A 230686-nucleotide genomic window follows, 5' to 3' on the forward strand; every position below is an offset into this window, starting at 1 on the left:
CGCGGGCCGGTTGTGGGCGAGCGAACTGGTCGGGCCGCCGGGCTTCATGCACGCCGTCGACACGGAAACCATCGCGGTCGACGCGCGGCCCACGGCGGGAGATCCGTTGCGGGAGGCGCTGACTCATCCGGCCCGGATCGGCATGATCGCGCTGCAACCGCAGCGGCGCAGGCGGATGCGGATCAACGGCGCGGCGACAGCGGCGGGTGGCGGCCTGCGCATCGCCGCTGACCAGGTCTACGCGAACTGCCCGAAGTACATCACCCGCAGGCACATCGAGTCCTACCAGCCGGATGTCGAGCCGCCGCTGCCCCGGCGCAGCACCGAACTCGATACCCGCCAGCAGGCTACGATCACTGCGGCCGACGCGTTCTTCGTCGCGACCGCCGACACCGGGGGCAACGCCGACGCCTCCCATCGCGGCGGCAATCCCGGCTTCCTGCAAGTACTTTCGCCGACCCACCTGCGCTGGCCCGACTACCGCGGCAACTCGATGTTCATGACCCTCGGAAACATCGAGGTGAACCCGCACTGTGGCATCCTCGTCCCGGACTGGACCACCGGCGGCACCCTTCAACTCACCGGAACCGCCGAGTTGACCTGGGCGCCGGAAACTTTCGCCACCGGTGCGCAATGCTCGATCGACTTCACCATCACCGAGGTCGTCGAACGCGCCGGCGCGGGCCCGCTGCGCTGGGGCCCGCCCGAACTTTCCCCCGTCAACCCCTGAATCCCAGAGATAAGGAGTCGTCCGTGCGACCCCCACTGCCACCATTCGACCTCGAATCCGCCAAGTTCAAGGTGCTCGCCGCCGAAAACGCTTGGAACACCCGCGATCCGGAGAAGGTCGCCGCCGCCTACACCGAGGACTCGGTCTGGCGTAACCGCGACGAGTTCTTCACCGGCCGCGCCGCCATCGTCGAATTCCTCACCCGCAAATGGGCTTCGGAAAACGGCTACGCCCTCCGCAAGGACCTCTGGGCCTTCGAGGGCAACCGCATCGCCGTGCGCTTCCAATACGAATGGCACGACGAATCCGGCCAATGGTGGCGCAGCTACGGCAACGAACAATGGGAATTCGCCCCCGACGGCCTGATGTCGCGCCGCGAAGCCAGCATCAACGATGTCCGCATTCCCGAATCTGCCCGCCGCATCCACGGCCCGCGCGAACCAGGCGACGATTCGGTGCTGCCCCAGCAGTAACCATTGCTGATCAACGGGACATGGTGGCGGAGTGTGAATCCGCCACCATGTCCCGTCGACCACGAACTGCGCCGGCTGCCGCGTCGCCGGTGGGTGGTGTTGTGCCAACCAGCGGACCCACCTCGTCGGGTCGCGCGCAGTGCCCAGCCGCGGTGCAGGTCAGGCCGCGGCGACTTTCTGCTCGACGTTGCCCGGTGTCACGGCGGGACGCTGGTGGTGGAGTAGGGCGAAGGCGATCACTCCGAAGACGATGCCGACCGCCGCGGCGACCGTGAAGGCGGCGTCGAGGCCGGTGACGAAGTGCGGCAGGGTCATCGGCTGGTCGGCGTCCGATGCTCCGCGAAACACTGTGCCCAGCACCGCGACTCCGAGGGCGAGGCCGAGTTGCCGCGCCGTGTTCACCGCACCCGCCGCAGTGCCACCCTGCTGCGGCGGCACCGCGGCCATCCCCACCGACACGAGCGCGGGCGCGTTGATCCCGATCCCCGCGCCGATCACCACGAACCCGGGAACCAATGCTGCCCAGGACGATCCGGCATCGATCACGGTCAGCAGCCCCGTGCCGATACCGACCACGACCAGCCCGGCGCCGATGGTCCACTTCGGCGCGACGTCGTGCATCACCCGGCCGAACACCCCGGCGACCAGGAACGCTGTCGCGGCCATCGGCAGCAAGGCCAAGCCGGCGTGTAGCGGCGTCATCCGCAACTGCTGCTGCAACCACAGCGAAACCAGGGGAGTGCAGGCGAAAGCCGCGAACGTCTGCCCGCTTGCCCCGAGCAGCGTCGCGCCGAAGTCGCGGTTGCGCAGCAGCGTCAGCGGGAACATCGGTGCCGCACTGCGGGTTTCGACGACGGCGAAGATCACCACCGCAATCACACCCAGCACCAGCGCGGTCACCGCACGACCGTCCGACCAGCCATGCTCACCACCACGAATAACGCCGTAGGTGAGCGCGGTCGCGGCGGTGGCGAAGGCGAGCATGCCGGGCACATCGATGGCCTTGTCCGCCCGCCGCACCGACGCCGGAAACACGCTGACGGTCAACGCGATTGCCAGCACCGCGATCGGCAGGTTGACGAAGAAGATCCACCGCCACGACAACGCCTCGGTGAGCACACCGCCGAGCACCACCCCGATGCCCGCCGCCGCACCGGACACCGCACCCCAGACGCCGAACGCGACGCCACGGTCGCGTCCGGTGTAGGTCGAGTGCAGCAGCGACAGTGTCGTCGCGAACATGGCCGCGCCGCCGATTCCCTGAAGTACCCGCGCCGCAATGAGATTCGACGAGGTGTCGGCGATCCCGCAACCGAGCGAGGCGAGTGCGAACAGGACCAGTCCGGCAAGGTAGGCGCGTTTCGCGCCGACCCGATCGGCGAGCGAACCGAGCACGAGCAGCAGCGCCGCCAAGGCCAGCGCGTACCCGTCCACCACCCATTGCAGGCTGGACAACCCGGCATGCAGATCGGCCGCGATGTCGGGCAACGCGACATTCACGATGGTGACGTCGATGAGGAGCATCAGCGTGCCGAGACACGCGGCGAACAGGGGGAGCCATTTCTTCACAAGTGCCTCCACGGCGGAATCGAACGATATCGACGCCAAGCGTGCGGCAATCGAACGTATAGCCCTAGCCGGATGCACTCCCGCGTTAGATTCCTCCTATGCGGTACGACGAAACCCCGGAATCCTCCGCGCTGGACGTTCTCGACCGGCAGATCCTGCACGCGCTGGTGCACGACGCCCGGATCCCGTTCGCCAAGCTCGGCGCCGTCCTCGACGTCTCCGAGCAGACCGTCGCGCGCCGCTACCGTTCGCTGCGCGAGCGCGGCATCATGCACGTCTCCGGGCAGGTGAACGCGGTCCCGCTCGGGCACGCGCGCTGGGTGCTGCGGATCAAATCCACGCCGGACAAGGCGCTGCGATTGGCCGAATCACTGGCCGGATTCCCGGATTTGAGCTGGGTCACGCTGCTGTCCACCGGCTCCGAGGTGACCTGCGTGAGCCGCCCGCGCTCGCTCGAACGTCGCGACGCACTGCTGCTGCACACCTTGCCGCGGGCCAGTCAGGTGCGCGAGGTGATCGCGCACGAGGTGATGCACCGCTTCGAGGCCGACGAGGAATGGCCGCGCTTCAGCCACCTGTTCACCGAAGAGCAGCTGCGCGAGCTGGGCCCGCAGCGGTCCCGGTTGGAGGGTGCCGGGCCGGACACACCGCCGGATCTGACGCCCGAGGACGAGGCGATGCTCGCGCTGCTCGGTCGCGACGGCCGCGCGCCGTACGCACAGATCGCGGCCGAAACCGGTTGGACCGCACCACGAGTCGCGCGCCGGATGGCCGAGCTGGCGCAGTCCGGCGTGCTGTATTTCGACCTCGACTTCGCGATCGAACGCATGGGATACACCGTGCGCGGGGCGCTGTGGTTGCGGGTCCGCCCGGCCGATCTGGACGCGGTGGGCCGGGCGATGGCAACTCATCCGGAGATCGTGTTCGTGGCCGCCACCACCGGCCCGACCAACCTGATGGCATCGCTGATCTGTCGCGACACGCCCCACCTCTACCGCTACATCACCGAGCGTCTCGGCCCGCTGGACGGCATCACCGACTTCGAGGTCACCCCCTCGTTGCGCGTGCTCAAGCAGGCGCAGACGCTGCTGAACAGCGACCGGGTGTCGCTGGTGCGTTGACCCAGGTCGATCACTGATTTCGCGAGTGCCCGGGTAACTGCTCGGGCACCGGCTAACCTGACCTGCGGCTTACCGCCGGCTGTCAACGGCACTGAGCTGCGCACACGAGTCCGGCCGGAAAACTCGGCGAGGCAGAACCGGCCGCGTCGCTTGACTCGAACACGTGTTCGTCTAATCTTGCCGTCAGAACTTGTCGGTGCCGCCCTCTAATGTTGGCGCCAACCACAGAAGAGACTTACCCGTCGAAAAGGGGATCAAGACATGGCACCACAGGCGTACGACCGCGACAAGGCTCTCGAACTCGCACTTGCTCAGGTCGAGAAGAACTTCGGCAAGGGCGCGGTCATGCGTCTCGGTGATGAGGTACGTCAGCCCCTCGCGGTGATCCCGACCGGCTCCATCGCGCTGGACGTCGCGCTCGGCATCGGCGGCCTGCCCCGCGGCCGCATCGTCGAGGTCTACGGCCCGGAATCCTCGGGTAAGACCACGGTCGCGCTGCACGCGGTGGCCAATGCCCAGGCCGCCGGCGGTGTCGCCGCGTTCATCGACGCGGAGCACGCCCTCGACCCGGATTACGCCAAGAAGCTGGGCGTCGACACCGACGCGCTGCTCGTCTCGCAGCCCGACACCGGTGAGCAGGCGCTCGAAATCGCCGACATGCTGGTGCGTTCCGGCGCCATCGACATCATCGTCATCGACTCGGTGGCCGCGCTGGTGCCGCGCGCCGAGATCGAGGGTGAGATGGGTGACAGCCACGTCGGCCTGCAAGCTCGCCTGATGAGCCAGGCGCTGCGCAAGATGACCGGTGCGTTGAGCAACTCCAATACCACCGCCATCTTCATCAACCAGCTGCGCGAGAAGATCGGCGTGATGTTCGGTTCCCCCGAAACCACCACGGGTGGTAAGGCGTTGAAGTTCTACGCCTCGGTCCGCCTCGACGTGCGCCGCATCGAAACGCTCAAGGACGGCACCGACGCGGTCGGCAACCGTACCCGGGTCAAGGTGGTGAAGAACAAGGTCAGCCCGCCGTTCAAGCAGGCCGAGTTCGACATCCTCTACGGCCACGGCATCTCCAAGGAGGGCTCGCTCATCGACATGGGCGTCGAGCACGGCTTCGTGCGCAAGTCCGGCTCCTGGTACACCTACGAGGGCGATCAGCTCGGCCAGGGCAAGGAGAACGCCCGCAAGTTCCTGCTGGAGAACACCGACATCCGCGACGAGATCGAGAAGAAGATCAAAGAGAAGCTCGGCATCGGCGCCGATGTGACCGCGGATGCGGGTACCGCTGAGGTCCCCGCCGATTTCTGATCCGATGAACGGCCGACGCTCGCCCCAGCCGCGCCGGACCGCGCCCGATGAGTCGCGGTCCGAGCCGGTGCAGGAGATGCGCCGTCGGCTTCAAGAACTCCTGTCCGCCTCTGGTGCCTCCACCGATCCACTCGGATCTTGGCCCGGCGAACAGGACCCCGGACGAGTCCGGTCGGCCGAAGGTGGTTCGGCCGAATCGGACACGTTGGGAACTCGGTCGAGCGCGTCCGATCCGCAGCGGGCGCGTTCGACTGGGTCCGGCCGTGGACGACGAAAGTCGTCCCGGCGCACAGACTCCCAGTCGGCTGATTCCGAACATGCCGAAGGCCGATGGGCGGATCCGGTGGCGGCCGGATCCGAGCGGGGTGGCCGCTCCACGGAGCTCACTCCGCCAGGCGGGACGGTCGAGCAGGCGAAGGAGGCATGTCTTCGCCTGCTCGCCGTCCGCGCCCGCAGCCGCGCCGAACTCGCCCAGCGCTTGGCGACCAAGGGCTACAGCACCGAGATCACCGACCGCGCCCTCGACCGGCTCACCGAGGTCGGCCTGATCAACGACGCGGCCTTCGCCGAGGAATGGGTACACGCCCGGCACACCTTCTCCGGCAAGGGCAAACAGGCGCTCGCCCAGGAACTTCGCCGCAAAGGCGTCGCCCAATCCGACGCCGAAGCCGCGCTCGACGCGATCAGCTCCGACGACGAGGAATCCCGCGCCCGCGAACTCGTCCGACGCAAACTCCGCAGCATCCCGTCCGGACTCGACCGGGAGAAGACGATCCGCCGGCTGGTCGGCATGCTCGCCCGCCGCGGATACAACCAGTCGACGGCCTTCACCGTGGTCAAAACCGAACTGGCCCAGGCCGAGTTCGACACGTCGGACCTGGAACAGGACTAGCGGCGACGTCGCTTTCGCCGGCTTCGGCCCGAGCGGTCGCGGCAAGCCTGCTTGACGTCAGTCGAGGCGTTCGAGCCCGTCCGGCTGCTGCTTGCTTCCCGTTTCGTCGAGGGGTCTTGCCGCTTCCGCGGTCCCGGGCGCAGGCCACCGGTCTGTCGGCAGAACCCAGCGCGCATAGGTGTTCTCCGGATTCACCGTGATCACGTCGCACACCCGGACCACCCGATCCAACTCATCCGCGAGATGTGTGAGATTCGGCATGACGACGGCATCGGCGTCCACCCGCTCGATCGCGTTCAGCAGTTGCTGCACCGGCTGCTCGGTCTGCGCGCCGAACACCACTATCTTGGTCAGCTCATACCCGAGTCTCTTTGCCACACTGCGGATCTGCGTCTCGTCCCAGACCTGCGACACCCCCGACACATCGCGGCGCAGGTACCCGATCGCCGTTGGCCGTCCCCACATCCCCAGTTGCCCTCTCCTCGGTAGCTGACTCGCGTGCAACCTCCGAGGTTAGAAGTGGCCGGCGCCGGATGGACAGCATGTTGCGAAAAGTTGCGGACATTGGTCGCGGGCAGGTTCCTGGCTGGAACCTTCCCGGATTTCCCTGCACCACACGCATATTCGATCACTTGACCAGCAAACCGGCCCTTGACCGGTGGTCCGGTGGAGCGAGACAATCGACGGGCTCGGGGCAACAGTTCGCAACATCCCAGGACAAGGGGTCAACGATGCGTCTGACTTTTATCGGCGAGGATCCGGGCTCGAATCCGAACGGTTCGCCCACGGTGTATCGCACCGACCGAGATTCGTGGATCGTCCAGGGATGGGTAGTCACCGACCCCGAGGTTCTTGCCCACATGAACATTCCGCAGGGTGAAACCTGCGTCGAGATCCCGGACCGGATGATTCAGTTCTTCAGGAAGGGAGACCGTGGCATCGATAGCCTATGAAGAGTTCGAGCGATTACTGGGCGAGTTCGTAGTGGAGTCAGTGCATCTGGAGACTCGGGACACCTACAGCACGGCGATCGAGCTGCCGCATATCGCGCAGTGGACCGCCGGAGAAACCGACGACCTGGTCTGGTTGCAAGGCTGGTGCACAACGGTCCGCGACCATGTATCGGCGGGCCGATCGGTGCGCCGAGCCAGAATCGTGTCCGAACCGCTGAGTGACTATCAACGATGGTCACACAGCATCGCCGCACCGATGGTCGAGGCCGGCGAGGATATCCGCTGGGTCCCTCGGCGCCGGACGTCCTCGGTCGCCATGCCCGGCAACGACTTCTACCTGCTCGACAACCGGCTCGTGATCTTCCTCCACTACGCGGGCAGCGGCGTGGCCACCGACCAGGTCACCTCCCTCGACCCGCACGATATTCAGCTGTGCCGCAACGCCTTCGAGGCCGCGTGGCGGCTGTCCATCCCGCACCGTGACTACCGGCCCCGTTAGTTCCGCGCAGGAGGCCCGACGGGCCCTCGGCAACCGGCTGCGGGATATCCGCAAAGCCGCCGGTATCACCATCCGTCAGCTCGGCGCGGAGACCGGCCAGCATTTCACTCGAGTGTCCAAGATCGAGAACGGCGTGCAGTTCCCGACCGATCGCGACATCAGCGCCTGGTGCCGGGTCTGCGCCGCGGTCGATCAGGAACTCGACTTGGTCGCGACCCTGCGCGCGGTCGACTCGGCCTACCTGGAATACCGGCGGCAGAGCCGGGCCGGCATGAAGCGAGTGCTCGGCGCGCACACGCCCGAGCGGTATCAGGCGACGAAGGTGTTCCGCATCTACGAGCACAACGTCATCCCCGGCCTGTTCCAGACGGCGGAGTACACGGCGGCCATGCTGTCGTTCTGGATCCGGTTTCTCGATACGCCCAACGATCTCGACGAAGCCGTCGCCGTCCGCATGGATCGGCAGCGCGTGCTGCATCGGGGTGGCAAACGGTTCGTGGCCGTGCTCGAGGAGCAGGCGCTGCGCACCTGGTTCGGCACGGCGGAAGTTCAAGTGGGACAACTGGGTCGGCTGTTGGAGTTGATGTCGATGCCGAACATCTCGCTCGGCATCATTCCGCTCATGACCGAACGCGAGGCGGTCGGTTCCACCGGATTCTGGATCTTCGACGACGCGCTGGTCGCACTCGAGACGCCGACCGCGGGTATTCAGGTCACCCAGCCCGCCGAGTGCGCGTTGTATGCCCGCATGTTCGAGGTGCTCAAGGGTTCGGCCGTCTATGGCAGGGAGGCAAGGGGTTTGATCTTGCAGGTGTTGGGCGAACTGGACGGATAGGGCCGTGACATCTCACAGCCCGGGGATGGAGACGAATACCGCGCCCGCGCTGTCCTGCCGGAAGTAGATGTCGCCCGGGGGATTTCGATAGGACGGGATGCCGGAGTCGGGGAGCCAGGTGTAGTCGACCAGTTGCAGGGACAGGGGGCCGACCGGCGCGACGAGTTGTACGTCGACGCCGTCGGGCGAGGGCGCGTAGAACTGGAAACCCGTTTTCGGCACCGGGGTCAGGTCGCGACCGGCCACCCGGATGGAGGTCGGTGCCGTCTCGTAGCGCAGAGCGATGCTCGTGGCGGCGCGCGTGGTGCGTAGGCGCAGATGTACCGTTCGCTGTCCGGATTCTGTTGTGTCGGAGAGTATTTCGGCAGTCGGCGGAGAGAGTTTCTCGGCCGTCGCGGGGCCGCTGGCGGCGGTGGTCGGCCAGAGCTGGGCGAATGGCCGGCTCGGCGCTGTCTCACTTACGAAGTTGCGGGTCCACCGATCAGGGGCGTCTCGCGACAACCACAGGGCCTCGTTGCGGTCGGCGTCGAGTGCGTACACGAGCTGAGACGTCAGCGGATGTTGATCGTCGAAACGGTCCACCGCCAACCCGGCGGCGGCCAAGGCAACGGCGACGACGAACGCGGTCGACGGTATCGCCCAGCCGCGCCGATCCGGCCACGCCTGGGTCAGGGTCAGCAGGAGCAGCCCGCCGAGCAGCACCACCGCGGGCGCGACCAGGAACGGGGCGGTGGTGATACCGGTCTGCAGCGCGGGCCACGTTGCGCTGCCGAGGAATACCGCCGTGGGTATCAGGAAGACGGTGAGCACCGGCAGCCGCCAGCGCTCGGGCACCGCGAAGGTGGCAGCCACCCCGAGCGTCGCGCCCAAAGTGGGCACGACCAGTACATGCGCGGTCGCTGGGGCGACGATCGCGAGGACCCCGCCCAATAACGCCAGGCAGCACAGCAGCCCGGCCATGGCGGCCGTTGTGCCGAACAGTCGCCGCCCGATCGAGTACCAGGCGAGCAGAACCGCGGCGGACAGTACGAGGATCGATACGTAATAGAACTCGGGCCGATAGGGATCGACGAACAGCGGCCGATACTCCGGCCGGATCAGCTTCACCACTTCCCATAACCCGTACACCGCACCCGTCGCCAGCGGCGCGGCAACCAAAGCCGTTGCGGCGGAACCGAATATCTTCCGCAGGCTGGTCTCGCCGGCCCGTCGGAGCCGCCAGCTGAGCCATGCGACAGCAATCACGGTGGCCGCCGCGAGCGCCATGATCACCCAGAACGGCAGCACCACCAGCACGCCGAACGGCAGCTGGAAGAACGAACGATCGGCGTCGTCCGCGGCCGTGAGATCCTTGCCGCCGAACTCCTTGACCAGCGCGAGACTGTTGTCGCCCATCTGCTGCACCGTCGCCAGATCCACGTGCGCCGGATCGTCGAAGATGTTGTGGTAGTAGGCGCTACGACCGGCGAAGGCCCAGTCGAGCACGCGCAGCCCACCCGGCTCGAAGGAGGCGAAATCGGTATTGCTCCCGGTCTGCGCGCCCGCCAACGTCGTGGTCAACGAGTCCGTGTTCGGAAACGGCGCGACCTTTTCGACGGCATCGACCAGCGCGCCATCGGGATGGGTGGTCCGCCACAGCAACACCGGCCCGCCCGCCCCACGGGCCTCGTGGTTGACGACCACCCCGTTGTCCCGGCCGTCCTTGCCCGACGCGACAAACGCCTCCGACCCGAGCAGCCCCGTCTCCTCCGCATCGGTCAGCAGCACCACCACGTCATTACGCAGCGCGGTACCGCCGGCCCGCAGCGCCCGCACCGCTTCCAGCACCGCCGCCACCCCGACCCCGTCGTCATTCGCCCCGGGCCCCGAAGCGACGGAATCATAATGCGCCGTCAGAAAAACCGTGCCGGTCGAATCCGTCCCGGGGATCCGGGCGACGATGTTCGCCACCCGCGCCATCCCCACCACATCCCGCCGGAGCGAACCCGGATACCGCCCCACCCCGTCCTGAATCTCGGCGTCCAGCCCAAGCTTCCGCAACTCGCCGACCAGATGATCCCGAACCCGATCATGCTCCGCCGTCCCCACCGGATGCGGCCGCTGCGCAATCTCCCGCACCACCCCAAACGCCCGCTCGGCACTGAAAACGTCCCCCGCCGCCCCCAACCCCCGATACCCGTGCGGCTGCTGCTCCCACACCGTCCCCACCACCACAGCAAGCAGCACAAAAAACGCCAGGACCCCGGAAACCCCTCGCCCAACCCGCACACCCGCGATGTTAGCCGCCCACCCCGCCACCCACCCGCCCCCAATCCCATCGCCCCTACCCGAGTCCCCGGCCAACGGGAACGGCGGTGGGATGAGCGAGATACCGCATCCAGCACACCGCCGATTCGTTCATTCGAATCCGAACAGGGATCTCTTGCCGGTCTTTCTCAGTAGTCCCTGGTCTCTACTCCGGGTTTCGTCTCGATAGTGAATTCCGGACAGGTCACCATGGACGCCCCATTTTGTACCCAGATCGGCGCGGTGCGCGGAATGTCCTGTGTGCCATCGATGCTGACGCATATTGCCGTGGCTCGATAGCTCCCGCCGTTCGAGTTTGCGCAAGAGACGATCGCGCCTCGACCCATCAATTTCGATGTGCAATTTGTCGGCGTTCCCGCAGTGGCAGATGCTGAGCCAAGTATTTGTGCGACCGAAGTGACGGCGAAGAGACCGGCGACGGCGATGTATTTGATGCGCATGTGCTATTCCCCCTAGTTCTTCGTATCGAGGCCACTCGAGGACACATACTGCGCTCCTCGGCAGAATGCCCGCGATACGGTGGTTGCTTCTTCCCATTCGCCGTACTGAAACGACCGTTCACCTGTGCCGGGATCTTCGCAAACCGCTACTGCTCGGTGCCACCCGGAGCCGGAACTGCACACCGTTGTCACCGAAATTTTTCTGGAATCGATATTGTCGTGGCAGTTCTCTGGTCTTGCGGAGGCAACTCCAGCGTTGAGCGTTGCTGCCAGCGTCCACATGCAGGCTACTGCCAAGGCGCCTGAGGTCACCTTTGTCGTCATGGATAGTTGTTTGCGAACTGGATTGGAATATCGCATGGAGCTCTACCTTCGATGAATCGTATGGACAACGAACATGACTCGGACAGGCTCTGCCAGTGCTGAACCCCCCTCTGAGTTCTTCTTCAGAGGTTTTGACGCGCCAGAGCCTCGATCGGTTCCATCGGATTCTTCAAAAGTTTCGGGATGCCGACACAAGCGCTCCGACCTGCGGTGCACCGCAACGGATCCCGGCATTCAACGCGAACGGCGGTGCGCTGGAGCGGATCACCGCGTCCAAGGCACCGCCGCATCGCGTCGGGGTCGTGCTGTTACTTCTTGGTGAGGTCCATACCGGGTGCGGCATCGGTGAGCACCGATTCCGCCCCGAGCACGGCGCCGCCACCCTTGCCCTTCTTGCGGGCGCGCAGTCGCCGCTCCAGTCTCGTAGCCACCTGGGTCAGGGCGCTGTTGAGTATGACCATGACGACGGCGATCACCATGAGGCTGGGGATCGTGTTCTGTTCGGCCGAGCCGAGCTGCTGGCTGGAGCGCACGATCTCGACATAGGTGATCTGGTAGCCGAGCGCCGAATCCTTCAGGGCGACAACCATTTGGGAGATCAACGCGGGCAGCATGGCGGTGATCGCCTGCGGCAGCAGGATCAGTCGCATCAGCTGGTTCTTGCGCATACCCAAGGCCACCGCGGCCTCGGTCTGGCCCTTCGGCAGCGAGCGGATGCCCGCTCGCACGATCTCCGCGACGACCGAGCCGTTGTAGATGGTCAGCGCGATCACCACGGCGGCCAACGCCAGATCATCCGATTTGAACACCTGATACTTCGCGAACGTGAAGAACAGGAAGATCATCAGGATCAGCACCGGAATGGCTCGCGCCACCTCGACGACCGTGCCTGCGACCAACCGCACCACGCGGTGTTCGGACAATCGCAGGATGCCGAAGATCATGCCGATCACCAGCGCGAACACGATCGACAGCAGGGCCGCGACGACGGTGCCCTTCAGGCCGGGCAGCAGATACGTCTGCCAGACCTGCAGGTCGAGGAACGGCTTCCACTTCTCGGCGGTGAACTGTCCCTTGTCGGCGAAGCCGCTGTAGAGCACCCAGAGAAACGATGCCACGGCGACGACCACGACGACCGAGTAGAGATGGTGCCGAAGGCGTCCGCGGGGGCCTGGTGCGTCGAACAGCACCGAAGGCGCAGCAGTCATCGTGCGACCTCGAATCGTTTGGCGAGCCAGCCGAAGAGCAGGCCGGTCGGCAGGGTCAGGATGACGAACCCGAGGGCGAAGATGGCGCCGACGGAGATGACGTCTGCGGCGTTCTCGTTGATGTCGGCCATCAAGAACGCGGCCTCGACCACGCCGATGGCGGAGGCGATGGTGGTGTTCTTGGTCAACGCGATGAGCACGCTGCCGAGCGGGGCGATGACTGCCCGGAAGGCCTGCGGCAGCACGATGAGCCGCAGATTCTGGCTGAAGGTCAGCCCGAGCGACCGGCCCGCCTCCGACTGGCCCATGGCGACGGTGTTGATGCCGGAGCGCAGGGATTCACAGACGAACGCCGCGGTGTAGATGCTGAGTCCGACGATGGCATAGCGGAAGTTGTTCTGCGCGACCGAATCCGGTCCCTCGCCGGCGAGCTTCCAGCCCATCGTGGTGTAGAGGCCCAGCGACATGAAGACGATGATCAGCGTGAGCGGGGTGTTGCGGAAAATGGTGACGTAGGCGGTGCCTACCGCGCGGGCGATCGGTACGGGGGACACACGCAGCGCGGCGACTAAAGTGCCCAGGATCAGCGCGCCGACCGCCGAAAGGACGGTCAGTTTGATGGTCACCCAGAAGGCGTCGAGGATTTGATCGTCATACCTCGAGATCAGGTCGAACACGGCGTACGTGTCCCTCCCATCGGGTCTCGATTTTTCAGGGGGCGTGCGGCGGGTGGCCCGGCCCGGTGGGATCGGGCCACCCGTGCGGGTAGAACTCAGTACCGGTCGACCTTGGGCGGCGTCGGCGCCTGGTATCCGGATCCGCCGACGCTCGCGTCGAACGCCTTCTTCCAGGAACCGTCGGCGAACATCGCCTCGATCGCGTCGTTCACCTTGTCGCGGAGTTCCTTGTCGCCCTTCTTGAGGCCGATGCCGTAGTTCTCCGTGGTGAACGGCTTGCCGACGACCTTGAACGCACCGGTGCTCTGTGCCGCGTAGCCGGCCAGGATGATGTCATCGGTGGTCACCGCGTCCCACGAGCCGGCGCGCAGGCCCTCGAGGCACAGCGAGTAGGTGTCGTTGGCTTGCAGCTGGGTGTCTTTGAAGTTCTTGTCGATGTTCTGCGCGGGCGTGGAGCCCTTCACCGAGCAGACCTTCTTGCCCTTCAGCGACTCGGGGCTGCCGATGTCGGTGTTGTCCGCGCGGACCAGGAACGACTGTCCCGCAACGTAGTACGGGCCGGCGAAGTCGACCTTCTGCTTGCGGGCGTCGTTGATCGAGTAGCTGGCCACGACGTAGTCGACCTGACCGTTCTCGATCAGCGTCTCGCGCTGGGCGGACGGCGATTCTTTGAAGGTGATGCCTTCCGGCTTCACCCCGAGCTTGCCGGCCACGTACTTGGCGACCTCGACGTCGAAGCCGCTGTAGGACCCGTCCTTGTTGCGCAGCCCGATGCCGGGCTGGTCGAACTTGATGCCGATGGTGAGCTTGCCGTCCTTGGCGTGATCCAGGGCGGACTTGCTGTCACCGCCGCCACACGCGGTGGCGGTCGCGGCGACGACGGTCAGCGCGATCGCGCCGATTCCGAGTCGCAGGGCACGGTTGATCCTCATCGAGTTTCCTTCTCCCTCTCATGGGTTTGCTGGCCGTGATCTTGGAACAAGGCCGTCCAAATGTTCGGCACGGGCGCAGCGGGTCGATCTCTATGTTTCAGTGGCTCAATATCTTGCCGAGGAAGTCCTTGGCACGTTCGGACTTCGGCGCGGTGAAGAAGACCTCGGGTTCGGCGTCCTCCACCACCTGGCCGTCGGCCATGAACAGGACCCGGTTGCCCGCGCGACGGGCGAAGCCCATCTCGTGGGTGACGACCAGCATGGTCATCCCGTCCTTGGCCAGCGAGACCATCACGTCGAGCACTTCCTGGACCATTTCCGGGTCCAGCGCCGAGGTCGGCTCGTCGAACAGCATCACCTTGGGGTTCATCGCCAGTGCGCGGGCGATGGCGACGCGCTGCTGCTGACCGCCGGACAGCTGGGCCGGGTACTTGTCGGCCTGGTTGGCGATGCCGACCCGGTTGAGCAGCTCCATCGCGTGGGTGTGCGCCGCGTCTTTCTTGATCTTGCGGACTTTCATCGGCGCGAGCATGACGTTCTCGACGATCGTCTTGTGCGCGAAGAGGTTGAACGATTGGAAAACCATGCCGACGTCGGCGCGCAGCGCGGCGAGGCCGCGGCCTTCGGCGGGCAGGGGGACACCGTCGATGGCGATGTCACCGGAGTCGATGGGTTCGAGGCGGTTGATAGTGCGGCACAGCGTCGATTTCCCGGAACCTGAGGGCCCGAGAACAATGACTACCTGTCCTTTGGGGACTTCCAGGTCGATATCGCGCAGGACGTGTAGTTCACCGAAGTGCTTTTGCACGTTGCGCATCGAGATCATCGGCGCGCTGGCGGCGCTGGCGTCCCCGGTTGAAGCGTTCCCGGTTGTATCGGGCGCGGCGGCGTCGTCGGTCATGGTCCAAGACTGTAAAGGCAAAATGCGGATTTGCCCGAGTTTCGGCGACACACCGTTTTGCCGCGCCGAGCCGACACGTGCCGTTAACGCCCTCGTCCGGTTCGTCCGAATCGCGATCGTCGAACGCCTGGGCGGGCGCGACGGTGACGCAGCGTGCCTGATCAGCGATGGTGTGTGCCAAGACACCCGCTGCCACAAGTGAGCGGGCCGACGCCAAACGTGCCGCCGTTTGGCGGCGCGTTCCCGAGGCCTATGCCCCTAAAATTGGGGTTGCCGCTGCCCGTACTCTGGACGCGTGGATTCGATCGGACAGGCAGTGTTGAACCCCACCCAACTCCCCACTGACGGCTCTCGCAGCTACGAGGTACGCACCTTCGGCTGCCAGATGAACGTGCACGATTCCGAACGCTTGTCCGGACTCCTGGAGGACGCGGGTTACGTGAAGGCCGCGCCGGGGGCGACGGCCGACCTGGTCGTGCTCAACACCTGCGCGGTGCGCGAGAACGCGGACAACAAGCTCTACGGCACCCTGGGCCATCTGGCGTCGATCAAGGCCGACCAGCCGGGCATGCAGATCGCCGTCGGCGGTTGCCTGGCGCAGAAGGACCGCGGCACGGTCGTGCGCAAGGCGCCGTGGGTGGACGTGGTGTTCGGCACGCACAACATCGGCTCGCTGCCGGTCCTGCTGGAACGCGCGCGGCACAATGCCGAGGCGCAGGTGGAGATCCTGGAGTCGCTGGAGGCGTTCCCGTCGAGCCTGCCGGCCAAGCGCGAGTCCGCGTACTCGGGCTGGGTGTCGATCTCGGTCGGCTGCAACAACACCTGCACCTTCTGCATCGTTCCGTCGCTGCGCGGCAAGGAGGTGGACCGCCGCCCCGGTGACGTGCTCGCCGAGGTGCAGGCGCTGGTCGACCAGGGCGTGCTGGAGGTCACCCTGCTCGGGCAGAACGTGAACGCCTACGGCGCGTCGTTCGCCGATCCCGAGGAGACGCGCGATCGCGGTGCGTTCGCCAAGCTGTTGCGCGCGTGCGGCGACATCGACGGACTCGAACGGGTGCGCTTCACCTCGCCGCACCCGGCCGAGTTCACCGACGACGTGATCGAGGCGATGGCCGAGACGCCGAACATCTGCCCGCAGCTGCACATGCCGTTGCAGTCCGGTTCGGACAAGGTGCTCAAGTCGATGCGCCGCTCCTACCGCAAGACGCGCTTCCTGGGCATCATCGAGAAGGTGCGGGCGGTGATGCCGCACGCGGCGATCACCACCGACATCATCGTCGGGTTCCCGGGGGAGACCGAGGAGGACTTCCAGGAGACCCTGGACGTGGTCCGGCAGGCGCGGTTCACCAGCGCGTACACCTTCCAGTACTCCAAGCGACCGGGCACGCCCGCCGCCGACATGCCCGATCAGCTGCCGAAAGCCGTTGTGCAGGAACGCTATATGCGGCTCATCGCGTTGCAGGAGGAAGTGTCGCTGGACGCGAACCGGGCGCTCATCGGCACCGAGGTCGAACTGCTGGTCGCCGACGGCGCGGGCAAGAAGAACGCGGCCACCGCGCGGATGAGCGGTCGCGCCAGGGACGGCAGGCTGGTGCATTTCCGCCCGGGTGGCACGCCGGAGTCGATCCGTCCCGGCGATATCGTCACCGTCGACATCACCGAGGCGGCGCCGCACCACCTGATCGCCGACTCGCCGATCAAGTCGCACCGCCGCACCACCGCCGGTGATGCGCACGAACGCGGCGTCACCCCGAAGACCGAGCCGATCGGCGTCGGCCTCGGACTGCCCCGCATCGGCGCGCCCGCGCCGGAACCGGTCGCGGCCGCTGGCTGTTCGACCGGTTGCGGCGCATGAGTGCGCGGATCGCGAGACGGGGTCATGCTGGAGCCGAACACATTTCGGGTGTCTGCCTGACCGAGTGGGGCGCGCCCGAACCGAGTATTCGCGAGGGGGCGGCGTGAACGACAAGCCTGGTGAAGACGGCTTCGTGGCGGGCGGGGCGGACCCGGCGCCCGAACCGGACCGCAAACCTACTACTGGCGGTAGTGGGTCGGGCGACGTGCGCGAACCCGGTGATGGCACAGTGGACGCGGGCACAGCAGCGAACCACGAACAAGCCGAACGAAACGAGGGTTCAGTGAACTCGGTCGAGAGCAGCAACTTCGAACAGTTCCGCGATGATCTCGATGCGGTGGAACGGCGCATCGCCGGCGAGATCGATCCCGGCGTGCGCGCCATGGTGGTGGCCGGCGCGGTGTTCGTCCTGTTGCTTTCGCTGGTGCTGCCGCATGCCGGTGGTGCGCGCGGGTTCGACGTGCTGCTCGGTACCGAGGCCGCGCGGATGGAGCACATCGGGCTGCCGTCGCGGATCTTCGTCTGGTTCCTGGTTGTTTTCGGCGTCGGATTCTCCACGCTCGCGCTGATGACCCGGCGCTGGTTCCTGGCGTGGATCGCGGTCGCGGGTACAGCTATCACCAGCGTGTTCGGTGTCTTCTCGATCTGGCACCGGCAGACGCCCGGCATCAACAACTACCACGGCGCCGGACCGGCCATCGGCCTGATCCTGGGCACCATCGCCGCGATCGTGTTGACGTTCCACTGGATTCGCGTGGTCTGGAGCCGCACCGCGTTGCAATTGGCTGCCGAAGAGCAGCGCCGCAACGCGTCGATCGCCGCCGAAGAGCACGACCGCCGCCGCCTCACCGGCGAAAAGTGAAGTAGGCGCACACCTTCTGACAAGACGCACACCGAATCGCATGCGATTAGGTGTGCGTCAGATCAAGGCATATGCGGGTGTTCGGCGGCCGTCAGCGGTTGGTGACCGCACCCTCCGCGGCCTCGGCCCACTCTCGCCACTGCTTGGCCTGCTCCAGCGCCTTCTCCGCATCGCGCGCCTTACCTGCGGCTTGCGCCTTGGCGGCCTGCTCCTCGAATTGCGCTACCCGCTCACGGAATTGCGCCGCCCGAGCCATCGCCTCCGGGTCGGTGCGCCGCCACTGCGCGTCGACCGCGTCGCGGACCCGCTTCTCGATGGCGCGCAGCTTGCCTTCCAGCTCCTGCATGCGTTCGCGCGGGACCTTGCCGATCGCGTCCCACTTGTCCTGCAATTCACGCAGCGACGCGCGGGCGGCCTCCAGGCCGTTGGCCGGGTCGATGTGCTCGTAGGCCTGCAACAGTTCTTCCTTGGCGGAAGCGTTCGTGTCGAACTCGGCGTCGCGTTCGGTGACGGCGGCGTTGCGGGCGGCGAAGAACACGTCCTGCGCGCTCTTGAACCGCCGCCACAGTGCCTCGTCGGCTTCGCGGGGCGCGCGGCCCGCGGCCTTCCACTCGGCGAGCAGGTCGCGGAAGATGCCCGCGGTGCCGACCCAGTCGGTCGAACCGGAGAGTTCCTCGGCGCGCACGCACAACTCTTCCTTGCGCGTCTTCGCGGAGGCGCGTTCCCGGTCGAGTTCGGCGAAGTGTGCACCGCGCCTGCGGTTGAACGCCTCACGGGCCTTGGAGTAGCGCTTCCACAGGGCGTCGTCGACCTTGCGGTCCACGCCGCGGATCGACTTCCACTCGTCGAGGATCTCGCGCAGCCGATCGCCCGCGGCCTTCCACTGGGTGGATTCGGCGGCGATCTTCTCCGCCTCGGCGCACAGCGTTTCCTTGCGCTCGGTGTGCTCGTGACGCGCCTTGTCCTTCTCCTCCTTGGCGTGCGCGGCAGCCTCTTCGGAGTGTTCGGCGATCGCGGCCAGGCGCTTGGCCAGCCCGTCGATATCGCCGATGACGGCGGCGGTGGGCAGCGATTCGGCGAGGGCGACGGCGGCGGCCTTGGTCTTGCGCGCGTCCGCGCCGGCCGCGAGGCGGGCTTCCAGGAGCGCGACCTCAGTGGCCAGGTCGTCGAACCGGCGACCGAAGTGGGCCAGGCCCTCGGCGGCGTCACCGGCCTGCCAGGAACCGACCTGACGTTCGCCGTCGGCGGTCTTCACCCAGGCGGTGCCGTCGTCGTCGACCCGGCCCCAGGCACTGGGATCGGAGGTGGTGGGCACGACGGGATGCGGATGCTGAGTCTGGCCCGGCGTCGCGTGCGGCTTGGGAGGTTGGATCGAGCCGCCGGGTTTCGGGGCACCGGAAGAGCGCGGCATCGCGCCGGGGCTGGCTTTCGCGGTTCCGTTGCTGTCGGTCATTGCTCCTCGTCCCTGCCGCGCGTCACGGCTGCCTGGTTACGCCCTAGCTCATCCCATTGAACCCGGTCCGAGCGCTTGTGACCATCGACCCAGGCCTTCACGTGCAGGAATCTCGGGGATTGCAACCCCTGATGACCTGGGTTGTAGCTCATCGAACAGTATCAATCTCGACCAGCTTTGCGGCAGAGACACTCGAACCCGGGCGGTACCCGCGGTGCGTAAGGGCGTCGCGCGGAACGGTTACGGTTGACCCGTGTTCTCGATTGCCGCCCTGGTCCCGTCGCCGCCGATCCTGGTGCCCGAGCTCTGCGGCGGTGCGACGGGCGCGATTGCGGGCCGGCTCGACGATCCGCGCGCGGTGCTGCGGGCGGCCGTGCTGGCCGCCGCGGAAAGGCTTGCGGGAGTGACAGACCGCTGGACAGTGATCGGCACCGGGGCCGCCGACCAGGTGTTCGGGCCCGAGGCGGTCGGTACGTTCCGCGGGTTCGGTGCGGACGTGCGGGTCGCGCTTTCGCCGGACGCCGCGGCCGAGCCCGATCCCCAGCATCCGCTGCCGGTGTTGATCGCTGGGTGGTTGCGGGAGCAGGTGGCGCCGGGCGTGAGTGCCGAGGTTCGCATTGTGGCTGAGGACACTCCGGTGGCTTGCTGCTTCGAGCTCGGCGCGAAATTGCGCGCGGAATTGGACAATTCGGACGAACGACATGGAGTGCTTGTTATCGCAGACGGTGCCGCGACGTTGTCGTTGAAGGCTCCCGGATATCTCGACGAGCGGGCTGCCGCCGTGCAGGACGAGCTGGATCGTGCGCTGGCCATGGGGGACCGGGCCGGGTTACGTGCGCTGGATCCCGGACTGTGTGCGGAATTGGTGATGTCCGGCCGGGCCGCGTATCAGGTGCTGGCCGGGTTGTTCGACACTGATCCCGTGGTCGAGACGTTCTACCGGGACGCTCCGTTCGGCGTCGGTTATCACGTGAGTCTGTGGCGACCGGCGGAGTCCGCATGAGCGAGGGCGCAACGACATCGGGCCGGGGATGCGAGCCCGCGGAGCATCTGGCGCGGCTCAGTTCGCAGCTGGTCATTTCCGGGCAGCCCGATCACGCGCGTGCGCCACAGGAGCTCGTCGCGCACCACGAGGCGGACTCGTGAGCGATCCCGGCATCACCCCGATCGCCGTCGTCGGTCCTACCGCGACCGGCAAATCGAATCTCGGCCTCGACCTCGCCGAACGACTCGGCGGCGAGATCGTCAACATCGACGCGATGCAGCTCTACCGCGGCATGGATGTCGGCACCGCGAAACTCACCGTCGAAGAACGGCGTGACATTCCGCATCACCAACTCGATGTGCTGGACGTGACCGAAACCGCGACCGTCGCCGCGTACCAGTCCGCGGCCGCCGCGGACGTGGTCGACATCATGGCGCGCGGCCGCGTCCCGGTGATCGTCGGCGGCTCGATGATGTATGTGCAAGCGCTGCTGGACAAATGGGAGTTCCCGGCCACCGACCCGGTCGTGCGCGCCCGCTGGGAAGCCGTGCTCGCCGAGGGCGGTGTCGACGCGGTGCACGCGGCGTTGCAAGCCGCCGATCCGGCCGCGGCGGCCACCATCCTGCCCACCGACGGACGCCGCATGGTGCGCGCGCTCGAGGTCGTCGAACTCACCGGTCAGCCGTTCGCCGCGTCCGCACCCGAAATCGGCACGCCGCGTTGGGGGACCGTGATCATCGGCGTCGACCGCGACACCGCCGCACTGGACGAGCGGATCGAACGCCGCACCGAGCTGATGTTCGCCGCCGGACTCGTCGACGAGGTCCGCGGCTTGCTCGACCATGGCCTGCGGGACGGCGTCACCGCCCGGCGCGCCATCGGATACGCACAAGTCCTGTCCTACCTCGACAACGAATACGACTTGAAGCACGCGCAAGAACGCACCCTCATCGGCACCCGGCGCTACGTTCGACGGCAGCGCTCGTGGTTCCGGCGCGACCCCAGGGTGCACTGGGTGGACGGCGCCGCCCCCGATCTGGTGGCGACCGCGCTCGCCCTGCTCGACGAGAAAGAATGGACTCCGCAGTGACCCGACGTGTGAGCACCCGCAATGCCTCGGTCCAGGTGTGGCAGGCGTACCTGAACAACCGGACCAAGCGGCATCGTGACGGGCGTTTCCTGGTGCAGGGCGTGCGCCCGATCACCCAGGCCGTGGCGAACGACTGGCCGTTGGAGACGCTGCTCTACCGCCTCGGCACCCCTGACCTGTCCAGTTGGGCCAGGGAGGTCCTGGATACCAGCGACGTGCCGCAGGTCGGCCTGGTGCCGGAGTTGATGGCCGAGCTGGGTGAAAAGGTCGGCGGCATACCGGAATTGGTGGCCGTCGCGGTGTCGCGGCAGCAGGACCTCGACACGTTCGAACCGGGGGAGCCGGGGGAGGCCGCGCCCGTGGTCGTCGTGTTCGACCGCCCGAACTCGCCGGGCAATCTCGGCACGCTGATCCGATCGGCCGACGCGTTCGGCGCCAGCGGGGTGATCGTCACCGGGCACGGTGCCGACCAGTACGACCCGCAGGCCGTTCGTGCGTCCACCGGTTCGCTGTTCGCGATGCCCGTGCTACGTGCGGCCGGCGCCGCCCAGGTTCTGGAATTCCGGGATCGTCAGGTGCTGCGCGGCATCCCGACCCGGATCGTCGGCACCGACGAGAACGGACCGCGCGCGGCCTACGACCACGACTTCACCGAGGCCACCATCCTCGTCGTCGGCAACGAGACCAGCGGAATGAGCGCCGCCTGGCAGGACGCCTGCGACGACATGGTGCATATCCCGATGGGCGGCACCGCCAGCTCGCTCGGCGCACCCTCGGCCGCGGCGGTCGCGCTCTACGAAATTTCCCGGCAGCGCCGGACGTTTGCCAAATGACGAGTAGTTAGGGAGAACACGCACGTGTCGGATATCGAGTTCACCAAAGGGCACGGCACCCAGAACGATTTCGTGGTGCTGCCTGACCTCGAGGTTCAGCTGGAGCTGACCGCCGAGCGGATCAGCGCGCTGTGCGATCGGCAACGCGGGCTCGGGGCCGACGGTGTGCTGCGTGTGGCGCGGGCCGGTGCGTTGCGGGCCGCGGGTGTGCTGCCCGAGCTGCCGCCCGCGGTGAGCGAGACCGACTGGTTCATGGACTACCGCAACGCCGACGGTTCGATCGCCGAGATGTGCGGCAACGGGGTGCGGGTTTTCGCCCACTACCTGGTTTCTTCCGGTTTGGAGAGCGCGCACGAGTTCGTCGTCGGCAGTCGGGCCGGTGGACGTCCGGTGGTCGTGCATTCCGCCGGTGCGGTCGACGGTGACGTCACGGTCGACATGGTCACCGTGGACATGGGCACCGTGCGCGAGCTGGGCGAATCCACCGCCACCGTCGCGGGCTGGGCCTACTCCGGCATCGGCATCGACGTCGGCAACCCGCACCTGGCCTGCGTCGTCCCCGACCTGTCCGCCGACGGCCTGGCCAAACTCGACCTCACCGTGCCCCCCGGCTACGACCCCGACCTCTTCCCGCACGGCGTCAACGTGGAAATCGTGACCCCGCTCGCCGACGGTTCCGTCGACATGCGCGTCTACGAACGCGGCGTCGGCGAAACCCGTTCCTGCGGAACCGGAACCGTCGCCGCGGCGGCCGCAGCGCTCGCGCGCGAAGGGTTCGACATCGCAACCGACACCGGTGAAGTTCGCGTTCGCATTCCGGGCGGAGAGGTCACCGTCGGCCTGGATAAAGGCACCGCCTGGCTCCGCGGCCCTTCCGTACTCGTCGCCTCGGGTGCGATCGCCGAGGGCTGGTGGCATCACCTCTGACTCCCTGTCGGCATCCGGCCGTCATAGCTGACCTGTATAAATGTGCGAACCGCAGCGTAGGCGGCGCGTCGCCGGCGAAACTCGCTTGACCGCGCTCCAGCGATACGGAACCGTGATGGGCGTAATCTGAGGGGACACCGGCACACAACCAAGTGCCAACGATGATGTCGATCTGCTTACCGGGAAGCGGTTTTCTGCCGTTCCGAAGAGCAATCGATGAGGTTGAATGACGAAATCCAAGACGTACGAATTCACTCCGGCCGACGACTTCACCGAGACGGCCGATGACGACATCCAGCTCGACGCCGCCGCTGACGGCGCTCAGTCCGACGACGCCGTAACCGGCGATGTCGTCGCCGAGCACGCCGCGCGGATGAAGCGCTCCGGCGGCTGGACGTCCGCCGAGCCCACGGTCGGCGAGATGCAGCTCGACGAACGCAGCTCGCTGCGTCGCGTCGCCGGGCTGTCCACCGAGCTCACCGACATCACCGAGGTCGAGTACCGGCAGCTGCGCCTGGAGCGGGTCGTGCTGGTCGGCGTGTGGACCACGGGCAGCGCCGCGCAGGCCGACGCGAGCATGACCGAACTGGCCGCGCTCGCCGAGACCGCCGGTTCCGAGGTGCTCGAAGGGCTGATCCAGCGCCGCGACAAGCCGGACCCGGCCACCTACATCGGTTCCGGCAAGGCCGAAGAGCTGCGGGCCGTGGTGCTCGAAACCGGCGCCGACACCGTCATCTGCGACGGTGAGCTGACTCCCGCGCAGCTGACCGCGCTGGAGAAGGTCGTCAAGGTCAAGGTGATCGACCGGACCGCGCTGATCCTCGACATCTTCGCCCAGCACGCCACCTCCCGCGAGGGCAAGGCGCAGGTCGCGCTCGCGCAGATGGAATACATGCTGCCGCGACTGCGTGGCTGGGGTGAGTCCATGTCCCGGCAGGCCGGTGGTCGGGCCGGCAGCAACGGCGGCGTGGGTCTGCGTGGTCCCGGTGAGACGAAGATCGAAACCGATCGTCGCCGCATCCGCGAGCGGATGGCCAAGCTGCGCCGCGAGATCCGCGAGATGAAGACCGCGCGCGACACCATGCGGGCCCGCCGCAACTCCAGCGGCATCCCGTCGGTAGCGATCGTCGGCTACACCAACGCGGGCAAGTCCAGCCTGATGAACGCGCTCACCGGCGCCGGACTCCTGGTGCAGGACGCGCTGTTCGCCACCTTGGACCCGACCACCCGTCGCGCCGATCTCGACGACGGCCGCGAGGTCGTCTTCACCGACACCGTCGGTTTCGTCCGGCACCTGCCGACCCAGCTGGTCGAGGCCTTCCGGTCGACGCTGGAAGAGGTCACCGGCGCCGACCTGCTGCTGCACGTGGTCGACGGCTCCGACGCGCTGCCCGCCGAACAGATCAAGGCGGTCCGCGAGGTGATCACCGACGTGATCAAGGAACAGGGCACCCCCGCCCCGCCGGAACTGCTGGTGGTCAACAAGATCGACGCCCTCGACCCGATGGCATTGACCCGCCTGCGCGGCCAGCTCCCCGACGCGGCCTACGTCTCCGTCCGCGCCGACCTCGGCATCGACGCGTTGCGTGACCGCCTCGCCGAGGTGTTAGGCGGCCTCGACGCCGAAATCAGCATCCTGCTGCCCTACAGCCGAGGTGACCTCCTCGCGCGCATCCACGCCGACGGCCGCATCATCGACTCCACCCACGAGGAAGGCGGCACCCGAGTCCACGCCCGAGTCCCCCACTCCCTCGCCGCCGCCCTCTCCGAATACGCCCACGCCGGCGGATCGGACACCCCAGCCCCCAACGGCCACCCCGAACCCTGACCCAACAGGGGCTGACCGAACCAGCACCCGCATCACACCCCAGCCAGGTCCCACTCGCCGAGCCTCTGCCGCCGATCGGGACCTGGCTGAGTACATACTCGGGCTTTGCCGCGGTCATGTCCCGTTCGGTGGGTTCTCTGCCGTCGAACGGGACCAGGTTGATGGCCCACTTGAGCTTCGGCGCAGCAATGTCTCGCTCGCGAAGGCTCACCTGTTGGATGAGGTTGGGCTAGCAAGCCCACCGGCGGGTGTGGCAAGCCGTAGCCGCTGACCACCGCTGGCGTCCAACCGGGACACGGATTGGTCGCTGCGTAGGGACCTGCTGGCAATTCCGTGCGCAGTGGGGCCGCGGGGCGTGCGGAGTTAGAGGTATTTGACCTCGATTGTGGCTGTGCCGTCGATTGGTGTCTCGTTCGAGAGGTCGAGGCTGTCCGATCGGGCGATGGTGGTGTCTGCTTCGGCGGTGAGGTCTTGGGTGGGGACCGGGCTTGTTTCGTCGGGCATTTTCGCTCCTCAACTCGGACCGGGATTGCATCGGCTGGGTTCATTGTCCGGTTCGGTGAGGTACGGCAGGGCTTGAATGGGGGAAGCGGTCTGCCCTGCGTGTCCGTGGTGGCGCGCATGCGTCACGGTGCGCGTAAAGGTTGTGTTGAAGTGGGTGAAATTGTCAGCAAATTTAGGCGTCAGGGGGAGGAGGGGTGCGGGGCAGGCTGAGGGTGGTTTTGGGGGTGGGGTGAAGATCGGTAAGGCGATAGCAGACCGGGTGGACTGTGTTGGCGCTCACATCTGATGCGGCACAGTGGATTTCGTTACGGTATCGTTCGGGGCGACATCAGGAGGGATGTATGTCGCACGACCGTTCGGGTTCGGCTGATTCCGCAATCGAGGCGTCTGGTGCGCTGGTGCTCGACAAGCCTGCGCTCAGCGATGGGGCTCCGCTGGCGGTTTCGCTGACCGACAGCGATCTTCGGGTAATCGAGGCGCTGCTGTCGCCGTTGCGGGCGTGGACGAGTCCGCGGTTCTACGGGCTGGACAACATCCCGACCGATGGGCCGGTTCTTCTGGTCGGCAATCATAATCTGATGGGCGGCATCGACGCCCCGCTGCTGCTGCCCGAGGTGCTGCGCCGACGTGACCGGCTGATCCGCGGGCTCGCCGAGCACGTGCTGATCGCGGTCCCCGGCGTGCGCCACTTCCTGCATCGCTACGGCGCGGTCCGCGGCACCCGTGGCAACTGCCTGGCCCTGCTGAAGCGCGGCGAGGCCGTCATCGTGTTCCCCGGCGGCGGTCGCGAGGCGGTGCGCCGTAAGAACGAGAAGTACCTGCTCAAATGGGAGGGTCGCACCGGCTTCGCGCGGATGGCGATCGAGGCGGGCGCGCCGATCGTGCCGGTCGCGATGATCGGCGTCGACGACGCCTACGACATCGTGATCGACGGCGACCACCCGCTGCTGCGCCCCCTGCGCTGGACCGTCCAGGCCCTCGGCATGAACCCTGAACTGACACCCCCACTGCTCCGCGGCCTCGGCCCCACCGTCCTCCCGCGCCCTGAACGCTTCTACTTCTCCGCCGGCACCCCGATCGACCCCGCCCCCTGGCGCGACGCCGACGACATCACCACGGCCGCAAAGGAATTGCGCGACGTAGTCCGCAAAGCCCTGGAAGAGGAACTGAAATTCCTCTTCACCGAACGCGAACACGACTCCGGCCGCACCCTCCTCGGCCGCGTGCGCGACCGCCTCCGCCGCTGACATCCTCGGCGAATTTGTGCGAGCGGTCCGTCCCTCGCGCCGAGCTGACACCTGACTTGGTGAGCCCTACCTCGGTCGTCTCCGCTACCAGCTCGGCCGGTTGCGCAGGCCGTCCGTGCATTGAGTTCACCTCTCGACCCGGCGAGCGCGTATGCGGCCACAGTGACGCCGCCGCACCATTTCTGATTTCCCGCACCGGAATTCGTATGCAATTCCCGGTGCGGGAAATCAGGAGTGGTGCGGGGTGGGGCTAGTTTGGGTGGGGGGTGAGGTCGTAGACGGCGATGTTGCCTATGTGGGTGGCGGTGTAGTGGTGGCTGACCCAGGTGGCGATGTCCGGTTTTCCGGTTACCTGCCAGGGCTTTTCGGGGGTGGAGGGGCTGGTTGGGGCGGGTTGGCCGCCGACTTTCCAGGAGGCGGGGAGTTGCATTTCCTGGACCAGGTAGTAGGTCAACTCGTGATCGGCCACGATGTGCTGGAACTCCTCTAGCGTTGGTGCCGGGTCTTCGGCCGCGAAGCCGCCGATGGCGATTACCGGTGTGCGGCTGGCCAATTCGAGGGCGGCGGCGATCGAGCCGCGGTCCACCGCGGCGGACCATCTGGTCGTGCTGCTCATCAGCATCGTGACGAGCTGCGGGTTGGTGAACGCGCCGCCGTCGGCGAAGTTCTGCGTCTGGCGGTGGATCAGGGCGGCGATGCCGGTCTCGACGGGTTTGGCTGGTCCGACGACGGGACTGCGGCCGGTATGTGCCTGCGGCAAGGTGGCCGCCGCATAGGCTGTCGATCCGCCGAGCCCGGCGAGCACTCCGATAACCAGCAAGATTGCGGTCACCCTGGTCCGCGCGGTACGCCACGCGCTAGGAACCGGGATCGCAGTCGCCAGCACGCCGAGCGCCGCGACCACCGCCACCACCGCAACGGTCCATCGCAACCACGGCAGCCAATCCGAATTACGTTGCAGCACAACCAAAGCCCACAACCCCATGACCAGGATCAACGCGGCGGCACCCAGCTTGCCGAAAAGCTCATCGCGTCGCCGCCACAGTTCATGCACCCCCACCGCGACCATCCCGGCAGCAGCAGGCGCAAGGGTCAGCGTGTAATAGGAATGCTCGATCGCCTTCATCGCACTGAAGGCCCCACCCATGGTGATCAACCACAACCCGAAAACCAATGCCGCACCCCGTATTTGGTCGGTACGCGGCGCACTCCACCGCGACACCAGCACCACGACGAACGACAACAGCGCAGCCGGAACCAGCCACGAGATCTCGAACCCACTCTCTCCGACGAACAATCGGCCAAGCCCCGGCGAACCGAAGTCATTGAAACTCTGCAACAGCCCCGGCGGCGTCTGATACCCGGACGGCAGCGCAATCTGCCCCGTCGCCGGCGTATTACCGAGGAACCGGCCAAACCCGTTGTACCCCAACACCGAATCCATGAACGAGTTGTCCGTAGACCCCGCAAGATAAGGCCGCGAAGATTCCGGCCACAAAATAGTCAGCAACACATACCAACCCGCCGAAACAACCAACGCCGCGGCCGCCCCAACCAAGTGCCACAACCGATTCCGCAACGAAGTCGGCGCAACAATCAGATAGGTAACACCCAGCGCAGGCAACACCATCAACCCTTCGAGCAACTTCGCCAGAAACGCGAACCCGAGCGCAACACCGGCCAGCATCAGCCAACGCCTGTCGGCCCGCTCCAACGCCCGGATCGTGCAATACCCGCCCGCCGTCATCAGCAACACCAACACCGCGTCCGGATTGTTGAACCGAAACATCAACGCCACCACCGGAGTTGCCGCCAACGCCAACCCGGCCAGCAACCCCGCACCCCGGCTGAGCGTCGCCCGCGTCACCGCCGCATACGTCAACCCCACCGCCCCCACCGCCATCAACGCCTGCGGCACCAACATGCTCGCACTGCTGAACCCGAACAACTGCCCGGACAGCCCCATCACCCACTGCGAGACCGGCGGCTTGTCCACCGTGATGAAGTTGCTCGGATCCAGCGACCCGAACAGCAACGCCTTCCAGTCCCGCGACCCTGCCCAGGTCGCACCCGCGTAGAAGTTGTTGCCCATGCCGTTCACGGTGATGTGCCACAGGTACGCGATCGCGGTTCCGAGCAACAGCACGACCAGCCCGGCACGTTCCACCGGACGCGCCGGTGGCAGAGCTGTCGGACTGGGGGATGAGGCAACGGAACCGGTCGGAGCCGTCGCGATGAGGGTCGCCGCCATTGCCCAACGGTCGCATGCTGATGTTCACCAAAAGTTGGACAGCGGGTTAACACGGCGTCGGAATTGTGTGGTCGAGGACACGGCCGGTTCCGCCGCGGTTTGTCGAGAATCTCGGTCTTCTTCCGCGCGACCCGACGCAGGGCCTGGTTAGCAGACGATTACGCCCCAGAAGTGAACTGCGATTCTCATTCCGGGTACCGTATGAGACAACGACGGGTCGGTGTGGACCGGCCGGTGTGGTCACTAGGAGGTTGGTGTGGAGCGCACACTGTTCGAACCCGAGCACGATCTGTTCCGGGAGTCGTTCCGCAAGTTTCTCGATCAGCACGTCGCGCCGAACCACGCGAAGTGGGAAGAGCAGGGGATTGTCGACCGCGAGGTCTGGCTCGAGGCGGGCAAGCAGGGCTTCCTCGGCATGGCCATGCCGGAGGAGTACGGCGGCGGCGGGGTCAAGGATTTCCGCTACAACGCGATCGTGGCCGAGGAATCGGTGCGCGGCCAGTACTCCGGCCTCGGTTTCGCCCTGCACAACGATGTGATCGCCCCGTACCTGTCCGAGCTGGCCAACGAGGAGCAGAAGCAGCGCTGGCTGCCCGGTTTCTGTTCCGGCGAGATCATCACCGCGATCGCGATGACCGAGCCCGGCACCGGCTCCGACCTCCAGGGCATCAAAACCCGCGCGGTCCGCGACGGTGACGACTGGGTGCTCAACGGCTCCAAGACCTTCATCACCAACGGCATCAACTCCGACATCGTGATCGTGGTCGCGCAGACCGACCCGGACAAGGGCGCGATGGGCTTCAGCCTGCTCGTCGTCGAGCGCGGCATGCCCGGCTTCGAGCGCGGCCGCAACCTGGACAAGCTCGGCCTCAAGGCGCAGGACACCGCCGAGCTGAGCTTCACCGACGTCCGGGTGCCGGCCGCCAACCTGCTCGGCCAGGAGGGTTCGGGCTTCATCCACCTGATGCAGAACCTCCCGCAGGAGCGCCTGTCCATCGCCGTGATGGCCGCCGCCGCGATGGAGGCCTGCCTGGACATGACCATTCAGTACGTGCGTGACCGCAAGGCGTTCGGCAAGCCGATCGGCACCTTCCAGAACACCCGCTTCGTCCTCGCCGAACTCGCCACCAAGACCACCGCCGTGCGCGTCCTGGTCGACCGCTTCATCGAGGACCTCAACCGCGGCAAGCTCTCGGTCGAGGACGCCGCCATGGCCAAGTGGTGGAGCACCGAGGAGCAGGTCGAGCTGATCGACCGCTGCCTCCAGCTGCACGGCGGCTACGGATACATGAAGGAATACCCGATTGCCAAGGCGTACATGGACGCTCGCGTCCAGACGATCTACGGCGGCACCACCGAGATCATGAAGGAAATCATCGGGCGTTCGCTGAAACTGTCCTGACCGCAAGCTGTTTCGATGATGAGGTTGCGCGGGGCCGGCAACGCCGCGCGCAACCTCGATCCTCAAGTCCCCGAAGGTGTATCGCTGCGCTGCCGGGCTTGATTCTCGTGCGCGAGGCGACGCAACAATGCCAGCACGGGCCCGAACAACGCGCTGAAGACCACCGCGCGTTCAGCCAGCGTCACGTTGTCCCCGAGCTGCTGCATATGCGTGGCATCGAGCCGCGCCACCGATTCCGCCAGCTCCGCGTACGGCAGCAATTCCTCGATGTCCCAATCCATGTCGAGGCGCTGTAGCGCACGCATCCGCTCGTCGAGCGCCGCCCGGTGCGGCGACTGCTCCGAGACGTCCCACCCCATCCGCTCGACCAATTCCGCCGCCCAGACCGGGCCGTCCTCGTCCGGCACCGAAGCCGCACCCTCGGGAAGATCGGTGGGCATGGCGTAATCCACGATGCCCAGCACCTCCGCCGGACTGTGCGGTTCATCCAGCGCCGCAAGCACATCGCGGACCGCGGCGACCGGCAGGCCGCCGAAGCGGGTCATCGCCCGGATCAATTCGAGCCGGCGCAGGTGTCCCTCGTCGTAGTCCGCTGTCGTCGCGCGGAGTGAGCGACCCGGTGGCAGCAGTCCTTCCCGTCGATAGAACTTGATGCTCGCAATCGGCACGCCCGACCGCTCGCTCAGTTCCGACAACTTCACGGTGCGTACCTCCGCGGGTGTGACGAAGACCCGATGGCCTTCGTTGGATAGTGCAGCTATCCTACATTGGATAGTTCAAGTATCCAATCACAGGAAAGTGGCCGATGACCGAAAAACCGCAGGCCGACGCCGTCCGCGTCACCGCACGCCAGGTACTGCGCTCGCGCAAGATGTGGGTGCCCGCCGGCGTCATCCTCAGCGTCTTCGCCTTCCTGCTTTCCCTCGCGTACATGGGTGCGATCGTCAATCCACGCGCGGCGATGCACGAGTTGCCGGTCGGGCTGGTGAATTCCGACGCCGGTGCGGCCCAGGCCGATGGCCGGCTGAATATCGGGCAGCGGATCACCGACGGGATCACCGCCGCGTCCACCGACGGCAAGGTGTCCTGGAAACAGCTCACCGAGCAGCAAGCCCGCGACGAGATGGCCGAGGGCAAGCTCTACGGAGCCCTTGTCGTGCCGGCCGATTTCACGTCTTCGGTTCTTGCCCTTGGTGATCCGGCGCGGCAAGGCGGGCAGCACCCGGCGGTCACGATCCTGACCAACCCCGCCGCGGGCAGCCTCGCGTCATCCCTGGCGTCGAGCGTCGCCCAGCAGGCGGCTCATACCGCCTCGGCGCACCTCGGTGATCAGCTGACGACGGCGGCCCGACAGCATCAAACGCTGACCGCCGACCAGCAATACCTGCTCGCCGATCCGATCTCGATCCGCACCGACGTCGGCCACGCCCTCAGCGAGAACAGCGGCCTGGGCATGACCGCCTTCTTCTACGCGCTGCTGCTGGTGATGTGCGGATTCATCGGCGCGAACGTCTTGAACGGGCTCGTCGATTCCGGCCTGGGATTCGCGCCGAGCGACCTGGGCCCGTGGCACAGTCACGGACCCAAGGCACCCATCGACCGCCGTCACACCCTGTACACCGCTTGGGGATTGATGGCCGGGCTCGCGATACCGATGGCCACGTTGATCATGATCGCGTCCATCACCGTGCTCGGCATGGACGCCGGTCACCTGCCCTTGCTGTGGGTGTTCTCCTACTTCGGCATCGTCGCGGTCGGCATCAGCTGCCTGTCGATCCTGGCGACCTTCGGCACGCCCGGCATGTTCGTGTCCACCTTCGTCTTCATCGCCCTGGCGATTCCGTCGTCCGGCGGCACGATTCCGCTGGAGACCGTGCCCGCGTTCTATCGCCACCTCAGTGTGTTCGAGCCCATGCGGCAACTCACCGGAGGCGTGCGAGCGATCCTGTACTTCAACGCTTCCGGTGACGCCGGGCTGTTCCGAGCTTGGACGATGATGGCCGTCGGGCTGGTCCTCGCGCTCGCGCTCGGGTATGCGGCGACCTCGTTCTACGAACGCAAAGGCCTGCACCGCCACCCCGAAACGGAGGCTAGCCCTGCTCTAGCGTCAAGCGGTAAGTGAGGGAGTCGCGGGGCGTGAAACCGGCTCGCTGGTAGAGGCGGATCGCGGACTCGCGGGACGGGCGCGAGGTCAGGTCGACGGTGCGGGAGCCGGCCTTGCGGGCGAGTTCGACCGCGGTGTTGGTCAGATCGAAGGCGACGCCCTTGCCGCGGGCGGATTCGTCGACGACCACGTCTTCGATGCGGGCGCGGATGCCGGTCGGGATGGCGTAGGTGATGAGGGTGAGCATGCCGACGATGCCTTCGTCGGACCCGGCGATGAGCAGGGTCGCGGAGTCGGATTCGATGAGTTCGGCTAGCGCTTCGACGGTGAGTGGAGCGGCCGTCTTCGAGAGCTGGCGGACCAGTGCGTTCAGCTCTTGTGCGAGTTCGGCCGTGGCGTGGAGTGCGGTCGAGATCTGGATATCACTCATGCGCTCAACGTAATCGACGGTCGGGGAGGGCGATCGGTCGCGGTCAGCTCAGGCGGTGTTTGGCGAGAAGTGCTGTGTCGTCGAGGATTTCGTCGGTCGTTCCGTCGGCGACTATGCGGCCGGTGTCGAGGATGACGACTCGGTCGCAGATGCGCTGGGCGTAGGGGAGGTCATGGGTGACCATCAGGATCGTGGTGGGGAGGGCGGTCAGGACGTCGGCTAGTTCGCGACGGGCGACGGGGTCGAGGTTGGCGGCCGGCTCGTCGAGGACGAGTACTTCTGGGCGGCAGGCCAAGACGGTGGCCAGGGCGGCGCGGCGGCGTTCGCCGACGGAGAGTTGGGTGGGGGAGCGGTCTGCTCGGTCGGACATGCCGACGGCTGCGAGGGCATCGCGGACGTTCTCGGTGAGCTGGTCGCCGCGGACGCCGAAATTGGCCGGTCCGAACGCGACGTCTTGTTCGACGGTCGGCATGAACAGTTGGTCGTCGGGGTCTTGGAAGACGAGGCCGACGCGTTGGCGGATGGTGCGAACGGTGTTGCGGTCCAACAAGGTTCCACCGATGTGCACTTCACCGGATTCCGCGATGAGCACGCCGTTCAAATGCAGCATGAGAGTGGATTTTCCGGCGCCGTTGGGGCCGAGGACGGCGACGCGTTCGCCGGGGTGGATGTCGAGGTTCACGCCGTGCAGGGCGCCGGTTCCGTCGGGGTAGGCGAAGGTCAGGTCGACCAAACGTACTGCGGGCGTAGCGAAATCGGTCATCGGAGCACCCACGCTGTGAGGCAGACGCAGATTGCGGCGGCGGCCGGTACGCAGCCGAGCAGCCATTGTGTTCGGGTCGCGGGCAGTGTGCCGAAATTCGGTACGGAACCATCGAACCCGCGCGACAGCATCGCTAAATGAACTCGCTCACCGCGTTCGTAGGAACGCAGGAACAGTGTTCCCGCTCCACGTGCGGTCGCGCCCGCTTGGCGAAGCGTTCGCGGGTCGTCGCCGCGGGAGATCCGCGCCAGCCGCATCCGCGCCGCCTCTTCCAGCAGCACATCGACATAACGCAGCATCAGCACGACAATCGTGACGATCATGCCGGGAACCCGCAGCCTGGTCAGTCCGCCGGGCAATTCACGCACGCTGGTGGTGGCGGCCAACGTCAACGAAACTCCAACGCCGATAGTCCCTTTCGCCACAATGCCCCACGCCGCAGACAACCCGGTCGTAGACAGCGACAGCCCGAGGAACGTCGTCCGCGGCTCTCCCGCCGCGAACGGCAGCAGCACCGCCAGCACGACAAACGGCAACTCGATGAGCAGACGCGGCCCGATCCAGCGCAGCGGAATACTCGCCCACCGCCACAGCGCGACCAACCCGAGCGCATAACAACCGAACGGCCAGAACAACTCTCGCGGCGTCGCCACGACGGCGAAGACGGTGAGCACCGCGCAGACGATCTTCACCTCGGCCGGAACCCGATGCGCCGGTGAACTTCCCGGCCGATACAGGCGATGGCTGGTAACGGTCACTTACGTCGACTCCGACCGAGCGGCCGGATGCTTGCGTCGCCCCGTCCGGATCAGGTTCACCACCGCGAACAACACCGCGAACGCGGCGGCCACCCCGAGAACGCCGGCCACGCCGGTGAGTTTGTCGTCGCCATCGATCGTGTATCCGGCCAGCGGCGATTTCGCGAGATGGTGCTCCGTCGCGTTCTTCGCGATGCAGTCGCCCTGGAGCTGTTCGGCGCCGTCGACCTGAACCGTGGTGCACCCGCGCTGGGTGGTGGCGTCGAGCCCGTCCGGCTGCGAACTCGCCACGTACGACAGCAATCCCGCGACGAGCACGGCCACCGCGGCGAACGCGAACAAGAAGCCGGTTATCGACAACCGGGGCCGCAGTGGTGTCGCGGCGGTACGGCGCTGACCGGTAACCCGTAGTAGATAGACGAGATCAGGTCGCGCATTGACCACGGCGATGAGCGTGATCGCGGTGATGATCCCTTCGCCGACACCGATCAACGCGTGCGTGACCAGCATGTACCCCGCGACCGCCCCGACGGTCGAGCCCGCCGCGCCGCCGATCGCGTACTCGACCACGAAACCCAGTGCGGCCCCGACCGTTCCGACGAATGCCGCGACGAATCCGACGATCCCGATTCCCGCATCGGCTCGTCGTCGCGAAAGCACCGGCAAGACAAGACGAGCGACCGTGTAGCCGATGGTCACGCCGATCAGCGACATGTTGGTGATGTTCGTCCCGAGCGCGGTCAACCCGCCGTCGGCGAACAGAAGCGCTTGAACCACAAGCACAATCGCCACGCACAACGCGCCCACGTATGGCCCGACCAGGATCGCGGCGAGCGCACCGCCCAGCAGATGCCCGCTCACCCCCGGCATGATCGGAAAGTTCACCATCTGCACCGCGAAGATGAACGCGGCTACCAGACCGGCCATCGGCGCGGCCCGCTCGTCCAGTTCGGCGCGCGCCCGCCAGCCCGCGAAACCCAGGCCCGCGACCGCGATCGCCGCGAAGATCAACGAGGTCGGCGCGTTCACGATGCCGTCGCTCATGTGCATGGCCTGGGTGGTGCTGCTGCTCACCCCTGAAGACGATACGCGCGATACCTGATCAGATGAACAGATGTTCTGATATCGGCAAGGGCTGGTCGTATTCGCCCAGGACCGGCAGAGTAGACGTGTGGCAGTGAGCATTCCGCTGGACCCCGATCACGCAGGCCGGGCCGCATCGGGCTTGGATATCGGCGGCATCGAGCATTGGGCCGGCCGGTTCGAGCTGCTCTCCGACGCCAACCGGCTCCGGCTGCTGGTGTGCCTGCACCACGCGCCCGACATCAGCGTCAGTGATCTGGCCGCGGCGGTCGGTATGTCCGGTACTGCTGTGTCGCACGCCCTGCGCCTGCTTCGCCATCAGGGATGGGTGGCCAGTTCGAAGCACGGCCGCATCGTCCGGTATCGCCTCGCCGACGACACGATTCACGACCTGCTGCACTGGATCGGCGCCACGCACGCCGAGGAGTCCATCGAGCACGAGGCTGTCGGCAGCACCTGACCGTCGCTGTTGCCGATTGATCGCTGATTCGATTGAGCGGGAGCTGAGCGGTTACTCCTGGGGAGACAGGTGTTATCCGGTCGAACGAAAGACGAGGTTAGTGTTGGCCGCGAAATTCGAGCTGTACACGGACAAGGCCGCGAAGACCCGGTGGCGACTCAAAGCGGCGAACGGCGAGGTCATCGCCGCAAGCCAGGCGTATGAGAGCAAGGCCGCGGCCAAGAACGGCATCGAGTCGGTACAGAAGAACGCCTCCGTCGCCACGATCGACGATCAGACCGGGTAGTCAGTCGGCGGCGAGGACCACCTCGTTGCCGGAGATTACCCAGCTCCCACCTTCGCTGGTTGCGCCCCGCAGTCCGTCCAGGACTCCGGGGCCCGCGAGCGCGCCGCATCTGGGCTCGGCCAGCGCCGCGAACGCGAAGGTGCGCCGCGCGGTCCACCGCGTGGAGTGCACGAGCCGCCGGCTCAACTGAACGAAACCCTCGACCGCGGCGGCGATCACCCAGGCGTCCGGCTCCCCGGCAGTGAGGCGTCGCGCCTGCCGCAGCCACGATGCCGCGTCCTCCGGCCAGTCCACCACGGCCGACACGCGGTGCCCGCGCTCGCGCCACGCCGAAGCAAAAGCCTCCGCAGCCGCGATCGAGTGCGCGTCTCGACTGTGCCCAATGCTGACGGTCGTCCCAATCCGCCCCTGTTGCTGCAACATCACCAGCAGACGCTCGAGCTCCGCATCGGTATGCGGCAGAGGTGCCGGACACGGCGTCGACAACGCTAGATCTCGCAACCGCGGCGAGGTCCGCCCTTCCTCCGCGGCTCGCCACCCGCGCCCAGCCATTCGAGAAGCGTGAATCCCCGACAACCTCCGCTGCATACTCACACCCAGAAGACGCCCCCACCCCACCCTCCGTGAGATACCACCCCGATTCCGCCTGGCCACTCGATCGCCGAACGCACGTCGACCGGGACCTCACGTGAACCCCAAGCCGATTCCATCCACTCCGACCCCGCACGCCCGCCGAACGGGACATGGCCGAGGCGAAGGCCGAGTAGTCGCTCTGCCATGTCCCGTTCGGCGGCTCAGGATGCTGGGCCGAACCAGGTGGTCAGTGCTTCTAGTAGGCCTTCGTTGTCGGGCTGGTCGGTGACCCAGGCTGCGTAGCCGTCGGGGCGGATGAGGATGGCGGCGGGTACTGGGATGTCGCCTACGGCGGGGATGGGCCAGCGGTCGGTGTGGGTGCGGGCGTCGATCAGGTCGACGCGGTTCTGCCATTCGGCGGGCAGTGGGACTTGGGTTCCGTTGAGGCGCAACAGGATCGGATGGGCTGGGCGCAGTAGTTCGAATACTCGCGTCTCGCCGTCGGCGGTGCTGAGGTCGCCGTCGGGTACTCGGCGTCCGGCCAGCGGGTGGTCGCCCTTGGTGTCGTAGCGGATGTCCAGGCCGGTGATCATCAGGCCGAGTCGCTGCCGCACCACGTCCATCTCCATCAGGTCGCTCAGGACGTCGCGCAGCGCCTCGATATGTGCACCCGGCCGCTGCAACGCCGTCTGTGCCCGGGTGTTGTTCAGCACGCGCGCACCGATCGGATGCCGTTCCGACTCGTAGGTATCGAGTATCTCGGATGAGTTGGTGCGCAACGCAATTGCCAACTTCCACCCGAGGTTGACCGCGTCCTGCACGGACAGGTTCTGCCCTTGCCCACCGGCGGGGTAGTGGATGTGCGCGGCATCTCCCGCGAGAAACACTCGCCCATTGCGGTAGTGCTCGGCCTGCCGCGCCGAGTCCCCGTAGTGCGTCACCCACCGCGGGCTGTGCATGCCGAAATCGGTGCCCGCGATCTCGACGTAGTTGGCCCGGAACTCCTCGAACGTCAGCGTCGATCCGCGCGGCATCACCAGGTCGTGCCGCTGCACGACCAGCCGGTACCAGCCGGGTTCGAACTGCACCGCGGAGTAGTCGCCTGCCCCGCGCCGCCGGCCGAAGAACGGCTCGGCCGGCGGGTCGGTCAGTTCGACATCGGCCAGCATGCCGGTCGCGGTCGCCTCGGTCCCGGGGAAGGCGATGCCGGCCAGCTTGCGCACCGCGCTGCGCCCACCGTCGCAACCCACCAGATAGGCGGCGCGAATTGTGCGCGTCCCGTCCGGTCGGCCGACCTCGACATCGATCCCCGTCGCGTCCTGCCGGAACCCGACCACCGGCGATCCCCACCGCACCGGCGCACCCAATTCCGTTGTGCGTCGGTCGAGTTCGCGTTCGACCACCGATTGCAACACGGCCAGCATGAACGGATACCGAGTGTCGAAGTCGCCGAAGTCCATCCGCAGCGCACCGAAGTGCCCGCCGGGCATCACCCGCCCCTGCGGCAGCAGATCATCGAGCAGTCCGCGCTGATCGAAGATTTCCATGGTGCGGGCGTGGATGCCGCCGGCCCGCGATTCGCCGGTGCGCGCGGGCAGCCCGTCGAGCAGTACAACGTCGACGTCGGCCAGCCGCAGCTCGCTCGCCAGCATCAGCCCGGTAGGCCCGCCGCCTGCGATGACAACCTCGGTGGTCTCCATGACGCTCTCCTTAACAAAGTTAAATCCCTTAACGGTGTTAAGTAGACGTGAACGTTGTTAAGCTGTCAAGAGATTCCCGACAGGAGGCGGCACGTGAAGCTCGATTCCCAGGTCATCGCCCAGGCGGCGCTCGACCTGCTCGACGAGGTCGGCCTCGACGGCCTGACCATGCGCAAGGTCGCCGCCGCACTCGACGTGCAAGCCCCCGCGCTCTACTGGCACGTGAAGAACAAGCGCGAACTGCTCGATGCGATGGCGCGCACCGTCTTCATCGCCGCCATCGACGGCGTCGAGGCGCCGCGGCGCGACGAGACCTGGCAGGACTGGACGATCGGGCTCGCCGCCCGGCTGCGCCGCTCGATGCTGCGCTACCGCGACGGCGCCAACGTGCTCGCCGGCACCTATGTCGAGGACGAAGCAATGTGGCGCACAGTGGAATTGACGCTGCGCACGCTGGAGGACGCCGGCTTCACCCTCCCCGAGGCGGCCCGCGTCTTTCCGATCTTGCTGCATTACACGGTCGGCTTCGTGATCGAGGAACAGGCCCGCGGTGGCGCGGAATACGACAGCAATCCCTACCGTCCCGACCGAATTGAAACGGTCCTCGACCCTGTCCGATTCCCGCTGACCACAAAAATGGTCGGCGACCTTTTCACCGCGGACTTCGACGCCGAGTTCGACTACGGCCTGCGCGTCATTCTCGCCGGAATCGTCGCCGCCCGAACGGAACAAGCGCACTGATTCGGCCACGACGGCGTCGCGCGCGGAGGTAGCCTCGAAAGGGGTTCCTACTCGATGATCCGAGAACCGCGATGCACGAAATGGCCATTACCCAGAGCGTCATCGATGCTGTGTGTGAGCACGCGGCAGGCCGGACCGTACACAGCGTCACCGTCGAGGTCGGCGCGTTATGTGCGGTAGTACCCGACGCGATGCAATTCTGTTTCGAACTCGCCGCCGAGGGGACGGTCGCGGAAGGGGCGCGACTCGTCATCGAGCAAATACTCGGCACCGGCGAGTGCCGGTCTTGCGGCGCCGAATTCGGCTTGGCCGATCCGATCGTGCTGTGTCGTTGCGGGAGCGCTGACGTCGAGATCCTTTCCGGACGCGACCTCCGCATCCGGTCGATGGAAGTGAGCGAAGCATGTGCGCAACCTGTGGATGTGGCGACGACGCGGCAGCCGTGATCCGCGTCCCGCACGAACACCACCAGCACGGCGATCATGAGCACGACCACGAGCCCGGCCATGATCATCACCACGGCCCCGGCGCCGATCACGTGCACCTGCCCCGCACCGAGACGGTCAGCCTGGAACTGAAGGTGCTAGCCAAGAACGACGAACTGGCGCAACACAATCGGGAGTGGCTGGCCGAGCGCGACATCCTCGCGCTGAACATGATGAGCTCGCCGGGCGCGGGCAAGACCACGCTGCTCGAGCGGACCATCCGCGAGCTCGGCGACCTGCCGGTGGCGGTGATCGAGGGCGATCAGGCGACCCTGCTGGACGCCGAGCGCATCCAGGCGACCGGCTGCAAGGTCGTGCAGATCAATACCGGCGCCGGTTGCCACCTGGACGCGGAGATGATGCACCGCGCGCTGGAAACTCTCGACCCCGCGCGCGGCACCCTGTTGTTCATCGAAAATGTCGGAAATCTGGTCTGCCCGGCGCTGTTCGATCTCGGCGAGCGCAGCAAGGTCGTGGTTATCTCGGTGACCGAGGGCACGGACAAACCGCTGAAGTATCCGCACATGTTCGCCGCGGCCGAGTTGGTGCTGATCAACAAGATCGATCTGCTGCCTTATGTCGACTTCGATCTGGACAAGTGCGGCGAGTTTGCCAGGGCGGTGAATCCCGGGGTCGAGATCCTGCCGCTGTCGGTAACCACAGGTCACGGCGTGGATCGCTGGTACTCGTGGCTTTTGGAGCAACAACGTCCTCCGAAATCCACCGGCCTTGAGGATGCTGTCAAGCAGGGTCTAAAATAACGTGATCAGGATCACATTCGGATGATGTGTCTTCAAGCCCAGAGAGACGCAAATCCGATGATCCGCTGTGGAAGGTGGCAGCTAGATGCCAACTCAAGAAGCAGTGCGTGCCGAAGAGACTCTGATCCATGTGCTCTGGATCAACGCGGGTCTGAGTTGCGATGGTGACTCGGTAGCACTAACCGCCGCCACCCAGCCAAGTATCGAAGAGATCGCCCTGGGCGCCCTTCCCGGGCTCCCCAAAATTGCGGTGCATTGGCCGCTGATCGATTTCGAGTGCGGCCCGAACGGTGGGGCCGACGACTTCCTGGAGTGGTTTTTCAAAGCCGATAGAGGCGAACTGGAACCCTTTGTGCTGGTCGTAGAGGGTTCGATACCTAACGAAAATTTGCACGACGAAGGATATTGGTGCGGCTTCGGCAATGACCCCGCGACGGGCCAGCCGATGACCACCAGCGAGTGGCTGGACCGCTTGGCGCCCAAGGCGACCGCGATCGTCGCGGTCGGCACCTGCGCCACCTACGGCGGCATCCACGCGATGGCGGGCAACCCGACCGGTGCCATGGGCGTGCCCGACTATCTCGGCTGGGATTGGCAGAGCAAGGCCGGCATTCCGATCGTCTGCGTGCCGGGCTGCCCGATTCAACCGGACAACCTGTCCGAGACGCTCACCTATCTGCTCTACATGGCCACCGGCCAGGCGCCGATGATCCCGCTCGACGAGGCGTTGCGGCCCAAGTGGCTGTTCGGCGCGACCGTGCACGAAGGTTGCGACCGCGCAGGCTATTACGAGCAGGGCGATTTCGCGACCGAATACGGGTCGCCGAAATGCATTGTCAAACTGGGTTGTTGGGGCCCGGTCGTCAAATGCAATGTGCCCAAACGCGGTTGGATCAATGGTGTCGGCGGCTGCCCGAACGTGGGCGGCATCTGCATCGGCTGCACCATGCCCGGCTTCCCCGACAAGTTCATGCCGTTCATGGACGAACCACCCGGCGGGAAGCTGTCCTCCGCCGCATCCGGGCTCTACGGATCCGTGATCCGCAGCCTCCGACACATCACCGGCCGCACGGTCGACCAAGAGCCGCGCTGGCGGCACAAGGGCGAGAAGCTGACAACTGGCGCGACTCGCACCTGGTAGGAGGATCTTCGATGACTGCCATCGTCCCCGAGCCGTCGCACAAGAAGATCGAACCCAACAGCCTCGTGGAGATGGCCTGGGATCCGATCACGCGCATTGTCGGCAGCCTGGGCATCTACACCAAGATCGATTTCGAGAACCGGGAAGTGGTCGAGTGCCACAGCACTTCGTCGATCTTCCGCGGCTACTCGATCTTCATGAAGGGCAAGGATCCACGCGACGCCCATTTCATCACCAGTCGCATCTGCGGCATCTGCGGTGACAACCACGCGACCTGCTCCTGCTACTGCCAGAACATGGCGTACGGGGTGAAGCCGCCGAACCTGGCCGAATGGATCGTCAATCTCGGCGAGGCCGCCGAGTACATGTTCGACCACAACATCTTCCAGGAGAACCTGGTCGGCGTCGATTTCTGCGAACGGATGGTCGCCGAGACCAATCCGGGCGTGCTGGCCATGGCGGAGAAGACCCTCTCGCCGCACTCCAACGACCACGGCTACCGGACCATCGCCGACATCATGCGGGCGCTCAACCCGTTCACCGGCGAGTTCTATCGAGAAGCCTTGCAGGTCAGCCGGTATACGCGAGAGATGTTCTGCCTGATGGAAGGCAGGCACGTGCATCCGTCCACGCTGTATCCCGGCGGCGTCGGCACGGTCGCGACGATTCAGCTGATGACCGACTACATGTCCCGGCTGATGCGCTATGTCGAGTTCATGAAGAAGGTCGTGCCGATGCACGACGACCTGTTCGACTTCTTCTACGAGGCGCTGCCCGGTTACGAACAGGTCGGCCTGCGCCGCACCCTGCTCGGCTGCTGGGGCTCGTTCCAAGACCCCGACGTCTGCAACTTCAACTACCAGGACATGGCGGAGTGGGGCCGCAAGATGTTCGTGACCCCGGGTGTCGTCGTGGACGGCCGACTGGTCACGACGTCGCTGGTCGACATCAACCTCGGCATCCGAATCCTCTTGGGCAGTTCGTATTACGACGACTGGACCGATCAGGAGATGTTCGTCAAGGCCGATCCGCTGGGCAACCCGGTGGACCGCAGGCACCCCTGGAACCAGCACACGAACCCCAGGCCGCAGAAGCGCGACATGGACGACAAGTACAGCTGGGTCATGTCGCCGCGCTGGTTCGACGGCAAGGACCATCTCGCGCTGGACACCGGCGGCGGACCGCTCGCCCGCCTGTGGCCGACCGCGCTGGCCGGGCTGGTCGACATCGGTTATGTGAAGTCGACCGGGCACAGCGTGCAGATCAACCTGCCGAAGACCGCGCTCAAGGGGCCGGTCAGCTTCGAATGGCACATTCCCGTGCACGGCAGCAACACGATCGAACGCAACCGGGCCCGCACCTACTTCCAGGCCTACGCCGCGGCGTGCGCATTGCACTTCGCGGAGAAGGCGCTGGAGGAGATCCGGGCCGGCCACACCAAGACCTGGGAGAAGTTCGAGGTGCCCGACGAGGGCATCGGCTGCGGCTTCACCGAGGCGGTGCGCGGCGTGCTGTCGCATCACATGGTGATCCGGGACGGCAAGATCGCGAACTACCACCCGTATCCGCCGACACCGTGGAACGCCAATCCGCGCGACAGCTACGGCACGCCGGGCCCGTACGAGGACGCGGTGCAGGGTCAGCCGATCTTCGAGGAGAACGACCGCGAGCACTTCAAGGGCATCGACATCATGCGCACCGTGCGCAGCTTCGATCCCTGCCTGCCCTGCGGCGTGCACATGTACCTCGGCGAGGGCAAGACGCTGGAGAAACTGCACTCACCGACGCAAACGCTGACCGCGGAGTGAGGCCCGGTCGAGCGGAGGGTCGGAAGAGATGACAGTGGACGATCGCCCGGGAGACCAACCAGACACCGCACTCGATGACGAAACCCGTTGGCGGACAGCGGGTGACCGGATCGAGACCCTGCTGGACGCGAGTTCGGCCGGTGGTGCCATGGCCCGTGAACGGGCCGAGAATCTGGTGCGTGAGGTCGCGGATCTGTACGGCGCGGGATTACAGCGTGTGCTGCGGCTGCTCGGCAACGACACCGACACGGTCGAGCGGCTGGTGCACGACGATCTGGTCGCCAGCCTGCTCCTCGTGCACGGACTGCACCCGCACGACGTGCACACGCGCGTGCGGACGGCGCTCGATACCGTGCGGCCCTATCTCGGGTCGCACGGTGGGGACGTGGCGTTGCTCGGCGTCGAGGACGGGGTGGTCCGGCTCGAGCTGTCGGGCAGCTGCAAGACGTGTCCGTCGTCGTCGGTGACCTTGGAACTGGCCGTCGAGGACGCGGTGCGGGCGGCCGCGCCCGAGATCGTGTCCATCGAAGTGGCGCAGCCACCGGCCGAATCGGCGGGCGTGATCTCGGCGGACTCGCTGTTCTCCCGGGTGCATGCCAACGGTCAGCAGTCCGGCCGGCCGGCCGGAAACTGGGTCGCCGTACCGGAACTCGGGGAGCTGCAACCCGGCGAGGTGGGCGGATTCGCGATCGCCGGGCTGATCGTGCTGGCCTGCCGGGTGGGCGACAACCTGTTCGCCTACCGGGATCACTGCCCGAGCTGTGACAGCTCGCTGGCCGGCGCCGCGCTGCATCGGCGGGTCGGTTATCCGGTCGGTGACGCGGTGCTGCGCTGCCCGAACTGCCTCGCGCATTTCGACGCCGTGCGGGCCGGTGCGCGAGTGGACGGCGACGGTCATCTCGAACCGCTGCCCGTGCTGGTGCGTTCCGGGGAACTGTCGGTGGCCGTGCCCGTGGGGGTGAGCGGATGACTTCACCGTTTCGCGCCTTGCAGCGGATCACCGCCGACCGCCCACCCGTCACGCCGGTCGGCGAGCGGTGCGAGATGTGTGCCGAGCCGATCGCCGACGAGCACCAGCATGTGGTGAATGTCGAAGGCAGGCAACTGATGTGCACCTGCCGCGGGTGCTATCTGCTGTTCACCGATCAGAACGCCCAGCTGCGCTATCGGGCGGTGCCGGACCGATACCTGCATTTCCCCGAGTTCACCATCAGCCAGGGGGAGTGGGACGCGCTGGAAATCCCGGTGGGGCTTGCCTTCTTCTTCCGCAACTCCGCCCTGGACCGGACCGTCGCGTTCTACCCGGGTCCGGCCGGTGCGACCGAATCCGAACTGCCGCTGGCCGAATGGCAGGCGGTGTTGGACCGGCATCCCGAATTGACCGTGCTGGCACCGGATGTCGAGGCGCTGCTCATCCGGGTGCCCGAACGCGGCACCGGGGAGGCGACGTGCCTGCTGTTGCCGATCGACACCTGCTACGAGTTCGTCGGCCGAATGCGCACGCTGTGGCGGGGATTCGACGGCGGCCGGGACGTGCACGACTACCTCGATCAGTTCTTCGCCGCCGTGTCGGCGCGGGCGCGACCGGCACCTCCGGGCGGTGCGTGATGAGTCCGGTCAACTCGATGACCTTCGCGGTCCTCGACGTGAAACCGGAACCCTTTGCCGTGGCCCCGAATCTGACCGCGCGCATCGGCATCGCCTCGCTCGCCGACGAACCCGTGCACGCGATCGCGTTGCGCGCGCAGGTGCGCATCGAACCGCATCGTCGCCGGTACTCCGAGGAGGAGGGCGAGGGGCTGGCCGACCTGTTCGGTCCGCGGGAACGCTGGCGGGACACACAGCGGACCTTTCTCTGGATGCACTGCGCCACCATGATTCGCGGATTCCACGGCGGGTCGGAGGTGGATCTGCCGATGCCGGTCACCTATGACTTCGAGGTGACCGGGTCCAAGTATCTGCACGCGTTGCGGGAAGGCAGCGTGCCGTTGCTGTTCCTGTTCAGCGGCACGGTATTCCTCAAAGGGACAACGGGTTTCGGCATCCAGCAGATTCCGTGGGATCGCGAGGACAAGTTCGACATGCCGGTCTCGGTGTGGCGTGACGTGATGGCGGCGCACTATCCGAACTCCGGGTGGGTGCGGTTGAGCAGGGAGACGCTGGATGCGTTGGCCGCGTACAAGTCCGGGCACGGCATGCTCGGCTTCGACGATGCGGTGACTCAGCTGCTGGCACGGTGTACCGAGCAGACGTCGAACGGTGGCGAGACATGACCGCCGAGACCAGGGCCAGGGCGCGCGCCGTTGCCGACGCGGTGTTGTACGAGGGCTATCTGCTGTACCCCTATCGGGCGAGTTCGCGAAAGAACCAGTCGCGCTGGCAGTTCGGGGTGCTGGGTCCCGTGGGGGCGGCCTCGGCCGGGCTCGGCGAGGAATCGAGTATCTCGGCGCAGTGCCTGATCGCCGCGATTCCGGACACGACGATCACCCTGTCCGTCCGGTTCCTGCAATTGCAGCGGCGGGCGGTCGAGGATCGGAACGGTTCGCGGACCGCGGAGCTGACCGTCGGCGCTCAGTCGTGGATCGCCTGGGACGAGGCGACCGAACGCGAAATCGTGGTCGGCCCGATGCCGCTCGCCGCGGGGACCTGGCCGGTGCGGGTGAGCGGCGGGACCGACATCGAAGACATCACCGACGCGCGAGGGGAGCTCGCGGGCCGATTGGTGCGTACTCGGCTCGCGCTCGACGCGGAACTCGAACTCTCCGTCGACCACGACGCCGGCTACGTCCGCCTCACGGTGCTGGTCCGCAATGTCGGCCCGGCGGCGACGGACCAGCGTGACGCCATCGCCCGCTCATTGATCGGCGCCCACGTCATCGCCGAAGTCACCGACGGGCAGTTCATTTCGCTGCTCGAACCACCGGACGACGCGGCCGAGGCCGCCGCCCGTTGCGTGCGCGACCGCTGCTTCCCGGTGCTCGCCGGACCGCCCGGCGACCAGAGCCTGCTGCTGATCTCGCCGATCATCCTCTACGACCACCCGGAGATCGCCGAGCAGAGCGAGGGCCCGCTGTTCGACTCCACCGAGATCGACGAGATCCTCACGCTGCGGGTGATGACCATGACCGACGAGGAGAAGGCACAGGCCCGCGCAACCGATGCGCGGGCGGCCCAGATCATCGACCGCTGCGACGCCATGACGCCGGAGTCGATGCAGCAACTGCACGGCGTGCTGCGCGACCCGCATCTCGGTCAGGCACAACTGATTCCGGAGATCCCCGAGGGTGTCGACTGGTGGGATCCGCTGGCCGACAACGCCGTTCAACCCGAGTCCGACGCGGTGTCGATCGCCGGGGTGCGGGTGTGCAAGGGCAGCCGGGTGCGGCTACACCCCTCGCGGCGCGCGGACGCGCAGGACCTGTTCTTCGACGGCAAGATCGCGCGCGTCACCTCGGTGCACGAAGACGTCGACGGCCACGCCCACGTCGGCGTCGTCATCGAGGACGACCCGGCGGCGGATCTGCACGAATGGTACGGGCGCTACCTGTATTTCGCGCCGGACGAAATCGAACCACTCGCCAGCCCAGGAAAGTAAAGGAAGGCCCGATATGGAGATCGTCGGAATTATTGCGACCGCAGTCGTCGCGGTGATCGTGCTCGGCGCCGCTTACGTCGGCATTCGCTCGATACCGGATTTGCGGCGGTACCTGAAGATTCGGCACATGTAGCACTGAGGAGAACGTCATGACCGACCCTGATCGGCGCGAAGAACCCCAGTCCGAGCGGGGCGAGCCGGGCTCGCGCGACACCGGCGCCGACGCGGTGGCGGCCGGGCCCGCGGATCGCCCGGCCGGCGACATCGGACACGAGGAGACCACCTCGGCCGAGGGCACCGATGCCGAACGGACCGCCGAATTCACCAATGCGACGGCCGGTTCCGACGCCGAACCGGCGGTGCCGCCGTACGAGGGCCGCACCACCGAGGCGCACGACCCGGACGAGACCGCCACCGGCGAAGTCGGCGGCGCGAATGTCGGCGGGGCGACCGCGCCGACCGAGGAACAGGGGTGATCTGACGACGACGGTGCTGGTCGCGGGGATCGGCAATTTCTTCCTCGGCGACGACGGATTCGGACCGGAAGTGGTGCGGCGGTTGCCGCGCCACCCCGATCCCGCAGTGCGCGTCGTCGATTACGGGATTCGCGGCATGCACCTGGCCTACGACCTGCTCGATGGGTGGGATGCGCTGGTGCTGATCGATGCGGTGCCGAATCGTGGTGCGCCGGGGAGCGTTCGGGTGTTCCGGGCCGAGCCGGATGGTGCTGGTGCGGCGAATCTCGATGCGCATGCGATGAATCCGGAGGCGGTGTTCGCCAGCGTTCGCGCGTTGGGTGGCACGCTGCCGCCGACGTACGTGGTCGGCTGTCAGGTCGAGACCGTGGAAGAGGGCATGGGTTTGTCCGAACCTGTTGCCGCCGCGGTGGATACGGCGGTCGCGGCGGTCGTCGAAGTCCTCGCGGGTTTGTCGCCGGACGCCGAATCTGCGGTGTCGCCGCTCAATGACCAGCCACCCGCAGCTCGACAGGAGGAATGACCTATGTGCCTTGGTATTCCCGGCCGGGTCGTCGAAATCCTCGACGGCTACCACAATCAGATCGCGCTGGTCGACGTCCAGGGCGAGAAGCGGAAGGTGAATATCGGTCTGCTGGAGGACGATCCGGCGCGTCCCGGCGACTGGGTGATCATCCACATGGGCTTCGTGCTGGAGAAGACCGACGAGGCCGGCGCGGCAGCGGCGCTGTCCGGGTTGCGCATGCTCGGGAGTGGTGAAGAACCATGACCGCGCACCGGTCGCGGCGCAAGGTGGTGGTGCGCGGCGTGGTGCAGGGGGTCGGTTTCCGGCCCTTCGTCTACACCACCGCCGCGGAACTGGCGCTGTCCGGACGGGTCTCGAACGACAGTTCCGGCGTGATCGTCGAAATCGAAGGCGCACCAGCCGATCTGGACGAGTTCGTCCGCCGCATGCGGGAGAACCCGCCGCCGCTTGCCGTGGTCGAATCGGTCGAACAGGAGACCATCGCGCTACGCGGCGGTACCGGCTTCCACATCGCCGACACCACCCGCGGCGGCGTCGGCCGTACCCTGGCCTCGCCGGATGTCGCGCTCTGCGCGGACTGCGCCCGCGAACTCGCCGACCCCGAGAACCGCCGCCACCGCCACCCCTTCATCAACTGCACCAACTGCGGCCCCCGCTTCACCATCATCGCGAGCCTGCCCTACGACCGCGACCGCACCTCGATGGCTGACTTCCCTATGTGCGCCCGCTGCGCGGCCGAATACGCCGACCCCACCGACCGCCGCTTCCACGCCCAACCCATCGCCTGCCCCGACTGCGGCCCCACCCTCGCCTACACCGGCCCCGGCGACCCCCTGACCGCCGCCCGAAACCTGTTGCGCGACGGCGGCATTCTCGCCGTCAAGGGCATCGGCGGCTACCACCTCGCCTGCGACGCCACCAGCGAAGCCGCGGTCGCCGAGCTACGCAAACGAAAGCAACGCGGCGACAAGCCATTCGCGGTCATGGTCTCGGACCTCGACACCGCCCGCATGATCGTCGAGGTCGACGCCGCTGCGGCTGCCCTACTGACCAGCCCCGCGCGACCGATCGTGCTGCTGCCCCGCCGTGGCGCGGCCCAAACGGCGCTCGCGACGGATGGTGTGCTCGCGGCAGACGGTGCGCTTCCGGCCGAGGACGTGCGAACGGCAGACGGTGCGCGGGCGGTCTCGGCTGGATTGCCGAGACCTGGATCCGGCGTATCCGTGCAGGGCACCGGGCCGGTGGCGATCGGCGAATCCACCGAGTTGTCTGGACAGGCTGACTCGGCCGGGCCAGCGAGCGCGGCCGAAGGCGGTCGCCCGGCGCGCATTCAGTCCGATACTCCAACGTCTGAACGCTCCATGCGGCTCAGGGAGCCTCCAGGTACGCAGCCCACCGACTTCGCCGTGGAGTGTGAAGAAGACGCCGAACCTGTCGAGCCGGCAGGGCGTACGGGGGCCACTGCATCCGTTGGCGCGGTCCGGGCGGACGCAATTGGTGGTCGGGTTGGCGAGGCGCAAGCCGCTGTGGTTCCTGCGGCGTCTGTGGCTCCGGGGAATCCTGATCTGGGTGTCATGATCGCTTACGCGCCGTTGCATCTGCTTCTGTTCGGGTTGCCCGGTGATCTGCCGGGGCCGCGGGTGCTGGTCATGACTTCGGGAAACCTTGGTGGTGAACCGATCTGCTACGACGACGAGGACGCGCGTACCCGGCTTATCGGGTTGGCGGACGGGTGGTTGTCGCACAACCGGCGCATTCTTGTCCCCTGCGATGACTCGGTGGTTCGGCTGGTCGACGGCATCGAACTGCCCGTGCGGCGCTCGCGGGGCCACGCGCCGCTGCCGCTGGCATTGCCCATTCCGATGCAGCCGACGCTGGCGGTGGGCGCTGATCTGAAGAACACGTGTGCGGTGGCGGACGGGCGATATGCCTGGCTCAGCCAGCACATCGGGGACATGGACGATCTGGCGACATTGCGGGCGTTCGATGACGCCGAACGTCACCTTGAGCAGCTCACCGGCGTCGAACCGGTCCAGATCGTCGCCGACGCGCACCCGCGTTATCGGTCCACCGCGTGGGCGCAGCGCAATGCGGGGGACCGGCCGGTGCGTCTGGTGCAGCATCATCACGCGCACATCGCGTCGGTGATGGGCGAGCACGGATTGGGCGCGGCGGCAACGGTTCTCGGCATCGCGTTCGACGGCACCGGGTTCGGACCGGATGGTGCGGTGTGGGGTGGCGAGGTGCTTGCGGCCGGGTACAAGGGATTCCGGCGATTGGCGCACTTGAAGTACGCACCGTTGGCGGGTGGTGACGTGAGCGTGCATCGTCCGTACCGGATGGCGTTGGCTCACCTGTGGGCGGCGGGCATCGAGTGGTCGGAGTCGATTCCGTCGGTGCGTGCCTGCCCGGCCGACGAACGTGCCGTGCTGACGCATCAATTCGAGACCGGCCTCGGCTGCGTGCCGACGTCAAGCATGGGCAGATTGTTCGACGCGGTGTCATCGCTGGCCGGTGTGCGGCATGCGGTGGATTACGAGGCGCAGGCGGCGATCGAGCTGGAAGGGTTGGCGCGCGGCGTTTCGGACACCGCCGGGTACCGATTCGCGATAGAAACCGACGAGGCCGCTCCCGCACTGCTCGACCCGGCACCGGTCCTTGCCGCGGTCGTAGCGGATGTGGCACAAGGCATTCCGTCCGCCGTGATCGGCGCCCGCTTCCACGACGCGGTGGCGCACCTGATTCTCGAACTGGCGGTGTCCTATTCGACACCGTCGACCCCGGTCGCCCTGTCCGGCGGCGTCTTCCAGAATGCCCTGCTGCTCTCGCGTACGCGCGGAGTGTTGCAGGACAACGGCTTTCAAGTCATATCCCACCGCAGGCTGCCGCCCAACGACGGCGGACTCGCGTTCGGGCAGCTACTCGCGGTCAGCGCGGGATGAGGAAAGGAGCCCAACCATGTGCCTGGCCGTACCAGGAAAGGTGCTCGACTTACAGGAACGCGACGGCACCCTGATGTCCACCGTCGACTTCGGCGGCGTGCACAAAGACGTCTGCCTGGAATACATCCCGGACGCCGCGATCGGCGACTACGTGGTGGTCCACGTCGGCTTCGCCATCCAGCGCCTGGACGAGGAATCGGCGCTGGCGACGCTGGCCGAATTCGAACGCCTCGGCGTGCTGAACGAGGAATTCGGCGACGGCTTCGCGCTCGCGGCCAAACAGGCCGGCCTCGCCGATCCCACCGCCGCACCAGCCCAACCAGAGACAGAGGTGACGTCATGAAGTATCTCGACGAGTTCAGCAATCCGGACCTGGCCGCGAAGCTGCTCGACAAGATCCGCGCGGTCACCACGCAGCGCTGGGCGATCATGGAAGTCTGTGGCGGGCAGACGCATTCGATCATCCGCCACGGCATCGATCAGCTGCTGCCGAACGAGATCGAGATGATCCACGGCCCCGGCTGCCCGGTGTGCGTCACCCCGCTCGAGGTGATCGACAAGGCCCTGGCGATCGCCGCCCGCCCCGGCGTGATCTTCTGCTCGTTCGGCGACATGCTGCGCGTGCCGGGCAGTTCGAAGGACCTGTTCCACGTCAAGAGCGAGGGCGGCGACGTGCGCGTCGTCTACTCCCCGCTGGACGCGCTGAACATCGCCCGGGACAACCCCGACCGCCAGGTGGTGTTCTTCGGCATCGGCTTCGAGACCACCGCCCCGGCCAACGCGATGACCGTATACCAGGCCAAACGCCTTGGCATCGAGAACTTCTCGCTGCTCGTCTCGCACGTACTGGTGCCGCCGGCGATCGCGGCGATCATGGAGTCGCCGAGCTGCCGGGTGCAGGCGTTCCTCGCCGCCGGACACGTGTGCAGCGTGATGGGCACCGAGGAGTACCCGCCGCTGGCCGCGAAATACAAAGTGCCGATGGTGGTTACCGGGTTCGAGCCGCTCGACATCCTGGAAGGCATCCGCCGCACGGTGATTCAGCTCGAGGCGGGCAAATACGAACTGGAGAACGCCTATCCGCGCGCGGTGCAGGCGGCGGGCAACCCGGCCGCGCGGGCGATGCTGCGCGACGTCTTCGACGTGACCGACCGGGCCTGGCGCGGCATCGGCATGATCCCGCAGAGCGGATGGAAGTTGTCCGAGCGCTATCGGGACTACGACGCCGAACTGCGGTACTCGGTCAGCGACATGCACACCGACGAATCCTCGATCTGCCGCTCCGGCGAGGTGTTGCAAGGGCTGATCAAACCGCACGAGTGCGCCGCGTTCGGCAAGGAGTGCACGCCACGAAACCCGCTGGGCGCCACCATGGTTTCCTCCGAGGGCGCGTGCGCGGCCTACTACCTGTACCGGCGTCTGGACCTGCCCGCGGAGGTGGCTCATGCCTGACGAAACGGTCGTCGCGGGGGCGACCATCGACATGGAGAGCTGGGTCTGCCCGATGCCGCTGCGGGACTCACCCAACATCGTGATGGGGCACGGCGGTGGCGGCGCGATGTCCGGCGAGCTGATCGAGCACCTCTTCCTGCCCGCCTTCGGCGCGGCCGCGGACGCGGGGCTCGGCGATTCCGCGGTGGTCACCCTCGGCGGCGTGCGGCTCGCGTTCTCCACCGACTCGTTCGTGGTGAAGCCGCTGATCTTCCCCGGCGGATCGATCGGTGACCTCGCGGTGAACGGCACGGTCAACGACCTTGCGATGTCCGGCGCGCGCCCGATGGTGCTGTCCACCGCGTTCATCCTGGAGGAGGGCACGGCGCTGGCCGATATTGCCCAGGTCGCCAAGGCGGTCGGCACGGCGGCGCTCGCGGCCGGCGTCACCCTGGTCACCGGCGATACCAAGGTGGTCGATTCCGGGCACGGTGACGGCATCTTCATCAACACCGCGGGCATCGGTCTAGTGGACGACGGTGTCGACATCCGGCCGCAGCGGGCGCGCCCCGGTGATGTGGTGATCGTCAGCGGCGATATCGGGGTGCACGGTGTCGCGGTGATGAGCTGTCGCGAAGGGCTCGAATTCGGCACCACCGTGTGCAGCGACACCGCGCCGCTCAATGGACTGGTCGCCGCGATGCTGGCGACCGGCGCCGACCTGCACGTGCTGCGGGACCCCACCCGTGGAGGAGTGTCGGCGACGCTCAATGAGATCGCACGGGCCGCGAAAGTCGGTGTGGCGCTGGATGAGCGGAAGCTCCCGGTGCCCGCCGCCGTGCGCGACGCGTGCGGACTGCTCGGGCTCGACCCGATGTACGTCGCCAACGAAGGCAAGCTGGTCGCCTTCGTCGCACCGGAGGAGGCGGACATGGTGCTGGCCGCGATGCGCGAGCACCCACTCGGTGCCCGCGCTGCGGCCATCGGGGTCTGTGTCGAGGAACATCCTGGCATGGTGGTCGCGCGGACGGCGCTGGGCGGCACCCGGGTCGTCGATCTGCCGGCGGGCGAGCAGTTGCCCCGGATCTGTTGAGACAGAAGGGAATCGATCGCGGAGAGGAGTCGACTATCGAGCAGGTCGTCAGCGGCACGGAGATCTTCGCCAGGTACGCGTATGCGCCGAACAAGCTCGGGTTCTGCGGACCGGCCGAGGCCGTCGCGTTGCGCGGCGGCTCCGAGACCGACGTGCGAGCAGTGGCCAAGCAGTTCTCCGGCGCGTGGCCGTACCTCCAGGTGATGGCCAGGCTGACCGGAATCGCCGATCCGCTGGATCACCGTCTCGTCGAGTCGTATTGGCTCGGCGGGGGAATCGGCGCCGACCTGGATCCCGAGCTGTTCGCCGCCGAGCTACTGGCTGTCATCGGTCCGCTGGCCGGTCACTACTGGTCTCACCTGACCGCCGGCCTCGCCACCGAAGCGGCCGCCAACCACTGCTTCCACGTACTCGGCGTGTACCCGTGGACCCGCCTGCTCGGCAAGGGCAAGAGCAATCACCCGGTCCAAGTCCTCGACGGCTGCCGAATCTCCTGGGGCACCGTAATCGACTGCGCCGGAACCGATATCACGCTGAACCGCCGCGAATTGGTCTGGGACGGATGCGAATTGAGCTTGTCGGAACCCACACCCCAGCACGCCGAGATCTGGACCGACGGCTACTCGGCCGTCCCCGACGTGACCCCCGGCGACCGAGTCGCCGTGCACTGGGGTCGCCTGTGTGGCCGCTTGAACCCCGGCCAGCTGCGAAACCTCGAGGTCAGCACCGTCCGCCAACTCGAGGTAACAAACGAGCGGCTGGCCGGACGGCACTGATCGTCAGGTCACGGCACCTGAGGGATTGTCGATGACGTAACGCCACTGCCCGTCGGCGCTGCGTCGGACAACATCGGTCGCAGTGCCGCTCAAGTCGATCTCGCGTCCGTCGGGACCGGTGCCTGTCAACGACCAGTCGATGACGAGCAGCGCGATATCATTTGCGATATACGCTTGGCGCAGTGCGGCTTTCATGGGTACGCCCAAACCCATGAATTCGGCCAGGGCAGCGGATCGATCCGCTCCGGTGACCGGATGCCCGGGCTGGGGGACCACCACCGCGTCGGGTTCATAGAGTCCGTCGAGCGCAGCAGGGTCACGCGCATTGAACAACTCGACCCAGCGTGCAACGTGCTCAGCCAGGTCGGCGTGTGCGGACCCCGCATCGTGATCAGTAGTCATTTCAACGAGCGTATCCGTGCCCCGGCATCCGCACCACAGCCAGTCCGCCGGCGATGGCCCGCCGGTTCAGTGCGTCGGCTTTAGTCAGGTCGTAGCCCGCGACATTGCCGATGTGAACCGAGTCATAGTGGGCGGCAATCCAATCGGCGATCTCCTTGTTTCCGGATACCCGCCGCAACCCGCAACCCTTCACCGCACCCACACCTTTCCTCCATCATGTCCCGTTGGGCATGAGCTTGGCGCTCTCTGCGTAGCAGTTGTTCCTGCTGATCTGGATGGCGTCCTGCGCTTTGGGATCGGGTGCTGCGGTCAGCGGCGTTTGGTGACTTGCACGCCTTGGCCGGGGTGCCAGACCTCGACGATCAGTAGTTGTTGCTCCTGGTCCACGCTGGTGAGGACGGCGGCGGTGAGTTCGAGGCGGAATGCGTGGTCCTCGCCTTCGGGTTCCGCACCGGCCGCTGTTCGTTCTGCCGGATCGGTCAGTTCGATGGCGACGCCGGACACTTTGGCGTCCCCATCGGACGGATGCGCGTGAATCGCACAGCGACCATCCCGGCGGAGGTCTCGGACCTTCTGCGCATCGGGCATGGATCCGAAGGTCAGATCCGGGCCGTGGAACGCGACCTCCGAACCACTGACCCGGGGTGACCCATCGCGCCGAATCGTTGCCAGCACATGACTCTCGTGTAGCTCGAACCGCCGCTTCACCGCCGCCGCCAGCTCCGGAGCCTCGTCTTCGAAATCGCGCCAACTAGCCACGGTCTCGACTATCCCACTGCCCGCCGACACATTCCAGGCTCAATGCGACGGCGTGGTGAGGTCGTAGACCGCGACGTTGCCGATGTGGACCGAGGTGTAGTGGGCGGCGACCCAGTCGGCGATCTCCTTGTTGCCGGAGGGGCGCCACAGGCCGGGCTTGGTTGGTGGTTGGCCGGGGGCGCTTGGCTGTTGGCCGGGGTCGGGGATGATGCCGGGTTGGTCGGCGACCTTCCAAGAGTCGGGGAGTTGGACTTCCTGGGCGAGGTAGTAGGTCACCTGGTGGGTGCTGACGAGGTGTTCGAAGTCGGGGAGGGCGGGGACCGGGTCGTCGGAGGTGAAGCCGCCGATGGCGATCACGGGGGTGCGGCTGTCGAGTTCCAGGCCGGCGGCGGTGGAGGAGCGGTCGACCGCGGCGGACCATGTGGTTGTCGTGTTGCGGAGCATTTCGGCGACTTGGGGTTCAGTGGAGCCGTCGAGGAATGCGGTGACGGCGCGGCGCATTTGATTTGCGGGGCCCGGCTTTTCGGGTTTCGCCGGGCCTACGGACGGACCTCCGCCCGTGTGTTCCTGGGGCAGAGTGGCGGCGGCGTAGGCCGTGGTTCCGCCGAGACCGGCCAGCAGTCCCGCGATTACCAGGACCGATGTGGCCCGGGCGCGCAGTCGACGGGACACGGCGGGGAATGCGGTGGCCAGCAGTCCGAGGGCGGCCGGCACCGATACCGCGAGCAGGGTCCAGCGCAACCATGGCAGCCAGTCGGCATTCCGGTTCAGCAGCACGAAAGCCCACACGCCGGTAGCGAGAATCATTGCGGCGGAACCGATTCTACCGAACACCTCGGCGCGTCGCCGCCATACCTCGTGCACGCCGAGCGTGAACATCCCCGCCACCGCCGGCCCGATGGCCAGCGTGTAGTAGGCGTGCATGCCGCCCTTCATGGTAGTGAACGCGATCCCGTCGATGATCAGCCACAGACCGAAAACCAATGCCGCACCGCGTATTTGATCGGTGCGCGGCGCACGCCACCGCGACACCGATACGACGGCGAATGCCAGCAGCGCGGCGGGCAACAACCAGGAGATCTCGAATCCGATCTCACCGGTGAACAGCTTCCAATGTCCCGATCCGCCGAAGCCACCGAACCCGCCGAAACCACCGCCGCCGAGGTTGCGCGGCATTTCGTAACCGGGCGGCAGTTCGAAGCGGTTGCCGCCGCCCCGGTGATTCTGGCCGAGGAATCGCGCAAATCCGTTGTAGCCCAACACCAAATCCATGAAGGTGTTATTCGTCGACCCGGCCAGGTATGGACGCGAAGAAGCCGGCCACAGAATGGTCAGCAGCACATACCAACCGGACGAGACGATCAGTGCCGCAGCGGCACCGGTCAAGTGCCACAACCGATTCCGCAATGAGGTCGGCGCGACGATGAGGTAGGCAATACCCAACGCGGGCAGCACCATCAACCCTTCGAGCATCTTGGCCAGAAACGCGAAACCGAGCGCGACGCCGGCCAGCATCAACCAGCGCGGGCTCGCATGCTTCAGCGCTCGAATGGTGCAGTACGCGCCCGCGGTCATGAGCAGCACCATCACGGCGTCGGGGTTGTTGAACCGGAACATCAACGCCACCACCGGGGTAGCGGCCAGCACCGCCCCGGCGAGCAGTCCGGCGCCGCGGCTGTCGGTCGCGCGGGTGACCGCGGCGTAGGTCAGCGCGACGGCCGCGACGGCCATCAACGCCTGCGGGATCAGCATGCTCGCACTGCTGAAGCCGAACAGCTGACCGGACAACCCCATCACCCACTGCGAGACGGGCGGCTTGTCGACGGTGATGAAGTTGCCGGGATCGAGGGAGCCGAACAGCAGTGCCTTCCAGTCGCGCGAGCCCGCCCAGGTGGCGGCGGCGTAGAAGTTGTTGCCCATGCCGTTGACGGTGATGTGCCATAGGTAGGCGGCGGCGGTGCCGATCAGGAGCGCGGCCAGTCCCACCCGCTCCCAGCGGCGGGCCGGTGGCAGGCCCGCCGGCTCGGGCGGGTCGGCGGTGTCGGTCGCATCGGGCAGGGCCGGGGCGGCGCTGATCGTGGTCACTGCAGGAGCATGACCGGCGCAGCGGTGAAGGCGCTGGGCGCTCGCTGGCAATGTGCTGTGAACGCCGCCGAGATGCGCGAACGGCCGCACGGATCACCGTGCGGCCGTTCGCGTGTCGAGCTCGGCTAGATCTTGCGGATCACCGTGACGACCTTGCCGAGTACCTGTGCGTCATTGCCGGGAATCGGTTCGAACACCGGGTTGTGCGGCATCAGCCAGACATCCTTGCCGGTGCGCTTGAACGTCTTCACCGTGGCTTCGCCGTCGATCATGGCGGCGACGATGTCGCCGTTGTCGGCGACGTTCTGCTGTCGCACCACCACCCAGTCGCCGTCGCAGATCGCCGCATCGATCATCGACTGGCCGACGACCTTCAGCAGGAACAGCGAGCCCTCGCCGACCAGTTCGCGCGGCAACGGGAACACGTCCTCCACCGCCTGCTCGGCCAGGATCGGGCCACCGGCGGCGATCCGGCCGAGGACCGGCACGAACGTCGGCGTCGGCCGGTTCGGATCGGCTGCGGCGCTGTCGGATTCGTCCACCGCGGCGGCGTGCAGGCTGGTGACCGCGCGCCCCACCTCGTCGAGGCCGCGAACGTCCACGGCGCGTGGGCGATTCGGGTCGCGCCGCAGAAAGCCCTTGCGCTCCAGCGCACGCAGCTGATGCGCCACCGAGGAGGTGGACGTCAGCCCGACGGCGTCACCGATCTCGCGGATGCTGGGCGGGTACCCGCGCTCGCTCACCGAAGACCGGATCACGTCCAGCACTTTGCGTTGACGCACGGTGAGATCCGCTTCGGTAACCGCCGTGTCGACGCCGCCTTCGCTCTCTACGCCCGTGTCGTCTGTGTGCCTCACCGCAACCGCCCTTCCTTGCTGTGTCCGGGCTGATCCGCCGCCCGGCATATCTGTGCATGGCCTGTCCTGAATTTCGTCTTTCGAATCTAGTCCGGTCGAGCCGATGTTTCAAACATCTGTTCGAGAGTGTCGGGCGTTTCCTGCTGACATTGTCGGTGGCACGTGGTAGAAATCGAACATCAGTTCTTCGAACACCTGAGCGAACAATGCATCGAAAAGTGGCACTGAACAGCGGTACCGACCAGCCCGACCGGTCCGCCCAGCTCGAACACCCCAGCTCGAACACAGACGGAGCACCCACCACGGAGGTTTGTCCGATGAGCACTGCGATCAGCGACATCAACACGGAGATCGGCACCACCGGCGCGGCGCTCGCGCCCCGGGCGGACGATGTCCGTGAGATCGATACTCGCGTGGTCGACCCGCGCGAGATCGATGCGGCGGAGATAGATCTCGCCTTCGAAACGGTCCCGCGGGTGCATCGGGGCACCTTGCGTACGCGGACACTGGATTCCACCCACCGGTCCACCGTCGACCGGCGTCCGCGCAACGCGCGCCCCGGTGGCGGGGTGGTCGTATACGACCGCGGCACACGCACTTCGACCGTGCGCAAGCCCGGTGGCGCGCATCCGGGTGAGCTGGTCGAGCAGGCGCAGGTGGGTTTCGCGGTGCTGGCGGTGGCCGCGCTGATGAGTGCGTTCGTGGTGGTCGCGCTCATCACGCTGGCGCACCTGCGGGCGGGGGACTGGGGTGGCGAGACCTCGACGGGCACGGTGCCCGCGGTGGTCGATGGCCGGTCGGCGCCCGTCGATGTCGTGCCCGGAAGTGTGCTGCCCCAAAGCGATATCGCGCCGCGCTGATCGCCGGGCCCGCTCGCGGCCCCATCCGCCTCGTGCATCTTGTCGAGTAGCGGGCTTGACGCCCGACTTTGCCGGCCGGTCGCGAAGTGACCGAATTTGTTGATCGTCGACTAGAACATGTTGCTAGTGTGCTGAAAACGTGATCTGGCAAAGCTCTTTGCCAGACACGGCCTTGGCCCATCGACGAGTTCGGGACAGCTAGCAATGACGCACCTCGCCACCGCCGCACGCCCCACCCGGCTGCTCGCCCGAATCGTCGGGCTCGCCCTCTGTCTCGTCTTCGGGTTCGCTTCGATCCCGGCCGCCCAGGCGGCGCCCGCCTACGCGGAGTACCTGGACCTGCCATCCGTCAACGGTGACGGCGCGGGCGGCGGCGGCTTGAATCCGGCTCTCCCACTGGACGAATCGACCCTGTCCGCCGCGCTCGACGAAGCTCGCGCCGACGGCGTGTCGCCCCGCCGCTACGCGACCCTGCTGCACCAGTACTGGCTGGTCGTCGCGACCCGCAACGCCGCCATCGACCTCGCGGCCTGGGATCCGGCGCGCGGCGTGCACGCCAACGAGCGCACGTTCAACCAGGTGTACGTCAACTACCTGCGGCTCACCACCCAGCACCCGGAGTTCTACTGGGCCGGGCTGGCCGGCATCGCGGGCGGCTCGTTCGCCTCCGGATTCTTCGACATGAGCGACGTCGGCGTGGTGCTCGACGTGCCGGGCATCCATCAACTCGGCGACGCGGTGGCCGACCTGTTGCGCGGCACCCCGCCGGAACTGGTGCGCGAACTGCCCGCCGACATCCGGCTGCTGGCCGCCGAAGGCTCGCGGCTCACCGCCGAGGACGTCGCCTGGTACCAGACCCGGCTGATGATCATGCAGAAGCACATCTTCACCGACCTGGTCCCGATGCACGAGGCGTACGTCGCGCTGGGCATGCGTGGCATCGACGAGATGTACGACGCGGGCGTGCTCGACGCCGACGTCCACACTGCGTGGCAGTCCATCGCCGCGGGCACCGCTGAGGGCAAGATCGACGCGCTGATCCGGATGACCGACCGCGAGCAGAACCGGGTGATCGCCGACCAGTGGGACGCGACCTCGTCCGGGCGCGCCCCGATCGGCCGGGTCCTCACCTATGTGAGCACCATCGCAGGCAAACCCGCCGTGCCCGGCGTCCGCGCCCCGGGTGTGTTCGCCCCGGCCACCGTCCGCGCCGATATCGGCGGACGCACCCTGGCCCTGCGCACGCCGCTGCCGGACTTCAACTGGGCCGACCGCGACACCCGCTGGACCTACATCACCGGCGACCTGGTCCCGCGCCATATCGATATGGAACTGAATCCCGCGCTCGCGCCGGCCGTGCTCGGCGAGTCGTTCTGGAACAAACTCGCCCGTGGCCGCCTGATTCCGCGCCTGCCCGAGCTCATCGCGGACCTGACCTCGCAGTGGCAGGTCGTCGAATAGTCCGGCCGTGGGCGGCGATTGCGGGGCCATCGCCCGCCGGTAAAGGGTGAGTGGGACAACCTGAGTACCCGGACGGGTATCCTCGAAGTGCTATGCAGGTATTCCGCATATCGCCTGAGGTTTACCTGGTGCCGGGGTCTAGGCCCCTGTACACGTGCTCGCCGGGACGGTCACCCCGATCGGTTGCCGGGCCGGCCGCGAGCGCGCGCATCGACGAAGGATCTCCCGGATGCATTGCCCGTACTGCCGACACCCCGACTCCCGGGTGGTGGACTCGCGCGAGGCCGACGAAGGCGCGGCCATCCGCCGCCGCCGCGCGTGCCCGCACTGTGGGCGGCGGTTCAGCACGGTAGAAACCGCGATCCTGTCCGTGGTCAAACGCAGCGGCGTCACCGAGCCGTTCAGCCGGGAAAAGGTCATCCGCGGCGTGCGCCGCGCCTGCCAGGGCCGCGAGGTCGACGACGACGCCCTGAACCTGCTCGCGCAGAAGGTGGAAGACGCGGTGCGCGCCAAGGGTTCCCCCGAGGTGCCCAGCCACGAGGTCGGCCTGGCCATCCTCGGCCCGCTGCGCGATCTCGACGAGGTCGCCTACCTCCGGTTCGCCTCCGTCTACCGGTCCTTCACCTCCGCAGCGGATTTCGAGCGCGAGATCCAAGAGATGCGCAGCGCGCGCGAGGCCGCAGCGGTCGCAGTCGAATAAGCAACAGCCGCACGCCTTTTGATGTGCCGCACCGGAAATCGCATGCGATTCCAGGTGCGCGAAATCAGAAGTGGTGCGGGTGGGTCAGCGGCGGATGGCGGCGATGGCGCGTTCGATGCGCTTGACCGACACGGGGTATGGGGTGCCGAGTTTCTGGGCGAACAGGCTGATCCGGAATTCCTCGATCATCCACCAGATCTCGGTGACTGCCGGGGCGTTGCGCCGGTTCTCCGGAAGGGAGTTGACCAGGCGGTCGTAGGCGGTGAGGGCGCGGTCGAGTTCGATCATGCCCTGACGGTCGCGGACGGCGGAGGCCGGCAGCGTTTCCAGGCGGACGACGGCGGCTTGCAGGTAGCGGGGGAGTTCGCGTAACCGGGTGCTGCCCCATTCGGAGACGAAGCCGCGGAAGACCAGGTTGTCCAGTTGGTCGCGCACGTCGTCGGCGATGTCGCGCTCGGAGGTTTCGGCCAGCGCCGCCGAAACCCGGTGTGCCTCGGCGAGAATCGGTACCACCAGGCGGACCAGTTGAGCGACGGCGGAGACGAAGTCGGGGCGGATCTTGGCGACCAGCGCCGTGAAGTCGTCGGGGTTGTGCACCGGCCCGCCCGCGGCGGCGATGAGTTCGTCGGCGGCGGCGGCACGGCAGTCCTCGATCAGTGCGTCCAGTGAGCCGTACGGATTCTGGGTCAGCGCAAGGCGATCCGTCGGGCGCAGGCTGGAGGTGACCGTGCGGACCGAGGTCGGGAGCGCGTTCAGCACGAGGGTGCGGGTGCCTGCCCGCATCGCGGTGGCTTGGGCGGCAGGGGAACTCAGCACTCGGACCGCCACGCCGTCGCCCTCGGGGACCAGGGCGGGATAGCCGGTGACGGTTTGGCCGGCGACCTCGCGGCGGACCGTCGGTTCCACCGTGCCGAGTGATTCCGATGTCCACGCGGCTGCGGGCGGTCGCTCAGCGCCCGCGGTCGCGCGGGCAACCGAGGCGGAAACCTGTTCGGCCAGTTGGGTTTTCAGCGCTGGGAGACTCTTGCTCCGGGCCAGTACCTTTCCGGCGGTGTCGACGGCGGCGAAGGTCATCCGCAGATGATCCGGTAGTGCGGCAGTGTCCAGGTCGGTCGGGTCGATGGTGATCGAACCCAGTCGGGACAGTTCCCGCGCCAGTCCGATCCGCAGCGGTTCCGCGCGTGGAGTGAGCGCGGCCAGCGCCGCCGCCGCGAAATCCGGAGCAGGAACGACGCTGCGCCGCAACGCCTTCGGCAGCGTCTTGATCAACGCCGCGGCCAGCTCGTCGCGCATGCCCGGCACCAACCAGTCGAAGCCGACGGCCCGCACATGGGCCAACTGCTCGACCGGGATGCGAACGGTGACACCGTCTTCCTCGTTGCCCGGCTCGAACTGATAGGTCAGCGGGAAGCTGAGTTCACCCTGCCGCCAGGCATCGGGGAAAGCGGCCGGATCCAACGCAGCGGTGCCCGCGTTGACCACCGTCGAGGTCGAGAAGTCCAGCATCGCCGGGTCTTTGCGGCGCGCGCTCTTCCACCAGCTGTCGAAGTGCCGCACGGACACGATGTCGGCGGGCAGGCGCTTGTCGTAGAACTCGAACAGCACCTCGTCGTCGACCAGGATGTCGCGGCGGCGGGCACGGTGCTCCAGATCGGCGACGTCGTCGATCAATTCGCGGTTGCGGTGGAAGAAATCGTGGCGGGTCTGCCATTCGCCTTGCACCAGTGCGTGTCTGATGAACAGTTCGCGCGACAGCTCCGGATCGATCCGGCCGTAGTCGACCTGCCGGCCGGTCACCAGCGGGATGCCGTACAGGGTGACGCGCTCGTAAGCACTGGCCGCGCCGCGCTTGGCGGACCAATGCGGTTCGGAGTAGGTGCGTTTCACCAGATCGCCCGCGAGCCGCTCGGCCCACTCCGGCTCCACCTTGGCCGCCATCCGGCCCCACAGCCGCGACGTCTCGACCAACTCCGCGGCCATCACCCAACGCGGCGGCTTCTTCGCGAGCGACGAGCCGGGGAAGATCATGAACTTCGCGTTGCGCGCGCCGAGGAACTCCCGCGATTCCGCCTCGCGCAGCCCGATGTGGGAAAGCATGCCCGCCAGCAGGGCCTGATGGATGCCGATGGAATCCCACGGCAGGTCATCGGATTCGAGCGTCGAGGCATCGGCATTCTGCGCCGCGCCGCCGCGACCGCGCTTCGAGCCACCTGCCCGACCACCGCGAGATGCATTGGCATCCTGCCGGTTCGCGCTCGAGGCTGCGCCCCCAGCACCGTCACCGGTCGGTCGGCCCTCGGCGGACAACGGAGCGGACTTGCCACTCGATCGCCCGCGGCGCGAACGATCGTCAGCGTCCCGCCGTGAGTCCGGCTCACCACCCAGTTCGCCTTCGCCGCGAGCTTGTCCACGGCGTGAACCGTTCTCGGTGTCGCGCGATGATCCGGGCTGTCTGCCTTGCGAATTGCCCGCGCGGTCGCCCGATTGCTCGCGGCCCGAGCCATCTTCGGTGCCTTGCGGTGAGTTGGGTCCGTTTGGTGTGTTGTGGTTGCGGCCCCGGCCACGGCGCGAACGACGGCCGGGCTGCTCCGATGCGCGCGTCGAGTCGTCTGCTCCGTCAGTGCGATCCGGCCCGGCGTCTGCCGACCAGCCGAGTCCCCTGGTGATGGTGCGCAGCTGGCCGTGTAGGTCCTGCCACTCCCGGATACGCAGGTAGTGCAGGAATTCCTCGCGGCACATCCGGCGGAACTGGTTGGATGACAGCGACTTCCGTTGCTCGTTCAGGTAGTCCCACAGGCGCAGGTAGGCCAGGAAGTCCGAACCTTCGACGATGAATCGCGCGTGCTTGGTGTCGGCCGCCTGCTGGTTGTCGGCGGGGCGCTCGCGCACGTCCTGAATCGACAGGGCCGCAACGATGATCAGCACCTCGGCCAGATTCCCGCTGCTGTGTGCTTCCACCAGCATGCGGGCCATCCGCGGATCGACCGGAAGCTGCGCCATGTCGCGCCCGATCGGGGTGAGCGTGAGTCCGGCATCGGATTCCGGGTCGTTGCTCGTCCGGCGGCCCAGTGCGCCGAGCTCTTCCAGCAGCGCGATGCCATCGCGGATCGCCCGCTTGTCCGGCGCCTCCACGAACGGGAAGTTCTCGATATCGCCGAGCCCGAGCGAGGTCATCTGCAAGATGACGGCGGCCAGGTTGGTGCGCAGGATCTCCGGTTCGGTGAACGCGGGCCGGGATTCGAAGTCGTCCTCGGAGTACAGCCGGATGCAGATGCCGTCGGCAACGCGACCACAGCGTCCGGCCCGCTGTCGGGCCGACGCCTGAGAGACCGGTTCGATCGGCAGCCGCTGCACCTTGGTGCGCATCGAATAGCGCGAAATGCGTGCTGTCCCAGGGTCGACCACATACCGGATGCCCGGCACGGTCAGCGAGGTCTCCGCGACGTTGGTGGCCAGCACCACCCGTCGACCGGTATGCGCGGCGAACACCCGATGCTGTTCGGCGCTGGACAGTCGCGCGTAGAGCGGCACGATCTCGGTGCGCGGCAGCTTCAGATCGCGCAAAGCATCGGCGGTGTCGCGGATTTCGCGTTCGCCGGACAGGAACACGAGCACGTCCCCGTCGCCCTCGTCGAACAGCTCGGCGACCGCGTCGCCGATGGCGTCCACCGGGTCGCGGTCGACCACCCGGGTGTCCTCGTCGTCTTCGTCGTCGGCGCCGGGCAGCTCCAGCGACAGCGGCCGGTAGCGCAGCTCCACCGGGTAGGACCGGCCGGACACCTCGACAATCGGTGCGGGAGTGCCGTTCTCGTCGGCGAAGTGCCGGGCGAACAATTCCGGGTCGATGGTCGCCGAGGTGATGATCACCTTGAGGTCGGGCCGGCGCGGCAGCAGCTGTTTGAGGTAGCCGAGCAGGAAGTCGATGTTGAGGCTGCGTTCGTGCGCCTCGTCGATGATGATCGTGTCGTAGCGGCGCAGCAGCCGGTCGCGCTGGATCTCGGCGAGCAGGATGCCGTCGGTCATCAGCTTGACCAGCGTGCGCTCGGAGGCATGGTCGGTGAACCGGACCGTGTAGCCGACGACGTCGCCCAGCTCGGTGCCGAGCTCCTCGGCGATGCGTTCGGCGACGGTGCGCGCGGCCAGCCTGCGCGGCTGGGTGTGGCCGATGGTGCCGCGGATCCCGCGCCCGAGTTCCAGGCAGATCTTCGGGATCTGGGTGGTCTTGCCGGAGCCGGTCTCGCCGGCCACGATCACCACCTGATGTTCGGCGATGGCGGCGGCGATGTCCTCGCGGCGCTGGGTGACCGGCAGCTGCTCGGGGTAGCGGATCTCCGGCACGGCGGCCCGGCGCGCGTCGATACGGAGCTCGGCCGCGGCGATCTCGGCCTCGACCTCGCCGAGGTCGCCACCGCGCGCCCGATCGAGCCGGCGGCGCAGCCGGTATTCGTCGCGGAGGGAGAGATTCGCCAGGCGGGTGCGGAGCTCGGGGGGTCCGGTGTCAGCTGTCCTGGTCATTGCATTCATAAGCGTAGCGAAGGGCGGCAACTGGTATTTCCGTCAGGCGGCCCGACCGGGTTGCCGACAGTGTGCGGAGTGTCCGGATTTCCCCGGTTAACCGGGGTTGATATGCGAGGATCGGTCGATGGACGCCGATTCGGGCACGGCTTGGGTGTATCGCGGTCTACGGATCGCCTTCGGTGTGCTCGGGGTCGTGGCACTGGTCTGGATCCCGCTGCGCAACCTGCACGAGGCGGCGTTCTCCCCGGGAAACTACTTCAGTTTCTTCACCATTCAGTCGAATGTGCTCGGCGTGCTGGTGTTGCTGATCGGCGGTCTGCTCGACCCGCACGGCCGCCGCTGGGAGATCGTGCGCGGCGCGAGCGCGCTGTATCTGCTCATCACCGGTGTGGTCTACGCGGTGCTACTGGCCAATATCGATGTGATGCTCACCGATCGCTGGATCAACGACATCATGCACCGGGTGATGCCGATCGTGATGGTCGCGGACTGGGTGCTGGTGCCGGCCCGGCAGCGGCTGGCCCTGTCGCCGCGCCTGGTCGGTCTGTGGCTGATCTATCCGCTGATCTACGGCATCTACAGCCTCATTCGCGGCCCGATCGTCGACTGGTATCCCTACCCGTTCTTGGATCCGCGGCAACAGGGCTATGTCTCACTCACGATCGGCTTGATCGTTCTCACCGGCGTTTTCACCCTCCTGGCGGTCGCTATCGCGGCCGTCGGTGGCCGGGCCCGGCTACGAACGCCATGAGCACGACGTTGATCTCCAGGGCCGTTCGTTGCCGGCGGAGACGTGTCGATGGCCATAAGGGTCGCGAGGTGCGGTGGCATTTTGCCTGGTGTAGCGCGTATTGAGGTTATCGACGAGCAGGTAACCCGTCGCCGCGATTCGGAGGGCGACACCTTCCTCCGGTAAAGGTGGACACATGAACTCGCTATGGCACGGATTTGCCGACATGGGTGCGGTCGAGCGGGACGGCGCGTTCGTCGTCGCCCGGGGCGAGGGCGCCTACATCTACGACGCCGACGACAACCGCTACCTGGACGCGACGGCCGGGCTCTGGTTCACCAACGTCGGCCACGGCCGCGGCGAGATCGCCGACGCGGTCGCCGCGCAGCTGCGCCAGATCGCGCACTACTCCAACTTCGGCGACTTCACCGAACCGGCCACCCAGCAGCTCGCCGAGCGACTCTCGGCGATGGCGCCGGTGCCGGGCAGCAAGATCTTCTTCACCTCCGGCGGCTCGGACTCGGTGGACACCGCCGCCAAGCTGGCCCGCCGCTACTGGCACGAGCTCGGCAAGCCGGACAAGACGATCGTGGTCGGCCGGCAGAAGGCCTATCACGGCATGCACGTCGCGGGCACCGCGCTGGCCGGCATCCCGGTCAACCGCGAGGGCTACGGCGAGTTCATGGCCGACGCGCGCACCATCGAATGGGACGACCCGAAGTCGCTGCTCGCCCTCATCGAGGAGATCGGCGCCGACCGCATCGCCGCGTTCTTCTGCGAGCCGATCATCGGCGCGGGCGGCATCTACCTGCCGCCGGACGGCTACCTCGCCGAGGTGCGCCGCATCTGCCGCGAGCACGAGATCCTGTTCGTCGTCGACGAGGTCGTCACCGGCTTCGGCCGGATCGGCGGATCCTGGTTCGCCTCGTCCCGCTTCGACCTGGAGCCGGACCTGATGACCACCGCCAAGGGCCTCACCTCCGGCTACGTCCCGATGGGTGCGGTGTTCATCGCCCCGCACATCGCCGAGCCGTTCTTCGCCGGCGGCGTCTGGTGGCGGCACGGCTACACCTACGGCGGGCACGCGGGTGCCGCCGCGGCCGCCCTGGCCAACCTCGACATCGTCGAGCGGGAGAACCTCCTGGACGAGTCGGCCCGCCTGGAAGCCACGCTGCACGCCAAGCTCGCCCCGCTGGCCGAGCACCCGCGCGTCGCCGAGGTGCGCAGCGGACTCGGCGCGGTCGCCGCGGTCCAGCTCGTCGACCCCGCCGAGGGCCTGCCGATGGTGAAAACCCTGCGAGCACACGGCGTTTCGAGCCGCGCGGCAGGCCAGGGCGCCATGCAGATCTCGCCATCGTTCGTCATGACCGACGACCAGGTCGACGAGTTGGTCGAGGGCTTCACCCGCGCCCTCGGCTGATCACCCGCACGCCCTTTGATTTCCCGCACGCTTTCTGATTTCCCGTACCTGGAATCGCATGCGAATCCCGGTGCGGGAAATCAGAAGTGGTGCGGCTCAGAGCGTGCGCGTCATGAAGTGGCTGTACGGGTCGGGGAGGTAGTCGCCGAAGGGGGCGCAGGGCTCGAAACCGTGTGCGGCGTATAGCTTTTGGGCGGGGACGAAGAACTCGGGTGTGCCGGTTTCCAGGCTCACTCGCCGATATCCGCGTGCGGTTGCCTCGGTGAGCAAGTGGCGCAACAGGATCGAGGCGACACCGCGGCGTTGGTGCGTCGCGGCGGTGCGCATGGACTTGATCTCCGCGTGCTCGTCGTCCAGGCGCTTGAGTGCGGCGCAGCCGGCCAGGGTGTCGCCGTCCCATCCGCTCCAGAAGGTGATCTCCGGCCGGCGCAGGGCATCGAGGTCCAGGGCGTGCGTGCTCTCGGGCGGGGAGTGGGTGGCCAGTTCGGCTACGTGCTCGGTGAGCAGGACGGCGATCTCCGGTCCGGAGAGGTCGTCGACGACGATGCGCAGGTCGAGCTTCGTCACGGAGGCAGCCGCGGTAGCAGACTGGTCGGTGTTGCCAGACATTTGTCCATGATGCATTCCCGCGCGGAATCGCGCGCACTCGACGGACCTCGATCGAACAGGCTTTACTGAGAGGGCACTCGCCCGCACTTGCTCGGCGGACACCGCTGTCCGGCCAGGGGGTTCTGAATCATGAAGCTTGCCAAGGTCGCCACGCTGGCGGCGGGCGCTGCTCGCCGCGCCGTCGACGAAACCTATTACGCCGGCTTGGCGGTTCGCGCGGGGTTGGTGACCCCGGAACGGCCGGACCGGCTGGCCAAGATCGGCGCGGCGGTTGTGCGCTACGGCATGCTCGGCGCGATCCCGTCCGTCGCCGCCCAGCGCTACCGGGACCGCACCGCGATCATCGACGAACTCGGTTCGCTCACCTTCCGCGAACTCGACGACCGCACCAGCGCGCTGGCCAACGCCTGGCGGGCGCGCGGCCTGCGCGACGGCGAGGTCGTGGCGATCCTGGCCCGCAATCATCGCGGTTTCCACTACGCGGTATTCGGGGCAGCCAAGTGCGGGGCTCGAATCGTGCTGCTCAACACCGATTTCGCCGGCCCGCAGCTGCGTGAGGTGGTGGCCAGGGAGGGGGCCGATCTGCTGGTGTTCGACGAGGAGTACGCCGACGTGCTCGGCGAGCTCACCCCGCGCCGCGGCCGCTATCGCGCCTGGGCCGAGCAGCCCGGCGTGGACACGCTGGACAACCTGATCGCCGGCGCGGCCCGCACAACCCCGCGGCGCGCCACCACCACCGCGAAAGTGGTCCTGCTGACCAGCGGCACGACCGGCACCCCGAAGGGCGCGCCGCGCCGCGAGCCGACGTCGCTGGCCCCGCTCGGCGCGATCCTCGACAAGGTGCCGTTCCGGGCGCGCGAGATCACCGAATGCCCGGCGCCGCTGTTCCATACCCTCGGTTTCGCGCATGTGTTCATCGCCCTGGGTTTCGGTTCGACGCTGGTGATCCGCCGCCGCTTCGACCCGCAGGCCGTGCTGGACAGCCTGGACCGCAATCGGGTCACCGCCTTGGTGGCGGTGCCGGTGATGTTGCAGCGGATGCTCGATCTGGGGCCGCAAGCTCGTGCGGGACATGACTTCTCCGCGCTGCGGATCATCTTCGTCGCCGGTTCGCAGCTCGGCGCCGACCTGTGCACCAAGGTGACCGAGGCGTTCGGTCCCGTGGTCTACAACCTGTACGGCTCCACCGAGGTGGCCTACGCGACCATCGCCACCCCCGCCGACCTGGCCGTCGAGCCGGGGTGCGTGGGTGGTCCGGTGTCGAGCGCGACGGTGAAGATCCTCGATGAAGACGGTGCCGAGCTGCCGGCCGGGCAGACCGGACGGATCTTCGTCGGCAACAACTTTCAGTTCGAGGGGTACACCGGCGGCGGCGACAAGGTGCGCATCGGCAACCTGATGTCGACCGGGGATGTCGGCCACTTCGACCGCGCGGGAAGGCTTTTCATCGACGGACGGGACGACGACATGATCGTCTCCGGTGGCGAGAACGTCTTCCCCAACGAGGTCGAGGAACTGCTCGCCGCGCATCCGGCGGTCGAGGAGGTGAGCGCCTTCGGCGTGCACGACGAGCGCTATGGGCAACGGCTGCGCGCGGTGATCGTTGTGCGGGAAGGGCATTCGCTCGCTGAGGACGAGGTGCGCGAGCATGTGAAGGCGCATCTGGCTCGCTTCAAGGTGCCCCGCGATGTGTTGTTCATCGATGAATTGCCGCGCAACCCGACCGGGAAGGTGCTCAAACGCGTGCTGCGCGAGCTGTGATCAGCGCTGCCCGTTGCGGCTGAACAGGTGTCGCAGCAACCCGCCCGGCGGCCGTAGCGCGGCCCGCAGGCCACCGGTCGGTGGCACGCTGATCAGGCCGCCGCGCCGATGCGTGACGCAATCGATGACCGCGTCGGCGACCGCCTCCTGATCCGCGAGCGAGCCCGACGCGACGGTGCTGACGATGACGCCCTTGCCCGACAACTCCTGATCCAGCGCCGCGCCGAGACCGACGACGCCGTGTTTGGTCGCGCAGTACACCGCGACGCCGAGCGCCGCGGGCACCCCGGCCGCGGTGCCGATGTTCACGATCTGCCCGTGCCCCTGACTGACGAATCGTTCTGCCGCCAAACGGGTTCCGATGATCACCGCGCGCAGATTGACATCGATCTGGAGATCCGACTCGGCCTCCGATTCCGCGAGGAACGGGCCGGTCGGCATGACGTCGGCCGCGTTCACCACGACATCCAGGCCGCCGAGTTTGCGTTCGGCGCAGGTCAGGAAGCCGCCGAAGCGCGCGCTGTCGGTGATGTCGAGGGCCATCCCGATCACCGTGCCGCCGTGGGTTCTGCCGAGCTGATCGGCGGCCGCGCGGACCGCACCCACGTCCACGTCGCCGATGACGACATCGGCGCCCTCCACCAGGAACGCCAGGGCGGTTTCGCGTCCGATGCCGTGCGCACCCCCGGTGATCGCGACCCGTTTGCCAGCGAGCGTCTTTCGAGACATATGTTTTCGCCTGCCTTTGTCTCGTTCAAACGCTAGATTGTCGCTGGACCGCTCTCCATGCGATATCGGGTCAGGGCTTTGCGCAATCCGGCCAAGCGGTACACATCGAACCGGTCGGACGGTTTTATTCGCCGATCCGAACCCTTTGGGAGAGCGGAACTTACGATCTCCGGCCAGAAACCTTGCGCATATCGGCCATAGCAAGCAACGATGGACGAGTGGCCTCATGGGAGTGGCGGCGGTCGGTGACACACGCGGTGATCCTTGTCGAGCTGGGAGAGGATCACGGTCTCACGCAAAACCAGTGCCTGCGTGGCACGGAGCTGGATCCACGCGTGCTGAAGACACCCGGAGCGGAGATCACCGCCGCGCAGGAACTCGGCATCGTCCGCAATCTCGTCACGCTGCTCGACGACAAGCCCGGATTAGGCCTGGAAGCCGGCACCCGCACGCACATCACCACCCTCGGCGTGTTCGCGCTGGCCGTGCTCAGCAGTCCGACGATGCGGCAGGCCATCGATGTCGCCATGCGGTATTTCAGCCTGATGACCTCGTTCTCCCGCGCCTGGCACGTCTACCGGGGCGAGGAGATCTGGCTCTACGGCGACGACCGCGAGCTGCCCGAGGACCTGCGCGGCTTCCTCGCCGAGCGCGATGTGTCCGCACTGCTGACGAATTGGTTCCTGGTGTTCGGCGTGCCGCCGCCGGTGGTGCGCGTCGAGGTGGCCGGCGGGCTACTGCCCAGGCTGGCACCGATTTTCGACCAGTTCGAGATCCCGAGCAGCGCCTCCGCGGAGCTACAGACCGCGATCTTCGACGCCACCGGCATCGATGAGCCGATGCCGCAGGCGAGTCCGCTCACCGCGCAGCTGTTCGAGGAGCAGTGCGACGACCTGCTGCAACGGCGCGGGCTGCGCCAGGGTGTGGCCGGATCGGTGCGGTCGATGCTGATGCATCAGATGAACGGCAGGCTCAGCCAGGAAGACGTCGCGGCCGGGTTGCACATGAGCCTGCGCACCATGCGCCGCCGGTTGTCCGAGGAGGGCACGTCCTATCGCCAGCTGTGCGCGGAAACCTTCGGCACCCTGGCCGAGGAACTGCTCTCGACCGGGCTGACCGTCGAGGATGTCGCCTACCGGATGGGATATTCGGGCGCGCCGAGCTTTTCGAACGCGTTCAAGCAGTGGCGCGGCGTGTCGCCTGGGCGATTCGCGCGCTCGGCCGTCGATCGATACCGGCAGACGGTGCCGCACTGAGCGTGCGGGCCCGGCGAAAAGGGCACCCCCGCGGTTATCGGGTGCGAGCATAGAACGGGCAGGTCCACGGTCGCCGCGACGAGAGGTGGTGGGGTGTGGCGCAGTTCGTGCAGGAGTACGCCGCATTGCGGTGGTCGGTGGTGGCGGCGTTTCTGATCGCGGGGGCGATCGTGCTCGGGCGGTTGGCCGCGCCTGCCCGGCTGGTGGAAGGTGCCGGATCGGTAGGTTCCGGTTCGGCGGATCTGATTCGGCAGCAAGCGGATTCGCCTCCTGGTGGCTCGAGATCGATCGCCGGATATCACGAATCCGACGCCGCGCACCTGATCATGTGCTTGGTGATGCTCGCGATGCTGGTCTTCCCCGCGGCCGCGAGCCCGCCGGCCGTGCGCGGCGTGCTCACCGCGATGGTCGTGGTCTTCGCGGCCTTGTTGGTGAGTCGAATCCTGGAGTGGCGCAGCGCGCCGGATCGGCCGCCGGCCGAGCGGCTCGTGCCGCTGGGTTATCACGCGGTAACCGCCGCCGCCATGCTGTACGCCATGTCCGGGCACGCGATGTCCGGTCATTCCGGCGGTCCCGCCCCGATTCCGGCGCTCGGGCTGGCCGCGCTGTTCGCCGCGGACGCGCTGGTGGTCGCGCTCGCGGTCGGCCGTCCGTTCGTCGACACGCCGGGCTACCTGGGTGTTCTCTTGCGCTCCGGTGGGTGTGTCGCGGCGCTGACCGGGCCGCGGCAACGCTCGGCGATGGTGCCGCACGTGGTGATGGACCTGGGTACCGCGTACATGCTGATTGCGGCAGTTTCGAGTTGACCGGCGCCGCAGACCAATCCATGAGGTAGTGCATACCGAACCCCTGTCTATGCAGGCACGGATTCGGCGATGACAGAGCACGGTTTCGCGATAGCCCATCGGCCCGGCGAGACGGCGGTCGGCAGGGCAGGCGATGACCTGTTACGCCTGTGCCCGCTGCCCAGCGAACTCGATCGACAGCGCTCCGCCCTGGCCGCCCGCCGGCTCGTCATCCTGCTCGGGGAAACCGGTACCGGCGACCGTGCCGCGTTCACCGAGTTCTATCGGCACACCAGCTCGCGGGTCTTCGGGCTCACCGTGCGGATCCTGCGCAGTCACGCCGCCGCGGAAGAGGTCACCCAGGAGGTGTACCTCCAGGTGTGGTCGACCGCCGACCGGTACGACGCCGCGCTGGCCAGCCCGATCGGCTGGCTGATGATGCTCGCGCATCGGCGCGCGGTCGACCGGGTGCGCGCGGACGCCGCCTCCGCGGTTCGCGACCTGGCCTACGGCCACTCGCACGGGGGCCGTGACCACGACGTCGTCGCCGAATCGGTGACCCAGCGGATGGAGGAGCAGGAGGTGCTCGGCTGCCTGGGCGCGCTGACTGCGACCCAGCGTGAGGCGATCACACTCGCCTACTACTCCGGACGGACGTACCGTGAAGTCGCAGACCATCTATCGGTGCCACTGCCGACCATCAAGACCCGCATCCGCGATGGGCTGAAGAGACTGGAGAAGTGCTTGTCCGTAGAAGGCGCCGATGGCTGACCAACTCCCGCGATCCGACGCGGAACTGCTCGACCTGGCATATCCGTGCGCGCTGGACGCGGTGGGCGATATCGAACGGCGGCATATCGAGGAGCGGCTGGCAAAGGCCGATCCGGCTGTGCGGCAAGCGTTCTCGGAGACCGTCGAGCGGATGCACGAGGTGATGGCGAGGGTCGCGGAGCTCGACGCGCACGCACCGCCGCCGGAGCTGGAGGCAAGGATCCTGGCGGCGCTGCCCGACGACGGGCGCGACCGGCTGCCGTCCGCGTGGCAGCGGCGGATGCGGTGGGTGGTTCCGGTGGCCGCGGCGGCCTGCCTGGTGATCGGCGGCGGGCTGGTCGCCGACCGCATCGGTACCCAGCCGGCCTCGGTGCCGGGGGCGGAGCAGGTGCACCGGCAACCGGATGCGCGGACGTTGTCCAAGCCGGTGGTCGGCGGCGGCAGTGTGGTGGTGGAGTTCTCGGCGCAGCAGCGGCTGGCGACGATGGCGTTCGACGGCGTGGCCGCGCCGCCGTCCGGGCGGGTGTATCAAGCGTGGCTGGTGCCCGCGGGTACGCAGCCGGTGCCGCAGTCGGCCGGGGTGTTCACCGAATTACCCTCGGTGGCAAGGCCGTTCGTGATGTCGTTCGAGTCGGGGGAGACGTTGGCGGTCACCGTCGAACCGGCCGGCGGATCCAAGGCGCCGACCACCGATCCGATCGCCGGGGTGGTCTTGCCCTGAGCGGCGCGCTCAGATCTCCACTGATTGATCGGCGACCACGCGGCCGCCGAGGCGGACCCAGCCGTCGGAATCCCAGGCGGTGAAGAGCTGGGAGCCCTTGCCCTGGGTGATGACCAGGCCGCGGCGCAGCAGCGCGGTGATGGCGACGGCCGCCGCGCCGGTCGCCTCGTCTTCGGCAATGCCCAACGTGGGGGCGAACATTCGCGAGCGCAGGGCGCCGCGGTTCTGGTCGGTCCAGGCCCAGAAGTAGTGCGGGCCGCCGGTGAAGTCGTCCGGGCGCAGGCCTGCCAGTTCATCGAGGTCTTCGATCTGGTGGAAGGTGAAGTCGGGCGCCCATTCACCGCGCGCGGTGATCCAGGTGAGGCCCTCGGTCAACTCGACCGCGACCGGTCCGGCGGGGACGGTCAGCCGGCGCACCGGGATGCCCTGTTCGGCGAACCACCACGCGGTGCCCACCGACGGGTGTCCGGCGAACGGCAGCTCGACGGCGGGGGTGTAGATCCGTACGCGGGCGACCTCGTCGACCGGGTCTTCGACCACGACGGTCTCGCTGTATCCGGCCTTCGCCGCGAGTGCTTGGCGCTCGGCCTCGGGCACGTCCGCGGCGCGCGCGATGCCCAGTTCGTTGCCGAATCGACCGGCGGAATCGGTGAATACTCGCACCACGTCAACCTGTGTGCCCATGGTTGCCGAGCCTACTAGCCAGGTCCGACACGAGGCTGTCGCGTAGCCCACAGTCCGCGTTCAGCGCGGCGTCGTCGCTGGTCGGCAGCGTACGGCAAAGGCCGCCGACGGTCCGTTGGACGGACCGTCGACGGCCTCTGCGCGGGGTTGCTCAGACCGAAGCGGCGGCCAGCGTTTCGGTGGACTGCACGGCCTGGCCGACACCGGCGACGATCGCGGCCGCGCGCAGCGACTCGAAGATCACCTCACGGGACACGCCCGCCTCGCGCAGCGTGTGCTCGTGCGCCTCCAGGCAGTGCCCGCAGCCGTTGATCGAGGAGACCGCGAACGACCACAGCTCGAAATCGGCCTTGTCGACCCCCGGGGTACCGATGATCTGCATGCGCAGACCGGCCCGCAGGTCGTCGTAGCGTCCACCGAGGAACGCCTTGCCCCGGTAGAACACATTGTTCATGCCCATGATCGAGGCGGCGCCGAGCGCGGCGTTGTACGCCTGCTCGGACAGCACATCCGCCGCCTCTTCGGCGATCTCGCGCAGCGTGGTCGCCGACCGGGTCGCGGCCGCCGACGCCAGCAGGGTGCCCCACAGCTGCTGTTCGTTCAGCACGGTGGTGCGCGCGAGCGATGACAGATTGAGCTTGAGGTCCTTGGCGTACTCGGGGAGGGAGTTCTTCAGGTTCTCAATGCTCATGTATCTCTATCCTCTTCTGTTTCAAAGATTTTCGTGCTTCGGGATGGGTGTCAGACGCTCGCGGCGAGCAGTTCGCCCGCGTTGATGGTCGGGTCGCCCTTCTTCCAGTTGCAGGCGCACAGCTCGTCGGACTGGAGCGCGTCGAGCACCCGCAGCACCTCGTCGACGTTGCGGCCGACCGAACCCGCGGTGACCGAGACGAACTGCACCTCGTTGTTCGGGTCGACGATGAAGGTCGCGCGGTCGGCGACGCCGTCGGCGTTGAGAACGCCGGTGGCAGCGGCCAATTCGCGCTTGAGGTCGGACAGGATCGGGAACGGCAGGGTCTTCAGGTCCTCGTGCTGGGCACGCCACTGGAAGTGCACGAACTCGTTGTCGACCGAGGCGCCGAGCACCTGCGCGTCACGATCCGCGAATTCCTCGTTGAGCTTGCCGAACGCGGCGATCTCCGTCGGGCACACGAAGGTGAAGTCCTTCGGCCAGAAGAAGACGATCCGCCACTTGCCCGCGTGATCGTCGCTGGTGATCGTGGTGAAGTAGTCGTCAGGCTGCTGAGCGTCGACCTTCGACAGATCACCACCGATGACAGCGGTGACGTTGTATGCCGGGAATTGGTCGCCGATGGTCAGCAAGGCCATGCCTAATCTCCTCAGTTCTGTGATGGGTTTGCTAGCACTGTGCAGAAAAGCAGAAAAGCTCACTTGCGATCTTGCCGAAGGGCTGCTGAAAGGTAAAGGTGATCAGTCGCACTACACTGATAGCCGTGACCGATCAGACTTATCAGCCGACCCTGTCACAGCTGCGTGCGTTCGTGGCGGTCGCGGAATACCGCCACTTCGGCACTGCCGCAGCGCGGCTCAGTGTGAGCCAACCCACGCTATCGCAGGCGCTCGCGGCACTTGAACACGGGCTCGGACTGCAACTGATCGAGCGAAGCACGCGACGGGTGCTCGTCACCGCCGCGGGGATGCGGTTGCTGCCGAAGGCGGTGGCGACGCTCGAGGCGGCGGACCGTTTCGTCGCGTCGGCGACCGGTGACGGTCTCGGCGGCACCTTGCGGATGGGCATCATTCCGACGGTTGCTCCGTATGTGCTGCCGGGTCTTCTTCCGGAATTGCGGAAGAAGTTACCCGCGCTCCACCCGCAGGTCATCGAGGATCAGACCGCGCGGCTGCTGGACGGGCTGCGCACCGGCGTGCTCGATGTGGCGCTGCTCGCGCTGCCGACCGAGGTGCCCGGCCTGGTCGAGATTCCGCTGTACACCGAGGAATTCGTGCTGGTGACCCCGCGCGGGCACGAGCTGGCCGGCCGCACCGATCTCGCTCCGTCGGTGCTCGACTCGCTGCCGCTGCTGCTGCTCGACGAGGGGCACTGCTTGCGTGACCAAACCCTGGATCTGTGCCGCTCCGCCGAGATCCATCCGGCCGCGGTCGGCGACACCCGGGCCGCGTCGTTGGCGACCGTAGTGCAGTGTGTCGCAGGCGGACTCGGTGTCACGCTCATCCCCGAAATGGCGGTTGCCTCCGAAACTGCCCGCGGCACACTGGATACCGCGCATTTCGCGACGCCCGCGCCCGGCCGTACCGTTGGCCTCGCCTACCGCACGTCTACCGCCCGGGCGGAGGATTACGAGTACCTGGCGGCGATCATTCGGACCCAGCGTCCGATGTAGGAAACGTTGGACGCCAGGCGGTTTCGGCGTCGATCTTGCGATGATGGACCGGCGCAGGTGTGCGGATCGGGAGGAGCTGCGGATGGATTCGCCGACGTCGAGGCGATGGGAACAATGTGCGGCGCAGGGGCATTCGCTGTTCGTCTACGGGACGTTGCGATTCCCGGAGGTGCTGAAGGTCCTGATCGACCGCGTACCGAACCAGGTGCCCGCCGTCGCGCCCGGCTGGCGAGTCGCGGTGTTACCCGACCGCCTGTACCCAGGGCTCGTTCCGGAGCCCGAAGCGGTGGCGAACGGGATCCTGCTCACCGGCCTCACCGCGGGGGAGTGGGGGATCCTCGACGCCTTCGAAGACGACGAATACGACCTCCGGGCAATTCAATTGGCGGCCTCTACGAATCCGGTCTGGACCTACATCTGGACGGCCGCTGTCGCACAAGATGATTGGTATCCGGATCATTTCACTGCCACCTATCTCCCTGACTTCGTCACCCAGTGCGCAGACTGGCGGCGCGGGCTATAGGACCCTGCTCCGAGGCCGGTAAAGGTCCCGATTGGCGTTTGTAGACGACCGGTCGTATATTCAGGATATGGCGCGACCGCGACGGAGTGGAGACACTCGGCAGCTTCTGGTGGAGGAGGGGGCTGCCGGGTTCTTGGCGAGTGGGTATCACGGGACCGGGATCAAGCAGGTCCTGGACAAGGTCGGCGTGCCGAAGGGGTCGTTCTACAACTACTTCGACAGCAAGGAGAGTTTCGGGCGGGCGGTGATCGAGCATCATTCGCTCTGCGTGCAGCGGAATTTGACCGAGGCGTTCGGGGCGGCGCCGGATCCGGTGAGCGGGTTGCGGGCGTTCTTCGGCCGGCTGATGGACGACTTCGTCGAGGCGGAGTTCACCGGCGGATGCTTGATCGCGAATCTGGGCGGGGAGCTGGAAGGCAGTGAGCTGCTTCGGGAGTCGTTGTCCAGCGCGTGGGGCGCGTGGCGGGACCGGGTGGCCGAGCAACTGCGACAAGCGCAGGGGCTCGGGATGATTCGCGGCGACATCGACGCGACCGACCTGGCGGATCTGCTGCTCGAATCCTGGGAGGGGGCGGTGATCCGGATGAAGATCGACCGGACGATGGCGCCGCTGAACAAGTGTTTGGATCGTTTACTGGGGGACTACTTCCTGCCCTGAACTGGGCTTTCCTATCGGGTCGTTTTTCATGTCCATTCCAAGACGACCGGTCGTATCAATAGAAGGAGAAGCATATGACAAAGACGGTGATCGTGACCGGATCCTCCAGCGGGATCGGGCAGGATATCGCCCGTGCGTTCGTGGAGCGCGGGGACAATGTGGTGCTCAACGGACGCGACGCGGGCAAGCTCGCCGACGTCGCCGCGGCGCTCGGCACGCCCGAGCGGCTCGCCACGTTCGCGGGCGATATCGGCGCTCCCGCAACGGGTTCCGCGCTGGTCGAGGCGGCGGTCGAACGCTTCGGCGGCGTGCACGTGCTGGTGAACAACGCGGGAATCTTCGGCGCCAAGCCGTTCGTGGACGTCACCGAGGCGGACCTCGACAGCTACTTGAACGGCAACCTCAAGGGCACGTACTTCACCACGCAGGCGGTGGTGCGGCAGCTGAAGCAGCAGGGCTCCGGCGGCAGCATCGTGAACATCGGCACCGTGCTCATCAACCACGCGCTGGCCGGGCTGCCCGCCTCGGCCGCACTGGTCAGCAAGGGCGGCGTGCACGCGCTGACCACCAGCCTCGCCGCGGAACTCGCGGCCGACGGCATCCGGGTGAACGCCGTGGCCCCCGGCATCATCCGTACCCCGCTGTTCGGCGACGGCGACGAAACCGCTTCCGGCCGACTGGCTTTGCTGAACCGGATCGGCGAGGTATCCGAAACCACCGCAGCGGTCCTGTATCTCGCGGACGCCGAGTTCACCACCGGCCATATCTTCCCCGTCGACGGCGGCTTCATCTCCGGGCGGGCCGCCTGATGCCGTACGTCAACATCAAGGTCACCGACGAGGGCGTCACCCGGGAACAGAAGGCGCGCTTGATCAAAGGCGTCACCGACCTACTCCATGAAGTCCTCGACAAGGACCCGGCCACCACCTACGTGGTCATCGACGAGGTCGACCTCGCGAACTGGGGCGTCGGCGGCCTCAACGTGGAGGACTACCGCAACCGCTGACCGAACAGCACCGGCCCCCAAGTGAAAACACTTGGGGGCCGGTGCGTTCGGTTTCTATACGCGCAGGGCGTACGGCTCGATCGCGCCGCGCACGAGTGCCCGCGCGTCGACGGTCTCCGGCCGGTAGGGCAGCGTGACCAGACGATCGGTCATGGCCTGCACCGGGTCGTCCATCCGCTCGTTGCGCCCGAACAGGAACGTCCATTCGTGCTCGTCGCTGCCGTACTGCACGACGGTGTCGAACTGCTCGTGGAAGCGGTTCCAGGAACGCTTCAACGTCTCGTTGCGCCACATGGTCGCGCAGCCCGCCTGGGCGCTCAGCACGCCACCGGGGGCGAGCAGGGCCCGACATCGGGACAGGAACTCCGACTCGTAGAGGCGGTTGTGCTGCGCGTCTTCGACCCGCTCGTCGGGCAGGTCGATCACGATGACGTCGTAGCGGGTGCCCGCCTCGGCGGCCTCGGCGAGGAAATCCCAGCCGTCGGCGTAGTGCACCTTGATCGGGCCCTCACCCTTGACCGCCGCGGTCAGCTCGTCGGTGGTGTAGCCGTAGGGCAGGTGCTCGGCGCACAGCTCGACCTCGAGCTGATCGATGTCGACGTGATCGACCAGCGACGCGCCGGCCTCGACCGACATCTGACTGGCCACGCCCTCACCGGAACCGATGATGAGCACCTTCTCCAGCTTCTCGGCCAGCGCGAAGGCGGGGACCATCATCGCCTCGTGGTAGGTCACCTGGGAGAACTCCGTGGACTGGCGATCGTCGTCGGAGAACAGGCTGATGCCCTGCTCGGTGCGCGCGATCACCATGTGCTGGAACGGAGTATGGGTGTCGACGATGATCTCGTGCAGGTCCCAGATGCGGGTCAGGCCCGCGCCTACCGGTTCCTCGATCCGCTGGGGGTCGGCAGTCGGCGGAGCCGACGGGGTGGGTGAATACTGCGAGCCGTGCCCGCGGCGGATGACCTGCATTCGAACATCTTTGGGAGACAACTTATCTCGTAGATGCTCGACAGCTTTCGACGCGCCTGCGCCGATACTGCCGCAGGTGAAGACGTCGACAAAGATGTCGCCGGACTCCGGATAGGTGTGAATCGAGGCGTGAGACTCCGACAACAGCGCGAGGACAGTCACCCCCTGCGGATCGAACTTCTTGTGTACGACATCGCAGATGGTGACGCCCGCCGCGATCAAAGACTCGCGCAACGCCGATTCGAGTCGTTCGAGGTCGTCGCAAAGGGTCGCGTCGACACCACCGAACTCGGCCAGCACGTGCCAGCCGGTGAAATCCGCCGTCATGGGCAAACTCACTCTCGCTCAGCGCCCGAGACATGAACGGTCAAGGGCGGAAAACCATTGAAGGACACCGACGAATAACTCGCGGTATAGGCGCCGGTGTCGAGGATCTGGATGCGATCACCGGCTCGCAACGTGGTCGGTAGGAGGACTCGCGTGCGTTGATACAGTACATCGTCTCCGTCGCAGGTCGGACCGGCCACCACTGCCTCGTCGACAGGGTCACCGTCCCGATCCGTGACGAATCGATAGGCGATGTACTCGTTCTCGGTCTCGGCCATTCCGTTGTAGCGGCCGATGTCGAGATACACCCAGCGCCGGGCGTCCGGCGCAATGCGCACGCCGATCACTTCGGCGTGGATGATGCCCGCGGAACCGACCAGCGCGCGGCCGGGTTCGACCACCAATCCGGCGGTCCCGGGCAAGAATTCGGTCGCGGCGGCGTTGATCACCGCCGCGATCTCGGCGAGGGCGGGCGCCGGATCGGCGTACGCGATCGGCAGTCCGCCACCGATATTCACCGACGGGACGTGAATGTCCTTGTCGGCCAGCGCTTCCACGATCCGGCCCGCCTGCTCGATACCGATCCGCCAGGCGTCCGGATCGAGCTGCTGGGATCCGACGTGGAAGTACGGCCCGCCGACGATCAACCCCAGATCCCGCGCCCGCACCAGCAGCCGGAACGCCTCGCCCGGCGTGCAGCCGAACTTGGTGCCGAACGGGGTGCGCGACTCGGGAGCCGAAGCGAGGAACCGGCATTCGACCTCCGAGCCCGGCGCGTGCTCCACGATGCGCAGCAGGTCGTCCTCGGTGTCGAAGGCGTACCGGCGCACGCCCAGCGCGTAGGCGCGGGCGATGTCGGCGGCCTTCTTGATCGGGTTGCCGTAGCAGAGCGTGTCCGGTTCGACGCCGAGCGCGAGGCACAGCTCGATCTCGCCGATGCTGGCGACATCGAACTCGGCGCCTTCCTCGTCGAGCGCTCGGATGATCTCCGGCACCGGACTTGCCTTGACCGCGAAGCGAATCCTTGCCGCGGGCATGGCGGCATGGAGCGCGTGGAAGTTCGCACGCACTCGCTCGGGATAGATGACAAGAAACGGTGATTCGGGCATAGTTGATCTTTCGCTTGGCAGCAGCGGAGAGAGTATCAGCGGCCCCTACCCAGAAACGAATCCGTCAAACCTCGTGTCGGCGGCACCCCAGCGAAGCACCCGCTAACGGGTAGGAGACAGCCGCTGACCTGTATGGATTCTGTAGTGATTCGGGTGGGGCGGGCGGTGCGGTCAGCCTGCGGACACCGTGATTTCGTCGAACACGACCTCACCGGCGGCATCGGACTCGGCCAGGTCCACCACGCCGACGATCGACCAGCCGTGATCGCCGGCCGGGTCGTCGAGGACCTGACGCACCTGCCAGAAACCGGGTCTTCGTTCGATCTGGAACAGTTGCGGTCCGCGCGCGTCCTGGCCGATGCCGATGCGCTCGTACTCGTCGAAATACGGGGCCAGATCGGTCTCCCAGTCCGGCCCGGTGCCCATGTCGGCCAGCAGATCCCAGCGGCGCAGCGAGGCCAGCTCGACCCGGCGGAACATGGTGTTGCGGATCATCACCCGGAACGCGCGCTCGTTGGCCGAGATGGGGCGCACCGTCTCGGCGCCGAAGGCGAGCTGGTCGGCGTCGATCTCCGCGCCGGGGTTGGTGAGCTGCTCCCACTCGTCGAGCAGGCTCGAGTCGACCTGGCGGACCAGTTCGCCGAGCCACTCGGTGATGTCGTCGAGTTCCTCGGTGCGCGCGGCGTCGGGCACGGTGCGGCGCAGCGCGCGGTAGGCGTCGGCGAGGTAGCGCAGCACGACACCCTCGGAGCGGGCCAGCTCGTAGAACGAGATCAGCTCGGCGAAGGTCATCGAGCGGTCGATCATGTCGCGCACCACCGACTTGGGTGACGGCGCGAACTCCGACACCCACGGATGGCCGGCGCGGTAGGTCTCGAACGCGGGCTCGATCAGCTCGGCCAGCGGCTTGGGCCAGGTGACCTCTTCGAGCAGTTCCATCCGCTCGTCGTACTCGATGCCGTCGGCCTTCATCTCATTGATCGCCACGCCGCGCGCCTTGTGCTGCTGAGCCATCAGCAGCTGGCGCGGATCCTCCAGGGTCGATTCGATGAGGGACACCACATCGAGGGTATAGCCGGGCGCGTCTTTGTCGAGCAGCTCGAAGGCGGCCAGCGCGAACGGCGACAGCGGCTGGTCGAGGGCGAAGTCGCGTTGCAGGTCGACGGTGAGGCGGGCGCGGCGGCCCTGCGCGTCGGGCTCGTCGAGCTGCTGGACCACGCCGGCGTCGCGCAGCGCGCGGTAGAGGCGGATGGCGCGCAGGATGTGCCTGCGCTGGGCCGGGCGCGGCTCGTGGTTGTCCTCGAGCAGGTGGCGCATGGCGTCGAAGCAGTTGCCCGGCCGGGCAATCACGTTGAGCAGCATGGAGTTCGTCACATTGAAGCGCGAGACCATCGGCTCCGGTTGCGCGGCGACGAGGCGGTCGAAGGTCTCCTCGCTCCATGAGACGAAACCCTCGGGTGGCTTGCGGCGCACCACTTTTCGCTGCTTCTTCGGGTCGTCGCCGGCCTTGGCGAGCAGGCGGGTGTTCTCCACCTCGTGCTCGGGCGCCTGCACGACGACCGTGCCCATGGTGTCGTAACCCGCGCGGCCCGCGCGGCCCGAGATCTGATGGAACTCACGGGCTTTCAGCCGGCGGGTGCGCACGCCGTCGTACTTGGTCAGGCCGGTGAGCAGCACCGTGCGGATGGGGACGTTGATGCCGACGCCGAGCGTGTCGGTGCCGCAGACCACCTTCAGCAGACCCTCTTGGGCGAGGCGTTCGACCAGGCGGCGGTACTTCGGCAGCATGCCCGCGTGGTGCACGCCGATGCCGTGCCGGATCAGTCGCGAGAGCGTCTTGCCGAAGCCGGAGGCGAACCGGAATTCGCCCAAAGCCGTGGCGATGGCGTCCTTTTCGGTGCGCGTGGCGAAGTTCACGCTGGTCAGCGCCTGGGCGCGTTCGAGCGCGGCGGCCTGGGTGAAATGCACCACGTAGACCGGGGCCTGGTGGGTGGTGACGAGTTCTTCCAGGGTTTCGGTGATGGGGGTGCGCGCGTAGGAGAAGGTCAGCGGGACCGGGCGTTCGGTGCCGGCCACGATCGCCGACGGGCGGCCGGTGCGGCGGCGCATGTCCTCGGCGAAGAAGTCGACCTCGCCGAGGGTGGCCGACATCAGCAGGAACTGCGCGCGGGGGAGTTCGATGAGCGGGACCTGCCAGGCCCAGCCGCGGTCGGGGTCGGCGTAGAAGTGGAATTCGTCCATCACGACCTGGCCGACGTCGGCCGCCGAACCCTCGCGCAAGGCGAGGTTCGCGAGGATTTCCGCGGTGGCGCAGATGATCGGCGCGTCCGCGTTGACCGCGGCGTCGCCGGTGACCATGCCGACCTTGTCCGCGCCGAACACCTCGCACAGCGCGAAGAACTTCTCGCTGACCAGCGCCTTGATCGGGGCGGTGTAGTAGGTGCGCTTGCCCTGGGCCAGCGCGATGAGGTGCGCGCCGACCGCGACCAGCGACTTACCCGAACCCGTCGGCGTCGCGAGGATGACGTTGGACCCGGACGCTAATTCGAGTAGCGCCTCGTCCTGCGCCGGATACAGCGGGGTGCCCTGCTCCGCGGCCCACGCCCCGAAGGACTCGTAGAGGGCGTCGGCGTCGGTTCCCGGTATCTCCAGCAGCTCGGTCAGATCCACTCCGAACACCCTACGGGCTGGCGCCCGCAGGGTTGTTACCGCTGCTCGCCTGTCTCCGGGCCGGTTTCGCCCTCGTAGCCACCCTGCTCGGCCAGGAAGCGTTCGAATTCGGCGCCCAACTCGTCGCCGCTGGGCAGTTCTCCGTCGCCGACGAGCAGGCTCGACTGGCGTTCCTGGGCGCTGACGAAGCTGTCGTACTGGCGTTCCAGCGCGTGCACGACCGTCTCCACCTCGGAGTTTCCGGCGATGTGCTCGTTGACCTGTTCGCGGACCCTGGCCGCCGCCTCGCCGAGCGCGGCGAGCGGGATCTCCAGGCCTGCGTTGTCGGCGACGTTCTCCAGCAGGGTCTGCGCGGCCTCGGGGTACGCGGTCTGCGCCAGGTAATGCGGCACATGCACCGAGAAGCCCACGGACTCCTGACCGTGTTGGGCCATCCGGTATTCCAGCAGCGACGACGCGCTGCCGGGCACCTGGAGTTCGCCGGGCCAGCGCTGATGTTCGGCTATCAGGTCCCGGTCGGACGAGTGTGCGGTGACGCCGAGCGGGCGGGTGTGCGGGATCGCCATCGGGATGGCGCTGAGGCCGATGCTGCGGCGCACGCCGAGCTGTTCGGCGAGCAGGCGCACCGCGGTGGTGAACTTCTCCCAGCGCAGGTCCGGTTCGATGCCCGCGAGCAGCAGGAACGGGGTGCCCGCCGTGTCGCGCAGGGCCCAGAGGTTGAGCTCGGGCTCGGCGTACTCGGAGAAGTGATCGGTCTTGAACGTCATCAGCGGGCGGCGCGAGCGGTAGTCCAGCAGCTCGTCCACGTCGAACGAGGCGACCAGTTCGCTCTCCAGGCTCTCGCGCAGGTGCGTCGTGGCCAGCCGCACCGCATGCCCGGCATCGGTGAAGCCCTCCAGTCCGTGCACCAGGACCGGACCCTCGCCGTCGTCGGACGACAGCTGTGGAGCGGGAAACTCCAGTTCGTACATTCGCGACTCGTGGTCCATCGCGTGCTCCTTCCTGCGCGGTTCCTGCGGCACGGGTGATGCTCGGTCTTCGACACCGAAGTCATTCGAGACGAGCAGCGTCCGAGACGGGAACCATGTCCATTGTCCCCCATATGGGTGACAGCCACCGCGCTCGGCCGGACACCGACCCATACGACGAGGCAACAGCGTCGGCGCCCCGCGCATTCCCGGTGCGGCGGCGTGGCATCGCGGGTGGGCATCGGGAGTTTGGCACAGTGGGGTGGGTGACTGTGGCGGATTCGGCGCGCAAGGGGGCGGGCATCGCCATGTCCGCAGCGTGTTTTGCGCTGCTCGCCGGGTGCGGGTCGACGGTGGCCGGGCATCCGGTCGCAGGGGAGCAGACCGTGGTTTCGCGGCATGTGGGTGCGGCGTTGCCGGCGTTGCTGGTGGAGCCAGGGCAGTTTCCGGCGCGGTATCCGGCGGTGGTGTTGCCCGCCGAGGCGGCGGCTCAGGCGGCGGGGGATTTGACCGGGATCGGGCGGGGTGGGCGGGTGCAGCCGGAGAGTTGTGTGCCGCCGCAGCAGGAGTTCGGGGTGGACAAGACGGCGATCGCGGTCGGGACCGATGATGCTGCGCGGGCGACGATCACAGTGGAATTGACGCGGACGGAGCAGCCGCTCGCGATGCTGCGGAGTCAGTTGACGCAGTGCGGGTCGGTGAAGGTGAGCCGGGGTGCGGCGATGACGACCGTGACGACCGAGCTGGATCCGGCGCCGCCGATCGATGCGGATGACACGTTGGCGTTTCGGCGGACTGTGCAGCCGGATGTCGGTGGGGCCGGGTTGAAACAGGCGATGCGGACGTTGGCCGGGCAGGTGGGTGATGTGCGAATCACTGTGACGTATATGTCTTTTTCGGGTGCTGAGCCGGATATGACGGCGGTGGATCAGTTGTTCACGACGGCTGTGCAGCGGGTGCAGAAGGGGTAGCCGGCCGGGCACGGTAGCAGGCTGGGCTGACGTTCCGGGCGGTCGAAATAGGCTGCTGAGGATGGTCTGTCCACAGCCTCCGAGAATTCCACAGGGCGAGCGAATTGCCTGGTCAGCGCGGCGGGCGTGCGAGTGGGAGGGAGCACTCTCGACGCCATGACTACTCCCGCGAACCCCCCTTCCTCTGGTCCTGCTGACGCACAGGCCGATTCCTCCTCCGAGGGCGCGACCAAGCCCAAGGACGAACTCTTCTGCTCACGCCCATCGCTGCTCCGCGGCAAGACGACTTCCCGAGCGCCGGTGAGCCTCGCCGCGGCGTTGCGATCGTGCGAGTTTCTGCGGTCCGGTGAACGTGCGCGGCTCAATAGTGCGGGGGTGCCGGACGACGCAGTAATGCCGGCGCACACCGTGCCATCGGATGACGTACTGCGGGCAGATGACGCGGTGCTAGTCGGCGATTCCACGCAGCCGGGCGGTGCGACGTGTCCGGACGATGTGCTGCCCAACGGGATCGGCTCGCTAAGGGACAGCTCTCGGGTCGGCGTCGAGGCGAGGGTGAACAGGGACCGCGACGATGCGGACGAGTTCGGTGACGACGAGGAATTCGATGATTCGGCGGACGCGGATTTCAGTGTTGCGGGTAGCGAGTACGAGGTGGGCGGTCACGGGCGTGTGCTGGTCTGTGCGGATCAGGCCCCGCCGTTCGATGCGGATGCGCCGGATTGTGCTGTGTGCGTGGACGAACCAGGGGAGGTGATCGCGGCGGTGCCCGCGATGATCGGGTTCCCGCCGGAGCGGTCGCTGGTCGTGCTGGTGCTGCGGTCTTCGGGGCGCGGCACCGGGTCGATCATCGACGCGGTGGTGCGGTTCGACCTGGATCAGGACGGTGGGCGGCGCCGGCTGCGGGCGGGGATGGTGGCGCAGTGCGTGTTGCAGATCTGTGCGCACGACGACATCGCCGAGGTGCTTGCCGTCGTGGTCGACGATCGGGCGGTGGAATCGCCGCGGCGCGCGGAGACCGGGGAACGGTGCGGCACCGGACGATTCGAGGTGCTGATCGACGCGCTGGACCGGCGGCTCGCCACCCACGAGATCGCGTTGACCGGTGCCTGGGCGGTGCGCGCGATCGAGCCGGAGCAGCCATGGTGGAGTCTGGTCGGCCCGGATTGCCATGGGACGCTGCCGGATCCGTCGTCCTCGTCGGTGGCACTGTCGCATGTCCTCGACGGCAGGCAGATTCGCGGCTCCCGCGCCGAACTGACCGCACTGGTCGCGGAAGACGTCGAGGTGCGCGATCAGGTGGCGGCGGTATTGGACGGCGCGCTGTCGGTGGCCCGCGACCGTTATGCGCGGGCGGTGCGCCGCGGAGATCCGAGCGACTACAGCAGGCAGGCCCTCGACTACGTGCTGTGGCAGATCGCGAACACCGAGTCCGGCATCCAGCTCATGATCCCCGAACTCGCGGAACTCGCTGCCGCCCTGCGGGACCGAGCCGTCCGCGACGCCATGTTCGCCCTCGCGGTCGGCGACCACGCCGTGGCCGCCGAGGGCCTGTGGGCCGCCCTAACCCGAGCCCTGACCGGTCGCGACCGTGCCGAAGCCGCGTCGCTGCTCGGCTACAGCGCCTACGTCCGCGGCGACGGCCCGCTCGCCGGCATCGCCCTCGAAGCCGCCCTGGACGCCGACCCCGACCACCCCCTCGCCACCTTGCTGGAGGCCTCACTCATGGTCGGCATGCGCCCCGATCAGCTCCGCCGCCTCGCCCGCAGCGGCTACGACACCGCCGCCGACCTGGGTATCGACCTGGGCTCACCCACTCCGTGAATCGGGCGTCGGCACGGTGTGCGGGTCGATGCTCTGCCGTCGAGTGGCGAACGAAATAGCCATCCTCGCCACTCGTGCCTGGCCGCAACTCTGGTTGGTGCCAACGGAGTTCGAAGGGGAGCACGAGGCAGCGCCGTGACAGCGACCGGCTGTCGGCCCGTCGGTGGAGCCGGGAGTCGGTGATCGGGGCGGTATGCGGCAGTCAGCGCCACCGGGGACGGGTGGTCTGCCAATGCGATGCGGAATGTCATCTGCGAGGTCGAATAGCCGAGGAGTCGGACACCTGAGACGAATCCGTTGCTGAGCAGGCCAAACAGTTGGTGACCCTGCTGTGGCGACACGAACTCCCGCCGCGGCCGGGCACCCGCGGGCCGAAGCCTGCGGTCAGTGTGTGGACGCGGTGAGCGAGCCTGCGGGCGTCGGATCCAGATAGTGCCGCTGGATAGGGAAATGAACGGGGCGGCGCGGCGTGGAAGGCCGTGCCGCCCCGGTCGATCGGAGACGGTGAACTCAGTGGGCGCTATGGGCGCGGTCGCCGAGGGTCTGGAGGAATGCCCAGGCGTCGGAGACGATTTCGTCGAGGTCGTTGTGTTCGGGGTGCCAGCCCAGGTCGGCGATGGCGCGGGCGCTGGAGGCGATGAGGGTGGCCGGGTCGCCGGGGCGGCGGGGGGCGTCCTGGGCGGTGATGGGGAGGCCGGTGACGCGTTCGCAGGCCGAGATCACCTGGCGGACCGAGAATCCGGTGCCGCTGCCGAGGTTGTAGACGCGGTGCGTGCCGGGCTCGGAGGTGGCCAGGGCCAGCAGGTGGGCCTGGGCCAGGTCGCGGATGTGGATGTAGTCGCGGACCGCGGTGCCGTCCGGGGTCGGCCAGTCGGTGCCGAACACCGAGATCGCCTTGCGATGCCCGAGCGCGACCTGCAACACCAGCGGGATGAGATGCGTTTCCACCACCCGGTTTTCGCCGAGGCCGGCGTAGGCGCCGGCGACGTTGAAGTAGCGCAGGCTGGTTGCCGCCAGCCCGTGCGCGATCGAGTAGGAGGTGATGGCGTGATCGATGGCGAGTTTCGACGCACCGTACGGGTTGGTCGGCCGGGTCGGCGCGTCCTCGGTGATCGGCACCTGTTCGGGTTCGCCGTACACGGCCGCGGTGGAGGAGAACACGAGCCGTGGGGTGCCCGCGTGGCGCATCGCCTCCAGCAGCTCGAAGGTCTTCACCACATTGCCGTGCCAGTACTTCTCCGGCTGCTGCACCGACTCGCCGACCAGCGACTGCGCCGCGAAATGCAGGACACCGTCGAAGGATTCGGCACCCACCAGCGCGGTCGCGGCCTGCGCGATGTCGCCCTCGACGAACCGGGCTTCCGACGGCACCCCGTCGGCGTTGCCGGTGGACAGATCGTCTACGACGACGACCTCATGACCCTCTTCGAGCAGCACCTGGGCGCACACACCGCCGACGTACCCGGCGCCACCCGTGACGAGAAGTTTCACCCGTCAGACCAGCTTCACCTGAACGGCATGGGCCATTTCGTCCGACAACTCGAAACCGTCGTGACCCGGCACGGTGATGACCACCGAACCCGGCTTGTTCTCGACCGTGACGCGCGCGTCGGGCACCACGCCCGCTTCGCGCAGCTGGCCGATGACCTCGGGATCGGTCTGGATGTGCTCGGCCAGCCGGCGCACGACCACGGCGTGCACCTGACCGTGCGGCAGATCCGAGAGCCGGACCAGGGTCTCTTCCGCGTGGTTCTGCGGCACGATGCCCAACTCGTCCAGGCCGGGGATCGGGTTGCCGTAGGGGGAGGTGGTCGGGTGGTTGAGCACCTCGACCAGGCGCCGCTCCACGTCCTCGCTCATCACGTGTTCCCAGCGGCAGGCCTCGGCGTGCACGTTCTGCCAGTCCAGGCCGATGATGTCGACGAGCAGGCGTTCGGCGAGCCGGTGCTTGCGCATCACGGCGACCGCCATGCCGCGGCCCTTCTCGGTCAGCTCGAGATGCCGGTCACCGGCGACCAGCAGCAACCCGTCGCGCTCCATCCGCGCGACAGTTTGGCTCACCGTCGGTCCACTCTGCTCGAGGCGCTCGGCGATGCGAGCGCGCAGGGGCACCACGCCCTCCTCCTCGAGGTCGTAGATGGTACGGAGATACATCTCCGTGGTGTCGACCAGATCTTTCACCTGTTACCCCTTCGTCGGCACGAATTCTACCTACGCACACCGACACGGCCCTGCGCCGGACGGTGTCGCGCCGCGCGGTGCGCGGCAATGCGGGATTCCGGTCGGCGCACGGCTTGCGGCCGCGATCGCTCTTCTCTGTATTTCTACTGCATAGCAACGTTCGACGGGGTCCGTACCTTCCCGCGTAGCGTTGCGACCATGGCCACCGCACCGCGCAGGGAACACCCGGCGCCACCCGGCGAACAACGCAGCCGCGGAACCGTCGTCTGGACCGACCGGTTTCTCGACTACACCTGGACCCCGGAGCATCCGATGAAACCGGCGCGCCTGAAGTTCACCATGGCGCTCGCCGAAAGTCTCGGATTACTCGACGGTGTCGAGTTATTGGCACCCGCAGCGGCCGATCGGGCAGACCTGCTGCGCATCCATACCGCCGACTACATCGACGCGGTCGACCACGCGACGCCACCGATCGGATCGCCGCAGGCGCCGCCGTACGGCCTGGGGTCGCCGGACAATCCGGTATTCCCCGGCATGCATCAGGCCGCTTCGGTGATCGTCGGCGGCACGCTGGCGGCGGCGAGGGAGATCGCCGAGGGGCGGACCCGGCGCGCGGTGAGCATCGGCGGTGGCATGCATCACGCGATGGCGGACTCGGCGGCCGGGTTCTGTGTGTACAACGATGCGGCCGTGGCCATCTCCTGGCTGCTCGACCACGGCTTCGATCGCATCGCCTACCTCGATGTCGATGTGCATCACGGCGACGGCGTGCAGCGGGCGTTCTACGCGGATCCGCGGGTGCTCACCGTCTCGCTGCACCAGCATCCGGCGACGCTGTGGCCGAATACCGGCTGGCCGGAGGAGACCGGTATGGGTGCCGCCGAGGGCACCGCGATCAACCTGCCCCTGCTGCCCGGCACCCGAGACGCGCAGTGGCTGCGCGGTTTTCACGCGGTGGTGCCCGGCGCGGTCGGCGCGTTCCGTCCGCAGATCGTGGTCAGCCAGTGCGGGGTGGATACCCATCGCGAGGATCCCCTGGCCGATCTCGAACTCACGGTGGACGGTCAGCGCGCCGCCTTCCGGGCGATGCGCGACCTCGCCGACGAGTACGCCGAAGGCCGCTGGCTCGCCGTCGGCGGCGGCGGATACGGGCTGGTCCGGGTGGTGCCGCGGGCCTGGACGCATCTGCTCGCCACCGCGCTGGACCGCACCATCGCACCGGAGACCGTGATTCCGCAGGACTGGATCGACCAGGTTCAGGCGGAGGTGCCGCAGGTGGATCCGCCGCGCACCATGGGTGACGGCGGCGACATCGCCTACCGCCGGTGGGATGGCCCGGGCGGCACGGGGGAGACTGGGGACGCGCGGGTGGACCGCGCCCAACGCGCCATCGACACGGCCGTGCTGGCCACCCGCCGAGCGAGTTTCGGACTGCTCGGCCTGGACCCGGAGGACCCTCGTGACTGACCCCGTAGACACTCCGGACACCCCGGCCGTGCCGCCGCCCCCGCCACAGCACTGGTTCGCCGACGTGCTCGCCTCCGATGGTGGTGTGGTCCGGCTGCGGCCGATCACGCCCGACGACGCGGAGGCGTTGCAGGAATTCCACGGGGCGCTCTCCGATCGCACGCGGTATCTGCGCTATTTCGGTCCGTACCCGCGGATTTCGCCGAAGGACCTGTACCGGACCACGCACGTCGACTATCACGACCGGGTCGGCTTGGTGCTGGTGCTCGGTACCGCGATCATTGCGGTGGGCCGCTACGAGGGGCTCGACCGAGTCGGGCGGCGGTCCGCGGAGGTCGCGTTCGTGGTGGCCGACGGGCATCAGGGGCGTGGGCTCGGCTCGATCCTGTTGGAGCACTTGGCCGGTGCCGCCGCGGAGAACAAGATCGAGACCTTCGTCGCCGAGGTGCTGGCCGAGAACACCACGATGGTGACGGTCTTCCGGGATGCGGGTTATCAGGTCGAGCGCAGCCGGGACGGGTCGGTGCTGCACCTCGAATTCGCCATTGATCCGTCCGAAGCTTTGCTGTCCGTACGTGATTCGCGGGAGCGTGCCTCCGAGGCGCGCAGCGTGGGCAATCTGCTCACGCCGCGATCGGTGGCGGTCATCGGTGCGACGCCGAGCGCGGGCCGGGTGGGCGGAGCGGTGCTGAACAACCTGCTGTCCGGGGTGTTCCAGGGGCCGGTGTTCCCGGTGAATCCGAATCGGCACTCGGTGCGCGGGGTGCGGGCGTACGCGACGGTGCGCGAGATTCCGGACGAGGTGGATCTCGCGGTGGTCGCGGTGCCGCCGGAGGCGATCGGTTCGGTGCTCGACGACTGTATGGCCAAGGGCGTCAAGGGACTTGTGGTGCTCACCGCCGGTTTCGACACGACCGGTGTCGGTGGTGGGGAAGCCGAACGCGAATTGGTCGCCGCCGCGCGGGGGCACGGGATGCGGGTGGTCGGGCCGAGTGCGCTCGGCATCGCGAATACCGACCCCTCGGTCGCGCTCAACGCGACGTTGGCGTCGCTGCTGCCCGGTCGCGGGCGGATCGGATTCTTCTGTCAGTCCGGGCCGTTGGGGGCGGCGATTCTCGGGGAGGCTGCGGCCAGGAATCTCGGTTTGTCCACGTTCGTGTCGGCGGGTGACCGTGCCGATGTGTCCGGCAACGACCTGCTCCAGTACTGGGATACCGATCCGGACACTGAGGTCATCCTGCTGTATCTGGAGAGTTTCGGTAATCCGCGCAAGTTCTCCAGGATCGCGCGCCGGGTGGCCAGGACCAAGCCGATCGTCGCGGTCAGCAGCGGCAGGCATGCGGCCCAACCGGCCGGCGATATGGATCGCTCGATCGTGCGAGACCTGTTCGCGCAGGCGGGAATTGTGCAGGTCGACTCGATCTCGGAGTTGTTCGACTGTGCCGCGTTGCTCGGGTATCAACCGCTGCCCGGTGGATCTCGGTTGGCGGTTGTGGGGAACAGTGCGGCACTGAACTGGCTGGCCGTCGATGCGGCGCAGAGTGAGGGACTCGATGTCGGCGACCCGGTGAATCTGGGTCCACAGGCGACTCCTGGCGCTTACCTCGACGCCACGGTCGCGGCGCTGCGTTCGGATGAAATCGACTCCGTGCTGGTGGTTTTCGCGCCCCCGGTGCCGTTGCCGATGGCGGGTTTCGCCGACGCGATTCGCGCCGCGGCGGCGGAGGTGCCCGACGCGAACAAGCCGATCCTGACCACTTTCGTTGCCGAGCAAGGCATTCCGAACCTGCTGTCCGTCCGCGGTGTAGGTGCTTCAGCGGTGCGTGGTTCGATTCCCTCCTACCCCGATCCGGAGCGGGCCGCGCGAGCACTGGCCCGAGTCCGGCGCTACGCGGAGTGGCGGACCCGGCCGGTGTCGCAGGTGCTGCGCCCCAACGGAATCGACACCGAACGCGCGAGACGTTTGGTAGCCCAGTGGATCGCCGAATCCGGTGGACGCCGGCTCACCGACCTGGAAACCGTCGAACTGCTCGACTGCTACGGCATTTCGGTAGTGGAGTTCCGTGAGGTGCGCAATGCGGAGGAAGCGGTCGCCGCCGCCGAGGAACTCGGCTACCCGGTGGCCGCGAAGGCCACCGGCGAAATGTGGCGTCGCCGTCCGGATCTCACCGGAGTCCGCTTGGACCTCTGGCGGCCGGAAGCCGTGCGCCAGGGTTACGCCGACCTCGCCGAACTGTGCGGCGACCCGGTCCTGCACATCCAGAAAATGGCCACCAAGGGCGTCGGCTGCGTCCTGCGCGTCCAAGACGACCCGTCCTTCGGCTCGGTCATCGAATTCGGCCTCTCCGGCCTGATCATCGAACTGCTCGGCGACCGCGCCTACCGAGCCCTACCCCTCACCGCCGACGAAGCAATCGCCCTCATCGACGCCCCCCGCGCCGCCCCGCTCCTCTCCGGCACCCCCGCCAGCCCCCGCGTAGACAAAGCGGCCCTAGCCGAACTGGCCCAACGCATCTCAGCCCTCTTCGACGACCTACCAGAAATGCGCGAACTCTCCTTCGACCCAGTCCTGGCCTCCACCAACTCAGCCGAAATCCTCTACGCACGAGGCCGAATCGGCCCCGAACCAAGCCGCTTCGACACCGGCCCCCGCCGACTCGGCTGACCCGCCGGAGCTGCGGGGTTCGCTCCGGCCTGCTTCTCGCGCACACCAGCTCAGTCGAGATCCTGTGGAGCAGGACGATTGCCAGGTGGCTAGTCGGGGGTGTACGGCTTCGGGTGCGCATTCGCCTCGGGGCGACGGCGCGGCCGAGGATGGTCAGTGAGAGGGTGGGCGGATTGGTCGGGTAGTTGAGCCAGGAGTTCTGCGTCGCCTCCGGCTGCTGCCATCAGGTCGCGCAGGATGGCGCCGACGGCTCCTCGCCGCATTCGCGTAACTGCGTCGCACTGAACCCGCCGCTGCGACGAACTTCGCGAAACGCGTTGACGCCCACAGGTCCCCTGCACTGAATGCGCGCGTTGGGGCGGGCAATGATCCGCCGAGCGCATTGTTGACGCTTCACGGACCCCTCAGGCCCGCCGAATGCGTACCCAGAGTTCACCGCACCGGTCGCATCGGCGGATCACACGGGATTCACGCCGACCGGCTCGCGGCTCCCGGAGGGGACGGAGAGCGCGGCACCGGCCGGCGTTGGCAGGTGACCCCGAAGGTCACCGAGTCGCGCGCCGGGCTGGTCTGGGGAGGAGCCCGGCGTCGTAGGGGTGCCGGAGTCCGGCACGGGGGAGGGGATCAGCTGGCGTAGGCGCGGAGGCGGTCGGCCCGCTCGCCCTTGCGCAGCTTCGACATGACCTCGCGCTCGATCTGCCGGACCCGCTCGCGGGACAGGCCGAACAGCTTGCCGATCTGGTCGAGGGTGCGCGGCTGGCCGTCGTCGAGACCGAAGCGCAGGCGGATGACCTGCTGTTCGCGCTCGTCGAGGGTGGCCAGGACGCTGCGGACGTCGTGGTGCAGCAGACCGGCGATCACCGCGGACTCGGCCGAGGTGGCCTCGGAGTCTTCGATGAAGTCGCCGAGCGGCGCCTCTTCGTCGTTGCCGACCGGCATGTCCAGGCTTACCGGGTCGCGGCTGTGATCGAGCAGATCCGAGATCTTCTCGACCGGGATGCCGGACTCGTTGGCCAGTTCCGCGTCGGTGGCTTCGCGGCCGAGCTGCTGGTGCAGCTCACGCTTGATCCGGGCCAGCTTGTTCACCTGTTCGACCAGGTGGACGGGCAGCCGGATGGTGCGGCTCTGATCGGCCATGCCACGGGTGATGGCCTGACGGATCCACCAGGTGGCGTAGGTGGAGAACTTGAAGCCCTTGGCGTAGTCGAACTTCTCCATGGCGCGGATCAGACCCAGGTTGCCTTCCTGGATGAGGTCCAGCAGCGGCATGCCGCGGCCGGTGTAGCGCTTGGCGAGCGAGACCACAAGGCGGAGGTTGGCTTCCAGCAGGTGCGACCGCGCGGCTTGACCCTCGCGGACGATTTGCGCCAGATCCCGTTTGCGGGTCGCCGACAAGCGTTTGCCGGTCTCCAACAGGTTCTGGGCGTAGAGGCCCGCCTCGATACGCTTGGCCAGCTCGACCTCGTCGGCGGCCGTGAGCAGCGCGGTACGGCCGATTCCGTTCAGGTACACGCGTACCAGGTCGGCTGCGGGGCTCTGGGCGTCGAGGTCCTGATCGCTGATGCGCACACGAGTGGTGGCGGGGCTTGTCATGACTTGCCTCCTGTCGGTGGTGTCTCACTCCGAACAACGGACCCGACAGAGAGAAAGTTCCCCGTCTCGGCTCAGATAAACCGCTCTGACGTGCGGTTTTCATCACTCTCGTCTGAGAAGTTCCTGAGAAGGTCTCAGACGTGGAACGCGCCTGTTGTCCGGTGCCTGCACCGACCTACCCGCGATTGCCGGAATTACACGGGGCGTACCAGTCCGTGGCGGACCAATCCGGCCACCACGGACAGCGCGTCGGCCGCGAACTCCGTGGTCACCTCGTCAGATCCGTGGGCAACCGCCAGCAGTTCGATCAACTCGTATAACGGGAGCCCATCGGCCCGCATTCCCGCGAGCAGGGAGATGGTTGTCTCGTCCACCTCGTGCTGCCAGCGGGGTCCGTCGCCGCGGTGCACGCGGGCCACCTGCTGCGCCCAGCCGTCCGGGCCGGGGAGTGCGACGCGTTCGAGTGCGGTGGCCGGGTCGACCACGAAACGTGAAGTCCAGGCGAGTTTTTCGTCGCCGGCGACGGCGCGCAGCCAGGCCGAACGTTCGAAGTAGCGGGTGGCCTCGTCGCCGAGCGGATCGTCGAAACCGTGGGTGAGGTCCTCGGCGAGCAGTTCGGTCGGGGCGTCGATGGCGCGCAAGTAGACGAAGCCGAAGCCGATGCCTTCGACGTCGGCTGCGGTGAACGCGTCGAGCCATTGTTCGGCGCGGGTCTGGGCGGCCGGGTCGCGCGGGTCGAGGCCGGCGTCGCGCAACCAGGTGCCGACATAGAGAGCGGGGTCGGCGACATCGCGCTGCACCACCCAGGCGTCGACCCCGTGCGCGGGCAGCCAGGACGACACGCGATGGCGCCAGTCTTCGCCGTCGACGTGCACCCAGGCCGCGAGCATCGCCGCGGTGCCGCCTGGGGCGAGCAGGTCCGCCGCCTGTCCGATGACCAACTCACTCGCGCCGTCGAGGGCGAGGCCGGAATCGCGGTAGGTGTGCTCGATCCTGGCCGGGCCGACGACGAACGGCGGGTTCGCCACCACCTGATCGAAGCGGCGTCCGGCGACCGGCTCGAACCAGGAGCCTTCGAGGAGTTCGATGTCGAGTCCGTTGAGCGCGGCGGTCGCCTCGGCGAGCCACAGCGCGCGCGTGTTGACGTCGGTCGCGGTCACGGTGTTCGCATAGGAGGCGGCGTGCATGGCTTGCACACCACAGCCGGTGCCGAGGTCGAGGACGGAGCCGACCTTGCGAGTCGGCGTCGCGCGCAACAGCGACAGGGAGGCGTGGCCGACGCCGAGCACATGGTCTTCGGTGAGCGCGCGGCGACGCATCGAGTCATCGAGGTCGGACAGGATCCAGCGAGTCCCCGCTCCCGCATCCAGCGGCCGCAGATCGAGCGCTGCCCGAACCAGATCACCGTCACGCTCGAGCAGCCCCGCCGCCGCCGCGCGCTCGATATCCACCGGCGCCAACGCCGCAGCGACATCCCGCTCCGGCAACGCATCCCCGAGCAACAGCAACCGAATCAGCGTGCCCAATTCCCCCGCATCCCGCGCGGCCCGCCGCACCGGCACCGGCTCCGACCGCCCCAACGCCGCATGCACGTCCTCCCCGAGCACCTCCAACAGCGTGTCGGCGTCATACCCGACCCGAGTCAGCGCCGCCCGCAGATCCGGGCACAGCGCGGTGAGCAGAGATCCAGTGGTCGTAGATCGGTTAGTAGGCACATCGGTACTCTGCCACCGCCCCGCACCCGCAAGAGATCGAGGCAACTCAATTGACGACCCTGAGTCCGCCACCCAGCTGACGACCCGGAGGCTGCCGCCCTGGCTGACCGTCCGGAGGCTGCCACCCAGCTGACGACCCGGAGGCTGCCGCCCTGGCTGACCGTCCGGAGGCTGCCACCCAGCTGACCGCCCGGAGGCTGTCACCCCGGTTGACCGCCTGGAGGTCGCTACTCGGCTGACGACCTGGAGGCTGTCACCCCGGTTGACGACCTGGAGGCTGTCACCCCGGTTGACCGCCTGGAGGCTGCCGCCCCGGTTGACCGCCCGGAGGTCGCTACTCGGCTGACGACCTTGAGGCTGTCACCCCGGCTGACGACCTGGAGGCTGTCACCCCGGCTGACCGCCCGGAGGCTGCCACCCCAGCAGACGACCCTGAGGCCGCTACCCAGCTGACCACCTTGAGGCTGCCACCCCGGCTGACGACCCGGAGGCCGTTACCCAGCTGACCGCCCGGAGGCCGCCACCCAGCGCCCCTTGATCCCGCAAGTGCCCTCAGCGATCAGACCAAGCGACAGATAGGTAGACATCGCACACTCGCTTGCGCGATCACACACCCCGCAGCAACCCGTCAGATATGCGAGGCAACGAAGCAGTGTGCGAAGAACCCTACTTAAACGGTGCGCGACGCCCAAACATCCACGTGGACAGTAAATCCGCGCCCTGCTCGGGATCTGCGCCGACCTTAGGGCTCGGCACCGTGCAGGTGTCGGTGTTCGTGTGTGGCAACGGGTCTCGGCGATCGAGTCGAGTCATATGGTGGCTGTTGAAGATCGATTGGCGACCATATGACTCGACTCGATGGGTCAGACGCCTTGGGGGTCGCGGGCGGTGATGCAGTAGGTGGCGTCGGCGGGGTCGGTCATGACGATCCAGTGGTCGAAGCGTTCTAGCACTGTGGCGCCTAGGGTTTCGTGCCAGGCGGCGGTGGCGGCGATGTCGGAGGACGACAGATCGATGTGGGCGCTGGTGGTGCGGTCTTCGTCGAGGCGTTGCAGCAGGAGCTGGATCGGCAGGGACTCGGTGGCGCGCAGGCGGGCGAATTCAGGGAGGCGGCCTTGCTGGAAGTTCCAGCCGGTCAACGACTTCCAGAATTCGGTCTCGGTGGCGTGGTCGGCGGGGCCGATGTCGAGGCAGACCTGGTCGAGGCGGCTGAGGGTGCCGTCGGGGGCGGCGACGGCGGGGGCCGGTGTGCCTTTGGCGCGGCCGCTCGGTGTGAGACAAAAGGTTTGGCCGCCGGGGGAGCGCAGGACGGCGTAGTCGGGGTGGTTCGCGACCAGGTCGGCGCCGAGGTCGAGCGCGGTGCGCACGGCGGTCGGGATGTGGTCGACGTCGAGGTCCAGATGGACGCCGCCGAGGCCGGTGACCGACTGCATCTTCACGCCCGCGGCGGCGAAGCGCGCGGGATCGGGGAGCAGCGTGAGGAATTCGTCGTGTTCGCCACGGCGCGCGGACAGTTCGGTACCGGTGATCGTGGACCAGAACTTCGCGCAGTCGTCGAATCGCTGTGCGGGGCGGTCCAGGAAGGCCCAGATCCACCGAATCATGTTCACTCCTGTCTAGTGCCTCGAGACACGATAGGGAACGCCGCGCGCGGTGTCGAGCGCATTGGCGTGTCGGCCGCGCTGGCACGATCTTGGTGGTTTGTGGCATTCCGGCCACTCGTTGAGGGCGCGGATTTCCGGCACGCTCAGCGGGTGACCGAACTGCAGACGCCGCCGAGTGTTCCCTCGAACAGCACCGTGACCAGGCTGCATCCCGCGTGGATCGTCGCGGGGGTCGGCTTCATCGCATTGCTCGGGGCCGCGGCGTTCCGGTCGGTGCCCAGCGTGTTGATGGATCCGCTGCATGCGGAGTTCGGCTGGTCGCACGGGACGATCGGGGCGGCGGTTTCGCTGAATCTGCTGTTGTACGGGTTGATTTCACCGTTCGCGGCCGCGCTGATGGATCGATTCGGCATCCGCAAGGTGGTCTCGGGTGCGCTGGTGCTGGTCGCCGCCGGCGCCGGCCTCACCGTGTTCATGACGCAGCCGTGGCATCTGATGATGACCTGGGGGCTGTTGGTCGGCGTCGGCGTGGGATCGATGTCGATGCCGTTCGTGGCGACCATCACCGGGCGATGGTTCGTGCGGCAGCGCGGACTGGTCACCGGGGTGCTCACGGCGGCGGGTGCGACCGGTCAGCTGGTGTTCCTGCCGCTGGTGTCGATGCTGGCGCACGAGCACGGCTGGCGGCTGCCGTCGCTGATCGTGGCCGGTACCGCGTTGGCCGTTGTGCCGTTGGTACTGCTGTTCATTCGCGATTTCCCGAGCGACGTCGGCGTCACCGCGTACGGCGCGGAGCCGGGCAGCGTGATCGGCGTCCGGACTCCGGCGACGGTCGGCGCGACGCGCGCCCTCACCGTGCTGGCCAAGATCGCCCGCACACCCGGATTCTGGTTGCTGGCAGGCGGATTCGCGGTCTGCGGCGCGTCCACCAACGGACTGGTCGGCACCCACTTCGTCAGCGCCGCACACGATCACGGCATGCCGCCGACCGCCGCCGCGAGCCTGCTGGCGGTAGTCGGCATCTTCGACGTCGCCGGCACCATCGCCTCCGGCTGGCTGACCGACCGCATCGACCCGCGGTATCTACTCGTCGGCTACTACGTCCTGCGCGGCCTGTCCCTGCTGATCCTGCCGTCGCTGCTCGGCCCGCACACTCAACCCAGCCTGTGGGTCTTCATCATCTTCTACGGCCTCGACTGGGTCGCCACCGTCCCGCCGACCGTCATGCTCTGCCGCGAACTCTTCGGCAACGACGGCCCCGTGGCCTTCGGCTGGGTCTTCGCCTCCCACCAGATCGGCTCCGCCATCGCCGCCACCGGCGCCGGCGTAATCCGCGACGTCCAAGGCAGCTACAACCTCGCCTGGTACCTGGCCGGCGCCCTCTGCGCCACCGCCGCCGTCATGTCCGCCTTCATCCGCCGGAAGGCCTGACCCTCGGGTTCGCGAGTACGGACCGTCAGCCGTCGATGGACTTGTGCGAGCGCGCTTCTATCGCCGTGCGACGTTCGTCCCAGCGGCTGGGTTCGTCTTTGCGGCGGGGTGGGCGGTCGTTGGCGATGAGGACCGCTATCCACGGGAGCGGGATGGAGACGGCGATGATGAGGATCGCGAGCAGCGCGCTGTCGAAGGTGCTGTAGGCGATCGCGGCCAGGACCAGGCAGGGGATCCGGAACGCCATGATGATGGTGTAGCGGCGGACCCGGGAGCGGTGCTGATCTTCCAGCGACGGCTGGGCCTCGGTGATCAGGACGGGATGCTTGTCATCGGCGCCGGGGAAGTATCCGGCGGAGCCGGCGGAAGCCGACGGCATCGTCACGTCCGGGCGCTCGCCACCGCCGATGTCGTCGGCGTTGGGAGAGTCGCCGTGCTGCTGCATGACTTCGAGTCTTCCACTGTCGGAGCAGCAGCGCACACAGCGTGGTCAGGCGGACACCGGACCGTGATCGGTCACCGTAGGCGCGGATGCGGCATCATGGAATCCGTGAGCACCGACACCATGGTTCGCCCCGATTCGACCACCGACGAGTCGACGAGCGACGACACCCCCAAGTTCTTCCACTACGTCAAGAAGGACCGGATCGCGGAGAGCGCCGTCATGGGCACCCATGTCGTCGCGCTGTGCGGTGAGGTTTTTCCGGTGACGCGCTCGCCCAAGCCCGGTTCGCCGGTCTGCCCGGACTGCAAGAAGGTCTACGACGGGCTCAAAAAGGGCGAGTGAGGCGGCGTCTGCCTAGGACGCCGCGCGCGGTTGATCGGGTGTGTCTGCCGAGGACGGCGGAGACTTCTCCGTCGTCTCGGTCGGCGCTGCCTCCGCATCGGACGAATCCCCGGTCAACTGATTGGTGATCCATTCCTTGACCTGCTCCATCCGGGTCGCGCGCGCGGGCCAGAACTCCTGCACCGCGGCGTTGAATTCCGCGCCGAGGATCACCGCGAACCCGAGAAAATACGTGAACAGCAGGAACGCGATCGGCGTCGCGAGTGCGCCGTAACTCACACCGGTCTGGGTGACCCAGGACAGATACCGCCGCAGCACCTCGCTGGCCGCGATGAAGAACACCGCCGCGACCAGCGCCCCGCCGAAGAGCCGGTGCCAGGGCAGCGAGGTGTGCAGCGCCAGCTTGTACAACGTGGTCAGCACGATGATCAGCAGCAGTCCGACGCCGGGGTAGTAGAAGAAATCCAGCAGCTGCAACCCGGTCGCCCGCCACGGCGCGGGCAGCACCCGCCCGATCAACGCGGGCCCGAGCGCCACCAGCGGCAGGATGAACACCGACGCGACCAGGAACGCGACATACAGCAGCAGCGCGAAGATCCGCTGCCACACCGGATGCCGCAGGTCCTGCTGATCGTGCGCCTCGACGATCGAATCGACGAACGTCGCCATCGCCGACGACCCGGCCCACAGCGACAGCACGAAACCCACCGAGACGACCGCGCCGCGCCCCTTGCCGAGCACGTCCTTGACGGTCGGCTCGATCAGATCCGAGACCACGCTCGAGCTGAACAGGTCCCGGCTGAACGAAATGATCTTGGATTCGACGATCTGCACGGTGTCCGGCCCGAACCAGGTGCCGACATACCCGAGGCTGCCGAGCACGCCGAGCAGCAGCGGCGCCAGCGAGAGCGTCTGCCAGAACGCGGCGGCCGCGGATTTGGCGAAGATCGAATCGTCCCAGGCCTTCACCGCGACCCGCACCACGAGTTTGACTGTGTTGCGGCGCGCGCGACGCGCCCGGATGGTGAAGCGTTGACCGAAGGTCAATTCGCGCGCGGCGATGCCACCGCTGAGCGACGGTATGTCGGTCCGCAGCGGGTCGCTCGGCATGGTGTTCTCGTCGGTCATCGTGACTACAGCATCGCGCACCCGTCGTCCCCGCACCGGATTCCGGGGGCGACGTGTCGTCGGGCAATCGGTGAACTCCGGCGTGTCGGTAGTTGAACATGTGATGCCCATCGCCCATGCCGCGTCGGTTTAGCAACACGCCGTGCCGGGCCAGTAAGGTCGACTGGGTGACTGGGTCGGGTGGCGCCGCTGTGGCGGGAAAAGCGGAAACGACGCCGAACAGCTCCGGTACCTCGGGCGGTTCGCTGCGCGCCTGGCAGCGCCGGGCATTGACCAAGTACCTCGCGTCCAAGCCACGCGACTTCCTCGCGGTGGCCACGCCGGGCGCCGGTAAGACCACGTTCGCGTTGCGGGTGGCCGCCGAACTGCTGGCCGATCGCACCGTGGACCAGATCACCGTCGTCGCGCCGACCGAGCACCTCAAGCATCAGTGGGCGCACTCCGCGGCGCGCGCGGGCATCCAGCTGGATTCGCGATTCTCCAACGCGACCGGCGGCACGTCCGGCGACTATCACGGTGTCGTCGTCACCTACGCCCAGGTCGCCTCGCATCCGTCCAGACATCGGGTGCGCACCGAAAACCGCCGGACCCTGGTGATTCTGGACGAGATCCACCACGCGGGCGACGCGAAGAGCTGGGGTGAGGCGACCGCCGAGGCGTTCGGCGACGCGACCCGCCGGCTCGCGCTCACCGGAACCCCGTTCCGCAGTGACGACAGTCAGATCCCGTTCATCACCTACGAGCCCGACGAGTCGGGTTTCCCGCGCTCGCGCGCCGACCACGCCTACGGTTACTCCGAGGCGCTTGCCGACGGCGTCGTCCGGCCGGTGGTGTTCCTCGCCTACTCCGGCGAGGCGCACTGGCGCGACAGCGCGGGCGAGGAGCACACCGCTCGCCTCGGCGAGCCGCTCAACGCCGAACAGACCGCGCGGGCCTGGCGCACCGCGCTGGACCCGGCCGGCGACTGGATCTCGGCCGTGCTGCGCGCCGCGGACATGCGGCTGCGGCAGTTGCGCAGCACGGGCATGCCGGACGCGGGCGGCCTGGTGATCGCCACCGACCAGGATCGCGCGCGTGACTACGCCGAACTGCTGGAACACATCTCGGGCACCAAGCCCGCGCTGGTGCTGTCCGACGAACCGACCTCCTCGGATCGGATCGAACAGTTCGGCGCGAGCACCGAGCCGTGGATGGTCGCGGTGCGTATGGTGTCCGAGGGCGTCGACGTGCCGCGCCTCGCGGTCGGCGTGTACGCGACCAGTGCCTCGACGCCGCTGTACTTCGCGCAGGCCATCGGGCGGTTCGTGCGTGCCCGCAAGCCCGGCGAGACCGCGAGCGTGTTCCTACCCTCGGTGCCGGTGCTGCTGGACCTGGCCGCGCAGCTGGAGTTGCAGCGCGACCACGTGATCGGCAAGCCGCATCGGGAGAAGGACGGGCTCGACGACGAGCTGCTGATCGACGCGAACAAGCAGCAGGACGAGCCGGGCGAGGAGGAGAAGTCCTTCGTCGCGCTGGCCGCCGACGCCGAGCTCGATCAGGTGATCTACGACGGATCTTCCTTCGGCACAGCGACTTTCGCGGGCAGCGACGAGGAGGCCGATTATCTCGGCATTCCCGGTCTGCTCGATGCCGATCAGATGCGGGCGTTGCTGCGGGAGCGGCAGACCAAGCAGATCGCCGACCGTGGTGAATCGGCGGCAGATCCTGGCCCGCAGGTGGCGAGTTCAGCCGAACGGGTGGCTACCGCCGACCGATTGGGTGAGTTGCGGCGTGAGCTGAACAGTTTGGTTGCCATGCATCACCATCGGACCAACAAGCCGCACGGCGTGATCCACGGTGAGCTGCGTCGCGAATGTGGTGGGCCGCCAACGGCTTTGGCGACGGCGGATCAGTTGGTGGAGCGGATCGCGGCGCTGCGCCGAATGTAGGTACGGCGAGTTCGTCAGTGCCGCAACCGGTTCGGGTCGCCGAACCCGCGGATCAGGCGGAGGTGGAGGTCGCCGGCCAGGCCGCCATCGCGCAGTCGATCGATTGCGTCAGCTCCGCCAGCGAGGCTCCGTCGCGGGCCTGAATCGACAGGCCGTAGAGCACCGTGGTGTAGAAGTGGGCCAGCCCGGGGGTGTTGGTGCCCGCGGGTAGATCGCCTTCGGTGATCCCGCGATCCAGCCGTTCACGGACTTCTTCTATTGTCTCCCTGCGCTTTTCGACCAGGAAGTCGCGGATGCTCTCGCTACGCGTGGTGTAGGTCGAGCCGGCCAGCACGACCATGCAGCCGTGCGGTTTGTCCTCGACGGTGTAGGCGATCGCGTTGTCCCGCAACATCGCATCGATCGCCTGCCGGGCCGTCGGTTCCTCGCGCAACGCGCGCGCGGTGTAGCCGCCGTCGGTCTTCCCGTAGAGGCCGATGGCCTCGCGGAACAGCGCCTCCTTGCCGCCGAACGCGGCATACAGGCTGGGCGAGTTGATGCCCATGGCGGAGGTGAGATCGCTCATCGACGAGCCCTCGTAGCCATGCTCCCAGAACACCTCCATGGCGCGGCGCAGCGCGTCCGTGCGGTCGAAAGCGCGCGGTCGTCCCCGTTCGGCCATGGTCGTTCCTTTCTGTGTCGATCGTTAAATATACCCCTTGACGCGACCGCGGTCGATGCGCTTAGCTATTTATGTATTGATCGACACAGAATTTGAGGAGGATCGATGTCGGATCTCACGGGCAAGGTGGCACTGGTGACCGGCGGTAGCCGCGGAATCGGGGCGGCGATCGCGCAGCAGCTGGCGGCCGACGGCGCGGACGTGGCGATCACCTACCAGAACGCCGAGGTTCAGGCGAAATCCGTGGTGGCGCAGATCGAATCGCTCGGCCGCCGCGCGGTGGCGATTCGCGCGGACAGCGCCGATGCCGGTGACGTGGTGCGCGCGGTGAACCAGGCCGCGGCCGATCTGGGCCGGCTGGACATCCTGGTGAACAACGCGGGCATCTTCCCGGCCAAGCCGTTCGAGGAATTCACCCTCGACGAGATCGACCGCGCGCTGCACATCCACGCGCGCGCCGCGTTCGTCGGGGCGCAGGCCGCGGTGGCGCACATGACCGCAGGCGGCCGGATCGTCAGCATCGGCAGCAACCTGTCCGAGAACGCCTCCTTCGCCGGGCTCTCGCTCTACAACCTGAGCAAGTCGGCGCTGAACGGCTTCACCAAGGCGCTCGCCCGCGAACTCGGACCACGGGACATCACGGTGAACCTGCTCCAGCCGGGCTCCACCGTGACCGACATGAACCCGGTCGACGGCGGCCACTACGACCTACAGGTCGGCCTGACCGCCCTCGGCCGCTTCGCCAAGCCCGAGGACATGGCCGCGATGGTCGCCTTCCTGGCCGGCGAGACCGGCCGCAACATCACCGGCTCGATCTTCACCGTCGACGGCGGCACCAACGCCTAATCAGCCTGTCCGCGAAGGCAATTCAGCGAAGGCTCAGGTGATACGACGAGGTCGGAACGTCACCGCGCCCACCCGCATCACTCCCTGAGACCACCTGCGGCGCAGTAGTCGATTCGGTCAGCGATCCAGCGAGGCGGACCGCAGGATGACCCGCTCGATCTTCACGTTGCCGGCGGCGTCAACGCCTGATCAGGCTCCCCGCCAATTCCATTCATGTTTGCCCAGCGGCGCGACGAGGCTGAGGCCGCCGCGATAGCCCCTTGGTCGCCGAGGGTCTGTACCTCCGGCATGTCGCGGCCATCCGACGCAACGGAATGATGAAATCCGCATCCGCACTTGGGATCTGCACCCGGAATAGGGCCATAGAGCCGGTGCGGATCCCGAGAGAGGGTGCGGATTTCTGCGGTTAGCCGGTGAAGTATTTGCCGGGGGAGACGCCTACCGCGCGGCGGAAGGCGGCGACGTAGGCGCTGGGGGTGGCGTAGCCGACTCGGCCGGCGATGCGGGCGATGGGGAGGCCGGCGGCCAGCAGGGGGAGGGAGGCGGTGAGGCGGATCTGGGTTCGCCACTGGCCGAAGCTGATTCCGGTGTCGGCGCGGAAGAGGCGGGCCAGGGTGCGGGGGCTGGTGGCGACGGCGGTGGCGAATTCGGTGAGGGTGCGGGGGTCGGCGGGGTCGGTGGTGAGGGCGTCGGCGACCTGTCGGGCGCGCGGGTCGGTGGGGGTGTGGGCGCCGATGGGGATGACGTCGACCGGTTCGACCAGGTCGAAGACGACGGATTCGGCGCGTTCACGGCGGTCGGCGGAGGTGCCGGGGGCGCCGAGGTGGTCGAAGAGTTCGTGCAGCAGGCGGGTGACGCGGATGATCGTCGGTGCGGTGAAGGCGACAGGGCAGCGGTCGGGGTCGACGTAGATGCCGCGCATCTCGGCGCCCTCCGCGCTGCCGGTGCGGTGCGCGATGCCGCCGGGGATCCAGAGGGCGCGGGTGGGCGGTAGCACCCAGCGGTTGTCGCCGACCTCGACGGCGATGACTCCCCGTGCGGCCCAGGCGATCTGGTGCTGCGGATGCTCGTGCAGGTCGAACCAGTAGCCGGCGGGCAGCACCCCCGCGCCGAGGACCATCGCGGTGGAACCGGGCGGGTCGGGCTGGACGGACGGATGGCCGTTTCGCGACACAATATGTCACCGTAGCTCGTCGCGGTCATGGCCGCCTGCTCATAGCGTCATGAGCATGGCGATGAACATCTTCCACCGATTCTGCTGCCGCTCGGCCATGTGGGAACGCACCAGCGCGACGAGGATCGTGCCGTGGGCGTTGTCCGGCCTCGATCTCGGTAGCTCCGCGCTCGAGATCGGTCCGGGTTATGGCGCGAACGTGCGCGCGTTGCTCGACCGCACGACCACCCTCACCGGCGTCGAGATCGACCCCGACCTGGCCGCCCGATTGCGCACCCGGCACGGATCGGTGATGACCGTGGTGGAAGGTGACGGCACCCACATGCCTTTCCCAGTAACGGAATTCGACTCGGTCGTGTGCTTCACCATGCTGCATCACGTGCCCTCACCCACCGCCCAGGACGCGCTGTTCGCCGAAGCGCTGCGCGTCCTGCGCCCCGGCGGCGTGTTCGCGGGCAGCGACGGCCTCGACACCCGCCTCTTCCGGCTGATGCACATCGGCGACACCTGCGTCCCGGTCCCACCAGACGACGCCGCCCACCGCCTAACCCGCATAGGCTTCACCAACGTCGAAACCGAAACCGGCACAACCAGCTTCCGCTTCCGCGCCCGCCGCCCCGACTGAACCGAGCCACAGGGGCAGCACGTCCTACCGGGCGTGCTGCCCCTGTGAGAGGTATATGCGCTCTGTGGTTTGAGCACGCTCGAACGCGCACGCCGTCGTAGGTCAGGCGGGGGTCAGGTTGCCGAAGTAGTTGGCGGGGTCGAAGGTGTTGATCGGCACCCAGCGTGGTTCTTCCGCGGGTGTGGGGGAATCGTCCTGTACCGGTTGGAAGAACCCCTGAATTTCCAGTGCGAGACGCGGATTCGCGTCCACGCGCTGCGCCATGTCGTAGAAGGTCGCCAGCACGTGCAGGCAGCGCGCCGTGCGGGCCTTGCACGAGCAGTCGGTGCCGGCCAGCACCGGCGCGATGGTGAGACCGGCCGCGGTCACCGCCTGATGCATGTCGTCGGTGAGCACGGTGGTATCCGGGATGATCTCGCCGATCGCGGTGATCGCGGCGCGGGTCAGCGGGGCCACCTCCAGATGGATCACCGACGCCTCGCTGCCGCGATGGATGTTGGCCCGCACGATCCGCCCGTCGATCGTGGCCTGCACCCCGTAGTTGCGCGCGACCGAGCGCGCGCGGGGGAGCAGCGGCTCGGGCCGCGTCTGCCGGAGCGGTTCGGCGAGACGAACCCAGTCCCGGCCCCATTTGCTGTATCCGAATTCGTTGTCCGGCATCAGTTCGCCCTCCCGTCGCCCGACCGCCACCCCTCACCGAATCGCTCCGCGATGCAGCTTCTTTGGCGGCGCAGGATCTCGACCAGTTGATCGTCATCGAGCCGGGCCAGCGCGGCGATGCCCGCCGAGTCGCCGAGATCCGAAAGCGCCGACTTGCGGTCGTGCATGCGGGCGATGTGCTCCTCCACAGAGGTGGTCGAGGTGAGCGTGGTGACGGTGACCGTGCGGGTCTGGCCGATCCGGTGCGCCCGGTCCGAGGCCTGCGCCTCGACCGCCGGATTCCACCAGCGATCGAAGTGGATGACGTCCGCGGCGCGGGTCAGCGTGAGACCGGTGCCCGCGGCGCGCAGGCTGAGGATCAGCACCGGCGGCCCGTCCTCGGCCTGGAATCCGGACACGATGGCCGCGCGCTCGGCCTGGTTCAGCCCGCCGTGGAAGAACGGCGCGGTGACCCCGAACTGCTCGGCGAGATGCCGGACCAGCAGCTCACCGGTCTGCCGGTACTGGGTGAAAATCAGTGTCGGGGCGTCCATTTCGAGGTTGTTCGCCAGGATGTCGGTGCACAGGTCCAGCTTGCCGGAGCGCCCGGCGAGCTCGGTGAGTTCGCCGGTGACGAGGCCGGGATGGTTGCAGACCTGCTTGAGCGCGGTCAGCGCCGCGAGCACCCGGCTCTGGCGATCGATGCCGGTGCCGAATCCGTCATCGATGGCGCGATCGAGGAGCTTGTCGTAGAGGTCTTCCTGTTCCCCGGTGAGGTCGCACAGCAGGTCGGTGTGGATCTTCGCCGGCAGCGACGCGGCGACCTGTGACTTCTTGCGCACCAGCACAACCGGTTCGATGGCGTCTTGCAGTCGCGCCGCGGCGGCCGTCGACCCCTCCTGGATCGGCCGGACGAACCGCCGCCGGAACTGCGTCTTGTGCCCGAACAGCTTGGGCGTCACCAGATTCAGCAGCGCCCACAGCTCCTCGAGGTGGTTCTCCACCGGCGTACCGGTCAACGCGACGCGCACCTCGGCGTCGAGCGCCCGCGCGGCCTTGGCCAGCTGGGTACCCGGATTCTTCAGCGCCTGCGCCTCGTCGAAAACCGCCGTCGCCCAGCGCCGCTCGTCCAGGTGCTGCCGGTGGATCCGCACCGTGGGGTACCCGGCGACGACGACCGTCCCGGCGCCGGCCTCGATTTCGCCCCCGCGCCACACGACCACGCGCAGTCCGGGCGCGAACCGATCGATCTCGTGCGCCCAGTTGCCGACCAACGACGTGGGGCACACGACGAGCTGCGGACCGTCGGCCGCGCGCCCGAGCAGAAACCCGATGGTCTGCACCGTCTTTCCGAGCCCCATCTCGTCGGCCAGCACGGCCCCGCCGTGCGCCGCGACGGTTTCCCGCAGCCAACTGACCCCGCGCACCTGATACGGCCGCAGATCGGCTTTCAGCGTCGAGCGCAATTCCGTTGCCGCCGCGTGGGTCTCGCCCAGCACCCGGATCGCGCGCTCGGCGGACACGATCGAGGTGCCCGCCGCGTTGGGCACCGCGTGCGCCGCGATCGGCAGTACCTCGGTCGGGGCAGCACCGGATTCCGCGTGCAGCGCCGCCCGCAACAGGCGAATGGATGTTCCCGCGCCGGCGAGCTCGAGCGCCGCGAACGCCGCCGGATCGATCAACGCGCAGTCGACCGGGGCGACCTCGATCGCCCCGTCGAAACCGGTGGGCACCGCGAGGGCGAGGGTCTCCCGATCGCCGAGCGTGGCGGGCGCGGGCCCGGTGTTCTCCCCGGTCCATGTCCACAGGGCGAACATGTGACGATCGGGCAGATAGGTGGCCTGTGTGCTGGGCAGAGCGAACCCCTCCATCGGCGTAGGGTGTACGAAGTATCTTGAATAACGTACAGAGTACCGAGTTTGTTCCGAGGAGCCCCTTGCCCGACGAATCCGTCGCTGAGCAGGCCAAACAGTTGGTGAGCCTGCTGTGGCGACACGAACTCCCGCCGCGGCCGGGCGCCCGCGGACCGAAGCCGGCGGTCAGTGTGGACGCGGTGGTCGACGCGGCGGTGGCGCTCGCGGATCGCGACGGTTACGCGAAGGTGTCCATTCGCGCGGTCGCCGCCGAGCTGGGCTTACGCCCGATGAGCCTGTACACCTACGTGCCGAGCAAGGACGCGCTGACCGTGCTGATGGTCGACGCGGTGGCCGACGAGGACCCGCCGATCCCGGCCGATCTGCCGGTGCGCGCGCGGATGGCCGCCATTGCCCGCCAGACGCGCGCTGAGCTGATCGCCCATCCGTGGCTGCTGGAAGTGTCGCTGTGGCGTCAGGTGATCGGCCCCGGTCGAATGCGCCGCTACGAACGGCAGCTCGCGGCCATCGACGGCATCGGCCTGCCGGATGTCGAGCTGGATCGGGTGATCGCCGTTTTGTCCGAATTCGCCACCGGCAACGCGCGTGTCGCGGTCGGCGCGCAGCGGGACACGCAGGCGATGACCGACGCGCAGTGGTGGGAGGTGCACGGCCCCTTGCTCACTCAGGCCATGCCGTCCAGTCTGTTTCCGCTGTCGTCGAGGGTCGGGCAGGCGGCCGGTGAGCTGTACCAGGCCCCCGCGGACCCGGACGACGCCTTCGACTACGGCCTGGACCGCCTGCTGGACGGGATCCTGGGGGACCGGAAAACCCCTGAACACACCGACAGCGGGCGATCCGAGGATCGCCCGCTGCGGTAAACGGTTTTCTGTTGTCGGATGTTGTTATCTCAGGACGCGAGGAGTTGGTCAGATCGCGGGAGCGGATTCCGTATCGATCACGGCTTCCAGCTCACGCAGTCGATCCATGTGTTCGTTCGCGTGGTGCTGGCAGAAGAGCAACTCGCCACCTGCGGGCAGAACGGCGCGCACTCGTGCTGCCGCCCCGCAGCGGTCGCAACGATCGACCGCGGTCAGTGGGGTGCTAGTCAGGGTTCCTGGCATGACTCCTCCGTCCTGGCTCCCGGTTCACAGACCGTTCGCCTGGTGTGGGGCCCGTGGTCACTCCGCGGGCTCGCTACCGCTACTTCCCAGCAGTGGTATGACTACTCTGTCAGACGTTCGGGACGGGGGCTTTGTTCCCGTGAGTGATTCAGTGTGTTTTCGATAACACGACCAGGGATTTCGCTACAGGCGAACATTCCAGGTCACGCTACGAACTCCGTTTGGTCACCACCTCGAACAGGCCGATCCAGTTGTCTACCGGGAGATTACCCGTGACCCACGACACTCACACGCTTGTTCACATATGCACTTTGGGCGAGTGGCTTTCCGCCCGGCAAACGGGCGAGTATCGCGCGTCGTCGCTCGACGAGGTGGGGTTCATCCACCTGTCCGCCCCGCAGCAGGCCCATCTGCCCGCCAACCGGCTCTTCTCCGGACGGCGTGACCTGGTCCTGCTCCGGCTCGATCCGGCCCGGCTGGGCGCACCGGTGAAGTGGGAGCCGGGCGTGCCGACCGACCCGGAATCGATGCTGTTCCCGCATCTGTACGGCCCGCTGCCGACCGGCGCGGTGATCGCGGTCGAGGAATTCCAGCCCGGTCCGGACGGCGTGTTCGCCCAACTCGCCAAGTGAGTCAGCGGTCGCGGACCTCGCGCGCCACGATGGCGGCCTGAACTCGCGACCGCACACCGAGTTTCGTCAGCACCCGGGACACGTGCGTCTTCACCGTCGTCTCGCCGATGAACAGGCGACCGGCGATCTGTGCGTTGGACAGCCCGTCACCGAGGCAGTCGAGCACCTCGCGTTCGCGCTCGGTGAGGTCGCCGAACCCGTTCGGTTCCGGTTCGTGCACATCGGTATTCGTCGCGGCGAACGCGGTGATCACGGCGCGGGTCACCTCCGGGGCGAGCACGCCGTCCCCGGCGGCCACCTTGCGGACGGCGTCGATGAGTGCCTGCCCCGACGACGACTTCAGCACGAACCCCGACGCTCCCGCCCGCAAGGTCCGGAAGACGTACTCGTCCAGATCGAACGTCGTCAGGATCAGCACCTTGCCCAGCTCGTCGGCGGTGATCCGCTCGGTCGCGGTGATGCCGTCCACGCCGGGCATGCGCACGTCCATCAGCACCACGTGCGGCCGCAGCGCCTTGGCCTGCGCGACCGCGACATCACCGTCGGCCGCCTCGCCGACCACCTCGAGGTCGTCCTCGGCGTCGAGGATCATCCGCAGCCCGGCCCGGATCGCGGCGTGATCGTCGGCGATCAGCACCCGGATCGTCATGGCCTGCTCGCCGTCGAGAGCGGCAGCTCGGCGAGCACTTCCCAGCGGCCGGAATCCGGTCCGGCGGTGAAGTTTCCGCCGAGCGCGGCGGTGCGCTCGCGCATGTTGATCAGGCCGCGGTGCGGCTCGCCGTTCTCGGTGCGGCGCAGCGTGACCGGCGCCATCGGGTTGCGCACCAGCACCCGTAGTTCCGCGTCCCGCGTGCCCACCTCGATGTCGACCTCTTGCCCCGGTGCGTGTTTCATGGCGTTGGTCAATGCCTCCTGAACGATGCGGTACGCGGCTTGATCGACCGCGCTGGGAAGTTCGGTGCCGTCGAGGGTTTCGCGCACCCGCACGCTGATCCCGGCCGCGCGGGCCGCCTCGACCAGAAGGGACAGCTGCGCCAGCCGGCGCGGCGCGGCCACCTCGTCCACCGCGTCGCCGTCGCTGCGCAGCAGCCCGATCATGGTGCGCATCTCCTGCAACGCGCTGACGCTGTTGGTCCGGATCGACCGCATGATCCCGGTGACCGCCGGATCGGCGTCTTTGCGGGCCAGCACGCCCAGCGCGGCCTCGGACTGGATGGCGATGGCGGAGAGGTGCCCGGCGATCACGTCGTGCAGGTCGCGCGCCATGGTGGTGCGTTCGTCGGCGATGGCGGCGCGGCGATCGAGCTCGGAGACCAGGGTGAGCGCCTGGGCGCGGGCGCGTTCGGCGCCGGCGATCTCCTTGTGCGTGCGCACCGAGTTGGCCCACCACAGCGGGGTCGCGATGAACGCGAACACCACGACCAGGGCGATCGAGACCGCGCGCAGATCGCCGGTGCGGACCAGGGTCAGGATCACGATCAGCCCCGAGAACACCGACCAGACCACCATGGTGATCCGCGAGGTCCGCCGTGCCGAATACAGCACGGCCGCGTAGATCAGGTCGCCGTAGAGGATCCACACCGGCACCGACGGGCCGAGGCGGATGTCGATCAGCAGCGGCGCCAGCCCGACGATCATGGCCAGCACCGGCATTCGGCGACGGCCCATCGTCAACAGGCACAGCGGCGCGAATACCGCGAGCCGCGTCGGCAGCGACACGTCCGTCCCGCGATCGATCAGGGCGTACAGATTCGCGACATAGAGCCCGGTGCCCGCGGCGAACGACAGCAGCACGCCCACCGCGTCGCGCGCCGTTCCGGGGAGTTCCGACCATTGCCGCACGCCTCCATCTCAGCACAGCCCTGACCAGGCGCCATCCGCCGAAGTGATGACCGCGCGGCGGAGTGAATCGGACATCGGTCTAATCTGAACGAGTGAATGTCGACGTGACAGCCCTACCCGGGATCGGAGTCCGCAAGGACTTCGAGGTCCGCTCCGGCCGCCGGATCGGCGTGGTCGCGCATCGCGATGGCGACATCGACCTGATCGTCTCCAAAATGGACGATCCCGACGCCTGCGCCGCGCAGATCCCGCTGAGCACCGACGAGGCCGCCGTCCTGGCCAACCTGCTCGGCGCGCCGCAGCTGGTCGCGAAGCTGAACGACGAACACAGTGACCTTCCTGGCATCACCACCCGGCAGTTGCCGATCGCCGACGAATCGCCCTACGAGGGACGCACACTCGGCGAGACCGCGATGCGCACCCGCACCAAGGTGTCGATCGTCGCGGTGATGCGGGCCGGCCAGTTGCATCCCTCACCCGGGCCGGACTTCACCTTCACCTCAGGCGATGTGCTCGTCGTCGTCGGTACCCCGGACGGCTTGGACGCCGCCGCCAAGATTCTCACGCACGGCTGAAACCGATGACTGGAACCGCGCTCGCCCTGGTCGAGCTCGGAGCGATTCTGTTTGTCCTCGGCACCTTCGGGCGAGTGGCTGGTCGCTTCGGCATGTCCCCCATTCCGCTGTACCTGATCGGCGGCCTCGCCTTCGGTCAGGGTGGCTTCATCCAACTCAGTGCCGCCAACGAATTCGGCCACGTGGCAGGCGAAATCGGCGTGGTGCTGCTGTTGCTGCTGCTCGGCCTGGAGTACACCGCGCCGGAACTGATGACCGGTCTGCGCCGATCCTGGGCGGCCGGCCTGGTCGACATCGTGGCGAACGCGACGCCGGGTGTGATCGTCGCGCTGATCCTCGGCTGGGGCGCGGTCGGCGCGGTCACCATGGGCGGCGTCACCTACATCTCGTCCTCGGGCATCGTCGCGAAGGTGCTCAACGACCTCGGGCGGCTCGGTAACCGCGAGACCCCGGTGATCCTGTCGATCCTGGTGTTCGAGGACCTGGCGATGGCGGTCTATCTGCCGATCCTCACCACCATCCTGGCCGGGCTGAGCTTCGCCAGCGGCGCGAAATCGCTGGCGATCGCGCTCACCGCGATCACGGTCGTGCTGGTGGTCGCGCTGCGCTACGGCCGCTACGTCTCGGCCATCGTGGACAGCTCGGACAACGAGGTGTTCCTGCTGAAGCTGCTCGGCGCGGCGCTGCTGGTCGCCGGCGTCGCCTCGGCGCTGAACGTGTCCGCGGCGGTCGGGGCGTTCCTGCTCGGCATCGCCATCTCCGGCTCGACCGCGCACGAGGCGGCGAAACTGCTGGAACCGCTGCGCGATCTGTTCGCGGCGATCTTCTTCGTCGCCTTCGGGCTCACCACCGACCCGCAGGCGATCCCGCCGGTGCTCGGCTGGGCGATCGCGCTGGCCGTGATCACCGTGCTGACCAAGATCGGCACGGGCTGGTGGGCGGCGAGCAGGCAGGGCATCCGGCCGATGGGCCGGGCCAGGGCCGGTGCGGCGCTGGTCGCGCGCGGCGAATTCTCCATCGTCATCGCGGGATTGGCGGTGACCATGGGCGGCGTCGACAAGGAGCTGGCGGCGCTGGCCTCGGCCTACGTGCTGCTGATGGCGATCCTCGGCCCGATCGCGGCGCGCGTCGTCGAGCCGGTCGTCGGGTTGGTGCAGCGCCGATTGAAGCCTGCCCCCGTCACTCCGTGAGCGCGGCGGCGGCTTCGGCTTTCGCCGCGGTCTTCTGCTCCACCCAGCGGCCGACCACGGTCGCCAGCCCGCCGACCGCGAGCCCGATCAAACACGCGCACAGGTGGCCGTAGTCGGTGAACGTCGGTCCGATCCACAGCGCCGCGACCAGCACCAGGATGAGCGTGCCCGCCCACAGCAGCCGGACCAGTCCGCGGAACCGGTAGGTCAGCGCCGCCAGCACCGCCGAAAACCCGTAGCTGGTGCCGACATCCGCCGCGACTGCCACCACCCGCGGGATGACGCCGTGATCGATGGCATGCGAGATGCCGGTGACCGTGAGCAGCGTCGCGCCGATGTGCCCGGTGGCGAACAGGATGATCCAGCGGGTGGTGCCCAGCCAGCGTTCCGCGTAGGCCATCACGATCAGGAAGCCGGCGATGGTGGTCCACGGGAAGCCGCCGTCGGTCCAGAACGCCGAGGCGACCAGCACCTGCACCGGGTTGTGCCGCATGTTGTAGAGGTTGGTCGACGCGGAGAAGATCAGCCTGCGTTCGACCGAGTCGCCGACCCCGCGCAAGGTCCACCAGGTGACGAACACGGTGAACGCGTAGGCGGTGCTGGCCGGCGCCGCGCCCAGGTGCTCGCGGATCGCGGGCAGCACCCGATGCGCCAACCCGGGACGGCGCAGCCAGTCCCACGCGACGCGAGCTTCGGTGCGGAGATCGATGGTCTGCGTCCAGGGTGACCGAAACCGGACCGGGGCGGAGGCAATCACCGACCAAGTGTGCCGTGTCCGGCTGTGCGTGACCCTGCGACCCGCCTGTGTGTGCGCTGTGTCACCGGTGGCGACACCGCGTCCGTAACGTCGTTTCACACCCGGGCAACAAACACTCCCAAGAATTGGTCCACCGACCAAACGGTATGTGGACGAGGAGTGCGTAGCGCCTATGACGATCGAGGATGTGCAGGTGACCGGTGCCGCCGGGACGGATTATCTGGCCAAGCGGACGTTGCGTTCGGGCACGGCGGGCTGGGTGCTGCTGGCCGGGCTCGGCGTCAGCTATGTGATCTCCGGTGACTACGCGGGCTGGAACAGCGGCATCGCGCAGGGCGGTTTCGGCGGTCTGCTCATCGCGACCGTGCTGATCGCGGGCATGTACCTGGCGATGGTCCTCGGCATGGCGGAGTTGTCGGCGGCATTGCCCGCCGCGGGCGGTGGTTACACCTTCGCCCGGCGTGCGCTCGGTCCTTGGGGCGGATTCGCCACGGGCACAGCGGTATTGCTCGAATACGCGATCGCGCCCGCGGCCATCGCGACGTTCATCGGCGGGTATGTCGAATCGTTGAACCTGTTCGGGATCACCGACGGCTGGTGGGTGTATCTGGCGGTGTACGCGCTGTTCATCGGGGTGCACCTGACCGGGGCGGGGGAGGCGCTCAAGGCGATGTTCGTGATCACCGCGATCGCGCTGGTCGGGCTGCTGGTGTTCGCGGTGTCCGCGTGGGGTCTGTTCGAGACGGGCAATCTGACCGATATCCCGGCGGACCCGAATGCCGTTGGCAGCTCGTCGTTCCTGCCGTTCGGGGTGTTCGGGATCTGGGCCGCGGTGCCGTTCGCGATCTGGTTCTTCCTGGCCGTCGAGGGTGTGCCGCTGGCCGCCGAGGAGGCGCGGGAACCGGAGAAGAACGTGCCCAAGGGGATCATCAGCGCGATGCTCGTGCTGATCGTCACCGGTGCGGCCGTGTTGTTCCTGGCCACCGGAGCACTTGGCGCGCAAGCCATTTCGACCTCCGGCAATCCGCTGGTCGAGGCGCTCGGCGACAGCGGAGCGGCGAAACTGGTGAACTACATCGGCCTGGCCGGGCTGGTCGCCAGCTTCTTCTCCATCGTTTACGCCTACTCCCGGCAGACTTTCGCGCTCTCGCGGGCGGGGTATCTGCCGACGAGCCTGTCGGTGACCAACGCCCGCAAGGCGCCGGTGCTCGCGCTGATCGTGCCCGGCGTGATCGGCTTCGCGCTGTCGCTGACCGGCAAGGGCGCGATGTTGTTGAACATGGCCGTGTTCGGCGCGGCGCTCAGTTACGTGCTGATGATGGTCAGCCACATCGTGCTCCGGGTCCGCGAACCGAACATGCCGCGGCCGTACCGCACGCCGGGTGGCATCGCGACTACCGCGTTCGCGCTCGTGATCGCCTGTGCCGCAGTGATTGCCACGTTCCTGGTCGATCCGGTCGCGGCGACCTGGACGCTGGTCGCGTTCTGCGCGTTCATGGCCTACTTCGGCCTGTACAGCAGGCACCGGCTGGTGGCCAACTCCCCGGACGAGGAATTCGCGATGCTGGCCGAGGCCGAGGAGGAGCTGGAATGACCTCCTACACACAGCAACTCGGCGGAGCGACCTACCAGTTCGACGGGCTGGTCGAACTGCTCGCCAAGGCCACCCCGCTGCGCAGCGGCGACGAATTGGCGGGCTGCGCGGCGAGTTCGGATGCCGAGCGGGCCGCCGCCCAGTGGGCGCTGGCAGAGGTGCCGCTGACCCGGTTCCTCGACGAACCGGTGGTGCCGTACGAGACCGACGAGGTCACCCGGTTGATCATCGATACCCACGATCGGGTTGCGTTCCAGCCGATTTCGCAGCTCACCGTCGGCGGACTGCGGGACTGGCTGCTGGCCGTCGCGGCCGGCGCCGGTGCCGCGGCCGTCCTGCGCGCGGTATCGCCCGGTCTCACGCCGGAGATGGTCGCCGCGGTCAGCAAGATCATGCGCAATCAGGATCTGATCGCCGTCGCCAGGGCCGCCGTGGTCACCGCGGGCTTCCGCACCACCGTCGGCCTGCCCGGCACGCTGGCCACCCGGTTGCAGCCGAACCATCCCACCGACGACCCGCGCGGCATCGCCGCCGCCACCCTCGACGGGCTGCTGCTCGGCTGCGGCGACGCGGTGATCGGGATCAACCCGGCGACCGATTCGCCGCAGGCCACCGCCGACCTGCTGAGCCTGCTGGACGAGGTGCGGGTCCGCTTCGACATCCCCACCCAATCGTGTGTGCTCTCGCACGTGACCACGACCATCGGCCTGATCGAGGCGGGTGCGCCGGTCGATCTGGTGTTCCAGTCGGTGGCGGGCACCGAGGGCGCGAATGCCGGTTTCGGCGTGAACATTTCGTTGCTGCGCGAGGGGAACGAGGCGGGCCGGTCGTTGCGTCGCGGCACCGTCGGCGACAACGTGATGTATCTGGAAACCGGTCAGGGTTCGGCGTTGTCGGCGGGTGCGCATCTCGGCACCGGCGGCAAGCCGGTCGACCAGCAGACCCTGGAGGCCCGCGCCTACGCGGTGGCCCGCGACCTGGACCCGCTGCTGGTCAATACGGTCGTCGGCTTCATCGGCCCGGAGTACCTCTACGACGGCAAGCAGATCATCCGCGCCGGGCTGGAAGACCACTTCTGCGGCAAGCTGCTCGGGCTGCCGATGGGTGTGGACGTTTGCTACACCAATCACGCCGAGGCCGACCAGGACGATATGGATACGTTGCTGACGCTGTTGGGCGCGGCCGGTTGCGCGTTCGTCATCGCCGTCCCCGGCGCCGACGACGTCATGCTCGGCTATCAGAGCCTCAGCTTCCATGACGCGCTGTACGCGCGGCGCGTCCTGAACCTGCGTCCCGCACCGGAATTCGAGTCCTGGCTGGCCGGGCTCGGCATGATCGACGCGGCGGGCCGGGTGCTGCCGGTGCAGCCGCTCGCGTCGCCGCTACGCGCGTTGGCGGGTGCCTGATGAAGCGGAGGAGCACCAGGCTGGAAGTTGTTGCGTCGCTGGATGAATCGGACGCCGAAGCGGAAAGTGCTGCGGCACAGCAATTCTGGCAGGATCTCCGGCGCAGCACCCAATCCCGGATCGGCTTGGGCCGTACCGGCGACGCACTCCCCACCGCACGGGTGCTGGAATTCCGCGCCGCCCACTCGGCGGCGCGCGACGCGGTCCACCTGCCGTTGGACGTACCCGCGCTGGGGGAGCGGGTCGCCGCCCTCGGCCTCGGCGAACCCGTGCACGTGCGCAGCCGGGCCGGCGACCGCGCGGAGTACCTGCGCCGACCCGATCTCGGCCGGCTGCCCGCCGAATCTTCCGATCCCGCAACCAAGTCTGATGTGTCCGAGGTGCCGCACAGTGCCGCCGAGATCGGATTCGTCCTGGCCGACGGACTGTCCCCGCGCGCCCTCACCGACCACGGCCCCGCGACGCTCGCCGCCCTGATCGAGGAACTCGCACCCCGCTACTCGCTCGCCGCCCCGGTGATCGCCACCCAGGCCCGCGTGGCCCTCGGCGACCACATCGCCGCGGCAATGGGGGCGGCCACGGTCGTCGTGCTGATCGGTGAACGCCCCGGCCTGTCGGTGGCCGACAGCCTCGGCATCTACCTGACCCATGTGCCCCACCCAGGTCGCACGGACGCCGATCGCAACTGCATCTCCAACATTCACCCGCCGGAGGGTCTCGGCTACCGGCAGGCGGCAAAGGTGGTCGCGGGCTTGGTCTCCGGCGCGCGCGTGCTCGGCCGCTCGGGAGTCGATCTCAAGGACACCTCACGCGCCGACGCGCTCGGCACCGGCGAGATCGTGCCGATCGAGAACGCGGGTGTGCGCCTACCGGAAGACGCGCACCCACGGTGAATCGGTCATAGCTGCCCGGTGTCCCGCACCACGCGCCTGGTCTGGGCGAACAGCATGCCGACGTTCACCGTCTTGCGGCAGACGACGACGATCACGACATCGCCGCGGCTTCCGGTCCTGGGGAAGAGATGGGTCAGATTGTCGCTGTTCACCAGGATTTCCTGAAAATAGTGCCGATCGCTGCGGACACCACGACGTTCCTTCCAGATGTCCTCGATCATCACGACGTTGCGGCCTTGGAACAGGTCCAGCGTCGCGGCCGAGAGCAGATCGAGGACCTCCGCCGGGTGGGTGTCGAGCGTCTCGACCGCCAGCAGCATGCCCGTGGACAGGTCGATCGCGCCGGAGGCGACACATTCCGGGACATCGGCGCGCAGCATCTTCACCAGCGAACCGATCCGATCGGTCAGGGTTCCTGGCGTCGTACCTTCGGTGATACTCATTGCATCCCTTCTGTTTCCGCCTGCGGCGGACTGGTGACATTCACGGCGAATCGGGAGCCAGGGCGGGGCCGGCCCGGGTGGGGTCCAGCGGCGAACGGCTCAGGACAGGCTGCGGCGGACGTGGACGGAGCACGTCGTTGATGCCGCTGGCTCCGCGTCGGCGGCGGGGTAGCGGCCGCGGGTCCGCGCTGTCGGGTGGCGGCATGCGGTCCGCCCTGCGGTCATGGTCGGGCGGCGGGACCAGCAGCAGATCTTCGGCGAGCAGCCGGGAGACCTCGACGGTGACCGCGTACAGGCTTCGGTACAGCAGGAATGCGATATCGCGGCAGGTGCGTTGCCCGTCCACCTGCCGAAGAATCTCGTGTCGCGGCGACGTCGCCGCGGTGGCCGCCCTGGTTTTGCCGAGTTCGCTGAGCAGCAATCGGTTTCGGTGGGGCGACACCCTGGTCTGGGCCAGCGCCCGCAGTCGCCACTCGGTCTCGGCGAGCAGCCAGCCCGGCTCGATACCGGCGACTCCCGCGGGTGCGGCGGTCGATGTCTCCGCCCAGAAACAGCTGTCGAGCCATCCGGCCGCGATCGCGAACGCGCCGTCGACCGCCGCCATCGCGGTCACCGCGCGTAGTTCGGCGTCACCGGTCGGCCCGCGCCCCGGGCGTGCCAGCAGTTCGAAAACGCCGGGAGCCCCGGCGGAGTGGACCGCGACGATCTGCCCGCCCTCGACCCGGAAGTCGCCACCGGGGTCACCCGCCACGCGCAGGATGCCGGTGCGTGTGCCTGCTGCCGCGTCCATCAGCTCGAGGACCAGGCGCTGGGTGGGTTTGCGGACGAGCAAGGGCAGTCGTCGCGTGTCGATATTGCGGTCGTTCGTAGTCACGAGGCACCTGATATCGGTATGTCTTTTGCCAGAAATGAACCGAAAAGAGGCGCGACATAACCGTTTTGGTGCCAGGACGGAAAGCGGCGGCCGCTATCCGGCGTCGGCGACGGTCACGGCGCCTTCGACCTGGTCGGCGAGAGCGCGATCGTCAGATCGATGACCGGAAGGGCGATAGTCGAGTCATGACCGCAGCGCGACGCATGGGAACTATCCTGACAGCCCAGCGTTTTTAGAGCAATGAATTCCGTTAAATCATTGCGGTCGGTTTGCCCGATCAAGGGCAGGGCCGGCGCACCGGCTCGGTCACGCTCCGTTGGTACGCGAGGCTTTCATCGCGGCGTCGGCGCGTGCGGCAGCGCTCTTCGCGCGTGCGGCGGCCTGCTTGACCAGTTTCTCTTCGGAATCGATGACCTCGACCTGGGTGACCGTGGGGGTCGGCGCGGGCGCGGCCTGGGCACGAACGACAAAACCGACCACGGCCAGCACAGCAGTGATCGCGAAGGCAATGAACAGGGAACGCAGAACACGCACTTTGTCCTCCAGGAATGATCAGGGTGGAGCCGGACCAAGCGAGAGAAACGAGACGATGTAGCACCGCCACCATAGCGGTCGCCACGGCGTCTACCTCGATGGACCCCGTCGAGGCCGACCCCGCGTGCGGGTCGGGAAACGACAAAGCCCGCATCCGCCGGGCCGCTGAAAACAGTAGCGGCGCAACGAATGCGGGCTTCGAAACAACCTAGTCCAGGTAGTCGCGCAGGACCTGTGAGCGGCTGGGGTGGCGCAGCTTGCTCATGGTCTTGGACTCGATCTGCCGGATGCGCTCACGGGTGACCCCGTACACCTGGCCGATCTCGTCGAGCGTGCGCGGCTGGCCGTCGGTGAGGCCGAAGCGCAGCCGGACCACGCCCGCCTCGCGCTCGGACAGCGTCTCCAGCACCGACTGCAACTGATCCTGCAGCAGGGTGAAGCTCACCGCGTCCACGGCGACCACGGCTTCGGAGTCCTCGATGAAGTCACCGAGCTGGCTGTCGCCCTCGTCGCCGATGGTCTGGTCCAGCGAGATGGGTTCACGCGCGTACTGCTGGATCTCCAGCACCTTCTCCGGCGTGATGTCCATTTCCTTGGCGAGCTCCTCCGGGGTGGGCTCGCGGCCCAGGTCCTGGAGCAGTTCGCGCTGGATGCGACCGAGCTTGTTGATGACCTCGACCATGTGCACCGGGATACGGATGGTGCGGGCCTGATCGGCCATGGCGCGGGTGATCGCCTGCCGGATCCACCAGGTGGCGTACGTGGAGAACTTGTAGCCCTTGGTGTAGTCGAACTTCTCGACGGCGCGGATCAGACCCAGGTTGCCCTCCTGGATCAGATCGAGGAACGCCATGCCGCGGCCGGTGTAGCGCTTGGCCAGCGAGACCACCAGGCGCAGGTTGGCTTCCAGCAGATGGTTCTTGGCGCGGTTGCCGTCGCGGACGATCCAGGTGTAGTCGCGGCGCATCGCGACCGGCAGCTTCTCGCCCTGCTCGGTGAACTCGCGCACCTTCTCCGCCGCGTAGAGGCCGGCCTCGATCCGCTTGGCGAGTTCGACCTCCTCTTCGGCGTTGAGCAGCGCGACCTTGCCGATCTGCTTGAGGTAGGCACGCACCGAGTCGGCCGACGCGGTGAGCTCCGCGTCCTTGCGAGCCTGCCGGAGCGCCTCGGATTCCTCTTCGTCCCAGACGAAGTCGCCGGAGGCCTTGTCGGCGGCGGTCGGCTCGACCTCCTCCTCGGCGGCTTCGGCGACCTCCTCGACGACCAGGTCCTCGGCCTCTTCGGTCAGGTCGTCCTCGGAGACCTCGAGATCGCCGAGGTCGGCGACGTCGAGCGACTCGTCGTCGCCCGCGTCATCGGGGCCTGGCTCGCCGTCGGCTCCCACCTTCTTGGTGGCAGCCTTCTTGGCGGGCGCCTTGGCGCCGGCCTTCTTCGCAGGCGCCTTCTTGGCAGCGGCCTTCTTCGCCGGAGCCTTCTTCGCGGCAGCCGCCTTACGGACCGGCCGTGCTTCGGTTACATCTGCGGAATCGGCCTCGGCCGAATCGGCGGTCTGACGGGTATTCGTGGCTACCACGTACGCCCTTTCGTGACGGTCTCGTGCGGCGTCACGCCAGAGTGGTCTTCCGGCGGAGCGGTCTGTCGGGTTTCACCGGCGGAAGGCCGGTCGGGTTTCACCGGCTCAACACCGGGCACGTTCCATTGTAACGATCTAACCAGGGTACCTATGGCCACCATGCATGAGGCGGCGCTTCGCAAGCTCAGCTGGTTGCCACATGACGAGACCGGTGAAGCGTTGATTGGCTGTATCCACCCACGTTATACCGTCTGTCGGCGGCGCGTCGGAGGGTTGCCGGACATGATCACGGCGCGATGCCCGCGTCGATCGCCATGGCCGCGCCGACGATGCCCGCGGTGTTGCGCAGATGCGCCGGGATCACCTGGGTTCGGTTGGTGAGCAACGGGATCCACTGGTCGGCGTCGCGGCTGATGCCGCCGCCGGCGACGAACACCTTCGGCCAGAACAGATTCTCCAGGCCGATCAGCACCGTGCTCACCTCGGCGGCCCACTGCTCGAAGCTCAGCCCGTCGCGATCCTTGATCGAGGCGGCGGCGCGATGCTCGGTCTCCATGCCGCCGACCTCGAGGTGGCCGAGTTCGCTGTTGGCCACCAAGGTGCCGTGGTAGAGCAGGGCCGAGCCGATGCCGGTGCCGAAGGTCAGCAGCAGCACCAGTCCGGCGAAATCCTTTGCCGCGCCGTAGCGATCCTCGGCCAGGCCCGCCGCGTCCGCGTCGTTGAGCACGGTCACCTCGCGCCCGTCGAGGGTGTTGGAGAACAGCGCGCGGGCGTCGGTGCCGACCCAGGCCTTGTCGATATTGGCCGCGGTGCGCGCGACCCCGTCCAGGATGACCGACGGCAGGGTGATGCCGACCGGGCCGTCCCAATCGGCTTGCGCGACCAGCTTTGCCACCGCGTCGGCGACCGCCTGCGGGGTCGACGGCTGCGGTGTCGCGATCTTGATCCGTTCGTGGACCAGCTCACCGGTCGCCAGATCCACCGCGCCACCCTTGACGCCGCTGCCGCCGATATCGATGCCGAATGCGTGCCCCCGAGCGGACATGACTGAGCCCTCGTTCCTGTGCTGGCCGGTGTGGAGCACAACACCGACGCACAAGGCCGCACCAGGCCGCGAAGGGCGCTGCGGTGGTGTGCCCGACGACGGCGTTGTGTCGTGCACGACAAGAGTAATGCGCGATCGATGCTGCGCGTTCCCGAGGATCTGTGATCCGATGGAGAGCGTGCCGGAAACCTCATCGCCCGTGTCCGACTACACCTCCGAGATCATCGTCGCCCGTGGCGACGAGGCTGAACTGCGCAGAGTCGCGGTCGACCTCGCCGAAACCGCCGCGGCGCACGTTCGTGCCCGCCGTCCCGAGGTCTTCGGTCAGGCCAGTGGGCCCGCCGAGGGCGCGGTGCAGGCCAAGGCCCATCCGACCGACCCGGTGACCATCGTGGACACCGAAACCGAGGAGCTGATCCGCGGCCTGCTCGCCGAGCAGCGCCCCGGCGATCCGATCCTCGGCGAGGAGGGCGGCGGCAGTCTGGCCGACTCCGCGGCCGACATCGTGCACTGGGTAGTAGACCCAATCGACGGCACGGTGAATTTCCTGTATGGCATCCCCGGCTACGCGGTCTCGGTGGCCGCGATGCGCGGCGGCCGCCCGGTCGCCGGCGCGGTCGTCGACGTCGCCCGGCGGGCCACCTACAGCGCCGGGCTCGGGCTCGGTGCGATCCGGGTGGACGCCGAGGGCGCGGTGGAGCACCTGCGCTGCACGCCGGTCGACACCGTCTCGATGTCGTTGGTGGCCACCGGTTTTGCCTACGGCAAGCATCGGCGGACCCGGCAGGCGCAGCTGATCGCCGAGATCCTGCCGCAGGTGCGCGACATTCGCCGCTTCGGCGCGGCCGCGCTCGACCTGTGCCACGTCGCGGCCGGCCGGGTGGACGCCTACTTCGAGCACGGCCTCAACGCCTGGGACTGGGGCGCCGGCGCGCTGATCGCGGCCGAGGCGGGCGCTCTGCTCACGCTGCCGCCCGCCACCAATCCGGGCGAGGCGGGCGATCTGGTGATCGCCGCGGCCCCTGGCATCGCGGAGGAGCTGTTCGCGTTGCTGGATCGGGTCGGGGCGACCGAGCCGATCCCGGACCGCTAGGCGGGCCGCTGGACAGCAAAAAAGCCCGATCGGTGCAGCAGCGCCGATCGGGCTTTCACGTTGCCGGCTAACAGCGAGCTTGCCGGGCGGCCTCGAGCAATTTGATGTCGATCGAGGTGCTGTTGCCGGGCGCCGGGTTCTTCAGCGACCGCAGCACCTCCTCGGCGTCGTTGCTCGGGCGGATGTCGCGGAACAGCGAACCGAGCACCATGTCGACCGTCTCGTCGGCCCGCTGATCCTCGATCAGCTCGGCGCACGGCACGACCAGCTGCACCGACGCGGCGGCCGGGCGGCCGTTCACGCCGAACCGGATCTGACCGGTGCACTCCAGATCGCCGTTCACGTATACCGAATCGTTGCCGTACTGCGTTCCCGGCGCGCTGGCGAACCCGAGGTCACCGAACTGCGCCGCGACGTGCGCGGCCTGGCCGCGCTGGTTGTTCGCGTTGAGCACGCGCACCCGGCTGGCCGCCAGCGGCGCGGGTTCCACGTCCTGTAGCCGGCTCGCGCCGACCCGCTGCCCGAGCGTTGCCGCCGGTTGAGCGCCCGGCTCGGTGGCGGGGCTCGGCGAGTTGCAGGCCATCGCGCTGGTGTCGTGCTCGGTCGTCGTCAACGCCTTGACCCACACAATCGTGCAGATCAGCGTGACGATGCCGAGCATGATCAGCCAGGGCTGCGGGCGCCGTCGGAGGAAGGGCCTGCCCTGGGAATCCACGGGGCGGCCTTCGGTGATCAGTGAAACCACCAGCACACTCTACGAAAAGGTGGCGCTACCCGGTGACGGCAGGCCGTCCCGGGGTCGATCGGGTCGCGGAAGGTCTCGGGGAGTTCGACGGATGGTGTCGATTACCCGTCGGTTTCGAATCGTCTGTGTTTTGATTGCGACTTTTGTGCTGGGGTCCGCTATTGTCTGGCGGCCCAGATCGAATCGCCGGTGGCGAAATTGGTGGTCGGTCGCGGGAACAAGTAGGGCATGTCCTGCGTTTACCGAGCGCTATCCGGAGTGGATCAGCCCGATCCGACCTGATGGGTGAGCGGTGTACGTGTGACGTGCACCACCGGCGGGGCGGTGCGAGTCACGGCGGTTCCAGCAGGAATCGGTGTGAGCAATCCGGTCCGGGATATACGAAGTAAGGACGAGGGGAAGACGACATGGCAACCGACTATGACGCACCGAGGCGTACCGAAACCGACGATGTGTCGGAAGATTCGCTGGAGGAGCTGAAGGCTCGTCGTAACGAGGCACAGTCCGCCGTCGTGGATATCGACGAATCCGATACCGCGGAGTCGTTCGAGCTTCCCGGCGCGGACCTGTCCGATGAAGTGCTGAGCGTTCGGGTGATCCCGAAGCAGGCCGACGAGTTCACCTGTTCCAGCTGCTTCCTCGTGCACCACCGGAGCAGGCTGGCCAGCGAGAAGGGTGGACAGCTGATCTGCATGGACTGCGGCGCTTGAGTTAGCTCGAGGTGATCAGCCCGCGCTGGGCAGCCCCAGCGCGGCTAGGACCCGTTCCGGGCGACGCGTACTGACCAACCAGTACGGCGTCGGATCGTCCGGGTCGTCGAGCACGAGAAGCACCATCGGCCCGATCCACGGCCGATGCTGCACATAGGCGGCGGGGTCGAGCTGACGACCCAGCGCCGCACTCTTCGCCGTGCGGGCGACGACGGCCGCACGGGCGACGAAATTCACCGGCAGGTGGGCGCGGTCGGCGCGGAGCTCGGGCGTGCCCGACGCGTCCGGCATGACCTCGACCCGGTGGCGGCTCAGCCACAGCAGCACCCACACCGGTACCGGGAACAGCAGCACATACGGCAGCCAGGCCCGCAATCCCGGTGCGCCCATATGGATTTCGGCGGCCAGCAGCCCGGTGATGGCGAACGCCACCGGCCACCACCACAGCGGCACCCAGAGGCGCTCGCGGTACGGCGGCAGGCTCTGCTGGTTCTCGTCCATCTTCACGGGGTTGGGCTGGTCCGACACGACTCAACACTAATTCACGACACTGACTGGTCAACGCGTAGGCTCGACCAACGTGACCGCCCTTTCACCGATACCTCTGCTGCGGCTGGATCCCGGCATCCCCATGCCCGCGCGCGCCCATCACGGCGACGCCGGCGTGGACCTGTGCACCACCGAAGACGTCATCCTGGAACCGGGGGAACGGGTGCTGGTCGGCACCGGTGTCGCCGTGGCGCTACCGGTCGGCACGGTCGGACTCATCCATCCGCGCTCGGGCCTGGCGGCCAAAACCGGGCTGTCCGTGGTGAACACCCCCGGCACGGTCGACGCGGGCTACCGCGGCGAGATCAAGGTGTGCCTGATCAACCACGACCTGCGCACGCCGATCGAGCTGCGCCGCGGTGACCGGATCGCGCAGCTGCTGGTGCAGCGGGTGGAACTGGTCGACTTCGTCGAGGTCGACACCCTCGACGAGACCGCGCGCGGTGCGGGCGGTTACGGGTCCAGCGGTGGTCACGCGAGCCTGGCCGAGGCCGGCCAGGCTGCCGCCAAGGAGGCGTGATGGGAATTTTCGGCAAGAAGAGATCCGTCGACGACGACCAGTATCTGGACGACGAGTACACCGAAGACGACGAGTACACCGAAGACGACTACGACACCGATGAACACCCGATCGTCGCGGGCAACTACCGCGACGCCGGGGCGGGCAAGTCGGGTCCGTACGACTTCGCCGAGGTGTCCGAGCTGCTCGAGCAGGTCACCGATCAGCGCCTCGACCTCGGTTCGGTGATCCTGCCGGTGCCGCAAGGCGGCCAGTTGCAGGTCGAGATGACCCCCGACGGCACGCCGCAGGCGGTGCACCTGGCCACCGAGCACGGCCGGCTCACCGTCGCCGCCTACGCGGCGCCGAAGTCGGCCGGTCAATGGCGCACGGTGGCCGCGGATCTCGCCGATTCGCTGCGCAACGACGGCGCGCGGGTCGCGGTGGAAACCGGCCCGTGGGGTCGTGAGCTGCTCGCCATCACCGAGGGCGCGGACCTGCGCTTCATCGGGGTCGACGGACCGCGCTGGATGGTTCGGCTGGTCGCGGCGGGCCCGTCGGGCGCGTCGAACGACGGCAGCCCGCTGGTCGCGGCGGCCCGGGCGATCTTGCGCGAGACCGTGATTCGGCGCGGCGACGATCCGTTGCCCGTGCGTGAGCCACTACCCGTGGTGCTGCCGCAGGAACTGGCCGAACAGCTGGCCGCGGCGCACCAGGCGCAGGCCGACGCGCAACAACAGCAGGCTGCCGCGCAGGCGGCGGCCCCGCAGGCCGTGCCGCCGCGGATGCCAGAGGGACCGCGTCGCGGCGCCGATGGTTCCGCGATGCAGCAGCTGGGTCTGAACTAACCGAGCGCGGCAAATCCCGTGTGTCCGAGGATCGCCGGATCCGCGCCGAGTTCGGCGAGGGTGATCCGGCGGATCGCGGACCGCGGGATCAGCGCCGCCCATTCCTCGGCGATCGCGAACGGGTGCACCGGATCGTCGACCGCCGTCACCACGGCCACCGGCACCTCCAGGGTGCCGAGCCGTTCGGTGCCCGGCCACTTGTAGTGCGCCGCTTCCTCCAGTGCCGCAGGCAGATTCGGCCACTGCGACCGCCACGACCGGGTGAGCGCCTCGGCCAGCCAGCGCGGGCTGCTCGCCCGCATCTGCTCGATCACCGCGTCCAGCCCGTCGGCCCGTAACCGGGTCGCGGTCACCGACGCGCTCAGCGCGGCGGGGCAGGCCGTGGTGTCCGGCCCGGTCCAGCCGGGCAGCGCGGCGATCACGCCGATCGTCGATTCCGGATGCTCGGCCGCCCACTCGATCGCGACCGCCGCACCCAACGAGATTCCCGCCACAACAATCGGTCCCGCCGCGGCCGCGGCATCGAGCGCGGCCTGGTAACTCGCGACGACACCCTGCGGGTCCGGCTGCACCGCCACCACGTCGAGACGGCGCGCTCGGCAAGCGGGTTCGAACGCGCGATGAGCGAAATCCGCGTCGGATCCGGTTCCCGGCAGCGCCACGACGACGTGGGCGGCCGACACGGAGTGTGGGGAGTCGAACACCGGTCCGAGCGTAGCGGGGGTGTGCTGGGGCATCTACAGTGGCGGGTGTACGTCCACCGCCGGTCGTGCTGAGAATCCACGATGGTGTGCGATCCACACTGTCTGCTCTATGCAGGAGAGCGTGCGAAATGTCATCCGCTGCCTCAGGGTATTTTCGACGTCTGGGCCGCAGACTGACCGAGGATCTCGACCAGTTGGACGCCGAGGAGCTTGCCGAGAAATCGGAGGCTTCCGGAGCGTGCCGCGCGTCGGAGTGTCGCCGCGGCGACGAAGCCACGATGCTCGGTAAGCTGCGCAGTGTCGAAGCGTGTTCGAAGTCCGCGGGCGCTACTGTGCAAGCGGAATTCTTCGACGGAACCGATGCCATCACCCTGGTCTGGATCGGCCGTCGGCGCATCCCCGGTATCGAACCGGGACGGCGTATCTTGGTTCGCGGTCGCGTCGGAGATCGAGACGGCCGCAAGGTTATCTACAACCCCTACTACGAACTGCGCGGGAACAGCTGACGTATGCCATCGAGCAACGACAACGCCCCCACGGGCGAACAGACCCCCTCGACCGAACAGCTCGAGCCCACCGAGGCTCTCGACCCTGAAGAGGTAGCGGCCGAGCAGACGTTGCTCGAGCAGTTGGGCGGTTTCAGCGGCCTGATCTATTCGACCGTCCCGGTTGTCGTGTTCGTCCCCGTGAACAGTTTCGCCGGGCTGACCGCGGCGATCTGGGCCGCGCTCGGCGTGGCCGCGCTCATCCTGGTCTGGCGCCTGATCCGGCGCAGTCCCATCCAGCCCGCCATCTCCGGTTTTCTCGGCGTCGGCATCTGCGCGTTCATCGCCTACCGGATGGGGGAGGCCAAGGGCTTCTTCCTGTTCGGCATCTACACCAGCCTGGTCTACGCGGGCGTGTTCCTGATCTCGATGCTGGTGCGCTGGCCGCTGGTCGGCGTCATCTGGGGCGTGCTGAACGGGCACGGCACCGACTGGCGCAGCGATCGCCGCGTGCAGCGCCTGTACTACCTCGCGACCTCCACCTGGGTGCTCGTCTTCGGCGCCCGCTACTTGGTGCAGTCACAGCTCTACGACACCGACCGCACCGGCTGGCTCGCGTTCACCCGCATCGCCATGGGCTGGCCGCTCACCGCGGTCGCGCTGGCGGTCACCGTGTGGGCCGTGCGGCGCGCGGGGCACATGCCCACCAAAACCGCCGTGGCCGAGCCCGCGTAGCGCGTTAACTTCGCGGGTCCGGGCCGCGAAAACCCCTTGGGGTGGGGTAACTCCCACCGCCGAGGTGGGGGGTTACCCACCCTGGGGTGCCTGGAGGGAAGCCCGAGTTCGTCAGACGATCGTTGCGTACGGAAAACAGCGCACGATCGTAGGAAAGGACTCGGACGTGGCTACCGAGCACAACACCGCAGCATTGCCGAAGAACCACAATCCGGCCCTGTCGGAAAGCCGCCGGGTGGCGGCCGAACTGGACAAGCTGATCGGCCCCGCCGCCGCGGGCGACCGCAACGCCGTCACCGAGATCGTCCGCGTCGTGCATCCGCTGGTCCGCCGGTACTGCGGTGCGCGCCTTGGCAATACGGCGCACCTGCAGGTCACCGCCGACGACGTGGTGCAGGAGATCCTGATCGCCACGGTCAACGCCATCCCACGCTACCGCGATCAGGGCAAGTCGTTCCTGGCCTTCGTCTACGGCATCGCCTCGAACAAGGTGGCCGACGCGTTCCGCCGCTCCCAGCAGCACCCCACCTACCCGATGGCCGAGATGCCGGACACCGCGTCCACCGAGGCCGGCCCGGAGGAGTGGGCGCTGGCGCTCGAACGCCGCGCGGCCACCAAAGAGCTCATGAAGATCCTGGCCCCCGCTCATCGCGAGGTGCTGGTCATGCGCATCGTGCTCGGCTGGTCGGCGGCGCAGACAGCCGAGGCGATCGGCACCAGCCCCGGCGTGGTCCGGGTGATGCAGCATCGCGCGCTGAACAAGCTGCGCGCGGAACTGAAGGTCGCCTAGTCCCGACCGCCGCGCATCAGCCCTGTCGGGGAGTCAAGGCTTGATGCCATGGTTGGCCAGCTCGACCCGCAGATCCTCTTCGGCCTCCACCGAGGTCACGAACAGCAGCTCGTCGTCGCCCTCGAACGGATCATCCGGTTGCGGGACGATCACCCGGCCGCCGCGCAGAATCGTCACCAGGGCGGCGTCGCGCGGCAGGGTGAGGGTGCGCACCGGCTTTCCGGCCAGTCCGGTGTCGCCGGGCAGGGTGATCTCCACCAGATTGGCCTGACCCTGCCGCAGCGTCATCAGCCGCACCAGATCGCCGACCGTGACCGCCTCCTCGACCAGCGAGGCGAGCAGGCGCGGGGTGGACACCGCGACGTCCACCCCCCAGGACGAGTCGAACAGCCACTCGTTGCGCGGATCGTTCACCCGCGCCACCACTCGGCGCACGCCGAACTCGGTCTTGGCGAGCAGGCTGTGCACCAGATTGGCTTTGTCGTCACCGGTGGCCGCGATGACCACCTCGTAGGTTTCCAGTCCGGCGTCCTCGAGCAGCGCCAGCTCGCAGGCGTCGGCGTGCACCCAGACCGCGTCCGGGATCGCCTCCGGCTCGATGTGATCGAGCTGCCGTTCCAGCAGCATGACGTTGTGTCCACCGCGCAGCAACTCCCTGGCGATGGATCGGCCGACGGCGCCGGCCCCGGCGATGGCCACTTTCATGTTCAGTCCTCGCTCACGGGTGGCTTGCCTGCCAATGCGATGGCCTCACCCACGGAACCGGAGGTGGCGGCGACATAGACGACGTCGTCGGCTTGCACGATGGTCTTGCTGTCCGGCAGCAGGCCCTGGCCGAACCGGATGATGAACGCGACCCGCACGCTCACCTCGCGCTCCAGATCGCGCACGGTCCGGCCATACCAGTCCTCGTGCAGCGTCAGCTGCGTCACAGCCACCGTGCCGGTGGGGTCGCGCCAGGTGGTGGTGGTGTTGTCGCCGATCAGCGCGCGCAGGAACCGGTCGGTGGTCCAGGGCACCGTGGCGATGGTCGGGATGCCGAGCCGCTCGTAGACCGCGGCGCGCTTCGCGTCGTAGATGCGCGCGACCACCCGCTCGACGCTGAACATCTCCCTGGCCACCCGCGCGGAGATGATGTTGGAGTTGTCCCCGGAGGAGACCGCGGCGAACGCGTCGGCCCGCTCGATTCCGGCGCGTACCAGCACATCTCGGTCGAAGCCGACGCCGGTCACCCGCTCGCCGGTGAAGTCCTGGCCCAGGCGCAGGAAGGCGGCCGGATCCCGGTCGATCACGGTGACCTCGTGGCCGACCCGGACCAGGGCACGGGCCAGCGCCGAGCCGACGCGCCCGCAACCCATGATCACTACGTACACCCGTGCACCCTCGTTCCTGGAACCAAGCGTTCGGTCTGCTAATTGTTCGGTCGAACGGTACCCGTCGAACCATTCCATCGGCCACGTTCCCCCTCCGCCGGGTGGCCAAACCTGCGAGCCACGCGCGCGACCACCCTCGCGTGCGCCTATGCTCGCTCCAGTGTCCAAGTTGACGACGGCAGCGAAACGAATGCTGCTGGGCAGGCCTTTCCGTAGTGATTCGCTTGGCCATACCCTGCTGCCGAAACGCATCGCCCTTCCGGTGTTCGCCTCCGATGCGATGTCCTCGGTCGCCTACGCGCCCGAAGAAATCTTCCTGGTGTTATCCGCGGCCGGTATCTCCGCCTACGTCTATGCCCCCTGGGTCGGATTGGCCGTCGCGCTGGTCATGGCGGTGGTCGTAGCAAGCTATCGGCAAAACGTGCACGCCTACCCGTCCGGCGGCGGTGACTACGAGGTCGCGACGACCAACCTCGGACCCAACGCCGGCCTGACCGTCGGCAGCGCGCTGCTCGTCGACTACGTGCTCACGGTGGCCGTCTCGATCTCCTCGGCCGCGTCCAACATCGGTTCGGCGATTCCGTTCGTGGCCACGCACAAGGTGCTCTTCGCCGTCGTCGCCATCGCCATCCTGACCGCGATCAATCTTCGCGGCATCCGCGAGTCGGGGACCACGTTCGCCATCCCGACCTACGCGTTCATCGTCGGCATGTTCGTCATGCTCGGCTGGGGTCTGTTCCGCATCTTCATCCTCGGCGACGACCTACAGGCCGAGTCGGCGGGTTTCGGACTGAAGGCGGAGGACGAGCATCTGTACGGACTCGCCTTCGCCTTTTTGATCGCCCGCTCGTTCTCCTCCGGCTGCGCCGCGCTCACCGGTGTCGAGGCGATCAGCAACGGCGTGCCCGCGTTCCGGAAGCCGAAGTCGCGCAACGCCGCCACCACCCTGCTGATGCTCGGCACCTTCGCCATCGTGCTGCTGATGGGCATCATCATCCTGGCCCAGAAGATCGGCGTCGTGTACGCGCACAACGAGGACGACCTGATCGGCGCGCCGCCCGGCTACCACCAGAAGACGCTGATCGCGCAGCTCGCCGAGACGGTCTTCCACGGATTCCCGATCGGGTTCTTCTTCATCACCACGGTCACCGCGCTGATCCTCGTGCTCGCCGCGAACACCGCGTTCAACGGGTTCCCGGTGCTCGGTTCGATTCTGGCGCAGGACCGTTACCTGCCTCGACAGCTGCACACCCGCGGCGATCGGCTCGCGTTCAGCAACGGCATCCTGTTCCTGTCCGGTGCGGCGATCGCGTTCGTCGTGCTGTTCGGCGCCGAGGTCACCAAGCTGATCCAGCTCTACATCGTCGGCGTGTTCGTTTCCTTCGTGCTCAGCCAGACCGGCATGCTGCGGCACTGGACCCGATTGCTGCGCACCGAAACCGATCCGGCGCAGCGGTCGCGGATGAAGCGGTCCAGGGTGATCAACGCCGTCGGCCTCACCGCCACCGGCACCGTGCTGATCATCGTGCTCATCACCAAGTTCTTCGCCGGCGCCTACATCGCCATCTGCACCATGGTGGCGATCTTCATCGTGATGAAAATGATTCGCCGGCACTACGATTCGGTCTCCCGCGAGCTGGAGGAGCAGGAGTGGGACGGCGTGCTGCCCAGCCGCTCGCACTCCATCGTGCTGGTCTCCAAGCTGCACCTGCCCACCCGCCGCGCGCTCGCCTACGCCCGCGCCACCCGGCCGGACACCCTGGAGGCGATCACCGTCAACGTCGACGAGGCCGACACCCGGGCGCTGGTGCGCGAGTGGGAAAAGAGCGATGTCACCGTGCCGCTCAAGGTGATCGAGTCGCCCTACCGCGAAATCACCAAGCCCGTCCTGGATTACGTGAAGCGAGTACGCAAGGACTCGCCACGCGACGTGGTCACCGTCTTCATCCCCGAGTACGTGGTCGGGCACTGGTGGGAACAGGTCCTGCACAACCAGAGTGCGTTGCGCCTCAAGGGCCGACTGCTCTTCGAACCCGGCGTGATGGTGACAAGCGTCCCATGGCAATTGAGTTCGTCCACCCGAGCCCGCACGCCCGGCATGGTCAACGCCCCGGGTGCGGTGCGCCGCGGATACGACGACCGCTCATGAGTGCGCGGACGGTTTCGCGGCATGTTCCGGCCGATTCCGGTGCGATTCGTATTCGGCTGGAAGGCATTCCGTCGGCGGCGAGCAATCTACGCGTGGGTGCTGATCGTGTCGCAGCGTGTGGGACGGGTGTCAGGGCTGGTCGTGTCGGAGTGTGCGAGCTGAGCGCGGGCGCTGGTCGTGGTCGACTGGGCGTCGGGGCTGACTGTGTCGGAGTGCGCGAACTGGACGCGGACGCTGATTGTGTCGGAACGTGCACTGCACGTGGTGCGCTGAGTAGGACGAAGCGAAGCAGGTCGAAACGCACTGTGCGCGAGTCCGGGTCGGGCGTAGGCGAGGCATGGGCATGACCGATTGGCGCGATACGACTTTCGAGCTGCGTCTGGGGCCGCCCGGGCATGGTGGGTTCTGCGTGGGCAGGCACGAGGGGCGCGTGGTGTTTGTCCGGCATGGGTTGCCGGGTGAGCTTGTTCGGGTGCGGGTCACCGAGGATCGGGGCGGATCGTTCTGTCGCGCCGACGCGATCGAAATCCTCGAACCGTCGCCCGACCGGGTGCCCGCCACCTGCCCCGTTTCCGGCCCTGGCGGTGCGGGTTGCTGCGACTTCTCGTATGCCACTCCGAAAGCTCAACGGGCGCTGAAGGCTTCGGTTGTCGCCGAACAACTCCGCCGCGTGGCCGGCATCGACCGCGAGGTCGTCGTCGAACCGATAACCGGGGCAGGCGACACCACCACCGGCTGGCGCACCCGCATCCGCCTGGCCGTCGACGCCGAAGGTCGCGCAGGCGTCCACGGCTACCGCAGCACCGAGGTCATCACCGATCTCCGCTGCCCCCAACCGGTTCCGGGCGCCCTGGACGGCGTCGCGGACCGATTGTGGACGCCCGGAGCGGATTTGGTGATCGCCGTCGACGGCGACGGCGTCCGTCACATCATCGAACTGGCCCCGGCGGTTGACGGTGACCGCCGAAAGTCCCGCGGCGACAGCGAATGGCAACGAGCCGAGTCGACCGAGCGTCGCACGGACCAACGCGGCCGTGACCGCCGCGGCCGACGCCGCCCTGGCACTGACTCCGATGGCGGCCGCGCCGACCGAATCGACCGCCGCCGACCCGACCCCTCTGGTTCTCGCGAAGACGACCGCAGAACGCGCGCTGAAGACGCCGGAGCGCGCCGGGACGACCGCACCGGCACCTCCCGCGGCAGCGATCCGCGCGGTGGAGCCGACCGCGACAACCGCCGCCGCCCGAGCGGCAAACCCGGGACCGACGACGCCCCCGCCGTCACCGACCGCGCCCATCGTCGCCGCCCGGGCGAAATCGGCGGAGTCTGGCGTGGTGGCAGCGTGCGCGGCGGTACAGAACAGAGTGGTGGCCGCAGTTCAGATGAGCGCGCGGAGCCGCGGTACGACGACAATGGTCGGCTGGAGGCACCGCAGGCCGGCGAACGGCGCAATGCTTCGGCTCGCCGGGCGGCGACGCATGCGGCACGGGACGAGTGGGTGATCTCCGGGACCGGTCGCGCGGTCGAGTACGTCGCGGGCCGCCGGTGGGAGGTCTCCGCAACCGGCTTCTGGCAGGCGCATCACGGTGCCGCACAATGCTATTCGGACCTGATCGCCGAATGGTCCGGCCTGCACCCCGGTGCCCTGGCCTGGGACTTGTACAGCGGCGCAGGCGTTTTCGCCGCCCGCCTCGCCGACCAGGTAGGCCAGACCGGCGCGATACTCGCCGTAGAGTCCGCCCGTCCAGCGGTAGCCGACGGCACCGCCGCCCTCCACGACCTCCCCTGGCTGGACCTGCACGCCCAACGCGTAGAACGCTGGGTAACCGAACGCGTAGGCGGCGCAGCCCCCGACACCATCGTCCTCGACCCCCCACGAGCCGGCGCAGGCAAAGAGGTAATAGCCGCAATCACCACAACCGGCCCCCTCCGCATAATCCACATAGGCTGCGACCCAGCCGCTTTCGCCCGAGACCTAGGTCTCTACCAATCCGCCGGCTACCACCTGACCACCCTCCGAGCCTTCGACGCCTTCCCCGGCACCCACCACGTCGAATGCATAGCCCTACTCGAGCGCCCCACCCCCTAACCCACCGAGTGGGACTACGGAGCCGAAACCCGAGCGCGCGGTCAGCGACGTCCCACTCAGCGACACCTAATTCGCCGAGCGGGACACGGCGGAGCCGAAGCGCGAAGTAGGTCCTCGCTGATGTCCCGTTCGGGACCGCGTATGCGCCGAGCGGGGCATGGGGGCGAAGCGCGAGTACATCCTGCCTGATGTCTCTCTCGACGCCGCGTTGTTCGCCAAGTGGGACATGGAGGCGAAGTGCGAGCGGGCGCGCCGTGATGTCCCGGTCGAGGTGATCGGGGGTGACTGGACGCATTTCGGCGGATCGATCCCGCAACAGTCGGCGTTTGGACTGATTGCGCTGCCCTCGCGAATCCGGCGCAGCACCATTGCCAAGCGGGACATGGCGGAGGCAAAGCGCGAATAGGCGCACCGAGAAGTCCCGTTCAGCACCGCGTTGTTCGCCGAATGGCACCGGATGGCGGCTAAGCGCGAGTGCATCCGCCGAGACGTCCCGTTCGAGGCGCGTTGTTCGCCAGCTGTGACGTGGAGGGGCGTAGTGCGGCTGGCAGCGCCCTGCTGTCCCGCTCGGCAACCCTCAGGTGACCGCGGATGGCTGGCGCGGTTAGGCGGATGGGATCCAGCGACAGGCCGACGTTTCGACTGACTGCACTGCCCCGCCTGTCTGGCGCAACATCGTTTGCTGGGCGGGACATGGCGGAGCCGAAATGTAAGTAAGCGCACCGAGATGTCCCGTTCGGCAACGCGTTGCTTGCTGGGCGGGACGTGGTGGGTGCGGTGTGTGAGTGGGCGTTCCGTGATGTCCCGGGCGGCGAGGCGGTGGTGTGTTCGAGGACAGCGCTGTGGTGCTGTCGTTGGGGACCGGGGCAGCTGCACACCTTTTGATGGGTCGCATACCGAATCGCATGCGATTCGGTATGCGGGAGATCAGGGCGTGTGCGGCTGTCGTGCTTCGCGTGTGCGCTGGCTCGTGGGGTGTTGGGATGGTTACAGCCGCACGCTTTTTGAGTTGGCGCACCTGGATTTGCATGCGAATCCTGGTGCGAGAAATCAAGGGGGGTGCGGCGGGGCGGTGGATCTGTGGCACAGGGACACGACGGCTGGCGTAGCTGTGCGAGTCCTGAGGTGGCGCACTTGGTTTCGTATGCGATCGCCGGGGTGGGAAATTGCGATTGCCGGTGCAGGAAACGATGTGGCGATGCGGGGGTTGGCCGGGTGGGCGGCAGATCAGTCGGTGTAGGTCGGGGGGGCGGCGGTCTCGGCGGGCTCGGATGGCTTCGTCGAAGTTGTCGGTGGTCAGGCGGACGTAGAGTTGGGCGGTTCCTTCGTGTTGCATGTGGGATTCGAAGCCGCCGGCTTCCATGCCGCTCCAGAGCATGCGTTTGGTGAGTTCGGTGCCTACGCGGCTGAAGCTGATGATGCGGTCGGCGATGTCGTAGCAGGTGTCGAGGAGTTTGGCGGCGGGGACGGTGCGGGAGACGAGGCCGATGCGTTCGGCCTCGAGTGCGTCGACGTCGCGGCCGGAGAGCATGATCTCGAAGGCGCGGGAGGAGCCGATGGCGCGGGGCAGCAGGTAGCTGATGCCGAGTTCGGTGGAGGTGAGCCCGTTGTTGATGCCTGCGGCGCGAAAGTAGGCTTCCTCGGCCGCGATTCGCATGTCGGTGACCATGCTCAGGCAGAAGCCGCCGCCGATCGCGGCACCATTGATCGCGCCGATCACCGGTTGGTTCATCCGCCGCAGGGCGAGCATCACATCGTTGAGTAGATCCATCGAGCGGCGCGCGATACTGGTGGTGGTGAGCCCCTCGACATTCGGTACCTTGCCCGCGTTCTGGAGGTCCGCCCCGGAGCAGAACCCCTGCCCCGCACCGGTCAGCACCACGACCCGAATGTCGTTGTCGGCGCTCACTTCTTCGAGCGCCTCGCGCAACGGGATCATCACATCGAAGGCCATGGCGTTCATACGGTCAGGCCGATTGAGGGTGACCAGCGCGATGTGCGGTCGCGGCGTATCAACGAGCACGAACGACATACGAAACCCCTAACCGGCGACTGCGCTGCCACCGACATCTCAATATAAGTGCTGCGCGGGCCGCGCTCGCCGGATCGCGATTAAGCATTGAGCAGGTCAGGTTGTCCGGCTCGCGATCGGGTGCTGCGGAGCAGGGGGAGTGACGGTCGGCCAACCGACCGATGGATCAGGGCGCTCGCCCCGGACATCGCCCTCAGCCCAAGGTATGAGATCGCGCCCACCGCAAGGGCTTGCGGTGGGTTAGCCGAACGATGGCCACGAGTGTGCTGGTGGCACAAATGATTCCGACTTGGCGGAAACCCGGCGCACCGGGAACCAGGTGAACAGCAACGCCGCGATGACGGTGAGCACGCCCCAGCCGACGAACCCGACCCCGGCGTACAGTGGATTCGCCTCGCGCACAGACGAGTTGAACAGTCCGAACAGCATCGCGCTCCCGTTGAACGCTGCATGCGCGACGGCACACGGCCAGACACTCCCGGTGTACATCCGCAACCACCCGAGGATCGCGCCGAACGGCACACAGAACCCGATGAACGCCACGGCAGCCCAGGCTCCGAGGTTCGGATAGTTGTATCCGAGCAACGTCAGCGGCGCATGCCACAACGCCCAGATCACCCCGGTGGCAACGATTCCGCCGATGATCCCGAGCCGATTGTTGAGCTGCGGCAGCAACCACCCGCGCCACCCGAGTTCCTCACCGAGCGCGAACGGCAAGGTGCCGAGGGTCGCCACCGTGACCGCGTCGACGATGACCGCCGCGACGGTCTCACCACTCTGGAACTCGAAGACATACACGCCGAACACCACACTCAACCCGAACGCCAGCCACAGGAACAGCGGAGTCGCCACCCAGGCGACCGCCATGAGCCACACCGTCTGCCGAGGTCGCGCACCGAGCCGTAACCCGTTCTGCGCCAACAGCGCAGGCCAAGATAGTCGCCGATACCGCCACACCGCCAGCACCCCGAGCGCGGGGGAGAACATCATCAACGCAGCCCCCGTATGCAGCCACAAACCAGACTGCAAACCCTCCCCGTCGATCCACGGCCCAGACGCCAGCACCCAGGCCGCAGCAACTGCGACGAACAGGAACAGAACGAAATCGTTGCGACGAGCGATCATCCGACATCCTTAGGACGGCGTGCTGCCTTACCTATTCGGACGCAGGACAGGCCGACCCGGTTCCATCGATGCCGAAAGTTCTTGCTCGAGTTTTAGAGTCGCAGCATGACCGTCTATGTGATCGCCCAGCTGAAGTTCACCGATCGCGCCGCCTACGACCGCTACCAGGACCGCTTCCTCGACATATTCACCCGCTACGCAGGCACATTGCTCGCCGCAGACGAAAGCCCGCAGCTCATCGAGGGCGCCAGCGACCGCGAGAAGGTCGTGCTCCTGTCGTTCCCCGACGAGACCGCATTCCGCGCGTGGGCGGAATCGCCGGAGTACCTGGAGATTTCGAAGGATCGGCAGGCCGGCGCCGACTCCGTGATCCACCTGGTCGAAGGCCTCGGCCACCGCGCATGACAATGCCGCCGCCGATCTGCTCAGCGACCCCGATACCGAGCATCGCGCAGAACAGTGGCCGACGGCACGCTGAGACCGAGGTCGCTTCCCTCAATCCATCTGCCAGGTAACCCGAATCCCCGCCGAGATCTCACTCTCACCCAACTCGACCGGAACCGGCGCCGCCCCATAGGCATCCATCGCGATCGACATCGCCTTCACCCGCGGAATGGAAGGCGGTGCGCTGGAGGTGTTCTCGGTGATCTCCAACACCGCGCCGAGCGTCCGCCCGGCCCGCGCCGCGAACTGCTCCGCCTTGGCGACAGCGTTCTCCCACGCCGCATCCCGCGCCTCGACGAGCAGCGACTCCTGGTCGGCGAACGTGAGATTCAGCCCACCGAGCCGAACATCGTCACCGCCCGCGTCGACCGCGTTCGCGATGATCGTCGCGGGCCCCGGATCCGCATCGTCGGCGAGGTTCCGCAACGCGATGGTCAGCGACGTACTCGCGAGATACCCGGTGATGCGATTGCCCTGACCTTCGGTCCACACGGTCTCGGTATGTACAGACAACCCGCTGGTGGCGATATCTTTCCCCGCGACCCCATCCGACCGCAGCGACCGAGTGACAGCGGCCACCCGCTCACCGGCCTTGCTGTAGGCCAGCGCCACCTTGCCCGCCCGACACTCGACCGAAATCGTGACGCGCATCAGATCCGGCGTGGCCCGCGCGGTCCCGCTGCCGAAAATGGTGACGGTGCCCGCAGCAGCGGACTCGGACTTCTCGTTCACGGCATACTCCTCTGATCTGTCGGCGGTGAGTCTCGCTTCAAGTGGTCAACGGCGGACAGCGACCAATCGTCCCCGCGGCGGGAAGTTCGTTATCTCGTCCCGGCGTCGTGCGCGAACCGCTCAGTAATCACCCCCACGCACCGCGATCGCGCGCACCGCCGCGTCCATCTGCGCATACGCCCCCGCGGCCAACCGCTCGAGCAACGCCAACTTCAACTGCGGTGCCCGCGACGTCAGCTGATCGAAACGCGCAGGTTTCAACACCGCCACCCGCACCCCCGACTCCGCCCGCGCCTCGTTCACGAACGGCGTCCCGACCAGCATCGGGATCTCCCCGAACGACATCCCCGAGGACAGACTCACCAGTCGGTGCGTCCGGCTGTCACTGCCCTCGAAGGTGATTCGCACCCGCCCTTCGAGGATCAGATACAACCCCGAACGCGCACTCCCGCGCCGCGCGATCACCTCACCGCGCGCGAACGTGCGCACTTCGAATTCCTTGGCCAGCTGCACCCGATCACCGTCCTCGAGCGCGGCCAGCGCCGGATGATCCTCGATCGCGATCGACGTGCACACCGGCTCGTCCCCGGGCCGATGCTGGTCGAGCACGATGTCCTCACACCATTCGGTCGCGGTGTCGCGATCGATGAACACCCGCCCGCGCGGATCGTCCGGATCCAGGCTGGACACCACGTGCCCGAGCTTGGCATCGGGATCGACCAGCGCGACCCGCACGCCGATCGCCGCGAGCTCGGTCTGCAAATCATCGATCATCCGTACCGCGATCGCGCTCACCTCACCGACCCGGCGCAGATCCACCACGAGCGCTTCCAGCTCACCGGCCTGCGCCTCGATGGTCCGCACCGCGCTCTCCGCGCCGGCGAACAGCAGGTCACCGTGCAGTTCGTAGACCCGCGCCCGATGCCCGTGCTCGGCCAGTACCGCGATCTCGTCGGTCGTGCGGCGCAACCGCGACGGCACCTCGGCCACCGAATACCCGGCCCGGATCGCCGTCCGCGCCGCCCGCGTGACGTGCAGAAAGTGCAGCTCCAGCCGCTGCGACAACTCACGGCAGGCCGCGACGCCGCGCACGCTGTTGCCGTGCGCGTCCAGCCGCGGGGAGTAGACCGCGATGCCGATCTGCCCGGGCAGCACCGCGACGATGCCGCCGCCCACCCCGCTCTTCGCCGGCAGCCCGACGCTGGTCACCCAGTCGCCGGCCGCGTTGTACATGCCGCAGGTGGTCATCACGCTGAGCACCCGTTCGGTCAGCGCCGTCGACAGCGCGCGTTCCCCGGTCACCGGGTTGCGCCCGTTGTTGGCCAGGGTCGCCGCCATCAGCGCGAGGTCGCGGCAGGTCACGTCGAGCGAGCACTGCCGGAAGTAGCGGTCGACCGCCTCGTCGGGGTCGGAGTCGATGATGCCGAACGAGCGCAGCATGTAGCCGATGGCGCGATTGCGGAACCCGGTGCGCGCCTCGGACGCGTACACCGCCTCGTTCATGCTCAGTTCGCGCCCGGCGAAGCGTGAATAGCAGCGCCGGATGCGCTCGAATCGCTCGAGCGGATCGCTCCCGGTGATCAGGGAGGCGGCGGTGATCGCGCCCGCGTTGATCATCGGATTGCGCGGACGCTCGGTCACCGGATCGAGGCTGATCTCGTTGAACGCCTCGCCGGAGGGCTCCACATCGATGCGCGCGTCCACGAACTCGGTGCCGCGATCGGCGAGCGCGAGCGCGTAGGTGAACGGCTTGGAGATCGACTGGATGGTGAACGACACGTCCAGGTCGCCGGTGCCGTAGATTCGCCCGTCCGCGGTCGCCAGGCACAGGGCGAATGAATCCGGCTGCGCCGCAGCCAGTTCCGGAATGTAGTCGGCAAGTGTACCGGAGTCGTCAGGCCGGCACAGCTGATAGACGTCGTTGACGATCCTGGACACGACGCCCGATTCGATTGTCCGCTCGATCGCCTCTCCGGGCTGGGCCACAGGATCACTCTAGGCCGAGTACGGTATGCCGAGGCTCACATTTCGGCCTGATGTCGGCTGGTGGTGGTCGTTGCCAGGTGTGGCAGTTCGGTTCTCGTTCGTAGGCACTGGCCGCCGCTCCGTAGACTGATCGGATCAGATGCGCTATCCGGAGGGAGCGAGTTCAGGTGGGAGTGCTTTCCCGGGTCGACACGCCCGAAGATCTTCGACCGCTCACCGCGCAGCAACTGCGTGAGCTGGCGGACGAAATCCGCGAATTCCTCGTGCAGAAGGTTGCCGTGACCGGCGGTCACCTCGGCCCGAATCTCGGCGTGGTCGAGTTGACCATCGCCCTGCACCGGATCTTCGATTCGCCGGCCGACCCGTTGATCTTCGACACCGGCCACCAGGCCTACGTGCACAAGATCCTGACCGGCCGCAAGGACGAGTTCGACACGCTACGCAGGCAGGGCGGCCTGTCCGGCTACCCGAGCCGCGCCGAGAGCGCGCACGACTGGGTGGAGTCCTCGCACGCCTCCGCGTCGCTGTCCTACGCCGACGGCCTGGCCAAGGCGTTCGCGCTGACCGGCCAAGACCGGCACGTGGTCGCGGTGGTCGGCGACGGCGCGCTCACCGGCGGCATGTGCTGGGAGGCGCTCAACAACATCGCGGGCGCGCCGGACCGGCCGGTGGTGATCGTGGTCAACGACAACGGTCGCTCCTACGCGCCGACCATCGGCGGCCTGGCCGACCGGTTGACCGCGCTGCGCACCCAGCCCGCCTACGAGCACGCGCTCGACGCCGGGAAGCGGATCCTGAAGAGCATCCCGCGGGTCGGCGAGTCCGCGTACTCGATGATGCACGCGGTGAAGGCCGGGATAAAGGACGCGGTGAGCCCGCAGGAGCTGTTCAGCGACCTCGGGATGAAGTACGTCGGCCCGGTCGACGGGCACGACATCGTGGCGCTGGAATCGGCGCTGCGCCGGGCCAAGGACTTCGGCGGGCCGGTTGTGGTGCACGCGGTGACGCAGAAGGGCCACGGGTACGCGCCGGCGGAGAACCACATCGCCGACCAGATGCATGCGTGCGATCCGATCGATCCGCTCACCGGCGTTCCGGTCGGCGGCCCGAAGGCGCTCGGCTGGACGTCGGTGTTCTCCCAGGAACTCATCGCGCAGGCCGAGAAGCGCGACGACATCGTCGCGATCACCGCGGCCATGCCCGGGCCGACCGGGCTCGCGGCGTTCGGCGAGCGGTTCCCGGAGCGGATGTTCGACGTCGGGATCGCCGAGCAGCATGCGATGACGTCGGCGGCCGGGCTCGCACTCGGCGGGATGCATCCGGTGGTGGCGATCTACTCGACGTTCCTCAATCGGGCCTTCGATCAGTTGCTGATGGATGTCGCGTTGCTGAAGCAGCCGGTGACCGTGGTGCTGGATCGTTCCGGCATCACCGGGCCGGACGGCGCCAGCCACAACGGGATGTGGGATCTGTCCGTGCTCGGGATCATTCCCGGGATCCGGGTGGCGGCGCCGCGCGATGCGGCGACGTTGCGGGAGGAGCTGGCGGAGGCGCTGGCCGTCAACGACGGGCCGACCGCGATCAGGTTCCCCAAAGGTAGTGTCGCCGACGATATTACGGCGGTTGAGCGGCTCGACGGGGTAGATGTACTGCGGCTGGCCGCCGGCGCAGGCGAGGATCTGGCGCTGGATGGCGGCGGTTCGGTGCAGGCGGTGCGCGGTGATGTGCTGCTGGTTGCCGTCGGCTCGTTCGCCGAGGTCGCGTTGCAGGCCGCGGATCTGCTGGAGAACGAAGGGGTTTCGGTCACCGTGATCGATCCTCGCTGGGTGCTCCCCGTATCCGACACCCTGGTCAAGCTTGCCGAGAACTACCGGCTCGTAGTGACTTTGGAAGATGGTGGACTGCACGGCGGTATCGGTTCGACCGTGTCCGCTCGGTTGCGTAACTCCGGGCTGGACATCCCGACCCGCGATCTCGGTGTGCCCCAGCAGTTCCTGGATCACGCGTCGCGCGGGGCGGTGCACACGGAACTCGGGTTGACCGCGCCGGATATCGCTCGGCGGATCGGTGGTTGGCTCGCCGCACGGTGAGTCGTGTGGTGTTGCGGAGTCCGTGCTCGCGGACCTTCGGCGGTTGTGTTCGAGCGGATCTGGATCGCCAGGTGCGAACTAGTGCTCGGGCGCCCGCTGAACGCGTCCGCCTACTTCGATCAGTCCGTCTGTCCGCGGACGCGTCACGATCTGTGAGCCGCGCCCCTGCGAAATGTGTAGCGGACGGCCGAGACCGGCAGTGAGGAGCAGCGCTGCCGCACCGGTCGCCTCGTCCTCATCGATGCCGTCGCCGCGACCCGGGAATGCGCGGGCCCTGACCTGGCCGCCGGCCTCGTCCTGCCAGGCCCAGGCGTAGATCCATTCCCCAGGTGCCGGAACCGCGAGCGCGTCGACCTCTTCGGCGGAGTCGTACCGGCGCAGCGTGCGCTCGGGAGCCCACTCCGCCCGCGCCGCAATCCAGGTGAACTCGCCATCGGTACGAGTGCCCACAACACCGGCCTGCGTAACCAGAGCAGGCACGCCGAGCAGCCAAGCCGCCCCAACACACGGATGCCCGGCGAACGGCAGCCGAAGCGTCGGCGTGTAGATATCGATAACCCCCCGCTCGACATCATCGACAAACACCGTCTCGCTGAACCCCAACTTCCCAGCGAACGCCTGCCGCGCACCCACCTCCGGAACAGCACCCCCATCCCGCACCACCCCGAGCCGATTCCCATGCCGACCGTCAGCCCCACAAAAGACCCGCAACACCTCGTATTCGATCACCCCCGCAGTCAACCACTTCAGCCGCGCACGCTGGATCGGCCATGAATCAACGGGACATGCTGGAGCCAAATCGCGAGATCAGGCTCCGTCATGCCCCGTTCGCCGCCAATGTTTCTCGGTACTGCGGGCCGCCACAGCGAGCGAGATCGCCACCGAGGTTCGACCTGCGCGAGCTCTCAGCAATCCATTCGGTGACGTCCGCGATTCAAGCGCATGAACCGGGTGGCTCGATTCGGCTGCGATGATTCGCGGGTATTACCGCCACGAGTCAGCTGTTTGGGTTCGTACGGTCTGCACCTGGGGCCAGCCTCGACCCTGGCGAACCCGACCTCACGGTTTCGACGCGGCTGCGATGAATAGCGGTACTGCTACGAGGAGTCGGTTCGATTGGGCCCGTTTGGTCTGCTCGGCGATCCAGGTGTCGGCGCGTTCTTGCGGCAGGTTAGTGGTGGCGGCGGCTGCTGTGGCGAGGCCCTTCAACATGGGGAGCATGAGGTCGTCGGTGAAGATCGGGGTGCGTGCTTCGATGGCGACGTCGTGGAAGCCATTCGCCAGCAGTAGGTTTCGGTAGGCGCGGGCCGAGCGGGGGTTGGTGATGGTGCCGGCGCGGGCGTGGAGGACGGTGCGAGTGATTTCCGGGTCGTCGGAGTCGATGATGATGGCGTCCCAGTCTTGGCCGAGGAGGACGATTCGGCCGCCTGGGGTGAGGACTCGGTGGGCCTCGGTCAATGCCGCTGCGGGGTCGGCGATTTCGTGGAAGACCTTGTCGGCGCGGTAGGCGGAGACCGATTCGCCGGATAGGGGAAGGGTTTCCGCGGTGCCGAGGCGGAAGTCCAGTGCGGGCCAGCGGGTTCGGGCGGCATCGATCATCTGAGCACTCGGATCGATGCCTATCGGGATGGCACCTCGGTCGGCCAACTCGGCGACTGCGCGGCCGGAGCCGCAGCCGACATCGATAACGGAGGCGCCAGGGCTCAGGCGCAGTAGGTCGTAGGAATAGGCGCGGAGTTCGGCGGCGCCGGGTGCGGCGTCGACCGAGTCGAGGCGCTGGATCAAGGTGGACATGCCGGCCATCGTGCGACTTAATGTTGACATGAAGTCAAGCGACGAGGTGACCAGCATCGGCGCGGTGGCCGCCCGTTTCGGCCTGGCCACACACGTCCTGCGACACTGGGAATCCGTGGGACTGCTGACCCCGCAACGAGATTCGGCCGGGCGTCGGCGCTACCGCGAGGACGACATCTTCCGCGTCGCGGTCATCCTGCGCGCCAAGGACGCCGGGTTCACCCTCGACGACATCCACACAATGCTCACCACACCCGACCGCACAGCCGTGCTCGGCCGGCAGCGCGACGAATTGCAGGCGCGAATCGCCACCGCGCAGACCTCCCTGGACATGATCGAGCACGCCCTCGCCTGCGAGCACGCCGACTTCACCACCTGCCCACACTTCCAAGCGGCGGTGTCCGAGCGCCTGTTTCGGCAATAATGGCAAGGATGGACGAGCACACGGTCGAAAATCTGTTCGCCGAACGCCCGGACGCGCTGCGCCTGTTCCGCCGGCTGGCCCTGCGGATCGAGGCCCTCGGCGCGATCACCACCGCGGTCACCAAAAGCCAGGTCTCCTTCGGCGCGGACCGAAAGTTCGCGTGGTTATGGCCGACTCCACGGGCCAAGCAAGTCCCGGACGATGTCCTCATGCTCACCCTCGACCTGCGCAAACCGGTGGCGGACCCGCTGATCCTCGGCGTGCAGGAGACGTATCCGGGCAAGTGGACCCACCAGATCCGCGTGCTGGACGATTCGGTCGTCGAGCACGTGGTGAACGAGGGCTGGCTCGAAGCCGCCTACGACTTCGGTATCCAAGACCCGAAGTAGGGCGGAAGCCGCTGCTGCCGAGCAAGGTTGCTGATTCGATGGGGCACCCGGCAACGGCTGCGGCCGGCGGAAATGCCTTCCGCCGAACATCTTCGGCTAGCGCGCGGTCCGTCTCCGTTGCGAGGCGCGGACTTTCACCCGGTTGCCGCACACATTCATCGAACACCAGGTGCGCCCGTGGTTGCGCGACTGATCGTAGAAAGCCCAGCGGCAGCTCGGTTCCCGGCACGCTTTGAGTCGCGGCCAGGTGCCCGCGGAGACGGCGGTCGCGACGTCGGCGAGCAGAGTGGTCAGCGCGTGATCGATCGGCTCGCGCGACTGGGGGACCAGGCGCGGCGGAATGCTGCTCACATCGAGGCGCAGCGGTAGCGCGGCAGTCAGCGTCGCGAGTTGTGTTCGCGCAGCGGGGTCGAGGCCGTCCGGGCGTGGACTGGTAACGGGTTCGGCGTTGTTCTCCGCCAGGAGTGCCCGCAGACCTTCACGCAGCCAGACGGCGCGCTCGCAATCCTCGGCATCGGCCTGCGCAAGGTCGGGGAGCAGGTCGTTCGTGCTCAGCCAGCTCGTCAACTGTTCGGGCGTGCCGAGCTCATCGCCGTCCGCACGACGCGTGTTGACGAAGTCCACGATGCGCTGCAAATCACTGGGCACGACACCATCATAACTATCTATTGACGATGGGTAGTTAGCTAACTATCGTTCAGCTCACACTAGTTAGCCAGATACGGCTGAATCCCATTCCCGCAAGGAGTCTCCTGATGGCAACGGTCAAGAAAGAACTCGTCGTAGAGGTCCCCGTCGAGCACATCTGGGCGATCATCCGCGATTTCGAGGCCGGCCCGGTCCGCATGGCACCCGGGTACGCCGTCGAGAGCAAGCTCGTCGCCCCCGGCACCCGCGTGGTCGAATTCGCCAACGGATCGACGCTGCGCGAACTACTCGTCACGATCGACGACGACGAGCGCCGCTTCGTCTACTCGATCATCGGCGGCAGCGTGACCCCGGAACACAACAACGCCACCATGCAGGTCTTCCCGCACGGCGACGGGCACAGCCGTTTCGTCTGGATCCACGACGTGCTGCCCGCGGAACTCGCGGACGCGTTCGGCGCAGGCATGGACGAGGGCCTGCGCACCTTCAAGCAGACGCAGGAAAACCCCGCGTCCTGAGCTACTCGGCGGGCTTCGGCGTCAACGCCACGGTCAGCTGCGGCACGGCCAGCTCACGCTGCCAAGGCCTGGCACCGCCCGACTTCAGGAAGCCGTCGATCGCGGCGGCCAGGTCGTCGGGGGAGTCGGGGACGCGGTCGTAATCCGGCAGTCCGTCCCAGCACAGGCGGCGGACCAGATCGGGCGAGAGCAGGTTCTCGACGGGGATCGAATGCTCGGTGGACAGCTCGCCCATCGCGGTCCGCGCGCGGGTCAACCGGGCGGCGGCGGCCGGGTCGCGGCGTTCCCAGCGGTTCACCGGGGGCGGTCCGTCGAACGGCTGGGTCAGTGGGGGTAGGTCGCTGTCCGGCAGGGTCCGGCCGCGATCGACGGCGGCCAGCCATTCCCGCGAGTAGCGGCGCTGGCGCGGTCCGCCGAACACCGGCAGCGCGCGCAGTTGCGCGATGGTCTTCGGATCGGCGGTCACGGCCGCGATGATCGCGGCGTCCGGCAGGATCCGCGCGGGCGCGACATCACGGGCGCGGGCGAGGGAATCGCGCGTGGTCCATAGTTCGCGAACCACGGCCAGTTGCCTGGTCCGGCGTAGATTGTGGATGCCGGAGGTGCGCCGCCACCGGTCCGCTTTCGGCGCGGGCGGCTCGGCGGTCCGGACGTGCTCGAATTCCTGTGCCGCCCAATCGGTTTTGCCCTGCGCCTCGAGGTCGGCGGCGACCGCGTCGCGCAGTTCCAGCAGCAATTCGACGTCCAGCGCCGCGTAATTCAGCCATTCGTCGGGCAGCGGGCGGGTCGACCAGTCGGCCGCGCCGTGCCCCTTGCGTAGGGCATGGCCCAGCAGGTTCTCGACCATCGCGGCGAGGCCGACGCGTTCGAAACCGGCCAGCCGACCGCCCAATTCGGTGTCGAACAGCCGCTTCGGCCGAAGTCCGACCTCGGCCAGACCCGGCAGATCCTGGTCGGCCGAATGCAATACCCACTCGAGGTCGTTGATCGCCTCGGCCAGTGGTTCGAGCGCGTCCGCGACCGGAATCGGATCGATCAGGAAGGTGCCCGCTCCGTTGCGGCGCAACTGAATCAGGTAGGCGCGCGCCGAATACCGGAAACCCGAGGCGCGTTCGGCATCGACGGCCAGCGGGCCGGTGCCCGCGGCGAGACGAGTAGCAGCCGCGGCGATTTCAGCGGCGGTGTCCAGTACCGGAGGCACGCCATCCACGGGCGCGAGCAGGGGTGGCGCGCCGGGGGGTTCGGATTCGTCGGGTACGGACATGTTGTTGAACTTTACGTGCAGTGCCGGGGCGGTCGTCGTCCTATCGGGCTTCCGTGTGTCGGGCGGGAGAACAACAGCGGAATCGACGGATGCTTTCGCTCAGTGGAACGCTGCGTCGCCCGCTGGTCTTCCCACGATCGCCGATCTGGCTACCGGTGATCGTTCGACAGGTCCGGACGCATCTGCAATTCGGTGATACCGGCCGGTGGGAGACCCGCCGCGTAGGCGAGGACCTCGCAGAAACCCTCGACGTGCGGGCGCATGTCGTTGGTGATCGCGGTCCAGGACGCCCGTAATTCGAGCTGGTGGGCGCGCGGCGGACCGGCGATGTCGCCGTAGCGCACCGAGCTGGTCGAGGTCACCGTCCCGCCGAGCGCGGTGAACGGTTCCGACCGCGACTCCAGCGCGTCGACCAGCCAGCTCCACGCGACCTCGGGTAGCAGCGGATCGGTGGCCAGCGCGGCGTCGATGTCGGCCTGGATGTAGGCGACCAGCCGCAGGGTGCCATGCCAGGCCTCGTCACCGTCGGGGTCGTGCAGCAGGATCAGTCTGCCGAACGCGTCGCCCTCCGAATCGACCGGCACGACACCGGTTTCCGGATGTTTTACCTCGGCACCGAGTGCGTAAGAGTAGGGCGCCAGACGTTGCGGCGGCCGGATCGGCGCCAGCTCGATCCGAGGGTGCACGGTTGCGGTGCCCATCGCCTCGACCGCGGCGCGAAATTGAGCTGGCTCGCCATGTGGTCCCTCGGTCGCTGCGGCGCCGTCGCGGAAGTCGAGCGGTGTCACGAAGGGGACGGTAGACCTTGTGCACCCGGCACAGTCGGAGGCGCGCCGCTGTATTGCGGCCGCGTCCGCGGGCCTTCGCAAGATTGCGCGCGTTGCGCACATCGGCGTGTCGCGGTCTTTGGTGGTGGGTGGGAGGGCGGTGATTGGGGACTGTTCGCAGGCCCACGCGCTGCCGGGTGGTTGAAGGCGTTTCGCCGAGCCTCGCCCGACAGAGTGAATCGGTCGCTAGTCGGACATTGCGCAACCCGCCTCGCCGATCCAGACGCTTGACACAGTCGTAGCGACAGTCGAACACGGAGCGCGGCCGTATGAAGTAGGTGTCCCGCGGCCGAGCGGAGCGCACGGCGCCTGCTGCCGACGCGGTGGTGCGGATCGGGTGTTGCCCACGGAAGCGATGGTCGGACGTCGCCGGCGGCAACCGATCCAGCGGCTCGGGCCGGGCTGAGGCGGCAGCCGAACGCCACCTGACCAATGGGAGATCAACAATGGTCGTGTGCAGATGTGTCGTGCGCGGTGCTCGGACGAATGGATGGTGCTGGCTTCGGTCGATCGGGGAAACAGCGGCGCGTCGAATGCTGGGTGTAGCTGTATGCGTTGGTGTTGGGCGCCGTGTTCGGCCGCGAGTGTGTGGGTAGCTGCCGATCGGCCAGACGATGGACAGCGCGCATCGGTGCAGGGGTTGATTGTTCTGGTTCGGCGGGCGGTGCCGACGGAAACGGTGTCGTCCTTTTCACGCACGCGCCCGGCCTGGTGAGTGAGGGGTGGTGGTCCCTTTACGATGGGCAGCGATGAGCACAAATACTCGCCGCCGCCTGACCGATGCCCCGTTCTTGGCCGCCGCCACCGGCGCTACGCCGAGCAGGCGTCCGGTGTGGTTCATGCGGCAAGCCGGACGGTCGTTGCCCGAGTACCGCGAGCTGCGCAAGGGCGTGGGCATGCTGGAGTCGTGCTTCGATCCGGAGCTGGTGTGCGAGATCACGCTGCAACCGATCCGCAGGCACGGGGTGGATGCGGCGATCCTGTTCTCCGACATCGTCGTTCCGTTGAAGGCCGCGGGGATCGACCTCGACATCGTGCCCGGCGTCGGGCCGGTCATCGCGTCGCCGGTGCGCACGGTCGAGGATGTGCGCGCGCTGCCGCGGTTGCGGCCGGAGGAAGTGGGCGCGGTCACCGACGGGGTGCGGCTGCTGGTCGACGCGCTCGGCGAGACGCCGCTGATCGGGTTCGCGGGTGCGCCGTTCACCCTCGCGTCCTACCTGGTCGAGGGCGGACCGAGCAAGAACCACGAGCGCACCAAGGCGATGATGTACGCCGACCCGCAGACCTGGCACGCGCTGCTCGGCGCGCTCACCGACATCACCATCGCCTTCCTGCAAGCGCAGCTCGACGCCGGCGTCGACGCCGTCCAGCTGTTCGATTCGTGGGCCGGCGCGCTCTCCCTCGCCGACTACCGGCGGTTCGTGCTGCCGCATTCCGAACGCGTCTTCGCCGAGGTCGCCGCCGCGGGCGTGCCGCGCATCCACTTCGGCGTCGGCACCGGCGAGCTGCTCGGCGCGATGGGCGAGGCCGGGGCCGACGTGGTCGGCGTGGACTGGCGGGTACCGCTCACCGACGCCGTGCGCCGGGTCGGACCCGGAAAAGCGTTGCAGGGCAACCTCGATCCCGCCGTGCTCTTCGCCGGCTCGGCCGCGGTCGAAGCCGAGACGCGGCGGATCGCGGCAGAGGCGGACGAAGCAATCACGCTGGGCGCCAAGGGACATATCTTCAACCTGGGCCACGGCGTGCTGCCCGACACCGACCCGGGCGTGCTGACGGCGCTGGTCGAATTGGTGCACGAACTGTAGTGCTCGCGGAGATCGTCGCTCGCGTGCAGGCGAGCGAACCGCGGCTCGGTTCGACCAGGTTGGTCGCGATCGATGGGCCCGGCGGCGCCGGAAAGTCAACGCTCGCCGCGCAACTCGTGCGCGAGTTCGACGCACCTGTCGTGCCGACCGACAGCTTCGCTTCCTGGGACAACACCTTGAACTGGTGGCCGCGACTGGAAACCGAGGTACTCGAACCCCTCGGCCGCGACGCGCTCGCTCGATACCGGCGCTACGACTGGGATCAGCGAGCGCTCGCCGAATGGCACGAGATCGCCCCGGGCGGAGTCGTGGTCCTGGAAGGCGTCTCCTCGTCCCGCGCCGCCGTCCGCCCTCGCCTGTCACTCTCGATCTGGGTCGACACCCCACGCCCCCTCCGCTTGACCCGCGGCCTCGAACGCGACGGCACTTCGGCTTTGCCGCTGTGGGAACAGTGGATGGCCGACGAAGACACCCACTTCACCACCGACGACACCCGCGCCCACGCCGACCTCATCATCAGCGGCACAGCCTGATCCCGCCAGCCGACCTGCTGCCGCGCACGCCGTTGCACTCAGTGCACGAAATTGTTGGCAACGGTCTCCGTGGAAGGGAATCAGGGCGTGGCCACTAGTCGCCGTCGCGCACGCCCGCAATCGACTCAAACGATCTCGCCGCGCGAGGTGGATCCATGCACCGCGGGCCAGTCGCCGGTGCGCCGCACACGTCACGCGATTCTCGTCAGCTGACCTCCTCCTTCCGTACACGCTGCTAACGCTTTGCGGCCCACGCAAGAATCGTCGGCAACTGCCTGCGCGTGAGATGCCCCCCGCGCAACCGCGAATCGTCGTCGCGCGCACCGCCGCACGCCGAAATCTGCACTCCTTCTCGGGATCTGCACTCGCTTTAGGGCTCTAGTTCGGGTGCAGATCCCGAGTTCGAGTGCGGATTCTTGCTGATGGCGGCCTCGTTGCCTCAGCGGGACGTGGTGGGGCGGCCGTTCGCGCGTTGCCGCGACCATGTCCCGCTGAGCATGAAAGCGCACATCGACTGACCGGATGGATAGACCCCATCGGACTTCTTTGAGCGTGCGGTCCTGAGCCAATGCACCTAATCGTCAAGTCGATACATGGGCATTCCGTCGAGAGCATCTGCTGCGTCCGAGTGGCGCAGCGCTTGCCGTCCTCGGCGAAGCGGATCGTCCCGAGTAGTCGGGTCGACACCCCACGCGCCCTCTGCTTGACCCGCGTCCTCGAATTGACCCCGGCCTCGAATGCGACGGCGCATCCGCCCTGCTGCTGTGGGAACAGCAGCACTCGGTGGGCTCGGGAGTGGACCGGTCGCGGGGCGGGTGGGGGTGGGGGATACCGTCGACGTCATGAGGATCGCGGTGGTCGGTGGCGGGATCAGCGGGCTGGTTGCTGCGTATCGGTTGCGCGGGTTGCTGGGGGCCGAGGCCGACATTGTGGTGTTGGATCGGGCCGAGCGGGTGGGCGGGATTCTCTATACCGGTGAAGTTGCCGGGGAGCCTTTGGATCTCGGGGCGGAGGCGTTTGTCGGGCGGCGGCCCGAGGTGCCGGAATTGCTCCGGGAGATGGGGCTCGAGACGCAGTTGGTGACGCCGGCGGGGTTGCGGCCGCTGGTGTGGTCGGGTGGGGTGGCGCACGCGATGCCCGAGCGGACGCTGATGGGGATTCCGGCGGACGCCGAGTCGATGCGCGGGCTGGTCGATGCGGAGACGGTCGAGCGGATCGCGGGGGAGTCGCGGCGGCCGCTGGCCTGGGAACCGGGCGCGGACGTCGATGTGTATCGGCTGATCGCCGACCGGTTCGGGGCGCAGGTCGCCGAGCGGAGTGTGGATCCGTTGCTCGGCGGGGTGTACGCGGGGAGTTCGCGCTCGATCGGGGTGCGCGCGGCGCTGCCGACGTTGGCCGCCGCGTTGGACGATGGAGCGCCCAGTCTCACCCATGCGGTGTCCGTCGCGCTGCCGCCGCCGTCGGGCGCACCGGTGTTCGGTGGGCTCCGCGACGGATATCAGGTGCTGTTGGAGGCGTTGGCCGCGCGCTCCGGTGCGAAGTTCGTCACCGCGACACCCGCCACTCGCCTCGCCCGCGGACTGCGCGGCTGGGTCGTCGACCCGATCGGCGCCGTCGACGCGGTCGTTCTCGCCACCCCCGCGCCGGTGACCGCCCGGCTGCTCGGCACGGTCGTCCCGGACGCCGCCGCGGCGCTGGCCGGAATCGAATTGTCCTCGTCCGTCGTTGTCGCACTTGCCCTTCCACGCGACACCGCACTCCCGCAGAACTCGGGCGTGTTGGTAGCGACCGGAGAACCCTTGCGTGCCAAGGCGTTCACCTTGTCCAGCCGCAAGTGGACCCATCTCGCCGAACGCGAAACCGCTTTGGTCCGCGCCTCATTCGGCAAATTCGGCGACGACTCCACCCTCTCCTGGTCCGACGCCGACCTGATCACCGCTGCCGCCGAAGACCTCTCCACCGTCACCGGCGTCCCCATCGCCCCGATCTCCGCCGTCGTCCAACGCTGGCGCGGCGGCCTCGCCCAATACGCCCCCGGCCACACCGACCGCATCGCCGCCATCGAAGCAGCCGTCGCCTCCATCGACGGCCTAGCCCTCGCCGGCGCCTACCTCCACGGAGTCGGCGTCCCCGCCTGCGTCGCTTCCGCCAACACCGCCGCCCACCACATCGCCACCACCGCAACCTGATTGACCCCGCCCTCGCCGGCGTGCCGTACACCACCCCCACCGCGAAACATCCCCCCTCCTGCGAGTGGCACGATAGGACGCATGGCGCGACTCGATTATCAGGAACTCAACTCGACCATTCGCTACCTGATGTTCTCGGTGTTCCAGGTGCAGCCGGGGGTGCTGGGGGAGGACCGGGCGGCGGCGATCAAGGAGGCGCGGGCGTTTTTCGAGGGGCTCGCGGATCGTGACGTGGTGGTTCGCGGCGTGTACGACGTGGCGGGGATGCGCGCCGACGCCGACTTCATGATCTGGACGCACGCCGAACGGGTCGAGGACCTGCAGGCCGCCTACGCGGACTTCCGTCGCACCACCGAGCTGGGTCGCGCGAGTGCTCCGGTGTGGAGCAACGTGGCGCTGCATCGTCCCGCGGAGTTCAACAAGAGCCACGTGCCGGCGTTCCTGGCGGGCGAGGACCCGGGCAATTACATCTGCGTGTACCCGTTCGTCCGCTCCTACGAGTGGTACCTGCTGCCCGACGAGGAGCGGCGCAAGATGCTCGCCGATCACGGCAAGGCGGCCCGCGGCTACCCGGACGTGCGCGCGAACACGGTCAGCTCGTTCGCCCTCGGCGACTACGAGTGGATCCTCGCCTTCGAGGCCCCCGAACTGCACCGCATCGTCGATCTGATGCGCGACCTGCGCGCCACCGAGGCTCGCCTGCACGTCCGCGAAGAGGTCCCCTTCTTCACCGGCCCCCGCGTCGAGCTCGACAAGCTCATCAACGCCCTGCCCTGAGCGCCCCTCCCGCCTCAGCTAGCAATCAACCGGCAAGCCCCGGGTTTTCGGGGCGTGCGGGTAAGTGCCAGAAAACGTACCCTTCGGTCCAGTGCCTACCGTGGATTACTCCGCTGCGCTGTCCGAGGGGTGCGGGCGCAGGGAGAATCCGCGTTTCGGGTCAACGCGTCGCCCCCGTGGCCTTCAACCTGCGGATGCCCCGGCTCAGTAAAGGGTTGTCCCACAGGCTCGGTGGCGTGCGTTCGGGGTCCATCAGTTCGTTCTCGGCCAGCGGACTGTCCTCGTCCTCGACGGTGGCCGGCTCGAACCGCACCAGGGTTCGGCCGTCACCGCGCAAGGCTTCGACGGTGCGCAGCAGCGATGCGGTCTCGGTGAGGGTGGCGTCGAACTTCGCGGGGTCGGCATCGAGATGTTCGCAGATGAGCCGGCGCCGGATGCCGAGGATGGTTTCCCGCAGCAGCTCACCGTCCGCGGTGTCGGGCGTGACCTCGACGGCCAGATCGCATTCGGTGTCGAAGCCCATGGAGCGGTTGTTGAGGTTCGACGAGCCGACCCGCAGCAGCCGATCGTCCATCACCAGCACCTTGGCGTGCACGTAGATCGGCGCACCCGCTTCGGTTACGGGGTAGTAGACGCCTAGCCGGTTGTTGATGTCCGCCTTCCACAGCAGATGTAGTAGGCGGCGGCGGGCACCGTCCATCGCCTGCTGTTCGAGCCAGCCGTCGGCGTGCCGCGGCAGCACGAGCACGATCTCCGGCCCGTCCGGCTCGCCCAACCGGGCGGCGATCGCCTCGGCGAGGGTGCGCGAGGCCAGGTACTGACTCTCGATGTACAGCGACCTCGTGGCGCCCGCGATCGCCGCCAGATACAGCGCCTCGATCTCCCGGACCTCGGCGCGGTCGGCGAGTTCGGGGAAGGTCCGCGCGATACCGACCTCGACGGACCGCATCGTCGGCTCCAGCCCTTCAGGCCACGGTGTGTCCCCGGCGATCTCGTCGACCGCGGCCAACTGCTGGCCGGTCGCCGCCTTCCACCGGGCCCTGGCCAATTCGCCGATCGCCTTCGCCGCGTCGCCGTCGACCGCGGTGGTCGCGTCGTGCCACGGGCCGTACCGGTTGCCGTTCGGCTCGGTGCGGTAATGGTTGTCGTCCTGGTGGTCGCTGGTGTCCCAGCGGTCGACGGTCATGTCGATGCCACCGCAGAACGCGAGCGCGTCATCGATCACCACGATCTTCTGATGGTGCGCCGACCCGATCGGGTGCGCGCCGTCCATTTCGAAGTGCAGCCTGCGGTCGGTCATCCAATTGACCACGAAGATCGGCGTCATCCCCCGGCTGATCGCCGCGAACGCCCCGACATTCCACTTCAGCAGATAGATGTCGAGATCCGGTCGCTGCTTCGGCAGCCAGGACAGGAACTTGCCCAGCCGATTCGGCCCGTCGAGGGTCTTGTCCTGCGGTTCGAACTTGATCCGGGTATCGAAGTCCCAGCCGATCAGCACGATCCGCTTGCGCGCCTGCAACATCGCGGACTTGGCGTGCCGGAAATAGTCCGCCGCGTCGATGATGCACGCCAGTCGATCCGCCTGGGCGATCTGCCAGCAGGTTTCGCCGGGAGTGAGGATGTGTTGCTCGTCGCTCATGTCCAGTCAGCTCTCTCGTCCGGCCCGGCACCCGTGCTCGCCGGTGAACGATCCACATTACTGAAGGTGCACTCGAGGCCCCGCGACCGACTGGACTCCGGGGTTCGGTTCACCGTCCTGAGCACCGTGCCGACCGACGCCCGGTGCCCGGCTCGGCCTCGAGGAGGTACGTGCCAGGGCCGGATGCTGGTTGGCCCGGTCGACGACTGCCGACAGTTGCTGAATGATGCTGTGCTAGACCTGATTCCGAGCAGATCCGGCCGGATGCCGGGCGACAAGGTCGACGTGACTGTGTGCGGGTAGATGACCGATCTGGCCGACCGCGCGGTAGAGTCGGGCGACGATGATCACGCGACGGAGCTTCTCGTCCGGCAGCGAACTGTCGCTGCGCGTTCCGGGGATCGTGTTGATCCTGGCGTGCGCGTTCGTTCCGATGATGGACACGTTCATCGCCGGGGTCGCGCTGCCGGGCATCCGGCGTGACTTCGGCATCGAGCAGGGCTCTGCCGTGCTGAGTCTGGTGCTGGTGGGTTATCTCGCGGGTTTCGGTTCGCTGCTGATCGTCGGCGGGCGGGTCGGTGACCGTTTCGGGCGGCGCCGGGTCCTGTCTTACGCGGCGGCGGGATTCGTGGCGGCGTCGGGAATCTGTGCTGCGGCACCGTTTTTCGAGGTGCTGGTCGCCGGGCGTATTGTGCAGGGCCTCGCCGCGGGGTTCGTGATGCCGCAGGTGCTCGGGCTGGTCACCGCGCACGCGGGCGCGCGCCGAGACCGGGCGATCAGCTGGTATTCATCGATGAGCGGCGTATCGGCACTGGTCGGTCTCATCGGTGGCAGCGCGCTGCTCGATCTGGTCGGCGGACCGGACGCGTGGCGGTGGCTGTTTCTGATCAACATCCCGTTCGGCGTGCTCGGGCTGATTCTGCTGCCCCGGCTGGTGCCCGACACCGAACCGAACATCGACCAGTACGTCGACGGTCGCGGCGGTGCACTGCTGTCGCTCACCGTGCTCGCGTTCTTGCTGACCACGGCGATGTCGACGGTTCTCGGCCCGTTCACCATCGCCCTCGCGGTACTCACCGTCGCAGTCGGCTTGGTCTGGGTGGCACATCAACGGCGCTGTGCCGCAACGGGAAAGCCCACCGTGATTCCGCCGGGGATGTTCGCCGATCCCAAGCTGCGGTGGGCGTTGGCACTGATGCTGCCCTTCTTCGCGGGCGCGGGCGGATTTCTCTACGCACTGCCGCAGACCTTGCAGGAGGGCCTCGGCCATGCGCCGCTGATTGCCGGTCTGCTGACCGCGCCGATGGCGGTGGGCTTTCTGTTTTCCTCGTTCGCGGTGCCGCGCATCCGCGGCAGGCTGGGGGTCGGCGCCATCGCGCTCGGCGCGTCGGTCCAGGGCGTCGGCCTGACGTGCATGGCGGTCGGCGTGCACGGCGCGTCCATCCTGCTGATGTGCGTGGCGATGCTGTTGATCGGCACCGGACAGGGGATCACGCTGGGCACGATGAACGCGCACATGCTGTCGCTGGTGCCCGCGGGGTTCGCCGGCGTCGGGGGTGGCGTGCTGCTCACCGCGCAGCAGGTGTCGATCGCGACGGGCGCGGCTGTGCTCGGGACGGTGTTCGGTGTCGTGGTCCGCACGTCCGGTGAACCGGCCGGGATGGTGACGGTGCTGATTGTGCAGATCGGACTGGCGATACTGGTGATCGCGGCGGCGGTGCGGTCAGCTCGGCGCGTCGGCGGGCGCTAGCGCGGAGATCTCGGCGAGGCTGTGACCCATTTCCTCGTGCAGGAACCGCACCATGGTCCACCATCGGCCGCCCTCGGCGTCGAACTCGCCGAATCGGGCGCAGTACAACGGAATCCAGCGCAGGAACTGTTCGATCATCGCCTCGCGGGACGGCTGCCGCTGCCCGTAGGCGTCGTAGGAGATGGACCGATGATCAATGAAATGCCCACCGGGCAAACGGTTCTCGCATAGATCGGCGTACTCGCGGGTCTGCAGGATGAGGTAGTGCCATACCTCGTCGATCGCCTGCTCGACGGGCAGGAACAGCCCGGTGAGTTCCTCGCGGTGCGCGGAGACCAGGATCAGATAGCGCACCGCCTCACGTACCTGGATGCGGGCGGTGGACTCGTCCACCTGATTGTGGTCGCGCACATAACGGACCGTTTCTTCGTACAGATCGCCGAGGACGTTGTGATCGTTCATCGCGTGCTCCCTCCGTGGACCAGCCAGGCGTACTTGCCCGACTTGCCGATCGGTATGTGCTTGCGGTGTCGAACGGTGACCGGTGTGCCGGTCAATCGTGTTGCGGCGGCGGCGAGTTCGGCGGATGCCGTCCGGTCGAGCGGCGCGCCGCCGAAGGTCGTGTAGGCGAGTTCGGCGGACCCGCGTTCCACCGAGAGCTGGTAGACGAATACCTCGTGGCTGATCGTCGCGATTACGTCGTCGAGCTCGGCCTGCGAGGTGATCGCGGTGTCGGTGACCAGCAGCTCCTTCTCGCGCCCGCAGAAGCGCACGATGCCGCTCGGGTCGGCCGAACCGTCGCTGGTGTGCACGCAGTCGCCGGTGTTGTAGCGCAGCAACGGCATGTACGGGTTACGGATACTGGAGACGACGAGGCTGTGGATGCCGCGGGTGCCCGGTATCGGTTCGAGTTCGACCGTCATCTCATCCAGGTGCGGGTGGTAGCGGCCGTGCCGATCGCCGTAGTACAGATAGCCCAGTTCGGTGCTGCCGAACAGTTCTACGACCGGGCAGTCGAGTCGCTCGGTGAGGAAGCGGCGCACGTTGCGCGGGGTGAACTCGTAGCCGTGAATCGCGCTGACCGGTTGCGGGAATCGTTGCCCCGCGGCCAGCAGCAGATGCGCGGCGTGGTAGGACGAGCAATCGAGATGGTAACGGCGGTAATCGGTTTCGCTCTGCACGGCGGCGATCTCGGTGAGCATGGTGGTGACGGCGTCCGGTGACCAGAGCGCGGGATCCAGGTGCTGGTTGACGTAGACGGTGCGGTCATCGAGCCTGCGGCGCGCGAGATCGCCCGGCTCGCCGCCTTTGGCCCCGTTGACCCTGGCCACGTGATCGGTGGCCAGTCGCGTGGTGACCGAAACGCGGGGCGCGCCGGCGGCGAAGGTGTCGCCGATCTCCGGATGATCGCGCCAGACCGTGTAATAGGACTTCAGCAGGAACAGCGGGGGGCGGATGAGCGGCATCCGGGCGTGATTGGTGCCGGTGGACCAGACATATTGCGCGGCACCGGATGCCAATGCCTCGGTGACCCGGGGGGTCATGAAGGAATCTGGAAACGTTTCGGCCAGATCAGCTTTGGTGATGATCGGGTAAGCGTTCGCCGCCGCGTAGTCCCGATAGAACGGGATCTCGCGGGTCGCTTCCACGAAAGCGGCGGGCAAGGGACGGGTCGCGGCGGTGTCGGTCATGGTGGTCCTGAGTCGGATGAGGCCGAGCCGGAAGCCTGCTCGGCCCCGCGACCGCGACTAGGAGATGCAGCCCGCCTTGGAAATACAACCCGCCTTGGAGATGCAGCCGTCCTTGGTTCCGGATTCGGAGTTGACGGCCACCCACCGGTCCCAGTTGGCGTCCTGCGCGAGGGTCTTGATCAGATCGTTCATTGGGAGCATCCTTCGATCGATGTAATCTGCCTGCCTTCTAAGAGTAAAGCAAGAGTAAAGTCGACGTGTCGATATGATCGGGGTCACATCGACGGGATGCTCGGCGTTGGGGCCGGTGTGCTAGCCGGCCGAACCCTCCGCAGGCTGCAAGCGCAGCGAGATGGAGTTGATGCAGTAGCGCTTGTCGGTGGGGGTGTTGTAGCCCTCACCCTCGAACACGTGCCCGAGGTGGCTGTGGCAGTTGGCGCACAACACCTCGACTCGGTGCATGCCGAGGGTGTCGTCGGTCTTGAGGATGACCGCTTCGGACTCGGCCGGGTCGAAGAACGACGGCCAACCGCAGTGGGAGTCGAATTTCTCGGTGCTGCGGAACAATTCGGCTCCGCAGGCCCGGCATTCGTAGACGCCGTCGGTCTTGGTGTCGGTGTATTCGCCGACGAAGGGACGTTCGGTCGCGGCCTCGCGCAGCACCGCGTACTCCTCGGGGTTCAGCTTGACCCGCCATTCCTGCGGCGTGAGCTGGATCCGCGGCGCGGGCAGGGACGTATCGGCTTCGGAACTCATCACTCCACGCTAATCGGTTTCGCCACCGTCGTCGCGGAACCGTTCGCCGAACTGGGCGAATCGGCCGCGGCCGGGACCGGCTTGAACCAGGTCGGGTCGATGCCGAACTCGAGCCGCCCTTCGCGCTTGGCGGCCAGATACCGATCGCCGAGCACGCAGAAGATCACGATCAGCAGCAGGCCCCAGCCGAAGGTGATGCGCAGGTATTCGACGTCGCGGCCGATGTGCTGCCAGCGATCCGAGAGCCACTTGTCGTAACTCATGAACCCGAACACCGCCAGCCAGGCCGGCCAGTTGCGCAGCACCGAATTGCGCAGCACCACCGTCATCAGGAACGGGAACAGCATCATCGAGTAGTACATCTGGCCCAGCGAGGGCAGCAGGAACATCGCGGTGAGCAGCACACCGGAGGAGGTGCAGACGAAGAACAGCTCGTCCTCGCGGTAGTAGCGCCACAGCAGCCACAGCGAGATGGCGACCAGCACGCCCATGCCCAGCCGCATGAACCAGACCAGCCACGGCGCCACCCCGTAGTACTCGCCGTTGCCGGCGATCGCGCTGTTGAAGTAGTCGCGCGTCTCGAACAGGTAGGGCGCGGTGTGGCTGAAGAACTTCTCCGGGTCCTTCGACATCGGCCAGGCGATCGCGGTCAGCACGATCGGCACGCCGAGCGCGGTGATGAACACCTTCCACTGCCCGCGCACCAGCGCGATCAGCAGCAGCGGCGCCAGCGTCGGTTTCACCGCGATACTGAGCCCGAGCGCCACCCCCGCCCAGAGATCTCGGCGCTTCAGCAGCAGATGCAGGAACAGCAGCTCGGCCAGCAGGATGCACCCGTTGACGTTGGTGAAGACCAGCGTGTTGGTGACCGTCTCCGACATGAACATGGCGAACAGCAGCACCGGCGCGACCACCGAATTCACGGTGAACCGGAACAGCCGCAGCAGCAGGTACCAGGCGAGGATGATCGCGGCCGCGTTCAGCAGGATGAACAGCCAGCGGGCCTTTTCATAGTCGTGCACCCACGCCACCGGCGCGATGAGCAGCGTGCCGCTGGGGTAGTACAGGTAGTGTGGGTCGACCGAGTCGAAGTTGGCCGTGTAGACCGGTCGCCCGTTGAGGAAATCGAGCGAGGCCTGGTACACGGGCCGGAAGTCGTCGGTGATGAAACCATTGACAGCCTTGATGAAAACCCGGTTCAGCACAGTCATGACCGCGAAGGGCCAGAGTGCGAACTTGATCACCTCGGCGGTGGTGCGAGCAGTGCGGGGCTCGAGCTGTCGAAGTAACACTGGGGCACGGTACACCGGATCACGTTCTCGCGGTTGTGCGGACCTGTTCGACGCGCCGCTAGAAGCGCTATTCGGGCGGCCGGATCAGGCCGGGCAGGCCGTTCCGTCGGCGGGCAGTTTCGCGTCCTTCAGATAGTCGACCACGGCGCGCTGCGCACACGTCGAGTGCGTGGACACCGGGTGACCCCAGCCCTGCCAGGTGAGTCCGGCGTGCCGCGCACCGGCCGCGCCGAGCGCACCGGCGACCGAGGCCTGCCCGGCATTGCCGACCACCGGATCGGCGATGCCGCCGAGCACCAGCACCGGAATAGTGAGCTTGTCCGGCATCGGCGGCGCGGTGGACACCGGCCAGGCCGCGCATTCCATCAGCCCGATCGCCGTGTTCTTGCCGAACACCGGGTATTTCGTGCCCCAGGTGCCCATCAGTTCCTTGGCCTTGGTCGGCGTGGGCGGCTGCTGCGTGTCGGTGCAGCGGTTGACGAATTGACCGTCGCCGCCGACGGCCGCGGACTCGCGCTGGATCAGATTGCCGAGCGCGCCCCGATCGCCGCGGCCGGCCGCCGACAGCGCGTCGGCGAGTTCACGAACCCGATTGACCTGGTCGGCGCGCGGGCTGCCGAGGAACCCGGACACCGCGGTGAGGAGCGCGTTGGCCGAGATATCGCCCAGCCCACCGGAACCGGCGCGGTTCACCAGATCGGTGATCGCGGCGCGCGGATCCGGGCCGAGCGAACAGTTGACTGCGGTGCAGCGCTGGGCGAACGCGGTCAACGCCGCCTCCGCGCCTTCCAATTGCTGCTCGGCCCTGGTGATCGCGTCCGCGCCGACCGCCTCGGGGGAGTCGACGACGAGCCGGGCCAGATGATCGCCGTACTTGCGCGCGTAGCTGAGCGCGACCTTCGCGCCGTTGCCCGAACCGAGCAGCGCGACGTGCTCGACCTGCCACTGCCTGCGCAGCTGTTCGATGTCGTCGGCGGCGTGCTGGGCGTCGAACGCGCCCTCGTAGGGCTGGAGGAAGTCGCGGCAGGCGATGGTGCCGTCCTGGCTGAACGTGGTCATCGCCTCGACGGGATCGGTTGCGCCGGGCCCGAATTGGGCGTTGTCGGCCAGGCCCTTGCGCACCTCGGGCGGCAGGCAGTCGATCGGCTGTGAGCTGCCGATGCCGCGCCGGTCCACCGCGACGATCGGGCGCGCGGCCAATAGGGCGCTGGCCGGTCCGGCGGCCAGCCCGGCGAGGGTGGCGGTGGAGGAGCGGTCGGTGCCGGAGGTGAGGATCATCGGTGCGGCGTCCGCGGGCGTCTGCGGCAGCCGGGCGCGCATCGCCGCGGCGCGGAAGTTGCCGAGCACGCCGCCGCTCGCGTCGATCGGGGTGGTGTACTCAGCGCAGTCGAGCACCAGGCCCGCGGGGGCCGGGCCGAGGCCGAGCAGATCCAGCGTCGGCGTGGTGCAGTCCTTCCACGCCAGATCCGTCTTGGGCAGCTCGGCGGCCGGTGGTGGGGCCGGAGCGACCGAGGTCGGGGCGATGCCGCCGACCTGTTGGCGCTCGACGGCGACGCCGGGACGGTCGGAGGGTCCCGCCCCGCATCCGGCGATCATGATCGAGAGTGTCGCGGCCAGCACGACGGCCCGAGTCCAGCGCATGCGCTACAGCCTGCCAGGTTCGGGCAGTTGTTTCATGCACGGGCCCATCGGGTCAGCATCGTGCCGTCGTCGTCGAGCAGGATATGCGCGCGGGACATGGGGCGGTGGAACTCGTGCGCGGACAGCGAAATTCGCCGGCCCGTGCCGCCGACCAGCAGGGGCGCGGTGGTCAGGCACAGCTCGTCGACCGCGTCGGCGGCCAGCAGCTCGCCGAACAGATGGGGGCCGCCCTCGCACAGCACGCGCAGCAATCCGCGTTCGCCGAGCGCGCGCAGCAGGGCCTTCGGGGTCACCGCGACGTCGCCCGCCTCGATCACTTCCGCGCCCGCGTCGCTGAGTTGCTGCTTGCGGTCGGCGGGGGCGGTGGTCGTGGTGATGATCAACGGCGGGACCGTCGTGTCGGTGAGCAGCCGGGCGCCCAGATCGATCGCGGCGCTCGCGGTGACCACGGCGATCGGCGGCGCGGCGCCGTCCGGATGGCCGCCGATGCCGCGCTCGTGCAATGCGCGGCGGTACTTCGGATCGGTCCGGGCGCCGCCGTAGTTCTCCGCGCGGACCGTGCCCGCGCCGACGAGCACCACGTCGGCCAGTTCGCGCAGCATCAGGAACACGGCTTTGTCGGCGGGCGTGCCGAGGCCCTCGGACTGGCCGTCGCTGGTCGCGCCGCCGTCGATGCTGGAGACGAAATTCGCCCGGACGAACGGTTCGCGCAGTTCGGCCGGGTAGGCGTATAACTCGGCTAGATCGTCCGGTCTCAGGTCTGTGAGCTGGATCGCATTGTGGATACGCTGCATGAAGGTAGATCTCACCACGTCATTAGGCTTCGCACATGCAAGAACGCCTCGTCGACCGCCACCCTGAGGTTCCGGCCGACCAGCTCGTCGCCCAGATGGTGCCCCCGCCGATGTTCGACGAGGTCAGCTTCGGCTCCTACATTCCAGACCCCAAGGAGCCGAGCCAGGCCGCGGCGGTGCGCAAGGCCGAGGAGTTCGCCGGCGAGGTCGCCAAGATCCATCAGGCGGTGAACAAGAAGAGCCTGTTCGGCAAGAAGAAGCAGGTGTCCGGGGCGGGGCTGTATCTCGACGGCGGGTTCGGCGTCGGCAAGACCCACCTGCTCGCCTCGATCTTCCACAGCGCGCCCGCGCCCAAGTCGTTCGGCACCTTCGGCGAGGTGACCAATCTCGTTGGCGCCCTTGGCTTCACCAGTGCGGTGGAGCGGTTGTCGGCGAACAGCGTGCTGTGCATCGACGAGTTCGAGCTCGACGATCCGGGCGACACCATGCTGGTCTCGCGGCTGCTGACCGAGCTGTCCGCGAAGGGCGTGTCGATCGCGGCGACCTCCAACACGCTGCCGGGTCAGTTGGGCGAAGGTCGTTTCGCCGCACAGGATTTCCTCCGGGAGATCAAGAAGCTGGGTTCGATCTTCGAACCGGTGCGGGTCGACGGCCCGGACTACCGGCACCGCGATCTGCCGCCCGCGCCGGAGCCGACCTCCTCGGCGGTGCTCACCGAACGGGCCGCTGCCACACCGGGTTCCACGCTCGACGACTTCGACGAGCTACTGAAGCATCTGAGCACGCTGCACCCGTCGAAGTTCGGTGCGCTGATCGCCGGGGTGTCGTCGGTGTTCATCGCGAACGTGCATCCGGTCACCGATCAGGCCGTGGCGTTGCGCGTGGTGGTGCTGGCCGACCGGCTCTACGACGCGAGCATTCCGGTCACCGTGTCCGGCGCCAAGCTGGACCAGATCTTCTCCCAGGAGATGCTCGACGGCGGATACCGCAAGAAGTATCTGCGGGCGATCTCGCGCCTGCTCGCCCTGTCTCGATTCGAGGTCCCGGCGTAAACCCCCCTGATTCGGGGGAACCGATGATTGGAGCACTCGCATGACCCGCTCGATTCGCACCCCGATCGCGCTGGCCGCCGGGCTCGCCGTCGCCTTCGGCCCGGTGACCGGCGCCGCGCTGGCCGAACCGCCGGCCGCGTCGGCCGTCGCGTTCGACCGTTCGCTGAACTTGCAGGGCGTGCAGAATGCTCGTGACCTCGGCGGATACCGGACCGGCGCGGGCAAGACGGTCCGCACCGGGCTGGTCTACCGCACCGGCCAGCTGAACAACGCGACCCCCGCCGACCTCGCCGAACTGACCGGCCGCCAGGTCCGCGTCGTCGACGACCTGCGCACGATCTACGAACGCGCGCTCGGCCCGGACAAGGTGCCCGCCGGCGCGACCGCAAACTGGGACGACGTCATCGGCCAGGCCCCGCCCGAGGTCATGGCCACCACCCTGACCGGCGGCGACAGCCTCTACCGCGCCTTCATCACCGCCCCCGGCGCCAATCAGGCCTTCGCCTCGGTGCTGCACGACATCATCACCACCGATGGCGCGGTCCTGTTCCACTGCACCGCGGGCAAGGACCGCACCGGCTGGACCGCCGCCGTCCTGCTCACCTTGCTCGGCGTCGACCGCGACACGGTCGACCAGGACTATCTGCTGTCCAACCAGTACCGCAACGCCAACCCGAACGACCCGATCAACGGCGTCCAACAGTCCTGGCTCGACGCCGCCTTCGACCAGGCGAACCAGACCTACGGCAGCTTCGACAACTACGTCCGCGACGGCCTGAAGCTCACCGACGCCGACCTCACCGCCCTGAAGACGAAGCTGCTCGCCTGATTCAGGCGCGCTGCTCGGCGTACCAGCGGTCGATCAGGGCGGGGAGTTCCTTGCCCATCCAGACGAAGAATTCGTGCATCTCGCGGACGCGGGCGGCCTGGGTGCCGTCGGGGTCGTCGAAGAGGGCCAGGCCGCGCGAGGTCATGGCGGTGAGGTCGTCGTACATGCCGCTTTGCTGGCGGGTCAGTTCGGGCAGGACGCCGGGGCGGATGGCGTAGTAGTCCCTGCGGTCGCCCGGCTTGGAGATCTTGTCCACCCAGCGCATGGTGACGAGCGCCTTGAGCGCGCTGGAGATGGAGCCCTTGGAGGCTTGCAGCGCGTCGGCGATCTGGCCGAAGGTCTGTTCCGGCGGATCGGCGACGAGCAGCCAGCCCGCGGCCCGGCCGGTCATCCGGACCAGGCCCATGCGCTCCAGGACCAGCGCGAAATCCTCCACGAAGGCCAGCTGTTCCGGGGTGGGGGCGATGTCGTCCGTGGAACTCATGGACCGAGTATCCCTTCGTTGGTACGGATCACGGCAAATCGGGCCGGGTCAGACCGCGAGGTCGCGGCGTTCGAAAGCGCCGAGCGCGAGGACGAATGCCACGGCGGCGAGGACGATCAGGACGGCCAGGTGCAGACCGTTCCAGCCGTTTACCAGCGGCGAACTACCGTTCGCGTAGTAGAACGGCGACAGCTTGCGCAACCACGCGCCGCCGTCGAACATGCCGCCGAGATTGTTGGCCAGATAGCCCGCCACCGCCACCAGCGACGCGAGTCCCAGTGTCAGCGAACGCTTTCCGGTGATCGCGCCGAGCAGCAGCGTGATGGTGCCGACGGCGAGGATCAGCAGGCCGAGCCCGGTGCTCGCGGCCAGGATGTGCCCGGTGGGGACGTCCATCTTGCCCGCGTTCGCCCCGGCCAGCACGCTCAGCGTGAGCACGGCGGTGACCACCGCGGTCTGCACCGTGAGCGCCGCGAATCGCTGGGCCAGCAGGTTCATTCGGCCGATCGGCTGGGCCAGCAGCAGATCCAGCATGCCGTTCTCCTCCTGGGTCACCGACCGGGTCGCGAAGGTCACGGCGAAGATGAGCAGCAGCGACAGGCCCATCAGCGAGAAGATCGTCGAGTTGAGATAGCCTGCGGCGCTGGCGAAGTCGCTCAGGCCCATCGCCTCGTACATCCGGTTCTGTTTGATGTCGAGGGAGCCCTGCTCCTTGAGTGTCTGGTAGGAGGGCAGATACATCAGCGGCACGACGGCCATGCCGATCGACCAGCCGATCAGCCCGCGCCGCTGTTCCTTGAGAGTCTGGGTGAAAACCGAGCGAGTCATGTCGAGTTCTCCTGTGCGGATGAGTGATTCGAGTCCGGTCAGCGGCCGTAGAGGCTGAAGAAGATCTGTTCCAGGTCCGGCTCGGTGGACAGCACGCTCACCAGCTGATACTTGGCCGCGGTCTTGAACAGCTCGTCGACCTCGCCTTCGGTGGTGCAGCGCAACGTCTTTCCGTCCACGTGCAGATCCCGCACGCCGGGCAGCCGGGCGAAGTCGTCGGGGAACACGTCCGCGCCGAACACCAGCTCGACCGAGCGCGGCGAGCGGCGGCGCAGATCGTCCACGTTCTCCGTGCCGAGCAGCTTCCCGGCGCGCATGATGACCGCGCGGTCGGCGGTCTGCTGCACCTCGCTGAGCACGTGCGAGGACATGAACACGGTCTGCCCGTTGCCCTTGGCCTCGAGCACCAGATCCATGAACCGTTGTTGCAGTAGCGGATCCAGGCCGGAGGTGGGCTCGTCCAGGATCAGCAGGTCGGGCCGGTGCATGAACGCGGCGATGATGCCGACCTTCTGCTTGTTGCCCTTGGACATCGCGCCGACCTTCCTGGACAGGTCCAGGTCGAGCAGCTCGGCGAACTCGTCGATCCGCCCGGCCGGCACGCGGCCGCGCTGATCGGCGAGGAAGCGCAACAGATCTCGCGCGGTATTGCGCCCCTCGATCGCCAATTCGCCTGGCAGGTAACCGATCCGCGTGCGCAGCTCGGCCCCGCCGCGACGCGGATCGACGCCGAGCACCTCGACGCGACCCGCGGTTGGACGGATCAGATCGAGCAGAATGCGGATGGCGGTGGACTTGCCCGCGCCGTTGGGGCCGAGGAAGCCGAACACCTCACCCGGCTGCACCTCTAGGTCGAGATCGGTGATGGCGACGTGCTTGCCGTAGTGCTTGGTCAGTCCTTCGGTGCGGATCGCGGCGGTCATGACGGGCTCCTGAGTGCTGATTTGTTCTGCAAGGAACGATATGTTCAGTAAAGACTGAACATGTAGAACAAGTCAACTCCGGACTGGGCATTACGATCCGGTCATGACGAAGTTCAAGACGTGGGACGGCCTGGAACTCAACTATCGGGTGTGGGAGGGCGAGGGCGTTCCCGTCGTGTTGCAGCACGGCGTGGTCGCGGATACCAACGCGAACTGGATGAGTACCGGCGTGGTCGGCGCGTTGCAGGCGGCCGGGCGCACCGTGGTTTCGCTGGACGCGCGCGGGCACGGACGTTCGGCCAAGCCGCACGACGCGGCGCAGTACTCGTGGGAGTTCATGGCCAAGGACGTGAGCGCGCTGTACGACGAGCTCGGGTTCGATCGGGTTGTGCAGGTGGGGTATTCGATGGGCGCGATCATCTCGCTGCTGGTCGCCGCAGCGGACGAGCGGGTCGAGCGGCTGGCCATCGGCGGGGTGGGTTCGGGCGTGCTGGACTGCGGCGGCGTCGATCGCCGGGTCGTCGAGCTGACCGATCTACAGACCGCGATGGGTGACGACAACGAGGGCGCGCCGTCGACCGCGATGATGTTCCGGATCCTCGCGGACGCGGTGCACGCCGACCGCCAGGCCATCCAGGCGCTCGCGACCGGTCTCGATTCCCGCCCGATCAGCGGCCTGTCCGAGGTCACGGTGCCGACGCTGGTGCTGGCCGGCGACAACGATCCGTTCGCCGCCGAGCCCGAGCGGCTCGCCGACGCGCTGCCCGACGGCACGCTGCACGTGGTGCCCGGCGATCACCTGATGGCCGTGATCGCGCCGAGTTTCCACAGCGCGCTGGTGGATTTCGTCAAATAGAGCCAGTGGCTCAGAAGACCAACCGCATCAGATAGTCGTCGTGCCGTTGGTTACCGACGGTGTTGGTCTTGGTGCCGACCGTGCTGAACCCGTGTTTGCTGTAGAACCGCACAGCCCGCGAATTCTCCTGGTTGACACCGAGCCACACCGCAGCAAACCCACCTTCGCGGGCGCGCTCCAAACAGGCGTACATCAACGCGGTCGACACTCCGGTGCCCTGATGCCCCGGCATCACATACATCTTGTTGATCTCCACCGCCGGTCGCAGCCCCACCGCAGCGGCGACCGCCGGATCCGCCGGGTCGCCTTCGATGAGCATGGCGTAACCGACGATCTCGTCGCCCGCAACGGCTTTGAGCACCGTCACGGCCGGATCGCTCAGATATTCGCCGAACCGCTCCCCGGATAACGCCTCGGTGATGAAGATGTCGATATCGTCGGCGGTCGCCTCCGGCGGGCAGGCGAGCGGAAAGGTCGCCGCCGCAACGTCACTGAGTTCTTCGGCGTCCCACAGACCGGCCCGGTCGACGGTGACTGGGATGTTGCTCATGAGTCCAGTAGAGCATGATCACCGGGAGAGGTGGGATGTTTGTCCGCATCCGGCCGGGTGTGGAACACCCGCGCCAACCCGATCAGCGCCGCCGCGAACACCAGTGGGATGACGAAGCCGATGCGATGGCCGAAGCCCGCCGCGACCGCGCCGACCACCCCGCCGCCGACCAGCGTGCCCGCGTAGTTGAAAAGATTCAGCCGGGCGATCAGCGCGTCCAGCCCGCGGCCACTGGTCAGCTGCCCTGCCTCGCTGAAACACAGCGGCGCGATCACCGGCATGCCGACGCCGGCGATCAGAAATCCGACGATCGCCACGATCGGCCCGGGCGCGGCGATCACGATCGCCAGTCCGACCACACCGATCGCCGCGGCGGTCCGCACCACGCGGCGCGGCCCGAACCGTCGCACGAACAGATCGCCGGTGAGCCGCGCGACGAGTGACGTGCCTTGATAAGCGGCCAGCGCCAGCGCGGCGGTCGCCGAACTGGCCAGCAGATCGTCGGTCAGATACAGCGCGGACCAGTTACCGACGGCCAGGTCGATCGCGAACACCAACGCCATCGCGATGCCGAACACCAGATACGCCCGGAACGCGACCGGCGGCGGCTCGACGACCTCCTCGGCCGGACCGGCCTCGGCCTCCTGGGGTCCCAGCAGCCGCGGCCCGAGCAGCAACCCGATGACGAGCACGATCCCCGCCGCCCCGAGCAACGACTCGCGCAGCGTCACCGCCAGCGCCTCGCACCCCGACACGAACAGCGCACCGGTGATCGACCCCGCACTCCACGCCGCATAGAACGACGACAGCACGAACTTCCCGTACCCGTGCTGAATGAACACCGCCTGCATATTGGTGCTCGCGTCGACAATGCCGACCGCGATCCCATAGCAACTGAGCGTGGTCAGCAGCACCGCCGTGTTCGGCGCGAACGCCACCGCGGTCCCGGTGATCGCGATCAGCAACAGCCCGATCCGCACCGTCACCCGGCTCGACCAGCGCAACGCCAACCGCTCCGCGGCCACGCTTCCGCCGCCGGCCAGCAACGACACCAGCACCACCGATCCGACGATCAACCCGTCGGACAGCCCGAACTTGTCCTTCTGCTGCGGCAACTGGGTCAGCACCACGGCGAAGAAGAACCCCTGCAACCCGAACGCGAACGAGTTCGCGATCCGGGCGCCCCGCAGGACAGGCGCGATCGAACTCATCTGCGCAGGGTAGCGGGGTGCAGGAGGTCGCGCGCGCCGAATCGAACGGCCGCCCACGCCACGATCGTCGACCCCCGAGCAGCCGCGACCGACAGCCGCACACCTCCTGATTTCCCGCACACGGAATCGCATGCGAATCGGTGTGCGGGAAATCAGGAGGTGTGCGGCTGCGTGCGGTGGCGATCGGCGATCGCGATCGGGCGGACGGCGGCGGCGGCGTTCCGGGCCGCCGTCCGCGGGGGCGTGTCACCATCGAAGGGCCGCAACGACACTCGCGAACGGGGAGGCCAGCGCAGATGAAACAGCTGCCAGCGGAGTTCTTTCGTACGCCGTATGCCTTCTATCGGCAGCTGCGTTCGGACGGTCCGGCGCATAAGATTCGCCTGCCCAACGGTGTGCGCGCCTGGCTGGTCGTCGACTACGACGCCGCCAAAGAGGTGCTGCGCCATCCCGATATCCGCAAGGATCCGAACACCGCGGCGGGCGCCGAGGCCCGGCATTCTGCCTCGGGGGACAGCGGGGTCACCTCGGCCAATCGGCGCTCGAGTTACCACCTGCTCAACGCCGATCCGCCGCGGCACGCGCGCCTGCGCAAGCTGGTCACGCCGGCGTTCGCGCCGGCCAGGATGGCGGCGCTCGAGGCGCGGGTGGTGTCCATCGCGGACGAACTCCTCGACCGGATCGCCGCCGCGGGCGCCGCACGGGTGGACCTGCTGGAGGAGTACGCCTTTCCGTTGCCCATCACGGTGATCTGCGAGTTGCTCGGTGTGCCCGTCGAGGACCGCGAGCAGTTCCGCGAATGGTCCACCGCCGTGGTCGATGTCTCGATGTCGGAGCCGCAGGCGATGCGGACCGCGACCGATGCCCTCGTCGACTACTTCGATCGGCTGGTGGCCCTGCGCCGCACGCGTGGTCTCGGCGACGACCTGATCTCGCACATGCTCACCGCCTCCGAGGACGGCGACCGGCTCAGCCTCGACGAACTGATCTCGATGGCGTTCCTGATCCTGGTCGCCGGGCACGAGACGACGGTCAACCTGATCGGCAACACCGTGCTCACCCTGCTGACCGACCCGCCCCGCTACCGCGCGCTGCGCGCGGACCCGGACACCGTCGCGCCGCTGATCGAGGAGGTGTTGCGGCACAACGGCCCGGTGAACATCGCGACCCTGCGCTACACCAACGCCCCGATCACCCTCGGCGGCACCGACATCCCCGCGGGCGAACTCGTGCTGGTCGCGCTCGGCTCGGCCAATCGTGACGAACGTCATTTCACCGATCCGGCGACCTTCGATCCGGACCGCCCGGCCAACCACATCGCCTTCGGCCACGGCATCCACTACTGCCTCGGGGCGGGCCTGGCCCGGATGGAGGCCCGCGTCGCCCTGACCCGCCTCGTCGCCCGCTTCCCCGACCTGCGCCTTGCCGTCGGCGCGGACGAACTGCGCTGGCGGGAGAGCATCCTGATCCGCGGACTGCTCGATCTGCCGGTCGATCCGGCCGCCGGGCCGGCGCATTCGAACGGCGCCCAGGTGCGTCCGGTCGGCGCCCAGGTACTGAATTGAATCGCCGATTAGGGCAACCGACTTTGCTGTGGCCCGTAAGCGACGTAATCTCCTGCGCATGACGAGCGGAAACCGCATCGCGATCGTTGGTGCGGGTATCGCAGGTCTTGCCTGCGCGAAAGTGCTGATCCAGAAGGGTTTTCCGGTCGAGATCTTCGACCGTTCGCCCGATGTCGGTGGCGTGTGGAGTGCGACCCGCAGGTACCCGGGGCTGCGAACCCAGAATTCCAAGAACACCTATCACTTCTCCGACTTCCCGATGCCGTCGGATTATCCGAAGGTGCTCGACGGCGAACAGATGCAGGCGTATCTGGCCGCCTACGCCGACCACTTCGGCCTGCGCGAACACCTGCGGCTCAACACCGAGGTCGTCGCCGCGGACCCGGTGGACAGCGGCTGGCTGCTGGAGATTCGTGATCAGGGCGGTATCCATCGCACGTCCTGTGATCACCTGGTCATCGCCAACGGGGTGTTCAGCGAACCCGCGATCCCGGACTTCCGCGGCATCGAACTGTTCCGTGCCGCGGGCGGCCAGCTGGGACACGTGTCGGAGTTCCTGGATGTCGAAGCGGTGCGGGGCAAGTCGGTCGTCGTCGTCGGTTACGGCAAGTCCGCCTGTGACATCGCCGAGGCGGTGAGCGACGTCGCGGGTTCGACCACTGTGGTGGCGCGCCGCCTGATGTGGAAGATGCCGCGCAAGATGGCCAAGGTCGTCGACTACGAGCGTCTGATGCTGACTCGCTTGGGCGAGGCGCACTTCCATCACATGGAACCGGGCCGGATGGACCGCTTCCTCGACGGAGCCGGAAGTTCGTTCCGGATCAGCAATCTCGACCTGATCCAGGAACTCGCCACCAAGCACATGAACCTGCGCGAACTCGGCCTGCTGCCGGAGGGCCGGTTCGAGGAGATCGCCGAGAGCACGGTCAGCCTCGCCACCGAGAACTTCTACGAGCAGGTCGCGAACGGCCGGATCGTGGTCCAGCGCGACACCACCATCACCGAGATGCGTGGCGGTGGCGGCGAGGTGCCCGCGGTGCAGCTGGCCAACGGTCACGTCATCCCGGCCGACATCGTGGTCTGCGCCACCGGTTTCCAGCAGCGGGTGCCGTTCCTGACCCCGTACGTCCAGCGCAGGCTCACCGACGAGCACGGCAACTTCCGCCTGCACCGGCAGATCCTGCCGCTCGACGTGCCGAATCTGACCTTCGCCGGCTACAACTCGTCGGTGATCAGCACGCTCAACGCCGAGGTCGGCGCGCACTGGACCGCCGCGCTGCTGGCCGGTCAGATCGACCTGCCGCCGCGCGACGAGACGACCGAGCAGATCGACGCCCGGCTGCGCTGGACCGAGGAGCGCACCCGCGGCCACCACGCACACGGCACCGTGATCACGCCCTTCTCCATCCGCAACATCGACGACATGCTGGCCGACCTGAAGTTCCGGCTGCCGCTGCGCACCCGGATAGCCCAGTGGTTCCGGACCGTTCGCCCGGAGTCCTACCGCGGGCTCACCACCAAGCACGAGTCCGTCAACCCCGCGCCGCCGACACACCCGGTGATCCAGCACGCCGACGTCGCGGCACCCGGCCCGAGCCTCGGCGCACCCCGGCCGCCGGACCTCGGCGTGCCGCCGTCGCACGACCTGAGCACCGGCATGCCGAGCGATCTGCTGCACGGTTCGCAAGGCAAATAAGCGAATTCGGGTCGCCGGGGTAGACGCCGCCCCCAGCGGCGAGACGCGCCGAGGGATTATCACCAGCGAAATGCTGGCAAACTCCCGTTCCGCTGGAGATAATCCAGAGGTGGAGGCGCTGGACATGAATCTGCTGGTGGCATTGGACGCGCTACTGGAGACGAACAGCGTCACCCGGGCAGCCGAACAGCTGCACACCTCGGCGCCGGCGATGAGCCGAACCCTGGCCAAGCTGCGCGAGGCCCTGGACGACCCGTTGCTCGTGCGGGCGGGCCGCAACCTGGTGCCGACGCCGCGCGCGCTGGAATTGCGTTACGAGGTCGGCACTCTGGTGGAACAGGGCCGCGCACTGCTGACGCCGCGCGGCGCGATCGATCCCGGCGCGCTGAAGCGGAACTTCGCGGTGCAGGCGGGGGACATGGTGCTCACCGAGCTGGCCGGGCCGCTGCTGGCCGCCGTGCGGGCCGAGGCGCCCGGAGTCACGCTGCGCTTCCTCCCCGACACCCTCGAAGGCACAGCGGCCTTGCGGGACGGTCGGGTCGACATCGAGATCGGCGTCCTCGATCACGGCGACCCGGAGACGACCGTGCGCCGCGTGCTCGGCGATCGGATCATCGGCATCGCCGCGGCCGATCATCCGCTGATCACCGAACGGGTGACGGTCGCCCGGTTCGCGGCCGCCGCACACCTGAGCATTTCGCGGAATGGCCACGCGCGCGGGCCGATCGACGACCGCCTCGCCCTGCACGGTCGCACCCGCCGGGTGGTCGCCACGGTGCCGAACCTGACCACCGCGTTGTTCGCGGTGCACGGCAGCGATCTGATCTGCCCGGCGCCCGCGTTGCTGAGCCGGTCGGCCCTGCCCGCACTGGGGTTGTGCGCGTTCGAGATTCCGCTGCCGCTGCCCGAGGTCGCGATCGGCCTGGCCTGGCATCCGCGCAACACCGCCGACAGCGGGCACCGCTGGCTGCGCGAGTTGATCGCGACGATCCTGACCAGGTCGGCGGAGCCTACTTAGGCGGGCTGGACAGCCGGTAGTCGCGCGGCGTCTCGGTGCTGCGCTCGGGCTGGTAGCTGGTCGAGTTCAGGTCTGTCGCAGGCGGTCCGAAGACGTCGGAGCGGCCGAGCGGGGCCGCCGCGGTCTTCTTCAGCTCGTCCAGCATCGCCTGCAACTTGTCCACGTGGGTGTTGTCGACCGGGATCAGGTCCTCGTCGGCGCGGTGCGCGCCGGTGAGCGAGGAGCCGTTGGTCTCCGGCTTCGCGCCGTTCGTACCGCGGCTGTAGTCGGCGCTGTCCGGTGCCGACGGAATCATGCTCTCGTACGAATTCTCGTGCGGACTGGTGAAGTTCTGGTAGGACGAGGCGGCCGGTTCGCGCGGCGCGGTGAAGCTCGACTGCCGGACCGGTAGCGGTTCCCGCGGCGTGGGCGCGGTGAAGTTCGCCGAGGTGGCCGGGCTCGGTTCGCGCGGGGTCGGGGCGGTGAAGTTCTGCGCGGACGCCGGGGTGGGCTCGTAGGTCACGGGTTCGCGCGGGGTGCTGAAGCCGCGCTGCGGCACCGAGTTCGCCTCGTGCGCGGCGGAATCGCGGGCCGGCGCGGTATCGCGCGCAGCGCCCTCGTAGCGGCGGGAGACGCTCTCCCTGGTGGCCGTGGCGTTGTCCCTGGCCGCGGTGGTGGTGTCGCGGGCGGGCTGGACCAGGTCGTGCGAGCTGCCGATGCTCTCCCGCGCGGTGGGAGTGGTCGTGGCGGAGGCGGATTCGCGCTGCACGACCTGCTCGGCGGGCACGGAGTTGCGGCGCGAGGCGGCGCGCGGCAGGGGGCGCTCGGCGGCCTCCGGCGCGGCGTGCGACGGCGTCGCGGCATGCGCCGGAGCACTGCCGGATTCGACCTTCTCCAGTCGCCCGTCGATGCCCGAAATGTCCTGCCCGGCACGGAAAGCCCACGCCTCGAGCTTGGCCAGTCTCGCCTCGATGCTGTGGTCGGCGGGCACGATGCTCGCGGCGCTGACGGTGTCCACACCGTCCACCCGGGCCGCCACGGCGTCGAGCTTGTCGCTGACCTCACGGAGAACCGCCGCGATGCTCGACAGCATCGCGCCGATCGACTCGCCGGCCGCCTCTTGACCGTGCTCCATCCAGTACCCACTTCCCCGTATCGGCCCAGCTCGCGCCGGGCCGGACGATTCTATCCGCCCAGTTGGAAATACGCGGCCTACGGAAACCGGCGCTGTACCGGCCTCCTCGGATCTGATCGAAGCAGCGTAGGCGGGCCGTTTCGTACCGATGCAGGCGAGGTCGGCACGATCCGGTTTGTCCGGAACAGATCTGCTTACGAATGGCACCCAACCGAGGCGCACCCCGTCGTAGCCTAAACGTTATCCCGCTCCGGTGACGCCCCGAGGAGCGTGCGACAGCGCACAGGGGCGCGTGGCGCGGCGACATCGCAGGATGGCGGCTACTGTCAATCCACCGACATATGCGTGTCGTCGGGGCCGCCTGCTGCGGCGAATTTCCTTGTGGCACAGCCTACACCAGGCGTTAGACCGGAAATATGACGGTGTGGCGCACCCGGGCGCGGGGTAAAGGGGACTGGCGAGGTGGGCGCGCGTGGCGCACTCTTGATCTATGGCGTAGGTCGCCAGACCTGCGGTGGTTTGGGCAGGGGAGTGGTGGCGTGAGAACGAAGCAGCGGGCGGAGATTGCCTGCGGTCGCCAGGCGATGCTCGCCGAGTTGGGTATAGCGGACGGCACGGGCAGGGCCCGCAGGCGCTCCGGCGGATACGGCTGTAAGTGTCCGGAATGTGACGCCGCGCAATGGGATATGCGGCGGTTGAAGTATTGGGTGTGCGGCCGGTTGCTGGCCTACGGCGCCGACGTGGCCGAGGTGGATCGACGGGTGGACGGTCTGCCGGTCGACATCTATTGGCGCAAGGGTGACCGCGAGTTCGTCATCGAGGTGCGCAGCGGCGCGCTGGAACGTCCGCTCGCGCAGGAACATACGGATCGGCTGCGCAAGGCCGGCATCGAGGACGTGCTGTGGCTGTGCCCGCCCGGGTACTGGGTCGATCATCTGCACGCGCTCGGCGTCGCCGATTTCGCCCCGCCCGCATGCGATTACCAGACCGTGACCGGTGTGCTGGACACCGAGCACAGCGCGGTCGCGTCGCCGCGCAAGCATCCGCTGGAGCTGCGCGACTTCATCGCCGGCTGGGTCACCGGCGACATCGTCTGGGGATATCGTGATGTGACGACAGGAGGTTGGGCCACCGTGGCCGACTGGGAGCACCACACGAAAACGCAGGCGATGATCATCGCCCGGCAGCGGCAGGAGCTGGTCAACCAGCGCACGACGCTGGCCCTGTCCCGGAAATCCGTGCGGGACAAGCAGAAACACCTGATGAAGCTGACCGCCCGGCTGGAACGCGCGGAGCAGGAGGCGCAGGAGCGGGCCGATTCACTCGCGCAGGCGCGCCGCAAGATCGACGATCACAGCCGCGTCGACACCTCGCTGCGCAACACGATCAAGCATCTGCAACAGACCATCAATCACTGGCAGCTGGTGACCTGCTGCGCGATGATGCTGATCGTCACGTTCCTCGCGGGCGCGATGGTGGTGCGCTGAGCCGGAACGGGCCACGGTCCCAACGCCATTCGTGGCGCAGGACCAGGGCGATGAAGTCGAGCAGCTCGAGGCCGGTTTCGTCGCGGACCTGCCGGATCGCCGACCAGGGCGCCGGTCCGTGCTCGACCAGGTCTTGCAGTGCCGCTTCGCTGCTCGCGTCGACCTTGCGGGCGAGGAGATCGGGGAGGCCGATGAGGCTGCCGGTCCAGACGAGCCAGCCCCAGTTCTTGCTGTGTGCGTAGGCACGGCTCGCGGCGGCTTTGGCTCGATTGACGTGGAAGGCAACGTGTCCGAGCGGTTGGACATCGATCAGCACGACCCGGCCGTCGGTGAGCCGGGCGGCGATGCTCGGGTAGGCGAGGTGTTCGGTGCCGTCCAGGGCGTAGGTCACCGAAGCGGGTTGTTCCTGGAATGAGTCGACCAGGTCGCTGGCGTTGAGGATCCACAGCAGGCGCGCTTCCAGACCCGAGTCGAACGGGACGTCGCGGCCGACCTTGTCGAGGTAGAAGTGTCCGCGGCCGTCGTCGTCGCTGTCGACCGTGCGGGCGGAGGTGAGCGGCAGCGCGGCCGGGGTTCCGGATCCGGGCCAATCCACTTGTCCCAGCCACGGATTCAGCTGACTGGTCGCGCGTGGTTCGGCGTCGCGCAGCTTCGCCAGCCGCCGGTTCGTCTTCTTCTGCCAGGCGGCGATCCGTTGCGTGACGAAACCCGCGACGCGTTTGGCGTCCTCGGCGGCGTGGCCGGCCAGCCGCAACTTCAAGTACGACAACTCGTTTGCCGCGATGTCGGTATCGGTCGCGTAGGTCTCCACCAGCAACGTTCGAACCAGCTGCTGGTCACGCGCGCCGACCGGATAGCGCTCGGCGAACGCGCTCGCCGCCCGGTGCCCGCTCAACTGGGCGTTGCGAATCAGCTGGCTCACGGCCTTGGTGTGCAGCTGCCGGATCCGGTCGCGGGACAGGTCGTAGCGCGCGCCGATCTTGGCCAGCGTCTCCGGTTGCTCGCCGGTGACGCCGAGCCGATAGGAGAGGAGCTCGCCGTCCTTGGCCTTGCGATCGGCCTGCAACGCGATCAGCTCGGCCAGCAGCTCGTTGACCTCCTCGAGCCCGAACGAAATATCGTCCTGTAGGTCGAGTAGCTCGGGGTCCGTCCCGTCCGCCGCGGCGGGTATCTCGACCTCCCGGCTGACCGTCACGCTGCGACCCCCTGGCTCGGTTTCCTGTGCGGCTCAGCCTAATGCCGACCACCGACATTTCCGCCGCACCGACCTGGTCCAGGGGGTCGCCGGTATCAGACGCCCAGCTGCTGGGCGGCCATCGCGGTGCCCTCGAGCCGCGACCTGATCTTGGCGAACGCGGTGTCGCGCGAGGTCGAGGTGTCGTCGGAGAAGGGGGAGAACCCGCAGTCGTCGCAGGTGCCCAGTCGCTCGACCGGCAGGTGCCTGGCCGCGGACAACACCCGGTCGCACACCTCCTGCGGCGTCTCGACCCGCGGATCGATCGGGTCGATCACGCCGACGAAGATGCGCGCGTCCGCCGGCAGGTACTCGGCGATGACCGCGAGCACCTTCTCCGGATCCGGCTCACTGGCCAGCTGGACGAAGAAGTTGCCCACCTTCAGCTGCAACAGCTTCGGCAGCAGGCCGGTGTAGTCGACATCGAGGCTGTGCGTCGAGTCCTGATCGCCGCCGGGACAGGTGTGCACCCCGAGCTTGGCCCGCTCCTCGGCCGAGAAACGTTCGAGCACCAGGTTGTTCAGCTCGATGAACTGATCGAGCAGGCCGCCGCTCGGATCGAGCTTCAGCGACAGCCTGCCCTCGGTGAAGTCGAGCTGCACGCTGTGCGCGCCGGCGTCGAGGCAGCCGCGAATATCGGCCTCGGCCTCGTTGATCAGGTCGGCGAGAAAGGCCTCCCTGGGGTAGCCGTCGATCGGCTCGGCCGGGTACAGCAGGCTCATCGCCGACGGCGCGATCACCGCCTGCTTCACCGGGACGCTCGCCTGCGCCTGGGCCGCGCGCAGGTACTCGACCGCATGCGTCTGATACCGGAACGGTCCGCCGGTCAGCACCGGTAACTGCCGCTGATGCCCGTCGGCGAACGGGATCACCGCACCCGCCGGAGCCAACTGGTTCGACCCGGCGATCGGGTACGTGACAAAACTGGGCTTGCTCTGCTCGCCGTCAGTGACGACCGGCGACCCGGTCTCTTCTAAGCGGTGAACAGTGTCACTGACAGCCTGTCGCTGTTCCTCGGCGAGCGCGGCGTCATCGATCTTGCCTTCGCCGTGGGCAGCCATCGCGGCCTGCAACTCGTGGGGACGTGGAATGCTACCGATCAGCTCTGTGGGGATGGTCACATCGACGAGTGTAAGTGAATAATTCCATGCGCAAATATCAAATCAGCTGCGCCGGTGCGAATTTCACGTGATTACCGCATTCTCCGGGTTTGTTCGGGCTTTGGCCGGGGCCGGTTCCCCGGCCTCGCTGCGGGCTGCGGCGAGCAGCGAGTCGAGCAGGCCGGGGAACCGGGCGTCGAGGTCTTCGCGGCGCAGCGATTGCAGCGTCTCGCGGCCGGAGACGCGCTGCCAGATGATTCCGGCGTCGCGCAGCACGCGGTAGTGATGGGTCAGGTTCGACTTGGGCACGCCGTCCACGATCGAGCCGCAGGTGTGCTCGCACCCGTCGGCCAGGACGCGAACAATGCACAGCCGCAGCGGGTTTCCCACGGCGGAGAGCACGTTCGCCAGCTGGATCTGCGCCCGCTCGGGATGTGCCGTCATCACATCGACCAGGATAGCGCGACTGTTGACAAACAGTTGAACTGTACGTAAGTCTTTGAACAGTTCAACTGTCTTGAAAGGTCGCCCCAGATGCGCGCTAGCAGTTCCCGATTCGACGACAAGATCGCCCTCATCACCGGCGGGACCAGTGGGATGGGGTTGGCGACCGCGCGTCGCCTGCTCGACGAGGGTGGCCGGGTGGTCATCACGGGGCGGGACAAGGCTCGGCTCGAGGCCGCGGTCGAGGAGCTGGGCGGCGGGGATCGGGTGCTCGCGGTGGCCGGGGATGCGGCGAATCTCGCTGATCTCGATGCGTTGGCGGCGGCGATCGAGGAGCGGTTCGGCCGGCTGGATGTGGTGTTCGCGAACGCGGGTGTCGGTGCGTTCCAGCAGATCACCGATGTCACCGAGGACGAGTTCTACCGGGTCATCGACATCAACTTCAAGGCTGCGTTCTTCACCATCCAGAAGACTCTGCCGTTGCTGGCCGACCATGGGGCGATCGTGATCAACGCGTCCTTCGCGCTGCATCGGGGGAGTCCGGGGGCGGCGCTCTACTCGGCGAGCAAGGCGGCCGTGCAGAATCTGGCGCGCACGTTGGCGGCTGAGTTGGCGCCCAAGCGGATTCGGGTCAACTCGGTGAGTCCGGGTTACACGGCGACCCCGGCGTTCGAGGCCGAGGCTTCGGCGGAGATCCAGGCGGCGACCGTTGCCACCGTTGCGGCGGGGCGGATCGGGACGTCGGAGGAGGTCGCTGCCGCGGTGGCGTTCCTTGCCTCGGATGAGGGCGCGTACGTCAACGGGCAAGACCTGCTCATCGATGGAGGGCTGGTTTCCGCCACGCCTGCGGCCATGATCTAGGCCGTCCCCTGGCACCTGCACCCCCTGTTGTCGATCCGTGTGATCGATCGGCAGGGGGTGTTCTGTTTTCCGGGCCGACGCGTCGCGGCACTGTTGGCTGCCGGCCGACCTCCACCCTCAATAGTTGACATGTCATGTAGTGCTGGTTTCTGTCGTCTCTGCCGATTTCCCGCGCTTGGCATCTAGCGCGCCCCTGGGGCGTCTGGTAATGGAAGTCGCATAGGGGGGATCGAGTTGTAGGGTTCTGATGGATCAGAGACGACTCTGGCCGTATTAAATGGACATCTGTGGACCGCTTATGGCTATGATGGAAATGTAACTAGCGGCGAATCCTTCGGCGCGTAGCGCGCAGCACGCGCGAGGACCCGTACTTCTCGGCAACACCCTCCCTGGGCCTTCTGTGTGCAATCGCCGCTGCGTCGGAGATCGGCAAGCAGGGAGGTCTACCGACCAGTGGCTACCAGAAACTCCGCCTCGACCGGTTCGAGGAAGAAGACGGCCGAGGACTACGACGCCGGGTCGATCACCATCCTCGAGGGGCTGGAGGCGGTCCGTAAGCGTCCGAGCATGTACATCGGCTCGACCAACGAGCGCGGCCTGCACCACCTGGTCCGCGAGATCGTGGACAACTCCGTGGACGAGGCGATGGCCGGCTATGCCACGCGGATCGACGTCACGCTGCTGGCCGACGGCGGTGTCGAGGTGGCCGACGACGGCCGCGGTATCCCGGTCGAGATGCACGAGACCGGGATACCGACGGTCGAAGTCGTCATGACGCAGCTGAACGCGGGCGGCAAATTCGACTCCGAAACCTATGCGGTAGCCGGTGGCCTGCACGGAGTCGGGCTGTCGGTGGTGAACGCGTTGTCGACCCGCGTCGAGCTGGAGATCGATCGAGACGGCTACCACTGGACGCAGAACTATCTCCGCGCCAAGCCGGAGGAGCTGGTGCGTGGTGCGCGGAGCACTCGAACCGGCAATACCACGCGGTTCTGGCCGGACCCGGAGATCTTCGAGACGACCACGTTCGACTTCGAGACCGTCGCGCGTCGCATGCAGGAGATGGCGTTCCTGAACAAGGGACTGACCATCGTGTTGTCCGATCAACGGGCCGGCGATGCCGAGGGCGGCGAGCGGATCCGTACCTACCACTATCCGGATGGCTTGGCCGACTTCGTCCGTCACCTCAACCGGACCAAGCAGCCGATCCACAACTCGGTCATCGAGTTCGCCGGCCAGGGCCCCGGCCATGAGCTCGAGGTCGCCATGCAGTGGAACTCCGGCTACTCCGAGTCCGTGCACAGTTTCGCCAACACCATCAACACGCACGAGGGCGGAACGCATGAAGAGGGCTTCCGCGCGGCGCTGACCTCGGTGGTCAACAAGTACGCACGAGACAAGAAGCTGCTCAAGGACAAGGACGCCAACCTCAGCGGCGAAGACATCCGTGAAGGCTTGGCCGCCATCGTGAGCGTGCGACTCGCCGAGCCGCAGTTCGAGGCTCAGACCAAGATCCGCCTCGGCAACACCGAGGTCCGGTCATTCGTGCAGCGAACCTGCAACGAGCATCTCGCCCACTGGTTCGAGGCCAACCCTGCCGACGCCAAAACCATTGTCACCAAGGCGGTCTCGTCCGCCCAGGCGCGCACCGCCGCCCGCAAGGCCCGCGAACTCGTCCGCCGCAAGAGCGCCAACGACCTCGGCGGCCTGCCCGGCAAGCTCGCCGACTGCCGTTCCAAAGACCCACGCAAGTCCGAGATCTACATCGTCGAGGGCGATTCCGCCGGCGGCTCCGCCAAATCCGGTCGCGACTCCATGTATCAGGCGATCCTGCCGCTGCGCGGAAAAATCATCAACGTCGAAAAGGCCCGCATCGACCGGGTTTTGAAGAACGCCGAGGTCCAAGCGATCATCACCGCCTTCGGCACCGGCATCCACGACGAGTTCGATCTCGCCAAGCTGCGCTACCACAAGATCGTGCTGATGGCCGACGCCGACGTCGACGGCCAGCACATCGCACCCTGCTCCTGACCCTGCTCTTCCGCTTCATGCGCCCCCTCATCGAGAACGGCCACGTCTACCTGGCCCAGCCACCCCTCTACAAACTCAAATGGCAGCGCAGCGACCCCGACTTCGCCTACTCCGACCGTCAACGCGACGCCCTCCTCGCCGAGGGCCTGGCCGCCGGCCAGAAAATCAACCGCGACGACGGCGTCCAACGCTACAAAGGCCTGGGCGAAATGAACCCCAAAGAACTCTGGGAAACCACCATGGACCCCTCCGTCCGCGTCCTACGCCAGGTAACCCTCGACGACGCCGCCGCGGCCGACGAACTCTTCAGCATCCTCATGGGCGAAGACGTAGACGCCCGCCGCACCTTCATCACCCACAACGCCAAAGACGTCCGCTTCCTCGACGTCTAGCCCGTCACCCGCAACAAAACGGATCATCACAGGGCCGCCCCACCTCACTCCCATAGGCCACCAGCTGCGCGACCGGCGCCAAAACCTCCTGGGCGACACCGGATTCCAGCACCGGAGCCGACCGCCCGAGCGGCTGCCCCCACCCCGACGGCACATCATCGATATCGAACCGAACCACCCCATCGATGAACAACGTCCACAACGCGTGATCCGGAAAACAATTCATCCGCAACACCCACCACCGCCCGTCCACCAGCGCAGCCGCCGGAAACTTCGAGTTCCCCGTCGACTGCCACCGCGGTCGAGCGTCCAACTCAGGCGTCCCCATCCCACCAGTGTGCGCGATCTCCCGCTGGCCCGTGCTGTCGAGGAGATTCCGGGCAGCTCGCTGCCCGAGCAGGGCACAAACGCAGATCAGCCCCGGTGAAAACCGGGGCTGATCTGGTACTACGGTGGTGCGCGATACTGGGATTGAACCAGTGACCTCTTCCGTGTCAGGGAAGCGCTCTCCCGCTGAGCTAATCGCGCGAGGTGGAGACGGGAATCGAACCCGTGTGCACGGCTTTGCAGGCCGTTGCCTCACCACTCGGCCACTCCACCGTGCGAAGGGGGACGGCTAAACTAATTTCGCCTGGCCCTACCTCTTCCGAGCGGATGACGGGATTCGAACCCGCGACCCTCACCTTGGCAAGGTGATGCGCTACCACTGCGCTACATCCGCATTCTGCATCTCGGTGACCGTTGTGGCCTCCGTGGTGCGAGACAGAACATTAGCGGACGCCCGGTGAAAGCTACAAATCCGCTGGTAGAACGGGGGAAATCGGCGAGGTTGCCAGTGTGGCAGAGGTGGCCGGTGAGGTTCGGGAGGATTCCGGCCCCTCCCGACGAGGCCGGCAGGAGAGCGCACCACCCCAAACCCCTCCCACCGAGACACCCTGCCGCCCACCACCTTCCGCCCCTGTCCGGGTGGCGATTTGGTGAACCGCCGGTGCCGCATGCTAATGTTCCATCTCGTTCGGAGGGCACCAACCCGCCCCCCGACCCGCCACCATGTGGCACGAGTTCAGGTCCCATAGCTCAGCGGGAGAGCGTCCGCCTCACACGCGGAAGGTCGCTGGTTCGAAACCAGCTGGGACCACTTTCAAAAACAACCCCTGACCTGCATCGCAAGGTCGGGGGTTGTTTCGTTTCGCCTGTCTGATTCCCGCGCGTGTGGCCTAAGGTGTGGCCTAGCGCGAAAAACTGGTGCGTCCGCTACGCCCCCTTCCGGGGAAGTGCACCGCGGATCTCGGCCGCGCTCGCGGCGTCGCCGTTGGCCTCCAGCTGGAACACCGCAACCGTCAGCCACTGGCGCAGATCGCACACCGTCTCTTGTAACTGGTCCACGTTCTCGTCTGGCCGCGCGACTCGGTCCTTCGGAGTTCTCACCGCGGAGGTTCATGGCACCTGGCGGCCGACGTCGGCGGCCTGCGCACCGATCTCCGCTGTTGCCTGCCCGTAGTTCGCCTGCCGATTCCGCCTCCGAATATGTTCCGCGGCAGTGATTTCGATATCGATTCGCCGATGAAGTAGTGGACGACTCCTGCGTACTTCGCGGCGACGGTTTGTTGTTGTCAGTCGTTCAGCCGATGGTCGCGTCGAGTTCCGGTCGCCAGACTGGTGTGCCAGGAGCGCTGGTAATCCGCCGCCAGGAGTCTGCGACAGAGGAGTTGCGGTGCACGAGTCGATGAGCTGTGTTGGCCGGGCGGCATATTCGTCCGCCAGGCGCGGCGATCGGCACCGGCGACCGGAAAACGCGGAAGCTCAGGGGCTCGATGAGCAGTAGCGCGATACAGGCCGCTGAAAATACCTCGCACCGAATGGTATTTGCCCGGCGTTTAACCATCCCTGGGCTGGGAGCTTCCGCGAGTTCGCGGGCAAGAGAGCGTGCGCACGAACAATTCCGAGTCGCCAACGAGCGAATCAAAACGCTCAGAAGCATCCTCGAGAAACGTGAGAGTGCCGCCGTCACGGACGAGACGATTCGACATTATCGAGCTCAGTCCAGTCATGAAATACGTCGCCACGCCATCGCATTGGTGAAATGCTCACGAGTGCTGGAAATCGGTCTGCTGCTGTGGGCTCTGGTGCCGGCGGCGTTTGCGGCCTCGATGAGTTTCGTGCTTCGGCACGAAGCGTCTCCAGGTTTCATGCTCTTACTGTTTCTCTTGACATTTGTGGGATACAGTTACGGTGGGGTTGCGCCCGCCTACTCGCCTCGATTGAAGGTGCATCTGCGCGGCTCACATTTTCTCCAGGCAATATTTGCGGCCGCCGCCACAGCCGCAATAGCCTTTCCGATATTCTGGTCTGGATTCTCTGTGCGCAAATTGACCGGAATCGAATCGGGACGGATCGAATTCTTGTTCCTCTTCGTACTCGGCGTAGGGTTCTGGGTCTCGTCAGCCCTGTTCAGAACTCTGGATATGGCATTGAGATCGCTGGAGAAGTCCGCGTCGGCAACTGAAATGCCGATATCGGTGAACAAACATCTGCTCGACGCGTGCATCCTGCTCAGATCGGCACGGCCCTTTTCGTCCGATTCGAAGAAGCGTGAGCTGATCAAGATGCTGTATACCGCGTCGGACAATATACGCAGGATTTCTCCGGAGAATCTCGGCGTGCTGGATGCGGCCGCTCGAGCCATTATCCTCGGCCGCTGCCATCAGGCCGCTTATGTCATCCGTACATACGCGGTCTGGGTGGCACTTCCCGGTCGGGTTACCGGCACGGAGTTGATGATACAGATAGAGTCCACAATCGGAGCAATTTCTCTCGGTCATTACGACGAGTTGCCCACCGGAGACGAAGCTCCGGCACCTTCCGGCCCGATAATGCTGAAGAGCATCGCACGATTTGTCGGCAGTCTACTCAGCGGACTGGTACCCCTGGCGCTACTCCTCGGGGTACAGGCGCTGGGCGTGCAAATCAATGGGAGCATGCTCACCACCGGTGCAGTGATCATTGCCGTCGGATGGCTCGCCATCGTCATTATCAGCGCGCTCGACCGAGACTATCCGACACGGCTGAAGGCCGTTCAGGAACTGCTCGCGGCACTCCGGGATAACTCCAAATCTTGAGCGTCGGCAGATACTCCACGCCGTAGTCAACCGGCTGGGTCGGCCAACTGCCCCCGGAACCGGCGAGCATGGCACGGGCTGTGACGGTCTCTGATGATCCGGTCCGTGAACGCGCCGCGATCACCGCCACCCGATGCCCGGCCGGCCACGGCAGTCGCCGGAGAACGGCTGCGGTGAGCTCGTGATTCGGCTCGATGACCAGGTGACCGAGCTCAACCGGAGCACAGTTCGAGGTCGTGTGGCATCACTGTCGCACTGTCCTGGCCCAGGACCAGGCATCGCAGATCCACGTCGTGGACCAGGATCCGGGGGCGTTCGAACAGTATCGCGCCGACCGCGACCAGGAAGGTTCGGATCACGGAGTCGCTGCCCTTTTTCATTTTCGGGGATTGGTAGAGCAGGAATCGTGCCTGCTGCCATGCGGCCACATCGCCGAATTCCGCGCCGGCGAGTAAATCGATTGCGCAGGAGAAGATTTCGGATCGCGCGGCGTTGTCGGCGGTGACGGCGTAGATCGGATCGCCGCCGGTTTCGATGTGTCGGGTGTCCCCGCCGCGCCGCGCGACACGGGCGACCAGGTCGCAGGCGATGTCTCGCGCGGCCGCCCCGCGTACCAATCTGTTTCCGACGACGGTGCTGCCGTCCGGCAACCGGACAGGATTGTTCAGTACATCTCCGGTGAGCCCGCTGTGCGCGAAACGGGATTCTGCCGCTTTTCCGTACTCGAGCATGATGCGATACGCCGGAGTGATTTCACCCCCGGTGAACACGCGACCCGTCTCGTTCCATACGCAGTTCGCTCGAAGCCGCCCGACTCGGCCGATGCGGTCATAGTTCGGTCCGTGCTCGTCGATCGTCGCGCGGAATCGCTCCGGGTCCATCGGAATGCCGATGCCGATCTGGATGGGCGAGACCTGGGCGAGCCGATATCGCCATTGCATCAAATACCTATAAGCGCCGAGCAACGCCTGCACCCGCCGTGGTTTCGTGCTGAACTCGTGCCACTCCGCGGAAAGGGTGTGGTAGATCAACTGAGCTGCGGATGCCTGTAGTTCGGCGAATTTCCGCACTCGCCTCAACTCGTCGTCGTTCGTGGAGCAGAGGGCAAGATGTGGCGTCGGGAAACTATCCAGCCCGATGACACATTTATTCGACTTCAACATCACTCCTCTATCGATCACCGAAAGTTCCCCGGGACACGAGATCGCCGGTGAACTAGCGCATTCGGATCGCCGCAATCCGATAGCCGACGACCAACACGGTCAGCACCACCGGAATGGCGGCCACGCTGGGCGTGAGGGCCGCTCGGGCGAATCTGCGGAACGGCTGCCTGGAATCCGGCAACATTTCGAAAATATCGGGCGCGGGGCGATCCGGCTCCCGTACTTGCCGGGCCACCGCGGCGAAGAGTTCACGGTAGCGTCGTTCCACGCTCAAGTAATAGGCGTCCAGCCCCCAGAAGAGCCAGGCCGGCGCCAGTGTGAACAGGATCAGTCCGGAGGTATTTCGATCCTGAGTGGTCAGGAACGCGAAGATTATCGAGACGAGTGTCACCGACCAGCCACGTACGGTGAACGACTGTTGACTCAGCCGGGCGATGACGGTCTGTAGCATTTCGAGGTATTTGACACGATGCTCCGCACTCATTAATTATCTACCTTTCTCATATGCGCAATTCAAGGCTGCCCGGCTATGGCGCGCAACAACGCGGCTGCCGGGATATCGGGGGATGTCGACATGGATATAGGTGAGCGAAACCCGCCTATGCGGCGGACACATTAGACATCACCGCAGAGGCGCCCTGCCAGATGAAAACCGACCAGTCGCTTTGGGATTCGCCAGGGCAGCGAGCATGTGCGGTTGCGGCCCCATGTCGGACGGCGCAATTCGAATGCGATCGTGAACATATACCAGTACGCTCGCAGCAACAGATAGCATATTAATACTCAGGCACACGGGGGACGTGTGCGCAAGTCAGTCGAACGTCCGACTCCGGGCACTGTCGTGCCGGACGACCGGGCACTTTGGATACGAGTCAGCCATGAAATCCACGCGGTCAGACCCGGCGGTCGACTCTCGATTCGGCCAGGAGTTGCGCAAGCTCCGCCGGAAACGAGGTCTGACCCTCGACGAACTCGCCGACCTCGTCCACTACAGCAAAGGCCATCTCAGCAAGATCGAGAACGGCCTCGTGTCGCCGATCGCGCCGCTGACCCGAGTGTGCGACTCCGTCCTGTCTGCCGACGGCAGTCTCGTCGCCCTTGCCGCGACGGGTCCTCGCCCGAGCCCCACCCCGGACGTCCGGGGTGGGGAGGATTGGTCCCTGCGGTTGCGGTCCGACGGCTCCGGCGCCTTCGAGATCGGCGATACGCCTGGGCCGCCGGTTACCACCGTGCCCCCGATGGCCGGATTCTCCGCGGATCTGATCCCCGGGCTGGTGGCGGTGTTCGACCACACCCGCCGGCTGGGCCGGACCACCAGCCCGAGCATCGTGCTGCCGCTTGCGGTGACCCAGGCGCACGCCGCGACCACCGCGGCGCGGCAGAGTTCGCACCAGCACCGGCCACAACTGTTGCACCACGCCGCGCGCACGGCCGAGTTCGCCGGATGGATGGCTCAGGAGTGCGGCGACGACGTGGGGGCCGCGTGGTGGACCGAACACGCGGTCGGTCTCGCCACTGCCGCGGGGGACACCAGCATGACGAGCTACTCGCTCGTGCGTAAGGCCGTGCTGAGCCTGTACCGCGCCGACTCGTCGTCGACGGTCGGACTCACCGAGCAGGTGCTCGACAACAGTGCGATCAATCCGCGGATCCGCTGGCTCGCGGCACTCGGCGCGGCGCAGGGCTACGCCATCGGATCGGATCAGTCGAACGCGATGCGCGCGCTGGAGCGAGCGGCGGAACTCTGGGAGCACGCGCATCGCATGGGTGCCGACGATCATCTCGGGCCTTCGGCGTTGGACGGCCGCTCCCTGCTGATCGAGGCCTGGTGTCACTACGATCTCGGCAACCTCGAGGCAGCCGCCCGGCTCTTCGACGACGGAATGTCCAATGCCACCGGACAATCCGATCGCGATCGCGCGCGGTTCGGCACGCGGCAAGCGCTGGTCTACGCCGCGCTCGGCGATCCTGGCCGGGCATGTGAGCTGATCGAGCCGCTGCTCGGCATCATCCGCGCGGTCGACTCTGTGACCATCCGCTCCGACCTGCACGACTTCGCCCGGACGGTTCGCCGCTTCCGGGACCATCCGGTGCTGGATCGCGTCCAGCCCACGTTGATGGACACGCTGGCCAAACGCTGACCGCCGGTTGCCTGTTGCCGGTTCGAGCATGCAACAGGCAACCCCTGTCGCGGACCCGGCGCGGGCTGCATTCTGGAACAAACCGCCGAACCGGATTCATCTCGCGGGGAGTTGCCCAACGGATCGAGACTCGAATTATTGATGGGATCAATGCGCACCGTCCGCCGCCGACCGTTCGGAAGCAAAACTAAAACCGAACAGCCGGCAAAGTCGCTCGAATCGTTACGGGATATTCACCGATAGCCGTATGCGATTCTCGACCGAGCGCGGAGAATGGCGTGTCACATTCTTCGTTCCGATCGTTTCCAAGGAGCACCCCTTTTGAAGTCTATATTTCTGAGCTATCGCATAGCCGACAGCGCATTCGCGGTTACCGAGATTTCCAAGCAGATGGCCGCGCGGATCAGCCGCACCCACGTCTTTCGGGACGACGATTCGATCGAGCTCGGGGCATTATACGCCGATCGAATCCGGGCGGCGCTCGAAGATTGTGAAACGCTCGTCGCCATAATTGGACCGCACTGGCTCGAGGCCGCCGATGGCCACGGCAACCGCCGGATCGACAACGATCGAGACTGGGTCAGATTCGAAATCCGTACTGCGTACGAACGGGGTGTACCCGTAATACCGGTCTTGCTCGACGACACTCCGCTCCCGTCCCCCGGGCAGCTTCCCGTCGATATTCGGGCACTGGCGCAGTCGCAGTTCTGGAACATCAGGCATCGGACGCTGGACACGGACATCAGTGGGTTGATCGACCGGCTGGCGCCGGACAGTCGACCGCATGCCGGCGACAGCGACGCGTCGACGAAAGGTATTCACCCCACCCAGATCAACCGAGCGGACAAGGGAAGCAACGTCATCACCAACAATGGCCGGGACCAGGACGTCCGCATCGGCAACGCACGCCGAGGGAGGCTGTGATGACGCAACCGACCGGACCGGGCCAGAATCCGGGCCCCTCGAACCAGGTAAACAGTGCGAACAACAACAGTCAGGCCTTTGCGAATTATGGCAGAAATCAACGCGTACGAATAACCACGAATACGACACAACCGCACCCGCGGCGCGTCTGGGCGTGGATCGCCCTGGTGGGGTTGCTGGTCGCCGACGTCGGATATTCCATGTACGGACAATCCGCCTATACCGGGGTCTCGGAGGACTCCGGGGATCTGACGCGGGCCCTGATATTTTTCGTGCTCGTGATCATCACCGGCATAGTGCTTCGCGTCTGCGTCCGCGACGTGAAGCAGCGTTGGTTCTGACTCGGACCGGCCGAACGGTGCAGTGATCGACGGGCAGCCGGCCGCCGCGATAACCCGGACAACCGTCCGAAGTCGTTGCGGCGCCGGCTGATCCCGCGCGGCCTCAGCCATTCTGCTCGTTCGACGGATGTATGCCCAGGTATTCGGTCCGTGGTGACGCATGCGCGATATCTCCGAAGAAATGTTCATGATCAATACATCGAGATACGAAGAAGTTCATATGCCAGGCATGCCGAATATCAGCAAACGTCCCGTACTCACCACGCGTGAGCTCGAGGTCCTACTCACCTGGATCAGGTCGGACTCCAAGCCTGAGGCCGGTCGTCGATTGTTCATATCGCAAGGAACAATCAGCACCCATTTGTCGAGAATTCGGGAGAAGTACGCGGCGGCCGGTCGGCCGGCGCCGACCAAGGCGAGCCTGGTCGCCCGCGCGCTCCAGGACGCGCTGATCGATATCGACGATCTGTAGCCTGCCCCACCGATACCGCCCGGACCTGCTCGTCCGGGCCCGTATGTCCGTCGAATGCCCTACAGCCAAATCCACCGGCAATGGCTACGGTCGGTGCACGGGCAGTTCCCGACGCACGCCGGAAAACGAGACGAGAGCGGAAAAGTGACCCACCCAGAAAGCTGCGAGGCAGTGAGCTGCGCGGAAGCGCCGATCGGCGACTCGCATGATGCCGACCGCTTTCCGGCGCCCGGAAAGATCCTGCGAGACCTGACCGACGAGATCCGCCGTTTCAACGATCGATCAGAGGGCCTCGAGGCGATAAACAAACGAATGCACGAGCGCGTCGCGGTCCTCGAGGGCGACCTCCTGCGGGCGAGCTTGCGGCCGGTTATGAAGGCGCTCGCCGAACTCCACGGCGAATGCTTCCGTAACGTGCAGCATATTCGTGAGATCGGGGACACCGAGGCAACGCGCGCCACCGCCGAGGATTTCCTTACCTTCGCGGCGCGGGTCGAGGACATCCTCGAGGGACTCGGCGCTGTGACGATCGGCGTCGAGGCCGGCGATCCGTTCGACCGGCGAATCCATCAATCGTGCCGAACGGTGGGAACCGATGTCGAAGCGCAGCACGAACGGGTGAGCGAGATCTATCACCAGGGTTTTCGGAACATCACCTCGGACAAGCCGATCATCTACGCGAAAGTCTCGGTGTGGAAATACACCGAGAACTGATACCGCCACCCCTTTCGAACACAGAACGCAACGATCGGACCACCCGTGACTGACATTTTCGGCATCGATCTCGGCACCACCTTTTCCGCCATCGCCTACATCGACGATTTCGGGCAGCCGCTCGTGATCAACAACCCGGACGGTTTGCCGACGACGCCGTCCGCGGTGTACTTCGAACGCGAGACGAACCACATCGTCGTCGGTCACGAGGCGAAGAACGCGGCCAAGGTGGAGACGGAGCGTGTCGTCACCCTGATCAAGGCGTACATGGGCGAGAAGCACCCGCTCGAGTTCGACGGCCGGGAACACAGTCCCGAGTCGATATCCGCCCTGATTCTGCAGGCCCTCGTCAAATACGCCGAGGAGGGAACCGGGGTGAAGGCCGAGCGCGTGGTCATCACGGTGCCGGCGTATTTCGGCATCCGCGAGCGCGAAGCGACCAGGCAGGCCGGCGAGATCGCCGGTCTGGATGTGATCGGCATCGTCACCGAACCGGTGGCGGCCGCGCTCGCCTATGGCGTCAAACTCAGGGACCAGCGGAAGACGATTCTGATCTACGACCTGGGCGGCGGCACGTTCGACACCACGATTCTCAAGGTTTCCCCGGAGGCGCTCGAGGTGGTCGCGATCGACGGGAATCGCAAGCTCGGCGGCACGCACTGGGACGATCGGTTCGTCAGCCATATCAACGAAAAGTTCATCGCCGCGACCGGCATGAGTGACGATCCGATGGACGACGACTATTTCTCGCAGGGCCTCTACGAGGAGGCGGAGAAGGCGAAGATCTCGCTGTCCAAGAAGGAACGCGCGACGATCTCGTTGAAATACGGAGATCATCGCGCCAAGCTCGATATCACCCGCGATGAATTCGAGGAGCTGACCAGCGGGCTGATCCAGCAGACCAAGGACATCGTCGATCGCACGTTGGCCTCGGCCCGGGCGAAGGATCCCGGCGTCGCCATCGACGAGGTGCTCCTGGTCGGCGGCTCGTCCCAGATGCCCGCGGTCACGTCGATGCTCCGGCAACACTTTGGCTGGGAACCTCGGTTGTCCGATCCCAATCTCTCGGTGGCGAAAGGCGCCGCGATGTACGCGGCACTGTCCGAGCAGGAGCGCGGCTCGATCGACGGAAAGCCCACGGGTGCCGGCGGATTCGGGCTCGACGGACGGACTCGCACCAGCGAGCCACGGCGGATCACCAACGTGCTGCCCAAGGGGCTCGGCATCCAGTTCGTGGACGCCTCGGGCGCCGAGCCGGAGGTGTACATCGGCTTTCTCGCGCACAAGAACGACGAGCTGCCGCTGCAAGAAACCATCACGGCCTACACCTTCAGCCGAGATCAGACCGAGGTGACGATCAGGATCTTCGAGCAGGGCGGGGAGGTCGAATCCCGGCTGCCGTCCGACAACCGGGAGATCACCCCCGACGGCGGCGCCGTGATCAGCGACCTGCCGCCGTTGCCACAGGACTCGCCGATCCAGATCACCGTGTCGATCGACGCCGAGGGCCTGGCCAGCATCGAAGCGGTCGAGCCGCGGTCGGGTAAGCGACTCACGTTGAAGGTGAGCGTGAGCGTATTGCAGGCCGAGGACGTCGAATCGGCGAAGCAGATGATTCGGGAACTCGTGTTGGAGTCTTAGTTCAGTGGATGCCTCGACCTATAAGAGCACCGTCCTCATTCCGCTTCGCAAGGCCCACCTCACCGACCTGACCAACGGGATCGCGGAGCTGAACAACGGCGCCGATTTCCCGGTAAAGCTCGATCTGGCACTGGTGTACGCCATCGATCCGGGAATGAGCGACGCGCAGGTCGCGGAGCGCGTCCGCGACGTCCGGCTGTGGTGGAACGTCAATATGCAGCGCAGCAATGTCAAAGAGGTGGCCAAGTTCTGTAGCAACCTCGATGGCCTGCTCGCGGAGAAGCACCGAGATCTGGCGAGCGCGGGCTTCTGGCAGAAATGGCGCTCGCAACGCACGCAGCAGTCGCGAACTGCCCTCGCCGAAGTCGCCAAGCTGCTCGAGCACCAGTACCGCGATTTCGGCGTCGTCACCCTCGCCCAGGTGAAGGCCGCCGCGGCCACCGACGGCCTGCTGAGCAGGCTGTCCGATACCGACCTGACCGCCTGTCTCGAGTCATCGGTCGCGCTGACCCTCGTCGACGAGTTCACCGAACCGGAGGCGGGGCTGCCGGCCACCGTTCGCCGCGAATGGAATTCGACGGTCAACCTCCGGACCGTGCTGGACGCGGTCTTCTTCGAGACTCCACCGGAGAACTTCCGGCTGATCGGCGGTTTCGCCTGCTCGGGCCTGCGCCCGCCCGACCCGGGGACCCTCCGGCAGGCCCTGGACGCGTGCGACAAGCGGGCGGGCACTGAGGTCGAGGCGGTCAAAAAGCTGCTGCACGCCCTGCGGGACGCGCAGACGAAAGGGCTCGATCCAGCCGAACTCGCGCTCGTGCAACTGATCGAGCTCGCCAGGGAGGTCCTGCAGGGCGGCATCGCCCTGCTCGCCATCCAAGCGCTCGCGGACAAGGGACTCGATCGGATCGATGCCGCCCGCATCGTCATGCACTGCGTCGATGCGTCGGCCACCCGGAGCGGTCGCGACACCCCCGATCGCGTGATCGAACTGCTGACCGAGGGAAAACTGCGCGGTGCGCGTGCGCTGTATTCGGCACTGTCCAATGTGGAGGCGCACGCGGGTACCGAGGCCATGGACAAGGCCTTGGATGCGCTCACCAAGACCGAGCAACAGGTTTCGCGACTACGCGCCGAGGCCGAGCAAGCGTTGCACGACGGCCGGATCACCGCGGCCACCGAGCTGCTCGCGCAGGCCGGCGCACTGGCAGACGATGACGATTCGCTGGCCCGGCTGATCGCATCGCTGCCGCCCGCACCCCCGAGTGCGCTCAATCTCGCGCCCGATTTCCCGCCGGCGGTGCCGGAGCAGAGCGTTCGCATCTTCTGGCCGAAGAGTTCCGGCGCCGACGAGACCACGGTGTACGAGGTCGTGCGGAAGGCGGGTTCCGCGCCCCGGGATATCCGCGACGGTGTCGCGATCTCGGCCACTCCGTCGACCGAGGTCGTCGATTCCGGCGCCCCGGTGGCCGAACGCCTGTGGTACGGCGTCGCCGCCCGCCGAGGCGGCGAGGCGTCACCGGTGACCACCGCCGAGATCGTGTTGCTGCCACCGGTGCGCGATGTCGTGGTGACCACCGATCCGACGAGCATCGGCGTGCAGTGGATCTCGCCGGTCGGCGCGGCCCGCACCGCGGTTGTCCGCACCGACCCCGACGGCAGGCAGCGCACGCTGTCGCCGCGCGCGTCGAATTCCTTTGTCGCCGAGGGCTTGCGGACGTCGGAAACCTACACCTTCGATCTCACCGCCGAGTACATCGGCGCCAACGGGGAGGCGCTGGCCGCGGCGCCCGTCCGGGTGCGCGCGGTGCCCCGGCTGAAGGCCGCTCCGGTCACCGAGCTCAGCGTTCGTCCCGTCCGCTTCGTCGACGCGCGGGCCGAGGTGGTCGCGGAGTGGACCGCGAAGGCGGGCACGGATATCGAGGTCTGGCGCTTTCCGAGCAGCCCGGGCTGGGCCTTCGGCTCCACCGTCGAATACTCCGCGTTGACCGCCGCCGGCGGGTCGAGGTTGCCGGGTGTGCTGCGCCGCGACGGCGACCTGGAGCGGCTGACCGGCACCGTGCCGGCGGGCCTGTGCCACTATCTCGCGATCACGCCGGACCAGTCGGCCGCGCTGGTGGGGCGGTCGGCCTCGCTGGCCGTCTGCGAACCGGTGACCGAGCCTCGCGTCGAACGCTTCGGCGATCAGGCCGTCGTCAGTTGGCTGTGGCCGCGCGCCGACTACCGCGTCGAAGCGGTGTGGTCGGCCGGCACCCACCGGGGAAGCGCCCGGATAAGCCGGCCCGAGTACATCCGCAATGGCGGAATGCGCATTTCCGTCGGTCCCGGTGCGGTGCAGATCCGGCTCGCGAGCATCGTGGAGTCCGCGGAAGGACGCTGGTCGTCCCCGGAAGTGTTGCTACAGCTGAGCGGAGCGACCCTGACCGCCAGATACCGCATGCTGTGGCCGCCGCGGCTGATCGGCCGTGGCCCACTGCAGATCGAGTTCACCGCCGACACCGAGACCCGCGGTGCCGTTGTCGTCGTCCATGCCGAAAGTGGCGCCTATCTACCGCAGCGCATGTCCGAAAACTGTGTGGTGCAGCGCATTCCGCTCGACATACCGATGGGTGAACCGCAGATCGTGCCGGTGCCGCTGCCCAAATTGCCGAAACCGTTCTGGGTGCGGTGTTTTGCCGAGGCACCGGAGACGCTCACCCTCGCCGACCCGCCGTCCGACACTTTGAAAGGCCGCTGATGGTGCTCGCACACCTCACCGGGAAAGCAGCCTGCCCGTACTGCTATCACCGAATTCAACTGAACAGCATCATGTTTCGATGCAGCGGCCGACCGGCGCCGGGAATGACGGCCTGCCAGCCCGAGGTCGATCGGGAGCGGGTTCGCCAGCTGCACGACTCGACGCCGGTGCAACTCGCGTTCCCCTCACCGCACAAGTTGTTCCGCTCCGGCCAGCGCGCTCGCTGCCCGAAGTGCGCGGGAAACGCGGGAACCCGGGTGTGCCCGGCGTGCCGATCGGTTCTGCCGTCGGCATTCGGCTCGGGCAGTCCGATGTTCGGCATGGTCGGTACTCGATCCGCGGGCAAGACCGTCTATCTCACGGTGCTCGTGAGCGAACTCCAGGAACCCACCCGCCGAAGATTCGGCGCGGCAACGTATTTCGTCGGCGAATCGCCGATGATCAACGATGTCCGCGCCTGGCGGCACGGTATGGATGAAGGCAAGCTGCCCGAACTGACCGCGCGCGCGTCGGTGGACCAGGCACGGACGCCGGTGGTCATCGACTGGCAGCAGGAACGGCGCAACGGCGTCGGTATCCGGCGGATCGCCTCGACGGCGCTGTCGTTCTACGACACAGCCGGCGAGGATCTGGAGACCACGGGTTCGGCCACGGATCAGCAGTACCTGGCCGCCGCGGACGGCTTGATCGTGGTCATCGATCCGTTTCAGATCGCCGGTAATGCCAAGCGGGCCGCGGCTCGCGGCGTGGCGGATCGATACGATCCCGACCATCCGGTCCAGGTGCTGTCGAACGTCACCGAGATGCTCCGGGCGGCCGACGGAGTCCGGCACAACCGAAAGATCGCCCGCCCGCTCGCGGTCGCGGTGACGAAGATCGATGCCTTCTACGATCAAATCCCGCCGGACAGCCCGATCCGCAGGCCGTCACCGTCGGCTCCGCATTTCGACGACGACGACTCGCGCGACATCCATCAGCACGTCGCCGGACTCATCGACGAATGGGGTGGCGACGACGTCCTCCGGCACCTGGAGTTGAACTACCGGACCTTCCGGCTCTTCGCGGTCTCGGCGCTCGGCGCGGAACCGGATTATCGAACGGGCTCCACCGACGTTCGCGGTGTGCGCCCGCACCGGGTGAGCGAACCGCTGCTGTGGCTCATGGCCAACCGGGGCATCGTCGATACCGGCAAGGGGCAATAGGCAATGGCGTTCAGTTCACTGCTGTACACAGAATGCCGAGCAGACCATTCGGTGCACGGCCGGGAAGGCATGCAGTTCCAAGCCGAGAGCCCGGATTCCACGCCGGAGATGGAACAGGCCGTGCTGGCCCACCTGCTCTATCGGCCGAGCCCGAAACTGATGGCGGCCAGCACCCCGGTCGACGCGCATCCATTGTCGTTCACCTACAACAGAGTTCGCGGACGCTATTACATCGCGGTCGGCCGATACGCGGGCCGGGACAGTCGTGGGCGCGAGGGAAATCAGCTTACCCACTGCCTGGTGACCGACGACCCGGACGACATCCGTCCGTCCCGCCCGGCTCAGCTGTTCCGCTCCGACGCCTGGCGCGCGCGGCCGGCCGAATCGCTGCGGCTGGATACGGTGGCCGCGCCGCTGCATGTCGCCGAGGACTATCAGCCCGCCGCGCTGCATGCCATGGCCTGCGCGCAGCCGGATATCGAGGAGTTCCTGCCGAAGCTGCTGACCGCCTTCGAGGAGGCGGCCGGGGCACAACGGAAGAAGATCGTCGTCTCGGCGACCGATGTCCATCAGGCCATCCGGTGGATCGCGCTGGGCAGCCTGTTCCTGGACATCGGCGCCGTACTCGATCTGTCGTTCCGGGTCTTCACCGAAACGCCGCTCGCGGATGACATCTCGATCGCGGTGTTCCATCCCGAGTTGACCCGCGCGGCGCCGGCGATCGAACAACTCCCGCCGGCGCTCAACGGGGTAGACCTGGCTTCGTTCCGCACGTCCGGCATCACGCCGTCGGAAACCGCCGTCACCTATTCGCGCTGGTTCCTCGAGTACGACGCGTTCGACTCGCTCGAGGCGATCGAGCTCGGACGCCGCTGGCAGCCGCATCTCAGCTCGCCGGACACCGCGACCACGCTGGCCGGAATCGTCTGCCTCGAGCTGCCGATCGGTGCGGCGGCCGATGCCTCGATCATCGCCGAGGCACTCGCGAGTATCGCCGAGCACGAGCCGGACGACATGGAGGAGTACGGCAGTGCGCTGGCCGAGACCGTCCTGACGATCCGTCCGGCCGCCTCGGACGACCCGGGCGCGCTGCACCGCGCGGTTACCGTGCTCCGCCGACGCCGCCAGCACGACGCCGCCGAGGCGCTGACCCTGGCCATGCTCGAGGGCGCCCGGCTCTACCCCGATACCTACGGTGTGCGATGGGCGGAGTCGATCGCGAAAACCGAGGCCGGCGACGCCGTCCGGGCGCGATGGATGAGCGCCGAAGCGCAGCAGCGTGCCATGCAACTGTTGCTCGAGACACTCGACAGCGCACGGGATCTGTCGCTCGCCTCGCTGTTCACCATCATTCCGACACTCGGCCTCGGAGTTCGCTGGACCGCCGTGTGCGGGCCGGGGGAGCGGCTGGTGCACTACTGGGCCAGCTATCCGGACGCTATTTCCGACAGCGGTCGCACCGCGTTCTATGCCGAGATCGAGTCGTTGCTCTGGCAGGAATTGGAGTCGCGCATCCGCGCCCAGGACGGCGCCCTGCACAGTGCGATGATGTCCGGTCGATGGGACTGGCTCCGGTCGCACGCGGATCGATACGGCTCTTCGTCGTCCGTCGTTACTGCGGCACTCGCCGCCGCCGCGGTGGCCTCGGCGCCGTATGCGCGGCGCGGCGCGGTCTTGGCCGAATATCTGCACAACGCCACGGCGCCGGAGTGGACGCTGTTCTTCACCGCGGCGCGGCCGGCCGATCCGGCCTTGCTCGGCGTATGGATCTCCGCCGATCCGGCCGCGCTACGCGATCCCGCCTTCGCCGGCCTCGTCGAATCGGCGATCGACGACGAGCTTTCCCGCGATACCGTCGTGCTGCTCGAGCACATCCGCCTGTTCCAGAATCTGCCGCCGGCCCTTGCCGATATCGCCGGGGAATACGTTCGCGCACAACAGGTCTTGGCGGCGCTCTACCAACAGCGATTCGAACTTCCCAGCCCCGCGATCGGCAGCCTGGAGACCGTCGATCGGCGGTTTCGGGATTACTTCCGCCACACCATCGCCGATCATCTGATGCAGCAGGACGACCTGGCCGGCGTCAGCCGGTATCTGACCGCAACCCGCTCCCACAATCTGCGAGTCGAGTTCTACCGGAGCGTGATCGCGCACCTGCAACGCGATCTCCGGGGATTCGCCCCGCGGCTGCTCTATCTCTACGGGTCGAGCGATGTGCTGGCTTGGATGCAAAACGAGGTACTGCGCGCGTTCGCCGACTGGATTCGTAACGGCAACAACAAGAAACGGGCAATCGAGGCGGCCGATGTCCTCGACCGGCGCAGCCGGCCACTGTGGGGGCAGCTCGTGGAAGAAATGTCCGAAACCGAACCGGGCCCCACGCGGCAGTCCCGCAAAATCTTGTCGATCCGCAAATTCAGGAAGGACAAACACTGATGGCGGACAGCAGCGAGGCGGCCGGCGCCGTCATCGCCGGAGTGATCGGCGTCGTCCTGGCGGTCATGGCGATCTGGATCGCGCTGACGACCACTCTGCGCATCTTCTCGTATTTGATTCTCCTCTATTATCCGCTGGTCACAGTGCTCGCCCTGGTGGCGGGGATGGCCTGTGCCTCGGTCGTCATGGTGCGTGACTTTCTTACTGCGGGAAGCCGTACCGCCCGGACGCTGACCCCTGCCGACATCGCGGATCACGGATGGTTCGGCAGGCCGCCCCGGGGGGAGTCCCGATACTTCGGCTGGGATCGGGCCTGGCCCCGTTACCTCCCCTTTCAAGCGCGGCGTGACATCGCGGACGCGGCGAACGCGGCCGCGAAATTTCTGACCAGCAACTCACAGCGGGTGCGGTCCGAGTGCCGAACTCCGGTGCGCGGCGGCCTCTACGTGGTCCTCGGCGTCCTGCCGCATGCCGTGTTCGCACTCTCCTTCACGGCGTTCACCGCGTTCATCGTGCTCGTGTGTGCCGCGTTCGTGCTGACCGGCTGGCTGCTGCAATTCGTCGCGATCGAGCTGCTCCGCGCGGCGGACGCGGTGATACGCCGGGTATTCCGGCTGTCGATCAGGTGTGTCAAATGCTATGGGGTGACGCCATTGCCGAGCTATCGGTGCACCGATTGTTCGATCGTGCATCGCGATCTGCGGCCGAGCAGGCTCGGCGTGCTGTGGCACCGCTGCGAATGCTCGGCGGTGCTGCCGACCATGGTGACCCGGGCTTCCGGCTGGGCCCTGCGGAAGAACATCGTCTGCCCACGGTGCGATCACGGCATGCCCGAGGGCACCGGCAGCAGGCAAACGATCCAGGTACCCACCTTCGGCGCGGTCGGCGTCGGTAAGACCCGGCTGTTGTTCGCGGCCGCGATCGGCCTGTACGACGTGTACGCCACCGACACCAACCGGATCACGCCGCTCGACGACCACTCCAGCGCCGAACTCGAAAGCGCCAGGAAGGTGATCGACACGCGTCAGCACACCGTCAAGACCGCGCACGGACCGAGTCCGGAAGCCCTGGCGATCCTGGTCGAACCAGTGAAGGGGCGCCCGTTCGAGCTGCACCTGCTCGATGCCGCGGGCGAGCACTTCTCGATCAAGGACGGCGCCGCGTCGTTGCATTATCTGCATTCGGCCGAAACCCTCCTGTTCGTCGTCGATCCGTTTTCGACCGATGAATTGCGGGCCGCCTTCCCGGATCCGGACGCCGCCGGTCTCGTGGTGGGTACCAGCAATCCGGAGGATTCGTACTCGATCACCATCGAGTTGCTGCGCTCCGCGGGTCTGCGGACGACGAAACGCTCACTCGGCATCGTGGTGACGAAGGTAGACGACCTACGCCGGCTCGCCGTGGACGGCGGACTCGATCCCGGTGCGCCGGAATCGATCTCGAAATGGCTGGTCGACCGCGGTCTGGACAATCTGGTCACCCGCGCGCGACAGGATTTCAAACAGGTCCGCTATTTCCTGGCCGACTCGATGGAGCACTCCGTCCTCGACCCCTGCCATCCGATCCACATCCTGAACTGGCTGACCCAGCAGGTGCACGTGGACCTCATTCCGGTCCCCGCATCCGGTCCTCGGCCGGTCTTCCAAGCCCAACCGTCCTGAACGAATGGATACCCCTTGTGAATCCGTCGCTGCCCTTGACCGTCAATGTGCTGCGCAGAGCCGTCGCCGGAGCGATCGTCTGCGCGCTGGTCGTGCTCGCCTTGCTGGCCTTGGTGTATTACCAGAGCGATCGCTGGCAAGTGCCGCTGGACAACGCTCTCTACACGTTGCAGGAATATCAGTACAAGATTGCGCACCTGGTGCCGTACCCGTGGGAATGATGCGATCCGGCTCCTGCCCGTTCTCCGCATCGGAATCCAGTAAGGACGGCGCTTCGTGATTGCGATCGGCATCGATCTCGGCACCACCTTCTCGGTTGTCGCCCACTTCGACGGTTCGGCGTCGCCGACGGTGATCGCGGGACCCGACGGCCGGGCGACGACGCCGTCGGTCCTCTACTTCGACCATGAACAGATCGTGGTCGGTGCCGACGCCGGGAGTTTGGGTCTCATCGACCCGGAACGCGTTGTGCGGGGTATCAAACGGCAGATGGGTACCCGATTCGCGCTGACCTTCGACGGGAACGAGTACACCCCCGAGGCGGCGTCGGCATTGATCCTGAAGGCCCTCGTGGCGAATGCGGCCGCGGCGCTCGGCTGCCGGCCGGACGAATTGGCCGCTGTGGTCACCGTTCCCGCGTACTTCGGCGTCACCGAACGCGAAGCGACCGCGCAGGCAGCGAGTCTGGCCGGGCTCGAACTCATCGACCTGGTCGCCGAGCCGGTTGCCGCCGCGGCATTCTATGGTGTCGGCCGCGCGCCGGCGGGTACCGTCCTCGTCTTCGATCTGGGTGGCGGCACCTTCGATACGACCGTGCTGCGAATGTCCGCGGATGGCCCGGACGTTGTTGTGACCGATGGTGATCCACGACTGGGCGGGCTGGATTGGAACGACCGGCTGGGCGACATCATTCTGGCGAAGTTCGCCGAATCGGTGGACGCCGAAGTGTCCGACGCCGCGCTCGACGACACCGAATTCCTGGAGCAGGTCGGTGCGGCGGCCGAGAAAGCCAAGCTCGGATTGACCACCCGGCATTCGATGCCGGTAACCCTCGAGTACGCGGGACGGCGCTCGGCCGTGCAGGTCACCAGGGCGGAGTTCGAACTGGCCGCCGGTCACCTCGTCGACAATTGCGTGACCGTCAGCGACCGCGCGCTCACGGCCGCCCGGGCACGTGGCGCCGGCGGCCTGGAGCAGATCCTGCTGGTCGGCGGGGCGACCCGGATGCCGATGATCCGGTCAGCGCTCGAAGCGCGGTTCGCGGTCGACGTCGCTGTGTTCGAACCCGATCTGGCGGTGGCGAAAGGCGCGGCCATGCACGCGCACAGTCTGGTTTCGGCCGGCCGTCGGCCGGACCGGCACGTGGGCGATGGCCGGACCCGCCCCGTGCTCGCGGCTCCGGTCCGGACCGTGTTGCCCCGCGCCCTGGGAATTCTCCTTCACGACAGCAGAGATCCGTCCGGCGACCGTCGGATCGTGAACCATGTCGTCGAGGCGAATACCGGCCTGCCTGTTCGCGGTGCACGTGCCCGATTCGCGACCCTGCTGAACGGGCAGGACCGGATTCGCGTGGAAGTCTTCGAACAGGCCGGCGCCATCGCCTCCCCCGAGTTGCGCCACAACCGACGCGTGCTGGACGGGGAACTGGTGGACGTGCCGCCGCTGCCGGCCGGTTCACCGATCGATATCGAGTTCGACATCGGCTCGGACGGCCGCATCAGTTGCGTTGCGACCGAGCCGAAGAGCGGGCGGCGCCTGGTTCTGGAGTCCCATATGGAAGGCGTTGTCGACGCCACGGATTCGGTACGCCAGAAGGCCGTGCTCACCGGTCTGCAAGTTCGTTTGTAATGCGCGTAAGGAAGGCGTCGGAGTGAATACATGGATACGACGTGCCTACGGATCTCCCGGGTTGACCCAGTACCCGGTCGGGCCGTACCTCGGCAAGATCCAGGCGGGTTTCGGCGGCGTCGTCATACTCTGTATCGACGTCAGCGGTTCGATGTCGGGTAGCCCGCTCGAGAGTGCGGTGCAGGGCGCGAAGAAGTTCGCCGAAGAAGCCATCCTGGCCCACTACGAAGTCGGGGTGACGCTGTGGAACCATTCGATCGCGGCGAGTATCGAGCCGAAACGTGAACTGTCGCCGGTGATCCGATTCCTGGGCGGCGCGACGAGTTGCGGCGGCACCGATATCAACGACGCGCTTCAGGCGGCGCACGACTTGCTGCGCGGCCGGAGTGCCGAGATCGACCGGGTGGTGGCGATCTTCGGCGACGGCGACCTGGGCGACCGCGACCGCGCGATCGTGAAGGCTGCGGCCATGCGCGCCGACGACATCCGCATTCTCACGCTCGGTCTCGGCCGGGAATCGGCCCGGGCACTGGAGGAGATCTCGACCGAGGTCAATGAGCAGCCGCGCACGGCGACGGTGAACACCATCGCCGCGGAGATCGCGCACCTCGCGAACGGGCTACGCAGGCGTTGACCGGCCGGTCCCGGTCGGTCCCTATCGGGCGGCCGGGCGCCTGCCCGAGTTCCCCCGAAAACCCTTCTGAGTAGCGCGGATTCGAGAACGCGAGCTGAACCTGCTTGTTAGGATCGCGGGGTGTATAGAGCGTGGGGGGTTTTGCGCGTTGGTGGCGGCGGTTGTCGCTTGTCGTACTGCTGAGGGATCGACGCGATGATTGTGGTCAGGAGTGGGGAGGAGCTTCAGCGTGCGCTGGCTGAGCCGCGTGCGCAGGGGAGAAGTATCGGGTACGTGCCGACCATGGGGGCTCTGCATGACGGGCATCTGGCGTTGGTTCGGGCGGCCAAGGGGCTGGATGATGTGGTGGTGGCCTCGGTCTTTGTGAATCCGTTGCAGTTCGGGGCGGGTGAGGATTTCGAGACTTATCCGCGGGATGAGGAGCGGGATCTGGGGCTGTTGGCGGAGGCGGAGGCGGATATTGCCTGGTTGCCTTCGGCGGAGGAGTTGTTTCCGGCGGGGTTCGGGCTGACGATTGCGGTGCCGCGGCTGTCGGGTGTGTTGTGTGGGGTGGGGCGGCCTACGCATTTCGCGGGGGTCACCACGGAGCTGGGGAAGATTTTGATCTTTCTGGCTCCTACTGCGGTCTATTTGGGGGAGAAGGACTTTCAGCAGTTGGTGGTGATGCGGGCGCTGGTTCGGGATCTGGGGTTGCCGTTGGAGGTGCGGGCGGTGGCGACGGTGCGGGAGCCGGATGGGTTGGCGCTGTCGTCCAGGAATGCTTATTTGACGGGTGATCAGCGGCCGGTTGCCGCGTCGATTTTTCGGATCTTGTCGGAGCTCACGACACGGCTGCGGGGCGAGGGGGCGTCGGTTGACGCGGTGCTCGCCGAGGGGCGGAAAGCGTTAACACGGGCGGGTGTGCGGCGGATCGAATATTTAGAGCTGGTGGACAGCGCGACGCTGGACCCGGTTCGTGAAGCCGAACGGGGTAACCGTCTCGTGGTTGCCGTGTGGGTTGGGAGTACTCGCCTGATCGACAACACGGAGGTTTAGCCCGCGGCGGGGGCTGGCGGGATGCACTGGGGGCGCGGAGGCGACGATGGACATGATTACCGAACTGCTGACGGCCGTGTCGGCCGATGTGGAAGCGCGCCGCATACCGGGCGCCGTGGTCGCGGTGACGGCCGGCGGGTCGCTCATCGATCTGCGCGCGACCGGGGACATCGATTCGAGCGGCGAGCGTCCGATGCCGAGCGACGCCATCTTCCGGATCTATTCCATGACAAAGGTATTCACCGCGCTGGCGACGCTCACGATGGTGGCAGAGGACCGGCTCCGGCTGGACGACCCGGTCGCCGAGTGGCTGCCCTGCTTCGCGGACACGAGCGTGCACGACGGAACCTTGCGACCGCCGAACAGTCCGCTGCTGGTCAGGGATCTGATGCGGCAGACCGCAGGGATCGGCGGCGGCTACCACTCCTCGGACAACATCAAGCCGTACTACGCGGCGGCGAAGGTGCAGAAGTACGAACACCGCACCGGCACAGACACACTGGACGATGCCGTACGCCTCCTCGCGCGGCAACCCCTTGCCGCCGACCCCGGAACCGTATGGGAATACGGCATGTCCATGGACGTCCTCGGCCGCATCCTCGAAATAGCGGACAACCGCCCCCTCGACGAGATCATCGATCAGCGGGTCTGCCGCCCACTCGGTCTGCGCGACACCGGATTCAGCGTCCGGACACCGGACCGTGTCGCCCAACCGTTGCCGGAGGGAACACCCAACGGGCTTGTGGCACATCAGGAAACACCCGCATGGATCTCCGCCGGTTCCGGCGCCTATTCGACCGTCGGCGACTTCGCCGAACTGCTCTGCGCGATCACCCCCGACCGCGACGGCCGACTGTCGATTCCGGCCCTGGGCCCGATCACCAAGGAACTCTTCATCGATCAGATCGGTCCCCTGGCCGGCACCGGCCCGGACTACATTCCGGGCAAGGGCTACGGCTTCTCCTATGGCCTCCACGTCCCGAGCAGCGATCCGACCTGGGCGGCGCTGGACCCGAACGCACGCACCGTCGGCTGGCTCGGCCGCGCCGCAACCAGTTTCGTCTACCACGTGCCCACCGGTGTGGGCGCGGTCCTGATGACGCAGCGCTACGGGCGAGCGGTCCACTACCGCGATCTGGTTCGCTCGATCGTGGAGAGACAGTCATGGATGTAACCCCCGACGAACCGGTCGTCTCGGTGGACGGGCTGTGCAAGCGATACGGCTCGGTCCTCGCCCTGAACGAGATGAGCCTGGCGATCGGCCGCGGCGAGATCTTCGGCCTCCTCGGCCGCAACGGCGCGGGCAAATCCACTGCGCTGGACATCATTTGCGGTCTGGTCAAGCCGACCGCGGGGCGCGTGCAGGTATTCGGCACCGACGTACGCAAGCACGGCCGGAAGGCCCGCCGCCACATCGGCTATGTCCCGCAGGACAATACGGTCTACTTGGCCATGACGGTCTGGCAGAACCTCCGCTTCTCCGCGATCATCCGCGGCCTGTCTCGCCCCATCGCGCAACGCAGAGCGGCCGAGGTGATGGAACGTCTGGGTCTCAGTCAGATCGCCGACCGGGGTGGCGCGCACCTGTCCGGCGGTGAGCGCCGCCGACTATCGATCGGCATGGGCATCGTCCATTCACCACCCCTGATGGTGCTCGACGAACCGAGCAGCGGCGTCGACATCGATTCCCGTCACGCCATCCACAACCTGCTCAGGGAGATGCGCGGCGAAGGTTCGACGATCCTGTACACCACCCACCACCTGGAGGAAGCCGAAATCCTGTGCGACCGAATAGGTGTGCTCGACTCCGGCTCGATCATCGTCACCGCGGACGTGAAAAGCTTTGTCGCCGAATACGGCAGCCCGTACTGCGAGATCGTCAGCGATGAGACGCCGACGGTGCTGACCCTGCTGCACGACGCCCTACCCGACACCGGGATAACGGTGCACGGCAGACGAATTCGAGTGGCGGCGCAAGAAGCGGAGATTCTGCCCGCCGTGGTCCGGGTCCTCGACGAGAGCCACGTCCCCATCAAGGACGTCCGCCTGGTCCCGACGTCCTTGGAGAACGCGTTCCTACACGCCATCGAGCAGCCCAGATCGGCGACACCATGACGATCACCTGGGCCTTCGCCCGAAAAGAGCTGGCCACCTGGCGTCAGGACCCCACCCTGTTCGTCTTCCTCTTCGCCGCACCGCTGTTGATGCAGGCCCTGCTCAGCGACGCGTTCTCCGGAATCACCGGCAGCGCGGGCGCGAACCAGACGGTCCCCGGCTTCACCATCATGTTCGGCTTCTACGTGATGATGTTCATGGGCACCTCGCACTACCGCGAACATGCCTCGGGCGCCTGGAGTTTGGTGCGAACCAGCGGACTCTCCCGGGGAATGATGGCGATTCAGCTCGCGATCCCGTACTTCGTGCTCTCGGCGGTGCAGATGGCGTTGTTGATCGTCACCGGGCGGTTCCTGTTCGGCGGGACGATCAACGGTTCGCTGCTCGCGCTGACCGTCCTGATCCTGGCCATCGCCTGGACCGCCATTTCCCTTGGCCTGGTACTGGTCTCGCTGACTCGCAACGTCTCTGCCATGCAAAACCTTTGCCAGCTGGTGGTTCTCGGCATGGGCGCGGTCGGCGGCGCCGTCGTGCCGGTCCGCCTGATGCCGGCCTGGGACCGCCCGCTCGCCCCGCTGACCCCGCAGTACTGGGCGGTCGACGGCATGAAGCGGGTGCTGGCGGACAACGGCGGGCTGTCGAGCATCGTGCCGAACATCGTCGTGCTATCGGGCTGGGCCTGCGTCCTGTCGATCATCGCGACCTTCGCCTTCGACCCGGGTACGCAGCGTCGCGTCGCCATTCGCTGAGGTCGACATTCAAGTAGTACCAAGGTAATTCGGGAGGTGTCTCGCCAATGGCAGAGTCAAGCGGGCGGGTAATACAGTCGTGGTCGCGACAGGGGGTGCAACCGCCACCGCGGATCGTGGGCGGCGACGGCTGCCGATTCTTCGACGCCGCCGGGCATTCCTACCTCGACTTCGGCTCCCAGCTGGTCAACGCCAACCTGGGACACAGCCGCACCGAGGTCCAGGAGGCGGTGCAGAAGCAGGTGGCCACGATGGCAACTCTCGGCCGCCCCTGGGATATCGAGATCGTCGAGGAACTGGCGGACCGGCTCGCCGAAGTCACACCGGGTGATCTCAACTCGTTCTTCTTCGCGTGCAGCGGAACCGAAGCGAACGAGGCCGCCATCCGGCTGGCCCGCGCCTACACCGGCCGGAGCAAGGTCATCGCCCGCTACCGCTCGTATCACGGCAGCACGGCGGGCGCGCTCACGCTGACCGGCGAGCCACGGCGCTGGGTGGGGGAGCCGGGTATGCCCGGCGTGGTCCGCATGCTGGATCCCTACACATACCGTTGTCCCGCAGGGCATCCCACGCCGTGCCCGGTGTGCACGGGCGCGCCCCATCTGCGCGAGCTGCTCCAGTACGAAGGCGCCGAGAACGTGGCCGCCGTGATCATCGAGCCGATCACCGGCATCAACGGCGTGATCGTCCCGCCGGACGGATACCTCGAGGCGATCCGCGAGGTCTGCACCGAGCACGGAATCCTGCTGATCTTCGACGAGGTGATGACCGGCTTCGGCCGCACCGGAAGCTGGTTCGCCTGCGACCGGTGGAACGTCGTTCCCGACATCATCACGTGTGCAAAAGGTCTCACCGCCGGCTACGTGCCGCTGGCCGCCGTCGCCGTGAGCGACCGGCTCTCCGGCTGGCTCCAGGACTCGGTCTTCCCGTACGGCCTGACCCACAGCGCCCATCCGGTCGGCTGCGCGGCGGCCGTGGCGGTGCTGGGCGTCTATCAGAAAGAGCGGTTGATCGAACGCTCGAATCAGTTGGGACCGTTGATCGAAACGGAGCTGCGCAAGCTGGCCGAACGACATCCGTCGATCGGCGACATCCGCGGCAGCGGCTGCTTCTGGGGCATCGAGCTGGTCGTCGACCGCGAGACCAAGGAACCGCTGGTCCCGTACAACCCCGATGCCGCAGCGTCCGAACCGATGTCGAGGCTCACTGCCGCGGCCTTCCACAAGGGCCTGTACCTGCTCACCCACTGGAACATCATCCTGATCTGCCCACCGCTGATCATCGAGGAGGCGGAGATCCACGAGGGAATGGCCCTACTCGACGAAACCTTGTCCATCGCCGACGAATACGTCCGGGGATGAGTGCATGACCGTCTCGATCTGTGCACTGGTCGCGCGTACGGCCGCGGACCGGCCGCAGGAATGCGCCGTCCGAGTGCGCGGCTTCACCGCCGGCGAAGAGATCACCTGGCACGACCTCGTGACCAGAATGCACGAGCAAGCGGAAGCGTACCGGCAGAAGGGTTTACACCAGGGCGACCTGGTTGCGGTCGCCCTGCCACCGGGAATCGGCCACGTCATCGCAACGCTGGCGCTGTGGGAGGTCGGCGCGGCCGTCCTCCCGGTGGACTACCGCTGGTCGGAGACCGTGAAATCCGACATCGTCGAACGCTATTCGCGCGGTTGGGTGGTCGAGGGCAACGACCTGGCCCTGCTTGCTTCGCACGACCGGACCGTCCCGACCGAACTACCGGCGGACGGAGTCCCGAGATCGATCTCCCTCTCCGGCGGAACAACCGGCGTCTCCAAACTCATCATCCGAAACCGCCCATGGACTTACGCAGACTCCGGACCACTCAGCAGCAAGGAGAAAGAACGGGGAATGGCCTACGGCCAGACCCAAATCGTCGGACTCCCGCTCTACCACGCGGGTTTCGGTGCGCTCTACCACGGCCTCGCCCTGGGCCACCGCATCATCATCCCCGGCAACGCCTCCCCCAAGCTGTTCCTCGATCTGCTCGAATCCGAACGGGTAGAGGTACTTCGGACCGTGCCCGCGCAGATGGGCACGCTCATCGAAGCGAGTCACGGGAACAGCCAACGTTTCTCGTCGCTGCGGCTGGTCGTGCACACAGCGGCGAGATGCCCCGAATCGGTGAAACGTCGCTGGCTGGAACTGATCGAACCATCCAGGGTGTACGAGGAATACGGCAGCGTCGAGCGGATCGGCGTGCTCAGCATCCGCGGCGACGAATGGCTGCGACACCCCGGCTCCGTCGGCCGTCCGCTGCACTGTTCGGTGCGAATCCTGGACGAATTCCTCCAGGAGGTCCCGGTCGGGCAGACCGGCGAGCTGTTCATGACCGACGACGACGCCACCCAGCCGGCCTACATCGGCGGCGGACCGAAACTGGCCGAGGTAGACGGCCATTTCAGCGTCGGTGATCTCGCGTGCATGGACGCCGAAGGCTACGTCACGCTCGTGAGCCGCAAGGACGACGCCATCAACGTCGGCGGCGTCAAGGTCTTCCCCCGCGACATCGAACGAGTCCTGGAACACCATCCCGCCGTCCGCGATGTCCGGGTCCGCGCCATGCCCGACCCCGCGCTCGGCGAGGTCGTGCACGCCGCGGTCAGCCTGAACGGGGGCAACCCGGAGCAGATCACGGCCGAGCTGTGGCACAGCTGCCGCGCGGAACTGACCAGAGCCCAGACCCCGCGAGTGATCGAGATCGTGGCCGACGTGCGCCGGACCGCCGCCGGCAAGCTGCGCCGAACAGACTAGGAGAGCGGTTGTGCAGGAACGTATTTGGGTCATCGTCGGGCAGGTGTGCGGCACCGGCTATACCGAACCCGCCGCGAACTTCTACGAGCTGGGTGGCGACTCCCTGCTGGCCGGCGAGCTGATGACCGCGCTGCGTACGGAATTCGGCGTCGAACTCCCGATGAACCTGTTGTTCGAGGCCCCCGACATGGGGACGTTCGTGCACGACGCGGTCCCGCTGGTCGATTCGCCGCCGGCTCAGCGCGGCGGTTCGTAGCGTCCGTCGACGGCGGTCCATCCGCCGTCGACGGTCAACATCGTCCCGGTGACGAAGCTGGACGCGTCGGACGCCAAAAACGCGACCGCCCCGGCGATTTCGCTCGGTTGCGCCCACCGCCCGAGCGCGCTCTTGTCCGCGTAGGCCTGCTGCCACTCCGGCACCTCGAAGATCGGATCGGTCAGCGGAGTGCGCACAACCCCCGGCGCGACCGCGTTCACCCGGACTCCGGCCGGGCCGAACTCCGCGGCGGCCCCGCGAATCAGTTGGAGCAGACCGGCTTTGGTCGCCGCGTACACCGCCTGCCCGGGCTCCACGGTGATCGCCCGGATCGACGACATCCCGACAATCGAACCGCTCCCGCGTTCGACCATTCCCCGGCCGAACGCGCGAAGCAGGTGGAACGCGCCGCGCAGATTCAGGTCGACGACGGCATCGAATTCGTCCACCGCGTAGTCGAGCAGCCGCTTGCGGACATTGCGCCCGGTGGTGAAGACGAGGACGTCCAGCTCCGGCAGCGCCGCGGCGGCTGCCTCGACGGCCGCCGCGTCGCGCACATCCAACTGGATGGCGGCAGCCAGCGGCCCGGCCGCCTTCGCGGTTTCCTCGGCGGTCGCGAGATCGATGTCGGCACAGGTCACCTCGGCACCGAGTGCGCCGAGGGCGAGCGCCGATTCGCGGCCGATGCCGCTGCCCGCGCCGATCACGAGGGTGCGTTTCCCGTCGAGCCGGAACAGGGCCTGGTAGTCGGGCGAAGCGGGTTCCGCGGTCATGGGTTCGTCCTAACCTTGATGTAGTGGGTAGGGCAGCGTGATGGTCTTGATGGTGCTCATCTCCCGAATCGAGTAGGGGATGCCCTCGCGGCCGGTCCCGCTGGACTTCACCCCGCCGAACGGGATGTGTGGTGAGTCGAAATGTGGTCCCGCATTGAGGTTTACGGCACCGACCCGCAGCGCGGCGGCGATCTCGGTGAATTCGGCTATATCCGCGGTGATCACCCCGGCCTGCAATCCGTATCGCGTGCTGTTCGCGACCCGGATCGCCTCGGCGGTGTCGGCCACCCGGATGACCGGGGCGACCGGACCGAACGTCTCCTCGACCACCAATTCGGCGTCGGCAGGCACGTTATCAAGGACCGCGGGCGTGATGAGTGGACCGCGCCGATCGCCGCCGAGCAGGAGTTTCGCATTCGCGGCGACCGCGTCGCCGATTCGTCGTTCGACGGTGACGGCCGCCTCCTCGCTGATCAGCGGCCCGACGTCGGTGGCAGGATCGAGGGGATCCCCGGCCTGTTTGCGGCGTGCGGCCTCGACCAGCCCGGCGACGAGGTCGTCGGCCACCGCGCCGACGACGATCACCCGCTTGATCCCTCGGCACGACTGTCCGGCGGTGGCGAAGGAACCTTGGCCCGCCAATTGCACGGCAAGCGCGAGATCGGCATCGGGCAAGACGATCAGCGGATCGTTTCCGCCCAACTCCAGCAGGATCTGCTTGCCCGCGGCCGCCGCGGATACGGCCCGTCCGGTGTTCACGGAGCCGGTGAAGGTGACCATATCGATGTCCGGGTGACCGGCCAACGCCGGACCGAGCACGCCGGGCTCACCCGTTGTAACGACGAGGTTTTCGGCCGGCAGCCCTGCTTCCAACAGGATTTCGGCAAAGGCCAACGCCGTAAGTGGTGTCTTCTCCGAAGGTTTCAGCACAACCGCACAACCCGCGGCCACGGCCGGTGCCACCTTCACCACTACCTGATTGAGCGGCCGGTTGAACGGCGTGATGGCCGCGACAATCCCGATCGGCTCGAACTTGGTGAGCGCCAACCGATCCTGCCCCGGCACCGGAATGCTCTCCCCGCGCAACCGCTCGGTCTCGGTGGCCGCGACAACAAGGTTGGCCGCGGCTCGTTCGGTCTCCTTGCGGGTTTCGGCAATACAGACGCCCGACTCCCGGGAGATCTGTTCGGCCAGTTCCGCCGATCGCTCGCGGATCAGTTCGGCGGCCCGGCCGAGGATCGCCGCCCGCTGGTCCGGTCGCAGCGGCCGCCAAGCAGCTCGAACACCCAGGATCGCCTCGTCAAGCTGAGCGGCGGTGTCGCGCGCGACCACGCCGACGGTCTCCCCGTTCCACGGATTACGCACGGCGAGTTGGTCGGACGAGGGTTGTACCGCGCCATCACGAAACATGCTCGACTCCTGTCACGAAATCCCTGAACCGCCTTGCCACTTCGGCCGGCGACACCGCGGGCCGGCCCAACTCGGCGATCGAGCCCGGTCGAATCGCCAGATATATGAACGCCGGCCCGGCCTCGACCTGTGCGACCTTGACCGCCTCGGTGAATTCGGCAAGATCGGCACAGTCGTACACCCGGGCGTATCCGCAGGCCCGCGCGACGGCCGGGAAGTCGACCTGCGCCGCGAGGCTCTGCTGCCCGCCGGTGGAATCGTGAACCCCGTTGTCCAGCAACACATGTATCAGGTTCGGCCCACCGTGGGCGCCGACCGTCGCCAACGTGCCGAGCCGCATGAGCGCCGCACCGTCGCCATCGATCACGACCACGGATCGGCGGGTATGCCGCGCAACGCCGAGCCCGACAGCGCTCGCCGACCCCATCGCACCGACCAGATAGAAGTGCTGCGGCCGATCGGCGATCGTGTACAGCTCACGGCTGGTCTTACCCGTGGTCGACACCACGGCCGCGAAATCGGGCAGCGATCCGACCAGCGCCTCCAGCGCCGCCGAACGCGTTGGCGCAGCACGATTCTCGGGGGAGCGCGTTACCACCGGAATCACGGCGGCAGCAAGCGACGGTTCCTCTAGCTTCTGCGCGGCCATGACCCCGCTCCGCAGAATGAACGCGAAAGGCTGCTGCTCCCGGTCCATTTCGGCCCAGCCTCCCGCCAGGCACGCATCCACTTCGGCGGGCTCGGCAGGTATCACCGCATGACCGACCCGCATGATCTCCAGCAACCCGGGCGTGATCGCCCCCATCAGCTCATGCTGCGGCTCATCCGGACACCCTGGTTCCCCGCGCCAACTGATGATCAGCGGCACCGGAATTCGACCGGGATAGTTGAGCGAGGTCAGCGGATTGACCATATTGCCGAGTCCCGAGTTCTGCCCCATCACGCACGCCGTGGCACCGGCCAGCCAGCAGCCCGCGGCGATCGCCACCGCCTCACCCTCGTGCGTCACCGGCAGATACCCCGCCGCCGAACCGGACGCCACCCGGTTGATGATCGGCGTCAGATACGAGCACGGCACCCCGACCACATCGACCACACCCCGCGCGATCAGCCCGCCGAGTAGATCGTCGGCTTCGATCACGAATCCACCCACTTCCGCGCCAACTCGATGTAGTGCGCCTCGTCGACCTCGAGCTCCGGATAACCCATGAGCGCGAACACTTCCGCGAGCGAGGCGATGCTCGGCTCCACCGCTGTCGGGCCGTCGAGCAGCAGCGCCCGGCACACCTGCCGCATCGCGGCCACCGAGGCCCGCATCGCCTGATTGGCCCAGATCACCGCGGCGATACCGAGTTCGGCGAAGGTCTCCCGGGGGACCGTGTGATATGTCGTCGGCGCGATCACCAGCGGCAACCGCGCCGCCCATTCCTGGGTGAACTCGGCGATCTCGTCGATGGTCTGCTTGCGCGAGTGGATGAAGATGGCATCGGCGCCCGCCTGCCGATACGCCTCGGCCCGCCGCAGCGCCTCGGCCAGCCCGGCCCCGGCGATCAGCGCCTCGGTGCGGGCCACCAGCACGAACTCGGCGCCGACCTGGTCCCGGCAGGCCGCGATCTTGGTGCACATATCGCCGATCGGCGCCAGCGGATGACTGTCGCCGAAGTAGGAGTTCATCTTCGGGAAAACCTTGTCCTCCATGGATATCCCCGCCGCGCCGATCTGCTCGGCGCGGGCGGCGAAGCGCCGCGCGGTGTTGAAGTTGCCGTAGCCGGTGTCGCCGTCGACGAGGACCGGGACGCCGCCGTCGACCACCCGGGCGGCGAGATCCAGGAGTTCGCCCCAGGACACCTCGTCGCTGTCCCGAGCGCCCAGCGCGGTCGACATACAGAGACCGGACGCCCAGATGCCGGCGAATCCGGCCTCGGCCGCGATGCGGGCGCTCAGGCCGTCATGCGCGCCCATCAGGTACGTCGGCTCGGGCTCGGCGAGCAGCCCGCGCAACCGCGTTCCGGCGGAAAACTCGGCCGGTGATCCTGTTTGAACAGGGAAGTTCTCTATCACGCGCACTGCCTCTCGGATCAGGTCACTCTGCCTGCGGCGGGCGGGGGCCCGCCGGCCAGGACACTGGCGACGCCCTCGGCGACCCGGCGCCGGCAACTGCGTTCGGATTCGATCGAGAGGAACGCGCGGTGCGCCGACACCACCACGTCCTCCCGGGTCAGCAGCTTGCGGGCGGTCGGATCGTGGTTGGGGTCCTCGGGCGTGAACACGTCCGACGCGAAACCGCCGAGCCGGCCTGCCTCGAGCGCCGCCAGGGCGGCGGCCGGGTCGACCAGCCGACCTCTGGCGGTGTTGACCAACAGGGCGCCCGGGCGGACCTCGGCGAGGGCGGCGGCATCGACGAGCCGGTCGGTCTCCTCGGTCAGCGCCGCGTGGACGACGACGGCGTCCGCGGTGGCGAACAGCTCGGCCAAATCCGTTGCGGCGGTTACCCCGTACCCGGCCATGAGATCGGGCGAGACGTAGGGGTCGTAGGCGATGATCGTCTTGTAGAACGCTTGTAGCTTGCGCGCGGTCGCGCGGCCGATGCGGCCGAAGCCGATGATGCCCGCGGTACAGGCCGAGACCCGGCGCGGAACGCCGCCCGCGTGGATGTTCCATTGATCGGCCTTGACCAGGCGGTCCTGGGTACAGACTTTGCGCTCCAGCGCGAGCAGCAGGGCAAGCGTGTGGGTGCTGACCTCGTCGACGCAGTAGTCGGGGACGTTGAACGAGACGATGCCGGTTCCGTCCAGCAGCGGTGCGTTCAGGTTGTCGATGCCGACACCGCTGCGCGCGATGACCCGGCAGGTCGGCTCGATCGCCTCGAGCAGTTCCCGCGTCACCTGACAGCGATAGATCACCAAAGCATCGGCGCCACGCACATGGTCATGAAAGTCGTTACCCTGCACCTGGTATCGACCGTCGAACAGTCCGAGGCGCAGGTCGATATCGGCGCCGAACACGGAGCGTTCGATATCGGCTCGGGCGAGATCCGGCTGCCCCTGGTCGTCGAGTGCCCAGGCGGGATCGGTGTAGACGACGCGCAATCTTGTCTCCCGTTGTGACGCAAGGTGTTTCTCAAGAGTCGTAACCCCAGCCGCGACTGTCGCGGCGGCCGCGCCGCACAGTCGACACGGCGGCATAGGTATTGGTGAGCTCGTACAGGTCGAGGTAGCCGAGATGTCGTCCGGAGCCGAGCTTGATCAACGCGCCGTCGCCGGTCCAGCGATGCGTGACGAACGGCGCGACCCAGGCCGACGCGTCGACCGCCAGCTCCGAATGTCGGTCCTGCCCTGCGGCATCGGTCCAGTGCAGCGTGGGCGATCCGGCGGTCACCAGGTAGTGGGACTCGGCCGGTTCGCAGAGGTTCGCGCCGCCGTCGCCGGACACGCGCAGGAAGAGTCCGGTGAGATCGGGCAGGTGCGGGGCGGACGCCAGCGAGGTGACCCCGTAGCCCTGGAAATCGCGTATTTCCTTGCGGCACTCCGCGATGTCCTTGAAGGTCTTGCCCACGGCGTCGTGTCTGGTCGCGGGGCGGAGCAGCAGCCGGTAGTCGAAGCCGAATGTTGTTCCCAGGTCACGTAATAACGCGAGGGTGCCCTCATCGAGCGCCGCGGTCAGATCGTTCGGCCGGATACCCAGCGCCTCGGCGGCGGACTCGATGGTGTGTCCGCGGCGAGAAAGCAGCAGGGTGGCGACGGTCTGCGGGGTCAGGCTTTCGTCGAGCCAGCCGAGCATCGCATTCGCGGCGGGATCGGACCAGTCGTTGAAGTCTTCGATGAGCCCGGCAAGGGCGGACTGGCCGGTGTAAGAAACGATGCGCGCCGGGGTGTCGGACGCCAGCGAGTAGGTGTGCGGGCAATAGGACGGTTCGACATAGGAGTCGCCGACGATCCAATTGTCGTCATCGGGATTGGCGCTGATCACCTGCCAGGTCGCCGCGCCGAGTTCCGCGCCCCACCGCCCGTGGATATCGCCGGGCCCGAGATTGATGGTGATGGCTGGTTCCAGGTGCCCATTGTTCAAGGCCGGCAATCGGTCGGCGGGACAGAGGATATCGAGAATGACCGGCGCGACCGCGCCCTGTGGCGCCGCCATTGTGTAGTAGTTGTAGAAGTGAATGCCGTCGCGCTGAATAGGACGCCGGGTAGCGCGCAGATCCTCGGCCGTGCGGACCAGCACGGTCAGATCGGAGCGACCGCTGGCGACCAGCTGCTCAGGGCTGATCTGTAGTGCTCTGGCCAGCGCGTCGGCGACCTCGTCCGGCCACTCGTCGCCGACGGACAGCAGTTTCTCGAAATGCCCGTGGTCCAGGCCGACGGCTTCGGCCACCTGCCCGGTCGTCATTTTCCTGGTGTTCAGCCAGTGCATGACCTTGTAATTGTCAACGCGCATAGTCTCTCTCCGCGGTCCCGGCCAATAGGCGCGTCAGGCCCTCCCCGTCGACCCGACGGGGATTGTTTCCCGCGCGGTCGTAAGCGAGTGCCTCGGTGGCGATCCGAGTTGCGTCGTGGCGAATGTCCGGGGCCGGCGGTAGCGCGGGCGACCGCACGAGCGCCTCGATATTCCGGGCCAACTCGTCGACAGTGCCCACGCCTGCCGCCTGCACCACCTGGGCGATCGCGCCGTGCACTCGATCGGCTCCGCGTGGATCGGCGCAGTCGTCGCCGACGAGTGCGTTGTAGCGCAGCACCGACGCGAGGGTGAGCCCGCAGGCATGGCCGTGGCTCAGTCCGTAGCGAAGCGTCAGCGGGTACGAGATCGCATGGCACACAGTGGTTCCCGCGATGGCGATCGCGCGTCCGGCGAAGTGCCCGGCGAGCAGGGCCGCGTGCCGGTCCGCCGATCCCAGGCCCGCGTGCGGCTCGTCGAGCAACTCGGCCAGCAGCGACCACGCGGCCGCGCCCAGCCATTCGGACCGCTCGTCGGCCCGGATCGACCAGGCGCCCTCCAGGCCCTGCGCGAGGGTGTCCAGCAGGCAGCTGACGAGATGGGCCTCGGGCAGTCCGATGAGCAGGTCGGGGTCCAGAATCGCCGTCGCAGGCTGGAGCGCGGACCCGCGCAGGGAGAGCTTGCGGCCTCGGTCGCGGTGCCAGATCGTGGCGAACGGCGTCGCTTCCGCACCGGTCCCCGGTGTGGTCGGCAGCGCGATGATCGGCGGCACATCCTCCGCGCCCGCGTCCTCGGCGCACATCCGCACCACCAACTGGGGAGTGGGATCGGGGCGGACCGACAGCGCCGCAGCGGCTTTGCCCGCGTCCATGACGCTGCCGCCGCCGACCGTGACGACCACGTCGGCGCGATGCGCCCGCACCTCGCGGGCGAGCCGCGCCACGGATTCGGGTGTCGGCAAGCCGGATTGGGTCACGACGTGCAGCGGGAAGGTCCCCAATGCCGCCAGTAGCGGTTCGGACCAGCTGCGGAGGGCGAAGCCACTGCCCGCGATCACGAGCACGCGGGGAACCCGCGTCCGGGCCGCGGCGGCCACGACGTCGGCGGCGACCTCGGCGGCGCGCATTCCGACGATCGTGCGCGGCGAGTCGAGCAACAGGGTGCTGACCCGGACCTGGGCGGCGTCCATCGACCACCTGCCTCCCACGAACGACGAGAACTACCGCAGGGCACCGTGATACGGACTCCGGCAACATCTCGGGCACCGCCGGCCGGTCGCCGTGGCGACCACGAACCGGGCAGTCCCGATGATGTCCCCCCGGTGTACGGACGCGGCTTTTTGCGTGAATACACGGTACCGTAGGGCGGTTGAATATCGGCGAATATCCGAGTTCGCCGTCCCACCAGTTCCGTGGCATTGCCGGAACTCACGGCGCCGAAGGTGCGACAGATGACCGATGGCTACCGCGAGCAGGTTTCCCGAAACCAGTTGAGGTTCGCGACAATTGCGCAGGCGTACGCGGGCGGTCAGGCGCGCCGCCTGGACGTGGAACTGCTCGCCGAGATGATCCGGCCGTTGGCCTTCGAACGGGCCCTCGACGTCGCCACCGGGACCGCCGCCGCGGCCGCCGTGGCCGCGAAAGTGGGTGTGCGGGCGAAGATCGTCGGCGTCGACTCGTCGGTGCAGATGCTCGAACAGGCGCGCGCCAACGACGGGGTCAGCGGCGTGCAGCTGGTGGTCGCCATGGTCGAGGAGCTGCCGTTCGCGGACGACACCTTCGATCTCGTCATGTGCACGCGCGCCCTGCACCATGTGCAACGACCGGACATCGTCGTCGCCGAGATGGCGCGGGTGGTCCGGCCGGGCGGTCATGTCATCGTCGCGGACAACGTCACCGGCCTGTCCGGCGCCGCGCACCTCCGGTTCGAGGAGCTACAGCGCCTGCGCGACCCGGGGCACGCCTGCACGCTCACCGAGCGTCAGCTCATCGACCTGCTGCTGGACAACTCGCTCGACATCGTCGAAGGCCACCGGACGACCAGTTTCCGGCCGCTGGCGGAATGGCTCGACGACGGCGGCGCGGGGCCGGACGAGTCGGCCGAGATCCGGCGACAGTTGTTGACGCTCGGGCAGATCGACGACGACGGCACCTTCGGGACGACCGTCGCGACCGAGGCGGGCGAGGTCACCGGGCTGCGGCAGGCGATGTCGTGGATCACGACGCAACGGACCCGGATCTAGCCCGGAGACACCGGCCGCGCCGTAGCATGGACAAACCTGACTTCTGGGGGTCACACCGTGGACATCGCGTCGCTGGATGCCGGCATCGACGAGCAAGAACTCATCGAGTTCACACAGCAGCTCGTGCGGACCCATGCCTTACACGAGGAGGGCAGGGGCGAGCGCGCGGTAGCCGCCTTCCTGCTCGCCAAGATCGAGGAATGGGGTTGGCGCGCTGAGTTTTTCGATGCCGGCGGCCGGCCGAACATCGTGGTGACGTTGAACGGCGGCGGTGGCGCGGGCCCGACCTTGGCCTTCGAAGGTCACCTGGATGTGGTGACCGAGGGCGATACCGGCCAGTGGACCGTCGACCCGTACGGCGGCGAGATCCGCGACGGAAAGCTCTACGGCCGTGGCTCCGCCGACATGAAAGCCGGTGTCGCGGCAATGCTTTACGCCGCACGGGCCGTGCAGCTGTCCGGTCCGTTCCCCGGTCGGATCCGGCTGCTCATGCTGTGCGACGAAGAGGGCATGATGACCGGCGCGAAAGCGGCGGTGGCCCAAGGCTTCGTCCGCGACGTCGACGGGGTGATCTGCTGCGAGCCGGAAGGCGATGAGGTGTGCCCGATTTCGAAGGGCGCGATCCGGCTGCGGGTGGAATTCACCGGCGTGATGAGTCACGGCGCGATGCCGTTTCAGGGCCGGAACACGGTGCCCGCCATGGCCAGGGTGGTGCTCGGCCTGGCGGCGCTCGAGCGCAAGCTGATCGCGGAGGTGGGGAGTACGCCCGCGCTCGGCGCACCCTCCATCACGCCGACGGTGGTGCAGGCCGGCACCGCGGAGCAGATGAACGTGATCTGCGGGACCAGCTCGCTCTACCTGGATGTGCGCACCGTGCCCGGGGTGGATCACGAGATGTTGCTGAAGCGGATCGGCGAGTGCATCGATACCGCCGTCGGGGAGTGCGAGATCGGCTCGGCGGTCACGGTGATCGATGATCGCCCGTGGGTCGAAACCGGTTCGGACACACCACTTGTCACTGCGCTGGTGAGGGCGCACGAGCGGGTCAACGGTGTCCGGCCGGTGCTCGGCGGCGTGCCCGGCACCACCGACGGCACCATCCTGACCCATTTCGGCAACGTCCCGAGCGTGGTATACGGGCCAGGTGGCAAGTGGATCGCCCACATGGTCGACGAGTACGTGGAGGTGCATGACCTCAAGCGGTACGCGCTGGCGTATGCCGTTGCCGCACAGGACTTTCTGCATCAAGGCTCGCAATGAGCCCGGCCGAATCGATCGAGCGGTTGCCCTTGACGCCGGGGCAGCACCTGCTGGATTTCCTCGAATCGATCCGGCCCGGCGGGGCGGCGGAGGCGTTCAATATCTCCTTCCGGCTCACCATCGACGGAGCGCTGGACCGGAATCGGCTGTTCGACGCGATCGCTCGGACGATCGAGCGGCATGACGCACTGCGCACGGCCATCGTGCGTGGTCGTGGCATGGACGAGCAGGTCATCGGCTCCGACATCGAACCCGAGACGACGGTCGAGCGGGTGTCCGGCGCGTCCTGGGATGCGCCGGACATCGCCGGAAAGCTGGTCGAGCACAACAACTCTCCCTTCGACCTCGCCCTACCGCCGTTGGTCCGCGTGCTGTTGCTCGAACGCGCATCGGATCAGCGGCTACTCCAGGTGACGGCGCACCACAGCGTCGCCGACGCATGGTCCCTGGAAGTGCTGAAACGCGATATCGGGCGGTTCTACCGCGCCGCCGCCGGACTGGAACCGAAACCCGAACCGCCCGCGGTGCGCTACGGCCGGCTCGTGCTCGACGAACTGGCCGCGCTGGAGTCACCGGAGGCGGACGCGGCCCGCGCGTTCTGGCCGGAATACCTTGGCTCCCTGGAGGTTCTGCGCATTGCCGCGAAGGCGTCGCCGGACGACCGGGCGATCACCTGTCGCGGCGATCGTCGATGGACGTCCGCGGAACTCGCCGCGGTGCGCACGCTGGCCGGAAAGCTCCGCGCGACACCGTTCATGGTGATCGCCGCCGCGTACGGCTTCATCCTCGGACATCTCAGTGGATCCGCCGCGTACCTCATGCCGACCTTCAGCCACGGCCGCAAGGATCCGCGGTTCCACGAGTCGGTGGCGATGCTCTTCAATCCGTTCATGGTCGCGTTCCGCTGGTCGCCGGAGCTGTCCTTCGCCGATCTCGTCGCATCGTTCAAACAGAACTGCCTGCTGGCCTATCGATTTCAGTGGTACCCCTTCATCGAGGTGCTGGAGGACTGCCCGGATCTGTCCGTCGCGCTGATCGATCCGCACAGCGCCCTGTTTCCGGTGCAGATGCTGAATGTGCCGAAGGCGTCGGTGGGGGAGTCGCTGTTCGGACCCGAGTGCGTCGCCGCGGATTACGCGCTGCGCGCGACATCGGTGGGCAATGTGCTGCCGATCGACGGCATGCTCACGATCAAGGGAACACAGGAGGCGATGGCCATGACTTTCAATGCGGCACAGCGCTTATGGAACGACGAATTGGCCGCCGCCATGTGCGCGAGCGTGGTCGACCTGTGCGTCGAGGCCGCGCAGGATCCCGGCGTCGCCCTGCATCGGCTGGCCGGCACCATCGACCGCCGCTTCGACCGCGATATGTGGAGCGTCTGATGGGACATTCGCGAGTGGCCGTGGTGGACGGCGCGAACGGCTACGTGGCCAGTAATACGATCTGCGCGATGCTCGAACGCGGCATTCGGGTGAAAGCGCTGGCCAGAGGGGCCCGGACGCGCGTCCCAGAGGCGCTCGAATCGGCGACGATCATCGACGGGGAGACACTGCCCGACGTCACCGAGCTCGAGACCTACGACTGCGAACTCACCCAGGAATACCTGGGCATCAACGACTTCGAAGCGGCGGCGATCTTTTCCGAACCCTGCGATTTCTGGCATTTCGCTGCCGCGGTAGACCTTTCGCCCAATCGGCCCGCGCTGCTTCAGGACGTGAACACCAGGGGAACCGAGCGGGCGCTGCGACTGTTCGTCGAACACAGCCGGCCGGGCTCCAGGTTCTTCCTGATCAGCACCGCCTACGTCGGCGGGGTATCGGACACGCCCAGCGAGGAGACCTGGCTGCCGCCCACCGACGCCACCCAGTATCGGACCGTCTACGAGGCGACCAAGTGCGGCGGCGAGCTGGTCTTCCGCGATTTCATCCGCGAGCACCACATCGATGGCGCGGTGTTCCGCCTGGGGCAGGTGGTCGGGTCGGCCAAAACCGCCCACACCACTTCGGATTTCGGCATCTACAACTTCATGTCGAACATGAAACGAGTCGCGCGCCGATTCCCCGGCGGCGACGCCGCGGTGCAAGTGGCCGACGGGGCGACGCTCAATCTCGTCCCGATCGATACGACGGTGGAGTGGTTGCTGGGACTTTCCGAGGCCGAGAATCTGCCGCAGATCGTCAACCTGACCGACCGCCTCGGCGTTCGAGCCGACGAAACGGTCCGCATGATCGGGGCCGGCCTCGGCATGACGCTGCGCCCCGTCACCCCGCGGGAATGGGACGACGGCACGCTCACCGCACTGGACCGAGCCGTCGCCACCCGCATGGCCTACACCGGCAAGTACCTGCTGGAACGGATCGAGTTCGACCGCCGCAACCTCGAGTCCGCCCTCACCGTCCCGGACGAGGCCTGCGATCTGGCCCTGCTCGAACGACTGATCGCCTGGTACCTGAAGTAGATACCCCTTGCCAGAACGCAGTGATCTGGATCACAATTCGGTGACGGTTATGCCGATTCCACCTGAAACCTTTCCAAATGCTTTGCGAAGTCTTTACTATTAGCCAGACCTTCGCGTCACCCGGGTCGCCGCTCTCGAGCGGTTGAGCTACGCCCGCCGCTCGCTTTCGATGCCAGTACATGTTCCACCGATGAACCGGGACGGTCCACGTCCGCCCGGCGAAGGAGAAATATGTCCACCGACACCGATTCCGCACCACGGACGTCGCTGCGCCACCTTGCTTTATCCGAACGTCTGGCCGGTATCGGCCGCCATGATCTGCCCGCCTCGATCGTGGTTTTCCTGGTCGCGCTGCCGCTTTCCCTCGGCGTCGCGGTCGCCTCCGGCGCGCCCGTCGCCGCCGGTTTGATCGCGGCGGTGGTCGGCGGCGTGGTCGCGGGGCTGGTCGGCGGGTCGGCGGTGCAGGTGACCGGGCCGACCGCGAGCCTCACCGTGATCGTCGCCGCGAGCGTGCATCAATTCGGCTGGGCCGCGACGTGTTTCATCACCGTCGGGGCCGGCGCCTTGCAGATCCTGTTCGGGCTCAGCAGGATTGCCCGCGGTGCGTTGGCGATCGCGCCGGTGGTGGTGCACGGCCTGCTCGCCGGGATCGGCGTGATCATCGCACTCCAGCAGGTGCATGTGCTGCTCGGCGGCACCTCGCTGAGTTCCTCGTTCGACAGTCTCGTCCAGTTGCCCCATCAGCTGATGTCGGTGCATCGCGGCGACCTGCTGATCGGCGTCGTGGTGATCGTCATCCTGATCGCCTGGAAATTCGTGCCGCTCCCGGTCCGGTCGGTGCCGGGACCGCTGGTCGCGGTGGTGATCGCGACGCTGCTGTCGCTAGCGCTGCCCACCCACGTCGAGCGGCTGGTGCTGAACGGTTCGCTGCTCGACTCGATCGGCCTGCCCTCGATTCCGGCGGGCAGCTGGACCGCGATCGCGATCACCGTGGTCACCATCGCGCTGATCGCCAGCGTCGAGAGCCTGCTCTCCGCGGTCGCCGTGGACAAGTTGCGCCCGGAGACCTCGACCGACCTCGATCGCGAGCTGATCGGCCAGGGCACGGCCAACATGGTGTCCGGCCTGCTCGGCGGGCTGCCGGTGGCCGCGGTGATCGTGCGCAGCATCACCAACGCGCAGGCGGGCGCGCAATCGCGGGCGGCGACCGTGCTGCACGGCGTCTGGGTGCTGCTGTTCGCGGTGGCGCTGGCCGGGCTGGTCCAGCAGATCCCGAAGGCGGCGCTGGCCGGGCTGCTCATCCTGATCGGCGTGCAACTGGTGAAGCTGGCGCACATCCGGCTCGCCCGGCGCACCGGTGATCTGTACGTCTACGTCGCGACCGTGCTGAGCGTGGTGTTCCTGAACCTGTTGGTGGGCATGGTGATCGGGCTCGCGCTGTCGTTCGCGCTGCTGCTGTGGCGGGTGGTCCGGGTGACGATCACCGCCGAGCCGGTGGCGAGCGCGCGGCGCTGGGTGGTGTCCATCGACGGCACCTGCACCTTCCTCGCGCTGCCCAGGCTGTCCGCGGAACTGGCGAAAGTTCCCGCGGGCGTGGCGGTCACGATGGAGATGACGGTCGACTTCCTCGACCACGCCGCCTACGAGCGGATCACCGAATGGGCCGCGCAGCACGAATCCGACGGCGGCACCGTCGAATTCGTGGAGATCGGCAGCGCCCGGATGGCCCGCGCGCTGGCCGGCCCGCCCGAGCGGGGGCACTCCAGGCAGGTCATCGACCAGGCGATCAGCCCGTGGCGGCGCACCGGCATCCGCGAGGACCCGATCGCGGCGGGCATCGCGGCCTACCACCGCAGCCACGCGCACCTGATGCGCCCGCACCTGGACGGGCTGCGGCACCGTCCCGACGCCGATTCGTTCTTCCTCACCTGCGCCGATGCCCGCATCGTGCCGAACGTCATCACCAACAGCGGGCCCGGCGACCTGTTCACCGTCCGCAACGTGGGCAATCTGGTCCCCACCGCGGGCAGTGACGTGTCGGTCGAGGCGGCGCTGATCTACGCGCTGGAAAAGCTGGACGTGCGCGCGGTCGTGGTGTGCGGCCACTCCGGCTGCGGCGCGATGGAGGCGCTGTACCGCGAGGTGCAGACCGGTCCCGGCCTGGGCGACTGGCTGGCCCACGCGCGGCCGAGCCTCGACCGGTTCCGGCTCGGGCACCCGGTCGCCGAGGCCGCCGCGCTGGCCGGATTCGGCGAGGTGGACCAGCTGGGCATGGTGAATGTGGCGCTGCAATTGGAGACGCTGCACGCGCACCCGGCGGTGCGGCAGGGGATTGAGGAGCGGGGCGTTTCGGTGTCCGGGCTGTTCTTCGACATCGCCACGGCCAGGGTGATCGAGGTGACCGTGGACGGCATCGCGGAATTCGACGACGAGGGCCGCCGTGTCGCCGCAGAGCCGGTTTAACCGCCGCGACGGTCCGGCGCCGCGTCGGCGCCTCGACAGGCGGGTCCGGACGTCGTGTTAACGCGTAGTTAGCACGATTCTCAGGCTTTGCTTAGTCTTTACTAATAGCCTTACTGAGGTTTAACACTCGACCCACTGGTGCGTCGAGTACTGCTTCACCGCGAGATGCCGGTTCGCGGTCGTGTGCCCTGCTGGACATGTTGATCGTCAACCGACCTCGGCCGTTGTGCCGGGTTCGGCGAAGGAGATAGTCATGGCTGTCGAAAACGATTTGGCCCCCCCGATTACACCCCCGGTCTCAGCGGACTCGGGTCGCGGTTCCGGACCCCTGTCCGATCGTCTGCAATCGATCCTCCGCCACGATGTGCCCGCTTCCATTGTGGTCTTTCTGGTCGCGTTGCCGCTGTCCCTCGGCATCGCAGTAGCCTCCGGCGCGCCCGTCGCCGCCGGTCTCATCGCCGCCGTGATCGG

The 230686-nt window shown here is 67.3% G+C and carries 218 protein-coding genes, 4 tRNA genes and 4 pseudogenes (2 of these 226 cut by a window edge); 127 read left to right on the top strand and 99 right to left on the bottom strand.

Features of this window, described 5'->3' with window-relative positions; genetic code table 11:
• Positions 1-730, top strand: partial view of a pyridoxamine 5'-phosphate oxidase family protein gene (locus AB0M22_RS04765; RefSeq protein ID WP_364721061.1) — the 3' portion only. It extends 158 nt beyond the left edge of the window; 730 of the gene's 888 nt are visible here — the last part of the coding sequence; its start codon lies off the left edge, out of view; the stop codon is at positions 728-730.
• A gap of 23 nt (positions 731-753) precedes the next feature.
• Entirely contained in the window at positions 754-1203 is a 450-nt protein-coding gene (locus AB0M22_RS04770; RefSeq protein WP_364721064.1) for a nuclear transport factor 2 family protein, read from the top strand.
• Between the two features lie 159 nt (positions 1204-1362).
• Here AB0M22_RS04770 and AB0M22_RS04775 read toward each other — a convergent pair whose 3' ends face one another.
• Entirely contained in the window at positions 1363-2772 is a 1410-nt protein-coding gene (locus AB0M22_RS04775) for an MFS transporter (protein WP_364721066.1), read from the bottom strand.
• Positions 2773-2870: 98 nt separating this feature from the next.
• On the opposite strand from AB0M22_RS04775, the gene AB0M22_RS04780 reads away from it, so the two are divergent.
• From AB0M22_RS04780 to recX, 3 genes are all read left to right on the top strand, one after another.
• Positions 2871-3893 carry an Lrp/AsnC family transcriptional regulator gene (locus AB0M22_RS04780; protein ID WP_364721068.1) on the top strand — a complete coding sequence of 341 codons (1023 nt, stop codon included), beginning with the start codon at positions 2871-2873 and terminating at the stop codon, positions 3891-3893.
• Between the two features lie 261 nt (positions 3894-4154).
• Entirely contained in the window at positions 4155-5201 is a 1047-nt protein-coding gene (gene recA / locus AB0M22_RS04785) for a recombinase RecA (protein WP_364721071.1), read from the top strand.
• A gap of 343 nt (positions 5202-5544) precedes the next feature.
• Entirely contained in the window at positions 5545-6093 is a 549-nt protein-coding gene (gene recX, locus AB0M22_RS04790; RefSeq protein WP_364721073.1) for a recombination regulator RecX, read from the top strand.
• Between the two features lie 57 nt (positions 6094-6150).
• Here the strand turns inward: recX and AB0M22_RS04795 are convergent, their stop codons facing one another.
• Complete coding sequence (locus tag AB0M22_RS04795; RefSeq protein WP_364721076.1) at positions 6151-6558, bottom strand: hypothetical protein; 408 nt, start codon at positions 6556-6558, stop codon at positions 6151-6153.
• Between the two features lie 266 nt (positions 6559-6824).
• Between AB0M22_RS04795 and AB0M22_RS04800 the strand changes: the two genes are divergently transcribed.
• Genes AB0M22_RS04800 through AB0M22_RS04810 form a run of 3 tightly spaced genes read left to right on the top strand, consistent with a single transcriptional unit; the run spans position 6825 to position 8380 of the window.
• On the top strand, positions 6825-7046 hold the full coding sequence (locus AB0M22_RS04800) for a hypothetical protein (RefSeq protein WP_364721079.1): 222 nt from the start codon (positions 6825-6827) through the stop codon (positions 7044-7046).
• Between the two features lie 31 nt (positions 7047-7077).
• The gene (locus AB0M22_RS04805) at positions 7078-7545 is read left to right on the top strand and encodes a DUF6879 family protein (RefSeq protein WP_364721081.1); all 468 of its coding nucleotides are present in this window, start codon (positions 7078-7080) and stop codon (positions 7543-7545) included.
• Complete coding sequence (locus tag AB0M22_RS04810) at positions 7526-8380, top strand: helix-turn-helix transcriptional regulator (RefSeq protein ID WP_364721083.1); 855 nt, start codon at positions 7526-7528, stop codon at positions 8378-8380. The genes AB0M22_RS04805 and AB0M22_RS04810 overlap by 20 nt, the downstream gene beginning before the upstream one ends.
• A 12-nt stretch (positions 8381-8392) precedes the next feature.
• On the opposite strand, the gene AB0M22_RS04815 is transcribed toward AB0M22_RS04810, so the two are convergent.
• From AB0M22_RS04815 to AB0M22_RS04835, 5 genes are all read right to left on the bottom strand, one after another.
• Positions 8393-10648: a M20/M25/M40 family metallo-hydrolase gene (locus AB0M22_RS04815; RefSeq protein ID WP_364721085.1), complete on the bottom strand. Its 2256-nt coding sequence runs from the start codon at positions 10646-10648 to the stop codon at positions 8393-8395.
• Between the two features lie 1111 nt (positions 10649-11759).
• Entirely contained in the window at positions 11760-12659 is a 900-nt protein-coding gene (locus AB0M22_RS04820; protein ID WP_364721088.1) for an amino acid ABC transporter permease, read from the bottom strand.
• Positions 12656-13336 (bottom strand): amino acid ABC transporter permease, encoded by a 681-nt coding sequence (locus AB0M22_RS04825; RefSeq protein WP_364721091.1) that lies wholly within the window; start codon positions 13334-13336, stop codon positions 12656-12658. Before AB0M22_RS04825 ends, AB0M22_RS04820 begins: the two co-directional genes overlap by 4 nt.
• Before the next feature lie 95 nt (positions 13337-13431).
• Positions 13432-14268, bottom strand: coding sequence for a glutamate ABC transporter substrate-binding protein (locus AB0M22_RS04830; RefSeq protein WP_364721093.1), 837 nt, complete (start codon positions 14266-14268; stop codon positions 13432-13434).
• A 97-nt stretch (positions 14269-14365) separates the two neighbouring features.
• Entirely contained in the window at positions 14366-15094 is a 729-nt protein-coding gene (locus AB0M22_RS04835; RefSeq protein WP_364721674.1) for an amino acid ABC transporter ATP-binding protein, read from the bottom strand.
• Between AB0M22_RS04835 and AB0M22_RS04840 the strand changes: the two genes are divergently transcribed.
• The 3 genes from AB0M22_RS04840 to AB0M22_RS04850 all read left to right on the top strand — a co-directional run bounded on the left by AB0M22_RS04840 (position 15078) and on the right by AB0M22_RS04850 (position 17886).
• Positions 15078-15371 carry a hypothetical protein gene (locus tag AB0M22_RS04840; protein ID WP_364721716.1) on the top strand — a complete coding sequence of 98 codons (294 nt, stop codon included), beginning with the start codon at positions 15078-15080 and terminating at the stop codon, positions 15369-15371. The two genes, AB0M22_RS04835 and AB0M22_RS04840, sit on opposite strands and share 17 nt — an antisense overlap.
• A gap of 93 nt (positions 15372-15464) precedes the next feature.
• A complete protein-coding gene (miaB, locus tag AB0M22_RS04845) occupies positions 15465-17024 on the top strand; it encodes a tRNA (N6-isopentenyl adenosine(37)-C2)-methylthiotransferase MiaB (RefSeq protein WP_364721095.1) in 1560 nt (519 codons plus the stop codon).
• Positions 17025-17307: 283 nt separating this feature from the next.
• Positions 17308-17886 (top strand): hypothetical protein, encoded by a 579-nt coding sequence (locus AB0M22_RS04850; RefSeq protein ID WP_364721676.1) that lies wholly within the window; start codon positions 17308-17310, stop codon positions 17884-17886.
• Positions 17887-17977: 91 nt separating this feature from the next.
• Here AB0M22_RS04850 and AB0M22_RS04855 read toward each other — a convergent pair whose 3' ends face one another.
• Positions 17978-19339 (bottom strand): DUF349 domain-containing protein, encoded by a 1362-nt coding sequence (locus AB0M22_RS04855; protein WP_364721098.1) that lies wholly within the window; start codon positions 19337-19339, stop codon positions 17978-17980.
• A gap of 253 nt (positions 19340-19592) precedes the next feature.
• On the opposite strand from AB0M22_RS04855, the gene AB0M22_RS04860 reads away from it, so the two are divergent.
• The 5 genes from AB0M22_RS04860 to hflX all read left to right on the top strand — a co-directional run bounded on the left by AB0M22_RS04860 (position 19593) and on the right by hflX (position 25002).
• On the top strand, positions 19593-20342 hold the full coding sequence (locus AB0M22_RS04860; protein ID WP_364721101.1) for a hypothetical protein: 750 nt from the start codon (positions 19593-19595) through the stop codon (positions 20340-20342).
• A gap of 139 nt (positions 20343-20481) precedes the next feature.
• Positions 20482-21414, top strand: a complete 933-nt coding sequence (gene miaA / locus AB0M22_RS04865; protein WP_364721103.1) for a tRNA (adenosine(37)-N6)-dimethylallyltransferase MiaA — start codon at positions 20482-20484, stop codon at positions 21412-21414.
• Positions 21411-22247, top strand: coding sequence for a TrmH family RNA methyltransferase (locus tag AB0M22_RS04870; protein ID WP_364721105.1), 837 nt, complete (start codon positions 21411-21413; stop codon positions 22245-22247). Before miaA ends, AB0M22_RS04870 begins: the two co-directional genes overlap by 4 nt.
• Positions 22248-22280: 33 nt before the next feature.
• Complete coding sequence (gene dapF, locus AB0M22_RS04875; protein WP_364721678.1) at positions 22281-23174, top strand: diaminopimelate epimerase; 894 nt, start codon at positions 22281-22283, stop codon at positions 23172-23174.
• A 373-nt stretch (positions 23175-23547) separates the two neighbouring features.
• On the top strand, positions 23548-25002 hold the full coding sequence (gene hflX, locus AB0M22_RS04880; RefSeq protein WP_364721680.1) for a GTPase HflX: 1455 nt from the start codon (positions 23548-23550) through the stop codon (positions 25000-25002).
• A 363-nt stretch (positions 25003-25365) separates the two neighbouring features.
• Here the strand turns inward: hflX and AB0M22_RS04885 are convergent, their stop codons facing one another.
• Positions 25366-25506, bottom strand: a complete 141-nt coding sequence (locus tag AB0M22_RS04885) for a hypothetical protein (protein ID WP_364721107.1) — start codon at positions 25504-25506, stop codon at positions 25366-25368.
• A gap of 341 nt (positions 25507-25847) precedes the next feature.
• On the opposite strand from AB0M22_RS04885, the gene AB0M22_RS04890 reads away from it, so the two are divergent.
• Entirely contained in the window at positions 25848-26753 is a 906-nt protein-coding gene (locus tag AB0M22_RS04890; protein ID WP_364721110.1) for a lysophospholipid acyltransferase family protein, read from the top strand.
• Between the two features lie 250 nt (positions 26754-27003).
• On the opposite strand, the gene AB0M22_RS04895 is transcribed toward AB0M22_RS04890, so the two are convergent.
• Positions 27004-29004 (bottom strand): glycosyltransferase family 39 protein, encoded by a 2001-nt coding sequence (locus AB0M22_RS04895; RefSeq protein WP_364721112.1) that lies wholly within the window; start codon positions 29002-29004, stop codon positions 27004-27006.
• Positions 29005-29260: 256 nt separating this feature from the next.
• Between AB0M22_RS04895 and AB0M22_RS04900 the strand changes: the two genes are divergently transcribed.
• Positions 29261-30406 (top strand): acyl-CoA dehydrogenase family protein, encoded by a 1146-nt coding sequence (locus tag AB0M22_RS04900; protein WP_364721115.1) that lies wholly within the window; start codon positions 29261-29263, stop codon positions 30404-30406.
• A 62-nt stretch (positions 30407-30468) separates the two neighbouring features.
• Here AB0M22_RS04900 and AB0M22_RS04905 read toward each other — a convergent pair whose 3' ends face one another.
• The gene (locus AB0M22_RS04905; protein WP_364721118.1) at positions 30469-31107 is read right to left on the bottom strand and encodes a MerR family transcriptional regulator; all 639 of its coding nucleotides are present in this window, start codon (positions 31105-31107) and stop codon (positions 30469-30471) included.
• 104 nt (positions 31108-31211) lie between these two features.
• Here AB0M22_RS04905 and AB0M22_RS04910 point away from each other — a divergent pair, with 104 nt between their 5' ends.
• Positions 31212-32528, top strand: a complete 1317-nt coding sequence (locus AB0M22_RS04910) for a DUF3533 domain-containing protein (protein ID WP_364721121.1) — start codon at positions 31212-31214, stop codon at positions 32526-32528.
• Here the strand turns inward: AB0M22_RS04910 and AB0M22_RS04915 are convergent.
• From AB0M22_RS04915 to AB0M22_RS04935, 5 genes and pseudogenes are all read right to left on the bottom strand, one after another.
• Positions 32497-32940 carry a GNAT family N-acetyltransferase gene (locus AB0M22_RS04915; RefSeq protein ID WP_364721124.1) on the bottom strand — a complete coding sequence of 148 codons (444 nt, stop codon included), beginning with the start codon at positions 32938-32940 and terminating at the stop codon, positions 32497-32499. The two genes, AB0M22_RS04910 and AB0M22_RS04915, sit on opposite strands and share 32 nt — an antisense overlap.
• A gap of 43 nt (positions 32941-32983) precedes the next feature.
• Entirely contained in the window at positions 32984-33703 is a 720-nt protein-coding gene (locus AB0M22_RS04920; protein WP_364721127.1) for an ABC transporter ATP-binding protein, read from the bottom strand.
• On the bottom strand, positions 33700-34461 hold the full coding sequence (gene cbiQ / locus AB0M22_RS04925) for a cobalt ECF transporter T component CbiQ (protein WP_364721129.1): 762 nt from the start codon (positions 34459-34461) through the stop codon (positions 33700-33702). Before cbiQ ends, AB0M22_RS04920 begins: the two co-directional genes overlap by 4 nt.
• The gene (locus AB0M22_RS04930) at positions 34462-34821 is read right to left on the bottom strand and encodes a PDGLE domain-containing protein (protein WP_364721682.1); all 360 of its coding nucleotides are present in this window, start codon (positions 34819-34821) and stop codon (positions 34462-34464) included.
• Positions 34822-34866: 45 nt separating this feature from the next.
• Positions 34867-35511 (bottom strand): annotated as a pseudogene (locus AB0M22_RS04935) (energy-coupling factor ABC transporter permease); the annotation flags it as partial.
• A 121-nt stretch (positions 35512-35632) separates the two neighbouring features.
• Here AB0M22_RS04935 and AB0M22_RS04940 point away from each other — a divergent pair.
• Positions 35633-36004 carry a metalloregulator ArsR/SmtB family transcription factor gene (locus AB0M22_RS04940; protein ID WP_364721132.1) on the top strand — a complete coding sequence of 124 codons (372 nt, stop codon included), beginning with the start codon at positions 35633-35635 and terminating at the stop codon, positions 36002-36004.
• A 103-nt stretch (positions 36005-36107) separates the two neighbouring features.
• Positions 36108-36290 carry a DUF1508 domain-containing protein gene (locus tag AB0M22_RS04945; protein WP_364721134.1) on the top strand — a complete coding sequence of 61 codons (183 nt, stop codon included), beginning with the start codon at positions 36108-36110 and terminating at the stop codon, positions 36288-36290.
• On the opposite strand, the gene AB0M22_RS04950 is transcribed toward AB0M22_RS04945, so the two are convergent.
• Together AB0M22_RS04950 and AB0M22_RS04955 are read right to left on the bottom strand one after the other, a co-directional pair.
• Positions 36291-36716 carry a hypothetical protein gene (locus tag AB0M22_RS04950; RefSeq protein WP_364721137.1) on the bottom strand — a complete coding sequence of 142 codons (426 nt, stop codon included), beginning with the start codon at positions 36714-36716 and terminating at the stop codon, positions 36291-36293.
• A gap of 368 nt (positions 36717-37084) precedes the next feature.
• Complete coding sequence (locus AB0M22_RS04955; protein WP_364721139.1) at positions 37085-38563, bottom strand: FAD-dependent monooxygenase; 1479 nt, start codon at positions 38561-38563, stop codon at positions 37085-37087.
• 93 nt (positions 38564-38656) lie between these two features.
• Between AB0M22_RS04955 and AB0M22_RS04960 the strand changes: the two genes are divergently transcribed.
• From AB0M22_RS04960 to AB0M22_RS05040, 17 genes are all read left to right on the top strand, one after another.
• Positions 38657-39304, top strand: a complete 648-nt coding sequence (locus tag AB0M22_RS04960; RefSeq protein ID WP_364721142.1) for a TetR/AcrR family transcriptional regulator C-terminal domain-containing protein — start codon at positions 38657-38659, stop codon at positions 39302-39304.
• 71 nt (positions 39305-39375) lie between these two features.
• Complete coding sequence (locus AB0M22_RS04965) at positions 39376-39750, top strand: hydrogenase maturation nickel metallochaperone HypA (RefSeq protein WP_364721145.1); 375 nt, start codon at positions 39376-39378, stop codon at positions 39748-39750.
• Positions 39708-40550, top strand: a complete 843-nt coding sequence (gene hypB / locus AB0M22_RS04970; protein WP_364721148.1) for a hydrogenase nickel incorporation protein HypB — start codon at positions 39708-39710, stop codon at positions 40548-40550. Before AB0M22_RS04965 ends, hypB begins: the two co-directional genes overlap by 43 nt.
• An 85-nt stretch (positions 40551-40635) precedes the next feature.
• Positions 40636-41691, top strand: a complete 1056-nt coding sequence (locus AB0M22_RS04975) for a hydrogenase expression protein HypE (protein ID WP_364721150.1) — start codon at positions 40636-40638, stop codon at positions 41689-41691.
• 11 nt (positions 41692-41702) lie between these two features.
• Positions 41703-43499, top strand: a complete 1797-nt coding sequence (locus AB0M22_RS04980) for a nickel-dependent hydrogenase large subunit (protein ID WP_364721153.1) — start codon at positions 41703-41705, stop codon at positions 43497-43499.
• A 28-nt stretch (positions 43500-43527) separates the two neighbouring features.
• The gene (locus tag AB0M22_RS04985; protein ID WP_364721156.1) at positions 43528-44469 is read left to right on the top strand and encodes a NifU family protein; all 942 of its coding nucleotides are present in this window, start codon (positions 43528-43530) and stop codon (positions 44467-44469) included.
• Positions 44466-45107, top strand: coding sequence for a DUF5947 family protein (locus tag AB0M22_RS04990; RefSeq protein WP_364721159.1), 642 nt, complete (start codon positions 44466-44468; stop codon positions 45105-45107). The genes AB0M22_RS04985 and AB0M22_RS04990 overlap by 4 nt, the downstream gene beginning before the upstream one ends.
• A complete protein-coding gene (locus tag AB0M22_RS04995) occupies positions 45107-45772 on the top strand; it encodes a DUF6084 family protein (RefSeq protein ID WP_364721162.1) in 666 nt (221 codons plus the stop codon). The genes AB0M22_RS04990 and AB0M22_RS04995 overlap by 1 nt, the downstream gene beginning before the upstream one ends.
• A complete protein-coding gene (locus tag AB0M22_RS05000; RefSeq protein ID WP_364721165.1) occupies positions 45769-47094 on the top strand; it encodes a hypothetical protein in 1326 nt (441 codons plus the stop codon). Before AB0M22_RS04995 ends, AB0M22_RS05000 begins: the two co-directional genes overlap by 4 nt.
• Positions 47095-47243: 149 nt before the next feature.
• Entirely contained in the window at positions 47244-47570 is a 327-nt protein-coding gene (locus tag AB0M22_RS05005; protein WP_364721167.1) for a hypothetical protein, read from the top strand.
• Position 47571: 1 nt separating this feature from the next.
• Positions 47572-48093 carry a hydrogenase maturation protease gene (locus tag AB0M22_RS05010; protein WP_364721684.1) on the top strand — a complete coding sequence of 174 codons (522 nt, stop codon included), beginning with the start codon at positions 47572-47574 and terminating at the stop codon, positions 48091-48093.
• 3 nt (positions 48094-48096) lie between these two features.
• Entirely contained in the window at positions 48097-48339 is a 243-nt protein-coding gene (locus tag AB0M22_RS05015) for a HypC/HybG/HupF family hydrogenase formation chaperone (protein ID WP_150405869.1), read from the top strand.
• On the top strand, positions 48336-51038 hold the full coding sequence (locus AB0M22_RS05020; protein WP_364721170.1) for a carbamoyltransferase HypF: 2703 nt from the start codon (positions 48336-48338) through the stop codon (positions 51036-51038). The genes AB0M22_RS05015 and AB0M22_RS05020 overlap by 4 nt, the downstream gene beginning before the upstream one ends.
• A 16-nt stretch (positions 51039-51054) precedes the next feature.
• A complete protein-coding gene (locus AB0M22_RS05025; protein WP_364721173.1) occupies positions 51055-51381 on the top strand; it encodes a HypC/HybG/HupF family hydrogenase formation chaperone in 327 nt (108 codons plus the stop codon).
• Positions 51378-52490 carry a hydrogenase formation protein HypD gene (gene hypD / locus AB0M22_RS05030; protein ID WP_364721175.1) on the top strand — a complete coding sequence of 371 codons (1113 nt, stop codon included), beginning with the start codon at positions 51378-51380 and terminating at the stop codon, positions 52488-52490. Before AB0M22_RS05025 ends, hypD begins: the two co-directional genes overlap by 4 nt.
• Positions 52483-53562: a hydrogenase expression/formation protein HypE gene (gene hypE / locus AB0M22_RS05035; RefSeq protein ID WP_364721178.1), complete on the top strand. Its 1080-nt coding sequence runs from the start codon at positions 52483-52485 to the stop codon at positions 53560-53562. The genes hypD and hypE overlap by 8 nt, the downstream gene beginning before the upstream one ends.
• Positions 53559-54338: a DUF6390 family protein gene (locus AB0M22_RS05040; RefSeq protein WP_364721181.1), complete on the top strand. Its 780-nt coding sequence runs from the start codon at positions 53559-53561 to the stop codon at positions 54336-54338. The genes hypE and AB0M22_RS05040 overlap by 4 nt, the downstream gene beginning before the upstream one ends.
• A 3-nt stretch (positions 54339-54341) precedes the next feature.
• Here AB0M22_RS05040 and AB0M22_RS05045 read toward each other — a convergent pair whose 3' ends face one another.
• From AB0M22_RS05045 to lexA, 5 genes are all read right to left on the bottom strand, one after another.
• Complete coding sequence (locus tag AB0M22_RS05045; RefSeq protein ID WP_364721184.1) at positions 54342-54740, bottom strand: nuclear transport factor 2 family protein; 399 nt, start codon at positions 54738-54740, stop codon at positions 54342-54344.
• Position 54741: 1 nt separating this feature from the next.
• Positions 54742-54942: a hypothetical protein gene (locus AB0M22_RS05050; protein WP_364721187.1), complete on the bottom strand. Its 201-nt coding sequence runs from the start codon at positions 54940-54942 to the stop codon at positions 54742-54744.
• Positions 54943-55049: 107 nt separating this feature from the next.
• A complete protein-coding gene (locus AB0M22_RS05055) occupies positions 55050-55499 on the bottom strand; it encodes a pyridoxamine 5'-phosphate oxidase family protein (protein ID WP_364721190.1) in 450 nt (149 codons plus the stop codon).
• A gap of 39 nt (positions 55500-55538) precedes the next feature.
• Entirely contained in the window at positions 55539-57584 is a 2046-nt protein-coding gene (locus AB0M22_RS05060) for a glycosyltransferase family 39 protein (RefSeq protein ID WP_364721192.1), read from the bottom strand.
• A 125-nt stretch (positions 57585-57709) separates the two neighbouring features.
• Positions 57710-58441, bottom strand: coding sequence for a transcriptional repressor LexA (gene lexA, locus AB0M22_RS05065; RefSeq protein WP_364721195.1), 732 nt, complete (start codon positions 58439-58441; stop codon positions 57710-57712).
• A 317-nt stretch (positions 58442-58758) separates the two neighbouring features.
• Between lexA and AB0M22_RS05070 the strand changes: the two genes are divergently transcribed.
• The 3 genes from AB0M22_RS05070 to nrdR all read left to right on the top strand — a co-directional run bounded on the left by AB0M22_RS05070 (position 58759) and on the right by nrdR (position 61462).
• A complete protein-coding gene (locus AB0M22_RS05070; protein ID WP_364721197.1) occupies positions 58759-59301 on the top strand; it encodes a hypothetical protein in 543 nt (180 codons plus the stop codon).
• Between the two features lie 204 nt (positions 59302-59505).
• On the top strand, positions 59506-60762 hold the full coding sequence (locus AB0M22_RS05075) for a hypothetical protein (protein WP_364721199.1): 1257 nt from the start codon (positions 59506-59508) through the stop codon (positions 60760-60762).
• Positions 60763-60991: 229 nt separating this feature from the next.
• Positions 60992-61462, top strand: a complete 471-nt coding sequence (nrdR, locus tag AB0M22_RS05080) for a transcriptional regulator NrdR (protein ID WP_150405879.1) — start codon at positions 60992-60994, stop codon at positions 61460-61462.
• A gap of 84 nt (positions 61463-61546) precedes the next feature.
• On the opposite strand, the gene hrpA is transcribed toward nrdR, so the two are convergent.
• Entirely contained in the window at positions 61547-65977 is a 4431-nt protein-coding gene (gene hrpA / locus AB0M22_RS05085) for an ATP-dependent RNA helicase HrpA (protein WP_364721203.1), read from the bottom strand.
• Positions 65978-66104: 127 nt separating this feature from the next.
• On the opposite strand from hrpA, the gene AB0M22_RS05090 reads away from it, so the two are divergent.
• Together AB0M22_RS05090 and AB0M22_RS05095 are read left to right on the top strand one after the other, a co-directional pair.
• Positions 66105-66731 carry a Pr6Pr family membrane protein gene (locus AB0M22_RS05090; RefSeq protein ID WP_364721205.1) on the top strand — a complete coding sequence of 209 codons (627 nt, stop codon included), beginning with the start codon at positions 66105-66107 and terminating at the stop codon, positions 66729-66731.
• 175 nt (positions 66732-66906) lie between these two features.
• Positions 66907-68130: an aminotransferase class III-fold pyridoxal phosphate-dependent enzyme gene (locus tag AB0M22_RS05095; RefSeq protein ID WP_364721207.1), complete on the top strand. Its 1224-nt coding sequence runs from the start codon at positions 66907-66909 to the stop codon at positions 68128-68130.
• Positions 68131-68226: 96 nt separating this feature from the next.
• On the opposite strand, the gene AB0M22_RS05100 is transcribed toward AB0M22_RS05095, so the two are convergent.
• Complete coding sequence (locus AB0M22_RS05100) at positions 68227-68739, bottom strand: GNAT family N-acetyltransferase (RefSeq protein ID WP_364721210.1); 513 nt, start codon at positions 68737-68739, stop codon at positions 68227-68229.
• A 129-nt stretch (positions 68740-68868) separates the two neighbouring features.
• Here AB0M22_RS05100 and AB0M22_RS05105 point away from each other — a divergent pair, with 129 nt between their 5' ends.
• The gene (locus tag AB0M22_RS05105) at positions 68869-70500 is read left to right on the top strand and encodes an acyl-CoA synthetase (RefSeq protein ID WP_364721212.1); all 1632 of its coding nucleotides are present in this window, start codon (positions 68869-68871) and stop codon (positions 70498-70500) included.
• On the opposite strand, the gene AB0M22_RS05110 is transcribed toward AB0M22_RS05105, so the two are convergent.
• Positions 70501-71229: an SDR family NAD(P)-dependent oxidoreductase gene (locus tag AB0M22_RS05110; RefSeq protein ID WP_364721214.1), complete on the bottom strand. Its 729-nt coding sequence runs from the start codon at positions 71227-71229 to the stop codon at positions 70501-70503.
• A 257-nt stretch (positions 71230-71486) separates the two neighbouring features.
• On the opposite strand from AB0M22_RS05110, the gene AB0M22_RS05115 reads away from it, so the two are divergent.
• The 4 genes from AB0M22_RS05115 (at position 71487) to AB0M22_RS05130 (ending at position 74762) form a co-directional block, all read left to right on the top strand.
• The gene (locus AB0M22_RS05115; protein ID WP_364721686.1) at positions 71487-72485 is read left to right on the top strand and encodes an AraC family transcriptional regulator ligand-binding domain-containing protein; all 999 of its coding nucleotides are present in this window, start codon (positions 71487-71489) and stop codon (positions 72483-72485) included.
• A gap of 95 nt (positions 72486-72580) precedes the next feature.
• On the top strand, positions 72581-73291 hold the full coding sequence (locus AB0M22_RS05120) for a DUF5134 domain-containing protein (protein ID WP_364721217.1): 711 nt from the start codon (positions 72581-72583) through the stop codon (positions 73289-73291).
• Positions 73292-73360: 69 nt separating this feature from the next.
• The gene (gene sigK / locus AB0M22_RS05125; RefSeq protein ID WP_364721220.1) at positions 73361-74041 is read left to right on the top strand and encodes an ECF RNA polymerase sigma factor SigK; all 681 of its coding nucleotides are present in this window, start codon (positions 73361-73363) and stop codon (positions 74039-74041) included.
• Positions 74034-74762, top strand: a complete 729-nt coding sequence (locus AB0M22_RS05130; protein ID WP_364721223.1) for an anti-sigma factor — start codon at positions 74034-74036, stop codon at positions 74760-74762. The genes sigK and AB0M22_RS05130 overlap by 8 nt, the downstream gene beginning before the upstream one ends.
• Before the next feature lie 9 nt (positions 74763-74771).
• Here the strand turns inward: AB0M22_RS05130 and AB0M22_RS05135 are convergent, their stop codons facing one another.
• From AB0M22_RS05135 to AB0M22_RS05145, 3 genes are all read right to left on the bottom strand, one after another.
• Positions 74772-75446 carry a PhzF family phenazine biosynthesis isomerase gene (locus AB0M22_RS05135; RefSeq protein WP_364721226.1) on the bottom strand — a complete coding sequence of 225 codons (675 nt, stop codon included), beginning with the start codon at positions 75444-75446 and terminating at the stop codon, positions 74772-74774.
• Positions 75447-75597: 151 nt separating this feature from the next.
• Complete coding sequence (locus tag AB0M22_RS05140; protein ID WP_364721229.1) at positions 75598-76137, bottom strand: carboxymuconolactone decarboxylase family protein; 540 nt, start codon at positions 76135-76137, stop codon at positions 75598-75600.
• Between the two features lie 50 nt (positions 76138-76187).
• Positions 76188-76775, bottom strand: coding sequence for a peroxiredoxin (locus AB0M22_RS05145; protein WP_364721232.1), 588 nt, complete (start codon positions 76773-76775; stop codon positions 76188-76190).
• 125 nt (positions 76776-76900) lie between these two features.
• Here AB0M22_RS05145 and AB0M22_RS05150 point away from each other — a divergent pair, with 125 nt between their 5' ends.
• From AB0M22_RS05150 to AB0M22_RS05170, 5 genes are all read left to right on the top strand, one after another.
• Complete coding sequence (locus AB0M22_RS05150; RefSeq protein WP_364721235.1) at positions 76901-77809, top strand: hydrogen peroxide-inducible genes activator; 909 nt, start codon at positions 76901-76903, stop codon at positions 77807-77809.
• An 82-nt stretch (positions 77810-77891) separates the two neighbouring features.
• A complete protein-coding gene (locus AB0M22_RS05155) occupies positions 77892-78332 on the top strand; it encodes a gamma-glutamylcyclotransferase family protein (protein ID WP_364721238.1) in 441 nt (146 codons plus the stop codon).
• Between the two features lie 109 nt (positions 78333-78441).
• Complete coding sequence (locus tag AB0M22_RS05160; RefSeq protein ID WP_364721241.1) at positions 78442-78990, top strand: TetR family transcriptional regulator C-terminal domain-containing protein; 549 nt, start codon at positions 78442-78444, stop codon at positions 78988-78990.
• Positions 78991-79064: 74 nt separating this feature from the next.
• Positions 79065-79799 (top strand): SDR family NAD(P)-dependent oxidoreductase, encoded by a 735-nt coding sequence (locus AB0M22_RS05165; protein WP_364721244.1) that lies wholly within the window; start codon positions 79065-79067, stop codon positions 79797-79799.
• Positions 79799-79996, top strand: coding sequence for a 4-oxalocrotonate tautomerase family protein (locus tag AB0M22_RS05170; RefSeq protein WP_364721247.1), 198 nt, complete (start codon positions 79799-79801; stop codon positions 79994-79996). The genes AB0M22_RS05165 and AB0M22_RS05170 overlap by 1 nt, the downstream gene beginning before the upstream one ends.
• A gap of 54 nt (positions 79997-80050) precedes the next feature.
• Here the strand turns inward: AB0M22_RS05170 and speD are convergent, their stop codons facing one another.
• The 4 genes from speD to AB0M22_RS05190 form a co-directional block, all read right to left on the bottom strand.
• Entirely contained in the window at positions 80051-81295 is a 1245-nt protein-coding gene (speD, locus tag AB0M22_RS05175; protein WP_364721250.1) for an adenosylmethionine decarboxylase, read from the bottom strand.
• An 8-nt stretch (positions 81296-81303) separates the two neighbouring features.
• Positions 81304-82404: a type III PLP-dependent enzyme gene (locus tag AB0M22_RS05180; protein WP_364721253.1), complete on the bottom strand. Its 1101-nt coding sequence runs from the start codon at positions 82402-82404 to the stop codon at positions 81304-81306.
• Between the two features lie 171 nt (positions 82405-82575).
• Positions 82576-85074, bottom strand: coding sequence for a DUF3516 domain-containing protein (locus AB0M22_RS05185; protein WP_364721256.1), 2499 nt, complete (start codon positions 85072-85074; stop codon positions 82576-82578).
• A gap of 35 nt (positions 85075-85109) precedes the next feature.
• Positions 85110-86063 (bottom strand): PAC2 family protein, encoded by a 954-nt coding sequence (locus AB0M22_RS05190; RefSeq protein ID WP_364721259.1) that lies wholly within the window; start codon positions 86061-86063, stop codon positions 85110-85112.
• A 245-nt stretch (positions 86064-86308) separates the two neighbouring features.
• Between AB0M22_RS05190 and AB0M22_RS05195 the strand changes: the two genes are divergently transcribed.
• Positions 86309-87013 (top strand): sensor domain-containing protein, encoded by a 705-nt coding sequence (locus AB0M22_RS05195; RefSeq protein WP_364721261.1) that lies wholly within the window; start codon positions 86309-86311, stop codon positions 87011-87013.
• Positions 87014-87169: 156 nt separating this feature from the next.
• Positions 87170-88837, top strand: coding sequence for a DUF4192 domain-containing protein (locus AB0M22_RS05200; RefSeq protein WP_364721264.1), 1668 nt, complete (start codon positions 87170-87172; stop codon positions 88835-88837).
• Between the two features lie 510 nt (positions 88838-89347).
• Here the strand turns inward: AB0M22_RS05200 and galE are convergent.
• Together galE and AB0M22_RS05210 are read right to left on the bottom strand one after the other, a co-directional pair.
• Positions 89348-90328: a UDP-glucose 4-epimerase GalE gene (galE, locus tag AB0M22_RS05205; protein ID WP_364721267.1), complete on the bottom strand. Its 981-nt coding sequence runs from the start codon at positions 90326-90328 to the stop codon at positions 89348-89350.
• A gap of 3 nt (positions 90329-90331) precedes the next feature.
• Positions 90332-91018 (bottom strand): iron dependent repressor, metal binding and dimerization domain protein, encoded by a 687-nt coding sequence (locus tag AB0M22_RS05210; protein WP_364721270.1) that lies wholly within the window; start codon positions 91016-91018, stop codon positions 90332-90334.
• 312 nt (positions 91019-91330) lie between these two features.
• On the opposite strand from AB0M22_RS05210, the gene AB0M22_RS05215 reads away from it, so the two are divergent.
• The gene (locus AB0M22_RS05215) at positions 91331-92485 is read left to right on the top strand and encodes an acetoin utilization protein AcuC (RefSeq protein ID WP_364721688.1); all 1155 of its coding nucleotides are present in this window, start codon (positions 91331-91333) and stop codon (positions 92483-92485) included.
• Positions 92478-95150, top strand: a complete 2673-nt coding sequence (locus AB0M22_RS05220) for a GNAT family N-acetyltransferase (RefSeq protein ID WP_364721273.1) — start codon at positions 92478-92480, stop codon at positions 95148-95150. Before AB0M22_RS05215 ends, AB0M22_RS05220 begins: the two co-directional genes overlap by 8 nt.
• 624 nt (positions 95151-95774) lie before the next feature.
• On the opposite strand, the gene AB0M22_RS05225 is transcribed toward AB0M22_RS05220, so the two are convergent.
• The 3 genes from AB0M22_RS05225 to AB0M22_RS05235 all read right to left on the bottom strand — a co-directional run bounded on the left by AB0M22_RS05225 (position 95775) and on the right by AB0M22_RS05235 (position 100062).
• Positions 95775-96743, bottom strand: a complete 969-nt coding sequence (locus AB0M22_RS05225) for a sigma-70 family RNA polymerase sigma factor (protein WP_150405907.1) — start codon at positions 96741-96743, stop codon at positions 95775-95777.
• Between the two features lie 194 nt (positions 96744-96937).
• On the bottom strand, positions 96938-98458 hold the full coding sequence (locus AB0M22_RS05230; RefSeq protein WP_364721277.1) for a methyltransferase: 1521 nt from the start codon (positions 98456-98458) through the stop codon (positions 96938-96940).
• 863 nt (positions 98459-99321) lie between these two features.
• Positions 99322-100062, bottom strand: a complete 741-nt coding sequence (locus AB0M22_RS05235; protein ID WP_364721279.1) for a VOC family protein — start codon at positions 100060-100062, stop codon at positions 99322-99324.
• Positions 100063-100212: 150 nt separating this feature from the next.
• Here AB0M22_RS05235 and AB0M22_RS05240 point away from each other — a divergent pair, with 150 nt between their 5' ends.
• Positions 100213-101493: an MFS transporter gene (locus tag AB0M22_RS05240; protein WP_364721281.1), complete on the top strand. Its 1281-nt coding sequence runs from the start codon at positions 100213-100215 to the stop codon at positions 101491-101493.
• Between the two features lie 25 nt (positions 101494-101518).
• Here the strand turns inward: AB0M22_RS05240 and AB0M22_RS05245 are convergent, their stop codons facing one another.
• Positions 101519-101872, bottom strand: a complete 354-nt coding sequence (locus AB0M22_RS05245) for a DUF3099 domain-containing protein (RefSeq protein WP_364721690.1) — start codon at positions 101870-101872, stop codon at positions 101519-101521.
• A 171-nt stretch (positions 101873-102043) separates the two neighbouring features.
• Here AB0M22_RS05245 and AB0M22_RS05250 point away from each other — a divergent pair, with 171 nt between their 5' ends.
• Positions 102044-102280, top strand: coding sequence for a DUF3039 domain-containing protein (locus AB0M22_RS05250; protein ID WP_199856803.1), 237 nt, complete (start codon positions 102044-102046; stop codon positions 102278-102280).
• A gap of 12 nt (positions 102281-102292) precedes the next feature.
• On the opposite strand, the gene AB0M22_RS05255 is transcribed toward AB0M22_RS05250, so the two are convergent.
• Positions 102293-103408, bottom strand: a complete 1116-nt coding sequence (locus AB0M22_RS05255; protein WP_364721285.1) for a YihY/virulence factor BrkB family protein — start codon at positions 103406-103408, stop codon at positions 102293-102295.
• A gap of 191 nt (positions 103409-103599) precedes the next feature.
• On the opposite strand from AB0M22_RS05255, the gene AB0M22_RS05260 reads away from it, so the two are divergent.
• Entirely contained in the window at positions 103600-105336 is a 1737-nt protein-coding gene (locus AB0M22_RS05260) for a DEAD/DEAH box helicase (RefSeq protein ID WP_364721692.1), read from the top strand.
• Between the two features lie 52 nt (positions 105337-105388).
• Here AB0M22_RS05260 and AB0M22_RS05265 read toward each other — a convergent pair whose 3' ends face one another.
• Complete coding sequence (locus AB0M22_RS05265) at positions 105389-105997, bottom strand: TetR/AcrR family transcriptional regulator (RefSeq protein WP_364721288.1); 609 nt, start codon at positions 105995-105997, stop codon at positions 105389-105391.
• A 105-nt stretch (positions 105998-106102) separates the two neighbouring features.
• Here AB0M22_RS05265 and AB0M22_RS05270 point away from each other — a divergent pair, with 105 nt between their 5' ends.
• A complete protein-coding gene (locus tag AB0M22_RS05270) occupies positions 106103-106843 on the top strand; it encodes an SDR family oxidoreductase (protein WP_364721291.1) in 741 nt (246 codons plus the stop codon).
• A 406-nt stretch (positions 106844-107249) separates the two neighbouring features.
• Here the strand turns inward: AB0M22_RS05270 and AB0M22_RS05275 are convergent, their stop codons facing one another.
• Positions 107250-108017 carry a helix-turn-helix transcriptional regulator gene (locus AB0M22_RS05275; RefSeq protein ID WP_364721293.1) on the bottom strand — a complete coding sequence of 256 codons (768 nt, stop codon included), beginning with the start codon at positions 108015-108017 and terminating at the stop codon, positions 107250-107252.
• A gap of 55 nt (positions 108018-108072) precedes the next feature.
• Between AB0M22_RS05275 and AB0M22_RS05280 the strand changes: the two genes are divergently transcribed.
• Complete coding sequence (locus tag AB0M22_RS05280; protein ID WP_364721296.1) at positions 108073-108642, top strand: class I SAM-dependent methyltransferase; 570 nt, start codon at positions 108073-108075, stop codon at positions 108640-108642.
• A 102-nt stretch (positions 108643-108744) separates the two neighbouring features.
• Here AB0M22_RS05280 and AB0M22_RS05285 read toward each other — a convergent pair whose 3' ends face one another.
• Together AB0M22_RS05285 and AB0M22_RS05290 are read right to left on the bottom strand one after the other, a co-directional pair.
• Entirely contained in the window at positions 108745-109302 is a 558-nt protein-coding gene (locus tag AB0M22_RS05285) for a hypothetical protein (protein WP_364721299.1), read from the bottom strand.
• Positions 109302-111098: a DEAD/DEAH box helicase gene (locus AB0M22_RS05290; protein WP_364721694.1), complete on the bottom strand. Its 1797-nt coding sequence runs from the start codon at positions 111096-111098 to the stop codon at positions 109302-109304. Before AB0M22_RS05290 ends, AB0M22_RS05285 begins: the two co-directional genes overlap by 1 nt.
• Positions 111099-111217: 119 nt before the next feature.
• Here AB0M22_RS05290 and AB0M22_RS05295 point away from each other — a divergent pair, with 119 nt between their 5' ends.
• Positions 111218-112015: a TetR/AcrR family transcriptional regulator C-terminal domain-containing protein gene (locus tag AB0M22_RS05295; protein WP_364721301.1), complete on the top strand. Its 798-nt coding sequence runs from the start codon at positions 111218-111220 to the stop codon at positions 112013-112015.
• Positions 112016-112063: 48 nt separating this feature from the next.
• On the opposite strand, the gene AB0M22_RS05300 is transcribed toward AB0M22_RS05295, so the two are convergent.
• Entirely contained in the window at positions 112064-112258 is a 195-nt protein-coding gene (locus AB0M22_RS05300; protein ID WP_150405918.1) for a hypothetical protein, read from the bottom strand.
• A gap of 272 nt (positions 112259-112530) precedes the next feature.
• Between AB0M22_RS05300 and AB0M22_RS05305 the strand changes: the two genes are divergently transcribed.
• On the top strand, positions 112531-112890 hold the full coding sequence (locus AB0M22_RS05305) for a DUF952 domain-containing protein (RefSeq protein ID WP_364721304.1): 360 nt from the start codon (positions 112531-112533) through the stop codon (positions 112888-112890).
• Position 112891: 1 nt separating this feature from the next.
• Here AB0M22_RS05305 and AB0M22_RS05310 read toward each other — a convergent pair whose 3' ends face one another.
• Together AB0M22_RS05310 and AB0M22_RS05315 are read right to left on the bottom strand one after the other, a co-directional pair.
• Positions 112892-113539 (bottom strand): response regulator transcription factor, encoded by a 648-nt coding sequence (locus AB0M22_RS05310; RefSeq protein WP_364721307.1) that lies wholly within the window; start codon positions 113537-113539, stop codon positions 112892-112894.
• Positions 113536-114732 carry a histidine kinase gene (locus AB0M22_RS05315; protein WP_364721312.1) on the bottom strand — a complete coding sequence of 399 codons (1197 nt, stop codon included), beginning with the start codon at positions 114730-114732 and terminating at the stop codon, positions 113536-113538. Before AB0M22_RS05315 ends, AB0M22_RS05310 begins: the two co-directional genes overlap by 4 nt.
• A gap of 92 nt (positions 114733-114824) precedes the next feature.
• Between AB0M22_RS05315 and AB0M22_RS05320 the strand changes: the two genes are divergently transcribed.
• Both AB0M22_RS05320 and AB0M22_RS05325 read left to right on the top strand, forming a co-directional pair.
• On the top strand, positions 114825-115307 hold the full coding sequence (locus tag AB0M22_RS05320) for a cation:proton antiporter regulatory subunit (protein ID WP_150405922.1): 483 nt from the start codon (positions 114825-114827) through the stop codon (positions 115305-115307).
• A gap of 5 nt (positions 115308-115312) precedes the next feature.
• Positions 115313-116497: a cation:proton antiporter gene (locus AB0M22_RS05325; protein WP_364721315.1), complete on the top strand. Its 1185-nt coding sequence runs from the start codon at positions 115313-115315 to the stop codon at positions 116495-116497.
• On the opposite strand, the gene AB0M22_RS05330 is transcribed toward AB0M22_RS05325, so the two are convergent.
• Positions 116487-117254: a rhomboid-like protein gene (locus tag AB0M22_RS05330; protein WP_364721318.1), complete on the bottom strand. Its 768-nt coding sequence runs from the start codon at positions 117252-117254 to the stop codon at positions 116487-116489. The genes AB0M22_RS05325 and AB0M22_RS05330 overlap by 11 nt on opposite strands.
• A 172-nt stretch (positions 117255-117426) precedes the next feature.
• Between AB0M22_RS05330 and eat the strand changes: the two genes are divergently transcribed.
• The 3 genes from eat to eutC are packed head-to-tail and all read left to right on the top strand — an operon-like array spanning position 117427 to position 121147.
• Complete coding sequence (gene eat / locus AB0M22_RS05335; RefSeq protein WP_364721321.1) at positions 117427-118848, top strand: ethanolamine permease; 1422 nt, start codon at positions 117427-117429, stop codon at positions 118846-118848.
• Positions 118845-120254: an ethanolamine ammonia-lyase subunit EutB gene (locus tag AB0M22_RS05340; protein WP_364721323.1), complete on the top strand. Its 1410-nt coding sequence runs from the start codon at positions 118845-118847 to the stop codon at positions 120252-120254. Before eat ends, AB0M22_RS05340 begins: the two co-directional genes overlap by 4 nt.
• Complete coding sequence (eutC, locus tag AB0M22_RS05345; RefSeq protein ID WP_364721326.1) at positions 120254-121147, top strand: ethanolamine ammonia-lyase subunit EutC; 894 nt, start codon at positions 120254-120256, stop codon at positions 121145-121147. The genes AB0M22_RS05340 and eutC overlap by 1 nt, the downstream gene beginning before the upstream one ends.
• 5 nt (positions 121148-121152) lie before the next feature.
• Here eutC and AB0M22_RS05350 read toward each other — a convergent pair whose 3' ends face one another.
• From AB0M22_RS05350 to ppgK, 5 genes are all read right to left on the bottom strand, one after another.
• Positions 121153-121590 carry a hypothetical protein gene (locus tag AB0M22_RS05350; RefSeq protein ID WP_364721329.1) on the bottom strand — a complete coding sequence of 146 codons (438 nt, stop codon included), beginning with the start codon at positions 121588-121590 and terminating at the stop codon, positions 121153-121155.
• A gap of 40 nt (positions 121591-121630) precedes the next feature.
• On the bottom strand, positions 121631-122464 hold the full coding sequence (locus tag AB0M22_RS05355; RefSeq protein ID WP_364721332.1) for a hypothetical protein: 834 nt from the start codon (positions 122462-122464) through the stop codon (positions 121631-121633).
• A 306-nt stretch (positions 122465-122770) separates the two neighbouring features.
• Positions 122771-122998 (bottom strand): hypothetical protein, encoded by a 228-nt coding sequence (locus AB0M22_RS05360; RefSeq protein ID WP_364721334.1) that lies wholly within the window; start codon positions 122996-122998, stop codon positions 122771-122773.
• Positions 122999-123206: 208 nt separating this feature from the next.
• Complete coding sequence (locus AB0M22_RS05365; RefSeq protein WP_364721337.1) at positions 123207-124571, bottom strand: RNA polymerase sigma factor; 1365 nt, start codon at positions 124569-124571, stop codon at positions 123207-123209.
• 286 nt (positions 124572-124857) lie between these two features.
• Positions 124858-125616, bottom strand: a complete 759-nt coding sequence (gene ppgK / locus AB0M22_RS05370) for a polyphosphate--glucose phosphotransferase (RefSeq protein ID WP_364721340.1) — start codon at positions 125614-125616, stop codon at positions 124858-124860.
• Between the two features lie 169 nt (positions 125617-125785).
• Here ppgK and AB0M22_RS05375 point away from each other — a divergent pair, with 169 nt between their 5' ends.
• On the top strand, positions 125786-126709 hold the full coding sequence (locus AB0M22_RS05375) for an inositol monophosphatase family protein (protein WP_364721343.1): 924 nt from the start codon (positions 125786-125788) through the stop codon (positions 126707-126709).
• Between the two features lie 67 nt (positions 126710-126776).
• Here the strand turns inward: AB0M22_RS05375 and cei are convergent, their stop codons facing one another.
• Complete coding sequence (cei, locus tag AB0M22_RS05380) at positions 126777-127454, bottom strand: envelope integrity protein Cei (protein WP_150405932.1); 678 nt, start codon at positions 127452-127454, stop codon at positions 126777-126779.
• Positions 127455-127861: 407 nt separating this feature from the next.
• Between cei and AB0M22_RS05385 the strand changes: the two genes are divergently transcribed.
• Positions 127862-128164, top strand: a complete 303-nt coding sequence (locus tag AB0M22_RS05385; protein WP_364721347.1) for a DUF4193 domain-containing protein — start codon at positions 127862-127864, stop codon at positions 128162-128164.
• Positions 128165-128179: 15 nt separating this feature from the next.
• Here AB0M22_RS05385 and AB0M22_RS05390 read toward each other — a convergent pair whose 3' ends face one another.
• Positions 128180-128665 (bottom strand): DUF3093 domain-containing protein, encoded by a 486-nt coding sequence (locus AB0M22_RS05390; protein ID WP_364721696.1) that lies wholly within the window; start codon positions 128663-128665, stop codon positions 128180-128182.
• A gap of 79 nt (positions 128666-128744) precedes the next feature.
• Between AB0M22_RS05390 and dut the strand changes: the two genes are divergently transcribed.
• Both dut and AB0M22_RS05400 read left to right on the top strand, forming a co-directional pair.
• A complete protein-coding gene (dut, locus tag AB0M22_RS05395) occupies positions 128745-129233 on the top strand; it encodes a dUTP diphosphatase (protein WP_364721350.1) in 489 nt (162 codons plus the stop codon).
• Entirely contained in the window at positions 129233-130060 is an 828-nt protein-coding gene (locus tag AB0M22_RS05400) for a DUF3710 domain-containing protein (protein ID WP_364721353.1), read from the top strand. Before dut ends, AB0M22_RS05400 begins: the two co-directional genes overlap by 1 nt.
• On the opposite strand, the gene AB0M22_RS05405 is transcribed toward AB0M22_RS05400, so the two are convergent.
• Positions 130057-130764 carry an alpha/beta hydrolase gene (locus AB0M22_RS05405; protein ID WP_364721356.1) on the bottom strand — a complete coding sequence of 236 codons (708 nt, stop codon included), beginning with the start codon at positions 130762-130764 and terminating at the stop codon, positions 130057-130059. The genes AB0M22_RS05400 and AB0M22_RS05405 overlap by 4 nt on opposite strands.
• 128 nt (positions 130765-130892) lie before the next feature.
• Here AB0M22_RS05405 and AB0M22_RS05410 point away from each other — a divergent pair, with 128 nt between their 5' ends.
• The 3 genes from AB0M22_RS05410 (at position 130893) to AB0M22_RS05420 (ending at position 132774) form a co-directional block, all read left to right on the top strand.
• Positions 130893-131270, top strand: coding sequence for an OB-fold nucleic acid binding domain-containing protein (locus tag AB0M22_RS05410; RefSeq protein WP_040736821.1), 378 nt, complete (start codon positions 130893-130895; stop codon positions 131268-131270).
• A gap of 3 nt (positions 131271-131273) precedes the next feature.
• Positions 131274-131984: a DUF3159 domain-containing protein gene (locus AB0M22_RS05415; RefSeq protein ID WP_364721360.1), complete on the top strand. Its 711-nt coding sequence runs from the start codon at positions 131274-131276 to the stop codon at positions 131982-131984.
• A gap of 166 nt (positions 131985-132150) precedes the next feature.
• Entirely contained in the window at positions 132151-132774 is a 624-nt protein-coding gene (locus AB0M22_RS05420; protein WP_364721363.1) for a sigma-70 family RNA polymerase sigma factor, read from the top strand.
• Positions 132775-132807: 33 nt separating this feature from the next.
• Here the strand turns inward: AB0M22_RS05420 and AB0M22_RS05425 are convergent, their stop codons facing one another.
• Both AB0M22_RS05425 and AB0M22_RS05430 read right to left on the bottom strand, forming a co-directional pair.
• Positions 132808-133479, bottom strand: coding sequence for a TrkA family potassium uptake protein (locus AB0M22_RS05425; protein WP_150405938.1), 672 nt, complete (start codon positions 133477-133479; stop codon positions 132808-132810).
• A gap of 2 nt (positions 133480-133481) precedes the next feature.
• Positions 133482-134147 (bottom strand): TrkA family potassium uptake protein, encoded by a 666-nt coding sequence (locus AB0M22_RS05430; RefSeq protein WP_364721367.1) that lies wholly within the window; start codon positions 134145-134147, stop codon positions 133482-133484.
• A gap of 160 nt (positions 134148-134307) precedes the next feature.
• On the opposite strand from AB0M22_RS05430, the gene AB0M22_RS05435 reads away from it, so the two are divergent.
• The 4 genes and pseudogenes from AB0M22_RS05435 to AB0M22_RS05450 all read left to right on the top strand — a co-directional run bounded on the left by AB0M22_RS05435 (position 134308) and on the right by AB0M22_RS05450 (position 138791).
• Entirely contained in the window at positions 134308-136296 is a 1989-nt protein-coding gene (locus AB0M22_RS05435; RefSeq protein WP_364721370.1) for an APC family permease, read from the top strand.
• Positions 136297-136639: 343 nt separating this feature from the next.
• A pseudogene (locus AB0M22_RS05440) lies at positions 136640-137242 on the top strand (TRAM domain-containing protein); the annotation flags it as partial.
• Positions 137234-138385, top strand: coding sequence for a class I SAM-dependent RNA methyltransferase (locus AB0M22_RS05445; protein WP_364721698.1), 1152 nt, complete (start codon positions 137234-137236; stop codon positions 138383-138385). The pseudogene AB0M22_RS05440 and the gene AB0M22_RS05445, both read left to right, overlap by 9 nt.
• Before the next feature lie 157 nt (positions 138386-138542).
• Entirely contained in the window at positions 138543-138791 is a 249-nt protein-coding gene (locus AB0M22_RS05450; RefSeq protein ID WP_364721373.1) for a hypothetical protein, read from the top strand.
• Positions 138792-139628: 837 nt separating this feature from the next.
• Here the strand turns inward: AB0M22_RS05450 and AB0M22_RS05455 are convergent.
• Positions 139629-140417: pseudogene (locus AB0M22_RS05455) on the bottom strand (enoyl-CoA hydratase); the annotation flags it as partial.
• Positions 140418-140657: 240 nt separating this feature from the next.
• Positions 140658-141542 carry a CPBP family intramembrane glutamic endopeptidase gene (locus AB0M22_RS05460; RefSeq protein ID WP_364721376.1) on the bottom strand — a complete coding sequence of 295 codons (885 nt, stop codon included), beginning with the start codon at positions 141540-141542 and terminating at the stop codon, positions 140658-140660.
• Between the two features lie 105 nt (positions 141543-141647).
• Here AB0M22_RS05460 and AB0M22_RS05465 point away from each other — a divergent pair, with 105 nt between their 5' ends.
• Positions 141648-141947 (top strand): DUF1330 domain-containing protein, encoded by a 300-nt coding sequence (locus tag AB0M22_RS05465; RefSeq protein WP_364721378.1) that lies wholly within the window; start codon positions 141648-141650, stop codon positions 141945-141947.
• A 90-nt stretch (positions 141948-142037) separates the two neighbouring features.
• On the opposite strand, the gene AB0M22_RS05470 is transcribed toward AB0M22_RS05465, so the two are convergent.
• A complete protein-coding gene (locus AB0M22_RS05470; RefSeq protein WP_364721381.1) occupies positions 142038-142718 on the bottom strand; it encodes an SIMPL domain-containing protein in 681 nt (226 codons plus the stop codon).
• Positions 142719-142838: 120 nt separating this feature from the next.
• Positions 142839-144656, bottom strand: coding sequence for a glutaminase A (gene glsA, locus AB0M22_RS05475; protein ID WP_364721700.1), 1818 nt, complete (start codon positions 144654-144656; stop codon positions 142839-142841).
• 215 nt (positions 144657-144871) lie between these two features.
• Between glsA and dxs the strand changes: the two genes are divergently transcribed.
• Positions 144872-146794 carry a 1-deoxy-D-xylulose-5-phosphate synthase gene (gene dxs, locus AB0M22_RS05480; RefSeq protein ID WP_364721384.1) on the top strand — a complete coding sequence of 641 codons (1923 nt, stop codon included), beginning with the start codon at positions 144872-144874 and terminating at the stop codon, positions 146792-146794.
• A gap of 78 nt (positions 146795-146872) precedes the next feature.
• Here dxs and AB0M22_RS05485 read toward each other — a convergent pair whose 3' ends face one another.
• Together AB0M22_RS05485 and AB0M22_RS05490 are read right to left on the bottom strand one after the other, a co-directional pair.
• Complete coding sequence (locus AB0M22_RS05485; protein WP_364721386.1) at positions 146873-147523, bottom strand: PhzF family phenazine biosynthesis protein; 651 nt, start codon at positions 147521-147523, stop codon at positions 146873-146875.
• Positions 147524-147853: 330 nt separating this feature from the next.
• On the bottom strand, positions 147854-148588 hold the full coding sequence (locus AB0M22_RS05490) for a methyltransferase domain-containing protein (RefSeq protein WP_364721389.1): 735 nt from the start codon (positions 148586-148588) through the stop codon (positions 147854-147856).
• Positions 148589-148616: 28 nt separating this feature from the next.
• Between AB0M22_RS05490 and AB0M22_RS05495 the strand changes: the two genes are divergently transcribed.
• Together AB0M22_RS05495 and AB0M22_RS05500 are read left to right on the top strand one after the other, a co-directional pair.
• A complete protein-coding gene (locus AB0M22_RS05495) occupies positions 148617-149012 on the top strand; it encodes a MerR family transcriptional regulator (RefSeq protein ID WP_364721391.1) in 396 nt (131 codons plus the stop codon).
• An 8-nt stretch (positions 149013-149020) separates the two neighbouring features.
• On the top strand, positions 149021-149401 hold the full coding sequence (locus tag AB0M22_RS05500) for a DUF5655 domain-containing protein (protein ID WP_364721393.1): 381 nt from the start codon (positions 149021-149023) through the stop codon (positions 149399-149401).
• Between the two features lie 96 nt (positions 149402-149497).
• Here the strand turns inward: AB0M22_RS05500 and AB0M22_RS05505 are convergent, their stop codons facing one another.
• The gene (locus tag AB0M22_RS05505) at positions 149498-150049 is read right to left on the bottom strand and encodes a CGNR zinc finger domain-containing protein (protein ID WP_364721395.1); all 552 of its coding nucleotides are present in this window, start codon (positions 150047-150049) and stop codon (positions 149498-149500) included.
• Between the two features lie 107 nt (positions 150050-150156).
• On the opposite strand from AB0M22_RS05505, the gene AB0M22_RS05510 reads away from it, so the two are divergent.
• Positions 150157-150567, top strand: a complete 411-nt coding sequence (locus AB0M22_RS05510; protein WP_364721397.1) for an SRPBCC family protein — start codon at positions 150157-150159, stop codon at positions 150565-150567.
• Position 150568: 1 nt separating this feature from the next.
• On the opposite strand, the gene AB0M22_RS05515 is transcribed toward AB0M22_RS05510, so the two are convergent.
• Together AB0M22_RS05515 and AB0M22_RS05520 are read right to left on the bottom strand one after the other, a co-directional pair.
• Positions 150569-151831, bottom strand: coding sequence for a ribonuclease D (locus tag AB0M22_RS05515; RefSeq protein ID WP_364721399.1), 1263 nt, complete (start codon positions 151829-151831; stop codon positions 150569-150571).
• A 149-nt stretch (positions 151832-151980) separates the two neighbouring features.
• A complete protein-coding gene (locus tag AB0M22_RS05520; RefSeq protein WP_364721401.1) occupies positions 151981-152619 on the bottom strand; it encodes a DUF3000 domain-containing protein in 639 nt (212 codons plus the stop codon).
• 788 nt (positions 152620-153407) lie between these two features.
• On the opposite strand from AB0M22_RS05520, the gene hemE reads away from it, so the two are divergent.
• The 4 genes from hemE to hemQ all read left to right on the top strand — a co-directional run bounded on the left by hemE (position 153408) and on the right by hemQ (position 157962).
• Entirely contained in the window at positions 153408-154463 is a 1056-nt protein-coding gene (hemE, locus tag AB0M22_RS05525; RefSeq protein WP_364721403.1) for a uroporphyrinogen decarboxylase, read from the top strand.
• Between the two features lie 23 nt (positions 154464-154486).
• Positions 154487-154996, top strand: coding sequence for a hypothetical protein (locus AB0M22_RS05530; protein WP_364721405.1), 510 nt, complete (start codon positions 154487-154489; stop codon positions 154994-154996).
• An 842-nt stretch (positions 154997-155838) separates the two neighbouring features.
• The gene (locus tag AB0M22_RS05535) at positions 155839-157185 is read left to right on the top strand and encodes a protoporphyrinogen oxidase (RefSeq protein WP_364721407.1); all 1347 of its coding nucleotides are present in this window, start codon (positions 155839-155841) and stop codon (positions 157183-157185) included.
• Between the two features lie 81 nt (positions 157186-157266).
• Positions 157267-157962 carry a hydrogen peroxide-dependent heme synthase gene (gene hemQ / locus AB0M22_RS05540; RefSeq protein ID WP_150405956.1) on the top strand — a complete coding sequence of 232 codons (696 nt, stop codon included), beginning with the start codon at positions 157267-157269 and terminating at the stop codon, positions 157960-157962.
• Positions 157963-158122: 160 nt separating this feature from the next.
• Here the strand turns inward: hemQ and AB0M22_RS05545 are convergent, their stop codons facing one another.
• Positions 158123-159604: a phospholipase D-like domain-containing protein gene (locus AB0M22_RS05545; protein ID WP_364721410.1), complete on the bottom strand. Its 1482-nt coding sequence runs from the start codon at positions 159602-159604 to the stop codon at positions 158123-158125.
• Between the two features lie 343 nt (positions 159605-159947).
• Between AB0M22_RS05545 and AB0M22_RS05550 the strand changes: the two genes are divergently transcribed.
• Entirely contained in the window at positions 159948-161354 is a 1407-nt protein-coding gene (locus AB0M22_RS05550; RefSeq protein ID WP_364721412.1) for an MFS transporter, read from the top strand.
• On the opposite strand, the gene AB0M22_RS05555 is transcribed toward AB0M22_RS05550, so the two are convergent.
• The 7 genes from AB0M22_RS05555 to AB0M22_RS05585 form a co-directional block, all read right to left on the bottom strand.
• Positions 161328-161816: a hypothetical protein gene (locus tag AB0M22_RS05555; protein WP_364721414.1), complete on the bottom strand. Its 489-nt coding sequence runs from the start codon at positions 161814-161816 to the stop codon at positions 161328-161330. The two genes, AB0M22_RS05550 and AB0M22_RS05555, sit on opposite strands and share 27 nt — an antisense overlap.
• Entirely contained in the window at positions 161813-163045 is a 1233-nt protein-coding gene (locus AB0M22_RS05560) for a hypothetical protein (protein WP_364721416.1), read from the bottom strand. The genes AB0M22_RS05555 and AB0M22_RS05560 overlap by 4 nt, the downstream gene beginning before the upstream one ends.
• A 57-nt stretch (positions 163046-163102) precedes the next feature.
• Positions 163103-163237, bottom strand: a complete 135-nt coding sequence (locus tag AB0M22_RS05565; RefSeq protein ID WP_364721418.1) for a hypothetical protein — start codon at positions 163235-163237, stop codon at positions 163103-163105.
• A gap of 120 nt (positions 163238-163357) precedes the next feature.
• Positions 163358-163801: a peptide-methionine (R)-S-oxide reductase MsrB gene (gene msrB, locus AB0M22_RS05570; RefSeq protein ID WP_364721420.1), complete on the bottom strand. Its 444-nt coding sequence runs from the start codon at positions 163799-163801 to the stop codon at positions 163358-163360.
• The gene (locus AB0M22_RS05575; RefSeq protein ID WP_364721422.1) at positions 163801-165093 is read right to left on the bottom strand and encodes a glycosyltransferase family 87 protein; all 1293 of its coding nucleotides are present in this window, start codon (positions 165091-165093) and stop codon (positions 163801-163803) included. Before AB0M22_RS05575 ends, msrB begins: the two co-directional genes overlap by 1 nt.
• A gap of 84 nt (positions 165094-165177) precedes the next feature.
• Positions 165178-166734 carry an alpha/beta hydrolase gene (locus AB0M22_RS05580; RefSeq protein WP_364721424.1) on the bottom strand — a complete coding sequence of 519 codons (1557 nt, stop codon included), beginning with the start codon at positions 166732-166734 and terminating at the stop codon, positions 165178-165180.
• Between the two features lie 32 nt (positions 166735-166766).
• Positions 166767-167528 carry a pyrimidine reductase family protein gene (locus AB0M22_RS05585; protein ID WP_364721702.1) on the bottom strand — a complete coding sequence of 254 codons (762 nt, stop codon included), beginning with the start codon at positions 167526-167528 and terminating at the stop codon, positions 166767-166769.
• Positions 167529-167563: 35 nt separating this feature from the next.
• Between AB0M22_RS05585 and zapE the strand changes: the two genes are divergently transcribed.
• Together zapE and AB0M22_RS05595 are read left to right on the top strand one after the other, a co-directional pair.
• Positions 167564-168580, top strand: a complete 1017-nt coding sequence (gene zapE, locus AB0M22_RS05590) for a cell division protein ZapE (RefSeq protein WP_364721426.1) — start codon at positions 167564-167566, stop codon at positions 168578-168580.
• 40 nt (positions 168581-168620) lie between these two features.
• A complete protein-coding gene (locus AB0M22_RS05595; protein WP_364721428.1) occupies positions 168621-169409 on the top strand; it encodes a tyrosine-protein phosphatase in 789 nt (262 codons plus the stop codon).
• Position 169410: 1 nt separating this feature from the next.
• Here the strand turns inward: AB0M22_RS05595 and AB0M22_RS05600 are convergent, their stop codons facing one another.
• The 3 genes from AB0M22_RS05600 to AB0M22_RS05610 are packed head-to-tail and all read right to left on the bottom strand — an operon-like array spanning position 169411 to position 171644.
• On the bottom strand, positions 169411-169893 hold the full coding sequence (locus AB0M22_RS05600) for a MarR family transcriptional regulator (RefSeq protein WP_364721430.1): 483 nt from the start codon (positions 169891-169893) through the stop codon (positions 169411-169413).
• Positions 169894-169941: 48 nt separating this feature from the next.
• Complete coding sequence (locus AB0M22_RS05605; protein WP_364721432.1) at positions 169942-170721, bottom strand: ABC transporter permease subunit; 780 nt, start codon at positions 170719-170721, stop codon at positions 169942-169944.
• 38 nt (positions 170722-170759) lie between these two features.
• Positions 170760-171644, bottom strand: a complete 885-nt coding sequence (locus AB0M22_RS05610; protein ID WP_364721434.1) for an ABC transporter ATP-binding protein — start codon at positions 171642-171644, stop codon at positions 170760-170762.
• A gap of 103 nt (positions 171645-171747) precedes the next feature.
• Between AB0M22_RS05610 and AB0M22_RS05615 the strand changes: the two genes are divergently transcribed.
• Positions 171748-172500, top strand: coding sequence for an alpha/beta hydrolase (locus AB0M22_RS05615; RefSeq protein WP_364721436.1), 753 nt, complete (start codon positions 171748-171750; stop codon positions 172498-172500).
• A gap of 10 nt (positions 172501-172510) precedes the next feature.
• Here the strand turns inward: AB0M22_RS05615 and AB0M22_RS05620 are convergent, their stop codons facing one another.
• Both AB0M22_RS05620 and AB0M22_RS05625 read right to left on the bottom strand, forming a co-directional pair.
• Positions 172511-173050: a GNAT family N-acetyltransferase gene (locus AB0M22_RS05620; protein ID WP_364721438.1), complete on the bottom strand. Its 540-nt coding sequence runs from the start codon at positions 173048-173050 to the stop codon at positions 172511-172513.
• A complete protein-coding gene (locus AB0M22_RS05625; RefSeq protein WP_364721440.1) occupies positions 173047-174261 on the bottom strand; it encodes an MFS transporter in 1215 nt (404 codons plus the stop codon). The genes AB0M22_RS05620 and AB0M22_RS05625 overlap by 4 nt, the downstream gene beginning before the upstream one ends.
• 296 nt (positions 174262-174557) lie before the next feature.
• On the opposite strand from AB0M22_RS05625, the gene AB0M22_RS05630 reads away from it, so the two are divergent.
• The 3 genes from AB0M22_RS05630 to AB0M22_RS05640 all read left to right on the top strand — a co-directional run bounded on the left by AB0M22_RS05630 (position 174558) and on the right by AB0M22_RS05640 (position 178540).
• The gene (locus AB0M22_RS05630; protein WP_364721442.1) at positions 174558-175826 is read left to right on the top strand and encodes a cytochrome P450; all 1269 of its coding nucleotides are present in this window, start codon (positions 174558-174560) and stop codon (positions 175824-175826) included.
• Positions 175827-175884: 58 nt separating this feature from the next.
• Complete coding sequence (locus AB0M22_RS05635; protein ID WP_364721444.1) at positions 175885-177522, top strand: NAD(P)/FAD-dependent oxidoreductase; 1638 nt, start codon at positions 175885-175887, stop codon at positions 177520-177522.
• A gap of 118 nt (positions 177523-177640) precedes the next feature.
• On the top strand, positions 177641-178540 hold the full coding sequence (locus AB0M22_RS05640; protein ID WP_364721704.1) for a LysR family transcriptional regulator: 900 nt from the start codon (positions 177641-177643) through the stop codon (positions 178538-178540).
• On the opposite strand, the gene AB0M22_RS05645 is transcribed toward AB0M22_RS05640, so the two are convergent.
• Positions 178533-179654, bottom strand: coding sequence for a hypothetical protein (locus AB0M22_RS05645; protein WP_364721446.1), 1122 nt, complete (start codon positions 179652-179654; stop codon positions 178533-178535). The genes AB0M22_RS05640 and AB0M22_RS05645 overlap by 8 nt on opposite strands.
• A gap of 539 nt (positions 179655-180193) precedes the next feature.
• Between AB0M22_RS05645 and AB0M22_RS05650 the strand changes: the two genes are divergently transcribed.
• Positions 180194-181141, top strand: coding sequence for a hypothetical protein (locus AB0M22_RS05650; RefSeq protein WP_364721448.1), 948 nt, complete (start codon positions 180194-180196; stop codon positions 181139-181141).
• Here the strand turns inward: AB0M22_RS05650 and AB0M22_RS05655 are convergent.
• The 3 genes from AB0M22_RS05655 to AB0M22_RS05665 all read right to left on the bottom strand — a co-directional run bounded on the left by AB0M22_RS05655 (position 181107) and on the right by AB0M22_RS05665 (position 183919).
• Entirely contained in the window at positions 181107-182336 is a 1230-nt protein-coding gene (locus tag AB0M22_RS05655; RefSeq protein ID WP_364721450.1) for a sigma factor-like helix-turn-helix DNA-binding protein, read from the bottom strand. The genes AB0M22_RS05650 and AB0M22_RS05655 overlap by 35 nt on opposite strands.
• Positions 182337-182431: 95 nt before the next feature.
• A complete protein-coding gene (locus AB0M22_RS05660) occupies positions 182432-183496 on the bottom strand; it encodes a cobalamin-independent methionine synthase II family protein (RefSeq protein ID WP_364721452.1) in 1065 nt (354 codons plus the stop codon).
• A gap of 63 nt (positions 183497-183559) precedes the next feature.
• Positions 183560-183919, bottom strand: a complete 360-nt coding sequence (locus AB0M22_RS05665; protein ID WP_364721706.1) for a helix-turn-helix transcriptional regulator — start codon at positions 183917-183919, stop codon at positions 183560-183562.
• Positions 183920-184009: 90 nt separating this feature from the next.
• Between AB0M22_RS05665 and AB0M22_RS05670 the strand changes: the two genes are divergently transcribed.
• Positions 184010-184780, top strand: a complete 771-nt coding sequence (locus AB0M22_RS05670) for a glucose 1-dehydrogenase (protein WP_364721454.1) — start codon at positions 184010-184012, stop codon at positions 184778-184780.
• A gap of 453 nt (positions 184781-185233) precedes the next feature.
• Positions 185234-187203 (top strand): annotated as a pseudogene (gene gyrB / locus AB0M22_RS05675) (DNA topoisomerase (ATP-hydrolyzing) subunit B).
• 4 nt (positions 187204-187207) lie between these two features.
• On the opposite strand, the gene AB0M22_RS05680 reads toward gyrB, so the two are convergent.
• The 4 genes from AB0M22_RS05680 to AB0M22_RS05695 all read right to left on the bottom strand — a co-directional run bounded on the left by AB0M22_RS05680 (position 187208) and on the right by AB0M22_RS05695 (position 187924).
• Positions 187208-187531: a hypothetical protein gene (locus AB0M22_RS05680; RefSeq protein ID WP_364721456.1), complete on the bottom strand. Its 324-nt coding sequence runs from the start codon at positions 187529-187531 to the stop codon at positions 187208-187210.
• Positions 187532-187656: 125 nt separating this feature from the next.
• A tRNA-Val gene (locus AB0M22_RS05685) sits at positions 187657-187731 on the bottom strand.
• Between the two features lies 1 nt (position 187732).
• Positions 187733-187803, bottom strand: a tRNA-Cys gene (locus AB0M22_RS05690).
• A gap of 49 nt (positions 187804-187852) precedes the next feature.
• Positions 187853-187924 (bottom strand) — tRNA-Gly (locus tag AB0M22_RS05695).
• A 345-nt stretch (positions 187925-188269) separates the two neighbouring features.
• Here AB0M22_RS05695 and AB0M22_RS05700 point away from each other — a divergent pair.
• Positions 188270-188341, top strand: a tRNA-Val gene (locus AB0M22_RS05700).
• 116 nt (positions 188342-188457) lie between these two features.
• On the opposite strand, the gene AB0M22_RS05705 is transcribed toward AB0M22_RS05700, so the two are convergent.
• Complete coding sequence (locus AB0M22_RS05705; protein WP_364721458.1) at positions 188458-188631, bottom strand: hypothetical protein; 174 nt, start codon at positions 188629-188631, stop codon at positions 188458-188460.
• 308 nt (positions 188632-188939) lie between these two features.
• Here AB0M22_RS05705 and AB0M22_RS05710 point away from each other — a divergent pair, with 308 nt between their 5' ends.
• Entirely contained in the window at positions 188940-190322 is a 1383-nt protein-coding gene (locus tag AB0M22_RS05710; RefSeq protein ID WP_364721460.1) for a hypothetical protein, read from the top strand.
• 212 nt (positions 190323-190534) lie between these two features.
• On the opposite strand, the gene AB0M22_RS05715 is transcribed toward AB0M22_RS05710, so the two are convergent.
• Both AB0M22_RS05715 and AB0M22_RS05720 read right to left on the bottom strand, forming a co-directional pair.
• Positions 190535-191392 carry a hypothetical protein gene (locus AB0M22_RS05715; protein ID WP_364721462.1) on the bottom strand — a complete coding sequence of 286 codons (858 nt, stop codon included), beginning with the start codon at positions 191390-191392 and terminating at the stop codon, positions 190535-190537.
• Between the two features lie 145 nt (positions 191393-191537).
• Positions 191538-191969: a hypothetical protein gene (locus AB0M22_RS05720; RefSeq protein WP_364721463.1), complete on the bottom strand. Its 432-nt coding sequence runs from the start codon at positions 191967-191969 to the stop codon at positions 191538-191540.
• Between the two features lie 394 nt (positions 191970-192363).
• Between AB0M22_RS05720 and AB0M22_RS05725 the strand changes: the two genes are divergently transcribed.
• From AB0M22_RS05725 to AB0M22_RS05755, 7 genes are all read left to right on the top strand, one after another.
• The gene (locus tag AB0M22_RS05725; protein ID WP_364721465.1) at positions 192364-193626 is read left to right on the top strand and encodes a helix-turn-helix transcriptional regulator; all 1263 of its coding nucleotides are present in this window, start codon (positions 192364-192366) and stop codon (positions 193624-193626) included.
• A gap of 273 nt (positions 193627-193899) precedes the next feature.
• Positions 193900-194550: a toll/interleukin-1 receptor domain-containing protein gene (locus tag AB0M22_RS05730; protein ID WP_364721467.1), complete on the top strand. Its 651-nt coding sequence runs from the start codon at positions 193900-193902 to the stop codon at positions 194548-194550.
• Positions 194550-194891, top strand: a complete 342-nt coding sequence (locus AB0M22_RS05735; RefSeq protein WP_364721469.1) for a hypothetical protein — start codon at positions 194550-194552, stop codon at positions 194889-194891. Before AB0M22_RS05730 ends, AB0M22_RS05735 begins: the two co-directional genes overlap by 1 nt.
• A 160-nt stretch (positions 194892-195051) precedes the next feature.
• The gene (locus AB0M22_RS05740; RefSeq protein ID WP_364721471.1) at positions 195052-195363 is read left to right on the top strand and encodes a LuxR C-terminal-related transcriptional regulator; all 312 of its coding nucleotides are present in this window, start codon (positions 195052-195054) and stop codon (positions 195361-195363) included.
• A 93-nt stretch (positions 195364-195456) separates the two neighbouring features.
• Positions 195457-196077 carry a nucleotide exchange factor GrpE gene (gene grpE, locus AB0M22_RS05745; RefSeq protein ID WP_364721473.1) on the top strand — a complete coding sequence of 207 codons (621 nt, stop codon included), beginning with the start codon at positions 195457-195459 and terminating at the stop codon, positions 196075-196077.
• A 45-nt stretch (positions 196078-196122) separates the two neighbouring features.
• Positions 196123-197718: an Hsp70 family protein gene (locus AB0M22_RS05750; RefSeq protein ID WP_364721475.1), complete on the top strand. Its 1596-nt coding sequence runs from the start codon at positions 196123-196125 to the stop codon at positions 197716-197718.
• Between the two features lie 4 nt (positions 197719-197722).
• A complete protein-coding gene (locus AB0M22_RS05755; RefSeq protein ID WP_364721477.1) occupies positions 197723-200452 on the top strand; it encodes a fibronectin type III domain-containing protein in 2730 nt (909 codons plus the stop codon).
• A 55-nt stretch (positions 200453-200507) separates the two neighbouring features.
• Here the strand turns inward: AB0M22_RS05755 and AB0M22_RS05760 are convergent, their stop codons facing one another.
• Entirely contained in the window at positions 200508-200774 is a 267-nt protein-coding gene (locus AB0M22_RS05760) for a hypothetical protein (RefSeq protein ID WP_364721479.1), read from the bottom strand.
• On the opposite strand from AB0M22_RS05760, the gene AB0M22_RS05765 reads away from it, so the two are divergent.
• The 13 genes from AB0M22_RS05765 (at position 200773) to AB0M22_RS05825 (ending at position 215172) form a co-directional block, all read left to right on the top strand.
• Entirely contained in the window at positions 200773-201654 is an 882-nt protein-coding gene (locus AB0M22_RS05765) for a hypothetical protein (protein ID WP_364721481.1), read from the top strand. The two genes, AB0M22_RS05760 and AB0M22_RS05765, sit on opposite strands and share 2 nt — an antisense overlap.
• 3 nt (positions 201655-201657) lie before the next feature.
• Positions 201658-204090 (top strand): hypothetical protein, encoded by a 2433-nt coding sequence (locus AB0M22_RS05770; RefSeq protein WP_364721483.1) that lies wholly within the window; start codon positions 201658-201660, stop codon positions 204088-204090.
• Positions 204090-205751, top strand: coding sequence for a hypothetical protein (locus AB0M22_RS05775; RefSeq protein WP_364721485.1), 1662 nt, complete (start codon positions 204090-204092; stop codon positions 205749-205751). The genes AB0M22_RS05770 and AB0M22_RS05775 overlap by 1 nt, the downstream gene beginning before the upstream one ends.
• Positions 205752-205768: 17 nt before the next feature.
• A complete protein-coding gene (locus AB0M22_RS05780) occupies positions 205769-205972 on the top strand; it encodes a hypothetical protein (RefSeq protein WP_364721487.1) in 204 nt (67 codons plus the stop codon).
• Positions 205973-206027: 55 nt separating this feature from the next.
• Positions 206028-207599: an Hsp70 family protein gene (locus tag AB0M22_RS05785; RefSeq protein WP_364721489.1), complete on the top strand. Its 1572-nt coding sequence runs from the start codon at positions 206028-206030 to the stop codon at positions 207597-207599.
• A 61-nt stretch (positions 207600-207660) separates the two neighbouring features.
• The gene (locus AB0M22_RS05790) at positions 207661-208233 is read left to right on the top strand and encodes a vWA domain-containing protein (RefSeq protein ID WP_364721490.1); all 573 of its coding nucleotides are present in this window, start codon (positions 207661-207663) and stop codon (positions 208231-208233) included.
• Between the two features lie 195 nt (positions 208234-208428).
• Positions 208429-209268 carry a pantoate--beta-alanine ligase gene (panC, locus tag AB0M22_RS05795; protein ID WP_364721492.1) on the top strand — a complete coding sequence of 280 codons (840 nt, stop codon included), beginning with the start codon at positions 208429-208431 and terminating at the stop codon, positions 209266-209268.
• A 46-nt stretch (positions 209269-209314) separates the two neighbouring features.
• Complete coding sequence (locus AB0M22_RS05800) at positions 209315-210442, top strand: serine hydrolase domain-containing protein (protein ID WP_364721494.1); 1128 nt, start codon at positions 209315-209317, stop codon at positions 210440-210442.
• Positions 210433-211383 (top strand): ABC transporter ATP-binding protein, encoded by a 951-nt coding sequence (locus AB0M22_RS05805; protein WP_364721496.1) that lies wholly within the window; start codon positions 210433-210435, stop codon positions 211381-211383. The genes AB0M22_RS05800 and AB0M22_RS05805 overlap by 10 nt, the downstream gene beginning before the upstream one ends.
• Positions 211380-212132, top strand: coding sequence for an ABC transporter permease (locus tag AB0M22_RS05810; RefSeq protein WP_364721498.1), 753 nt, complete (start codon positions 211380-211382; stop codon positions 212130-212132). Before AB0M22_RS05805 ends, AB0M22_RS05810 begins: the two co-directional genes overlap by 4 nt.
• Before the next feature lie 47 nt (positions 212133-212179).
• Positions 212180-213493 carry an aminotransferase class III-fold pyridoxal phosphate-dependent enzyme gene (locus AB0M22_RS05815; RefSeq protein ID WP_364721500.1) on the top strand — a complete coding sequence of 438 codons (1314 nt, stop codon included), beginning with the start codon at positions 212180-212182 and terminating at the stop codon, positions 213491-213493.
• Positions 213494-213497: 4 nt separating this feature from the next.
• Positions 213498-214916 (top strand): AMP-binding protein, encoded by a 1419-nt coding sequence (locus AB0M22_RS05820; RefSeq protein WP_364721502.1) that lies wholly within the window; start codon positions 213498-213500, stop codon positions 214914-214916.
• A gap of 10 nt (positions 214917-214926) precedes the next feature.
• Positions 214927-215172, top strand: coding sequence for an acyl carrier protein (locus AB0M22_RS05825; RefSeq protein ID WP_364721505.1), 246 nt, complete (start codon positions 214927-214929; stop codon positions 215170-215172).
• Here AB0M22_RS05825 and AB0M22_RS05830 read toward each other — a convergent pair.
• The 7 genes from AB0M22_RS05830 to AB0M22_RS05860 all read right to left on the bottom strand — a co-directional run bounded on the left by AB0M22_RS05830 (position 215154) and on the right by AB0M22_RS05860 (position 222978).
• On the bottom strand, positions 215154-215945 hold the full coding sequence (locus AB0M22_RS05830) for an SDR family oxidoreductase (protein WP_364721507.1): 792 nt from the start codon (positions 215943-215945) through the stop codon (positions 215154-215156). The two genes, AB0M22_RS05825 and AB0M22_RS05830, sit on opposite strands and share 19 nt — an antisense overlap.
• A 9-nt stretch (positions 215946-215954) precedes the next feature.
• Positions 215955-217355 (bottom strand): aldehyde dehydrogenase family protein, encoded by a 1401-nt coding sequence (locus AB0M22_RS05835; protein ID WP_364721509.1) that lies wholly within the window; start codon positions 217353-217355, stop codon positions 215955-215957.
• Entirely contained in the window at positions 217345-218496 is a 1152-nt protein-coding gene (gene aepY, locus AB0M22_RS05840) for a phosphonopyruvate decarboxylase (RefSeq protein ID WP_364721511.1), read from the bottom strand. Before aepY ends, AB0M22_RS05835 begins: the two co-directional genes overlap by 11 nt.
• Positions 218493-219356, bottom strand: coding sequence for an isocitrate lyase/phosphoenolpyruvate mutase family protein (locus AB0M22_RS05845; protein WP_364721513.1), 864 nt, complete (start codon positions 219354-219356; stop codon positions 218493-218495). Before AB0M22_RS05845 ends, aepY begins: the two co-directional genes overlap by 4 nt.
• A 77-nt stretch (positions 219357-219433) precedes the next feature.
• A complete protein-coding gene (locus tag AB0M22_RS05850) occupies positions 219434-220444 on the bottom strand; it encodes a C-terminal binding protein (protein ID WP_364721515.1) in 1011 nt (336 codons plus the stop codon).
• A 31-nt stretch (positions 220445-220475) separates the two neighbouring features.
• Positions 220476-221792, bottom strand: coding sequence for a histidine kinase (locus tag AB0M22_RS05855; protein WP_364721517.1), 1317 nt, complete (start codon positions 221790-221792; stop codon positions 220476-220478).
• On the bottom strand, positions 221782-222978 hold the full coding sequence (locus AB0M22_RS05860; protein WP_364721519.1) for an iron-containing alcohol dehydrogenase: 1197 nt from the start codon (positions 222976-222978) through the stop codon (positions 221782-221784). The genes AB0M22_RS05855 and AB0M22_RS05860 overlap by 11 nt, the downstream gene beginning before the upstream one ends.
• 261 nt (positions 222979-223239) lie before the next feature.
• On the opposite strand from AB0M22_RS05860, the gene AB0M22_RS05865 reads away from it, so the two are divergent.
• The 6 genes from AB0M22_RS05865 to AB0M22_RS05890 all read left to right on the top strand — a co-directional run.
• Positions 223240-224031 carry a methyltransferase domain-containing protein gene (locus AB0M22_RS05865; protein ID WP_364721521.1) on the top strand — a complete coding sequence of 264 codons (792 nt, stop codon included), beginning with the start codon at positions 223240-223242 and terminating at the stop codon, positions 224029-224031.
• A 57-nt stretch (positions 224032-224088) separates the two neighbouring features.
• A complete protein-coding gene (locus AB0M22_RS05870; protein WP_364721523.1) occupies positions 224089-225291 on the top strand; it encodes a M20 family metallopeptidase in 1203 nt (400 codons plus the stop codon).
• Complete coding sequence (locus tag AB0M22_RS05875; RefSeq protein WP_364721525.1) at positions 225288-226676, top strand: condensation domain-containing protein; 1389 nt, start codon at positions 225288-225290, stop codon at positions 226674-226676. Before AB0M22_RS05870 ends, AB0M22_RS05875 begins: the two co-directional genes overlap by 4 nt.
• Positions 226676-227752, top strand: coding sequence for an SDR family oxidoreductase (locus AB0M22_RS05880; RefSeq protein WP_364721527.1), 1077 nt, complete (start codon positions 226676-226678; stop codon positions 227750-227752). The genes AB0M22_RS05875 and AB0M22_RS05880 overlap by 1 nt, the downstream gene beginning before the upstream one ends.
• Before the next feature lie 231 nt (positions 227753-227983).
• Positions 227984-230215 carry a bifunctional SulP family inorganic anion transporter/carbonic anhydrase gene (locus AB0M22_RS05885; RefSeq protein WP_364721529.1) on the top strand — a complete coding sequence of 744 codons (2232 nt, stop codon included), beginning with the start codon at positions 227984-227986 and terminating at the stop codon, positions 230213-230215.
• Positions 230216-230468: 253 nt separating this feature from the next.
• A protein-coding gene (locus AB0M22_RS05890; protein WP_364721531.1) for a bifunctional SulP family inorganic anion transporter/carbonic anhydrase crosses the window boundary here: on the top strand, positions 230469-230686 show its beginning. Its footprint extends 2035 nt past the window's final position; 218 of the gene's 2253 nt are visible here — the first part of the coding sequence; its start codon is at positions 230469-230471; its stop codon lies off the right edge, out of view.

It is taken from the genome of Nocardia sp. NPDC051756 (genome assembly GCF_040681495.1).
Classification (GTDB): Bacteria; Actinomycetota; Actinomycetes; order Mycobacteriales; family Mycobacteriaceae; genus Nocardia.

What these genes read in the sequence shown, in the direction of transcription:
- AB0M22_RS05000 (WP_364721165.1), top strand. Translation starts at nt 45,769, where the DNA reads ATGACCGCCGAGACCAGGGCCAGGGCGCGCGCCGTTGCCGACGCGGTG.
- AB0M22_RS05610 (WP_364721434.1), bottom strand. Translation starts at nt 171,644, where the DNA reads ATGACCGCCGCGATCCGCACCGAAGGACTGACCAAGCACTACGGCAAG.
- AB0M22_RS05005 (WP_364721167.1), top strand. Translation starts at nt 47,244, where the DNA reads ATGACCGACCCTGATCGGCGCGAAGAACCCCAGTCCGAGCGGGGCGAG.
- AB0M22_RS05775 (WP_364721485.1), top strand. Translation starts at nt 204,090, where the DNA reads ATGGCGGACAGCAGCGAGGCGGCCGGCGCCGTCATCGCCGGAGTGATC.
- AB0M22_RS04915 (WP_364721124.1), bottom strand. Translation starts at nt 32,940, where the DNA reads ATGAGTGATATCCAGATCTCGACCGCACTCCACGCCACGGCCGAACTC.
- hemE (WP_364721403.1), top strand. Translation starts at nt 153,408, where the DNA reads ATGAGCACAAATACTCGCCGCCGCCTGACCGATGCCCCGTTCTTGGCC.
- sigK (WP_364721220.1), top strand. Translation starts at nt 73,361, where the DNA reads ATGACAGAGCACGGTTTCGCGATAGCCCATCGGCCCGGCGAGACGGCG.
- AB0M22_RS05595 (WP_364721428.1), top strand. Translation starts at nt 168,621, where the DNA reads ATGACCCGCTCGATTCGCACCCCGATCGCGCTGGCCGCCGGGCTCGCC.
- AB0M22_RS05835 (WP_364721509.1), bottom strand. Translation starts at nt 217,355, where the DNA reads ATGTTTCGTGATGGCGCGGTACAACCCTCGTCCGACCAACTCGCCGTG.
- AB0M22_RS05165 (WP_364721244.1), top strand. Translation starts at nt 79,065, where the DNA reads ATGACAAAGACGGTGATCGTGACCGGATCCTCCAGCGGGATCGGGCAG.
- AB0M22_RS04975 (WP_364721150.1), top strand. Translation starts at nt 40,636, where the DNA reads ATGCCAACTCAAGAAGCAGTGCGTGCCGAAGAGACTCTGATCCATGTG.
- AB0M22_RS05350 (WP_364721329.1), bottom strand. Translation starts at nt 121,590, where the DNA reads ATGAGTATCACCGAAGGTACGACGCCAGGAACCCTGACCGATCGGATC.
- AB0M22_RS05730 (WP_364721467.1), top strand. Translation starts at nt 193,900, where the DNA reads ATGGCGTGTCACATTCTTCGTTCCGATCGTTTCCAAGGAGCACCCCTT.
- AB0M22_RS05265 (WP_364721288.1), bottom strand. Translation starts at nt 105,997, where the DNA reads ATGGCCGAACGGGGACGACCGCGCGCTTTCGACCGCACGGACGCGCTG.
- AB0M22_RS05820 (WP_364721502.1), top strand. Translation starts at nt 213,498, where the DNA reads ATGACCGTCTCGATCTGTGCACTGGTCGCGCGTACGGCCGCGGACCGG.
- AB0M22_RS04800 (WP_364721079.1), top strand. Translation starts at nt 6,825, where the DNA reads ATGCGTCTGACTTTTATCGGCGAGGATCCGGGCTCGAATCCGAACGGT.
- AB0M22_RS04985 (WP_364721156.1), top strand. Translation starts at nt 43,528, where the DNA reads ATGACAGTGGACGATCGCCCGGGAGACCAACCAGACACCGCACTCGAT.
- AB0M22_RS05140 (WP_364721229.1), bottom strand. Translation starts at nt 76,137, where the DNA reads ATGAGCATTGAGAACCTGAAGAACTCCCTCCCCGAGTACGCCAAGGAC.
- AB0M22_RS05630 (WP_364721442.1), top strand. Translation starts at nt 174,558, where the DNA reads ATGAAACAGCTGCCAGCGGAGTTCTTTCGTACGCCGTATGCCTTCTAT.
- AB0M22_RS05155 (WP_364721238.1), top strand. Translation starts at nt 77,892, where the DNA reads ATGGATTCGCCGACGTCGAGGCGATGGGAACAATGTGCGGCGCAGGGG.
- AB0M22_RS05800 (WP_364721494.1), top strand. Translation starts at nt 209,315, where the DNA reads ATGGACATGATTACCGAACTGCTGACGGCCGTGTCGGCCGATGTGGAA.
- AB0M22_RS05670 (WP_364721454.1), top strand. Translation starts at nt 184,010, where the DNA reads ATGCGCGCTAGCAGTTCCCGATTCGACGACAAGATCGCCCTCATCACC.
- AB0M22_RS05130 (WP_364721223.1), top strand. Translation starts at nt 74,034, where the DNA reads ATGGCTGACCAACTCCCGCGATCCGACGCGGAACTGCTCGACCTGGCA.
- AB0M22_RS05665 (WP_364721706.1), bottom strand. Translation starts at nt 183,919, where the DNA reads ATGACGGCACATCCCGAGCGGGCGCAGATCCAGCTGGCGAACGTGCTC.
- panC (WP_364721492.1), top strand. Translation starts at nt 208,429, where the DNA reads ATGATTGTGGTCAGGAGTGGGGAGGAGCTTCAGCGTGCGCTGGCTGAG.
- nrdR (WP_150405879.1), top strand. Translation starts at nt 60,992, where the DNA reads ATGCATTGCCCGTACTGCCGACACCCCGACTCCCGGGTGGTGGACTCG.
- zapE (WP_364721426.1), top strand. Translation starts at nt 167,564, where the DNA reads ATGCAAGAACGCCTCGTCGACCGCCACCCTGAGGTTCCGGCCGACCAG.
- AB0M22_RS05830 (WP_364721507.1), bottom strand. Translation starts at nt 215,945, where the DNA reads ATGACCGCGGAACCCGCTTCGCCCGACTACCAGGCCCTGTTCCGGCTC.
- AB0M22_RS05875 (WP_364721525.1), top strand. Translation starts at nt 225,288, where the DNA reads ATGAGCCCGGCCGAATCGATCGAGCGGTTGCCCTTGACGCCGGGGCAG.
- AB0M22_RS05625 (WP_364721440.1), bottom strand. Translation starts at nt 174,261, where the DNA reads ATGAGTTCGATCGCGCCTGTCCTGCGGGGCGCCCGGATCGCGAACTCG.
- AB0M22_RS05270 (WP_364721291.1), top strand. Translation starts at nt 106,103, where the DNA reads ATGTCGGATCTCACGGGCAAGGTGGCACTGGTGACCGGCGGTAGCCGC.
- AB0M22_RS05145 (WP_364721232.1), bottom strand. Translation starts at nt 76,775, where the DNA reads ATGGCCTTGCTGACCATCGGCGACCAATTCCCGGCATACAACGTCACC.
- AB0M22_RS05200 (WP_364721264.1), top strand. Translation starts at nt 87,170, where the DNA reads ATGACTACTCCCGCGAACCCCCCTTCCTCTGGTCCTGCTGACGCACAG.
- AB0M22_RS04920 (WP_364721127.1), bottom strand. Translation starts at nt 33,703, where the DNA reads ATGACCGATTTCGCTACGCCCGCAGTACGTTTGGTCGACCTGACCTTC.
- AB0M22_RS05635 (WP_364721444.1), top strand. Translation starts at nt 175,885, where the DNA reads ATGACGAGCGGAAACCGCATCGCGATCGTTGGTGCGGGTATCGCAGGT.
- AB0M22_RS05235 (WP_364721279.1), bottom strand. Translation starts at nt 100,062, where the DNA reads ATGATTCGGTGGATCTGGGCCTTCCTGGACCGCCCCGCACAGCGATTC.
- AB0M22_RS05860 (WP_364721519.1), bottom strand. Translation starts at nt 222,978, where the DNA reads ATGGACGCCGCCCAGGTCCGGGTCAGCACCCTGTTGCTCGACTCGCCG.
- AB0M22_RS04885 (WP_364721107.1), bottom strand. Translation starts at nt 25,506, where the DNA reads ATGCCCGACGAAACAAGCCCGGTCCCCACCCAAGACCTCACCGCCGAA.
- AB0M22_RS05735 (WP_364721469.1), top strand. Translation starts at nt 194,550, where the DNA reads ATGACGCAACCGACCGGACCGGGCCAGAATCCGGGCCCCTCGAACCAG.
- AB0M22_RS05025 (WP_364721173.1), top strand. Translation starts at nt 51,055, where the DNA reads ATGTGCCTGGCCGTACCAGGAAAGGTGCTCGACTTACAGGAACGCGAC.
- AB0M22_RS05535 (WP_364721407.1), top strand. Translation starts at nt 155,839, where the DNA reads ATGAGGATCGCGGTGGTCGGTGGCGGGATCAGCGGGCTGGTTGCTGCG.
- AB0M22_RS04820 (WP_364721088.1), bottom strand. Translation starts at nt 12,659, where the DNA reads ATGACTGCTGCGCCTTCGGTGCTGTTCGACGCACCAGGCCCCCGCGGA.
- AB0M22_RS05290 (WP_364721694.1), bottom strand. Translation starts at nt 111,098, where the DNA reads ATGTTCGCCCTGTGGACATGGACCGGGGAGAACACCGGGCCCGCGCCC.
- AB0M22_RS05090 (WP_364721205.1), top strand. Translation starts at nt 66,105, where the DNA reads ATGGACGCCGATTCGGGCACGGCTTGGGTGTATCGCGGTCTACGGATC.
- AB0M22_RS05490 (WP_364721389.1), bottom strand. Translation starts at nt 148,588, where the DNA reads ATGTCCACCTTGATCCAGCGCCTCGACTCGGTCGACGCCGCACCCGGC.
- AB0M22_RS04980 (WP_364721153.1), top strand. Translation starts at nt 41,703, where the DNA reads ATGACTGCCATCGTCCCCGAGCCGTCGCACAAGAAGATCGAACCCAAC.
- AB0M22_RS05110 (WP_364721214.1), bottom strand. Translation starts at nt 71,229, where the DNA reads ATGTCTCGAAAGACGCTCGCTGGCAAACGGGTCGCGATCACCGGGGGT.
- AB0M22_RS05815 (WP_364721500.1), top strand. Translation starts at nt 212,180, where the DNA reads ATGGCAGAGTCAAGCGGGCGGGTAATACAGTCGTGGTCGCGACAGGGG.
- AB0M22_RS05105 (WP_364721212.1), top strand. Translation starts at nt 68,869, where the DNA reads ATGAAGCTTGCCAAGGTCGCCACGCTGGCGGCGGGCGCTGCTCGCCGC.
- AB0M22_RS04995 (WP_364721162.1), top strand. Translation starts at nt 45,107, where the DNA reads ATGAGTCCGGTCAACTCGATGACCTTCGCGGTCCTCGACGTGAAACCG.
- AB0M22_RS05215 (WP_364721688.1), top strand. Translation starts at nt 91,331, where the DNA reads ATGAAACCGGCGCGCCTGAAGTTCACCATGGCGCTCGCCGAAAGTCTC.
- AB0M22_RS05410 (WP_040736821.1), top strand. Translation starts at nt 130,893, where the DNA reads ATGTCATCCGCTGCCTCAGGGTATTTTCGACGTCTGGGCCGCAGACTG.
- hypE (WP_364721178.1), top strand. Translation starts at nt 52,483, where the DNA reads ATGCCTGACGAAACGGTCGTCGCGGGGGCGACCATCGACATGGAGAGC.
- AB0M22_RS05510 (WP_364721397.1), top strand. Translation starts at nt 150,157, where the DNA reads ATGGCAACGGTCAAGAAAGAACTCGTCGTAGAGGTCCCCGTCGAGCAC.
- hemQ (WP_150405956.1), top strand. Translation starts at nt 157,267, where the DNA reads ATGGCGCGACTCGATTATCAGGAACTCAACTCGACCATTCGCTACCTG.
- AB0M22_RS05865 (WP_364721521.1), top strand. Translation starts at nt 223,240, where the DNA reads ATGACCGATGGCTACCGCGAGCAGGTTTCCCGAAACCAGTTGAGGTTC.
- AB0M22_RS05645 (WP_364721446.1), bottom strand. Translation starts at nt 179,654, where the DNA reads ATGGAGCACGGTCAAGAGGCGGCCGGCGAGTCGATCGGCGCGATGCTG.
- ppgK (WP_364721340.1), bottom strand. Translation starts at nt 125,616, where the DNA reads ATGTCCGCTCGGGGGCACGCATTCGGCATCGATATCGGCGGCAGCGGC.
- AB0M22_RS05810 (WP_364721498.1), top strand. Translation starts at nt 211,380, where the DNA reads ATGACGATCACCTGGGCCTTCGCCCGAAAAGAGCTGGCCACCTGGCGT.
- hflX (WP_364721680.1), top strand. Translation starts at nt 23,548, where the DNA reads ATGAAGCGCTCCGGCGGCTGGACGTCCGCCGAGCCCACGGTCGGCGAG.
- AB0M22_RS05385 (WP_364721347.1), top strand. Translation starts at nt 127,862, where the DNA reads ATGGCAACCGACTATGACGCACCGAGGCGTACCGAAACCGACGATGTG.
- AB0M22_RS04890 (WP_364721110.1), top strand. Translation starts at nt 25,848, where the DNA reads ATGTCGCACGACCGTTCGGGTTCGGCTGATTCCGCAATCGAGGCGTCT.
- AB0M22_RS04895 (WP_364721112.1), bottom strand. Translation starts at nt 29,004, where the DNA reads ATGGCGGCGACCCTCATCGCGACGGCTCCGACCGGTTCCGTTGCCTCA.
- AB0M22_RS05855 (WP_364721517.1), bottom strand. Translation starts at nt 221,792, where the DNA reads ATGCGCGTTGACAATTACAAGGTCATGCACTGGCTGAACACCAGGAAA.
- AB0M22_RS05045 (WP_364721184.1), bottom strand. Translation starts at nt 54,740, where the DNA reads ATGACTACTGATCACGATGCGGGGTCCGCACACGCCGACCTGGCTGAG.
- recA (WP_364721071.1), top strand. Translation starts at nt 4,155, where the DNA reads ATGGCACCACAGGCGTACGACCGCGACAAGGCTCTCGAACTCGCACTT.
- AB0M22_RS04830 (WP_364721093.1), bottom strand. Translation starts at nt 14,268, where the DNA reads ATGAGGATCAACCGTGCCCTGCGACTCGGAATCGGCGCGATCGCGCTG.
- AB0M22_RS05180 (WP_364721253.1), bottom strand. Translation starts at nt 82,404, where the DNA reads ATGCCCGAATCACCGTTTCTTGTCATCTATCCCGAGCGAGTGCGTGCG.
- AB0M22_RS05245 (WP_364721690.1), bottom strand. Translation starts at nt 101,872, where the DNA reads ATGCCGTCGGCTTCCGCCGGCTCCGCCGGATACTTCCCCGGCGCCGAT.
- AB0M22_RS05425 (WP_150405938.1), bottom strand. Translation starts at nt 133,479, where the DNA reads ATGAAAGTGGCCATCGCCGGGGCCGGCGCCGTCGGCCGATCCATCGCC.
- AB0M22_RS05390 (WP_364721696.1), bottom strand. Translation starts at nt 128,665, where the DNA reads ATGGACGAGAACCAGCAGAGCCTGCCGCCGTACCGCGAGCGCCTCTGG.
- AB0M22_RS05495 (WP_364721391.1), top strand. Translation starts at nt 148,617, where the DNA reads ATGAAGTCAAGCGACGAGGTGACCAGCATCGGCGCGGTGGCCGCCCGT.
- AB0M22_RS05885 (WP_364721529.1), top strand. Translation starts at nt 227,984, where the DNA reads ATGTCCACCGACACCGATTCCGCACCACGGACGTCGCTGCGCCACCTT.
- AB0M22_RS05135 (WP_364721226.1), bottom strand. Translation starts at nt 75,446, where the DNA reads ATGGGCACACAGGTTGACGTGGTGCGAGTATTCACCGATTCCGCCGGT.
- hypB (WP_364721148.1), top strand. Translation starts at nt 39,708, where the DNA reads ATGTGCGCAACCTGTGGATGTGGCGACGACGCGGCAGCCGTGATCCGC.
- AB0M22_RS05465 (WP_364721378.1), top strand. Translation starts at nt 141,648, where the DNA reads ATGACCGTCTATGTGATCGCCCAGCTGAAGTTCACCGATCGCGCCGCC.
- AB0M22_RS05615 (WP_364721436.1), top strand. Translation starts at nt 171,748, where the DNA reads ATGACGAAGTTCAAGACGTGGGACGGCCTGGAACTCAACTATCGGGTG.
- speD (WP_364721250.1), bottom strand. Translation starts at nt 81,295, where the DNA reads ATGACGGCGGATTTCACCGGCTGGCACGTGCTGGCCGAGTTCGGTGGT.
- AB0M22_RS04965 (WP_364721145.1), top strand. Translation starts at nt 39,376, where the DNA reads ATGCACGAAATGGCCATTACCCAGAGCGTCATCGATGCTGTGTGTGAG.
- AB0M22_RS04780 (WP_364721068.1), top strand. Translation starts at nt 2,871, where the DNA reads ATGCGGTACGACGAAACCCCGGAATCCTCCGCGCTGGACGTTCTCGAC.
- AB0M22_RS05300 (WP_150405918.1), bottom strand. Translation starts at nt 112,258, where the DNA reads ATGCCAGGAACCCTGACTAGCACCCCACTGACCGCGGTCGATCGTTGC.
- AB0M22_RS05880 (WP_364721527.1), top strand. Translation starts at nt 226,676, where the DNA reads ATGGGACATTCGCGAGTGGCCGTGGTGGACGGCGCGAACGGCTACGTG.
- AB0M22_RS05765 (WP_364721481.1), top strand. Translation starts at nt 200,773, where the DNA reads ATGGTCGGTACTCGATCCGCGGGCAAGACCGTCTATCTCACGGTGCTC.
- AB0M22_RS04990 (WP_364721159.1), top strand. Translation starts at nt 44,466, where the DNA reads ATGACTTCACCGTTTCGCGCCTTGCAGCGGATCACCGCCGACCGCCCA.
- AB0M22_RS04795 (WP_364721076.1), bottom strand. Translation starts at nt 6,558, where the DNA reads ATGTGGGGACGGCCAACGGCGATCGGGTACCTGCGCCGCGATGTGTCG.
- AB0M22_RS05760 (WP_364721479.1), bottom strand. Translation starts at nt 200,774, where the DNA reads ATGCCGAACATCGGACTGCCCGAGCCGAATGCCGACGGCAGAACCGAT.
- AB0M22_RS05450 (WP_364721373.1), top strand. Translation starts at nt 138,543, where the DNA reads ATGGGGGCGAAGCGCGAGTACATCCTGCCTGATGTCTCTCTCGACGCC.
- AB0M22_RS05225 (WP_150405907.1), bottom strand. Translation starts at nt 96,743, where the DNA reads ATGACAAGCCCCGCCACCACTCGTGTGCGCATCAGCGATCAGGACCTC.
- AB0M22_RS05460 (WP_364721376.1), bottom strand. Translation starts at nt 141,542, where the DNA reads ATGATCGCTCGTCGCAACGATTTCGTTCTGTTCCTGTTCGTCGCAGTT.
- msrB (WP_364721420.1), bottom strand. Translation starts at nt 163,801, where the DNA reads ATGAGTTCCGAAGCCGATACGTCCCTGCCCGCGCCGCGGATCCAGCTC.
- AB0M22_RS05325 (WP_364721315.1), top strand. Translation starts at nt 115,313, where the DNA reads ATGACTGGAACCGCGCTCGCCCTGGTCGAGCTCGGAGCGATTCTGTTT.
- AB0M22_RS05095 (WP_364721207.1), top strand. Translation starts at nt 66,907, where the DNA reads ATGAACTCGCTATGGCACGGATTTGCCGACATGGGTGCGGTCGAGCGG.
- AB0M22_RS05555 (WP_364721414.1), bottom strand. Translation starts at nt 161,816, where the DNA reads ATGAACGATCACAACGTCCTCGGCGATCTGTACGAAGAAACGGTCCGT.
- eutC (WP_364721326.1), top strand. Translation starts at nt 120,254, where the DNA reads ATGAAGCGGAGGAGCACCAGGCTGGAAGTTGTTGCGTCGCTGGATGAA.
- AB0M22_RS05415 (WP_364721360.1), top strand. Translation starts at nt 131,274, where the DNA reads ATGCCATCGAGCAACGACAACGCCCCCACGGGCGAACAGACCCCCTCG.
- AB0M22_RS05285 (WP_364721299.1), bottom strand. Translation starts at nt 109,302, where the DNA reads ATGCCGGACAACGAATTCGGATACAGCAAATGGGGCCGGGACTGGGTT.
- AB0M22_RS05255 (WP_364721285.1), bottom strand. Translation starts at nt 103,408, where the DNA reads ATGACCGACGAGAACACCATGCCGAGCGACCCGCTGCGGACCGACATA.
- AB0M22_RS05375 (WP_364721343.1), top strand. Translation starts at nt 125,786, where the DNA reads ATGGAGAGCGTGCCGGAAACCTCATCGCCCGTGTCCGACTACACCTCC.
- hrpA (WP_364721203.1), bottom strand. Translation starts at nt 65,977, where the DNA reads ATGACCAGGACAGCTGACACCGGACCCCCCGAGCTCCGCACCCGCCTG.
- AB0M22_RS05075 (WP_364721199.1), top strand. Translation starts at nt 59,506, where the DNA reads ATGACGCACCTCGCCACCGCCGCACGCCCCACCCGGCTGCTCGCCCGA.
- AB0M22_RS05740 (WP_364721471.1), top strand. Translation starts at nt 195,052, where the DNA reads ATGCGCGATATCTCCGAAGAAATGTTCATGATCAATACATCGAGATAC.
- AB0M22_RS05560 (WP_364721416.1), bottom strand. Translation starts at nt 163,045, where the DNA reads ATGACCGACACCGCCGCGACCCGTCCCTTGCCCGCCGCTTTCGTGGAA.
- AB0M22_RS05500 (WP_364721393.1), top strand. Translation starts at nt 149,021, where the DNA reads ATGGACGAGCACACGGTCGAAAATCTGTTCGCCGAACGCCCGGACGCG.
- AB0M22_RS05620 (WP_364721438.1), bottom strand. Translation starts at nt 173,050, where the DNA reads ATGAGCAACATCCCAGTCACCGTCGACCGGGCCGGTCTGTGGGACGCC.
- AB0M22_RS04955 (WP_364721139.1), bottom strand. Translation starts at nt 38,563, where the DNA reads ATGGAGACCACCGAGGTTGTCATCGCAGGCGGCGGGCCTACCGGGCTG.
- AB0M22_RS05020 (WP_364721170.1), top strand. Translation starts at nt 48,336, where the DNA reads ATGACCGCGCACCGGTCGCGGCGCAAGGTGGTGGTGCGCGGCGTGGTG.
- AB0M22_RS05280 (WP_364721296.1), top strand. Translation starts at nt 108,073, where the DNA reads ATGGCGATGAACATCTTCCACCGATTCTGCTGCCGCTCGGCCATGTGG.
- AB0M22_RS04855 (WP_364721098.1), bottom strand. Translation starts at nt 19,339, where the DNA reads ATGACCGACAGCAACGGAACCGCGAAAGCCAGCCCCGGCGCGATGCCG.
- AB0M22_RS05515 (WP_364721399.1), bottom strand. Translation starts at nt 151,831, where the DNA reads ATGTCCGTACCCGACGAATCCGAACCCCCCGGCGCGCCACCCCTGCTC.
- AB0M22_RS05545 (WP_364721410.1), bottom strand. Translation starts at nt 159,604, where the DNA reads ATGAGCGACGAGCAACACATCCTCACTCCCGGCGAAACCTGCTGGCAG.
- AB0M22_RS05340 (WP_364721323.1), top strand. Translation starts at nt 118,845, where the DNA reads ATGACCTCCTACACACAGCAACTCGGCGGAGCGACCTACCAGTTCGAC.
- AB0M22_RS04835 (WP_364721674.1), bottom strand. Translation starts at nt 15,094, where the DNA reads ATGATCTCGATGCGCAACGTGCAAAAGCACTTCGGTGAACTACACGTC.
- AB0M22_RS05015 (WP_150405869.1), top strand. Translation starts at nt 48,097, where the DNA reads ATGTGCCTTGGTATTCCCGGCCGGGTCGTCGAAATCCTCGACGGCTAC.
- AB0M22_RS05170 (WP_364721247.1), top strand. Translation starts at nt 79,799, where the DNA reads ATGCCGTACGTCAACATCAAGGTCACCGACGAGGGCGTCACCCGGGAA.
- AB0M22_RS05310 (WP_364721307.1), bottom strand. Translation starts at nt 113,539, where the DNA reads ATGACGATCCGGGTGCTGATCGCCGACGATCACGCCGCGATCCGGGCC.
- AB0M22_RS05680 (WP_364721456.1), bottom strand. Translation starts at nt 187,531, where the DNA reads ATGGGGACGCCTGAGTTGGACGCTCGACCGCGGTGGCAGTCGACGGGG.
- AB0M22_RS05605 (WP_364721432.1), bottom strand. Translation starts at nt 170,721, where the DNA reads ATGACTCGCTCGGTTTTCACCCAGACTCTCAAGGAACAGCGGCGCGGG.
- AB0M22_RS05100 (WP_364721210.1), bottom strand. Translation starts at nt 68,739, where the DNA reads ATGTCTGGCAACACCGACCAGTCTGCTACCGCGGCTGCCTCCGTGACG.
- AB0M22_RS05805 (WP_364721496.1), top strand. Translation starts at nt 210,433, where the DNA reads ATGGATGTAACCCCCGACGAACCGGTCGTCTCGGTGGACGGGCTGTGC.
- AB0M22_RS05720 (WP_364721463.1), bottom strand. Translation starts at nt 191,969, where the DNA reads ATGAGTGCGGAGCATCGTGTCAAATACCTCGAAATGCTACAGACCGTC.
- AB0M22_RS05565 (WP_364721418.1), bottom strand. Translation starts at nt 163,237, where the DNA reads ATGAACGATCTGATCAAGACCCTCGCGCAGGACGCCAACTGGGACCGG.
- AB0M22_RS05770 (WP_364721483.1), top strand. Translation starts at nt 201,658, where the DNA reads ATGGCGTTCAGTTCACTGCTGTACACAGAATGCCGAGCAGACCATTCG.
- AB0M22_RS05585 (WP_364721702.1), bottom strand. Translation starts at nt 167,528, where the DNA reads ATGCAGCGTATCCACAATGCGATCCAGCTCACAGACCTGAGACCGGAC.
- AB0M22_RS05550 (WP_364721412.1), top strand. Translation starts at nt 159,948, where the DNA reads ATGATCACGCGACGGAGCTTCTCGTCCGGCAGCGAACTGTCGCTGCGC.
- AB0M22_RS05725 (WP_364721465.1), top strand. Translation starts at nt 192,364, where the DNA reads ATGAAATCCACGCGGTCAGACCCGGCGGTCGACTCTCGATTCGGCCAG.
- eat (WP_364721321.1), top strand. Translation starts at nt 117,427, where the DNA reads ATGACGATCGAGGATGTGCAGGTGACCGGTGCCGCCGGGACGGATTAT.
- AB0M22_RS05070 (WP_364721197.1), top strand. Translation starts at nt 58,759, where the DNA reads ATGAGCACTGCGATCAGCGACATCAACACGGAGATCGGCACCACCGGC.
- AB0M22_RS05190 (WP_364721259.1), bottom strand. Translation starts at nt 86,063, where the DNA reads ATGGACCACGAGTCGCGAATGTACGAACTGGAGTTTCCCGCTCCACAG.
- AB0M22_RS04910 (WP_364721121.1), top strand. Translation starts at nt 31,212, where the DNA reads ATGACCGAAAAACCGCAGGCCGACGCCGTCCGCGTCACCGCACGCCAG.
- AB0M22_RS05580 (WP_364721424.1), bottom strand. Translation starts at nt 166,734, where the DNA reads ATGCGCTGGACTCGGGCCGTCGTGCTGGCCGCGACACTCTCGATCATG.
- AB0M22_RS05600 (WP_364721430.1), bottom strand. Translation starts at nt 169,893, where the DNA reads ATGAGTTCCACGGACGACATCGCCCCCACCCCGGAACAGCTGGCCTTC.
- AB0M22_RS05400 (WP_364721353.1), top strand. Translation starts at nt 129,233, where the DNA reads ATGGGAATTTTCGGCAAGAAGAGATCCGTCGACGACGACCAGTATCTG.
- hypD (WP_364721175.1), top strand. Translation starts at nt 51,378, where the DNA reads ATGAAGTATCTCGACGAGTTCAGCAATCCGGACCTGGCCGCGAAGCTG.